The organism is Amycolatopsis sp. NBC_00348 (assembly GCF_036114655.1).
Classification (GTDB): domain Bacteria; phylum Actinomycetota; class Actinomycetes; order Mycobacteriales; family Pseudonocardiaceae; genus Amycolatopsis.
The window spans coordinates 1,912,918-2,143,603 of the sequence record NZ_CP107994.1 but is presented as its reverse complement, the minus strand read 5'-3'; the positions used below and the strand labels follow the sequence as shown (position 1 = coordinate 2,143,603).

Annotated in this window: 192 protein-coding genes and 3 pseudogenes (1 of these 195 cut by a window edge); 102 read left to right on the top strand and 93 right to left on the bottom strand. The window is 72.4% G+C overall.

Going from position 1 to position 230,686, the window contains the following annotated elements; all coding sequences use genetic code 11:
• Both OHS58_RS09615 and OHS58_RS09610 read right to left on the bottom strand, forming a co-directional pair.
• Positions 1–282 carry the 5' portion of a low temperature requirement protein A gene (locus tag OHS58_RS09615; RefSeq protein WP_328647953.1) on the bottom strand. It extends 948 nt beyond the left edge of the window, so the window shows 282 of its 1,230 coding nt (coding positions 1–282); the start codon lies at positions 280–282; its stop codon lies off the left edge, out of view.
• Positions 283–370: 88 nt separating this feature from the next.
• On the bottom strand, positions 371–850 hold the full coding sequence (locus tag OHS58_RS09610; protein ID WP_326952866.1) for a DUF4383 domain-containing protein: 480 nt from the start codon (positions 848–850) through the stop codon (positions 371–373).
• Here OHS58_RS09610 and OHS58_RS09605 point away from each other — a divergent pair.
• Positions 849–974, top strand: a complete 126-nt coding sequence (locus OHS58_RS09605) for a hypothetical protein (protein ID WP_328647952.1) — start codon at positions 849–851, stop codon at positions 972–974. The two genes, OHS58_RS09610 and OHS58_RS09605, sit on opposite strands and share 2 nt — an antisense overlap.
• A 4-nt stretch (positions 975–978) precedes the next feature.
• Here the strand turns inward: OHS58_RS09605 and OHS58_RS09600 are convergent, their stop codons facing one another.
• The 3 genes and pseudogenes from OHS58_RS09600 to OHS58_RS48715 form a co-directional block, all read right to left on the bottom strand.
• The gene (locus OHS58_RS09600) at positions 979–2,193 is read right to left on the bottom strand and encodes a metallophosphoesterase (protein WP_328647951.1); all 1,215 of its coding nucleotides are present in this window, start codon (positions 2,191–2,193) and stop codon (positions 979–981) included.
• A 392-nt stretch (positions 2,194–2,585) separates the two neighbouring features.
• Positions 2,586–2,912 (bottom strand): MmyB family transcriptional regulator, encoded by a 327-nt coding sequence (locus tag OHS58_RS09595; RefSeq protein ID WP_328647950.1) that lies wholly within the window; start codon positions 2,910–2,912, stop codon positions 2,586–2,588.
• 166 nt (positions 2,913–3,078) lie between these two features.
• A pseudogene (locus OHS58_RS48715) lies at positions 3,079–3,168 on the bottom strand (IS5/IS1182 family transposase); the annotation flags it as partial.
• Between the two features lie 945 nt (positions 3,169–4,113).
• Between OHS58_RS48715 and OHS58_RS09590 the strand changes: the two are divergent.
• The gene (locus OHS58_RS09590; protein ID WP_328647949.1) at positions 4,114–5,040 is read left to right on the top strand and encodes a DUF1996 domain-containing protein; all 927 of its coding nucleotides are present in this window, start codon (positions 4,114–4,116) and stop codon (positions 5,038–5,040) included.
• A gap of 204 nt (positions 5,041–5,244) precedes the next feature.
• On the opposite strand, the gene OHS58_RS09585 is transcribed toward OHS58_RS09590, so the two are convergent.
• The 3 genes from OHS58_RS09585 to OHS58_RS09575 form a co-directional block, all read right to left on the bottom strand.
• A complete protein-coding gene (locus tag OHS58_RS09585) occupies positions 5,245–5,781 on the bottom strand; it encodes a DUF305 domain-containing protein (RefSeq protein WP_328647948.1) in 537 nt (178 codons plus the stop codon).
• A gap of 126 nt (positions 5,782–5,907) precedes the next feature.
• Positions 5,908–6,570 (bottom strand): TetR/AcrR family transcriptional regulator, encoded by a 663-nt coding sequence (locus tag OHS58_RS09580; RefSeq protein WP_326952863.1) that lies wholly within the window; start codon positions 6,568–6,570, stop codon positions 5,908–5,910.
• Entirely contained in the window at positions 6,567–7,832 is a 1,266-nt protein-coding gene (locus OHS58_RS09575; RefSeq protein ID WP_328647947.1) for a cytochrome P450, read from the bottom strand. Before OHS58_RS09575 ends, OHS58_RS09580 begins: the two co-directional genes overlap by 4 nt.
• Before the next feature lie 83 nt (positions 7,833–7,915).
• Here OHS58_RS09575 and OHS58_RS09570 point away from each other — a divergent pair, with 83 nt between their 5' ends.
• Together OHS58_RS09570 and OHS58_RS09565 are read left to right on the top strand one after the other, a co-directional pair.
• Entirely contained in the window at positions 7,916–8,686 is a 771-nt protein-coding gene (locus OHS58_RS09570) for an SDR family NAD(P)-dependent oxidoreductase (RefSeq protein WP_328647946.1), read from the top strand.
• A 127-nt stretch (positions 8,687–8,813) separates the two neighbouring features.
• Complete coding sequence (locus OHS58_RS09565; RefSeq protein ID WP_328647945.1) at positions 8,814–9,989, top strand: hypothetical protein; 1,176 nt, start codon at positions 8,814–8,816, stop codon at positions 9,987–9,989.
• 287 nt (positions 9,990–10,276) lie between these two features.
• Here the strand turns inward: OHS58_RS09565 and OHS58_RS09560 are convergent, their stop codons facing one another.
• Positions 10,277–10,948 carry a TetR/AcrR family transcriptional regulator gene (locus tag OHS58_RS09560; protein ID WP_328647944.1) on the bottom strand — a complete coding sequence of 224 codons (672 nt, stop codon included), beginning with the start codon at positions 10,946–10,948 and terminating at the stop codon, positions 10,277–10,279.
• Positions 10,949–11,040: 92 nt separating this feature from the next.
• Here OHS58_RS09560 and OHS58_RS09555 point away from each other — a divergent pair, with 92 nt between their 5' ends.
• The 6 genes from OHS58_RS09555 (at position 11,041) to OHS58_RS09530 (ending at position 15,900) form a co-directional block, all read left to right on the top strand.
• Positions 11,041–12,504, top strand: a complete 1,464-nt coding sequence (locus tag OHS58_RS09555; protein ID WP_328647943.1) for a DHA2 family efflux MFS transporter permease subunit — start codon at positions 11,041–11,043, stop codon at positions 12,502–12,504.
• A 17-nt stretch (positions 12,505–12,521) separates the two neighbouring features.
• Positions 12,522–12,929, top strand: a complete 408-nt coding sequence (locus OHS58_RS09550; protein ID WP_328647942.1) for a PPOX class F420-dependent oxidoreductase — start codon at positions 12,522–12,524, stop codon at positions 12,927–12,929.
• A 15-nt stretch (positions 12,930–12,944) separates the two neighbouring features.
• Positions 12,945–13,862, top strand: a complete 918-nt coding sequence (locus OHS58_RS09545; protein ID WP_328647941.1) for an NADP-dependent oxidoreductase — start codon at positions 12,945–12,947, stop codon at positions 13,860–13,862.
• A 96-nt stretch (positions 13,863–13,958) separates the two neighbouring features.
• On the top strand, positions 13,959–14,330 hold the full coding sequence (locus OHS58_RS09540; protein WP_247052349.1) for a GntR family transcriptional regulator: 372 nt from the start codon (positions 13,959–13,961) through the stop codon (positions 14,328–14,330).
• Positions 14,327–15,205 (top strand): ABC transporter ATP-binding protein, encoded by an 879-nt coding sequence (locus OHS58_RS09535; protein WP_328647940.1) that lies wholly within the window; start codon positions 14,327–14,329, stop codon positions 15,203–15,205. The genes OHS58_RS09540 and OHS58_RS09535 overlap by 4 nt, the downstream gene beginning before the upstream one ends.
• Positions 15,205–15,900 (top strand): hypothetical protein, encoded by a 696-nt coding sequence (locus OHS58_RS09530; RefSeq protein WP_328647939.1) that lies wholly within the window; start codon positions 15,205–15,207, stop codon positions 15,898–15,900. The genes OHS58_RS09535 and OHS58_RS09530 overlap by 1 nt, the downstream gene beginning before the upstream one ends.
• A 3-nt stretch (positions 15,901–15,903) precedes the next feature.
• Here OHS58_RS09530 and OHS58_RS09525 read toward each other — a convergent pair whose 3' ends face one another.
• A complete protein-coding gene (locus tag OHS58_RS09525) occupies positions 15,904–16,305 on the bottom strand; it encodes a DUF302 domain-containing protein (protein ID WP_328647938.1) in 402 nt (133 codons plus the stop codon).
• A 125-nt stretch (positions 16,306–16,430) separates the two neighbouring features.
• Here OHS58_RS09525 and OHS58_RS09520 point away from each other — a divergent pair, with 125 nt between their 5' ends.
• Positions 16,431–17,033 (top strand): hypothetical protein, encoded by a 603-nt coding sequence (locus OHS58_RS09520; protein ID WP_328647937.1) that lies wholly within the window; start codon positions 16,431–16,433, stop codon positions 17,031–17,033.
• Positions 17,034–17,097: 64 nt separating this feature from the next.
• Here the strand turns inward: OHS58_RS09520 and OHS58_RS09515 are convergent, their stop codons facing one another.
• On the bottom strand, positions 17,098–19,050 hold the full coding sequence (locus OHS58_RS09515) for a helix-turn-helix transcriptional regulator (protein ID WP_328647936.1): 1,953 nt from the start codon (positions 19,048–19,050) through the stop codon (positions 17,098–17,100).
• Positions 19,051–19,118: 68 nt separating this feature from the next.
• Between OHS58_RS09515 and OHS58_RS09510 the strand changes: the two genes are divergently transcribed.
• Positions 19,119–19,904 (top strand): MBL fold metallo-hydrolase, encoded by a 786-nt coding sequence (locus tag OHS58_RS09510; protein ID WP_328647935.1) that lies wholly within the window; start codon positions 19,119–19,121, stop codon positions 19,902–19,904.
• Positions 19,891–21,144, top strand: a complete 1,254-nt coding sequence (locus OHS58_RS09505; protein ID WP_328647934.1) for a carboxylesterase/lipase family protein — start codon at positions 19,891–19,893, stop codon at positions 21,142–21,144. The genes OHS58_RS09510 and OHS58_RS09505 overlap by 14 nt, the downstream gene beginning before the upstream one ends.
• A 75-nt stretch (positions 21,145–21,219) precedes the next feature.
• Here OHS58_RS09505 and OHS58_RS09500 read toward each other — a convergent pair whose 3' ends face one another.
• Positions 21,220–22,158 (bottom strand): alpha/beta fold hydrolase, encoded by a 939-nt coding sequence (locus tag OHS58_RS09500; protein WP_328647933.1) that lies wholly within the window; start codon positions 22,156–22,158, stop codon positions 21,220–21,222.
• Positions 22,159–22,241: 83 nt separating this feature from the next.
• Between OHS58_RS09500 and OHS58_RS09495 the strand changes: the two genes are divergently transcribed.
• Positions 22,242–22,862 (top strand): TetR/AcrR family transcriptional regulator, encoded by a 621-nt coding sequence (locus OHS58_RS09495; RefSeq protein ID WP_328647932.1) that lies wholly within the window; start codon positions 22,242–22,244, stop codon positions 22,860–22,862.
• Here the strand turns inward: OHS58_RS09495 and OHS58_RS09490 are convergent.
• Positions 22,852–23,796, bottom strand: coding sequence for an NADP-dependent oxidoreductase (locus OHS58_RS09490; protein ID WP_328647931.1), 945 nt, complete (start codon positions 23,794–23,796; stop codon positions 22,852–22,854). The genes OHS58_RS09495 and OHS58_RS09490 overlap by 11 nt on opposite strands.
• A 73-nt stretch (positions 23,797–23,869) precedes the next feature.
• Positions 23,870–24,739: a helix-turn-helix domain-containing protein gene (locus OHS58_RS09485; RefSeq protein WP_328647930.1), complete on the bottom strand. Its 870-nt coding sequence runs from the start codon at positions 24,737–24,739 to the stop codon at positions 23,870–23,872.
• A 21-nt stretch (positions 24,740–24,760) separates the two neighbouring features.
• On the opposite strand from OHS58_RS09485, the gene OHS58_RS09480 reads away from it, so the two are divergent.
• Entirely contained in the window at positions 24,761–24,988 is a 228-nt protein-coding gene (locus tag OHS58_RS09480) for a hypothetical protein (RefSeq protein WP_328647929.1), read from the top strand.
• Here the strand turns inward: OHS58_RS09480 and OHS58_RS09475 are convergent.
• Positions 24,937–25,986, bottom strand: coding sequence for a DUF5914 domain-containing protein (locus tag OHS58_RS09475; protein WP_442875526.1), 1,050 nt, complete (start codon positions 25,984–25,986; stop codon positions 24,937–24,939). The genes OHS58_RS09480 and OHS58_RS09475 overlap by 52 nt on opposite strands.
• 155 nt (positions 25,987–26,141) lie before the next feature.
• Here OHS58_RS09475 and OHS58_RS09470 point away from each other — a divergent pair, with 155 nt between their 5' ends.
• The 9 genes from OHS58_RS09470 to OHS58_RS09430 all read left to right on the top strand — a co-directional run bounded on the left by OHS58_RS09470 (position 26,142) and on the right by OHS58_RS09430 (position 34,445).
• On the top strand, positions 26,142–27,227 hold the full coding sequence (locus tag OHS58_RS09470; protein ID WP_328647927.1) for a polyprenyl synthetase family protein: 1,086 nt from the start codon (positions 26,142–26,144) through the stop codon (positions 27,225–27,227).
• On the top strand, positions 27,224–28,738 hold the full coding sequence (gene crtI / locus OHS58_RS09465) for a phytoene desaturase family protein (protein WP_328647926.1): 1,515 nt from the start codon (positions 27,224–27,226) through the stop codon (positions 28,736–28,738). The genes OHS58_RS09470 and crtI overlap by 4 nt, the downstream gene beginning before the upstream one ends.
• Positions 28,735–29,682, top strand: coding sequence for a phytoene/squalene synthase family protein (locus tag OHS58_RS09460; protein ID WP_326950183.1), 948 nt, complete (start codon positions 28,735–28,737; stop codon positions 29,680–29,682). The genes crtI and OHS58_RS09460 overlap by 4 nt, the downstream gene beginning before the upstream one ends.
• A 1-nt stretch (position 29,683) precedes the next feature.
• Positions 29,684–30,031 carry a lycopene cyclase domain-containing protein gene (locus OHS58_RS09455; RefSeq protein ID WP_247052368.1) on the top strand — a complete coding sequence of 116 codons (348 nt, stop codon included), beginning with the start codon at positions 29,684–29,686 and terminating at the stop codon, positions 30,029–30,031.
• Complete coding sequence (locus tag OHS58_RS09450) at positions 30,031–30,348, top strand: lycopene cyclase domain-containing protein (protein ID WP_442792309.1); 318 nt, start codon at positions 30,031–30,033, stop codon at positions 30,346–30,348. The genes OHS58_RS09455 and OHS58_RS09450 overlap by 1 nt, the downstream gene beginning before the upstream one ends.
• Positions 30,345–31,064, top strand: a complete 720-nt coding sequence (locus tag OHS58_RS09445) for a class I SAM-dependent methyltransferase (protein ID WP_326952836.1) — start codon at positions 30,345–30,347, stop codon at positions 31,062–31,064. The genes OHS58_RS09450 and OHS58_RS09445 overlap by 4 nt, the downstream gene beginning before the upstream one ends.
• Entirely contained in the window at positions 31,061–32,614 is a 1,554-nt protein-coding gene (locus OHS58_RS09440; protein WP_328647925.1) for an FAD-dependent oxidoreductase, read from the top strand. Before OHS58_RS09445 ends, OHS58_RS09440 begins: the two co-directional genes overlap by 4 nt.
• Entirely contained in the window at positions 32,586–33,017 is a 432-nt protein-coding gene (locus tag OHS58_RS09435; RefSeq protein WP_371827536.1) for a hypothetical protein, read from the top strand. Before OHS58_RS09440 ends, OHS58_RS09435 begins: the two co-directional genes overlap by 29 nt.
• A gap of 237 nt (positions 33,018–33,254) precedes the next feature.
• A complete protein-coding gene (locus tag OHS58_RS09430; protein WP_442875558.1) occupies positions 33,255–34,445 on the top strand; it encodes a PP2C family protein-serine/threonine phosphatase in 1,191 nt (396 codons plus the stop codon).
• Between the two features lie 3 nt (positions 34,446–34,448).
• Here OHS58_RS09430 and OHS58_RS09425 read toward each other — a convergent pair whose 3' ends face one another.
• Both OHS58_RS09425 and OHS58_RS09420 read right to left on the bottom strand, forming a co-directional pair.
• The gene (locus OHS58_RS09425; RefSeq protein ID WP_328647923.1) at positions 34,449–34,847 is read right to left on the bottom strand and encodes an ankyrin repeat domain-containing protein; all 399 of its coding nucleotides are present in this window, start codon (positions 34,845–34,847) and stop codon (positions 34,449–34,451) included.
• A gap of 12 nt (positions 34,848–34,859) precedes the next feature.
• Positions 34,860–36,878, bottom strand: a complete 2,019-nt coding sequence (locus OHS58_RS09420; protein WP_442875557.1) for a catalase — start codon at positions 36,876–36,878, stop codon at positions 34,860–34,862.
• Between the two features lie 522 nt (positions 36,879–37,400).
• On the opposite strand from OHS58_RS09420, the gene OHS58_RS09415 reads away from it, so the two are divergent.
• Both OHS58_RS09415 and OHS58_RS09410 read left to right on the top strand, forming a co-directional pair.
• Positions 37,401–38,543, top strand: coding sequence for an AI-2E family transporter (locus OHS58_RS09415; RefSeq protein WP_326950190.1), 1,143 nt, complete (start codon positions 37,401–37,403; stop codon positions 38,541–38,543).
• Positions 38,544–38,560: 17 nt separating this feature from the next.
• Positions 38,561–39,589, top strand: a complete 1,029-nt coding sequence (locus tag OHS58_RS09410; protein ID WP_328647921.1) for a zinc-binding metallopeptidase family protein — start codon at positions 38,561–38,563, stop codon at positions 39,587–39,589.
• A 97-nt stretch (positions 39,590–39,686) separates the two neighbouring features.
• On the opposite strand, the gene OHS58_RS09405 is transcribed toward OHS58_RS09410, so the two are convergent.
• Positions 39,687–40,253 carry a TetR family transcriptional regulator gene (locus tag OHS58_RS09405; protein ID WP_328647920.1) on the bottom strand — a complete coding sequence of 189 codons (567 nt, stop codon included), beginning with the start codon at positions 40,251–40,253 and terminating at the stop codon, positions 39,687–39,689.
• Between the two features lie 106 nt (positions 40,254–40,359).
• On the opposite strand from OHS58_RS09405, the gene OHS58_RS09400 reads away from it, so the two are divergent.
• Entirely contained in the window at positions 40,360–40,677 is a 318-nt protein-coding gene (locus OHS58_RS09400) for a muconolactone Delta-isomerase family protein (protein ID WP_328647919.1), read from the top strand.
• A gap of 256 nt (positions 40,678–40,933) precedes the next feature.
• Here OHS58_RS09400 and OHS58_RS09395 read toward each other — a convergent pair whose 3' ends face one another.
• Both OHS58_RS09395 and metK read right to left on the bottom strand, forming a co-directional pair.
• Positions 40,934–41,932 (bottom strand): carbohydrate kinase family protein, encoded by a 999-nt coding sequence (locus OHS58_RS09395; RefSeq protein WP_328647918.1) that lies wholly within the window; start codon positions 41,930–41,932, stop codon positions 40,934–40,936.
• 2 nt (positions 41,933–41,934) lie between these two features.
• Positions 41,935–43,137, bottom strand: coding sequence for a methionine adenosyltransferase (gene metK / locus OHS58_RS09390; protein ID WP_326950195.1), 1,203 nt, complete (start codon positions 43,135–43,137; stop codon positions 41,935–41,937).
• Positions 43,138–43,735: 598 nt separating this feature from the next.
• Between metK and OHS58_RS09385 the strand changes: the two genes are divergently transcribed.
• The 8 genes from OHS58_RS09385 to OHS58_RS09350 are packed head-to-tail and all read left to right on the top strand — an operon-like array spanning position 43,736 to position 59,345.
• The gene (locus OHS58_RS09385; protein WP_326950196.1) at positions 43,736–43,954 is read left to right on the top strand and encodes an MbtH family protein; all 219 of its coding nucleotides are present in this window, start codon (positions 43,736–43,738) and stop codon (positions 43,952–43,954) included.
• Between the two features lie 15 nt (positions 43,955–43,969).
• Positions 43,970–49,054, top strand: coding sequence for a non-ribosomal peptide synthetase (locus OHS58_RS09380; protein ID WP_328647917.1), 5,085 nt, complete (start codon positions 43,970–43,972; stop codon positions 49,052–49,054).
• Positions 49,051–53,478 carry a MupA/Atu3671 family FMN-dependent luciferase-like monooxygenase gene (locus OHS58_RS09375; RefSeq protein ID WP_328647916.1) on the top strand — a complete coding sequence of 1,476 codons (4,428 nt, stop codon included), beginning with the start codon at positions 49,051–49,053 and terminating at the stop codon, positions 53,476–53,478. The genes OHS58_RS09380 and OHS58_RS09375 overlap by 4 nt, the downstream gene beginning before the upstream one ends.
• A 49-nt stretch (positions 53,479–53,527) precedes the next feature.
• The gene (locus OHS58_RS09370; protein WP_328647915.1) at positions 53,528–56,026 is read left to right on the top strand and encodes a type I polyketide synthase; all 2,499 of its coding nucleotides are present in this window, start codon (positions 53,528–53,530) and stop codon (positions 56,024–56,026) included.
• The gene (locus OHS58_RS09365; RefSeq protein WP_326950200.1) at positions 55,999–56,853 is read left to right on the top strand and encodes a 3-hydroxyacyl-CoA dehydrogenase family protein; all 855 of its coding nucleotides are present in this window, start codon (positions 55,999–56,001) and stop codon (positions 56,851–56,853) included. The genes OHS58_RS09370 and OHS58_RS09365 overlap by 28 nt, the downstream gene beginning before the upstream one ends.
• Entirely contained in the window at positions 56,850–57,146 is a 297-nt protein-coding gene (locus OHS58_RS09360) for an acyl carrier protein (RefSeq protein ID WP_247052388.1), read from the top strand. Before OHS58_RS09365 ends, OHS58_RS09360 begins: the two co-directional genes overlap by 4 nt.
• Complete coding sequence (locus OHS58_RS09355; RefSeq protein WP_328647914.1) at positions 57,139–58,272, top strand: acyl-CoA dehydrogenase family protein; 1,134 nt, start codon at positions 57,139–57,141, stop codon at positions 58,270–58,272. The genes OHS58_RS09360 and OHS58_RS09355 overlap by 8 nt, the downstream gene beginning before the upstream one ends.
• The gene (locus OHS58_RS09350) at positions 58,269–59,345 is read left to right on the top strand and encodes an HAD-IIIC family phosphatase (RefSeq protein ID WP_328647913.1); all 1,077 of its coding nucleotides are present in this window, start codon (positions 58,269–58,271) and stop codon (positions 59,343–59,345) included. The genes OHS58_RS09355 and OHS58_RS09350 overlap by 4 nt, the downstream gene beginning before the upstream one ends.
• 173 nt (positions 59,346–59,518) lie before the next feature.
• On the opposite strand, the gene OHS58_RS09345 is transcribed toward OHS58_RS09350, so the two are convergent.
• The 6 genes from OHS58_RS09345 to OHS58_RS09320 all read right to left on the bottom strand — a co-directional run bounded on the left by OHS58_RS09345 (position 59,519) and on the right by OHS58_RS09320 (position 67,953).
• A complete protein-coding gene (locus tag OHS58_RS09345; protein ID WP_328647912.1) occupies positions 59,519–60,181 on the bottom strand; it encodes an O-methyltransferase in 663 nt (220 codons plus the stop codon).
• An 8-nt stretch (positions 60,182–60,189) separates the two neighbouring features.
• Positions 60,190–61,005, bottom strand: a complete 816-nt coding sequence (locus OHS58_RS09340) for a class I SAM-dependent methyltransferase (protein WP_328647911.1) — start codon at positions 61,003–61,005, stop codon at positions 60,190–60,192.
• On the bottom strand, positions 61,002–62,606 hold the full coding sequence (locus tag OHS58_RS09335; protein ID WP_328647910.1) for a helix-turn-helix transcriptional regulator: 1,605 nt from the start codon (positions 62,604–62,606) through the stop codon (positions 61,002–61,004). The genes OHS58_RS09340 and OHS58_RS09335 overlap by 4 nt, the downstream gene beginning before the upstream one ends.
• A gap of 517 nt (positions 62,607–63,123) precedes the next feature.
• A complete protein-coding gene (locus OHS58_RS09330) occupies positions 63,124–64,590 on the bottom strand; it encodes an MFS transporter (protein WP_326950206.1) in 1,467 nt (488 codons plus the stop codon).
• Between the two features lie 265 nt (positions 64,591–64,855).
• Complete coding sequence (locus tag OHS58_RS09325; RefSeq protein ID WP_326950207.1) at positions 64,856–66,631, bottom strand: S9 family peptidase; 1,776 nt, start codon at positions 66,629–66,631, stop codon at positions 64,856–64,858.
• Positions 66,628–67,953, bottom strand: a complete 1,326-nt coding sequence (locus OHS58_RS09320) for a M20/M25/M40 family metallo-hydrolase (protein WP_328647909.1) — start codon at positions 67,951–67,953, stop codon at positions 66,628–66,630. The genes OHS58_RS09325 and OHS58_RS09320 overlap by 4 nt, the downstream gene beginning before the upstream one ends.
• 82 nt (positions 67,954–68,035) lie before the next feature.
• Between OHS58_RS09320 and OHS58_RS09315 the strand changes: the two genes are divergently transcribed.
• From OHS58_RS09315 to OHS58_RS09295, 5 genes are all read left to right on the top strand, one after another.
• A complete protein-coding gene (locus OHS58_RS09315) occupies positions 68,036–68,572 on the top strand; it encodes an ArsR/SmtB family transcription factor (RefSeq protein WP_326950209.1) in 537 nt (178 codons plus the stop codon).
• A 245-nt stretch (positions 68,573–68,817) separates the two neighbouring features.
• The gene (locus OHS58_RS09310; RefSeq protein WP_328647908.1) at positions 68,818–69,489 is read left to right on the top strand and encodes an NAD(P)H-binding protein; all 672 of its coding nucleotides are present in this window, start codon (positions 68,818–68,820) and stop codon (positions 69,487–69,489) included.
• A gap of 50 nt (positions 69,490–69,539) precedes the next feature.
• Complete coding sequence (locus OHS58_RS09305) at positions 69,540–70,058, top strand: flavin reductase family protein (protein WP_326952815.1); 519 nt, start codon at positions 69,540–69,542, stop codon at positions 70,056–70,058.
• Between the two features lie 182 nt (positions 70,059–70,240).
• On the top strand, positions 70,241–71,395 hold the full coding sequence (locus tag OHS58_RS09300) for a HEAT repeat domain-containing protein (protein WP_328647907.1): 1,155 nt from the start codon (positions 70,241–70,243) through the stop codon (positions 71,393–71,395).
• A gap of 625 nt (positions 71,396–72,020) precedes the next feature.
• Positions 72,021–74,381, top strand: a complete 2,361-nt coding sequence (locus tag OHS58_RS09295; RefSeq protein ID WP_328647906.1) for an AfsR/SARP family transcriptional regulator — start codon at positions 72,021–72,023, stop codon at positions 74,379–74,381.
• Here the strand turns inward: OHS58_RS09295 and OHS58_RS09290 are convergent.
• From OHS58_RS09290 to OHS58_RS09270, 5 genes are read right to left on the bottom strand one after another with little or no spacing between them, the layout of a single operon-like run.
• Entirely contained in the window at positions 74,332–75,270 is a 939-nt protein-coding gene (locus tag OHS58_RS09290; RefSeq protein WP_328647905.1) for a lysylphosphatidylglycerol synthase domain-containing protein, read from the bottom strand. The genes OHS58_RS09295 and OHS58_RS09290 overlap by 50 nt on opposite strands.
• Positions 75,267–76,388, bottom strand: a complete 1,122-nt coding sequence (locus OHS58_RS09285) for an endonuclease/exonuclease/phosphatase family protein (RefSeq protein WP_326952811.1) — start codon at positions 76,386–76,388, stop codon at positions 75,267–75,269. Before OHS58_RS09285 ends, OHS58_RS09290 begins: the two co-directional genes overlap by 4 nt.
• A 21-nt stretch (positions 76,389–76,409) precedes the next feature.
• Entirely contained in the window at positions 76,410–77,315 is a 906-nt protein-coding gene (locus OHS58_RS09280) for a UbiA prenyltransferase family protein (RefSeq protein WP_328647904.1), read from the bottom strand.
• Between the two features lie 15 nt (positions 77,316–77,330).
• On the bottom strand, positions 77,331–78,380 hold the full coding sequence (locus OHS58_RS09275; protein WP_326952809.1) for an NAD-dependent epimerase/dehydratase family protein: 1,050 nt from the start codon (positions 78,378–78,380) through the stop codon (positions 77,331–77,333).
• Positions 78,374–79,804, bottom strand: coding sequence for an aspartate aminotransferase family protein (locus OHS58_RS09270; RefSeq protein WP_328647903.1), 1,431 nt, complete (start codon positions 79,802–79,804; stop codon positions 78,374–78,376). Before OHS58_RS09270 ends, OHS58_RS09275 begins: the two co-directional genes overlap by 7 nt.
• 178 nt (positions 79,805–79,982) lie before the next feature.
• On the opposite strand from OHS58_RS09270, the gene OHS58_RS09265 reads away from it, so the two are divergent.
• Positions 79,983–80,984, top strand: a complete 1,002-nt coding sequence (locus OHS58_RS09265; RefSeq protein WP_328647902.1) for a glycosyltransferase family 2 protein — start codon at positions 79,983–79,985, stop codon at positions 80,982–80,984.
• Positions 80,985–81,026: 42 nt separating this feature from the next.
• Here the strand turns inward: OHS58_RS09265 and OHS58_RS09260 are convergent, their stop codons facing one another.
• Positions 81,027–81,854, bottom strand: coding sequence for an SDR family NAD(P)-dependent oxidoreductase (locus tag OHS58_RS09260; protein WP_328647901.1), 828 nt, complete (start codon positions 81,852–81,854; stop codon positions 81,027–81,029).
• Positions 81,855–81,950: 96 nt separating this feature from the next.
• On the opposite strand from OHS58_RS09260, the gene OHS58_RS09255 reads away from it, so the two are divergent.
• Both OHS58_RS09255 and OHS58_RS09250 read left to right on the top strand, forming a co-directional pair.
• Positions 81,951–82,544 (top strand): TetR family transcriptional regulator, encoded by a 594-nt coding sequence (locus OHS58_RS09255; RefSeq protein WP_328647900.1) that lies wholly within the window; start codon positions 81,951–81,953, stop codon positions 82,542–82,544.
• Positions 82,545–82,672: 128 nt separating this feature from the next.
• The gene (locus OHS58_RS09250; protein WP_326952804.1) at positions 82,673–83,209 is read left to right on the top strand and encodes an EF-hand domain-containing protein; all 537 of its coding nucleotides are present in this window, start codon (positions 82,673–82,675) and stop codon (positions 83,207–83,209) included.
• Between the two features lie 16 nt (positions 83,210–83,225).
• On the opposite strand, the gene OHS58_RS09245 is transcribed toward OHS58_RS09250, so the two are convergent.
• The gene (locus OHS58_RS09245) at positions 83,226–84,293 is read right to left on the bottom strand and encodes a hypothetical protein (RefSeq protein WP_328647899.1); all 1,068 of its coding nucleotides are present in this window, start codon (positions 84,291–84,293) and stop codon (positions 83,226–83,228) included.
• A 223-nt stretch (positions 84,294–84,516) separates the two neighbouring features.
• On the opposite strand from OHS58_RS09245, the gene OHS58_RS09240 reads away from it, so the two are divergent.
• A complete protein-coding gene (locus OHS58_RS09240) occupies positions 84,517–85,215 on the top strand; it encodes a hypothetical protein (RefSeq protein ID WP_328647898.1) in 699 nt (232 codons plus the stop codon).
• 50 nt (positions 85,216–85,265) lie between these two features.
• Here OHS58_RS09240 and OHS58_RS09235 read toward each other — a convergent pair whose 3' ends face one another.
• The gene (locus OHS58_RS09235) at positions 85,266–85,979 is read right to left on the bottom strand and encodes a class I SAM-dependent methyltransferase (protein WP_328647897.1); all 714 of its coding nucleotides are present in this window, start codon (positions 85,977–85,979) and stop codon (positions 85,266–85,268) included.
• 83 nt (positions 85,980–86,062) lie between these two features.
• Between OHS58_RS09235 and OHS58_RS09230 the strand changes: the two genes are divergently transcribed.
• Positions 86,063–86,998 (top strand): AraC family transcriptional regulator, encoded by a 936-nt coding sequence (locus OHS58_RS09230; protein ID WP_328647896.1) that lies wholly within the window; start codon positions 86,063–86,065, stop codon positions 86,996–86,998.
• Here the strand turns inward: OHS58_RS09230 and OHS58_RS09225 are convergent.
• The 3 genes from OHS58_RS09225 to OHS58_RS09215 form a co-directional block, all read right to left on the bottom strand.
• Positions 86,974–87,444, bottom strand: a complete 471-nt coding sequence (locus OHS58_RS09225; protein ID WP_328647895.1) for a hypothetical protein — start codon at positions 87,442–87,444, stop codon at positions 86,974–86,976. The two genes, OHS58_RS09230 and OHS58_RS09225, sit on opposite strands and share 25 nt — an antisense overlap.
• Positions 87,445–87,688: 244 nt before the next feature.
• Positions 87,689–88,807, bottom strand: a complete 1,119-nt coding sequence (locus tag OHS58_RS09220; RefSeq protein WP_328647894.1) for a DICT sensory domain-containing protein — start codon at positions 88,805–88,807, stop codon at positions 87,689–87,691.
• 84 nt (positions 88,808–88,891) lie between these two features.
• Entirely contained in the window at positions 88,892–89,341 is a 450-nt protein-coding gene (locus OHS58_RS09215) for a MarR family winged helix-turn-helix transcriptional regulator (RefSeq protein ID WP_326950273.1), read from the bottom strand.
• A gap of 77 nt (positions 89,342–89,418) precedes the next feature.
• Here OHS58_RS09215 and OHS58_RS09210 point away from each other — a divergent pair, with 77 nt between their 5' ends.
• Both OHS58_RS09210 and OHS58_RS09205 read left to right on the top strand, forming a co-directional pair.
• Positions 89,419–89,862 carry a nitroreductase/quinone reductase family protein gene (locus tag OHS58_RS09210; RefSeq protein WP_328647893.1) on the top strand — a complete coding sequence of 148 codons (444 nt, stop codon included), beginning with the start codon at positions 89,419–89,421 and terminating at the stop codon, positions 89,860–89,862.
• Positions 89,859–91,064 (top strand): FAD-dependent oxidoreductase, encoded by a 1,206-nt coding sequence (locus OHS58_RS09205; RefSeq protein WP_328647892.1) that lies wholly within the window; start codon positions 89,859–89,861, stop codon positions 91,062–91,064. The genes OHS58_RS09210 and OHS58_RS09205 overlap by 4 nt, the downstream gene beginning before the upstream one ends.
• Here the strand turns inward: OHS58_RS09205 and OHS58_RS09200 are convergent.
• Positions 91,046–91,495 carry an SRPBCC family protein gene (locus OHS58_RS09200; RefSeq protein ID WP_326950276.1) on the bottom strand — a complete coding sequence of 150 codons (450 nt, stop codon included), beginning with the start codon at positions 91,493–91,495 and terminating at the stop codon, positions 91,046–91,048. The genes OHS58_RS09205 and OHS58_RS09200 overlap by 19 nt on opposite strands.
• A gap of 105 nt (positions 91,496–91,600) precedes the next feature.
• On the opposite strand from OHS58_RS09200, the gene OHS58_RS09195 reads away from it, so the two are divergent.
• Positions 91,601–92,026 carry a DUF4383 domain-containing protein gene (locus OHS58_RS09195; RefSeq protein ID WP_326950277.1) on the top strand — a complete coding sequence of 142 codons (426 nt, stop codon included), beginning with the start codon at positions 91,601–91,603 and terminating at the stop codon, positions 92,024–92,026.
• On the opposite strand, the gene OHS58_RS09190 is transcribed toward OHS58_RS09195, so the two are convergent.
• Positions 91,977–93,215, bottom strand: a complete 1,239-nt coding sequence (locus OHS58_RS09190) for a glycosyltransferase 87 family protein (protein ID WP_328647891.1) — start codon at positions 93,213–93,215, stop codon at positions 91,977–91,979. The two genes, OHS58_RS09195 and OHS58_RS09190, sit on opposite strands and share 50 nt — an antisense overlap.
• Before the next feature lie 124 nt (positions 93,216–93,339).
• Between OHS58_RS09190 and OHS58_RS09185 the strand changes: the two genes are divergently transcribed.
• The 3 genes from OHS58_RS09185 to OHS58_RS09175 all read left to right on the top strand — a co-directional run bounded on the left by OHS58_RS09185 (position 93,340) and on the right by OHS58_RS09175 (position 95,978).
• Entirely contained in the window at positions 93,340–93,564 is a 225-nt protein-coding gene (locus tag OHS58_RS09185) for a hypothetical protein (RefSeq protein WP_328647890.1), read from the top strand.
• A gap of 67 nt (positions 93,565–93,631) precedes the next feature.
• Positions 93,632–94,753 carry an acyltransferase family protein gene (locus tag OHS58_RS09180; protein WP_328647889.1) on the top strand — a complete coding sequence of 374 codons (1,122 nt, stop codon included), beginning with the start codon at positions 93,632–93,634 and terminating at the stop codon, positions 94,751–94,753.
• 19 nt (positions 94,754–94,772) lie between these two features.
• Positions 94,773–95,978 carry a cysteine desulfurase-like protein gene (locus tag OHS58_RS09175; RefSeq protein ID WP_328647888.1) on the top strand — a complete coding sequence of 402 codons (1,206 nt, stop codon included), beginning with the start codon at positions 94,773–94,775 and terminating at the stop codon, positions 95,976–95,978.
• Between the two features lie 49 nt (positions 95,979–96,027).
• Here OHS58_RS09175 and fusA read toward each other — a convergent pair whose 3' ends face one another.
• The 4 genes from fusA to OHS58_RS09155 form a co-directional block, all read right to left on the bottom strand.
• Positions 96,028–97,983 carry an elongation factor G gene (gene fusA / locus OHS58_RS09170; RefSeq protein WP_328647887.1) on the bottom strand — a complete coding sequence of 652 codons (1,956 nt, stop codon included), beginning with the start codon at positions 97,981–97,983 and terminating at the stop codon, positions 96,028–96,030.
• A gap of 316 nt (positions 97,984–98,299) precedes the next feature.
• On the bottom strand, positions 98,300–99,739 hold the full coding sequence (locus OHS58_RS09165; protein ID WP_328647886.1) for a M4 family metallopeptidase: 1,440 nt from the start codon (positions 99,737–99,739) through the stop codon (positions 98,300–98,302).
• 350 nt (positions 99,740–100,089) lie between these two features.
• Positions 100,090–101,736: a PucR family transcriptional regulator gene (locus OHS58_RS09160; protein ID WP_326950283.1), complete on the bottom strand. Its 1,647-nt coding sequence runs from the start codon at positions 101,734–101,736 to the stop codon at positions 100,090–100,092.
• Positions 101,737–101,833: 97 nt separating this feature from the next.
• Complete coding sequence (locus OHS58_RS09155; protein WP_328647885.1) at positions 101,834–105,442, bottom strand: discoidin domain-containing protein; 3,609 nt, start codon at positions 105,440–105,442, stop codon at positions 101,834–101,836.
• Between the two features lie 284 nt (positions 105,443–105,726).
• Here OHS58_RS09155 and OHS58_RS09150 point away from each other — a divergent pair, with 284 nt between their 5' ends.
• Entirely contained in the window at positions 105,727–106,167 is a 441-nt protein-coding gene (locus OHS58_RS09150; protein ID WP_326950285.1) for an SRPBCC family protein, read from the top strand.
• Here the strand turns inward: OHS58_RS09150 and OHS58_RS09145 are convergent.
• A complete protein-coding gene (locus OHS58_RS09145) occupies positions 106,154–107,029 on the bottom strand; it encodes a MerR family transcriptional regulator (protein WP_326950286.1) in 876 nt (291 codons plus the stop codon). The genes OHS58_RS09150 and OHS58_RS09145 overlap by 14 nt on opposite strands.
• A 348-nt stretch (positions 107,030–107,377) precedes the next feature.
• On the opposite strand from OHS58_RS09145, the gene OHS58_RS09140 reads away from it, so the two are divergent.
• The 3 genes from OHS58_RS09140 (at position 107,378) to OHS58_RS09130 (ending at position 110,348) form a co-directional block, all read left to right on the top strand.
• Positions 107,378–107,758 (top strand): STAS domain-containing protein, encoded by a 381-nt coding sequence (locus tag OHS58_RS09140; RefSeq protein WP_328647884.1) that lies wholly within the window; start codon positions 107,378–107,380, stop codon positions 107,756–107,758.
• 74 nt (positions 107,759–107,832) lie between these two features.
• Complete coding sequence (locus tag OHS58_RS09135; protein ID WP_328647883.1) at positions 107,833–109,131, top strand: DUF1800 domain-containing protein; 1,299 nt, start codon at positions 107,833–107,835, stop codon at positions 109,129–109,131.
• Positions 109,128–110,348, top strand: coding sequence for a DUF1501 domain-containing protein (locus OHS58_RS09130; protein ID WP_328647882.1), 1,221 nt, complete (start codon positions 109,128–109,130; stop codon positions 110,346–110,348). Before OHS58_RS09135 ends, OHS58_RS09130 begins: the two co-directional genes overlap by 4 nt.
• A gap of 236 nt (positions 110,349–110,584) precedes the next feature.
• Here the strand turns inward: OHS58_RS09130 and OHS58_RS09125 are convergent, their stop codons facing one another.
• From OHS58_RS09125 to OHS58_RS09115, 3 genes are all read right to left on the bottom strand, one after another.
• Complete coding sequence (locus tag OHS58_RS09125; RefSeq protein ID WP_328647881.1) at positions 110,585–111,880, bottom strand: sensor histidine kinase; 1,296 nt, start codon at positions 111,878–111,880, stop codon at positions 110,585–110,587.
• Positions 111,877–112,548, bottom strand: a complete 672-nt coding sequence (locus OHS58_RS09120; RefSeq protein ID WP_326952782.1) for a response regulator transcription factor — start codon at positions 112,546–112,548, stop codon at positions 111,877–111,879. Before OHS58_RS09120 ends, OHS58_RS09125 begins: the two co-directional genes overlap by 4 nt.
• A gap of 101 nt (positions 112,549–112,649) precedes the next feature.
• Positions 112,650–113,081, bottom strand: coding sequence for an Hsp20/alpha crystallin family protein (locus tag OHS58_RS09115; RefSeq protein ID WP_328647880.1), 432 nt, complete (start codon positions 113,079–113,081; stop codon positions 112,650–112,652).
• Between the two features lie 256 nt (positions 113,082–113,337).
• On the opposite strand from OHS58_RS09115, the gene OHS58_RS09110 reads away from it, so the two are divergent.
• From OHS58_RS09110 to glgC, 6 genes are all read left to right on the top strand, one after another.
• Positions 113,338–114,939, top strand: coding sequence for a choice-of-anchor A family protein (locus OHS58_RS09110; RefSeq protein WP_328647879.1), 1,602 nt, complete (start codon positions 113,338–113,340; stop codon positions 114,937–114,939).
• 206 nt (positions 114,940–115,145) lie between these two features.
• The gene (locus tag OHS58_RS09105) at positions 115,146–116,666 is read left to right on the top strand and encodes a hypothetical protein (protein WP_328647878.1); all 1,521 of its coding nucleotides are present in this window, start codon (positions 115,146–115,148) and stop codon (positions 116,664–116,666) included.
• Positions 116,663–118,174 (top strand): hypothetical protein, encoded by a 1,512-nt coding sequence (locus tag OHS58_RS09100; RefSeq protein ID WP_328647877.1) that lies wholly within the window; start codon positions 116,663–116,665, stop codon positions 118,172–118,174. The genes OHS58_RS09105 and OHS58_RS09100 overlap by 4 nt, the downstream gene beginning before the upstream one ends.
• Before the next feature lie 5 nt (positions 118,175–118,179).
• Positions 118,180–120,018, top strand: a complete 1,839-nt coding sequence (locus tag OHS58_RS09095; protein ID WP_328647876.1) for a glycosyltransferase — start codon at positions 118,180–118,182, stop codon at positions 120,016–120,018.
• Between the two features lie 92 nt (positions 120,019–120,110).
• Positions 120,111–121,265, top strand: a complete 1,155-nt coding sequence (gene glgA / locus OHS58_RS09090; RefSeq protein ID WP_326952777.1) for a glycogen synthase — start codon at positions 120,111–120,113, stop codon at positions 121,263–121,265.
• On the top strand, positions 121,262–122,479 hold the full coding sequence (gene glgC / locus OHS58_RS09085) for a glucose-1-phosphate adenylyltransferase (RefSeq protein WP_326950298.1): 1,218 nt from the start codon (positions 121,262–121,264) through the stop codon (positions 122,477–122,479). The genes glgA and glgC overlap by 4 nt, the downstream gene beginning before the upstream one ends.
• Before the next feature lie 96 nt (positions 122,480–122,575).
• Here the strand turns inward: glgC and OHS58_RS09080 are convergent, their stop codons facing one another.
• The 3 genes from OHS58_RS09080 to OHS58_RS09070 form a co-directional block, all read right to left on the bottom strand.
• Positions 122,576–122,707 carry a hypothetical protein gene (locus OHS58_RS09080; RefSeq protein ID WP_256474923.1) on the bottom strand — a complete coding sequence of 44 codons (132 nt, stop codon included), beginning with the start codon at positions 122,705–122,707 and terminating at the stop codon, positions 122,576–122,578.
• Positions 122,708–122,782: 75 nt separating this feature from the next.
• On the bottom strand, positions 122,783–122,959 hold the full coding sequence (locus OHS58_RS09075) for a hypothetical protein (RefSeq protein ID WP_328647875.1): 177 nt from the start codon (positions 122,957–122,959) through the stop codon (positions 122,783–122,785).
• Between the two features lie 63 nt (positions 122,960–123,022).
• Positions 123,023–123,181: a hypothetical protein gene (locus tag OHS58_RS09070; protein ID WP_247052441.1), complete on the bottom strand. Its 159-nt coding sequence runs from the start codon at positions 123,179–123,181 to the stop codon at positions 123,023–123,025.
• Positions 123,182–123,372: 191 nt separating this feature from the next.
• Between OHS58_RS09070 and OHS58_RS09065 the strand changes: the two genes are divergently transcribed.
• Positions 123,373–124,410, top strand: coding sequence for an NADPH:quinone reductase (locus OHS58_RS09065; protein ID WP_328647874.1), 1,038 nt, complete (start codon positions 123,373–123,375; stop codon positions 124,408–124,410).
• On the opposite strand, the gene OHS58_RS09060 is transcribed toward OHS58_RS09065, so the two are convergent.
• A complete protein-coding gene (locus tag OHS58_RS09060; protein WP_328647873.1) occupies positions 124,394–125,236 on the bottom strand; it encodes an NAD(P)-dependent oxidoreductase in 843 nt (280 codons plus the stop codon). The two genes, OHS58_RS09065 and OHS58_RS09060, sit on opposite strands and share 17 nt — an antisense overlap.
• A gap of 53 nt (positions 125,237–125,289) precedes the next feature.
• On the opposite strand from OHS58_RS09060, the gene OHS58_RS09055 reads away from it, so the two are divergent.
• From OHS58_RS09055 to OHS58_RS09035, 5 genes are all read left to right on the top strand, one after another.
• On the top strand, positions 125,290–126,228 hold the full coding sequence (locus tag OHS58_RS09055; RefSeq protein WP_328647872.1) for a zinc-binding dehydrogenase: 939 nt from the start codon (positions 125,290–125,292) through the stop codon (positions 126,226–126,228).
• A gap of 550 nt (positions 126,229–126,778) precedes the next feature.
• Complete coding sequence (locus OHS58_RS09050; RefSeq protein WP_328647871.1) at positions 126,779–128,644, top strand: serine/threonine-protein kinase; 1,866 nt, start codon at positions 126,779–126,781, stop codon at positions 128,642–128,644.
• On the top strand, positions 128,641–130,440 hold the full coding sequence (locus OHS58_RS09045; protein ID WP_328647870.1) for a serine/threonine-protein kinase: 1,800 nt from the start codon (positions 128,641–128,643) through the stop codon (positions 130,438–130,440). Before OHS58_RS09050 ends, OHS58_RS09045 begins: the two co-directional genes overlap by 4 nt.
• Before the next feature lie 151 nt (positions 130,441–130,591).
• The gene (locus tag OHS58_RS09040) at positions 130,592–131,419 is read left to right on the top strand and encodes an NAD(P)H-binding protein (protein ID WP_328647869.1); all 828 of its coding nucleotides are present in this window, start codon (positions 130,592–130,594) and stop codon (positions 131,417–131,419) included.
• A gap of 71 nt (positions 131,420–131,490) precedes the next feature.
• On the top strand, positions 131,491–132,096 hold the full coding sequence (locus OHS58_RS09035; protein WP_326952770.1) for a hypothetical protein: 606 nt from the start codon (positions 131,491–131,493) through the stop codon (positions 132,094–132,096).
• A 271-nt stretch (positions 132,097–132,367) separates the two neighbouring features.
• On the opposite strand, the gene OHS58_RS09030 is transcribed toward OHS58_RS09035, so the two are convergent.
• The gene (locus OHS58_RS09030) at positions 132,368–133,351 is read right to left on the bottom strand and encodes a TIGR01777 family oxidoreductase (protein ID WP_328647868.1); all 984 of its coding nucleotides are present in this window, start codon (positions 133,349–133,351) and stop codon (positions 132,368–132,370) included.
• Between the two features lie 60 nt (positions 133,352–133,411).
• Positions 133,412–134,299, bottom strand: a complete 888-nt coding sequence (locus OHS58_RS09025; RefSeq protein WP_328647867.1) for a LysR family transcriptional regulator — start codon at positions 134,297–134,299, stop codon at positions 133,412–133,414.
• 112 nt (positions 134,300–134,411) lie between these two features.
• Here OHS58_RS09025 and OHS58_RS09020 point away from each other — a divergent pair, with 112 nt between their 5' ends.
• From OHS58_RS09020 to OHS58_RS09010, 3 genes are read left to right on the top strand one after another with little or no spacing between them, the layout of a single operon-like run.
• Positions 134,412–135,626, top strand: a complete 1,215-nt coding sequence (locus OHS58_RS09020; protein WP_326950309.1) for an MFS transporter — start codon at positions 134,412–134,414, stop codon at positions 135,624–135,626.
• Positions 135,627–135,671: 45 nt separating this feature from the next.
• Positions 135,672–136,538 carry a universal stress protein gene (locus tag OHS58_RS09015; RefSeq protein WP_328647866.1) on the top strand — a complete coding sequence of 289 codons (867 nt, stop codon included), beginning with the start codon at positions 135,672–135,674 and terminating at the stop codon, positions 136,536–136,538.
• 9 nt (positions 136,539–136,547) lie between these two features.
• Positions 136,548–137,498 (top strand): SDR family NAD(P)-dependent oxidoreductase, encoded by a 951-nt coding sequence (locus tag OHS58_RS09010; protein WP_328647865.1) that lies wholly within the window; start codon positions 136,548–136,550, stop codon positions 137,496–137,498.
• A gap of 22 nt (positions 137,499–137,520) precedes the next feature.
• On the opposite strand, the gene OHS58_RS09005 is transcribed toward OHS58_RS09010, so the two are convergent.
• Positions 137,521–137,964 carry a DUF6294 family protein gene (locus OHS58_RS09005; protein ID WP_326950312.1) on the bottom strand — a complete coding sequence of 148 codons (444 nt, stop codon included), beginning with the start codon at positions 137,962–137,964 and terminating at the stop codon, positions 137,521–137,523.
• Positions 137,965–138,155: 191 nt separating this feature from the next.
• Here OHS58_RS09005 and OHS58_RS09000 point away from each other — a divergent pair, with 191 nt between their 5' ends.
• Positions 138,156–140,285, top strand: coding sequence for an AfsR/SARP family transcriptional regulator (locus OHS58_RS09000; RefSeq protein ID WP_328647864.1), 2,130 nt, complete (start codon positions 138,156–138,158; stop codon positions 140,283–140,285).
• A 166-nt stretch (positions 140,286–140,451) separates the two neighbouring features.
• On the opposite strand, the gene OHS58_RS08995 is transcribed toward OHS58_RS09000, so the two are convergent.
• The 11 genes from OHS58_RS08995 to OHS58_RS08945 form a co-directional block, all read right to left on the bottom strand.
• Positions 140,452–140,802, bottom strand: a complete 351-nt coding sequence (locus OHS58_RS08995; RefSeq protein ID WP_328647863.1) for a DoxX family protein — start codon at positions 140,800–140,802, stop codon at positions 140,452–140,454.
• A gap of 64 nt (positions 140,803–140,866) precedes the next feature.
• Positions 140,867–141,256: an STAS domain-containing protein gene (locus tag OHS58_RS08990; RefSeq protein WP_326950315.1), complete on the bottom strand. Its 390-nt coding sequence runs from the start codon at positions 141,254–141,256 to the stop codon at positions 140,867–140,869.
• A 211-nt stretch (positions 141,257–141,467) separates the two neighbouring features.
• Positions 141,468–142,733: a Gfo/Idh/MocA family protein gene (locus OHS58_RS08985; protein ID WP_328647862.1), complete on the bottom strand. Its 1,266-nt coding sequence runs from the start codon at positions 142,731–142,733 to the stop codon at positions 141,468–141,470.
• Entirely contained in the window at positions 142,730–143,809 is a 1,080-nt protein-coding gene (locus tag OHS58_RS08980; RefSeq protein WP_328647861.1) for a Gfo/Idh/MocA family protein, read from the bottom strand. Before OHS58_RS08980 ends, OHS58_RS08985 begins: the two co-directional genes overlap by 4 nt.
• A complete protein-coding gene (locus tag OHS58_RS08975; protein WP_328647860.1) occupies positions 143,806–144,381 on the bottom strand; it encodes a hypothetical protein in 576 nt (191 codons plus the stop codon). The genes OHS58_RS08980 and OHS58_RS08975 overlap by 4 nt, the downstream gene beginning before the upstream one ends.
• A gap of 4 nt (positions 144,382–144,385) precedes the next feature.
• Positions 144,386–145,237, bottom strand: coding sequence for a carbohydrate ABC transporter permease (locus tag OHS58_RS08970; protein WP_326950319.1), 852 nt, complete (start codon positions 145,235–145,237; stop codon positions 144,386–144,388).
• The gene (locus OHS58_RS08965) at positions 145,234–146,178 is read right to left on the bottom strand and encodes a carbohydrate ABC transporter permease (protein ID WP_328647859.1); all 945 of its coding nucleotides are present in this window, start codon (positions 146,176–146,178) and stop codon (positions 145,234–145,236) included. The genes OHS58_RS08970 and OHS58_RS08965 overlap by 4 nt, the downstream gene beginning before the upstream one ends.
• A 3-nt stretch (positions 146,179–146,181) precedes the next feature.
• Complete coding sequence (locus tag OHS58_RS08960) at positions 146,182–147,462, bottom strand: ABC transporter substrate-binding protein (protein WP_328647858.1); 1,281 nt, start codon at positions 147,460–147,462, stop codon at positions 146,182–146,184.
• Positions 147,463–147,623: 161 nt separating this feature from the next.
• Entirely contained in the window at positions 147,624–148,889 is a 1,266-nt protein-coding gene (locus OHS58_RS08955; protein ID WP_328647857.1) for an FAD-binding protein, read from the bottom strand.
• Between the two features lie 25 nt (positions 148,890–148,914).
• Positions 148,915–150,057 (bottom strand): serine hydrolase domain-containing protein, encoded by a 1,143-nt coding sequence (locus OHS58_RS08950; RefSeq protein ID WP_328647856.1) that lies wholly within the window; start codon positions 150,055–150,057, stop codon positions 148,915–148,917.
• A 94-nt stretch (positions 150,058–150,151) separates the two neighbouring features.
• A complete protein-coding gene (locus OHS58_RS08945) occupies positions 150,152–152,968 on the bottom strand; it encodes an AfsR/SARP family transcriptional regulator (protein ID WP_328647855.1) in 2,817 nt (938 codons plus the stop codon).
• A gap of 243 nt (positions 152,969–153,211) precedes the next feature.
• Between OHS58_RS08945 and OHS58_RS08940 the strand changes: the two genes are divergently transcribed.
• The 6 genes from OHS58_RS08940 (at position 153,212) to OHS58_RS08915 (ending at position 168,993) form a co-directional block, all read left to right on the top strand.
• Complete coding sequence (locus OHS58_RS08940) at positions 153,212–153,913, top strand: S1 family peptidase (protein WP_326952754.1); 702 nt, start codon at positions 153,212–153,214, stop codon at positions 153,911–153,913.
• A 228-nt stretch (positions 153,914–154,141) separates the two neighbouring features.
• Entirely contained in the window at positions 154,142–157,954 is a 3,813-nt protein-coding gene (locus OHS58_RS08935; RefSeq protein ID WP_328647854.1) for a non-ribosomal peptide synthetase, read from the top strand.
• Positions 157,951–166,410 carry a non-ribosomal peptide synthetase gene (locus tag OHS58_RS08930; protein ID WP_328647853.1) on the top strand — a complete coding sequence of 2,820 codons (8,460 nt, stop codon included), beginning with the start codon at positions 157,951–157,953 and terminating at the stop codon, positions 166,408–166,410. Before OHS58_RS08935 ends, OHS58_RS08930 begins: the two co-directional genes overlap by 4 nt.
• On the top strand, positions 166,407–167,444 hold the full coding sequence (locus OHS58_RS08925; protein ID WP_328647852.1) for a GSCFA domain-containing protein: 1,038 nt from the start codon (positions 166,407–166,409) through the stop codon (positions 167,442–167,444). The genes OHS58_RS08930 and OHS58_RS08925 overlap by 4 nt, the downstream gene beginning before the upstream one ends.
• 61 nt (positions 167,445–167,505) lie before the next feature.
• Positions 167,506–168,099, top strand: a complete 594-nt coding sequence (locus OHS58_RS08920) for a hypothetical protein (RefSeq protein WP_328647851.1) — start codon at positions 167,506–167,508, stop codon at positions 168,097–168,099.
• 21 nt (positions 168,100–168,120) lie between these two features.
• A complete protein-coding gene (locus OHS58_RS08915) occupies positions 168,121–168,993 on the top strand; it encodes a TauD/TfdA dioxygenase family protein (RefSeq protein ID WP_328647850.1) in 873 nt (290 codons plus the stop codon).
• Here the strand turns inward: OHS58_RS08915 and OHS58_RS08910 are convergent.
• Positions 168,983–169,516 (bottom strand): hypothetical protein, encoded by a 534-nt coding sequence (locus OHS58_RS08910; protein WP_328647849.1) that lies wholly within the window; start codon positions 169,514–169,516, stop codon positions 168,983–168,985. The genes OHS58_RS08915 and OHS58_RS08910 overlap by 11 nt on opposite strands.
• A 166-nt stretch (positions 169,517–169,682) precedes the next feature.
• Between OHS58_RS08910 and OHS58_RS08905 the strand changes: the two genes are divergently transcribed.
• Together OHS58_RS08905 and OHS58_RS08900 are read left to right on the top strand one after the other, a co-directional pair.
• Positions 169,683–170,243 (top strand): TetR/AcrR family transcriptional regulator, encoded by a 561-nt coding sequence (locus OHS58_RS08905; RefSeq protein WP_247052475.1) that lies wholly within the window; start codon positions 169,683–169,685, stop codon positions 170,241–170,243.
• 79 nt (positions 170,244–170,322) lie between these two features.
• Positions 170,323–171,342 (top strand): medium chain dehydrogenase/reductase family protein, encoded by a 1,020-nt coding sequence (locus tag OHS58_RS08900; RefSeq protein WP_328647848.1) that lies wholly within the window; start codon positions 170,323–170,325, stop codon positions 171,340–171,342.
• 85 nt (positions 171,343–171,427) lie between these two features.
• On the opposite strand, the gene argG is transcribed toward OHS58_RS08900, so the two are convergent.
• Positions 171,428–172,885, bottom strand: a complete 1,458-nt coding sequence (gene argG, locus OHS58_RS08895; RefSeq protein ID WP_328647847.1) for an argininosuccinate synthase — start codon at positions 172,883–172,885, stop codon at positions 171,428–171,430.
• A gap of 91 nt (positions 172,886–172,976) precedes the next feature.
• Here argG and OHS58_RS08890 point away from each other — a divergent pair, with 91 nt between their 5' ends.
• Entirely contained in the window at positions 172,977–173,840 is an 864-nt protein-coding gene (locus OHS58_RS08890; RefSeq protein WP_328647846.1) for an aminoglycoside phosphotransferase family protein, read from the top strand.
• Positions 173,841–173,918: 78 nt separating this feature from the next.
• On the opposite strand, the gene glpD is transcribed toward OHS58_RS08890, so the two are convergent.
• The 3 genes from glpD to OHS58_RS08875 are packed head-to-tail and all read right to left on the bottom strand — an operon-like array spanning position 173,919 to position 177,979.
• A complete protein-coding gene (gene glpD / locus OHS58_RS08885) occupies positions 173,919–175,622 on the bottom strand; it encodes a glycerol-3-phosphate dehydrogenase (RefSeq protein WP_328647845.1) in 1,704 nt (567 codons plus the stop codon).
• 7 nt (positions 175,623–175,629) lie between these two features.
• Positions 175,630–177,147 carry a glycerol kinase GlpK gene (gene glpK, locus OHS58_RS08880; protein WP_328647844.1) on the bottom strand — a complete coding sequence of 506 codons (1,518 nt, stop codon included), beginning with the start codon at positions 177,145–177,147 and terminating at the stop codon, positions 175,630–175,632.
• Between the two features lie 13 nt (positions 177,148–177,160).
• Positions 177,161–177,979 (bottom strand): MIP/aquaporin family protein, encoded by an 819-nt coding sequence (locus OHS58_RS08875; protein WP_328647843.1) that lies wholly within the window; start codon positions 177,977–177,979, stop codon positions 177,161–177,163.
• 151 nt (positions 177,980–178,130) lie between these two features.
• On the opposite strand from OHS58_RS08875, the gene OHS58_RS08870 reads away from it, so the two are divergent.
• Complete coding sequence (locus OHS58_RS08870; RefSeq protein WP_247052482.1) at positions 178,131–178,883, top strand: IclR family transcriptional regulator; 753 nt, start codon at positions 178,131–178,133, stop codon at positions 178,881–178,883.
• 160 nt (positions 178,884–179,043) lie between these two features.
• Positions 179,044–180,993, top strand: a complete 1,950-nt coding sequence (glpK, locus tag OHS58_RS08865) for a glycerol kinase GlpK (RefSeq protein ID WP_326950337.1) — start codon at positions 179,044–179,046, stop codon at positions 180,991–180,993.
• Here the strand turns inward: glpK (OHS58_RS08865) and OHS58_RS08860 are convergent.
• Both OHS58_RS08860 and OHS58_RS08855 read right to left on the bottom strand, forming a co-directional pair.
• Positions 180,957–181,703: a class I SAM-dependent methyltransferase gene (locus OHS58_RS08860; RefSeq protein WP_328647842.1), complete on the bottom strand. Its 747-nt coding sequence runs from the start codon at positions 181,701–181,703 to the stop codon at positions 180,957–180,959. The genes glpK (OHS58_RS08865) and OHS58_RS08860 overlap by 37 nt on opposite strands.
• 50 nt (positions 181,704–181,753) lie before the next feature.
• Entirely contained in the window at positions 181,754–182,161 is a 408-nt protein-coding gene (locus OHS58_RS08855; protein ID WP_328647841.1) for a YunG family protein, read from the bottom strand.
• 247 nt (positions 182,162–182,408) lie between these two features.
• Here OHS58_RS08855 and OHS58_RS08850 point away from each other — a divergent pair, with 247 nt between their 5' ends.
• Positions 182,409–183,908, top strand: coding sequence for a DUF1996 domain-containing protein (locus tag OHS58_RS08850; RefSeq protein WP_326950340.1), 1,500 nt, complete (start codon positions 182,409–182,411; stop codon positions 183,906–183,908).
• Between the two features lie 72 nt (positions 183,909–183,980).
• On the opposite strand, the gene mmsB is transcribed toward OHS58_RS08850, so the two are convergent.
• The 11 genes and pseudogenes from mmsB to OHS58_RS08795 form a co-directional block, all read right to left on the bottom strand.
• The gene (gene mmsB / locus OHS58_RS08845) at positions 183,981–185,201 is read right to left on the bottom strand and encodes a multiple monosaccharide ABC transporter permease (protein WP_326950341.1); all 1,221 of its coding nucleotides are present in this window, start codon (positions 185,199–185,201) and stop codon (positions 183,981–183,983) included.
• The gene (gene mmsA / locus OHS58_RS08840) at positions 185,198–186,718 is read right to left on the bottom strand and encodes a multiple monosaccharide ABC transporter ATP-binding protein (RefSeq protein ID WP_326950342.1); all 1,521 of its coding nucleotides are present in this window, start codon (positions 186,716–186,718) and stop codon (positions 185,198–185,200) included. The genes mmsB and mmsA overlap by 4 nt, the downstream gene beginning before the upstream one ends.
• The gene (chvE, locus tag OHS58_RS08835; RefSeq protein ID WP_328647840.1) at positions 186,715–187,821 is read right to left on the bottom strand and encodes a multiple monosaccharide ABC transporter substrate-binding protein; all 1,107 of its coding nucleotides are present in this window, start codon (positions 187,819–187,821) and stop codon (positions 186,715–186,717) included. The genes mmsA and chvE overlap by 4 nt, the downstream gene beginning before the upstream one ends.
• A gap of 28 nt (positions 187,822–187,849) precedes the next feature.
• Positions 187,850–189,358 (bottom strand): L-arabinose isomerase, encoded by a 1,509-nt coding sequence (araA, locus tag OHS58_RS08830; protein ID WP_326952737.1) that lies wholly within the window; start codon positions 189,356–189,358, stop codon positions 187,850–187,852.
• Positions 189,359–189,375: 17 nt separating this feature from the next.
• Positions 189,376–190,053: an L-ribulose-5-phosphate 4-epimerase gene (locus OHS58_RS08825; RefSeq protein WP_326950345.1), complete on the bottom strand. Its 678-nt coding sequence runs from the start codon at positions 190,051–190,053 to the stop codon at positions 189,376–189,378.
• Entirely contained in the window at positions 190,053–191,684 is a 1,632-nt protein-coding gene (gene araB / locus OHS58_RS08820; RefSeq protein WP_328647839.1) for a ribulokinase, read from the bottom strand. The genes OHS58_RS08825 and araB overlap by 1 nt, the downstream gene beginning before the upstream one ends.
• A 67-nt stretch (positions 191,685–191,751) precedes the next feature.
• Positions 191,752–192,783, bottom strand: coding sequence for a LacI family DNA-binding transcriptional regulator (locus OHS58_RS08815; RefSeq protein WP_326950347.1), 1,032 nt, complete (start codon positions 192,781–192,783; stop codon positions 191,752–191,754).
• Between the two features lie 443 nt (positions 192,784–193,226).
• A complete protein-coding gene (locus tag OHS58_RS08810) occupies positions 193,227–194,198 on the bottom strand; it encodes an endonuclease/exonuclease/phosphatase family protein (protein WP_328647838.1) in 972 nt (323 codons plus the stop codon).
• Positions 194,195–195,118 (bottom strand): D-alanyl-D-alanine carboxypeptidase family protein, encoded by a 924-nt coding sequence (locus OHS58_RS08805; RefSeq protein ID WP_328647837.1) that lies wholly within the window; start codon positions 195,116–195,118, stop codon positions 194,195–194,197. The genes OHS58_RS08810 and OHS58_RS08805 overlap by 4 nt, the downstream gene beginning before the upstream one ends.
• A 188-nt stretch (positions 195,119–195,306) precedes the next feature.
• Positions 195,307–196,155, bottom strand: a pseudogene (locus OHS58_RS08800) (glycoside hydrolase family 16 protein); the annotation flags it as partial.
• Positions 196,156–196,344: 189 nt separating this feature from the next.
• A complete protein-coding gene (locus OHS58_RS08795) occupies positions 196,345–196,590 on the bottom strand; it encodes a hypothetical protein (RefSeq protein WP_328647836.1) in 246 nt (81 codons plus the stop codon).
• Positions 196,591–196,826: 236 nt separating this feature from the next.
• Here OHS58_RS08795 and OHS58_RS08790 point away from each other — a divergent pair, with 236 nt between their 5' ends.
• Together OHS58_RS08790 and OHS58_RS08785 are read left to right on the top strand one after the other, a co-directional pair.
• Positions 196,827–198,872 carry a phosphocholine-specific phospholipase C gene (locus tag OHS58_RS08790; RefSeq protein WP_328647835.1) on the top strand — a complete coding sequence of 682 codons (2,046 nt, stop codon included), beginning with the start codon at positions 196,827–196,829 and terminating at the stop codon, positions 198,870–198,872.
• Positions 198,873–198,993: 121 nt separating this feature from the next.
• A complete protein-coding gene (locus OHS58_RS08785; protein ID WP_328647834.1) occupies positions 198,994–200,472 on the top strand; it encodes a cellulose binding domain-containing protein in 1,479 nt (492 codons plus the stop codon).
• A gap of 238 nt (positions 200,473–200,710) precedes the next feature.
• Here the strand turns inward: OHS58_RS08785 and OHS58_RS08780 are convergent, their stop codons facing one another.
• The gene (locus OHS58_RS08780; RefSeq protein ID WP_328647833.1) at positions 200,711–201,505 is read right to left on the bottom strand and encodes an SDR family NAD(P)-dependent oxidoreductase; all 795 of its coding nucleotides are present in this window, start codon (positions 201,503–201,505) and stop codon (positions 200,711–200,713) included.
• A gap of 273 nt (positions 201,506–201,778) precedes the next feature.
• Here OHS58_RS08780 and OHS58_RS08775 point away from each other — a divergent pair, with 273 nt between their 5' ends.
• Together OHS58_RS08775 and OHS58_RS08770 are read left to right on the top strand one after the other, a co-directional pair.
• On the top strand, positions 201,779–202,393 hold the full coding sequence (locus OHS58_RS08775; RefSeq protein ID WP_328647832.1) for a LysE family transporter: 615 nt from the start codon (positions 201,779–201,781) through the stop codon (positions 202,391–202,393).
• Between the two features lie 115 nt (positions 202,394–202,508).
• Positions 202,509–203,213 (top strand): DUF6008 family protein, encoded by a 705-nt coding sequence (locus tag OHS58_RS08770; protein WP_326950355.1) that lies wholly within the window; start codon positions 202,509–202,511, stop codon positions 203,211–203,213.
• Here the strand turns inward: OHS58_RS08770 and OHS58_RS08765 are convergent.
• Positions 203,194–207,282, bottom strand: coding sequence for a beta-galactosidase (locus OHS58_RS08765; protein WP_328647831.1), 4,089 nt, complete (start codon positions 207,280–207,282; stop codon positions 203,194–203,196). The genes OHS58_RS08770 and OHS58_RS08765 overlap by 20 nt on opposite strands.
• 203 nt (positions 207,283–207,485) lie before the next feature.
• Positions 207,486–208,502, bottom strand: a complete 1,017-nt coding sequence (locus tag OHS58_RS08760) for a LacI family DNA-binding transcriptional regulator (RefSeq protein ID WP_328647830.1) — start codon at positions 208,500–208,502, stop codon at positions 207,486–207,488.
• Positions 208,503–208,635: 133 nt separating this feature from the next.
• Between OHS58_RS08760 and OHS58_RS08755 the strand changes: the two genes are divergently transcribed.
• From OHS58_RS08755 to OHS58_RS08715, 8 genes and pseudogenes are all read left to right on the top strand, one after another.
• Positions 208,636–209,577 carry an acyl-ACP desaturase gene (locus tag OHS58_RS08755; RefSeq protein WP_328647829.1) on the top strand — a complete coding sequence of 314 codons (942 nt, stop codon included), beginning with the start codon at positions 208,636–208,638 and terminating at the stop codon, positions 209,575–209,577.
• Positions 209,578–210,015: 438 nt separating this feature from the next.
• Complete coding sequence (locus OHS58_RS08750; RefSeq protein WP_326952726.1) at positions 210,016–210,579, top strand: 3'-5' exonuclease; 564 nt, start codon at positions 210,016–210,018, stop codon at positions 210,577–210,579.
• A gap of 134 nt (positions 210,580–210,713) precedes the next feature.
• The gene (locus OHS58_RS08745) at positions 210,714–212,000 is read left to right on the top strand and encodes an extracellular solute-binding protein (protein ID WP_328647828.1); all 1,287 of its coding nucleotides are present in this window, start codon (positions 210,714–210,716) and stop codon (positions 211,998–212,000) included.
• A 73-nt stretch (positions 212,001–212,073) separates the two neighbouring features.
• The gene (locus OHS58_RS08740; protein WP_326950362.1) at positions 212,074–213,021 is read left to right on the top strand and encodes a carbohydrate ABC transporter permease; all 948 of its coding nucleotides are present in this window, start codon (positions 212,074–212,076) and stop codon (positions 213,019–213,021) included.
• The gene (locus OHS58_RS08735) at positions 213,021–213,845 is read left to right on the top strand and encodes a carbohydrate ABC transporter permease (protein WP_328647827.1); all 825 of its coding nucleotides are present in this window, start codon (positions 213,021–213,023) and stop codon (positions 213,843–213,845) included. The genes OHS58_RS08740 and OHS58_RS08735 overlap by 1 nt, the downstream gene beginning before the upstream one ends.
• Complete coding sequence (locus tag OHS58_RS08730; RefSeq protein WP_328647826.1) at positions 213,845–215,356, top strand: beta-N-acetylhexosaminidase; 1,512 nt, start codon at positions 213,845–213,847, stop codon at positions 215,354–215,356. The genes OHS58_RS08735 and OHS58_RS08730 overlap by 1 nt, the downstream gene beginning before the upstream one ends.
• Complete coding sequence (locus tag OHS58_RS08725; protein ID WP_328647825.1) at positions 215,353–216,099, top strand: GntR family transcriptional regulator; 747 nt, start codon at positions 215,353–215,355, stop codon at positions 216,097–216,099. The genes OHS58_RS08730 and OHS58_RS08725 overlap by 4 nt, the downstream gene beginning before the upstream one ends.
• Before the next feature lie 51 nt (positions 216,100–216,150).
• Positions 216,151–216,891 (top strand): annotated as a pseudogene (locus OHS58_RS08715) (sulfite exporter TauE/SafE family protein); the annotation flags it as partial.
• 62 nt (positions 216,892–216,953) lie between these two features.
• Here OHS58_RS08715 and OHS58_RS08710 read toward each other — a convergent pair.
• On the bottom strand, positions 216,954–217,610 hold the full coding sequence (locus OHS58_RS08710) for a helix-turn-helix transcriptional regulator (RefSeq protein WP_328647824.1): 657 nt from the start codon (positions 217,608–217,610) through the stop codon (positions 216,954–216,956).
• Between the two features lie 105 nt (positions 217,611–217,715).
• On the opposite strand from OHS58_RS08710, the gene folE reads away from it, so the two are divergent.
• Positions 217,716–218,321, top strand: a complete 606-nt coding sequence (gene folE / locus OHS58_RS08705) for a GTP cyclohydrolase I FolE (RefSeq protein ID WP_247064365.1) — start codon at positions 217,716–217,718, stop codon at positions 218,319–218,321.
• Between the two features lie 6 nt (positions 218,322–218,327).
• On the opposite strand, the gene OHS58_RS08700 is transcribed toward folE, so the two are convergent.
• The gene (locus OHS58_RS08700; protein WP_328647823.1) at positions 218,328–221,099 is read right to left on the bottom strand and encodes an AfsR/SARP family transcriptional regulator; all 2,772 of its coding nucleotides are present in this window, start codon (positions 221,097–221,099) and stop codon (positions 218,328–218,330) included.
• Between the two features lie 149 nt (positions 221,100–221,248).
• Between OHS58_RS08700 and OHS58_RS08695 the strand changes: the two genes are divergently transcribed.
• The gene (locus tag OHS58_RS08695) at positions 221,249–221,692 is read left to right on the top strand and encodes a hypothetical protein (RefSeq protein ID WP_328647822.1); all 444 of its coding nucleotides are present in this window, start codon (positions 221,249–221,251) and stop codon (positions 221,690–221,692) included.
• A gap of 45 nt (positions 221,693–221,737) precedes the next feature.
• Here the strand turns inward: OHS58_RS08695 and OHS58_RS08690 are convergent, their stop codons facing one another.
• Positions 221,738–222,202 (bottom strand): hypothetical protein, encoded by a 465-nt coding sequence (locus tag OHS58_RS08690; protein ID WP_328647821.1) that lies wholly within the window; start codon positions 222,200–222,202, stop codon positions 221,738–221,740.
• 168 nt (positions 222,203–222,370) lie between these two features.
• Between OHS58_RS08690 and OHS58_RS08685 the strand changes: the two genes are divergently transcribed.
• Entirely contained in the window at positions 222,371–223,144 is a 774-nt protein-coding gene (locus tag OHS58_RS08685; RefSeq protein ID WP_328647820.1) for a maleylpyruvate isomerase family mycothiol-dependent enzyme, read from the top strand.
• A 5-nt stretch (positions 223,145–223,149) separates the two neighbouring features.
• Here the strand turns inward: OHS58_RS08685 and OHS58_RS08680 are convergent, their stop codons facing one another.
• The 4 genes from OHS58_RS08680 to OHS58_RS08665 form a co-directional block, all read right to left on the bottom strand.
• The gene (locus OHS58_RS08680; protein WP_247052513.1) at positions 223,150–223,581 is read right to left on the bottom strand and encodes a hypothetical protein; all 432 of its coding nucleotides are present in this window, start codon (positions 223,579–223,581) and stop codon (positions 223,150–223,152) included.
• Positions 223,582–223,701: 120 nt separating this feature from the next.
• Complete coding sequence (locus OHS58_RS08675) at positions 223,702–224,361, bottom strand: response regulator (RefSeq protein WP_247052514.1); 660 nt, start codon at positions 224,359–224,361, stop codon at positions 223,702–223,704.
• Entirely contained in the window at positions 224,361–225,866 is a 1,506-nt protein-coding gene (locus tag OHS58_RS08670; RefSeq protein WP_328649783.1) for a GAF domain-containing sensor histidine kinase, read from the bottom strand. The genes OHS58_RS08675 and OHS58_RS08670 overlap by 1 nt, the downstream gene beginning before the upstream one ends.
• A gap of 150 nt (positions 225,867–226,016) precedes the next feature.
• Positions 226,017–226,424 carry a pyridoxamine 5'-phosphate oxidase family protein gene (locus OHS58_RS08665; protein WP_326950370.1) on the bottom strand — a complete coding sequence of 136 codons (408 nt, stop codon included), beginning with the start codon at positions 226,422–226,424 and terminating at the stop codon, positions 226,017–226,019.
• Positions 226,425–226,670: 246 nt separating this feature from the next.
• Here OHS58_RS08665 and OHS58_RS08660 point away from each other — a divergent pair, with 246 nt between their 5' ends.
• The 4 genes from OHS58_RS08660 to OHS58_RS08645 all read left to right on the top strand — a co-directional run bounded on the left by OHS58_RS08660 (position 226,671) and on the right by OHS58_RS08645 (position 230,445).
• Entirely contained in the window at positions 226,671–227,303 is a 633-nt protein-coding gene (locus OHS58_RS08660) for a sigma-70 family RNA polymerase sigma factor (RefSeq protein WP_326952717.1), read from the top strand.
• On the top strand, positions 227,300–227,785 hold the full coding sequence (locus tag OHS58_RS08655; protein ID WP_328647819.1) for a hypothetical protein: 486 nt from the start codon (positions 227,300–227,302) through the stop codon (positions 227,783–227,785). The genes OHS58_RS08660 and OHS58_RS08655 overlap by 4 nt, the downstream gene beginning before the upstream one ends.
• Positions 227,786–227,812: 27 nt before the next feature.
• A complete protein-coding gene (locus OHS58_RS08650) occupies positions 227,813–228,322 on the top strand; it encodes an AAA family ATPase (RefSeq protein WP_326950372.1) in 510 nt (169 codons plus the stop codon).
• A gap of 686 nt (positions 228,323–229,008) precedes the next feature.
• Complete coding sequence (locus OHS58_RS08645; protein WP_326950373.1) at positions 229,009–230,445, top strand: DUF1996 domain-containing protein; 1,437 nt, start codon at positions 229,009–229,011, stop codon at positions 230,443–230,445.
• The last annotated feature ends 241 nt before the right edge of the window (positions 230,446–230,686 follow it).

The window sequence follows — 230,686 nt, the reverse complement described above, 5'->3', positions numbered from 1 at the left end:
CGTCGCGGCGAGCTTGCCGATCCGGAACAGGACGTCGTCGGTGTCGAACCGGTTGGCGTAGAGCGTGTACCCGACCCAGGACATCCAGATCGCGACGAACAGCGCGACGAACGTACCGAGTCCGGACCACGTCAGGTGCTTGAGGAACGCGACCGCGAGTTCGTTCACGACCAGCACGTAGGCGAGGTCGAAGAACAGCTCGAGGTTGCTCGTCGACGCCTCCTGGCCGGTGCGCAGAGCCGGCGGCCGGACCATCGGCTCGCGGTCGGTCTCCGTGCTCACGAGCACCTCCCATCGCGGGCCCCACGTCGGGTACCGGTGGTCCGGGGCTACCCATCCTCGCGGCGGCGAACCGGACCGCCGCGCGCGATCAGGACCCGGTGACCGCGTCTCGCTGAGCCCGCACCGTGCGGAACGACCGGGCGGACACGACGGCGGCGCCGGCCATGGTCACCAGGTGCAGGATGACGTCGGCCCAATTGAGGTTGAACCGGTCGCCGGTGCCGACGGAGACCACGAGGACGCTGTAGGCGCTGAACCCCGCGAAGCCGATCGCGACGGCGAGTGCGTAGATCGCGGTGCTGGAGACCTTGCGCGCGGCCACGACGCCCAGTACGCCGACGAGGGTGTGCAAGGCGTTCAGGAGCGGGCTGACGCTGAAGATCAGCACCGAATACTGGGTCGCGTGCGTCCCGAACGGACCGGCGGACGTCGACCCGGCGTTGCCGGGAACGAAGAACCCGATCACCCCGAGCAGGAGGTAGACCACGCCGGCGGCCAGCGCGGCGAGCCGCATCGGCGCGCCGTGACGTCGCCTTTCGGCGGAAGACTGGTCGGTGGAGGTGGGCATGGTGCCCTCCGTTCTGCCGGGCTACGCGGTTACCCGGGGCCGGACCCCGGAAACGGCAACGAGTCCGGGCTCACTCGAACTGCCGGTCAGCTGGGCCGCGACGCAGGTCACCGCCGAGAAGTGACCCTTCACGCTTGCCGGGAGGCCAGCTCGACCACGGTGATGTCGGACGGCGCGCCCACCCGGACCGGCGGCCCCCAGGCACCGGCGCCGCGGCTGACGTAGAGCTGGGTGTCGCCGTAGCGATCCAGGCCGGCGACGGTGGGGTTGGTCAGGCCGAACAGCAGGTTGCCGGGCCAGAGCTGCCCGCCGTGGGTGTGGCCGGACAGCTGCAGGTCCACGCCGTAGCGCACGGCCTCGTCGATGACCACCGGCTGGTGGGCCAGCAGCACGCTGGCCCGTGCGGGGTCGCGGTCGCCCAGCGCGCGGGCGAAGTCCGGGCCCTGGCCCTCGCTCTCGCCCCGGACGTCGTTGACGCCGGCCAGGTCGAAGCCGGGCAGCTCCGTCCGGGCGTTCTCCAGCGGGTGCAGACCGAGGTCGCGGACCACGCCGACCCAGCGCCGGGCGTCGTGGAAGTACTCGTGGTTGCCGGTCACGAAGTAGCTGCCGTGCCGGGCGCGCAGCTGGGCGAGCGGTGCCACGGCCGTGCTCAGGTCCTCGACGCTGCCGTCGACCAGGTCCCCGACCACGGCGATCAGGTCGGGCTGGGTGCTGTTGATCGTGTCGACGACGTGCTGGGCGAAGTCGCGGCCCAGCAGCGGGCTGAGGTGGATGTCGCTGACCACCGCGATGCGGAACCCGTGCGCGCCGCGGGGCAGCTTGGCCAGCGGCACGGTGAGCCGCTTGATCTGAGGCCCGCGCAGCAGGCTGGCGGTGCCGTAGCCGACGGTGCCCAGGGCCACGGCCGCGGCGCTCCCACCCACCACCCGCGACACGAAAACCCGCCGCGCCAGCAACGCCGGCGCGTCGTCCGCCACCGGCGGCTCGGATCCGGTCCCCGGCGGAGCCACGGCCGGTTCGGCCCGCTTGGCGTCGCGCTGGGCCAGGGCCCGGCGCAGCAGCGGGCGCACGGCCTCCCCCACGACCAGGGCGAGGACCAGGTACAGGAACACCGCCAGCCACAGGAACCCCGGCCAGTCCACGATCCCTTCCCAGCGGAAAGGAATTCCCGGCAGGTCGTCGCGGACGGCGAGCAACGTCAGTGCGGGGAGGACCACGATCAGCACGGTGCCGATCCGCCGCGGCGCCGAGCCGCGAACCGTCGTGTCGCGCACGAGTCGTCGCCACACGTACCAGTGCAGGGCCACGAAGACGGCCGCGATGACGAGGAAGAGGACGATCATGCGGTGCAGGTCTCCTGTGGTGGTTCAGCGGGCGAGCAACCGATGTGGCGCAGCCACTCCGCGACGGCGGGCTCCGCGACGGCAACTTCCTCACCGCGCACGGTGAGCCCCTCCCCCAGCGTCGCGCCGGGACAACAGGCAGCGTAGTCGCTCGGTGGTTCCCAGCCCGCTCATCGCGTCCGGTCGGCGCGTAGTCGCCGGGGTACGTAAGTTCTCACCCGCGCGGGAGAAGTGGGCCAGCAGCACCTTGGTGCCGGCCGGGGTGCCGCGCGACGGGCAGCCGGTCGGCAGCGCGGACGGAGACGCGGGCGCAGGTGCCGGCGAGCCGGTGCAGCCGCTGAGCGCTGCTCCGGCGGCGCCGAGCAAGATCGCGCGACGCGGGAGCACATCCATCAGGTCGCCGGGGATCGGGAATCGGGACGGGACGCCGCCCGGTCGGCCGGCAACCGCAGGCCGTCCTCGGAAGCACTGCCGGGCTCGGCGCCGTAGACGACCAGGGCCTGGTCCTCGTCCGCGGCCGGCATCAGCACCTCGAAGGTCAGTTCGAGCGGGCCGGCCACCGGGTGGTGCAGGCGCTCGCTTCCGGTCGTGCGGGCGCGTACGTCGTGCCGCGCCCAGCGTGGCGACGCCTCGCCAAGGACACGCCGGACGACCTCGATCCGTGGGCTCGCGAGCATCCGGACCAGCCGGCGAACTGGAAGGCCGTCGCCGTCGAGCACGGAGGTCCTCTTCCAGTCGCGTGGGGCGTCGGATGGGTGATCCAGATCGACCAGGCCGCCGATGTCAGAGGCTCTCCACCCGGAATGCGATGGCGTTGCGCCCCAACGAGATCGGCCGCCGGTAACCCTGGTGTCCTTTTTGGACGAACGGTACTTCGAGCGCAGCCGCCGTCAACACGAACACGATCGCCGTGAACGCCGCCCGGTCGTCTGCCCGCGCCGGTCCGCCACCTTGGCAACGTACTCCGTGTTCGGGAAACCGAATGATCATCGGCGCCCGAGCCACGGGCTGATCCACGAGCGGTGCCGTCCACACTCGCCGCCGCCTTCACCTCGGTGTCGAGCTAGGACCGCTCCGGCGAACCCGGACTTGGTGGGAAATTTGCAGTCAAGCGTCTTGACGTCCCCCAACCGACACGGTTTACTGTCAGTTGCCTCGATGGAACCGGTTCCGCGGCCGCCACCTGGACCACTCCAGCATCTCGGGTTGGTTGATGCTCCACTGCCCCAAACGTCATACCCGTCAGTTCACGGGCATGACCAAGCTTCAGTGGTAGGTCTGCTACATCACCCGAATGCCGATGCGAGCGGTGCGCTCGTATCGGCATCGTGACGCGCGTAGCGCGCGGCACGATGGATCACGACTGACCAGGTGGGCTCGATGAGATCAAAGACGTTCTCCCGACCACGACGCGCCACAGCACCCCCGGGCACAGCCGCGGGTCGCCTGCGTGTTGCCCCCGTGTCCGCAGGATCGAGTCGTTGCCGCAGGACTTCTGCGCGGCAACGGACTCTACCGCGAACAACGATGTGCCGGCGCCGGCTTTGTCGTGCGTGTTCATTTGCGCATCTCCCCATCGGCGACCGCGCGCACACCCCGGTTACGCTTCACGGTTGATCGCGTTCGCCGACGCGAGCGGCATCACCACGAAGCCTGGGCACTCGAGACGATCCGGTACCACGACGTATCCGCGATTGCATTGATCCAGATCTTCGTCATACGTGACTGTTCGGTGCGTCCGATCTTCTGTTCGAATGTTTCGAAGAATCGAGCTGACAGAATTTCGACAGCGAAAGCAGGGATATTCAAATGCGAAGTATGTTGAATCGGGCTGGTTGCCGACCTCGGCAGTCCCGGCTTCGGACCCGGGCCGCCCTCACCGCGGCCCTCGCTCTGGCGCTCGCCGGGAGTACGGCCTTCGTGGCCGGCGCGAGCGAAACCAACGGACCGGGGTCCGCTGCGGCCGGAGCTTCGGGCAACTCCATCGCGGCCGATGCCGGCTGGGTGGATGTGGACCAGGCGCGGTACCAACGCGAACTGGCCGACTACCAGGGCATCGTGCCGCCGCCGGTGCCGGCCGGGACGACGAGGGTCCCCGAGTTCCACACCGACTGCACGATCGCGAACGAAGCCAAGGACGACGCGATCATCTTCCCCGGCCTGTCCGGCGCCTCCCATATGCACACGTTCTTCGGGCCGAGGAACGACGCCTTCATGACCACGGAAACGCTTCTCGCCGCCGGGTCGACGACGTGCAACTCCCTGGGTGACAACGCCGCTTACTGGGTACCGCAGCTGCAGAGGAACGGCGTGGCCGTTCCGTTCAAGAGCATGCGCATCTACTACGGTTCCCGGGTCTCCGACCCGTCGGCCGTCCGGCCGTTCCCGCCCGGGCTGGTGATGGTGCAGGGTGACGCCAAGCTGCAGGTACCCACGCCGAGGGGGCAGGGAAACCAGTTCTGGTGCGCGGGCAGCGCCGAGGTCGGGCGGAGCGCCGACGGGAACTGGCCGGTGTGCGCCCCTGGCGGGAACCTGATCTTTCAACTCCCGTTCAAGGATTGCTGGGACGGCAAGCACATCGACTCGCCCGACCACAAGTCGCACATGGGAGACCCGGTCGCCGGCAAGTGCCAGGGAGCCTACCCGGTCGCGGTGCCGAACCTGTCGTACATGGTCAACTACGACATCCTGGGCGGCGACGGCCTCGCGCTGGCGTCCGGCATGGCGTCGTCGATGCACGGTGACTTCATGAACGGCTGGGACCACACCAAACTGGCCGCACTGGTCAAGACCTGCCTGAACCAGAACGCGAAGTGCGGGACCACGCCGAGCTTCACCGGCGGCTGAGAGCGACGGCAGGTGGCCGCCGTGCCGAGTCGTCCCGATCGGCCGGCACGGCGGCCTTCGTCCCGGGCTTTCGCTGTCATCGTCTCGGAGATGATGGCCCACGCGTACTTCACGGTGCACCGGCCGAAAGCGTTGCCGCCCCTCGGATGGTGACGGCTCGACGTCCGGCCTGATCGCGCCGGCGTGGCACCCCGCCGGGTGCCGCTAGCGAACCAGCGCGGAGAGATGCTCTTGTTCCTGCAGGACTCGCGAAGCCAGGCTCACGGTCTGCGGTTCTTTGCCGGACGACTTCTCGCCGAGCGCCAACCGTCCCGTTTGGTCCAGGTGATCGCGCAGGCATTTCTTGAAGTAGTTGTCGAAATCCGCCTCGCGCAAAGCGCCGGCGTGCGTGATCTGGTTCGAGGAAACCATCCCCGGCATCTCCATCCCCTTGTGGGGGTTTTCCGCCGGGAGGCCGGCCTGATCGTGAAGCCGCCGCAGATCCGACAGCTCCGATTTCGTCGAAGCGTCGGCTTTTTTGCCGAGGTCGCGGACAGCCGCGGATCCGGCGTGGCCGTCGACAAGGTTCAGCATCGGAACAAGCTGCTCGTCCATGGCTATGTTGATCTCAATCCACGCGCGGTCCGTAGCAGTGAACGATGACACCGCGGCGGAGGCGGATGCACTTGTGGATGGATTGCTGGTGGCGCAGCCACCGACGCACATCATGCCCATGATGCCCAATCCAAGAAAAATGCGCATGCACCGATTACAGGCTACGCCCGCCGGTGAAGTCAACCTGCGAATGGGCCATAGGGCTTAGCCGTTGAACGGTCGAAGCCGGATAGGGCGAAGATAGAGCGACGCCTCACGCGGCTAGGGACCTATTCACCGGTCCGGAGTTCGCCGCGGTGGTGTGGTCAGCAGAGCTGTGATGCCGTCGACCAGGATTTCGCCGGTTTCGGCCCAGCCGGGAATGCCGGAACGGTCCCCCGCCTCGGCCAGTTCCGCTTCTCGTTCGGCGCACGTGTGGACGATGGCGTGCCGGGCCATCGCCGAGCGGGTGAGGATCGCGGGGTCGGCGGGATCACCGGCGTGGGCGGCCACCGCCTGCAAGGCCCGGTGCATCACGGGCGTCGACGTGGTGACCGACAGCGCCGGCGCGCGCAGGACCGGGTCGCTGACGACGTGGGCGGCGAAGCGGGCGTAGTAACTGGGGACGCCGAGTTCCGCGAGGTGCAGCGTCGTCGGCAGCACCAACGCGGCCACGTGGTCGCGCAGCCGCGTCGAACCCTCCGCCGCGGCCACCATCGCGGCCCGGATGTGGTCCATCGCTTCGCCGTGCTCGCGGAGCACGGCGAGGATCACTTCCTCCATCGTGCCGACGTGGTAAGCGACCGCGGAGTTGTTGGCCTGTCCGGCTTCCTGGGCGAGCCGCCGGCTCGACACCTGCGCGACGCCGTCCTCGGCGATCAGCCGCTCCGCCGTCTCCAGCAGGCGAGCCCGGGTGGCCGCCGACCTCCCGCCGCCCTGCGGCCGCGGGCCCGTCACCACCGCACCAGGACCTGGTCGATCCCGCCGACGATCAGCCCCTGCCGGGCGCGCAGGTCCGCGGCGTCCCCGACGAGTTCCAGCGTGGGCAGGCGCCGCAGCAGCACTTCGAGGACGGTCTGCAGCTCGACGCGCGCGAGCTGCTGGCCGACGCACGAATGCGGGCCGACGCCGAAGGCCAGGTGCGGGTTGGGCCGGCGGGCGAGGTCCATCTCGCCGGCGCCGTCGAACGCGTCGGTGTCGCGGTTGCCCGAGGCCATGCTGCACACCACGGTCGTGCCGCGCGGCAGGGTGGCGCCGCCGACCACGGTCTCTTCCGAGACGTAACGCGGCATCCCGAACCCGGGGTTGGCGTCGAACCGCAGCGCCTCCTCGACGGCGGGCGGCACCAGCGACGGGTCGGCCAGCAGCCGCTCCCAGCGGTGCTCGCGGTCCGCCAGCAGCATCGCGACCATCTTGCCGATCATGTTGGCGGTGGTCTCGTGCCCGGCGATGAGCAGGCCCTGCCCGGTCATGACCAGCTCGGTCGCGGTCATGTCGGCGGCGAGAGCGCTCAGCAGGTCGTCACCGGGCGCGGATCGCTTGGTGGCGACCAACTCCGTCATGTACTGGTAGAACTCCCGGCCCGACCGGTCGATCTCGTCCTGGCTGAACCGGGTCATGTTGAGCATCGTGTCCGACCAGTGCGCGAACCGGCCGCGGTCGTCCCGCGGCACCCCGAGCAGGTCGCAGATCACGAGCACGGGCAGCGGAAACCCCAGCGCGGGCCCGATGTTGGCGGGCGCGCCGGCCTCGACCATGTCGGTGATCAGCTGCTCGGCGAGTTCCGTCATGCCCGGCCGCAGTGCCTGCACCCGCTTGACGGTGAACGCTTTCCCGACCAGCCGCCGCCAGCGCCGGTGCCCGGGACCGCCGAGCATCGACGCCTCCGGCTCGTCCGCGGCCGCCTCGCCGCCGGTCGACGCCGAAGGCCGGCTGAACACCCCGCCGTCGTCACTGTCGGAGACGCGGGACGCGTCGTCGGCGTCGAGCTGCCGGCTGAACCGGGGGTCCGACAGCATCGCCCGGACGTCGTCGTAGCGGGTCAGCAGCAGCGCTTCGTCGCCGCTGGCCAGTTCGATGCGCGCCACCGGGCACCGCGCCCGCAGCTGTGCCCACTCCGGCGGTGGCTCCAGCGCAGTGGGGTTGGGGAACGGGTAGGGCGGCAGTCCCTCCAGGACCGCAGCCGGGTCGTTGCCTGCGTGCGCTCGGTCGTCGGGCATGTCGGCAGCCTAGGTAAGGCGGTTGACTTAATCAAGACGGCTGTCTTAATCTCGACCGGCCAGCGCCTCGGATCGGAGGGCTCATGCGTGGACTGCCCGGCAAGAGCATCGTCATCGCCGGTGGTGCCAGCGGGATCGGCGCGGCCACGGCCGTCCGGCTCGCCGAAGAAGGCGCCCGCGTCGTCGTCGGAGACATCAACCTCGACGGCGCGCGAGCCACCGTCGAGTCGATCACGGCGTCCGGCGGCGACGCCGTCGCGGTCGAGTTCGACCTCGCCGACGAGACGTCGATCGAGCGGCTGATCCGGAGCGCCGTCGACCGGACCGGCCGCCTCGACGGCGTCTTCAACGTCGGCGCCGACCTCACCCCCGCCACGCTGGGCAACGACGTCGCGCTCGACGGCATGGACGCGGCGATCTGGCGCCGCACGTTCGAAGTGAACCTGATCGGTTTCGCCCGCAGTTGCCGGCTGGCCATCCCGCACCTGCTCGCCGCGGGCGGCGGCGCGATCGTCAACACCTCGTCCGCCGCGGCCTTCGTCGGCGAGGCCGTGCGTCCGGCCTACGCGGCGTCCAAAGCGGGTGTGAACGCGCTGACCCGCCACGTCGCGTCCCGGTGGGGCAAGGAAGGGATCCGCTGCAACGGCGTGTCACCCGGGATGGTGCTTTCCGAGACGGCGCTCGCCACGATGAGCGAGGAATTCCGGGCGGCCGGGCTCGCCGGCAACCGCAGCACCCGCCTCGGCCGCCCTGCCGACCTCGCCGCGGCCGCGGCGTTCCTGCTCAGCGACGACGCCGAATGGGTCAACGGGCAGACCTGGTCCATCGACGGCGGCGGCAGCCTGCACGACTGAACCCCTGCTTGACGCATGAGCCGGAACAGCAGGGCCTCGGCACCCGTGGTGGACAAGTTCGTCCCGCGGCACAGAAGTAGCCCGGGCCGAGCGGGCCCGCGCGGAAGCCGCCGGGAATCATCTACCCATGCCGACCTCCTCACCTCGGGCGCGGGTCCAGCGGACCGAACGCTGGTTCCTCCGGCGCGGGACCCCGACGATGATCGCCGGGTACGGCTTCACCGAGCACGTCCTGCCCCGGATGCTGCCCGCGCTGGTCTTCGTCACGCTCGCGAGCCTCGCCTGGCTCGTCCCGCTCAAGACCGCCGGCTCGGGCCGCTGGATTCTGCTCGGCGTCGTCGTCGCGGTGACCCTCGCGGCCTGGGTGACGATCTCACTGTTCGTCCGGCACCTCCCCCGCTTCTCCCGCGCCGCGACCATCGCCATCCTGATCACCTACGCGGCGATGCCGGTCGCCGTCCCGTTGCTGCAGCTCGCCTTCGACGGCGCCATCACCCTCCCGGGCGCCCGCGCGCTGGGCGTCCTCGCGTTCCTCGTGTTCTTCGCCGCCGTCTTCGCGGCCACCTACCTCGCCACCACCTACGGCTTCGGCACCCTCGTGCGCCAAGGCGTCAAGCAGGCGGTCACCGACCTCCGCAACAGCGTGCAGGTCCTCGGCCGGGCCCTGCCGGTCCTGCTCTTCGTCACCCTGTTCCTCTTCTTCACCGGCGAGCTGTGGCAGCTGATGAACCAGCTCGCCTGGTGGCGCCTCGCCCTGGTCGTCGTCCTCTTCGGCGCGGTCACCGTCCTCGCCGCGGCCGCCCGCCTCCGCGAGGAGATCGGCCGGGTCGAACAGGACTTCAGCCCGCCCATGCTGACCGCCGCCTGCGCCGGCACCCCACTCGCCGCCGTCACCCTCGACGGCCCCATCCGCGCGGTCAGCCTCAACGGACGCCAGAAACGCAACCTGCTGCTGATGCTCGCCACCCGCCAGCTCGTCCAGGCCGCGGTCATCGGCCTCGCCTCGTTCGCCTTCTTCGTGCTGCTCGGCGTGATCATCGTGACCCCCGCGACGGCCGAACAGTGGATCGGCGCGGCGCCGGCGATCTCGCCGCTCCTGCCCGGCGTCCCGGTCGCCCTGCTGCGCAACGCCACCCTGCTCGCCGGATTCGGCAGCATGTACTTCGCGGTCACGTCGATGAGCGACACCGAGCACCGCAAACAGTTCTTCGCCCCGATCATCGACGAGATCGAACGCACCCTGGCCGTGCGCGCCGTCTACCTCACCCTCCACCCGGATACCGCGACGTCCACCCAGTCCTGACGACACGATCCGCGAGACGGTCGGCGTGACCGGCGGGAAGCTGCTGTTCGGCGTGTCCTTCGGCTACGCCGATCCCACCGCCGCCATCAACGCGGTCGACGTCGGCCGCGAGTCCATCGCGGAGACGACGCGCTTCCACCGCTGACCGATCGACCCGAGCCGAACTCCCCGCCCGGGCGGCCGTGTCACCCTTCGCGGCGCGCCGTGATCGCCACCGCGTTGGCGCGAATCCGGTCCGGCAACGGGTTCAACGCCGCGCGGGACGGCGATCCCGCGGAGATCCGCGTTCAGGTCCTGGCGAGAAGCCGGTCGAGCACCCGGTCGAGGCCGAAGACGAACAGCTCGTCGTCCGGCCACCCGGCATCGACGAACCCCGACGTGCTGAGTGTCGGATAGCGCTCGGCGGAATCGAGGATGTACGCGCGGACCTTGGCGATCGCGGCCGGGTCGTCCAGCCGGCGCCAGGTGGCGTCCGCCAGCGACGCGCCGAGCACGAAGCCGGCAAGTGTGCGGGTCGCGGCCGCGAGTTCCAGCCCGGCCAGCCCGGCCTGGACGAGCTTCGCCTGGATGAACTCGGTACGCGCCAGCACGTTGGGCCCGAGGAGTGGGCGGCCGAGCAGAGCGGGCGACCACGGATGGGCGAGCATCGCGGCGCGCCAGCCGACGAGCAGCGTCCGGAGCCCGGCCCGGGGCTCCGAGCCGGACGGGGGTACCGGTACTTCGCCGACGACGTGGTCGAGCGCGAGGTCGAGCAGGTCTTCCTTGGTCGCGACGTGCCAGTAGAGCGCGGTGGAAGTCACCTCGAGCCGTTCGGCGAGCTTGCGCATCGTCAGCCGGTCCGCCCCCGCCGCGTCGAGTTCGGCGATCGCCGCGGTGATGATCCGCTCCAGGGTGAGCGGTGTGTTCCGCCTCGGCGGTCGCGGCGGCTCATCCCGCAGCCAGAGGACGTCGTCGGTCATGGCTGATCACCTTACCCGTCAACATTTGACTTATCGTCGGTAAGTTAATATAACATCGGTAAGTCAAGCTCGTGAGCGATCGAAGGTCAGCCATGAAATCCGAAGCCGTCCCGAACCGGTGGCTCGCGCTCGTCGTCTTGAGCCTGGCGCAGCTGACGGTCATCCTGGACTCCACCATCGTCAACATCGCCCTGCCCACCGCCCAGCACGACCTGGCGTTCTCCGATGACAACCGACAGTGGGTCGTCACCGGCTACGCCCTCGCCTTCGGCAGCCTCCTGCTCCTCGGCGGCCGCCTCGGCGACCTCTACGGCCGCAAACGGCTGTTCGTCATCGGGATGCTCGGCTTCGCGGCCGCCTCCGCCCTCGGTGGCGCCGCGGACGGGTTCTCCCTCCTGCTGATCGCCCGCATCGCCCAGGGCGCCTTCGCCGCGATCCTCGCCCCCGCCGCACTGGCCATGGTCTCGGTGACCTTCGCCGACGACGCCGGCGAACGCGGCCGCGCCTTCGGTGTCTTCGGCGCCATCTCCGGCGCCGGCGGCGCCCTGGGCCTGCTTTTGGGCGGTGTGCTCACCCAGAACCTGTCCTGGCGCTGGTGCCTCTACGTCAACGTCGTCATCGCCGCGATCGCGATCGCCGGTGCCCTGGTCTTCCTCGTCGACCGCGCCCGGCCGGAACGCACTCGGCTCGACGTCGCGGGCACCGTCCTGGCCCTGCTCGGACTGTTCGGCATCGTCTACGGCCTCGGCAACGCCGCCTCCCGCGGCTGGACCGACCCCTGGACCCTCGGCCCGACCGCGCTCGGCGCACTCCTCGTCATCGCGTTCGTCGTGGTCGAACGCCGGGTCCGGGACCCGCTGCTGCCGCTGTCGGTGGTCTTGGACCGCGACCGCGGCGCGTCCTACCTCACGATCGGCATCTCCGGCACCGGCGGCTTCGCCGTGTTCCTCTTCGTCACCTACTACCTGGCCGACACCCTGAAGTTCACGCCCGTACAGAGCGGCCTGGCGTTCCTGCCCATGGTCGTCCTGGTGATGGCCGGCGCGGTGTTCTCCGGCGCGGTGCTGCTCCCCCGCGTCGGCCCCCGCCCGATCGTGCCGCTCGGCAGCCTCCTCGCCGCGGTGGGCATGGTCCTGCTCACCGGCATCGACGCCGGCTCGACCTACACCGGGGGTGTGCTGCCGGGCCTGCTCGTCATCGGTCTCGGCCTCGGCATGGTCTTCGGCCCGGGCCAGAACGCCGCCACCAGCGGAGTCCGGGCCCACGAAACCGGTGTGGCGTCCGCGATGGCCAACATCACCCAGCAGGTCGGCGGCTCGATCGGGCTGGCCGTGTTCAGCTCCCTCGGCGCGACCGCCACCACGAGCTACCTCACCACCCACGCCGCGACGGCCACCGACCCCGCCACGATCGCGCAGGCGACGTTCGCCGGCTACCACTTCGTGTTCTGGATCGCCGCCGCGTTGTTCCTCGCCGGCGCGCTGCTCTCGGCCGGGCTCTTCCGCAGCGGCCCGCTGGCCGTCGATCCCGACGCCGAACCCGCCCTCGCCCACTGACCGATCCGAGGAGACACGTGTTCACGGACAAAGAAATCGAGTACCTGGCCGGTCAGCCGCTGTGCCGGGTGGCCACCGCCCAGCCCGACGGCACCCTCCAGGTCAGCCCGGTCGGCTTCACCTACAACCCCGACACGCAGACGATCGACCTGCTGGGGCTCAACCTCCGCAAGAGCCGCCGGTTCCGCAACGTCGCCGACAACGGCCGCATCGCGCTCGTGATCGACGACGTCCCCAGCACCAACCCGTGGCGAGTCCGGTCCCTGGAGATCCGCGGTCACGCCGAGGCGTTCACCGACGTCGAAACGCCCGGCCACCACGACGACGCGATGATCCGCGTCCACCCCAAGCGCGTCATCGCCATCGGCGTCGAGGACTGGGACGTCGACTACACCCAGCAGACCCCCCACAGCCGCAACGTCTGACAGGAGACGATCACCGTGAAAGCAGTACAGTTCCAGCACTACGGCGGCCCCGAGGTCCTGCAGATCGTGGACCTGCCCAACCCCCACCCGGGCCCCGGCCAAGTCCGGATCAGGGTCCGCGCGGCCGGGATCAGCGCCAGCGACACCAAGATCCGCCGCGGTGAACTCAGCTTCGGCGCCACCCTCCCCCAGACCACCGGCGCCGACGTCGCGGGTGTCGTCGACGAGATCGGCGACGGCGTCACCGACGTCGCCGTCGGCGACCGGGTCTTCGGCATCTCCGACGACCAAGCGGCCGCCGCCGAGTTCGCCTTGCTGAGCTTCCGTGCTCCCATCCCGCCGTCGCTCGGGTTCGTCGACGCGGCCGGCATCCCGGTCGCCCTCGAGACCGCCACCCGAGGACTCGACCAGCTCCACGTCACCGCCGGAACCACCCTGTTCGTCAACGGTGCCTCCGGTGGGATCGGCACCGCGACCGTCCAGCTCGCCGTCGCCCGCGGCGCCCGGGTGATCGGCGCCGCCGGCGCCCGCAACAGCGGCTTCCTGAGCATGCTGGGCGCCGAACCGGTGACCTACGGCGACGGCATGACCGACCGCGTCCGCACGCTGGCCCCCGGCGGCGTCGACGTCGCCCTCGACGTGGCCGGCAACGGCGTCCTGCCCGAGCTCATCGACCTCGCCGGCGGTGAGACGAAGAACGTGATCACCCTCGCCGACTTCGCCGGCGCCGAACAGCACGGCGTGCACTTCAGCAACGGATTCGCCGACGGCAACGCCTTCCACGCCCTCGCCACCATCGGCGAGCTGATCGAAGCCGGCCGGTTCTGGCTGCCGGTCGAGCGGACCTTCCCCCTGGCCGACATCGCCGAAGCCCACCGGGCAAGCGAAACGGGCCATGTCCGCGGCCGGCTGGTCCTTACCGCATTCAGCTGACACCAAACCCTGGCTACCTGGAACACCTTGACAAAGCCCGGCTCGAGCCTCCATGGTTAGCTACATGAGTAATGAACCGACGAACCGCCGTGTGCGGTGGTCGGCGTGAAGGACGACGGACGGCCGCTGTTCCTGCAGATCGCCGAGCGGATCGAGAACTCGATCGTCGACGGCAGCCTGCCCGCGGACACGCAGGTGCCCTCCACCAACGAGCTCGCGGCCTTCCACCGGATCAACCCGGCGACCGCGGGCAAGGGCGTCAACCAGCTCGTCGCCGACGGGATCCTCTACAAGAGACGAGGCATCGGCATGTTCGTCGCGCCGGACGCCCGCGCGCAGCTGCTGGAGCGGCGCCGCCGGGACTTCACGCGGCAGTTCCTCGCCCCGCTGATGGCGGAGGCGGGCAAGCTCGGCATGGACGCCGAGGAGATCAAGAAGCTGATCGACGTCTGGGAGCCGCAGCGATGAACGTGGTGCGCACAACCGGGGTGAGCAAGCGCTACGGCCCGCTCGCCGCGCTCGACGGGGTGAGCGTGGAGCTCGCCGGGAACACGATCCACGGCCTGCTGGGCCGCAACGGCGCCGGCAAGACCACGCTGATGCGGATCCTCACCGGGCAGGCCTTCGAAACCGGCGGCACGGTGGAGGTCTTCGGGCAGCACCCATCCGAGAACGCCGACGTGCTTGCGCGGGTCTGCTTCATCAAGGAAAGCCAGCACTACCCGGAGAAGTTCCGCGTCAAGCACGCGCTGTGGGCCGCGCGACTGCTCTACCCGCACTGGGACGACGCCTACGCCGCGGCGCTGCTGACGGACTTCGCTGTCCCAGCGGGAAGCAGGATCGGGAAGCTCTCGCGCGGGCAGCTGTCGGCGGTCGGGGTGATCATCGGGCTGGCTTCGCGGGCCCCGCTGACCCTGTTCGACGAGCCCTACCTCGGCCTCGACGCCGTCGCGCGCCAGCTGTTCTACGACCGCCTGCTCGCCGACTTCGCCGAGCACCCGCGCACGATCGTGCTCTCCACACACCTGATCGACGAAGTCAGCGACCTGATCGAACACGTCGTCCTGCTCGACCGGGGCCGGGTGCTCATCGACACCGACGCGGAGACGCTGCGCGGCGAGGCCGTCGCGGTGACCGGGCCCGCCGAGGCCGTCGAGCGCTTCGCCGCCGGCCACCGGGAACTGCACCGCGAACGGTTCGGCGGCACCCTGCGCGTCACCCTCACCGGGGCCCGGGACCGGTACGAGCCCGGGCTGGACTTCGAGCCGGTTTCGTTGCAGCAGCTGGTCGTCCGCACCACCCAAGGCCACGGCGGGCCGGTCGCCGCCGGGAAGGAATCCTGATGACACGCGTGCTCGACGTCGCGCGGATCCAGCTGGTCAACTGGCCGGCCCTGCTCGCCTACCCGCTGGGCCTGCTGGCCGTGCTGCCGCTGCTGGGCTGGGGCATCGACGTCTCCAACGGCGAAGGCGCGTTCGGCGCGCACGAGATCTACCTGCTGCCGGCCCTGTGGGGCGTGGTCGCCCCCGCGCACCTGCAGTCGATGACGCAGGTGTTCCCGTTCGCGCTGGGGCTCGGCGTGACCCGCCGGACGTTCGCCGCGGCCACCGCACTGGTCGTCCTCGGGCAGGCGCTGCTCGTCGGGCTCGTGATGGTGGTGCTCGACGCAGTCGAGCGCTCGACCGGCGGCTGGGGCCGGGAGGCGCGGATCTTCGGGCTGGACGTGCTGGGCCAGCACGGCCTGTTCGCGCTGTGGTTCGTCTACAGTGGACCGCTGGTCGCGGTGTCCGCGATCGGGGTGCTGGCGGGCGTGGTGTTCCAGCGCTGGCGGCAGACGGGGATCTACCTCGGCCTCGCCGGGGCCGCCGCGCTGCTCGCCGGGATCAAGCTCCTGGCGTCGCAGCGGAGCTGGTGGCCCGCGATCGGCGACTTCCTCGGCGGGCAGCCGTCGTTCGCGCTGTACACGGCCTACCCGCTGGTGTTCGCGCTGGCCCTCGGCGGCACGGCGTGGCTGGTGCTCCGGCGCGCGACCGCCTGAAGGTCAGTCCTGAGTCGCCTGGCGCGCGAGGTTTTCGACGGTGGAAGCGGTCGCCGTGACGACGCCGGCCGTCTCCGGGGACAGGCCGTGGCGCCGCGCGATCCAGGCGACGTCGTTGTAGGTCACCCAGGTCTGGCCGTGCTCATCCTCCCAGACGAGGAACTTCAGCGGCAGGTCGATGCCGGCGACCTGGTTCTCCTGCATGAGCTGGGTGCCGCCGCGCGGGTTGCCGAAGATGAGCAGGAAGGTCGGACGGAGGTCCAGGTCGACCTCGCGGGCGTTGCGCGCGTGGTCGACCCGGGCGAACACGACGAGCCCGGCGGTGGCGATGGCCTGCTCGAGCCGGTCGACGGTCGTGTCCACCGGCCACTTGCTCGCGACGGTCACCAAACCCTGCTGATCCACGCGGTCTCCTCGGCTGAGCGGGCCGGACGCTCACTCCGCACCAGGGTACTGGGCGCGGACACCGGAGCGGGACAGGTGAACCACCGTTGTGGACATTGCCCCCGATCCTCGCCATGATCTCCGCCATGGTGACGAAAACCCCCAGAAATGTGACTATTCAGGCGATTGCTGTCACAGTGATGGCCGCCGCTCTGACCGTTTCCTGCGCCGCGAAATCGTCGACTGTCGCCGGGCAGCCCATTCCCGCGACCACCACTTCGGCGTCGGTCAGCAGCGCGAACACAGCCGCTGCCGATGCGAAGTCCGGTGCGCCGACCGCGGAACAGGCACTGGCCCAGTGGATCGGCGCGGTCGTCTCCGGCGACTTCGACCAGGCGTGCTCCGTCATGGCCGATGCCGAACAAACCCCACCGAAGGTCTTCTCCCCCGAAACGTGCGCCGGCCAAGACGAAACGATGAAGTCGGTGCGCAAGGTACTCGACGGGTTGCGCACCGCCTTCACCCCGGACAACGCGGCGAACCCGCCCAAGGTCGAGGTCGCGGGCCCGGCCGCCACCGGCGACTCGGCGAAGATCGCCGCCGACAAGATATCGGTCGAGGGGAAGACCCTCGACGACATCGTCCTGTCCCATTCCACCGGCGTGCAACCGGGCCAGACGAACATCACCTTCAGCCTGCAGAAACTCGAGGAAGCTTGGTACGTCACGAACTTCGACCTGAAGATCTGATCCAGGCCTTGGCTGCCCGGTTACCGGGGTGACGACCGGAAGGTCTTCCGAATACCTCGGCGCGTCAGGTGTCCGCTGCCAGCCGCTCCCGCAACTGGGCCCGCGAAGTGACGCCGAGTTTCGGGAAGACACGGTACAAGTGCGACCCGACTGTGCGCGCGGAGAGGAACAGCCGCTCGCCGATCTCCTTGTTGCTCAAGCCTTTCGCCGCCAGCTCGACGATCACCTGCTGCTGCGGCGTCAGTTCGAGCAGCGCCGTCGGCCCGGCGGGCTCCGCCCGGACGCCGGCCGCGCGCAGCTCGGCGACCGTGCGTTCGGCCCACGGCCGGGACCCGAGCCGGCGGAACGTCTCCAGTGCCGATCGCAGCGGCAGCCGGGCGTCGGCACGTCGGCCGCGTCTGCGCAGCCACTCGCCGTAGTCCAGCTGGGTCGCGGCCTGCTCGAACGGCCACGGCCCGGAGTCCGCGAGCGCCGTCCGGAACAGGTCCTCGGCCTCGTCCGGCGCGGCCAGCGCGCGGGCGCGAGCCACCAGGTTGCGCTGCCGTCGCGTCGCCGGGGTGACCCGGTCGACGAGGTGCGCCACCGGGTGGCCGGTGCGCGCCGCGGCGGCCGCGAGATCGGCGATGGCCAGCGGCGTCACATGGTAGTGCACCGGCCGGCCGTCCGCGTCGAACAGCATGCGGAGCTGGTCGTACGCCGTCTCGAAGTCGCCCTCGGCGGTGGCGGCCAGGCCCAGCGCCCACCGGCCGCGCGCGATCACCGACGCGCTCGCGTCCGGGGTGACGGCGGCCAGCGCGGCGGTGGCGAGTTCCCGGGCCTGGACGACGTCGCCCTGCAGCGCGAGGACCGTGGCGTCGAGGGTCTGGGCCGCCGCGGCGGTGTGCGGCAGGTCGCCGTCGGCCGCGCTCCGGGCCGAAGCGGCCGCGACCAGCCGGGCCGGCGCCCACCGCCCGGACTCCAGGTACGCCCAGCCCGCCGCGCAGCGCAGGACGTCCGGCAGCTCGGCGAGGTCAGCGGCCCGCTCGAAGCCCGCCACGGCAAGCGAAGTCTCGTCCAGCAGCCAGGCCATCGTGGCGTGGGCGATCAGCTGGTCCGGCCGGGACGGCGGGTCGGGGAGCCCGGCGGCCGACGCCGGGTCCGTCAGCGTCCGTGCCCACAGCGAACGGGCGACGACGCCCTCGCGACGGCCCGTGTAGTAGGCGACGACGGCGGCGCTGTCCATCGCTTCCCCGGCCAGCGGCTCGGGAAGGTTCGCGGCCGCGTCGAGCAGGTGCCGCAGCGCGGCGTCACGGCGCGGGGTGAGAGCCAAGGCCTGGCCTCGCCGGAGGGCGGTCTCGCCGTTCAACGCGGGATCCTCGACACGGCCGAGCAGCTCCAGGCCCTGTCCCGGGTAGCCACCGAGGATCGCCAGCTCGGCCGCGCGCAGCAACCGCCGATCACCACCGGCGCGGTCCAGCAGCCGCGCCGCCGTGCCGTACGCCCCGCGCCGGACGGCCTGCCCGGCCTGCTCGTCCAGCTCCGCCGCCGTCAGCTCGGGCACCGCGACGGCCACGTCCGCCGGCGGCCCGACTTCGAGGCGCGGCAGGCCGAAGTGCGCCTGGTGGCTCGCGCCGAGCAGGGCGACGGGTTCGCCGTCCAGGCGGCGCGCCACGAACGTGAGCACCCGCAGCGAATCCGGGTCGAGCCACTGCAGGTCGTCGACCACCAGCAGCACCGGCCCGAGCTCGGAAAGCAGGGTCAGCACGGCGATGCCCAGCAACAGCCGGTCGGGGCCGCCGTCGCCGGTGAGCACGCCCAGCGCGGCCCGCTGCCGCGCGGGGAGGACGTCGGCGCGGTCCAGCACGGACCTCAGCAGCTGGTGCAGGCCGGCGAACGGGATGTCGGTCTCGAGGCGGTGCCCGGACGCCCGCAGGACCAGGCCGCCGGCCTCGGCCGCGGCGTCGTCCAGGCGGGCGGTCTTGCCGGTTCCCGGGCCGCCGATCAGGATCAGGGCCTGCCCTCCGGTGACGAGGCTCACCCGGCGAACGTACCCGATGCAGTCAGGTGACGGATTCGGCGAGCGCCGCGCCGGGCCACGATCGAGGCATGCCCGAAATCACCCGAGTGCCGGAGAAGGAGTGGCCGACCCGGCCGCCCACCGCGATGTTCGCCGACCTGCCACAGTCCTTCTGGGACACCCGCCCGCACCTGTGGGACCCGGCCGGCGGCCGGCTCGTCAGCCGCACCCACACCTGGGTCGTCCGCGTGAACGGCTTGGTCGTGCTGGTCGACACGGGCATCGGCGACGGCAAGGACCGGCCGGGGATACCCGCTTTCCACCGGCTCGACACCGGCTTCCCAGCCCGGCTGGCCGAAGCGGGCGTCGAAGCCGGTGACGTCGACGTCGTCGTCAACACCCACCTGCACGCCGACCACGTGGGCTGGAACACCACCTTGGCCGGCGGCGAGTGGGTTCCGACGTTCCCGCGCGCGACCTACCTGTTCCCCGCGGCCGACTACGAGCACTTCCGCGGCGATCCGGTGCTCGCCGACAGCATCCAGCCGGTGATCGACGCGGGGCAGGCCGTGCTCTGGCGCGACGGCCACCGCATCGCCGACGACCTGGTGCTCGAACCGGCTCCCGGGCACACCCCGGGCTCCAGCGTGCTCAAGCTGCGCGAGGACGCCGTGTTCGTCGGCGATTTGCTGCACAACCCGGCCCAGGCACTGGAACCGGACAGCAACAGCATGTTCTGCCTCGACGCGACCGAGGCTCGCTCGGCGCGCCGGCGCGTCCTCGGCTGGGCCGCCGACCACGGCGCACTGGTGCTGCCCGCGCACTTCGAGGGCGGTCCCGTCGTCCAGGAAGGAGCGGGCTTTGCGTTCGCCTGAGCTGCTGGGCCGCCACGAGAACGGCGTGTGGATCTACCAGGGCATCCCGTACGCGACGCTCGAGGACCGCTTCGGCCCGCCGCAGCTGCCGCCGCCGGGTTTCCGGGACGCCACCACGCCGGGGCCGACCGCGCCACAGGAGACGCGGTCGTTCCCCGGCACGGACCTCGCGGCGATCCTCGGCCCCGGCTGGGAGCCGGGGCCCGACTACCTGACCGTGAACGTGTGGACCCCGGACTCCCCCGCCCGGGACCTCCCGGTCATGGTGTTCGTGCACGGCGGCGGGTTCCTCAGCGGATCCGGCCACGCCCCGATGTACGACGGCACGACCTTCGCCCGCGACGGCGTCGTGCTCGTGACGCTCAACTACCGCCTGGGCGCCGTCGGCTGGCTCGACCTGCCCGGCGCGCCCCGCAACCGCGGGCTCCTCGACGTCCTGGCGGCGCTGCGCTGGGTCCGGGCGCACATCGCGGGGTTCGGCGGCGATCCGGGCAACGTCACGCTGTTCGGCCAGTCCGCGGGCGCGATGCTGATCGCCGCGCTGCTGGCCACGCCCGAAGCGGACGGCCTGGTGCACCGCGCGATCTCCCAAAGCGGCGGAGCGCACGTGTTCAGCCCGGCCCAGGCCGAGCGGGTGACCGCGGCGCTGGCGGCGAAACTGGACGTGGCCCCGACGGCACGCGCGTTCGCCGGGATCGGTGACGCCGACCTGGTCCGGGCCGGGGCCGAGCTGCGCGTCGACACGCGGTACGACCGCTCACTCGGGGTCAGCCCGTTCAAGCCGGTGGTGGACGGCGCCCTGGAACTCGCGCCGGTCGATTTTGTCCTCGGCACCAACGAGAACGAGGCCGACCTGTACGTCTTCGAGCCGGTCACCGACGCCGACGTCCTCGCGGCCGCGAGCCGGCGGCACCCGGAACCGGAGCGGCTGGCCGCGAGCTACCGGGCCCGCTTCGCGCGCCCGGCCGACCAGTGGTCGGCCCTGGTGACCGAGCAGTTCGAGACCGGCTCCACGCAGCTGGCCGGGGCGCACCGGGGGCGGGTGTGGACTTACCGGTTCGGCCGCGACGGCGGGGCACCGCACTGCGCCGAGCTGCCGTTCGTGTTCGGGCCCGGTCCCCTCCATGACGCGTGGGTCGCGTTCGCCACGACCGGCGATCCCGGATGGGCACCGCGCGCGGCAACCAAGCGGTTCTCGATCGCCGCGCACGAGCCGGGCCGGCCGGCGACCCGGTACTGACCCTGGGCCACGGCCACCTCACAACCCGCCCCGCCCGCTCAGAAGCGGCGAATCCGCCGGTTGCCCCTGGTCGCGTCAGCCGTGCGACGCGACCGCTTTCGGTTTGCCGGCGAGGAAGTTCTCCAGGATCTCGGTGAATCGTGCCGGCTGTTCCTCGGCGACGTAATGTCCGCAATCGTCGATGACCACCTCGGTGACGTCGTCGGCCGCCAGTCGCATCGTGTCGGCTACCAGTGCGCCGCAGTACTGGGCGCCGCCGATGGCCAGCACCGGCGTTGTCAGCCGGGTCTTCTTGCGCTGCTCGTTCTGCGCGATCGTCTCGTCCAACGCCCGGTAGTACCCGAAACTCGCCCACAGGCCGCGCGGATCCGCGACGATCGCGTCGACGTAGACGTCGACCGCGTAGGCGGGGATCGTGGCCGGGGTGGCGCCCTTCGTGGCGAACTGGTGGCCGAAGAAGAGCGGCTCCCGTCCCCGGACCAGTTCCTCGTTGAGGTCGGTGAGCCGGTTGAAGCCGAAGTGCCAGAGCCGCTGGTTGGCCGCGGCCGTGCCGAAGACCGGCGGGGCCGGCGAGAGGCCGGGGATGATCGCGTCGACGACGGTGAGCCGGCCCACCCGCTCGGGGTGATCGGCGGCGAGGGCGTATCCGGTCCACATGCCGACGTCGTGGCCGACCACGTCGAACCGGTCGTGCCCGAGCGCGGCCATCAGCGCGACCAGATCGGCGGCCAGCGTGCCGGTGTCGTAACCGTCGTCGGGCTTGCCGGAGAGCCCGGCCCCGCGCGAGTCGACGGCGACGACGGTGTGCTCGCGGGCGAGCGCGGGCATCACTTCCCGCCAGGCGTACCAGGTCTGGGGCCAGCCGCCGACCAGCAGCAGCGGCGGGCCGTCCCCGCCGGTGACCGCGTGCAGCCGCAACCCGTCCAGCTCCACGAGCCGGCTGGTGAAGACGTCGGTGAACCCCTCGGGCAGCCGCAGCGAGTTCAAGTGTGTCGTGCCGGCGGCCGGGCTCATCTTGGAACGATCGGTGCAACTTGTCATGCCGGTGACCATACGCATCTTGAACCGATCAGTGCAAGATGTGTAGGCTGACGAACATGGCGGGCCGCAAGCAGTTCGACGTGGACGAGGCGTTGCGACGCGCGATGCACGTCTTCTGGCGCTGGGGCTATTCGGAGGCGTCGATCGACCGCCTGACCGAAGGCACGGGCCTGGGCCGAAGTTCCCTCTACAGCACCTTCGGCGACAAGAGCACCCTCTTCCGGAAGGGCCTCGAGCGCTACGCGCAGACCTACCACCCGCTGTACGGCCGGGCCCTGGCCGGCCCCCACCCGAGCCCGAGCGCCGTCGTGGCCGCCTACCTGCAGGTCACCCTGAACCGCATCGCCGACCCGGCGGTCCCGGACGGCTGCCTGATCACGATGTCGGCAGCGCAGTTCCCGGCCCTCGACGCGGAGAGCCAGGCGATGGTCCGCGCCATGATCGACGGCTTGCGGGCGATGCTGGAGCAGGCGATGCTCGCGGCGGGGGCCGACGAGCAGGAGGCGGCGGAGCTGGCGTTGTGCGCGCTCGCGACGAACAAATCCCTGGCGGTGCTGAGCCGTGCCGGCTTCTCGAGCGAAGACCTGGCGACGGTTGCCGCGGGCGCCGCTCGTCTCCCCGGGAGAGCAGGGGCCGGTCCCGGCCGTTCCGGATCAGGGGAGGATGTCAGGCGGTAGCCGGGATGACGACGACCTTGCCGTGCACCGCGCCCTCGGCGGCCCGTGCGTGCAGCGCCGGCAGCTCGGACAGCGGCACCCGCTCGGCGACCTCGACACGCAGCTCGCCGCGGTCGACCAGCGCCACCAGCTTCGCCAGCTGCCCGGCGTCGCTGCGGACGAACAGGTCGATGCCACGCACGCCGCGTTCCTCGTCGGCGGGAGCGGGCATCCACACCGTCGTGTTCACCACGACCCCGCCCGGCTTGACCAGCGTGACGAGCGCGGCCAGCTCCGCCGGGTCGACCGGTGCGAGGTTGAGCACGACGTCGACCGGCTCGGTCACCGCCGCGGTCACCCCGGTGGTGGTGTGGTCGACGACCTCGTCGGCGCCGGCCGCCTTGACCGCGTCGCCGCTGCGCGGGCTCGCCGTGGCGATGACGTGCGCTCCGGCACCCTTGGCCAGCTGCACGGCGTAACCCCCGACCGCGCCACCGGCGCCGTTGATCAGCACGCGCTGCCCGGACTTCAGCTCGCCGTGGTCGAACAGCGCCTGCCACGCGGTCAGCCCCACCAGCGGCAGCGCGGCCGCGTCGGCGAGCGGGACGCCCTTCGGTGCGGGCGTGAGGACCCCGGCCGGCGCGAGGACGTACTCCGCGGCGGCGCCGTCGCCGTCCATCGGCAGGAACCCGACGACCTCGGCGCCGGCCTGGACTCCGGTCACGCCCTCGCCCAGCGCGTCGACCGTGCCGGCGACGTCGATGCCAGGCGTGTGGGGCAGCTCAACCGGGATGGGGCCCTGCATGAAGCCGCCGCGGATGTTGCCGTCGACGGAGTTGAACGACGTCGCGGCGACCCGGATCCGGACCTGCCCGGCTTCGGGAACCGGCTGCTCCGCGTCTTCGTAGCGCAGGACGTCGGGGGCGCCGTACTCGTGGAAACGCACTGCCTTCATCGGAGTTCTCACCTTTGCTGGGTCCGGTGTGCCTTGATCCACACGGACCTCAGGATCGTGGCAACGGGACCGGTCAGCCTGGGCCGGTTTGGCCCACCTTGACCACGGCCGGCCCGCCCGAGGTGCGGACGACCTCGTCGAGCCGGGCCGCGTCGGCCGAACCCGGTGCCGCGGTGAGGACCACCGCCATCAGGCCGTCGCCGGGCACCTCGAGCAGGGCGCCGTCGAGCGTGATGCCGCCGCCGTCCGGGTGCCGGAACACCGCCCGGTTCTCGTAGGCGGACACGGTCTTCGGCGTGCGCCACAGGGTGTCGAACGGACGGCTGGTGCTCCGCAGCTCGTCGACCAGCTCGGCGAGCGCCGCGTCGGCCGGGTAACGCAGGTACGTGTCACGCAGCCGGGCGGCGAGCACGGCCCGGAAACCGGCCTGGTGCTCCTCGGCGCGAGCGATCTCCCCGCGCGCGTCGCAGAACGTGCGCCACGCGACGTTCCAGTCCCGGGCGGACCCGGCCGCCGCCCCGCCGCCGAGCGCCATCCACGCACCGTTGACGGCGACGACGTTCCACGCCGCGTCGGTCAGGAACGCGGGGGTGCCGGCGAACCGCTCCAGGAGCCGCAACGCCGCCGCCCCGGCTTCGCGCGGCACCTGGCCGTCGACCGCGGCGTACCCGGCGAGTGCGCAGAGCCGCTCGTAGTCCGCCCGGCCGACCCGCAGCGCGCGGGCGATGGCGGTCACCACGCCGGCCGACGGGCGACGCCTGCCCTGCTCCAACCGCCGGATGTAGTCCGCGGACACCCCGGCCAGCTCGGCCAGCTCCTCCCGGCGCAGCCCGCGGACCCGCCGCCCGGTGGTCCGCAGTCCGCCGACCGGCAGCCCGGCGGCCGCGGGCTCGGTGTGTTCGCGCAACCAGCGGACCGCGGCGCCCAGATCGGACAGGGACATGGCCCAAGTCTGCACCAGCGGGTGACCAGCCTGCTCCGGCACGCGGTCGAGCAGCAGCTGCGCGAGGCCAGCGACCTCGGCTGCGTGCAGTTCCGGCTGCCGGCCCGCCTCGGCGACTCGCCGACGGGCAGCCACCGCATGACCGACGGCGTCGTCCAGGTTTCACAAGAACTGAGTGCGAGAGGGCTGCGCGTCGGTCAGCTCGGTCGTTCGCCCGCGGCGCGCAGTGCGTACCGGCGCTCGGCGTAGGCGAGGTCGTCACGCCACAGCCGTTTCGCCGTGTGGCGCATGAGCGGGCGGATCGCCGGGGCCAGTTTCGTGGCCACGGCGAAACCGGGGCGCTCGGACGCGGCGATCGTCGCCTCGATCACCGCCGTTCGCGGACGGCCGTCGAGCCCGGGGCCGAGGGGTGTCGCGTGGGTCTCGACGACGCTCCCGGTGCCTTCGCCCGCCACGATGCGCATCACGACCGTCCGCGGCTCGGGGCAGGTGAACTCCGCGAGCACCGGGACCCCCCAGTGCCCGGCGAGGCGGAAGGTGACTTCGACCAGGAACCGGTCCTCGTCATCGGGGACGTCGGTGCCCTGGGGCGCCTCCAGCACGCGCAGACGGGTGAACGAGTAGGGGTGGAACCACGCGCCGTGCCAGGGGTCGAGCCGGTTGGCCACGACGTCCTCGGGCTCGCAGATCCCGGTGACCGTGGCGACGGCGTCGATGCCGGCGGCACCACCCGGGCGGATGGGGACCACCGGCCGGTCGGACGGCTGTTCGCGCCCGGCCGAGTCGAGCCGGGCCCACACGAGCACTCCGTCGTCGTGCGCCGGGACGGACGCCCAGGCGCCGCGGCGATCGCCGTCGAGCCGGAGACCGTGCCACCGGCAGACCAGCCCACCCCGGTCGACGCGGGCCTCGGCCAGCGGCGCGCCCAGGTGCGGGCAGGCGCCGGGCCCGATGCGGACGCTGCCGTCCTCCTTGCGCCACGCGACGAGTTCCCGCCCGGCGATCGTCACGCCGAAGGGCCGGTCGGTCCGCACCGATCGGCTCGCCCCCACGACGAACCAGTTGCCGGACGGCCGCGCGGACGCGCGCTTGCCCGCCGCCTCGATCACCGCGGGCGGGCAGTCGCGGTAGGTCGGTTCCTGTCGCGCCCAAGGTGGTTCACGGAAGGGTTGGACTGGCCACCGGCTCGGCCACCGCCGGATGATTCGCTGGGTGACGCTCACCAGGCCATCGTGACCGACGCGCATCGATCCCGCAAACGCGCCGGCGATTCGCGCGCTTCGCCACGAGTCGCGGGTTTATCCGCTCCCTGTCAGGGTAAAGCCAGCGAGAACCCCTGTGGACGGTGGCAGTGCCGACATCGATCACGCAGCTGCTGCGCCCGGCGGAAGAAGGAACCCGGATGACCGTGATCCCCCACACCGCCACCGCGCCCGCGGTTTGGCTGGACACCCTGCGCCACCGCTGCGCGGCCGACGTCCGCCGCTTCGTCACCGAAAGGGCCGGGGAACACTTCACCGGCTGGGCCGCCGAGACGCCGGCCGTCACCGCGTTGCCGGAGTTCGTGGCGGGCGGCAAGTTCCTCCGGCCCCTGTTCGCCTACGCCGGCTGGCGCTGCGGAGAAGGCGAGAACGACGCCGCACTGCGCGCCGTGGCGAGCCTCGAACTGCTGCACTGCTTCGCGTTGGCTCAAGACGACGTCATGGACGGCTCGGCGCGGCGGCGCGGCCGGCCCGCGCTGCACGTGTCCTTCGCTCGGTGGCACGAATCCGCCGGTCTCGGCGGTTCCGCCGCGCGGTTCGGCGAATCGGCGGCGATCCTGGCCGGTGACCTGTTCCTCGTCTGGTCCGAACAGATGCTGCGGGAGAGCGGCTTGGGGGCCGACGTGCTGGCCCGCGGCTGGCCGGTGCACGACCACCTGCGGTCGGAGCTGGCCGTGGGCCAGCTCGGCGACCTGATCAACGACGCCCGCACCCTGCCGTCGTGGTCCGACGTGCTCGACGTGATCCGCCGCAAGTCCGGCAACTACACCGTCCGCCGCCCGCTCGAGTTCGGCGCCGCCCTGGCCGGCTGCGACACCGGCGTCATCGACGTTCTCGGCACCTACGGTGAGCTGATCGGCGAGGCCTTCCAGTTCCGCGACGACCTGCTGGGCGCCTTCGGCGACCCGGCCGTCACCGGCAAGCCCGCGGGCGACGACCTGCGCGAGCGCAAGGCGTCCAGCGTCGTCGTGCTCGCCGCGGAACTGGCCGGCGACCGGCAGCGCCGGGAACTGGACGACCTGCTCGCCGCCGACGCCGTCGACCCGGCCGCCGTCGCACGCTGGCAGCACCTGATCACCGCCACCGGCGCGCGTGACCAGCTGGAGAAGCTCATCGACGACCGGGTCCACCGCGCACTCGAAGCGATCGACCTCGCCGGCCTGCCGGACCGGCCGGCCGCCGCGCTGACCGCGCTGGCGGTCCGCTGCACCGAGCGGGTCCGATGAGGACGGTGACCGGCCGCACCGACCGGATCGTGGTCGTCGGCGCCGGGCTGGCCGGGTTGTCCGCGGCCCTGCACCTCGCCGGGCGGGGACGCTCGGTCGTCGTGGTCGAACGCGATCCCGGCCCGGGCGGGCGCGCCGGGCGCGTGGTCCGCGACGGCTACCACCTCGACACGGGGCCGACGGTGCTGACCATGCCGTCGATCCTCGCCGACACCTTCGCGGCGGTGGGCGCCGACCTGACCGCACACGTGCGGCTGACCCGGCTCGACCCGGCCTACACCGCGCGGTTCGCCGACGGCTCGGTCCTGCCCGTGCACTCCGACGCGGACCGGATGACCGAGGCCGTCCGGGCTTTCGCCGGGCCGGCGGAGGCGGCGGGGTACCTCAGGTTGCGGAGCTGGCTGACCCGGTTGTACCGCACGGAGTTCGACCGGTTCGTCGCCGGCAACACCGACTCGCCACTCGGCCTGCTCTCCCCCGACCTCGCGCGGCTGGTGGCCATGGGCGGGTTCCGGCGGCTGGACTCCCGGATCGGCTCCTTCCTGCGCGACGAACGCCTCAAGCGGGTCTTCACCTTCCAGGCGCTCTACGCGGGAGAGTCGCCGATGCGGGCGCTCGCGCTGTACGCGGTCATCTCCTACATGGACACCGTGGGTGGCGTGTACTTCCCCGAGGGCGGCATGGCCGCCGTGCCCCGGGCGATGGCGAACGCCGCCGCCGACGCCGGGGTGGAGTTCCGGTTCGGCGTGTCCGTGACGTCGCTGGAGCGCCGGGGGGCCCGGATCACCGGCGTCCGCACCGCCGACGGGGACCGGATCGGCTGCGACGCGCTCGTCCTGACCACCGAACCCCACCGGAGCTACGAGCTGCTCGGCCGCGTGCCGCGCCGGCCGGTTCCGCTGCGTGCCGCGCCGTCGGCCGTGGTGCTGCACGCCGGTGGCCCCGGCGACTGGCCGGTCGGGCACCACACGATCTCCTTCGGTGCGGGCTGGACGTCGACGTTCCGCGAGCTGATCACGGACGGGCGCACGATGAGCGACCCGTCTCTGCTGATCACCCGCCCGAGCGCCACCGACCCCGCACTCGCCCCGGCCGGGCGGCAGCTGTTCTCGATCCTGGCCCCGGTACCGAACCTCCGGCGGCTGCCGCGGGACTGGGACAGCGACGCCGGCCCGTACGCCGAGGAGATCCTCGACCACGTCCGCGCCCGCCTGCTGCCCGGTTTCGCACCCGAGATGTCGTACACCCTGAGCCCGGCCGACTGGCGGCGTCGCGACATGGTGGCCGGCACGCCGTTCAGCTACGCGCACTCGTTCGTCCAAACCGGACCGTTCCGCCCGCGGAACCTGCCCCCGGGAACGGAAAACGTCGTGCTCGCCGGCGGCGGGACCGTGCCGGGGGTCGGTGTTCCCACGGTGCTGATCTCCGGCAGGCTGGCCGCCGACCGGATCACCGGGACTCCGCGGGCCACCACCGGCACCGTCGATCTCGCCTCGGAGGCGGCCCGATGACCCGCCGCGAACTCGACGCCGCCGGCATCACCGAGCCGGACCTCCGCCGCGCCTACGGGCGCTGCCGCGAGATCAACGCCCGGCACGGCCGGACCTACTTCCTCGCCACCCGCATGCTCTCCCCCGCCCAGCGACCGGCCGTCCACGCGCTCTACGGGTTCGCCCGCCGCGTCGACGACCTGGTCGACGAACCGCAGCCCGGCGCCACCCCGGACGGTCTCACGGCCACGCTGCACGACGTCGAACGGAAGTTCCTCGCCGACCTCGCCGCCGGGCGCAGCGAGGACACGCTGCACACCGCCGTGATCGACACCGCGACCCGCTACGACATCGCGGACTCGTACTTCCGCGCCTTCTTCGCCTCCATGCGGATGGACCTCACCGTCACGGGCTACCCGACCCGGGCCGCCCTCGACGAGTACGTGCACGGTTCGGCCGAGGTCATCGGCCTGCAGATGCTGCCCGTCCTCGGCACCGTCGTGGCCGCGGCGGAAGCGGCGCCGCACGCCGCCGCGCTCGGCAAGGCGTTCCAGCTGACGAACTTCCTGCGCGACGTCGCCGAGGACCTCGACCGGGGCCGCGTGTACCTGCCGGCGGACGAACTCGCCGCGGCCGGCGTCGACCGCGACCGCCTCGCCTGGTGCGCCACCACCCGGCGGATCGATCCCCCGGTCCGGCGGGCGCTCGCCGACCAGGTCGCGCGAACCCGCCGGATCTACGCCGATGCGCGGCCCGGCATCGGCATGCTGCACCCGGCGTCCCGGCCCTGCGTGTGGACCGCGTTCACGCTCTACGGCGGCATCCTCGACCGCATCGAGGCCGCCGGGTACAACGTCTTCGCCGGACGCGCCCGGGTGCCGCGGCACCAGCGCCTGTTCGCCGCCTGCGACGCGCTCGTGCGAGCCCGGTGGGCGCGGCACCGGCACCCGGTGGCGGTGGGCTGAGGTGGGCAAGGTGGAGTACCTGCTCGTCCTCGGCGCCTGCGTCGTCGCGACGCTGCCGCTGGAACTGGCCGGGGCCCGGGTCTACCGCAGGCCGCGGCGGCTGGCGCGGGCGGTGCTGCCGGTCGCCGCGGTGTTCCTGGTCTGGGACGCGATCGCGATCGCCACGGGCGTGTGGGACTTCGACCCGGCCTTCGTCACCGGTCTCCGGGCCCCGCTGGGCATCCCGCTGGAAGAGGTGCTGTTCTTCGTCGTCGTCCCGGTCTGCGGGCTGCTGACCTACGAAGCGGTGCAGCTGACCGGAAGCCTGCTCGGCCGGCTCCTGCGCAACCGGCACCGGGTGTCCCGCTGATGCCGTGGGGCTACACGGTTCCCGCGGTCGCCGCCGTGCTCGCCGTGGTCGTGCTGGAGCTGCTGGTGCTGCGCACCGGGCTGCTCCGGCGGCCCGCCTACTGGGTCACGATGGCCATCGTGACCGCCTTCCAGGTCCCGGTCGACGGCTGGCTCACCAAGCTGTCCGCACCGATCGTCCGGTACGCCCCCGGTGAAATCACCGGCTGGCGGTTCCCCTGGGACATCCCCGTCGAAGACTTCCTCTTCGGCTACGCCATGGTCACCGCGGTCCTGCTGCTGTGGGAACGCGGGAAGTCCCGAAAGGACACTGCATGAACCCGCTGCCGGGCAACGGTCTTCCCCGCGCCGAGGTACCCGCCGCGTTCGACGCCGGGGCCGCCGCCTACGACCGGCTCGTCGGCGCCAACCCGGGCTACCACCGCCACCTGCGCATCTCCGCGCGGCGGCTCGGGCTGCCCGGCCGCGGCGCCGGGGCGCGCGTGCTCGACGCGGGCTGCGGCACCGGCGCGTCGACCGCGGCGCTGCTCGCCGCCGCGCCGCACGCGCGCGTCACCGCCATCGACGCCTCCGCCGCGATGCTCGCCCAGGCGCGTGCGAAGACGTGGCCGGAAACGGTCGAGTTCCACCACACCCCCGTCGAGGAGCTGGCGGGGGTCCACGGCCCGTTCGACGCGGTCTTCGCGGCGTACCTCCTGCGCAACCTCGCCGATCCCGACGCGCAGCTGAAGACCCTGCACGGCCTCCTGCGCCCGGGCGGCCGCATCGCGGTGCACGAGTACTCGGTGCGGGACTCCCGGCGCGCCCGCTGGGTCTGGAACGCGGTGTGCGGCGCGATCGTGATCCCCGCGGGCCGGCTCGCGACCGGCGACGCCACGCTGTACCGGCACCTGCGCCGCAGCGTGCTGGCCTTCGACGGCGTGGGTGAGCTCTGCGCCCGCCTCGCCGACGCCGGGTTCACCGACGTCCGCACCGGCACGATGACGGGCTGGCAGCGCGGGATCGTCCACACCGTGCTGGGGACCCGCGCGTGATCCCGGGCCGCGACCGCCGGCTGGAGACGTACCCGGCCCACGGCGGGCTCCCCGACGCCGGCCTCCTCGGCCGGCGCCCCCGGGCCGCGGTCGTCGGCGGTGGCATCGCCGGGCTCACCGCGGCGACCGGGCTCGCCGAGCGCGGCGTCGAGGTCACCGTGTTCGAACGCGAACAGCACCTCGGCGGCCGGGCCGGCGGCTGGGACGAGCGCCTGCCGGACGGCACCGCGGTGACCATGAGCCGCGGGTTCCACGCCTTCTTCCGCCAGTACTACAACCTGCGCGCGTTGCTCGCCCGCACCGACCCCGGCCTCGATCGGCTCACCGAGGTGCCGGACTACCCGCTCGTCGACCCGCACGGCCGCACCGACACCTTCGCCGGCCTGCCGCTGACACCGCCGTTCAACGCGCTCGCGTTCGCTCTGCGCAGCCCCACCTTCACCGCGCGAGACCTGGTGCGCCTCAACGGACCGCGCGCGCTCCCCCTCGCCACCGTCAGCGTGCCGCGGATCTACGAGCAGCTCGACCACGTCGACGCCGCGACGTTCCTCACGGCCATCAACTTCCCCGCCGCCGCCCGGCACCTGGCCTTCGAAGTGTTCTCCCGCAGCTTCTTCGCCGACCCCGGCGAGCTTTCGGCCGCCGAGCTCGCGACGATGTTCCACCTCTACTTCCTCGGCTCCGCCGAAGGTCTGCTGTTCGACGTCCCCGCCGAGCCGTTCCCCCAGGCCCTGTGGGATCCCCTGGCCGGCTACCTCAGCGGCCTGCGCGCCGACATCCGCACCGGCGTCGCGGTGAGCGGCATCCGGCGGGAGGCCGCCGGGTTCCGCGTCGGCGACGAGGGCTACGACGCCGTGGTGCTGGCCTGTGACGTGCCGGGGCTTCAGCACGTCCTCGCCGGCTCCCCGGACCTGGGCACCCCGGGGTGGCGCGCCACCGTCGAAGACCTGCGCACGGCACCACCGTTCCTCGTGCGGCGGCTCTGGCTCGATCGGCCGGTCCGGGCCGATCGCCCGGCTTTCCTCGGCACGGGCGGCCTTCCGCCGCTGGACAACATCAGCGTTCTCGAGCGGTACGAAGGCGAAGCGCGCCGGTGGGCCCGGCGCCACCGCGGTTCCGTCGTCGAACTGCACGCCTACGCGGCCGGTGCCGACACCGGCCGCGTCACGCGGGAGATGGACGAGCGCCTGCACCGGATCTACCCCGAGACCGCCGACGCCGGCCTGATCGGCGAAGTCACCCTCGTCCGGCAGGACTGCCCGCTGTTCCCCGTCGGCGGCTTCGCGCGCCGGCCCACCGTCGGAACACCCGAGCCCGGCCTGGTCCTCGCGGGCGACGCGATCCGCGTCGACCTGCCCGTGGCGCTCATGGAACGGGCGGCCACCACCGGCTGGAGCGCCGCGAACACCCTGCTGCGGGGCTGGGGCCTGCTGGGGCACCCGCTGCGGTCGGTCCCGAACCGCGGGCGGATCCCCTTGCTCGAACGGCTGGTTTCCGGCCACGGCTTCCGGGGAAATCCCGATGATGGCCGACAACTCCGTACCCGATGAAGCCACCCTCGACGCCGTGGGCAAGGTGACCGAGGCCCTCGAGACGATCGAACGCGCACGAGGGCACCTCTACGCGTTCCACCAGCAGACGGGCTGGGCCGACCTCCTCTTCGGCGACGCGGTGGAGCGGCTCGAGAAGGCCGGTCACCCGGCGTGGGCGGAGCGGATCCGCGAGGAGCTGATCGGGCTGAACGTGCTCCCCGATCGGTGGACGTTCCAGGTCGTCGAGGACTACGACGACGGCTACTACCGGACGTGCCGCGACCTGGAGCGTTCACTGCTGGCCGAGTTCACCGGAGGGCGCCGTCACCTGCAGGAACAGCAGATGAAGGACGCCCGACGCACCCGTGGCCGTCCCGGTCACGAAGCCGGCCCGCCGAGCACTCCCCCGCCGGAGGTGTGAGCGAGCCGACGGTGGCCCGGCCCTGACGGCAGCGGACGGGGAGCCCACGATGCCCTCAGCTCGAACACGGCCGAGCCACCATCCGCGTTCTGGTACCCGCGGAGCCGGCCTGCAAACGTGGTCCGGACCGTTCTGCCGGTTCGGCGGCGGGATGCCAAAGTGGAGGGTGTGACCGTGTCTCGCACGAAACCAGCTCCGGACGGGACACCTGCCGTACCCGGCCTGGCCCAGGCCGGAATCGTCGCGTCACTGCGCCATCGTGTCCGCGCCGCGTGTGCGGAAGCCGGGATCCCCGTCGAAGACCGGGCCCGGCTGGTCCTGGCGGTCACCCTCCTCGCCGAACCCGTCCTCGGCACCGGCGGAACGGTCGGCCTCGAAACCGTGGTGGCCGATGGCGTGCTCACCATCGGCGTCCGGCTGCCGGAGCCGCTGCCGCAGCGGCGTCTCGACGACTTGCCCCAACCGGCCGCCGTGACGGACGGCGAACGCGTCACCTGGCGCCTGATCGCCGGTGATCGCCCGGTCCCGGCGCCGGCGGACGACGAACTGGCGACCCGGCAGGAGATGCTCGCGCTGACCACCCGCGCGGACACGCTCGCCCGGGAAGAACGCGCGCTCAGGCACGAGCTGGCCGAAACCAACAGCGGCGTGCTCGCCATGTACGTCGAGCTGGAACAACGCGACGAACAGCTCCGCCACGCCCACGCCCGGATCTTCCAAGAACTGGAAGACGCCCTCCGGCCCCCACCACCCGCCGTCCCTGGGCTGGAGCTGGGCGTCTGCTACTCCCCGACCGAACCGGACTCCCCCACCGGCGGCGACCTCTACGACTGGTTCGTCCTCCCCGACGGCCACCTGCACGTCACCCTGGTCGACGCCGTCGGCCACGGCGTCACCTCGACCAGGGACGCCCTCACCGTCACCCACGCCATCCGCACTCTCGCCCTCGAAGGCCACCCCTTCCGGGACCTCATCGCCCACGCCTCCCACACCCTCGCCCCGATCGCCCCCACCCTCATGGCGACCGTGCTGCTGGCCCGGATCGACCCCGCCACCGGCGACACCCAGCTCGCCAACGGCGGCCACCCCGAACCCGTCCTCCTCGACACCACAGGCGACACGCGGTTCCTCAACCCCCCGGTCGTCGGCCGCGGCGTCGGCTTCCCCGACCCCGGCAGCCCGCGCCTCGTCGACCTGAACCTGGCGCCGGGGGCCACGCTGCTGCTCTACACCGACGGGCTCGTCGAATCCCGCAAAGACATCGACGAAGGCCAAGCCCGCCTGCTGGAGATCGCCCGCACGCACGCCGGCCGCCCGGCGACGGTCCTGCCGCGCGAGGTCGTCGCCCGGATGCACGACGTCGTCATCTACGCCGACGACACCGTGCTCCTGGCCATCCACCGACCCGCGGCCGACCTCCAGCGCTGACCGCTACCCGGGGTGCGGGACGAGCAGGGCCAGCATCTCCGGCAGGTCGAAGAAGCGGGCGATGTCGAGCGCGGACCGCGGGCCGAGGGCAGGATCGGCGCCCGCCGCCAGCAAGCGGGTGACGCTGCGCTCGGAGCGGCGGAACACCGCCGCTCCGAGCGCGGTCTGACCCCGGTCGTTGACCCGTGCCGTGTCGGCACCCGCGTCGAGCAGCGCACGCACCGTGTCCGGGTGGTCGTGGTACGCGGCCAGCACGAGCAGGGAGTCGCCGGCCTCGTTGGTGAGGTTCACCGGTATCCCGGCCTCGATCGCCGCCGCCAGCCGTCCGGTGTCGCCGGTGCGGGCGAGGTCGAACAGCGAGCGGAGGTAGTCGAGTTCCTCATCGGTGAGTGCTTCGGTCACGACCGGCCTTTCTCAGGAGATCGACGCGGGGAACCGCTCCCACACGCGGTGGGCTCCGAGCAGTTTCGTCGTCTTCGCCAGCACCGTCGCCGGGTCGTCGTCCAGGACGATCCCCGCTCCGGTGGCGCAGCCGGCGGCCTCGAGTGCGGCTTGGCCGCTGCCCCAGGCCCCGATCGCCTTCGCGTGGCGGAAGCACTCCTGGACGATCAGGACGACACGGGGATCGACGGCGTCGTCCCCGGCGGGCAGCGCGTCCGCACCGGGCGGCGGGCTCCCCGCGAGCAGCAGGGCGTCGAATTCGACCGAACGCGCGGTGAGGAGGGTGCGCTGGGCGACCAGGCCGCTGTCGGCGTCGAGCGGTCCGCCGGTGGGCGCGATCAGCAACGGCACCATGCCTTCGGCGAGGATGGTCTCGCGGACCGTGCGCACCCCGTCGAGGTCGGTGGGGTCGACCACGATCCCGATGATGCGCCCGTCGGTCGGCCACGTCCCGCCGAGCTGGGACAGCGCGGGGCTCGGCGTGACCTTCTTTGGCCGTCCGCCGGTGGTCGGGGCGGGCAGACCGAGACCCAGCGCCACCTTCTGGCACAGCTCACGGTCCACATTGGCCAGCACGAGCAGTTCGCGTTCCTTGATCGCCTGCTCGTAGCACTTGCCGAGCTCGAAGGTGAACGCCAGCACGACGTGCTGCTTCTCGATCGGCGTCAGGCTCAGCCAGAACAGCCTCGCCTGCGTGTAGTGGTCGGCGAACGACACCGGCGACTGCCGGACCTTCGCCGCCTTCGGCAGCGGCTGGGCGACCTCGATGAACGGCTTGGCCGCGGCGCCGGCCTCGAACGGGTTACCGCCGTCGAGGGAGTTCGGCTTGTACGGGGCGACCCCACCGTGGATCGCCTGCTGGTGGAAGCCGTCGCGCGTCATGTCGTTGACCGGCACGTGCGGGCGGTTGACGGGGATCTGGTTGAAGTTCGGCCCCGCCAGCCTGGTCAGCTGGGTGTCCAGGTAGGAGAACAGCCGCGCGTGCAGCAGCGGGTCGTCGGTGACGTCGATGCCGGGCACCAGGTTCCCGACGTGGAACGCGGCCTGCTCGGTCTCGGCGAAGAAGTTCGTCGTGTTGCGGTTGAGCGTCAGCATCCCCACCGGCTGCACCGGGGCGAGCTCCTCCGGCACCAGCTTCGTCGGGTCCAGCAGGTCGATGCCCTCGAACGTCTGCCTCGGGGTGTCCGGGAAGATCTGCACGCCCAGCTCCCACTGCGGGTACGCGCCGGACTCGATGGCGTCGGCGAGGTCGCGGCGGTGGAAGTCCGGGTCGACGCCGTTGAGCAGCTGCGCCTCCTCCCAGACCAGGGAGTGCACGCCCAGCTTCGGCTTCCAGTGGAACTTCGCGAGCGCGGACTCCCCGTCGGCGTTGACGAGCCGGAAGGTGTGGACCCCGAAGCCCTCCATCGTCCGGTAGGACCGGGGAATCGCGCGGTCGGACATCTGCCACAGCACGTGGTGGGTGGCCTCGGTGTGGGTCGAGACGAAGTCCCAGAACGAGTCGTGCGCGCTCTGCGCCTGCGGGATCTCCCGGTCCGGGTGCGGTTTGGCCGCGTGGATGATGTCGGGGAACTTGATCCCGTCCTGGATGAAGAAGACCGGGATGTTGTTGCCGACCAGGTCGAAGTTGCCTTCCTGGGTGTAGAACTTCGTCGCGAACCCGCGGGTGTCGCGCACGGCGTCGGCCGATCCGCGCGAGCCGACGACCGTGGAGAACCGCACGAACACCGGCGTCTCGACGCCGTCGCCCAGGAAGCCGGCCTGGCAGACGTGCGAGGCCGTGCCGTAGCCGACGAACACCCCGTGCGCGCCGTAACCGCGCGCGTGCACGACCCGCTCCGGGATGCGCTCGTGGTCGAAGTGCATGACCTTCTCGCGCAGGTGGTGATCCTGCAGCAGCGTCGGGCCGCGCTCGCCCGCCTTCAGGGAGTGGTCGGTGTCGGCCAGCCGGGCGCCGGCCGTCGTGGTGAGGTACTCGCCCTGCTGCGCCATCGACGTTTTCGGGGCGCCGGTCGGCGCGCCCGTCGGGGTCACGGTCTCAGGCGCGTCCTGGTCCGGCTTGGGCGGCAGCGGCTCACGCGGGTCGATCGGTTCTTCGAGGGACGGCGTTCCACTGCCGGGTGTACCGGGAATCGGGGGGTTCGTCAGCTCGGTGACCTTCTCGACCGCCTTCTCGAGTGCGGTCTTGACGAGCTTGCCGGGGGTCTTGCGGGCCACTTGCGTCCTCCTCGTGGTGGAAAGCTGAGGGACCAAGTACCCGCGAATCCGCCGGATAAGCGGCGATGACCCGATCAAGTGCCGAATGACCTGCCCCGAGCCGGCCGAGTCCAAAAGGGACCGTCCGATGTCCCCGTGCCGCGGTTATCTCGTCGCAGGTGGGGTAACCACCCGGCCTGGCGTGATCAAGTGCCGACTACCCGTCCCCGCCGCAGCGAACCCTCTCGCCGATGGCCGAGTAACGACCGCCGCAGTGGGTAACCAGGCGAACTCCAGTGAGCGCAGGGAGTCCGACGCATGCCCGAACCCGAAGACCGCCTTCCCGACGAGGCCCCGCACGACGGGGGTTCCTTCGCCGACGCGGAAGCCGCCGCGGCCGAGCTCAGCACCACGGCTCAGCCGCTGGGAGCGACCGGGGAACCGCTCAACCGCCGGTCCCCGTTCCTGATCGGCATGGCCGGCGCCGCCGGTGTCGCCGTGATCTACGCGCTCGTGCAGATCATCGCCGGGCTCCAGGACGTCCTCGTCCTCATCGGGCTCGCCCTGTTCCTCGCCATCGGCCTCGAACCCGCCGTCGCCTGGCTGACCCGGCACCGCTTCCCCCGCTGGCTCGCCGTCACCACCGTCTTCGTCGTCGGCCTGCTCGCCATCGGCGGGTTCCTCACCGCCGCGATCCCCGTCCTGGTCGAGCAAGCCACGCAGTTCGTCACCAAGGCGCCCGGTTACCTCCACGACGCCCAGAACCACAACACCGCCCTCGGCCAGCTCAACGAACGCTTCCACCTGCAACAGCAGCTGGAGAGCCTGGTCAGCGGCCCGGGCATCGGCAGCGGGCTGCTCGGCGCCGGCCAAGCCGTGTTCAGCGCGCTGACCAACGTGCTGCTGCTGGTCGTGCTCACCGTCTACTTCCTCGTCGACCTCCCCCGCATCCGCGCCGGCGGCTACCGGCTGATCCCGCACTCCCGGCGGCCGCGGGCCATCCTGATCGGCGACGAGATCTTCACCAAGGTCGGCGGCTACGTCCTCGGCAACCTGGCCATCTCGGTCATCGCCGGGGTGCTGACGCTGGTCTGGCTGCTGATCTTCGGCGTCCCCTACGCCGCCCTGCTGGCGATCGCCGTCGCGATCCTCGACCTCATCCCGGTCGTCGGGTCGGTCGTCGGCGGCGTGCTCGTCAGCCTGGTCGCGCTCACCGTGTCCCTGCCCGTCTGCCTGGGCACGATCGGCTTCTTCATCGGCTACCGGCTCGTCGAGGACTACGTCCTGGTGCCGCGGATCATCGGCGGCGCCGTCAAGGTGCCCGCGCTCATCACGGTCGTCGCCGTTATCCTCGGTGGGGCGCTGCTCGGCGTCGTCGGCGCCCTCGTCGCGATCCCGGTCGCGGCGGCGCTCCTGCTCCTCGTCCGGGAAGTCCTCTACCCGCGGCTCGACCGCACCTGACCGGAAGGACCTCCCGCGTGCGCACGTTCACCTGCCCACACTGCGCGAACCTGCTGTTCTTCGAGAACTCGGCCTGCGTGGTGTGCGGTACCGACGTCGGCTTCGACCGCGCGAGCGCGTCGATGCTCCGCACGACCGGACGCGATCGCTGCGCCAACACCGAACTCGCCGGCTGCAACTGGTTCGCCGAGGGCGGTCCCCTGTGCGGCTGCTGCGAGCTGACCCGGACCCGCCCCGCCGACGAAGACGTCGACGCCCTCGACGCCTTCCGCGCCGCCGAAGCCGCCAAGCGACGGCTGGTCTACCAGCTCGACGACCTCGGCCTGCCCGTGACACCGCGGAGTGTCGATCCCCGGCACGGCCTGGCGTTCGACCTGCTTTCCAGTACCGATCAACCGGTCACCACCGGGCACGCCGGCGGCGTGATCACCATCGACCTCGCCGAAGGCGACGACGGGTTCCGCGAAGGCCTGCGCGCGCGGCTGGCCGAGCCCTACCGCACCCTCCTCGGCCACTTCCGGCACGAGATCGGCCACTGGTACTGGGACCTGCTCATCGCCGACGCGCCCGCCGCGTTCCGGAACCTGTTCGGCGACGAGCGGGCCGACTACCAGCAGGCCCTGGCGAAGCACTACGGAACTGCTCCCGGGACCGGCTGGGCGGAGGACCACGTCAGCCACTACGCGGCCGCGCACCCGTGGGAGGACTGGGCCGAAACCTTCGCCCACCTCCTGCACATCCGCGACACCGTGCAGACCGCCGCGGCACTCGGCGTGCTCGTCGCCGGCACGCCGATCGCGCCCCATCCCGGCAGCCAGGTCGACGCCGTCCCCGAAGACCGGACCGACGACGTCGACGAGCTGATCGCGACCTGGATCCCGCTGTCGCGCGCGCTCAACCAGCTCAACCGCAGCATGGGCAAGGACGACCTCTACCCGTTCGCGCTCTCGCCGGCGGTGCAGGCGAAGCTCCGGTTCGCCGGCGCGATCGTCACCGCGAACCGGACACCCACGCGCGGTCAGGACCCGGCGGCCTCCGCGCGCTGAGCCCGCAGCGTGCGGAACGACCTGGTAACCACGGCGGCGCCGGCCATGGTCACCAGGTGTCGCCCGACCGGTTTACGGGCGCCGTGAGCACGGTGGCTTACCGGGGCGCCGTCAGGGATCGCAGCTGGGTGAACGTCTGGCGAAGGGCGTCGCGGAGGTCCAGGTCTTCCGCGGCGTCGACCCAGCGCTGGAAGGCGACCCGGTACACCGCCGCGCCGGTTTCGGCGGCCAGGCCGGCCTCGGTGTCGCCGACGCCCCGGCGGCGAAGCCCGTCGGCGAGCGCAGCTGACATGCCGGCGAGCTTGATCAGCTCCCGCTCCTGGAGTTCGGCGTTCGCCATGATCACCGCGTGCCGCTTCCGGACGAGCTCGCGGTCGTAACCGATGACGTCGGCCGTGGTTTCCAGCGCGGCCACGACGAGATCCAGCGGCGACGTCGTGGCAGGTGCCGCCTCCAGTGCGGCCAGCGCCTTCTCCTCCAGCTCGGCCGCGGCGTCGAAGAGGACTTCGCGCTTGTCGGCGAAGTAGCGGAAGAAGGTGCGGGCCGTCACGCCGGCCCGTTCGGCGATGTCGGCCACCATGGTCTGCTCGAAGCCACGTTCGAGGTACAGCGCCAGCGCGGCCTCACGCAACCGGCCACTGGCCCCCGGCTCCCATCGTCCCATGCCGCCCAGCGTAATACCGCCGCGTCCCGGTTCGCGCATCGATGTCACCTGATGACATCACCGTGCTAGAGTCATGTCATCAGCTGACATCACTTTGGAGGAGACCATGTCACCCACCTCGGCTCAGACGTTCATGGTGGTCGGCGTCCTGCGCGACGACACGGACCTCGCGGAATTCGCCGCAATCCGGAACGACGAAGAGAAACAGCTCGAACTGCTGCGCTCGGCCGGCCGGATCGGCGCCCACTACGTCTCCCCCGCCCGGCGGGCCACGTTCGTCGAGGTCATCGCCGACGACGAGAAGCAAGTCGCGGAAACGCTGGCAACCTTGCCGTTCGCCCGGTTCTTCGACGCCGACGTCTACCCGACCACACCCCCGGACGCCGCGGAGATCGCCCACCGGGCGCGAGCCACCACCGCGTAACCACCTCGTCCCCCACGGGTCGCGCTCGGCTACACATCCCGATAGGACAGGTGTCGACGAAACCCCTTCACCGCAAGGCAAATCGTCGTACGCAGCCGTCGGCCGCGACCTCTGTACGCGGTGCCGGTGCGCGGGGTGAGCGCGCGCACCGGCTCAGCCGATGATCGACGGCAAGCTCAAGGACGACCCTTCACCTGGCGGTGACAGCCGCCCCTGGCACCCTCGGATCAAGGCAGGTGTCACCGCCGGCGCCGAATCAGGGTCGGGAGCGCACCGCTCCGGCGAGAAGCCGCTGCTCGATGTCGGTGGCCGCGGCGGTGCCGTACGTCGTGCGCAGCCGGGCGAGGAATTCCTCGGGGACGAACACGTACTCCTGTCCTCCCGCCGCTTCCAGGGCGAAACTGGCCAGCGCCGCACCGATCCGGGCTGCCTGTGCGAGCCCGGTCTGCCGGCTCAGCCCGGCCAGGAACCCGGCCCGGAAGGCGTCGCCGACGCCCGTCGGGTCGACGACGGTGTCGGCCGGTACGGCGGGGATCGCCTGGAGCGGCTCCGTTCCCGACTCGATCCGGGCGCCGTTTTCGCCGAGCGTGGTGATCCAGCGGCCGACCCGGCGGAGAACGTCGTCGCGGGTCCAGCCGGTGGCCGACAACAGCAGGTCGTGTTCGTACTCGTTGGTGAACAGCAGTTCGGCGCCGTCGACGAGGTCGCGGATCTGCGGACCGGTCAGGCGGGCCAGCTGCTGGGACGGGTCGGCCGCGAAGCGGTAGCCGCGCGTGCGGCAGTCGCGGGTGTGCCGGAGCATCGCGTCGGGGTCGTTGGGGGCGATCAGGACCAGGTCGAGGCCACCGTGGTGGGCGGCGACGCCGGCGAGATCGATGTCGCGGGCCTCGCTCATCGCCCCGGCGTAGAACGAGGCGATCTGGTTCTGGGACTCGTCGGTGGTGCAGAGGAACCGCGCCGTGTGCCGGGTCGCCGACACGTGCACGGAGGTGGTGTCGACGCCGTGGCTCTCCAGCCAGGCGCGGTAGTCGGCGAAGTCGGGACCGACCGCGCCCACCAGGATCGGGGTCAGGTCCAGCTGGGCGAGGCCGAAGGCGATGTTCGCGGCGACGCCGCCACGGTGGATGCGCAGATCGTCGACCAGGAACGACAGGGACACCCGGTCGAGCCGGTCCGGGACGAGCTGGTCGGTGAACCGGCCGGGGAACACCATCAGGTGGTCGGTGGCGATCGAGCCGGTCACGGCGATGCGCATGGTCACAGTCCCGTCGCCCGGCGCAGGTCCTCGACGCGGTCCGTGCGTTCCCAGGGCAGGTCGAGGTCCGGACGGCCGAAGTGGCCGTAGGCGGCGGTCTGGGCGTACAGCGGCCGCAGCAGGTCCAGCTCGCGGATGATCGCCGCGGGACGCAGGTCGAACACCTCCGCGATGGTCTGCTGGATCTTCGCCGGGTCGACCGTCTCGGTGCCGAACGTCTCGACGAACAGCCCCACCGGCGCGGCTTTGCCGATGGCGTAGGCGACCTGCACCTCCATCCGGGTGGCGAGGCCGGCGGCGACGGCGTTCTTGGCCACCCACCGCATGGCGTACGCCGCGGAGCGGTCGACCTTGGACGGGTCCTTCCCGGAGAACGCGCCGCCACCGTGGCGGGCGAAGCCGCCGTAGGTGTCGACGATGATCTTGCGGCCGGTCAGGCCGGCGTCACCCATCGGGCCCCCGACGACGAACCGTCCCGTGGGGTTGACCAGCACCCGCAGGCCGGCGTCGTCGAGGCCGAGGTTCGCCGTCACCGGGCCGATGACGTGCTCGCGGACGTCCGCGGCCAGCATCCGGTCCGGATCGATGCCTTCGGCGTGCTGGGCGGAGACGACAACGGTGTCCAGGGTGAGCGGCCGGTCCCCCGCGTACCCGATGGTGACCTGGGTCTTGCCGTCGGGGCGCAGGTAGGGCATGAGCCCGGACTTGCGGACGTCGGTCAGCCGGCGGGCGAGCCGGTGGGCCAGCGCGATCGGCAGCGGCATCAGCTCGGGGGTGTCCGAGCAGGCGTAGCCGAACATCAGGCCCTGGTCGCCGGCGCCCTGGCGGCCGATCTCGTCCTCGGCCGAGGACCCGGTCCCGGCCCGCGACTCGTACGCGGTGTCGACGCCCTGGGCGATGTCGGGCGACTGCGCGCCGATCGCGACGTTGACGCCGCAGGAGTTCCCGTCGAACCCCTTGGCCGAGGAGTCGTAGCCGATCTCGAGGATCACGTCGCGGACGAGGGCCGGGATGTCGGCGTAGGCCTCGGTGGTGACCTCGCCCACCACGTGCACCTGGCCGGTGGTGACGAGGGTTTCGACGGCCACGCGGGAGCGCGGGTCCTCGGTCAGGAGACTGTCGAGGACGGCATCGCTGATCGCGTCGCACATCTTGTCCGGGTGGCCTTCGGTGACCGACTCGGACGTGAACAGCCGTTGCGGCATGGCAGGTCTCCAGCGTGCTCGGGTGGGCAGGTCGTCGTGGAGCGCGGCCCCGGACTCGCTGCCGGCGGCTCGGAAGTACACAATGGACACACGCGGCACGAGCGCGGAAACGAGCGCCGGCTCGCCGATTGATCCGGCACGCGAAAGGGGCCGGAGCCACACGGTAAACGCGAGAGGGATCGGCGGTCAATCGCGTCCGCGCCCACGCAGCTTTCGGCCGCATCGACGCCGCCATTTCGCCTAGACGCACCTCGGGAACGGTGATGCACATCACTGCCACCGAAGGAGAAATTGCGTCATTCGGACGACGACAGCCGGTCCGTGCCTGTTCGACGAGGGTCACCGGGCCGGCCGTGCCCGGGTGAAACGACGAGGAAGAATCGCGGGGTATCCGGATCTTCGCCGTCGAGAACTGACATCACATTGCGCGCGAGCGACGGCCTGAACCGACGTACTGGCGCACCCCTGAGCACTAGAGTAACTGCCATACTCTATTTTCGGTAACCGATTCGGCTCATGCTGGCGGAGTGGAACGCGCTGGGGATGGCAGTTCTCCCCGCAGCGGTCAAACCGTACCCCGCCGAATCGGAGGAACCCCTTGGACGGCGACATCCAGTCCTATGTGGTCGTGCTCAACGACGAGGAGCAGTACTCGATCTGGCCCGCCGGCCGCGACCTGCCGGCCGGCTGGCGCGGTGCCGGCGTCCACGGTTCCCAGGCGGACTGCCTGGCCCACATCGGCGAGGTCTGGACCGACATGCGGCCGCTGAGCCTGCGCCGGACCGTGGACCAAGCCGCTCCGGCCACCCACCAGTGAAGGACAGCGTGCGAGATGGTGCTTGATGAATTCCACGCCCAGGTGGTCGAAGCGCCGGACGCGGTCGCGGTGCAGGACGGCGACCGGCGGCTGACCTACCGGACCCTGGCCGCGCACGCGTCCGCTCTGGCGGCCCGGCTCACCGAACGAGGAGTGGGCCAGGACAGCGTCGTGGCCGTCTACGCCGACCGGTCGGCGGAACTGGTGGTCGCGGAGCTGGCCGTGCTGCTGGCGGGCGCGGCCTTCCTGCCGCTGGACCCGGCCCACCCGGCCGCGCGGATCCGCCAGGTGCTGGCGCTCTCCCACGCCGCCGCGGTCCTCAGCACCGAGCCGTTGGTGGCCGGTGGCGCACCGCTCGGCGACGACGTCCTGGTGGTCGACCTGACCGGGGAACCGTCCGAGGCGGCCATCCCGGCACCACCCCGGCTGCCCGGCGCCGCACTGGCGTACGTGATCTACACGTCGGGCTCCACCGGCGAGCCGAAGGGCGTCGCGGTGACCCACGCGGGCCTGGCCAACCTGATGCGCTGGCACCACCGCACGTACCGGACGCGGCGGAGCGACCGGTCCACCCTGCTGGCCAGTCCCGGGTTCGACGTCTCGGTCCAGGACATCTGGTTCACCCTGACCGCCGGTGCCGCGCTGGTGATACCACCCGCCGAGGTCCGCACGTCGCCGCCCGACCTCGCCGCCTGGCTGGCCGACGAACAGATCACGGTGACCTTCCTGCCCACCCCGCTGGCCGAGGCCATCCTCGACGAGACCTGGCCCGCGCACACCGCGCTCCGGTTCCTGCACACCGGCGGCTCGGCGATGCAGCGCGGGGTGCCGGCCGGACTGCCGTTCCCCGTCGTCAACCTCTACGGGCCCACCGAAGCCACGGTGAAGGTGACGGCCTGCGAGGTGCTTCCCGGCGGGCCCGTGCCGCCGCCGATCGGCGTGCCCGTCGACGGCGTGCGCTGCTACGTGCTCGACGGGCTCGACCCCGTGCCCGACGGCGAGGCCGGCGAGATGTGCCTGGCCGGCGACTGCGTGGCGCGCGGCTACCTGGGCGACCCGGCGAGCACGGCAGCCGCGTTCGTGCCGGACATCACCGTTCCCGGGCAGCGGATGTACCGCACCGGTGACAAGGTCCGCCGCCGGCCGGACGGGGTGTTCGAGTACATCGGCCGCTACGACGACCAGGCCAAGATCCGCGGGTTCCGGATCGAACCCGGCGAGATCGCCACGGTGCTCAAGCAGCACCCGGGCGTCCGGGACGCCTTCGTGGCCGTCGAACACTCCGGCCGCCCGGACGCGCGCCTGGTCGCCTACGTGGTCTCCCCCGTCGCGCCCGCCGAGCTGGTCGGGTTCGTCGCGGACCGGCTGCCCGCGTACATGGTGCCGGCCGCGATCGTCGCGCTGCCCTCGCTGCCCCTGACCCCCAACGGCAAGGTCGACCGGCAAGCGCTGCCGGCGCCCGACCGCGCCGCGGCCGGCCTGGCCGACGACGTCGTGGCGCCCCGCACCGCGACCGAGATCGCGGTGGCCGGGATCGTGGCCGGGTTGCTCGGCATCACCGAGATCGGTGTGGACGACGACTTCTTCGCGCTGGGCGGGAACTCGCTGCTCGTCGGCAAGCTGGCGGTCCCGCTCGCGACCGAGCTGAACGCCGCGGTGAGCGTGGCGGAGCTGTTCGAGGCCCGGACCGTGGCCGGCCTCGCCGCCATCGTCGACGAGCGGGCGGCCGCGGCCGACGGGCAGGACCCCGTCTCCCCGCTGATCGCGCCGATCCCGCCGCCGCTGCGCCGTTTCCCCCGCGACCGGCCCATCCCGCTTTCCCTGCCGCAGGAACGGGTCTGGTTCTTCGAGCAGCTCTCCCCCGGCAACCTGGCCTACAACTTCCAGTCCACGGTGTCGATGCAGGGCACGGTGAACGTCGACGCCCTGCGCGCCGCGCTGAACGAGATCGTGCGCAGGCACGAGATCCTGCGGACGGCGTTCGTCTCGATCGACGGCGTCGGCCACCAGCGTCCCGTGGCGGCGGCCGAGGCGCCGTTCAAGGTGCTCGACGTCCCGGCCGCGGAGGCCGACGACGTCGTCGCCGCGGAACTGCGCCGGCCGTTCGACCTCACCCGGCCGCCGCCGGCGCGCTGGGTGCTGCTGCGTCACGAGAACGAGCAGAACACCTTCCTGCACGTGGAACACCACTTCGTCCACGACGGCTGGTCACTCTCGATGTTCCTGTCCGAGCTGCGTGTCCTCTACCCGGCCTTCGCCGCCGGAGAGCCCTCGCCGCTGCCCGAACTGGCCGTCCAGTACGCGGACTACGCGCACTGGCAACGGAACTGGATGCGCGGCGACGTGCTCCGCGCGCACGTCGACCACTGGACCGCCCGGCTGGCCGGTGCGCCGGACACGCTGGAGCTGCCCACCGACCACCCGCGGCCGCCGGTGATGAGCTTCCGCGGCCGGGCGCCGCGGATCCTGCTCCCGGCCGAGCTGTCGCGGTCGTTGCGCGCCTTCAGCCGGCAGCACCGGGTTTCGCTGTTCGCCACCATGTACGCCGGCTTCGCGGCGTTGCTGTACCACTACACGGGCCAGCGGGACATGCTCGTCGGGACCGGCGCCGCGAACCGGAACGTGCCCGAACTGGAGCCGTTGCTCGGCATGCTCGTCAACACCCTGGTCCTGCGCACGAAGGTGGCGCCCGACCAGCCGTTCGGCGACCTGCTCGAGCAGGTGCGCCGGGGGGTGGCCGAGACGCTGGCGTGGTCGGACACCCCGGTGGACGCGGTGATCGACGCGATCGACCCGGCCCGCGACCCGTCGCGCACCCCGCTGTTCCAGGTCATGTTCAGCTTCCACGACTCCGCGGTGCCGGACATCGACTTCGGCGGGCTCACCGGCCGGGTCACCGAACGCTCGAACCGCACGGCCAAGTCCGACCTCAACGTGATCGTGATCCCCCGCGCCGAGCAGCGCCTCGGCCGGGCGCCCAGCCCCGAGGACGACGACATCTCGATCATCTGGGAGCACTCGTCGGACCTGTTCGACGAGTCCACCATGACGCGGATGATCTCGCACTACCTGACCCTGCTCGCCGACGCGGTGGCCAGGCCGGACACCCGGGTGGGCGCGCTGCGCCTGCTCGAGGAGGCGGAGGCCGGGCAGCTCGACGGCTGGGCCCACGGGCCGGTGCCGGCCGGCACCTTGCCGGTCACCGAACTGGTCGAGCGGCAGGTGCGGACGCGGCCGGGCGCGGCGGCGGTGAGCTGGCCGGAGGGGCAGCTCACCTACGGCGAACTGTGGCGGCGCGCCGGCACGCTGGCCGGCGAGCTCCGGGAGGCCGGCCTCGCCGCCGAGGAACCGGTGGCGGTGTGCGCCGACCGGTCGGTCGAGCTGGTGATCGGCGAGCTCGCGGTGCTCATGGCCGGCGGGTGCTACCTGCCCGTCGACCCGGGCTACCCGGCGGAGCGGATCACCTTCATGCTGCAGGACGCGGGCGTGCGGAAAGCCGTTGCCACGCCGGAAATGCACCGGCGGCTGCCGTCGTCCTCCGGCAGCTTCCGGGTCTTCGACCTGAGCGCTCGCACCGGCCAGGCCCCGGCCGGCAGCGCCCCGGCCGCCGACCCGGTGGCCCCGGACCGGCTGGCCTACCTCATCTACACGTCGGGATCGACCGGCCGGCCCAAGGGCGTGGCCCTCCCCCACCGGGGACTGGCGAACCTGGTCGGCTGGCACAAACGCGAGTACGACCTGGGGCCGGCGGACCGGACCGCGCTGTTCGCGAGCCCCGGGTTCGACGCGTCGACGTGGGAGATCTGGCCCACCCTGGCGGTGGGGGCCATGCTCTGCGTCGTCCCGCCGAAGCTGCGGGCGGCGCCTGCGGAACTGGTGCGCTGGCTCGCCGAAGAGCGGATCACCGTGGCGTTCCTGCCCACGCCGGTCGCCGCGGCCGTGCTCACCGAGCCGTGGCCCGCCGGCACCGCGTTGCGGGCCCTGCTGACCGGTGGCGACGCGTTGCCCGCCGCGCCTCCGGAAGGTCTGCCCTTCCGGCTGTACAACCACTACGGGCCGACCGAGAACACCGTGGTGGCCACGGCGGGCCTGGTCCCGCCGGGGCCGGCCGGACCGCGGCCGCCGATCGGGCGGCCCATCGCCGGCGTCGACGCCCACGTGCTGGACGCCGAGGGTCGGCCGGTGCCGACCGGGGTCCGGGGCGAGCTGCACCTCGGCGGCACGGCGGTGGCCCGCGGCTACGTGAACCGCCCGGAGCTGACCGCGGCGAGCTTCCCCGCCGATCCGTTCGCCTCCCGGCCGGGCGCCCGCCTGTACCGCACCGGCGACCTGGTTCGCTGGCTGCCCGACGGGCAGCTGGAGTTCCTCGGCCGGGTCGACGAGCAGGTGAAGATCCGGGGGTTCCGGATCGAGCCCGAAGAGGTGGCGGCCACGCTCCGGGAGCACCCGGACGTGCGGGACGCCGCGGTCGTCGTCCGAGCGCTCACGGAGGGGGCCGACGCCTCGCTCGTGGCCTACGCCTGCCGCGACGGCCGGACCGAAACCGCGTCCGACGAGGAACTGCTGGCCTTCCTGCGAGACCGGCTGCCCGCGTACATGGTGCCGGCCGACGTCGTGGTGCTCCCCGCCCTGCCGCTCACCGAACACGGCAAGGTGGACCACGGTGCGCTGGCCGAGCTCGCGCCGCGCACCCCGGCCGTCCCCGAGGCGGAGCAGGTCCCGCGGACGCCGACGGAAGAACGCGTGGCGCAGCTCGCGTCGGCGTTGCTCCGCGACCGGCCGGTGGGCCGCGAGGACGACTTCTTCCGTGTGGGCGGCCACTCCATGCTGGCGGCCCGGCTGGTGACCCAGGTCAACGACGCGTTCGGGGTCGAGGTGCCGATCGCGCGGTTCCTCCAGCGCCCCACCGTGGCGAGCCTGGCGGACGCCGTCGCGGTGGCGACGGCCGGACCGGCGCCGGGTTCCGGCCCGATCCGGCCGGTCACCCGCCGCTCGGCCACGCGGCTGCTGTCCGAGCTCGACCGGCTCACCGACGAGGAGGTCGCGTCGCTCCTGCTCGACGCGGAAGGAACGGCCGAGGGGACCGGGGTGCAGCAGTGAGCACGACCATCGAACCGGAGACCGGGGACCGGCGGGCCCGGCTCGCCGCCCTGCTCCAGCAACGGTCCGAAGAGGACAGCCGGACGCCGCTCTCCTACGCGCAACGGCGATTGTGGTTCCTCGACCAGCTGCAGCCGGGAAGTGCGGTGTACAACGTCCCGCTCGGTTACGACATCACCGGTCCGGTGCACGTCGCAGCGCTCGAACAGGCGCTGACCGAAGTCGTGCGGCGGCACGAGATCCTGCGCACCGCCTTCCGGTCGGCCGGCGGGACACCACACCAGGTGGTCCTGCCGCCCGGCCCGGTGTCCGTCCCCGTCGTCGACCTGACCGCGCCCGGCCGGTCGACCGGCGAGGTGACGCGGCTCGCGGACGAGGAGGCCGGCACCCCGTTCGACCTGGTGGCCGGCCGGGTCCTCCGGGCCCGCCTGCTGCGCCTGGCCGACGAGCGGCACCGGCTGCTGATCACCGTGCACCACCTCGCCTGCGACGCCCCGTCGGTCGGCGTGCTGGGCCGGGAGCTCGAAGCGCGGTACCGGGCCGCGCTGGCCGGCGAGGACCGGCCGGCGGCCGACCTGCCTGCGCAGTACGCCGATTTCGCCGAATGGCAGCAGAGCACGCTGGCCGGGCCCGAGCTCGACCGGCTGCTGGGGTACTGGACCGACCGGCTCGCCGGCATGCCCACGCGGCACCTGCCCACCGATCACCCCCGTCCGCCGGTGCAGACCTTCCGGGGCGCCGCGCTCTCGTTCGAACTGCCGGCCGACGCGGTCCGGCGGCTGGAGGAGCTGGGCCAGGCGGAAGGGGCCACGCTCTTCAGCGTCCTGCTCGCGGCCTTCGCGGTGCTGCTGCGGGCCCAGTCCGGCGAGGACGAGGTCGTGGTCGGCACCCCGGTCTCCGGGCGGGAACGGCCCGAACTGGCCGGGCTGATCGGGTTCTTCACCAACACCCTGGTGCTCCGCTGCGACGTCGCGTCGCGCCCGACGTTCCGGGAGCTGGTCCAGCGGCTGTGGACCGAGGTCAAGGGCGCGCTGGCCCATCAGGACCTGCCGTTCGAGCGGCTCGTCGAACAGCTGCACCCCGACCGCGACCTCGCCCAGAACCCGTTGTTCCAGGTGCTGTTCAGCTACCGGTACGAAGAGGAGGGTGCGGGACTGCGCCTGGACGGCTGTGAGGTGAGCCCGGTGCTGGGCGACACCGGCACGGCGCGGTTCGACCTCACGCTGAGCCTCGCGCGCACTCCCGCCGGCTTGACCGGCCGGCTGGAGTACAACACGGACCTGTTCGAGGCCGCGACGGCCGAGCGGATCGCCGAGCGGTACGTCAGCGTCGTGACCGCCGCCGCGCAGGCCCCGGACCGGCCCGTCGACGAGCTGGCCGTGCTGCCGCCGGCCGAGCTGGCCACCCTGGCCGGCTGGCAGGCCGGGACCCGGACCGGGATCGACGACGTCCTCGTGCACCAGGTGCTGGCGGAGCAGGCGGCCGCGACGCCCGACGACGTCGCCGTGGTCGCCGCCGACGCCACCCTGACCCATCGCGAGCTCGACCGGCTCGCCGAGCGGGTCGCCGCGGACCTGCGCCGGCTCGGCGTGGCGCCGGACGAGCCGGTCGGCGTCCACCTCGGCCGGACCTCCACGCTGGTGGTCACCCTGCTGGGGATCCTCAAGGCGGGCGCGGCGTACCTGCCGCTGGATCCCGGCTACCCGCGGGATCGGCTCGCGTTCATGATCGGCGACGCCGGCGTGCGGCTGGTCGTGGCGGACCCGGGAACGGCCGCCTCCGCCCGGCGGCTCGGCGCCGAGCAGGTGCTGGTGCCCGACCTGGCCGGGGCACCGGACATCGAGCCGGCCGCTTCGCCAGCGGTGACCACCCCCGACAACCTGGCGTACGTGATCTACACGTCCGGCTCCACCGGGCGACCCAAGGGCGTCATGGTCACCCACCGCAACGTGGTCAACCTCTTCGCCGGGATGAACGAGGTCTTCGGGGCCGACGAACCCGGCACCTGGCTCGCGGTGACGAGCGTTTCCTTCGACATCTCCGTCGTCGAGCTGCTGTGGGCGTTGACACGCGGCCACCGCGTCGTGCTGCGCGGCGAGCCACCCCTCCCCTCGGCCGCGGCCGAGGCGGAATCGGCCACGGCCGCCACGGCCCGCGCGCGCCACATCGACTTCAGCCTGTTCTACTTCGGCAGCGACTCGGAGGCCAACGCCGGTGATCGCTACCGCCTGCTCCTGGAGGGCGCGAAGTTCGCCGACCGCAACGGCTTCACGGCGGTCTGGACCCCCGAACGCCACTTCCACCAGTTCGGCGGGCTGTACCCGAACCCCGCGGTGATGGCCGCGGCCGTCGCCGCGATCACCGAGCGGGTGCAGGTCCGCGCGGGCAGCGTGGTGCTGCCGTTGCACGACCCGGTGCGGGTGGCCGAGGAATGGTCCGTCGTGGACAACCTTTCGGCAGGCCGGGTGGGAGTTTCGCTCGCTTCGGGCTGGCACGCCAACGACTTCGCGCTCGCCCCGGACCGGTTCGAGAAGCGCAAGCAGCTGATGATCGACGGGCTCGCGGAGGTCCGGCAGCTGTGGAGTGGCGGGAAGGTGCCGCGGCGCAACGGCGCCGGCGCCGAGATCGAGGTCGGCGTGTTCCCCCGGCCCGTCCAGCCGGAGCTGCCGGTGTGGCTGACCAGCGCCCGTCATCCGGAGACCTTCCGGATGGCCGGCGAGGCCGGCACCGGGGTGCTCACCCACCTCCTCGGGCACAGCCTGGAGGAGCTGAGCGAAAAGATCGCGCTGTACCGCGAAAGCTGGCGCGAGCACGGGCACGGCCCCGGGGACGGCCACGTGGCGGTCATGGTCCACACCTTCGTCGGCCAGGACCTCGACGAGGTGCGGGAGCTGGTCCGGGAGCCGATGAGCCGGTACCTGGAGACCTCCTTCGACCTGATCGCCTCGCTCGGCGCCACCACCGGCAGCGCCGAGGAGTTCAAGGCGTTGCCCCCCGAGGACCTGCGGGCGCTGGTCGACCGGGCGTTCGACCGGTTCTTCGCCACCGCCAGCCTGCTCGGCACCCCGCAGGTCTGCGCCGACACGGTGGACCGGATGAAGGCCGCCGGCGTCGACGAGGTCGCCTGCCTGATCGACTTCGGCGTCGACGAGCAGGCGACACTCGACGCCCTGGCGCACCTGACGACGGTCCGGGAGATCACCGGCGAACGCCGGGAAGCCGCGCTCGCCGAACCCGAAGCGCCGATCGCCGACCAGCTGCGCGAGCACGCGGTGACGCACCTGCAGTGCACACCGTCCTTGGCCCGCGCCTTGCTGGCGGACAAGGACGCCCGAGCCGAGCTGCCCCGGCTCAGCCGGCTGCTGGTCGGCGGCGAGGCGCTCCCCACCGACCTGGCCGGCGAACTCGCCGGCGCCGTCGGCGGCACGGTGCACAACATGTACGGACCGACCGAGGCCGCGGTCTGGGCGACGACGTCCCGGATCCGGCCCGGCGCCGGCCCGGTGCGCATCGGGCGGCCGCTGGCGAACGTCCAGGCCTACGTGGTCGACCGCGAGACGCGGCCGTGCCCGGCGGGCGTCCCCGGAGAGCTGCTGCTCGGCGGCAGCGGTGTGGTCCGGGGGTACCTCGGCCGCACGGAGGTGACCGCCGAACGCTTCCAGCCCGATCCGTTCGCCACCGAGCCGGGCGCCCGGGTCTACCGGACGGGCGACCTGGCCCGCTGGGCTCCGGGCGGCGAGCTCGAGTTCCTCGGCCGGGTCGACGACCAGGTGAAGCTGCACGGTCACCGGATCGAGCTCGGCGAGATCGAGACCGCGCTCGCCGGGCACGCCGGAGTCGCTTCGGCGGTCGCGGTCATCCGGGGCATCGGCGCGGAGCAACGGATCGTCGGCTACTACGTCCCGGCCACCGGCCGGCCGACCACCGCGGCCGAGTTGCGGGCCTTCCTCGCCACGCGGTTGCCCGGCTACATGGTGCCCAGCGCGTTCCACCCGATCGACACGGTGCCGCTGACCCCGAACGGCAAGGTCGATCGCCGGGCGCTGCCCGAGCTGTCGGCCGCGCGGCCCGACGGACCCACGGCGTACGCGCCGCCCGCGAACGCGACCGAGCGGCTGGTCGCCGACGTGTGGCGGGAAGTGCTCGGCGTCGACCGGGTGGGCGTGGACGACAGCTTCTTCGAGCTCGGCGGCAACTCGCTGCTCGTGGTGGTGGCCCGGGCCCGGTTGCTCGAACGCCGGGAAAGCGAGCTCTCACTCGTGGACATGTTCCGGTACCCGTCCGCGCGGGCGCTGGCCGAGGCCATCGACCGCAAGCCCGCCGGCGGGGCCGACGAGGCGGTCGGCGCCGGGGCCGCCCGGGCCGCCGCGCGCCGCGCCGCCGGCCAGACCGCCAAGCGGCGCAACGGAAAGGCGGGAACGTGAGCGTGCCTGTGAGCTGTTCGACCCGGCATCGAGCCACGGGGGGCCTGCGGTGACCACCGAACCGGAAGACGGGATGGAGCCGATCGCGGTCGTCGGGCTGGCCGGGCGGGTGCCCGGAGCGGCCACCATGGCGGAGTTCTGGCGCAACCAGCGAGACGGCGTCGAGTCGGTCACCAGGTTCAGCACCCGGCAGCTGGTCGACGCCGGGTGGCCGGCGGAGATGGTGACCCACCCCGACTACGTGCCCGCCGCCGCGGTCGTCGGCGACGCCGACCAGTTCGACGCGGAGTTCTTCGGGTACACCGCGCAACAGGCGGAGCTCAGCGATCCCCAGCAGCGGCTCTTCGTCGAGTGCGTCTGGCACGCGCTCGAGGACACCGGACACGACCCGTCGCGGTTCGACGGCGCCGTCGGTGTCTACGCCGGGTGCTTCGCCAACAAGTACCTGCCGCTGAACCTCCTCGCGAACGCGCGGTTCCGGCGGTCGCTGGCGGCGTTCTCCGCCCGGCCGTACAACGACAAGGACTTCCTCGCGACGCGGGCGGCCTACCTGTGCAACCTGCGTGGCCCCGCGATGACCGTCCAGACGGCGTGTTCCACGTCGCTCGTCGCCATCCACCTCGCCTGCCAGGCGCTGCTGGGGCACGAATGCGACATGGCGCTGGCGGGTGCGGTCGCACTGCCCATTCCGCTGATCGGCGGCTATCCGCTGGTCGCGGGCGGGATCTTCGCCCGCGACGGCCACTGCCGGCCCTTCGACGCCGCCGCCGGCGGGACCATTCCCGGGTACGGCGTCACGGTCGTGGCGCTGCGCCGGCTGAGCGACGCGCTCGCGGACGGCGACCACATCCGCGCGGTGATCCGGGGTACGGCGGTCAACAACGACGGCTCGACGAAGTTCGGCTTCAGCGCGCCGAACATGCAGGCGCAGGCCGAGGTGATCGCCACCGCGCACGCGGTCGCCGGCGTCCCGTCGGAGACCATCGGCTACGTCGAGGCGCACGGCACCGGCACCCCGCTCGGCGACCCGATCGAGGTGGCCGGGCTGACCAAGGCCTTCGACACCCGCGAACGCGGGTTCTGCGCACTCGGCTCGGTGAAAGCCAACGTCGGTCACCTGGACGCGGCCGCCGGAGCGGTGGGTTTCGCCCGGGCCGTGCTCGCCCTCGAACACGGCGAGATCCCGCCCAGCATCAACTTCGAGACGCCCAACCCGGCGCTGGTACTGGACCGCACTCCGTTCTACGTGCCGACCACCGTCCGGCCCTGGCCCCGGGGCGCGACACCGCGACGGGCCGGCGTCAGCGCGTTCGGCGTCGGCGGCACCAACGCGCACGTGGTGCTCGAGGAGGCGCCGGCGCGGCCGGACGCCGTGCCCGCACGCGGGTCGCAGGTGCTCGTGCTGTCCGCGCGCACCGGGAAGGCCCTGGCGGCCGCGGCCGGCAATCTCGCCGGCCACCTGGATCGCCACGACGACGTGGACATCGCGGACGTCGCCTACACCCTGCAGGCCGGCCGGTCCGGATTCCCGGTCCGCCGGCACCTGGTGTGCCGCGACCGGACCGAGGCGGTCGCCGCCCTCCACACGCTGGCCGGGTCCGCGTCCGCCACCGGCGTGGTGCCCGCCCGGCAGGTCGTCTTCGTGTTCCCGGGCAGCGGCTCCCACCGCCCGGACGCCGCCGCGGAGATTTACCGCGATGAGCCGGTGTTCGCCGAGCAGGTGGACCGCTGCGCCGAACTGGCACGGCCACGGCTCGGGTACGACCTGCGCCGGCTGCTCTTACCGTCCACAGTGGACGGTCCGGACGACCCGGGCGGCGGGGCGGCAGCGGCCTTCGCCCTGCAGTGGTCCCTCGCGCGGCTGTGGCAGTCGTGGGGCGTCGAGCCCGCCGCGATGATCGGCGTGGGTGACGGAGAGTACGTGGCGGCCTGCCTGGCCGGAGTGCTGGACCTGGCGGACGCCGTCGACCTCACCATCGCCGGCGCCGGGATCCGCTCCCGCGCCGGCGCGGACGGCGTGCCCGACCTGCCCGCGGCCGAGTTCGCCGGCGAGGTGGCGGGCTACGAGCTCAAACCGCCGCAGGTGCCCTACATCTCCGGCGTGACCGGAACCTGGATCGGCCCGGAGGAGGCCGTGGAGCCCGCCTACTGGGCCCGCCACCTCCGCGGACCGGACCGGTTCGCCGACGGCCTGCGGGAGCTGGCCGGCGAGCGCGGCCGGATCCTGCTCGAACTCGGCCCGGGCCGCGTGCTGACCGAAGCCGTTGCACGGCAGGGGATCACGGAGCTGGCGGCCCTGTCCGCACTGCCACCCGCGGACGCGGGCCGGTCCGGCCCGGCCCACCTGCTCGACACCGTCGGCAGGCTGTGGCAGTCCACTGTGGACATCAACTGGGACGCCGTGCACGGCACGGCGCGACCGCGGCGGGTGTCGCTGCCGGGCTACCCGTTCCAGCGGCGCCGCTACTGGATCGGGCCCGACACCGGCAGCTACGAGCCCCTGGGACTGGAGGAGGCGTCATGGACGAGCCGCTCGTTGCCATCGTAGGAGCGGGGGTCATGGGCACCGGGATCTCGACGCTCGTCGTCGGGCACGGCCTGCCCGTGGTGCTGGTGGACGTCGACGAGGGCGTGCTGGAGCGCGCCCGCGCGGCGTCCGCCACCGGGCTGCGGCACGCCCAGCTGACGGGGGCGCTGCCGGCCGGGCGCGCCCCGGGGCAGCTGCGCACGACACTTTCGCTGGGCGACGCCGCGGACGCGACGGTGATCATCGAGGCGGTCACCGAACTGCCCGAGAAGAAGGCGGAGGTGCTCGCCGGCCTCGCGGCCCTGGTCCGGCCCGGGACTCCCCTGATCTCCAACACCTCCGGCATCCCCATCGACGAGATGGCGGCGTGGGTGCCCCGCCCGGAAGACCTCATCGGGACGCACTTCATGAACCCCGCGTACCTCATCGCGATGGTCGAGGTGATCCGCGGCCCGCAGACCGCGGACCGGACCGTCGAGTCGGTGCTGGCGCTGCTGACCCGGCTCGGGCGGCGTGCGGTCGTGGTCAACGACGCACCCGGTTTCGTGACGAGCCGGCTCCTGCACCCGATGATCAACGACGCCGCGCAGGTGATCGGGGCCGGCACCGCCACCGTCGAAGAGGTGGACACCCTGATGCAGGGCTGCCTCGGTCATCCGACGGGTCCGCTGCGCACCGCGGACCTGATCGGCATCGACAACCTCGTCGACGCCCTGAACGCGCTGCACGCCCGGACCGGGGACGAGCGGTGCCGCCCCAGCAAGGTTCTCCTGGACAAAGTCCGGCTGGGTGAGCTCGGCCGGAAAAGCGGCCGTGGCTTCTACGTCTACAGTGAGGCAAAGTCATGAATTCGGAACAGCAAACCGAAAAGGCGACCTTCGACACGGACGCCGTGATCGACGAGATCAGCAGGTTCGTGGCCGAGCAGACCGGGACCCGGCCCGAGGCGGACCAGGACCTCTTCGCCACCGGGGTGGCCAACTCCATGTTCGCCATGCAGCTGGTGGTGTTCCTGGAACAGGCCTACTCCGTGACGGTGGCCGGACCGGACCTGCAGCTGTTCAACTTCCTCACGGTCAAGAGCATGGCCGCGCTGACCGCCCGGCTCCGGGCGGAGTCCGCCGCAGGCTGCGATGTCTGACGGGCTTCCCCCCGGCCACGCGGACACCTGGCGCTTCGTCGAGGAGAACGCCGGCGCCTGGGACATCGCGGGCGAGATCCCGCGCACCGTCCTGAGTGGACTCGGTGCGGCCGGCTTCCTCTGCGCGGAGGTGGCGAAGGAACACGGCGGCCTCGGCATGCTCGGCCAGGAGAGCGGGGAGCTGACCGCGTACGCCGGGAGCCTGTGCAGTTCCGTGCGCAGCGTGATGACCTCGCAGGGAATGGCGGCGTGGATGGTGCAGCGCCTGGGCACCCGCGAACAACGGGCCCGGTTCCTGCCGCAGCTGACCGGCGGCCGGCTCGCGGCCGTCGCCTTCAGCGAACCCGAGGCCGGCAGCGACCTCGGGGCGATGACCGCCGAACTGCGTTTCGCCGGCGACACCGTGGTCGTCGACGGCCACAAGACGTGGATCACCGCCGCGACGTACGCCGACCTGATCGTCGTCGTCGCGAAGGCCGGTGGCGACGCGGCGGCGGTCGTCGTGCCGGCGGACGCCGAGGGGGTCCGGATCGAGAAGATCCCGCACCCCCTCGGCTGTCGCGCGGCCGGGCACGCGCACGTCCGGCTGGACGGCGTCCGGGTGCCGGCCGCGAACGTCCTCGGCGGCACCGGGCTGTCGTTGCCGTTCCTGATCACGACGGCACTGTCCTACGGCCGGATGTCGGTGGCGTGGGGCTGCGCCGGCATCCTGCGCGGCTGCCTCCGCGCGGTGACCGGGCACGCGAAAGCCCGGCGGCAGTTCGGCAAGCCCATCGCGGAGCACCAGCTGGTGTCCCGGATGGTCGCCGATCTCTACACCGCGGAGCAGGTCGCCACCGCCGTGTGCCGGCACGCCGCCGAGTGCTGGGAGTCGGGCTCGCCCGACCAGGTGATCGCCACCGTCCTCGCGAAGCACGTGAGCGCGACCGAGGCCGTGCGCGGAACCGCGTCGGCCGTGCAGATCATGGCCTCGGCGGGCGCGTCGGACGGCCACGTGGTCGCCCGCGGCTACCGGGACGCCAAGCTGATGGAAATCATCGAGGGAAGCAGTGAGATCTGCCGGCTCGAGCTCGCCAGGCACGCCCTCGCGGCCGGGACCGGTCCGGTACGGCGGGAGGCGCAGTGAGCGAACCGATCACCACGGTCAAGTGTGTCGTCTGGGACCTGGACAACACGCTGTGGAAGGGCACCCTGCTCGAGGACGACGACGTGGTCATCGCCGACCACGTCCGCGACACCATCACCGGTCTCGACTCCCGTGGCATCCTTCAGGCCGTCGCCAGCAAGAACGACCACGGCCCGGCCTGGGAGCGCCTCGAAGCCCTCGGCGTCGCCGAGTACTTCGTGCTCGCCAAGATCGGCTGGGGCCCGAAGTCGTCGTCGGTGCGCGCGATCGCCGACGAGCTGAAGTTCGCCCACCACACGATCGCCTTCGTCGACGACCAGCCGGCGGAGCGCGCGGAGGTCGGGTTTCACCTGCCGGAGGTGCGCTGCTACCCGGCCGAGTCGATTTCCGGTCTGCTGGACCTGCCCGAGTACACGCCGGCCACGGTGACGACCGACTCGCGCCGGCGTCGCGAGATGTACCGGTCGAACGTGCGCCGCCAGGCCGAGCAGGAGTCGTTCGACGGGCCGTCGGAGGCGTTCCTGCGCTCGCTGGAGCTGGTGATGGAGATCGGCCGCGCCACGGCGGACGACCTGTCCCGGATGGAGGAGCTGACGCTGCGGACGAGCCAGATGAACGCGACCGGCGTCCACTACTCCGACGCCGATCTGCGTGCCCTTCTGGACGATCCGCGCCACGAGGTCCTGGCGGTGACGATGAGCGACCGCTTCGGCTCGCACGGCGCGGTCGGTGTCGCGCTGCTGGAGAAGGACCCGGCGGTGTGGCACCTGAAGCTCCTGGCCACCTCGTGCCGGGTGGTGTCCTTCGGAGCGGGGGCGACCGTGCTGAACTGGCTGGTGGACGAGGCGGCGACGGCCGGCGCGCACCTGGTCGCGGACTTCCGGCCGACGGCCCGGAACCGGATCATGGACGTCGCGTACCGGTTCGCCGGGTTCACCGACGAGCCCTGCGCCTGCCACGCCGGACTGCCGGCACCGGACAGTGCGGAAACGCGACGCCTGCACCTCACTCCGAGCCCGCGCCCGGCACCCACCACCCTGCACCTGACCGCGTTGCGGCTGGCCACGGCCTGATCCTCGGCCCCGGCAGCACACCGCGCCAGCGCCGAACCGGCCGCTGTCCCTCCGGGGGCAGCGGCCGGTTCGTTTCGGCCGGGCGGGCGAGCCGCCGCGACCCGCGAGTCCGAGGGGACAACGCACCGCGGCCGGCGCCCCGTCGAGGGCGCCGGCCGCGGCCGATCGAGCTGTCACCTCTTGCGAGCGAGGGTGATCCCGTCGGCCATCGTGAGCATCGCGATGTCCACCCGCGGATCGTCGCGCAGAGCCGAGTTGAGCGCCCGGACCGCGACGGTGTCCGGGTCCCGGACGGCCGGGTCGACCACCCGGCCGAAGAAGAGCGTGTTGTCGATGACGATCAGCCCTTCCCGCCGCACCAGGCCGAGCGCTGCCTCGTAGTACGTCCCGTAGCCGGCTTTGTCCGCGTCGATGAACACGAGGTCGAACCGCTCGTCACCGCCTTCTTCCGCGAGGGTGGCCAGCGTCTTCGCCGCGTCGCCGATGCGAACCTCGATGCGCTCGGCGACTCCGGCGCGCTGCCAGTAGTCGGCGCCGATCGCGGGCCACCGGCCGTCGAGGTCGAGGGTGACGACGACGCCGTCCGGCGGCAGCGCCCGCGCCATGCACAACGTGCTGTAGCCGGTGAAAGTCCCGATCTCCAGCACCGACCTGGCCCCGGACAAGCCGACCAGCAGCGCCAGCAGCTGGCCCTCCTCGGCCATCACCTGCATGGCCGAGCCGCCCGGCAGGCCGGCGGTCACCGCCCGGAGCTCGGCCAGCAGCGGGTCATCCCGCAGGGACACCGTGCGGACGTACTCGTGGATTTCCGGTGTCGCCACGATCTGTTCTGCCATGCCGCGGCTCACTTCCTCGCGACGCAGGCGAACGACAGCGGGATCGGGTCACCCGAAATCCGCCAGTTGTGGTCACCGTCGGACTCCATCAGCGGGAGCCGCTGCCGCGCGTCGTAGGGGACCTCGCGGAGGTGTTCGATGGTCAGGCCGGCGTCGATGAGGGCGTTCACCACTTCTTCCACGGTCCACCGCCAGCCGTAGATGGAGTGCTTCTCCACTTCCACCGCGTCGTCGATCTTGTCGGCGTAGCTCTTGGACATCTCGTGGTGCACCTGCCGGGACCGGAAAAGCGAGCGGGCCACCCGGAGTTCGCCGTCGACGTCGTCGAAGAGGTTGAGGATCGGGTGGATCTCCACGATCGTGAGGGTGCCGCCCGGCTTGACGAAGTTCGCCGCCACTTCGGCCCAACGGGGGATGTCGGGCAGGAACGAGAGGGTGCCGTACCCGGTGAACACCATGTCGAACTGCCCGTCGAGCACCTGGGGCAGGTCGTAGAGGTTCGCCTGGACGAACTTCGCGTCGAGGTCCAGCTCGCCGGCGAGGCCGTTCGCGATGTCGATCGCCTCGTCCGAGATGTCGGTGCCGGTCACCTGCGCACCCAGCCGGGCGAGCGAGAGCGAGTTGACGCCGATGTGGCACTGCAGTTCCAGCAGGGACCGGCCGCGGACGTCGCCCAGCTCCTCCCGTTCCAGCTTGCGCAGCATGTTGTGGCCCTGCTTGAACTTTTCCACGTCGTAGTACGACGACTGCAGGTGCGCCCGCGCGCGCAGGTTGAAGCCCTCCTGGTTGGCCGAGATCTTGTCGAGGTCGCTCATCGTGGTCATCGGTGGTTCCCTTCGGCGTGGACGGGTCGGTGTGGACGGTCGCCGGCCACCAGTGGGGCCAGCTCCCGGCGGCTGGTCACCCCCAGCTTCTGGTAGGCCCGGCCCAGGTAGTTGTCGACGGTGCGGGCGGACAGTCCCAGCCGGTGCCCGATGGCGGGGCTGGTGAAGCCGCCGGCGGCCAGCAGCGCGACGTCCCGCTCGCGCCGGGTGAGCCCGGCCAGCCGGGCCGTGAGCCGCAGCAGCGGGGTGGCCGCGTCCGGGCGCGCGACGCCTCCGGCGGGCGCGGCGGCCTGCCGCAGCGCGGCCGCGGCGGTGGCGGTCTCCGCGGCGAACAGGTCCATCCCGAGTTCGGTGAACTTCGCCGTGGCGACGTCCAGGGCCCCGGGATCGGACCGGGCCAGCGCGGCCGCGGCGCTCGCCATCACCGGCACGAGCGGCCCCTGCACCACGTCGGCGAGCTCGGCGAGGCGATGCCGTACGGCGTTCGGATCGCCGAGCCGGGACACGTCGTAGCGGGCCATGGCTTCGACGGCGTACTGCCCCGAAGCCATGGCGACGTCGGCTGCCGTGCGCGCCTGCCGGGCGGCGAGCGTGGTGTCGCCGCCCGCCGCGGTGATCCACGCCCGGCTCAGGGTCAGCCACGGGACGAACATGCGGCACCCGGGTGCCGCGTCGGCGAGCAGCCGGGTCTGCTCGGCGCCGGCCAGGTCGCCGGACACGGCGCGGGCCACGGCGAGCTCGGCCAGGCACGGCGCCAGCAGCGGACCCGAGCTGCCGCCGTCGAACAGGTGCGAAGCGGTCTCGAGATCGGCGATGGCGGCCGTCAGGTCGCCCCGGGTCTTGGCGGCCGCGCCGCGCAGAGCCAGCCAGCCACCGGCCACCGCGACGCTTCCGGCGGCCACCGCGTCCCGGTACCCGTCGTCGGCCATCCGGTGCGCCTGCCGCACCTGGCCGGCGAGCAGCAACACGAAGCAGTGCGCGTAACCGATCTCGGCGGACCGGGGCCGGCCCCGGCCGGGCCGGGTGGCGGCCGCGAGCGCTTGGCCGAACCGGCCGGCCAGGCCGGCCGCGACGACCACGGTGATCACCGCCGGCGGGATCGCCTCGTCGGGTACCGGCCGGTCGGCCAGTACGTTCTCCCCCGCGGCCAGTGCCGCGCGGGTGCGGCCGTCCAGCAGCAGCAAGCCGGCCCGGTGCGCCGCGGTCACCGGGCTGCCGACGTCGCGCAGCACGCGGTGCGCGGCCTCGACGTCGCCCGCTCCCCAGTACTTGATCGCCGCCGCGGTCACGGCCCAGCGGGTGCGGCGGGCCAGCGGGGCATCGCCGGCCGGCTGGCGGGGCAGCACCTCCTCGGCGTACTCGTACAGCCCTTGCCGCACCAGCACCTCGGCCATGAGCTGGCCAACCGGGGTGCTGCCGCCCAGGCGGTGGTTCGCCGAGGTCGCCGCCGCCTTGGCCAGGTCGAGGTGCACCTTGACCAGCACTCGCTGTCCCTCTGGGAGCAGCCGGCTCCGCCGCGGCACCGTGTCGAGCGAACCTGCCGGCAGGACCGCGGCCGAGGAGGGTTCCAGGACGTCGCCGTACTCCGGACCCGCCGTCACGAGGCCCGTCCGGCCGGTGCGGGCCTGTCGGCGGGGTCTCCGCCGGTGCGCTTTTCTCCAGTACCGCGGGCGAGTGCCGGAAAGCGCGCATCTGCCGCTACGGATGAATGCGTTTCGGAGATACGACATTCGGCCGATTCATTCGCCGGAAAAATATGTCTTGGAAATCGACGGCAGAGCAAAGAACCCCCCAGGGTCGTCAGCTGAAGAATATTCGCACCGAGCGTGCCACTCAAAGGGTTCGAAAGGGACAGCGTCCGGAATTGATCTTTCGATATTCGATCAACGAACCCCCCATGGCTCCGCCACCTTCGAACAGATTTCCAGCATAAACAGGGAATATATGCAATGTCAACCAATTGTGCCGCCCGTCAAACGGCCGGTACCGGACGGCGTCCGGATCGTTTCGATCAAACGATCGAATTCCGCTGCTCACGCTCATGCACAAGCAAAAAGGTGATTCCACCTCGTGGGAGCACGAGGCGGAATCACCCTTTTTGCGGTTCGAGCCGTGCGGTCAGACGGCCGGATTCAGGTCAACCTGTTTCTCGGGTTCGGCCACCGGAGCCGCCGGCGGCCGCCGGAAGTTCAGCGTGACCAGCACGATGAGCAGAATGCCCGCCACGGTGACCCACATGGTGGTGCGCAGCCCGTCGGCGGTGGCGACGCGCAACGCCTCACCGGTCAGCCCCTCGTGCCCGGCGTTCAGGACCGCCACCAGAACGGCGAGCCCGACCGCGGCGCCGACCTGCTGGCCGGTCGAGGCGATCCCCGAGGCGATGCCCTGGTTCTCTTCCGCGACACCGGTGGTCGCCGCCGCGTACATCGCGGTGAAGATGGTGCCCTGGCCGATGCTCAGGACGAACACACCCGGCACCAGCGCCAGGTACGAACCGGTCGCCGAAATGGTGACCGCGAAGGCCGCGGTGCCGATGGCCCCGGTGATCAGCGCGATGATCAGCGTGGTGCGCGCCCCGAGCCGGGTGACCAGCTTCCCGCCGGACAGGTTGCCGATCAGCACGCCCACACACGGCGTGAGGAAGGCGATCCCGCTCAGCGTCGCGTTGTAACCGAGCACCGACTGGAAGTAGACGGTGTAGAAGTAGGGCAGTGCACCGAACGTCCCCATGAACACGAAGACGACGACGGTACCCGTGCTCAGGTTCCGGTTGCGCAACAGGCGAAGCGGCAGCAGCGGGTCGTGGCCGCGACCCTCGATGACGAGGAACCCGGCGAGCACGATCACCGCGATGGCCCCGCCGATCAGGATCGGCGGCGAGGTCCAGCCCGACACCGGTCCCTGGACGAGGGTGAACACCAGCAGCGTCGCCCCCACGGTCGCGGTCAGCGCGCCGGGCAGGTCGAACTTGCGCCGGGCGCCCTGCCGGTCGGCGTCCTTCGGGATGATGAAGAAGGTGAGCAGCATGGCACCACCGGCGAGCGGGACGTTGGCGAAGAAGATCGACGCCCAGCCGAAGGCGCCGGTCAGCACGCCGCCGAGCAGCGAACCGAGGATCATGCCGCTGCCGCCGGCACCGCCCCAGATCGCCAGCGCCCGGTTGCGCTCCGGTCCTTCGGCAAAGGTGGTGGTGACCAGGGAAAGCGTTGCCGGGGCGAGGAAAGCGCCACCGATCCCCTGCACAGCACGCGCCACGATCAGGACCGTCGGATCGCTCGCGAGCCCGCCGGCGAGCGAGGAAACCGCGTAGAGGAACAGCCCGAAGGCGAACACCCGGCGGCGGCCGAACAGGTCGGCCGCACGGCCGCCGAGCAGCAGGAAGCCGCCGAAGGCGACGGCGTAGGCGCTGACGACCCACTGGAGGGTGTGCGCGGAGAAGCCGACACCGGAACCGATGTCGGGCAGCGCCACGAAAACGATGCTGTAGTCGATGGCGTAAATGCACTGGGCGAAAGCCAGCAGGGCCAGGATCCAGCCGAGGCGTCGGCGGGACGGCGTCTCGGCGCCGGCGACAGCAGGAGGCATTTTCTGTGCCTATCCTTTCTGAGGGTGGGTTCTTCGGGCCGAGCTGGTCGACGAAATTTTCGGAAAGCGTGAGGTCAAGATTTGTCCCAAGTGGACAGTGTCGCTACAATGGGAAAGAGAACCCGCGCCGTTGCGGATCATGGGCCCGCCGGCATCCGGCGGGCAGGGGCAACACAGTGCCGCGTTCTATTCTCGCACTCCGGCGGTCACGGGCGCCAGGTGTTTTCGGTGTTCGCTTGACCCCCTCGGTCGTATTCGGTGCCGGCTATCGGTGTCCGGCGGTCGTTTTCACCTCGGCCGGGTGCGGCTCGAGGTGGTCGCGGAACCATTGCACGACCGCGGCGTCGAGCTCGTCCCGTTCCGCCCGGTCGTCCGGGAGATGGCCGCGGGAAAGGCGGATGAATCGCACGGTCTTGCCCAGCCCGGTCAGCGTCTCGTACAGCCGCTCGGTGCCGTTGATGCCGACAGTGGTGTCGTTCACCGCGTGGGCCAGCAGCAGCGGCGCCCGGACTTCGGCTGCGTGGGTCAGCGGGCTCGCCGTCCTCAGCCTCGCCAGATCCGCCGGATCACCGACGTCCCCGATCCACTCCACGACCCGCCGGCTCCACGTCGGCGGCAGGGACCGGACGTCCTCTTCGAGGTCGGCCGGCCCGCAGATCGCGACACCGGCCCGCCAGTACTCCGGCAGCCTGGTCAGGCAGCTGAGCGCCGCGAACCCGCCGTAGGAGATCCCGTGGACACCGAGCCGGTCGCCGTCCACCCCGTCGAGGCTCCGGAGAAAACCCGCGGCGGCTTCGAAATCGGCCAGGTCACCGCCGCCCCAGTCGCGGTAGATCAGCCGCTGGTAGGCCAGCCCCCGCCCGGTCGACCCCCGTACGTTCGGCGTCAGCACGGCGATTCCGGCTCGCACCAGCCGCTGGATCAGCGGGTCGTGGACCGGCAGCGCGGCCCATTCCGGACCGCCGTGGATGCTGAGCACCGCGGGAACGGGACCGGCCACCGGACGCGGGCGGTACAGCAGCCCGGATATCTCGAGCCCGCCGGTTCCGGTGAACCGGACCGTTTCCGGCGCGACGAGGTCGTCCGGCAGCCCGTCGCCGAAGCCGGTGAGCGGGCGCGTCTCGCCGGAAGTCGGGTCCACCAGCAGGAATTCGGTCGCCCGGTCGCCGGCACCGACCTGGGCGAGCAGCCGGTCTCCGGCGAACCGCGGCACGTAGCCGTCGTAGCCGAACGGCTGGGAGGCGAATCCGGGCAGTTCGACCGCGGTCTCCGACGTGCACAGGATCGTGCACTGGTCCTGCGGCAGGGCCCAGACGACCTGCGGGCCCACGATCACGTTCTCCACGTCGGCGTCCGGCGTGGCGATCCACTCCAGCGCCCGGCCCGGGACGAGCAGGGCGGCCCCGAGGAAGTCGCGGCCCTCCGTGGTGCACAGGTAGATGCCGTCCTCGTTCCACCCACCCGGCTGGTACTTCGCCGGGCCCTCGTGCGGGGTGAGGTGCCGGATCCGGCCGGTCTCGAGATCGCAGGTGAACAGGTCGTGGTCGGTGTTCTGGTGGAACCTCAGGACGAGCAGGTACCGGGAGTCCGGCGAGAAGAACATCGGCACGTAGCGGTCGTCGCCCTCGAGGACCATCCTGGTCTCGCCGGTCGTCAGGTCCCGCACGTAGACGTCCAGGCAGGTGACGTCACGCGCGCTGGTCGCGTAGGCGAGCAGCCGGCCGTCCGGGCTGTACGGACGGCTCGAGCTCGAATACGGCACGCCGATCTCGCGCCGGACACCGGGTTCCGCGGCCAGCCACTCCACCTCGCCGGTGCCGGGATCGAGCTCGGCCAGCCGGTAGTCCTGGCCGCCGGTCACGTCCGTCACGACCAGCAGGCGCGACTCGTCCGGCCGCCACGCCAGCCGCGTGACCGCGCCGTCGATCGGGAACATCCGCCGCTCCCCCGCCCAGGTCTGGAACCACGGCTGCGGCCGGCCGGATTCGTCGCCGACGTAAGCGAAGCCGTCTTTCGCCGGCCACGCACCCCAGACGGTCATGACTGCGCCGCCAGCGCGAGCTGGATCGTCGCCGCGGTGACGATCCCCCGGTGGAACAAGTCGAGGTCGAGGTTCTCGTCGGGGGCGTGGTTGGCCTCGTCGGCGTTGGCCATGGGCACGCCGTAGCAGGGAACGTCGAGCCCGTCGCCGAGCACCGCGATCGGCAGGCTTCCCCCGATCGAGGGAAGCAGCAGCGGCCGCTGCCCGTGCGCGTCCTCGACCGCCTGGACGATCGTTCCGGTGTAAGGGGTTTCGGGCAGCGTGGTGGACGGGGCCACGGCCGCGTCGGGCACGAATTCGACGTCGGGAGCGTACTTCTCGACGTGCCGCCGGATGGCCTCGGCGACCTGGGCCGGTGTCTGACCGCCGACCAGCCGGGCCTCGCACCGGGCGACGGCGACGTCCGGGATCACCGCGCGGTGGTCCCCGGAGTCCTCGCAGCTCAACGAGTTCACGGTCAGCGTCGGCACCGCCAGGCGTTCGTGGAAGCCCAAGCCGGCCGGCGGCTCCATGCCCGTCACCCCGATCGCTTCGAGTGTTCCGGCCAGGTCCACCGGGAGATCGGTCAGCGCGGCACGCTGGCCGTCGCTCAACGGCGCGACGTCGTCGGCGAACCCGGCGACGGTCACGACCCCGTCCGCCGTGCGCATGGTGGCCAGCAGCTGCACCAGTGCCCACGCGGGGTTCGGCGCGACGCCGCCCCAGTGCCCCGAGTGCAACGGCCGGTTCGCGCCCCGCGCACGCAGCTCGAACATGAGGATTCCGCGCATCCCGAGGACCACGCACGCCCGGCCCGAGTCGTGCACCGGCCCGTCGCTCCAGATCACCAGATCGGGCCGGCCGACCTGGCGGACGGCCGCGGCGAGGTTGGGGCTGCCGATCTCCTCTTCGCCGTCGAGCAGCACCGTGACCCGGCAGGGGTATCCGCCGGTGAGGTCCCGCAGGGCACGCAACCCCAGCAGCTGTGCGAGGTTCTGTCCCTTGTTGTCGCCGGTGCCGCGCCCGTACATCCGGCCGTCACGGATCGACGGCACGAACGGCGGCGTCGTCCACAGTTCGAGCGGGCCGGGCGGCTGCACGTCGTAGTGGCCGTAGATCAGCACGTGCGGCCCGGGTCCGTCCGCCGTCCCGATCAGCGCGGGCCAGCCGCCGGTCTCGGCTTCGCGCGCCTCCAGACCGGACGCGCGGAGCAGCCGGAGACCGTGTGCCGCGGCCTCGGCCATGCCCTCGCCGGTCCGGCTCACGCTCGGCCGGGAGATCCAGTCCGCCAGCTCGGCGACCAGGTCCCGGTCGTTAACCCACGCCCTGAGCTGCTCGATCACCGGACCTCCAACTGATTGCAGAAACTGATATCGATGTTAGTCAAGCAAACTGGTGACGGCTTGGCAAGGTACAGTGCAGTCCGTGGAAGCGACTGTCGAAGAACTCAAGGCGCTCGGACACCCGGTCCGCTGGCGCATCCTGCGGCTGTGCCTGAACCGCTCACTGACCAACAAGCAGCTGTCGGTCGAGCTCGACCTCGCTCCCGCGACCACGCTGCGGCACATCCGCGCCCTGGTGAAGACGAACTTCTTGGCCGCCGAACCGGTGTGCACCGGGGAAAACGGCGCACTGCAGCGGCCCTACCGCGCGACCGCGCGCACCTGGGGGCTGACGATCATGCCCGACGACGCCGGCCTGGGCCAGCAGGTGGACCTGGCCGTGCTCGGCGCCCACCGCGCCGAACTGATCGCCGCCGGAAAGGACTCCGGCCGCGGCGCCAAGCGGGGCGTCCTCCGGTTGCGACCGGAGTCCGTCGACTCGCTCCGCCGCCGGATGCAGGAACTGATCGCCGAGTACACCGACGAACCCGACGGCGAACCGCTGAGCTACCTGTGGTCGCTCGCCGCCCAGGCGCAACTCGACCACGCCCCACGGAAGAGTGACGACAACGCCGATTGACCGATAGGCGTGCCCGATGGTTGACTGATTTCGTTCCGCCACCGGACGAAGACGACTGTCGGTCGCGTCCACTCTCACTTGGCACAGCACAGGTTCCGCGGCCGTCACCCGCGCCGCAGGATCCGATGGCGTGGGCCGCCGAGCATTTCGGCAGCCCCCGCCCGAAGACTACGACAATGGGAAGAATTGAAGGAAGATCTTCCGGGCTCGTTTCCCGGCGGACCTTCCGCAAGAAAGGGCATGGAATGAAGATTGTCATCGCCGGCGGCCACGGCAAGATCGCCCTGCGATTGACTCGGCAGCTCGCCGGCCGCGGCGACTCGGTCCTGGGCATCGTGCGCAATCCCCGGCACGTCGCCGACGTCGAACGAGCCGGCGGGGAAGCCGTCGTGCTCGACCTCGAGCACGCCGGTGTGGACGAGGTGGCCGCCACCCTGGCCGGCGCGGACGTCGCCGTCTTCTCGGCCGGCTCGGGCAACGCCGCCACCGCCGCGCGCCGCGACCGGATGGACCGGGCCGCCGTGGTGCTGGTCATGGACGCGGCGGAACAGGCTGGTGTGCGGCGGTTCCTGCACGTCAGCTCGATCAACGTGGGCTGTGCCGACGACCCCGGCATCGGCGAGGGGTATGCCGTCTACCTGCAGGCCAAGCGCGCCGCCGAACAGCACATCTTCGATCGCGACAAGCTCGACTGGACGGTGCTGCGGCCCGGCGTGCTCGCCGACGGCGACGGCGACGGCACCGTCGAACTCACCGCCGGGAACCCGATCGCGCCGAAGCGCGCCCGGTTCGACCAGGTCGCCCGGGAAGACGTCGCCGCCGTGCTCGTGGAGCTCATCGACCGGCCCGGCACCGCCGGCCGGATCTACGTGGTGGTCGGCGGCGATACCCCCATCGAGAAGGCGATCGACGTCTAGCGCGAAGCTGCCGGCGACCTGCCGCGCAGCCGAGTCCTGGGGAGGCTTCCGTGATCACCGTCCACTCGATCGACGACCGGGCAACGGTTCTGCGCAAGGCATTCGCGTGCTTTCCCAGCGGCGTGACGGCCCTGTGCGCGTTGTCCGGCGGCGAACCGGCCGGGATGGCCGTCAGCTCGTTCACCTCGGTGTCCTTGGACCCCGCGCTGTTGTCGGTGTGCGTGCGGAACGCCTCGGCCACCTGGCCGGCCCTGCGAGCCTCCCCGCGCCTCGGTCTCAGCGTCCTGGGCGAGCACCAGGCCGCGGCGGGCCGCAGGCTCGCCGCGAAGACCGGCGACCGGTTCGCCGGCGTGGACTGGCAGGCGAGCGACGACGGTGCCCTGTTCGTCCTCGGCGCCTCGGCCTGGTTCGACTGTTCGATCCAGGCCGAGGTGCCGGCCGGCGACCACACGGTCGTGTTCCTGGAGGTCCACGGGCTGCACGCGGACCCCGACGTCCCACCACTGGTCTTCCACGGCAGCCGGTTCCGCCGCCTCGAGACCGACGAGCTCGCAGTGGGGGCGTCATGAGTGCCGATCCTGTGGGCGAATTTCGTTGGCGCGGCCGGTCATACTGAAAGTCATGCAAGCCGGAAGAATGGCCGACGGCACGCATTGACCCGCACAAGGCGCTCTACCGGCACGCGCACACGGTTCTGTCCGACCCAGCCGGGCCGGCCTGGCTGACCACCCTGGCGGCCCACCCGAACAGCATGTCCGACCCCGCCGCCACCATCGTGGAGGCCGCCCTGGAAGGCCTCACCGCACAGTCGTCGGACGAGGTGTTCGACCGGCTGGTCACGCTGCTGAACATCGATCGGGCCTGGATCAGCCGCTACGCCGCCCAGCGCATCGCCGAGACCAGCGACCCGAGACGGCTGGACGTCCTGGCCGACGCACTGGGCCAGGTACATCCCAGCGCCGTACACGACATCACCCGCGCACTGAGCCGGGTCGGTGACCCGCGGATCGCGCCGGTGCTGATCGAGCACCTCCGCCACCGCCGCCCGGGCCGCTTCGCGGCCGCGGAAGTCCTCGGCAACCTGCGCGTCGCCGAGGCCACCGGCCCGCTCATCGACATCCTGCGCGAGTCCGGCGCCGACGCGTTGCCCGTGGTGGAAGCGCTGGGCAAGCTCGAAGCACTGGAGGCCGCGCCGGCGATCGTCTCGCTGCTCGACCACAGTTCGCCCGACGTTCGCACGAGCGCCCTGCTGGCACTGAACCGGATCGGCGGGCCGCTGGCGACGCCCGCCGCCCTCAAGGCCGCCGACGACGTCCACCCCGTCGTCCGGGCCCGGGCCTTCCGCGTACTGGCCAAGCACGGCGACCACCGCGCGCTCGGCCGGTTGGCCGCCGCCTGCGACGGCCGGCACGTCCACACCGCGCTCACCGGCCTGGTCCGCCTGGCCGACGACTCGCTCGCGCCCACCTTGGTACGGGTCCTGCTGATCACCGGCGAACGGCGTGTCCGCAAACTTGCCGGACGGATCCTCGCCCGCATCGACACGGGGTACCACCTGCCCGGCCACGATCCCGACCCGCTCGTCCGCCGCGTCATCGTCTGGGTCATCGGCCAACGAGCCGACCCGGCCTACCTGTGGACGCTGACCAATGCGCTCAAGGACGAGGACGAGCTGGTCCGATCCCGCGCCGCCGCGGCACTCGGGCGGATCACCCACGAGAAGGCGCTCCCGCTGCTGACCGAGGCACTACGCGACCCCAGGCCACGCGTCCGGGCCAACGCAGCGACCGCGCTGGGCCGAACCGCCCCGGACGGCCTGCGTTTCCTCCTCGCCGACGCCCTGGCCGACCCGCACCTGGCGGTCCGGTCCGCCGCCTCCGCGGCACTGCGAGCGACCGCTCACTGACTTGTCCTCCGTGGATGGTCAGCTCAGTCACGCTTCATCCAAGTCTCCTCGATGCGGTCGCCCAGGTAGCGATGTTGGATCTGGCCGCAGCGTCCCTTTTGGACGGTTGCCGACTGCGCCTCCTCCGTCGACACCCTCGGCATCGGCACGTGCGCGACCCGGGGGCTTCGATTCCGAACAGCCCTGCCGTGACGTCGGTACCGCCGAAAGCGCATTCCGCGGCACCCGTCGTCGAACGCGGAATGCGATTCACGCAGTCACGTGTCCGGTACTGGCCACCCCCGGCAGGCTCGCCGTCGATGATCAGCCCGGCTGGCGGATGCGCCGCATCGGCAGTCGTACCAACACATTCCCGCGCCGTGGCAGCACTGACCGGAATCGCCTCGGTTAAAACTGCTCCTTTTCGGTGAACAATTTTACGTCCTTCCGTGATGCCCGGGCGATTGCCGTCGAAATCCTCGACTTCCCGGCGAATGCGCACGTCCGCGCGGCCCCGGTGTCCTGCCGGACAGAAATTCACAAAGCAGCCACCGCGGGCTACGATCGCTTGACTGGGGTGGTTGTCCGAGCATGTCCGTTATCTCACTCGTCGTTTTGGCCGGCCACCGGAATGGGGGAATTTGTCATGCTCTTCCACGTCTTGGGCCCGCTCGAAGTCTCCGGTTCGCGCAAGCCGGTGAGCCTGAGCGCCGGCCGCCAGCAGGTCGTCCTCGCCGTCCTGCTGCTGGAGGCCAACCGTCTGGTCCCGGTGCACCGGCTGGTCGACGCCGTGTGGTCGGACGCGCCGCCGTCCACCGCGCGCGGGCAGATCCACACCTGCGTGTCCGGGTTGCGCCGCCGGTTCGAGACGGCGGGGCTGGGCGGGCGCATCGGCACGCGGCGGCCGGGTTACCTGCTGCGGGTCTCCGACGACGAACTCGACCTGCACCGGTTCGACCGTCTCGTCGCCGAAGGACGCACGGCCGCCTCCGCGGGCCGGCCGGCCGAGGCGGCGCAACGGTTCCGGAGCGCGCTCGGGCTCTGGCGCGGCGACGCCCCGTTGAGCGGCATCGAAAGCGACCTCCTGCGCGCGGCCGTCACGAGCCTGACCGAGCGCCGGCTGAGCGTCATCGAGGAGTGCCACGCCGTCGAACTCGCCCAAGGCCGCCACCACGAGCTGGTCGATCAGCTGCTGCCGCTGGCGGAACGCCATCCCCTGCGCGAACAGCTGCACCACCAGCTGATGCTGGCGCTGCACCGCTGCCGGCGGCCCGGCGACGCGCTCGCCGCCTACCGGGCCATCCGCCGGAGGTTCGTCGCCGAGCTCGGCATCGAGCCGAGCGGCGCGCTGCGCGACCTGCACGACTCGATCCTGCGCAACGACACCGCCCTGGATCCCCCGCCCGCGCCGCGGGCCACCGCCGTCCCCGCGGCCGCGGCGCCGATGGTTCCCCGCATGCTGCCGGCCGGCAACCCGTACCTGACCGGCCGCGACGACGTCGTCACCGCGGTCGCCGGTCTGCTCCGCGGCAGCGGCACGGGCGGGGTGGCCACGGCGGTGCTCGCCGGCCGCGCCGGGGTCGGGAAGACCGCGCTGGCCGTGCACATCGCGCACCGGGTCGCGCCCGGGTTCCCCGACGGCCAGCTCTACGCGCGGCTGGACGACGAGCACGGCGAGCCGGTCCGGCCCGAGGCCGTGCTCGAACGGCTGCTGCGGGTGCTCGGCGTGCCCGCGGCGGCCGGGAGCCGCGACGAGCTGGCCGCGCGGCTGCGCAGCGCGCTCGCGGGCCGGCGGATCCTCGTGGTGCTCGACGGCGCCGTCGACGAAGCGCAGGTGCTGTCCCTGCTGCCCGGCTCCGCCACCTGCGGCGTGCTCGTGACCAGCCGGCACCGGCTCACCGGGCTGTCCGGCGCGAAAGTGGTCGAGCTGGCGGAGCTCACCATCCAGCACGCCACCGAACTGCTCATCCACCTGCTGGGCATCGCCCGCGTCTCCGCCGAGCCCGCCGCCACGTTCGACCTGATCGAACTGTGCGGCGGCCTGCCCCTCGCGTTGCGCATCGCCGGTGAGCGGCTGGCCGCGCGGCCGCACTGGAGCATCGCGGAGCTGACCGAGCGCCTCGGCGACGGGCAGCGGCACCTCGACGAGCTGAGCCACGGGCCGCTCGACGTCCGCCCCGGCATCGCCACCGCCTGTGCCCGGGTGGGCCCGTCCGCGCAACGGCTGTTCCGCCTGCTCACCCTGGTCGACGGGGAGCACTTCCCGACGTGGGTCGCCGGGCCGCTGCTCGGCGACCCGGGCCGGGCGGCGGGCGACGACCTGGAGGCGCTGGTCGACGCGCAGCTCGTCGCCGTCGACCGCCGCTCCGGGCCCAGTACCCACTACCGGATCCCGAAGCTGCTGCGCAGCTACGCCCGCGAACTGCTCGTCCGCAAGGAAACCCCGGCGACCCGGGCGGCCGCCTCGAGCCGGCTGCTCGGGGCCTGGCTGCACCTGGCCGAACAGGCGCACAGCCGCGCGGTGGGCCACTCGGTCCCCGTGCTGCACGGCGACGCCGAGCGGTGGCCGCTGCCCGTGCCGCTCGCCGACCAGCTGCTCCGCCACCCGCTGGAGTGGTTCGAGACGGAGCGCGCCGGCGTGGTCCGCGCCGTCGGGCAGGCCGCCGACCTCGGTTCCGCCGAGCTGTGCTGGGACCTCGCGGTCACGCTGGCCGGGCTGATGCGGGCTCGCGATCACCTGGAGGACTGGCGCGAGACGCACACCACCGCGCTCGCCGCCTGCCGCCAGGCCGGCGACCGCCGCGGCGAGGCCGTGATCCTGTACTCCCTGGGGACGCTCGACATGGTCGAGCAGCGCTACGACGAGGCGTCCGGCCGGCTGGCCCTGGCCTTGCGCGCGTTCGAAGAAATCGGTGACGACAAGGGGCGGACGCTGTGCCTGCGCGGTGTCGCGTTCCTCAGCCGGGTCGGGTCGGAGCCGTTGCTCGGCGGGCGTGCCACGCGCTGAGCAGCAGGCCGCCCGCGCACAGCAGTTCCGCGACGACCAGGCAGACCCGGCTCCCGATCGCCGCGACGGTCGCCGCGGGCACCGGCAGCACCGACCCCAGCGCGGCGATGATCACCAGCTCCCGCACGCCCGCGCCGTCGGGGAGCACCAGGGTCAGCGCCCCGGCGGCCGACGCGAAGGCGTACCCCCCGACCGCGGCCGCCAGCGCCGGCCCGGGCGGCGCGCCCAGCGCGAACGCGAGCAACCACAGGTGCAGGCCGCCCACGAGCCACGCGGCGGTCTGCACCAGCACCGCCTGGCGCAGCAGGCGCGGCTCCGGCCGGTCCGCCAGTGGAGCGCGCCGGAGCAGCCGGGCCGCCCGATCGGTCAGCCGCAGCACGGTTTCCGGCCGCCACAGCACGTACGCGCCGAGCAGCAGCGGCACCACCAGCCAGGGCCAGGACGCGCCCAGCACCAGCGGTGCGACCAGCAGGCCGACCGCCGTCGCCGAGAGCAGGTTGATCACGGCGACCAGCAGGTAGGCGGCGACGACCCGGCCCGCGTCGACGCCGGTCCGGCGGCCGGTGTGGGCCGCGGCCAGTGCCTGCCACCACGGCCCCGGCAGGTACGTGCCGGCGATCGCCGCGAAGCAGATCCGGGCCCCGGTGGCGAACCCCAGCGGGCTGCCGAGGGACGCCAGCACCCGCCGCCAGGTCTGCACGCCCAGCAGCAGCCACGCGGCGAGCGCGAGCAGCGCCAGCACCAGGCACCACTTGGCGGCGGGCCGGGCGAGCAGCCCGGCGATCTCCGCGCTGTGCCCGGCGACGACGGTGGCCGCGCCCACCGCGACGGCCGAGAGGAACGCCGCCACCAGGACCTTCCGCAGCACCGCGCGGACCGGGCCGGTCATCGCGCGGACCCGCACGGCAGGGACACGGTCAGGTCCTGGGCCTGGTGGTCGGACAGCCGCGGGTTCGGCCGGAACGCGTACCGCGCGACGTCCACCTCGCCCCGGGTGAACACCCAGTCGAGCCGCCACAGCCGGGGCATCCCCCATCCCGTGTCCGCCAGCGGGAACGACGACGGCAGCGGGGCGCCCTCGGTGAGGTCCCGGGCTTCGACGCCGTCGCCGAGCGGGATGAGGCTGCCCATCCACGGCGAGTTGAAGTCGCCCGCCACGAGCAGGGGGTTGCGGTTGCCCGCCAGGTCCGCGCGCAGGGCGCCCAGCTCGGTCTGGACGCGGTCGTACTGCCCGTGCGCGAACGAGTAGAACCGGCCGGTGAACGGGCTGAGCCGGGTGTCCACCGGCTGCGGCAGGTGCACGTTGTACAGCGAGAACACGCACCCGCCGACCCGGACGTCGGTGCGCTGCGCCTTGTTGCCGTGCCAGTACCAGGAGTCGGGCTCCGGGCCGTCGCGCCGCGGGTGCGTCCCCACGACCGGCAGCCGCGACAGCGTGACCAGCTCGCCCTCGACGTTCACCTGGTAACCCGGGAACCGGGCGCGCAGCGTGGGTTCGTCGTCGAGCCGGACGGGCCCGTTGTTCCAGTGCAGGTGCTCGCCGAGCAGGTAGACGTCGGCGTTCTGCTGCTTCAGGTACGCGTAGAACGCGTCCGTGCCGTCGCCGCCGCGGAAGTCCTTGTACCCGGTCCCGGACTCCCAGTAGCCGGTGTTCCAGCTGAAGATCCGCAGCACCGGCGCACCCGGCCGCGGCGCGGTACCCGGGCCGGCCCCGCCGAACCCGGCCAGCGGGGTGCCCGCCACCAGCACGGCGACGAGCACCAACGCCGTCCACCGCGGCCGCGGCCGGACGGACGCGGCGAGGAGCAGCAACAGCAGCGGGACGACGAACAACAGCAGCGGCGGAACGGGTTCGACGAACATCCACAGCCACCAGCGCCCGGTGAGCAGCACGTGCGCGGCGAAGAACAGCACCCACAGCACGGTGGCGGCCCGGAGCGTGCGGCTCAGTCGCCGCCGTGGCGGTGCGGGGGTTTCGGTGTCCACAGGGGACACGACTTCGGTCATGTCGGCACCTCGCGTGAGTCGTTACGGGGACAGGAGACCGGCGGCGGCCAGCGCCACCACGCTCAGCACGCCGCTGCCGAGCAGCACCCGGTCGCGCAGCAGCCCGCGGGCCGGATCCGCGCCGCCGCCCTGCACGAGCACCACGTGCAGGTAGCGGCACAGCCCGAACAGCACCGGCAGCAGGACCGCGGCCAGCACCAGGTCGGCCCGCGCACCCCAGCGTTCGTGGGCGAAGAACAGGAACACCACGACGGTGAGCCCGGCGGCGAGCACGAGCAGCTGGTCGAGGAAGGCGGCCGAATAACCGCGCAGCACCGGGCGGCGCAGCGCTTCGGGCAGGTCCAGCTCGCGCCGCCGCTTGCCCAGCACGGGCAGGAAGCAGAGCAGGAACACGCACAGCAGCAACCAGCCCGACGGCCGTACGCCCGTGGCCAGGTACCCGGCCAGCACACGCAACGCGAACCCGGCGGCGACCGCGAACACCTCGGCCACCGGCACGTGCTTGAGCCACCGGCTGTAGGCGGCGTTCAGCGCGACGTACGCGCCGAGCGGCGCGAACAGCACCGGCAGCGTGACCGCGGTGGCCACCACGAGGACCACGAACAGCGCGGCCCCGAGGGCCACCGCCGTCCGGACCGGTACCCGCCCGGCGGCGATCGGCCGGTGCCGTTTCGCCGGGTGAGCCCGGTCGTACCCGGCGTCGGCGACGTCGTTGCCGACGTAGACGACCGCGGAGGCGAGGACGAACAGCCCCACCGCCCCGGCCAGCGCCGCCGGCCGGGGCCACGTCCACGCCGCCGGGTGCAGCAGGACCAGCGGGACGACGAGCAGGCTCTTGGGCCACTGCCCCGGCCGGACCAGCGTGAGGAGATCCCGCAGGGCGGTTCGCGAACGAACCGCCACCGCGCGCGATTGCAGGGAGTACATCCGGCGCCTCCCCCGTCAGAAGAAGACCTTGGCGAGTTTCAGTGCGCCCTGACGCCAGGGCTCACGGCTGGTCACGCCCTGCGCCACCGGCGTCTGGACGCGGTTGGACCGCCACCACGTGAAGGCTTCGAGCAGGGCCTCGGAGTTCGACAGCCGCGGCACGAACCCGAGGCGGCGCGCGGCCTTCTCGGTGCTGACGAACGAATCGTCGAGCAGCTTGTGCAGCAGCCGGCCGTAGACCGGCGACAGCTTCCAGCGTTCGAGCAGCCCGAGCACCGCGACGGCGGGCCGCGCCGGGATCGGCACGACGTGCTTGCCGTGCCCGGCCGCGTCGAGCACGGCCTGGAAGTCCTGCCGGATCGTGCCGAAGCGGTCTGCCGCGATGTTGTAGGTGTCGTCGGCGATCTCGCGCGGCGCCACCAGCGCGGTGACCACGGCCGTCACGAGGTCGTCCAGGCCCAGCATCTGGATGCGGACGTCGCCGCGGCCGAGCACCGGGAAGTGCCGCCCTTCCGCCGCCCACTCGAACAGCATCGCGAACAGGCCCATCCGGCCCGTGCCCACGAACGTCTTGGGCCGCAGGACGGTCAGGCACAGCCCGTCGGCGCGCAGCCGCCCGGCGAGCTCCTCGGCCTCGGCCTTCGCCGCACCGTAGGTGTCGACCGGCTCGCACGGGTGGCTTTCGGGCGTCGGCACCGTCTTGGGCAGGCCGTAGACCGACGTCGACGAGATGTGCACGGCCCGGGTGACGCCCGCGGAAACCGCCGTCCCCAGCACGTTCCGCGCGCCGCCGACGATGATCGAGCGGATCTCGTCGGCCGGGTAGCTCGGCAGTGCCGCGGCGCAGTGCACCACGGCGCCGGCGCCGGTCATCGCGTCGGCGATCACCCGGGGATCCCGGACGTCGCCGATGTGGTGGCGCAGCCCGGGCGCGGCCGGGATGTCACGCAGGTCGACGCTGTGCACGCGGCAGCCCTCGTCGAGCAGCCGCTGGACCAGGCGCGAGCCCAGCACTCCGGCGGCGCCGGTGACGACGACGGTCGCGGGCAGGTTGGAAGTCACCACAGCCGGCTCACCTTCTCCTGGACGAAACGGGTCAGCAAACGGGACATGCCTTGGTCCAGCACGGCGTCGAGGGCGTCGAGGAAGCGCTCGACGTCGGCGTCGGCGGTCACGAGCGGCGGGCTCACCACGAGCGGGCTCCGGCCGTTGAGCGTGTAGTAGGTGTAGATGTCGTGGTCGCGGTAGAGCGCGTCGATCACCGCGCACGTGATGAGCTTGGTCCGCAGCAACGGGTCCTTCGCCAGGGAAACGGGCGCCAGCTTGCCGATCAGGTCGAGCAGCTTCGGCCCGCCGGCGAGGAACACGCCGTGCAGCGCGCCGGCGCCGCGGACGTCGGCGACCTCGTCCGGGTGCGCCTTCCGGATCCGCTCGAGCCCGGGACCGAGCAGGTCCCCGAGGTGGCGCGCGCGGGCCGGGAAGTCGTCGGTCACCGCGATCTCGACGGCTTCCAGCGCGGTCACGGCCTCTTCGCCGAAGCCGTAGTAGGTCGTGCTCGTGCTCTGCAGCAGGGCGTCCCGCATGCTGTCGTAGGCCTTGCGGAACACCGGTTCGCGCGCCACGAACGCCGAGATCGAGGACTTGCCGCCGCCGAAAGACTTCGACGTCGTCACGACGTCCGGCACGAGCCCGGGGTGGCGCATGAAGTAGAACATCGAGCCGGTCTTGCCCCAGCCGGTGTAGATCTCGTCGAAGATCAGGATGATGTCCTCGGCCGTGCACAGCTCCCGGAGCCCGTGCAGGAACTCCGCGGAACAGTGGTTCATCGTCGACGCGCTGAACGGCTCGATGAGGAGCGCGTAGACGTCGCAGCCGCCACCGGGCCGTCGGGCCGCGGCGATCGCGTCGCGCACGGAGTCGAGGTCGCCGTAGCGGAACGTGCCGATGCCGGGGATGGTCGGGAAGGCGAACTGGTCCGGCGCGCCGCCGGTGAGCCCGCCCGAGCCGAGCAGCTTGCCGTGGAAGGCGATGTCCGCGCGCAGCACGCGGCCCCGCTTGCCGCGGTGGTACTTGTAGGCGAGCTTCACCGCGCCTTCCACCGCCTCGGCGCCGGAGTTGGGGAAGAACGACATGCTCAGGTCGGCCGGCAGGACCTGGGCGATGTTGTGGCCGAGCGCCGCCAGGTACGGCGAGAAGTAGGTCTTGTGCACCTCCATCCGGGACTGGTCCTGGAAGCGCTTCCGCGCGGCCACGATCCGGGGGTGGTTGTGCCCGTGGTTGAGCACGCCCACCCCGCCGGTGAAGTCGAGGACGGTGCGCCCGTCCCGGGTGTGCAGGTGGGCGCCCTCGGCGCGGTCGACCAGCTCGCGGCCGAAACCGAACGACGTCATCAGCTTGACCTGCGACTTGTTGACGTACTTGCGATAGAGCTCGTGGACCTCGCCGACGTCGAGCCGTTCGGCCTGCTCCAGGGTGATCAGGTGCGGCATCGATCCCTCCCAGTCGGATTGCGTCAGGAGTTCCGACTCTGGGCGGGGGCTCTCCTCGGCCGCTTCCGCGGACCTCTCACGGCCCGGGTGGTGGTGCGGGATCGCGGTGAGAGGGTTGTGGCAGGCGCCTCGGCTGCACTGGTGAAGCCACTCTTCGCCGAGCAGCTGGAGGTCTGCCATGGGGCAGCTGGTCTCGATCGTCGTGCCGAACCACAACGGCGCCCGCACGCTGCCTCAGTGCCTCTCGGCGCTGTCGGCCCAGACCCACCCGGACCTCGAGGTGATCGTCTCGGACGACGGCAGCACCGACGACTCGGTCGCGGTGGCCCGCGCGCACGGCGCGCACGTCGTCGCCACCGGCGTCAACGGCGGCTGCGGTGTCGCACGCAACGCCGGCCGGGCCCGCGCCCGCGGCGACGTCATCTTCTACGTCGACTCCGACGTCGCCCTCGCCCCGGACGCGGTCGCCACCGCCGTCCGCATCCTCGAAGCCGAGCCGGACACGGGTGCGGTGTGCGGTATCCAGGACCCCGAGCCGCTCGTCGAACCCACCCTGATCGCGCAGTACCGCGGGCTGCAGTACCACTACTGGTCACTCAGCTCCCAGGGCACCGTGTCGTTCCTGTTCCCGTCGCTGTGCGCGATCCCGGCGAAGGTCCACGACGAGATCGGCGGGTTCAACCCGCGGCTCAAGCAGACCGAGGAGGTCGACTTCGGGCACCGGTTGTCGCGGCACTACCGGCTGCGGCTCACCCCCGAGGTGCGCGGGAAGCACGCGCACGACCGGCGCCTGAAGGTGCTGCTGCGCAAGCTCTTCCACCGGGCCCGCCTGCGCATCCCGCTGTACGCCCGGTCCCGGCACTTCGCCACCGGCTTCGAAACGCGGGAGCGGGCGTGGGCGAGCCTGGCCGCCGCGGCGTCGATCCCGGCGTTCGCGGCGGCGTTCGCCGGCCCGTGGGGACTGCTCGCGCCCGGCCTGCTCATCGCCGCCTCGATCGCCGGCGACCGCGGGATGTACGGGTTCGTCCGGCAGCAGCGCGGCCCGGCGTTCACCGTCTTCTTCGCCGGAGTGCACTACCTGGTCAACCTGACGATCGTCGTCGGCGCCGTGGCCGGGGTGACGCAGTGGACGACGTCGCGGGCGTTCCGCCGCCTCTACGAGCAGCCGGCCACCCCCTGAATAGGCCGTTATACGACCCACCCGGCTGCTGGAGCCGGTCCGTCAAGCCGTTGCGTGCTTCTTCGTGCTCGCTCGGCGGGACGGATCCGTCAGGCGGTGCATCATGGTGACGCTGGCCCGGCGGGGCATCAGGCGGCTGAAGGTCGCGCCCATGCGGTTTGATCGGCCGTCGATGGTGCTTGGGCCGGGGTTGCGGCTCTCCAGGTGCAACAACGCGGTGGCGACGACGTTCTCGGGGGTGCGCGCCTTGGCTCCCGCGGTGGCGTCGTCGGTGCCGACGACGGCGTTGAACTCGGTGCTCGTCGCTCCTGGGGACAGAGCGAACGCGATGACTCCGCTGCCGCGCAGCTCGGCCCAGAGCGATTCGGTGAAGCTGAGGACGAACGCCTTCGTCGCTCCGTAGACGGCCATCCGCGGCGTCGGCGTGTAGGCGGCCATGCTGGCGACGTTGATCAGGAAGCCTTGCGCCGCAACGATGTACGGCAGGAACGCGGAGCTCAGCTGGACCGGGGCGGAGACGTCGACCGCGATCTCCTGGGTCAGGCGGGCCGGGTCTTCGCCGGCGAACTCGCCGAACGTGCCGAACCCGGCGTTGTTGATCAGGCTGGTCGCCGTGAGCCCGGCGTCGGCCACCGCCGCTTTCAGGTCCGGGCCGACCGTGGGCGAGGTGAGGTCGAGCGCGATCGCCGTCGCGGTGACCCGGTGCTTCCGCTCCAGTTCGGCGGCCAGCTCCTGAAGGCGGTCCAGCCGGCGCGCCACCAGGATCAGGTTCGCGCCCCGGGCGGCCAGGGCGCGTGCGAACGCGGCGCCGATGCCGGAACTGGCTCCCGTGACGATGACGGTCTGGCTGCGGTAGTCCGGTCGCGGCATCGGGTTCTCCCAGGGGTTGATCGGCCGACTGGCCAAGTCACCGTATGCCCGCCTGGCACTCAGTGTCAACCTGGCGCTCGGTGTATGATCGCGTCCATGGCCAAGCAGGACGACCTCTGGACCCGATCGCGCCAGGCGGCGTACGCGGAGATCACGCGCGTCGCCATGACGTTGTTCCTCGAGCAGGGGTTCGACGGGACGACGATCGATCAGATCGCGGCGACCGCGGGCATCTCGCGGCGCTCGTTCTTCCGCTACTTCGGGACGAAGGAAGACATCGTCCTCGGCGATCTGGCGAACCAGGGCGCGCTCGTGCGCGACATCCTGGAGAGCATCCCCGTGTCGGTGCCGCCCTGGGAGGCGCTGCGGGAAGCGCTCTGGCGCGTCGACGGCGAAGGGCTGCAGTCCGAAGTGGGGCTCAAGATCGCCAAGATGATGTACGACACCCCGTCGCTGAGGGCGCGCAGCATCGAGAAGCACCTTCAGTGGCAGGAGCAGCTCGTCCCGAACATCCGGCTACGGCTCGGCGTCGACGCCGGCGACGCGACCGACCCGGCGGCCGACGCGATCGTCGCCAGCGCCATCGCCTGCCTGGACGTCGCCGGCCAGATCTGGGCGAAGTCCGACGGTGCCGCCGACCTCGCCGAGCTGTACGACCGCGCGGTGGGCGCCGTGGGAAATCCCCGTTGAGCCGTCGGGCTTTCCGGGCCGGCTCACCGTCCGTGAAGTGCCGACCCGCCAGGGAAACACCGTCGGCGATCCGGTCCACCTTTCGTGCGACTGCCCGATACCGGCCGCCGGTCCTAGAGTTCTGAACCATGACCACCGCCCTGAGGACCGAGCACGAAGTCCAGCGATTCGAGAAGTGGGACGCCAACGGGGACGGCGTCATCGATCGCACCGACTACGACGCGGAAGCCCGCCGCATCGTCGAGGCCTTCGGTGAAACAACGACCAGCGACCGCGGCCGGGCCGTCCGCGACGCCCTGCTCGCGATGTACCAACGCCAGGCCGAAGCCGCGGGCGTCGGCCCGAACGGCGCCATGAACCAGGAGCAGTACCTCTCCGCCAACCGCGAACTGATGTACGAACGCGGCGACAGCGGGTTCGAAGACCTGCTCCGCCCGACCATCGCCGCCATCGCCGACCTGTGCGACACCGACCGCGACGGGTACGTGAGCAAGGTGGAACTGCGCCGCTGGCTCGGTCCGGCGGTCGGGTTGAGCGACGCCGACTCCGACGCCACGTTCGACCGCATCGACCTCGACGGCGACGGCCGCCTCACCGTGGACGAACTCGTCATCGCCGTCCGCGAGTTCCACTACGGACGGTCGGACATCCGGCTGCTCGGCTGACCCGCCCCGTCCGGGCTCAGGGCAACGGCTTCGCGGGGTAGATCCGCAGCCGCTGGGCCGGCATGTCGTACGTCCCCGGCCCCGGCAGGCCGGGGACCAGCAGCGCGTCGCCCCGCAGCGGGAGTTCGAAGGCGTCGCCGGGATCGGGCTCCAGGGTGGCGATCGACTTGTCCGTCCAGGCCTGGGCCGGCGCGCCGCTCGTGAGCCGGTAGCCGGTCACCTTGCGCAGCTCCGACAGCGGCGGGTCGGCGTAACCGTCGTTGCGCAGGAGATAACCGCCTGGGCGGGCGACGACCGAGCCCGGCACGATCGGCATGCCACCCGCGGTGAGCACGTGCAGCGACGGGCCGCCGCGCTTCCAGCTGTCGGTGGGGTCGCCCTGGCGCTCGGCCAGCGTCTTCTTGAGCACCTGGACCGAGCCCGCGTGGTCGAGGCAGATCTCGACGCCCACGGTGGTGTTCGCGTCGACCTCGAACAACCGCTCCCGGACCAGCTCCTTCTCGGCGTAGGCCGCCTGCAGCTCGGCGGTCTTCCCCACCGCGAAGGCCATCGGGATGCCGTCGAGCCCCGACGGCAACCGCTTCTCGATGCGCCTCGCCTCACCGGTGCCGACGCCGCCACGCATGTGCCACACGGAGTTGTAGAAGGTGCGCTGCCCGTGGACCATCGTGTCGGAGTGCCACAGCACCGAGCCCGGCACGATCAGCCAGTTCTTGAGACGCACCGCGTGGAACATCCGGTCCAGGGCGTCCCAGGTGGCCAGGTACTCCTCGGTGGAGTAGGTGTGGTGGGTGGCCGGGTCGGCCGGCCGGAAGTAGAACTCCGGCGCCACGAACACCTTCAGCGTCGACGGATCGTCGGTGTCGCGGACGTTCATCTGCGCGATGTGCACCACCGCGGCCAGCCGCCGGAGCCGGACGAACCAGTCGGCCGTCGTCCCGCGCGGGCCCGCCACCGGGATGTCGGGGATCGCGTCGCACAGGCCGCCGGGCGGCAGTCCGGCGAGCGTCGGCCCGGCGACGTCGGTGCGGTTGGTCGCCGTCGGCACTTCGTAGGCGATGTACCGGAAATGGGTGTACGGCACGGGACAAGCCCTCCCTCGACGGCGAACCGGTCACCGACGTTACCGGTTCGCCGCCGGCCTGACTCTCGACCGATCGGTGCTTTCCGGCCCGGGCGCGGTCAGTCATTTCCGGACCACGGCAACGGTCGCGGCCTGGCAATGCCGGGTACCGGCACTGTCGACGGATTGTCGACGGCGAGTGGCACCGTCAGGGGGTGAGCGGCACATCCGCAGGGGAAAGCCAATGTGCACGCCCCTCGCTCAGAGCCCTTGCCGCATCACGACATTCACCTGGCAGCAATCCACGATCCGGAGGATCACCGTGAAATTTCGCAGACTTCCCATCGCAGCCGCGGCCGTCGGCGCGGTGACCGTGCTCGGCGCCGGAGTCCTGGTCACCACCCAGGCCGACGCCGCGGACAGCAGCATCAGTTTCGCCATGGTCCGGTCGGGCGTGGCCGCCAACGCCAACTGCCTCGCGGCGGCCACCGCGAAAGTACGGGTGGTGACGCACGGACAGAACGAAACCATGACCCTGCGCGCGACCGGACTGCCGCCCGACACCGATTTCGACCTGTTCATCACCCAGGTACCGAACGCGCCGTTCGGCGTGTCGTGGTACCAGAGCGACCTGGAATCCGGCGACGACGGCACCGCGTCGGTCTCCGTGATCGGCCGGTTCAACGTCGAGACCTTCGCGGTGGCACCGAACACCGCACCGGCGCCGGTGGTCCACCCCCAGGACGCGGCGAGCAATCCGGCCTTCGCGCCGATTCACACCTTCCACGTCGGCTTCTGGTTCAACTCGCCCGCCGACGCCGTCAAGGCGGGCTGCCCCGGCACGGTCACCCCGTTCAACGGCGAACACAACGCCGGAGTCCAGGCCATGAGCACCCGCAACTTCGCCGATGACAACGGGCCCCTGCGCCAGCTCGTGTCCTGAGCAGTATCGCGAGCCGGCAGGCCGCCGGAGGGACGGGCCGCTTGCACCGTTCAGCTCGAGGGACGGGTTGCCTGCACGAAAGTGATCCGGCCGAGCCGGTGGTCGGCGTGCGCAATCTCCCTGGCGTCACCGAACCCGGCGGTTTTCAGCAGCGTGACGACGCCATTGCCACGGGCCACGGCCGGGTTCCGCGCTCCCCGATGACGTAGAACACGGGGCAGGTGCCGAAGGGCCCGGCCGTGGCCATGGCCGTGTGTGGGGGCGCCGGCGAAGTCGGCGATCGTGGCCCGCCCGCCCGGTCGGAGCGCGCGAAACGCGTTGCGTGCGAACGCCACCCGCCCGTCGTCGTCGAGGTGGTGCAGGGCCAACGACGAGATCACGTGGTCGAGCGACACGTCTTCGGCGGGGATCCGGTCGGCGTATCCCTGAACGAGCGTCAGGGATACGCCCCGGCGGCGGGCCTTGCGCATGCCCCGGCGCAGGGCGTCTCCGTCGGGATCAAGACCGGTCACCCGGGCACCCGGCTGGGACGCGAGCACCGCCAGCGACAGGTTGGCCGTGCCGCAGCCGACGTCGACCACCGCCTGCCCGGACTCGATGCCGGCAAGATCGGCCAGCCGCTCGTGCAACGCTCCGACGCCGGCGAACCGCGTGAAGACGTCGTAGAACGGGAGAAGCCAGGTCTTCCTCATGCCCGGCAGGAACGAGCGGTCCCGCTCCTGCGGGGTGCGCTGATCGAAGAACCGTACGTCCGTCGTGGCCATGGAGTGCTCCCTGCGCGGTCGGTGTCGTCTGCCTCCAGTCTTGGACATCCTGTGGTTCCGCGGCGGGAGGTACGTTGGCCGGCGTGGGACATTCTTCGGGTGGTGACGCGTCACGGCACTCCGCGGTGCTGCGCACGGTGCGACCCGACGGAACGCCGGTCTACCGCCACCGGCAGCGGCCCGGCGTGCCGCCGGTCTCGGTGGTCCGCTTCGACACCGAAGACGCCCACGCCCACCTTCCGCCGGACCACCGGCACGCCCACGACTTCCTCGTCCTGGTCTACGTCGAGGAAGGCACCGGCTCGTTCGCCGTCGACGGCACCGAACGGCCGCTGCGGGCCGGCGAGGTCCACGCCGTGCCTCCCGGGCAGGTCATCGGCGTCGCCGCCGTCACCGAACTCGCCCGCAGCCGCGCGTGGTCGGTCGCGTTCACGCCGGACGCCGTCCCCGCGCTGGCCTCGGTCTCCCCGCTGGCCTGGGCCCACCACCCGCTGCTCGCCCTGTTCGCCCCCGGCGCGGCGCCCGGCCGGGTCGCCGGGCCAGACCGGGCGAGCTGGTCGGCGTGGCTGGCGGACCTGGCCGGGGAGCTGGCCGACCCGGACCGGCTCGGCGCCCACGAGGCCGTCGCCGCGCTGCTGACCCGGCTCCTGGTCGCGGCCGCGCGACTGGCACCGTCCGCTCCGAGCGCGCCGGATCCGCTCACCGAACGGGTCTTCGCCGAGATCGAAGCGACGTTCCGGGAACCGGTCTCCGCCGCGGACGTCGCCCGCGCGCTCGGCTACACCCCAGGACACCTCACGACCGTGCTCCGCAAGCGCACCGGCCGCCCCCTGCTCGAGTGGATCACCGAACGGCGCATGACCGAGGTCCGGCGCATGCTGCGCGAAACCGACCTGCCGCTCGACGCCATCGCCACCCGGACCGGCCTGCGTGACGCCACCTACCTCGTCCGCCGCTTCCGCGACCGCTACGGCATCACCCCGCAGCGCTGGCGTCACGCCCAGCGGGCTTGGCCCTGACCATCGATCGTCGCGGGAAAGGGCTTTCTCGACGAGATCGTCACCACGCACTGGCAGGTACCGGCTACGTGGCAGACCCGCACCGGATCGGCCGGCGAGAACTCCCCGTGTCCCTCTCCCCCGAAATCTATCCTGATGAGGTCGGGTGAAAGCGGGTCGAGCACCGTTCCACGCCGGACTCGCCGGCTGCCGGTCGCCGGGTCGGGCTCGCTGAACACCAGCACCCGGTCGCCCGGGGCGAAATGGTTCCAGCAACCGCCGTTGAGGGTGCTCCAGACGGCCGTGAACGCCTGCTGGACCGTCGTGACGTCCGCACCCAGCGCCGCCGCCAACCGCAGCAGGACGGTCTTCGGCGGGGGTGCGATCGGCCGGCCGGTCGCCTCCGGCGTGACCCACGACTGCAAGTAGCGGGCGGGCATTCCGGCACTGTCGGAGATCGTCTGCACCGACCACTCCGGCCGGTAGCGCTCGAAGAGTTCCGCGATGCGCGACTCGGACTTCACGGCTCCTCCTGGGCGTCGGTACGCCACCCACCCTACACATACTTGTTGGTCGACACGCAAGTTACTTAACCACGGACCTAGGAGAACTGCGGGGCGGGATGGCCGCGGAGGCGGTCGTGAGTGGGAAACAGGGCTAGAACACTGTTTCCCGCTCACGACCCCGCGCCGCCGGTTGGTCTGGGTGGGCTCAGCGGAACCAGCCGCCGCCGCGGGTGGCTGGGCTTCGGGGTGCTATCGGCAGTGATCCCTGGCTCGGGGGCCACAGCGTCGTCGCCGGGATGTGGCGTAGCCGGCTTCGCAACGTGTTCAGCGGGAGCGGGCGGCGGCGGGTCAGCATCGTCGTCGTGCGGGGGTGCAGGTCGACGAACGGGTACGTCGCGTGCAGGGCCGCCAGCCGGCGTTCCAGGCGGAGGCTGCGGTCGGTCAGCTCGTCCGGGCCCACCACCGGCTGCACCACCAGGAACTCGCCCGGGCCCAGGCGCACCGCACGGTCCAGCGGGCGCAGGCCGTCACGGAGCAGGTCCGCGATGTTCTGCTCGGTGTGCATCCGGATCCGGTTGCCGTGGCGGCGTTCCACCGTGGTCAGGTCGTCGACCGTCACCAGCACCAAGCCGAGTGGCACCGTGTCCGTCGGGTCGCCGAGCCACGGCGTGATGCCCGCCAGCGTCGCCAGCCCCGTCTCCGCGTCGACCGGTCCCGCGGCCACCGGCGACAGCGCCTCCAGCCGCGACGCCACGTGCCGCAGCGCGGCCTCCGCCCGGCTTTCGACGTCGACGGCCGCCGGCGCGGCCACTGACGCGAGGACTTCGCCGACCTTGTGCCGCACCGCGGGCGGCAGGCGGTCGCCCAGCGCGTCGCGCAGCCGGACGATCTCCGCGTACGCCTCGTCGCGGCGCAGGCCCCAGCGGCCGCGGAACAGCCGCGCCGACTCGACCGACGTCGCCCGCGGGTCGACCTCGTCGAGGTCCTGCGCCACCACGGACGCGCCGAACGTCGGCGACAGGACCGCGACCGACCACTCGCGCGCCATGGGCTCGTCCGGGCGCAGCAGCACCGGGGTGACGCCGTGGGGCAGGTCCGGGCGGCCCGAGTCGACCATGCCGACGACCGTGACCGCCGCAGTGCGCGCGATCCGCGCGTACACCTCGCGCTCCCGCTCGAAGTACGGCAGCCGCTGGAAGAGCGCGAACACCACGGTGTCCGCGCCGGTGCCTTCGGCCAGCGCCGCGCGTTCGACCGCGTGGGACGCGGTCACCAGCGCGCGTTTGGACAGCACGCCGGCGCGGGCCGAGGACACGTCGGGCATCGGGGATCGCTCTCGCCGGGGGAAGGGAGACAACCACCGTAGAAGAACTCGCCGTGACCGGCTAGCCACACAATGGAGTGAACGTCAGCCGGGCCCGGCGGCGTAGGAACGCAGGATTTCCGTGGTGGCGCCCAGAAAACGCGCGACGCTCTCGGCGTGGTCCGGTTCGAGGCCTTCGGTGAGCGCGGTGATCGCGTCGACGAGCGGTGCCAGCGCCGCCCGGACTTCGGCGCGCGCCGGGTCGGTGACGGTGAGCGTGATCCGGCGCCGGTCGCTCGGGTGCGGGCCGCGGCGGACGTGCCCGGCGGCTTCGAGGCGGTCGACGAGCACGGTGGCCGACGCCGAGCGGATCCGGAGCGCGTGCGCGAGGTCGACGGTGCCCATCGGGCCGCCGCCCGCCAGGTGCTGCAGGGCCTGCACGTCGGTCGGGCCGAGCGCGAGCCGCCGGGCGAGGGCCTGCTGCACGTCGTGCGCGAGCGCCAGGAGTTCCCGCAGGGCGAGGTTCACCCGCAACGCGACGGAGCTGTCTTCCACCCGGCCATCCTAGGGGTCGCTAGACAATCTAGCGAATGTTGCTAGATTGTCTAGCGACCCCGACGAGAGGCACCTCCGTGGACATCCGTGCGATGAACGCCGAAATGGCGGCGAAGCTGAGCGACGCCCCCGCCGAGACGCCGCCCGAAGGCGGGTACGCGCTGCGCGTGGTCGAGACGCGCGGCCGCAGCACCGGCACGCCGCGCCAGGTCCCGCTCGCGGTGGTCGCCCGGTCCGGGCGGCACTACCTCGTCTCCCCGGTCCGCGACCGCGACTGGGTCGCCAACCTCGCCGGGACGCCGGAGTGCGCGCTGCTGTCGGCGGCCGGACGTCAGGAGTGCCACGCCGAGGAGGCGAGCGGCGCGGAGGCGGCCGAGGTCGTCGCGACGTACCTGGCGGCCATGTCGGTGCCGTGGGCGATCAAGGCGTTCCCCGTCGCGCAGGACGCGACCCCCGCCCAGATCCGCGAGCACCTGCCGGCCATGGCGGTCTTCCGCTTGTCGGACAAGGACAAGCGGTGAATGTCGCCGTCGTCGGCGGCGGTCCCGGCGGGCTGGTGCTCGGCTACCTGCTCGCCCGGGCCGGCGTCGAGGTCACCGTCCTCGAGTCGCACGCCGGCTTCGACCGCGACTTCCGCGGCGACTCCCTGCACCCGTACACCCTCGAACTGCTCGACCGGCTGGGCCTGGCCGACGACCTCCTCGAACTCGACCACTTCAAGGCGCGTTCGTTCCGCTTCCACACCCCGGGCGGGGTGTACAGCTGCGCCGACTACGACCGCCTCCCGACGCCGTTCGGCTACGTCGCGCTGATGCCGCAGGTGCGGTTCCTCGACTTCCTCGCCGAGCGCGCGAGCGCGCTGCCGACGTTCACCCTGCGGACGAGCGCCAAGGTCACCGGGCTCCTGGAGGACGACGCCGGGACCGTGACCGGCGTCCGCTACCGGGGCGGCGAGCTGACGGCGTCGCTCGTCGTCGGCGCCGACGGCCGGTTCTCCACGGTGCGCCGCCTGGCCGGGCTGCCGGCGAAGTCGCTGGGCGCCACGACGGACCTGCTCTGGTTCCGGCTGCCGCGCTCCCCGGCCGACCCGGGCGACGCCGACCTCGACCTGTACTTCGGGCGCGACGCCTACGTCGGCGTCCTCGGTGGCGTCCACGACTGGCAGGTCGGTTACAGCATCGAGAAGGGCTCCTACGCGGCGCTGCGCGAAGGCGGTGTCGAGCCGATCCGCGCGTTCCTGCGGGAGCGCGTGCCGTGGCTCGCCGACCGGGCGCACCTGCTCACCGACTTCACGCAGACCACGCTGCTGTCGGTGGACATCTCCCGCGTCGAGCGCTGGCACCGGCCGGGCCTGCTGCTGCTCGGCGACGCCGCGCACGTCATCTCCCCGGTCGGCGGCAACGGGATCCTGATGGCCATCCAGGACGCCGTCGCGGCGGCGAACCGGCTGGTCCCGGCGTTGCGCCGAGGGGAAACCCCGGACCTGGCCGCGGTGCAGGCCGACCGGATCCGGGCGATCGAACGCGTCCAGGCCGACCAGGTGCGCGTCGAACGGCGGTCCGCCGCGGCCCGCGCCCGCGGCAAGAGCGCGGCACCGCCGGGATTCCTGCGGGCGCTGTTCGCGATCCCGGCGCTGCGCACCCGCGGCGCGCGCGGCAACGCCTACGGCCCGTACCCGCCGGAACTCGACGAGTCCGTCCTGGCTCAGCGGCTTTCGTCGTAGGACGCCCAGCCGCCCTGGCTCTCGGCCGCGTCGACGTCGGCGTCCGCCGTCGCCGCGTGGGTCATCGCCGCGACGGTCTGCTCGAGGCCCTTCTGGACTTCACCGCCGTCGGCTTCGCGGACGCTGTGCAGCGTGACGGTGATCTCGGCCGACGCCGCTCCGGCGTCCGCGACGCGCAGCTCGCCGTGGTAGTCGTCCGGGCCCTCGGCACCCCAGGTCAGCGTGCGCGTGGCCGCGTCCGTGTGCAGCCACGCCTCGCTCTCGACGCGGTGACCGTGCACCTCGGCTTCGACGTGCACGCTCTCGCCACCGGTCGGCTCGGCGACCTTCATCGCCGGGAAGTAGCGCGGCAGGTTCTCCGGGTGGCTGAGGAAGGAGAACAGCTCGTCGGCGGGCAGGTCGGCGGTGGCGGTGTACCGGTACTCGGTCATCGGGGCTCCTCGGGGCGTTCGCGGTCCCGGGCGGGTTACCCGCGCGCGGTGCGTCCACACCCCGTGGGGCGATTGACACGGCCACCGGCGGGGAACCCGGATCACATGACGCCCATCGAACCCGCGGCCCCGGTGCCGAAACCCGGACCGGCCCCCGTGCAGGGCATCGGCATGCTGATCGGCCTGCTGTTCCTCGTGCTCGGCGCGTGCGAGCTGATCCCGGGGGTCACCACCGACAACCAGCTCTTCGGTGTGTTCGCCGTGTCCGGGGTGTGGACGCTCGTGCACCTGCTGACCGGCGCCGCCGCTGTGTTCTGCACCCGGTCCGCCGGGCTGGCGAGCCGGTTCCTGCTCGTGGGCGGGATCTGTTACGTCGTACTGGGGATCGCCGGCCTGCTCCCGCTGCCCGACGCCGTCACCGACGTCATGCCGATGAACGGCGCCGGCGTCTGCCTCGCACTGGGGTTCGGCACGGCGATGGTCATCCTCGGAGCGGGCTGGCTCCGGTACGCACCGCCGAGCGAGCGGTGAGGAATTCCGGGCCCGGGAACCGCACCACCACCGCGGTGAGCAGCAGCGAGAGTCCGAAGAGGACATAGCCGTTCCCGGTCAGCTGCTGGACGAAGGTCCAGTGGCGCTCGACCTGCTCCCCGCGTGGCCACCACCACTGCGGGCCCGCGACGAACAGAACTGCGCCCACCCCGGCGAACACCGCGAAGCCACGGCGCCGGGTGCGGCGCGCCAGCTCCGCCCAGCCGAGCAGCACGACCACGGCCCACACCCAGTGGTGCGTCCAGGAGATCGGCGAGACGAGCAGGCCGCCAACGGCGTTGACACCGAGCGCGATCGTGCGCTCCCCCGCGGCCAGCGCGCGTCGCACGCCCCACGCCGTCAGCACGAGCACGACCGCCACCAGGGGCAGCCACCACGCCGTCCGCGCATCCGCCGGCACGCCGGCCCGCGCCAGCAGGCCCAGCAGCGACTGGTTGCCGGCGTAGGTCGGCTCGCCGACGCGGCCGGTGTCCCAGAGCGCGCCCGTCCAGTACCGGACCGAGTCCGCGCCGGCGAGCAGGAAGCCCAGCGCCGTCGCGGCGAGGAACGTCACGACAGCGGTCACCGCGGCGCGGGTGTCGCGGCGCAGCAGGAAGTACAGCAGGAACACCGCCGGGGTCAGCTTCACCGCGGCGGCGATGCCGATCAGCAGGCCGCGTGGCCACTTCGGGGTGTCCACGAGGACGTCGAGCACCACGAGGGCGAGCAGCAGCAGGTCGATCTGGCCCGCGTAGACCGTGCGCAGAACCGGTTCGAGCACCTCGGCCAGCAGCAGCACGGCCGTGATCCGGCGCCAGCCGCGCAGCCCGGGCGGCAGCACGCCGAGCGCGCCCAGCACGGTCGAGAGGACCACGGCCAGCAGGCCGAGCGTGAGCAGCGTCAGCAGGAGACAGGCGAGCCAGTACGGCAGGACCGTGAGCGGCGTCAGCACGATCGCCGCGAACGGCGGGTAGGTGAACAGCAGGAACTGCCCGTCCTGGGTCTGCGGCAGCGTGCCGTAGAGGGCGTCGCCGTGCAGCAGCGCCGTCGAGCCCAGCCGGTAGACGTCCAGGTCGACGCGGTACGCGGGGAACCGCAACCGGCCGCCGGTGACCGACACCAGCAGTGGCACCAGCAGGAGCAGCTGCGCCCCCAGCAGCACGTACTTGTTCCCCAGCCATCGCCGCACCCCGCTCCCCCTTCGTCTCCCCGCATTCTGGCGGTTCCCCACGACTGCGCCATCCGGGTATCCCCCGGATCCACCTCGGGGAAATCCGGTTGCCGAGCGTGAGCGGACCGGCCAACCTGGGCCGATGGGCATTCCGGGCGGCTTCGCCTACGACGTCGACGAGCGCGGCACCGTGACGATCACCCACCACGGCCGTCCCGCCGGCACCCTCCGCGGCGGCGCCGCGGCGCGTTTCCTGACGGCCGTCGAGAAGGACGACCCGCAGCTGGTGATGGCGAAAGCGACGGGCAACTACAAGCACGGCAACGAGCGGCAGGCCCGCAACCACGCGCGCAACCGGGGCCGGTGACGGGTAACCGGGATTTCCACCCCGTTCGGCGTAACCCCACCAGACGGATGGGCTAACATCGGCCACCGTGCCGAAGACCTCGCCAAAGATTCACGCCGACCCGAACATCGGTTTCGCTTGGCTGAGGATGATCGGCGCGATCACCGTGATCGTCGATCACAGCATGCCGCTGCTGCACCCGGACCGGCTGACGATCTTCCCCGCGTCCTGGCACATGTCGCCGGGCTACATCGCGCTGATGGGGTTCTTCGCGATGAGCGGCTACCAGATCCAGGACAGCTGGGCGCGCGACCCGTCGTGGTGGCGCTTCTCCGCGCGGCGGCTGCTGCGGATCATGCCGCCGCTGGTCGTGGTGCTGGTGGTGACCGTGTTCGTCATCGGCCCGCTGGTGACGATCTGGCCGGCGCACGACTACTGGACGCACATCCAGACCTGGCGCTACCTGGTCGGCACGACGGTCCTGTTCTACATGCAGCACGAGCTGCCCGGGGTGTTCAGCGGCAACCCGTACCCGTTCTCCGTCAACGGCGCGCTCTGGACGCTGCCGATGGAGCTGCTCGGTTACGCGCTGGTCCTCGTCGTCGGCATCATCATCCTGATCGGGATGCCGCGCTGGTTCCTGTTCCTGGTCCTCGGCGGCATGGTCTACACGGACACGGTGCTGCACGCGACGTTCGAGCAGCACGGCCTGGGCGGCTCGCTGCTGGTCGTGCCGATCGGGTCGACGGTGTCGTTCCTGGTCCCGTTCGTGATCGGCGTGATCCTGCACAGCTACCGCGGCAAGATCCCGTTCCGGCCGCTGTACGCGTGGATCCTGTTCGCCGCCTACCTGGGCCTGAGCCAGACGCCGGCGAGCCGGTACGCGCTGGCGCTCAGCGCGGCCTACGGCGCGATCACCCTGGCGATGCACTGGCCGAAGCGGCTGGAGGCGGCCGGGCCGTGGGTCTACGGCAGCTACGGCACCTACATCTGGGGCTTCCCGATCCAGCAGCTGTTCATCTTCGCCGGGGTGCGGGAGGTGTGGCTGCTGATCCTGCTGGCGCTGCCCAGCGCCTACGTCGTCGGGCAGCTGTCCTGGAGCTACGTCGAGAAACCGACCCAGCGGCTGCGGCGGCACCTGCGCGCGCCCGCGCCGAAGCGGCCCGCGGTCCCGCCGCCGGTGCCCACGAGGGCTCGCCAGCTTCATTGATACCCGGCATGCTGGCCGGGTGGCCTACGACGTGCAGAAGATCCGCGAGCACTTCCCCGCGCTGACCGAGGGCGCCGCCCACTTCGACGGACCGGGCGGTTCCCAGGTCCCCGACGTCGTCGGCGAGGCGGTGGCCGGGACGCTGTGCTCGGCGATCGCCAACCGCGGCTTCGTCACCCCCGCCGAACGGCGCGCCTCCGACGTCGTCGCCCGGGCCCGGCAGGCCGTGGCCGACCTGCTCGCCGCGTCCCCGGACGGCGTCGTCTTCGGCCGGAGCATGACGCAGCTGACCTACGACTTCGCCCGCACGCTGGCCAAGAACTGGGGCCCCGGCGACGAAGTCGTCGTCACCCGGCTCGACCACGACGCGAACATCCGCCCCTGGGTGCAGGCCGCCGAGGCCGTCGGCGCGATCGTGCGCTGGGCGGACTTCGACCCCGCGACCGGGGTGCTCGCGACGGACGCCGTCGCCTCGCTGCTGTCGGAGCGGACCCGGCTCGTGGCCGTCACCGCCGCGTCCAACCTGCTCGGCACCCGGCCCGATGTGCCCGCGATCGCCGCGGCCGTGCACGACGCCGGCGCGTTGCTCTACCTCGACGGCGTCCACCTGACGCCGCACGCGGTCGTCGACGTCGCCGCGCTGGGCGCGGACTTCTACGCCTGCTCGCCGTACAAGTTCCTCGGCCCGCACCTCGGGGTGGTCGCCGCCGCGCCGGCGTTGCTGGAGACGCTGCACCCGGACAAGCTGCTGCCCTCGACGGACGTCGTGCCGGAGCGCTTCGAGCTGGGCACCCTCCCGTACGAGCTGCTCGCCGGGACGACGGCGGCCATCGACTTCCTCTCGAACCTCGTCGAGGGTCCCGGCCTGCGCCGCGATCGGCTCGCCCGGTCGCTGAAGGCGTTGGAGGAGCACGAAAACCTGCTGCTCACGCGCCTGGAAACGGGCCTGGCCGCCATCCCCGGCGTCACCCGGTACGGCGCACCCGACCGGAACCGCACGCCGACCGTGCTGTTCTCGATCAAGGACGTCGCGCCGACGGCGGCGTACGGCTTCCTGGCGGAGCAGGGAGTCAACGCCCCCGCGGGCACCTTCTACGCGATCGAGACCGCCCGTCACCTCGGGATCGCCGACGTCGGCGCGGTCCGGGCCGGAATCGCCCCGTACACCACGGAAACCGACGTCGACCGCCTCGTGGCCGGAGTGGCCGCGCTCGCCGTCGGCTGAGGTCGTGAGTGCGTAACAGTGTTCTAACACTGTTACGCACTCACGACCGTTACGGCGCCGGGGCGTAACCGGACGGGCGGGCCGTGAAGGTGCCACGGCCCTGCGTCCGGCTGCGCAGCCGGTTCGCGTAGCCGAACAGCTCCGCGAGCGGCACGGTGGCCGTGACCACCGCGGTGCCGGACCGCACGGCCGAGCCGGCCACCCGGCCCCGGCGCGCGGCGAGGTCGCCGAGCACGCCGCCGACGACGTCGTCCGGCACCGTGACGACGACTGACGCGACCGGCTCCAGCAGCCGCATCTCACTGGCGCGCAACGCTTCCCGCAGCCCGAACCGGCCCGCCGCGCGGAACGCCGGCTCCGACGAGTCCTTCACGTGCGTGGCGCCGTCGACGAGCGTGACGCGCACGCCGGTCACCGGGTGCCCGCCCAGCGGGCCCTCGGCCAGGGCGTCGCGGCAGCCGGCTTCGACCGCGCGCACGTACTCGCGCGGCACCCGCCCGCCGACGATCGCCGACGCGAACTCGAACCCGTCGTCGAGCGGTTCGACGTCCAGCACGACGTGGGCGAACTGCCCGGCACCGCCGTCCTGCTTGACGTGCCGGTGAACCAGCCCCGACACCCCGCGCACGACGGTCTCCCGGTAGGCGACCTCCGGCCGCCCGACGGCGACTTCGAGGCCGCGCGTCAGCCGCAGCTTCTCCACCGCGACCTCCAGGTGCAGCTCGCCAAGCCCCGACAGCAGCGTCTGGCCGGTCTCCGGATCGGTCCGCACGACCAGCGACGGGTCCTCCTCGGCCAGCCGCGCCAACGCCGACGCCAGCCGCTCGCCGTCGGCCGACCGGCGCGCCTCGACGGCCACCGAGACCACCGGGTCCGCCGCCACCGGCGGTTCCAGCAGCACGGGGTCGCCCGGCACGCACAGCGTGGCGCCGACGCGGGCCGCCTTCGGCCCGGCCAGCGCGACGATGTCACCGGCCACCGCGGTGCCCACTTCGGCGTGCCGGTCGGCCTGGACGCGCAGGATGCGCGCGATCCGTTCCGTGCGCCCGGTTCCGGCGTCCAGCACCTGCTCCCCCTTCCGCAGCGTTCCCGAGTACACCCGGACCGACGTCAGCCGGCCGGTGGCCGTCGCGACGACCTTGAACACCAGCGCGGCCAGCGGCGCCGCCGGGTCGGCGGGCCGGTCGTCGCGCACCGGCGTGACGTCGGCCGGCGACGGCAGGTAGGCCACGACGGCGTCGAGCAGCGGCTCGATGCCGCGGTCGCGGTAGGCCGAGCCGCACAGCACCACAAGACCGTCGCCGGTGCGGGTCAGGTCGCGCAGGGCCTTCTCGAGGGTCTCCGCCGAGACGGTCCCGGTGGCGCAGAACTCGTCCAGTGCCACCGGGTGCAGCTCGGCGACGGCCTCCTCCAGCCGGCGACGGCGTCGCTGAGTCTCCTCCCTCAGTTCGTCGGGTACCGCGTGCGGGCGCAGCAGGTCGACGACGCCGGTGAAGCCGTCCTCCCGCCCGATCGGCAGCTGCACGACCAGCGGCGCCGGGTGCAGGCGACGCCGGATCGACTCGACGGCGGCGTCGAGGTCGGCGCCCGCGCGGTCCAGCTTGTTGACGAACGCGATCCGCGGCACGCCGTGCCGATCCGCTTGGCGCCACACGGTTTCGCTCTGCGGCTCGACGCCCGCGACGGCGTCGAACACGGCGATGGCGCCGTCGAGCACCCGCAGCGAGCGCTCGACCTCGTCGGTGAAGTCGACGTGGCCGGGCGTGTCGATGAGGGTGAGGCGGTGCCCGGCCCACGCGCAGCTCACGGCCGCGGCGAAGATGGTGATGCCGCGGTCGCGTTCCTGCGGGTCGAAGTCGGTGACGGTGGTGCCGTCGTGGACCTCGCCCGTCCGGTGGATGACGCCGGTGCGGTGCAGGATCCGTTCGGTGACGGTGGTCTTGCCGGCGTCGACGTGGGCGAGGATGCCGAGGTTGCGGATGTTGTCGAGGTTCGAGGTGCGCACGGTGCAGTCCTTTGGCGGAAGATCCGGTTCAGGGCAGCGCGATTCCGCGTGACTGTCCACAAAGGTTTGTCACGGGTCCGGTGTCAGCCGCGCGGCCGGCACCGCGGGCCCGAAGACACCAGGATCACCTCGAAGCGCGAACGGGAGACGGCGATGCGCGGACGCATGGCGGGCTCCTCTCGTTCGGCGCGGGTGTGCGGTTCCGGGGCAGCGTAGCGACGGCCCCGCCGGGCACCAACCGGTTTTCGGGCCGTGAAAGCCGAAAGGCCACCCCGGACGGTTGCCGGGGTGGCCTTTTCGGCGGGTCAGCTCGGGATCAGCTGGGGTCCTGGTCGAGCTGCGTCGCCTTCACCGCGTTGGCGACCTGGGTGCAGTCGTCGTCGGTGATGCCCGCGGTGCCCGCCTTCGCCAGCGCGGCGCAGGAGGAGTTGAGCGCCTCGCCGACGTCCTTGAACGTCGCGCTCGGGGTCAGCGTGTTCTCGACGCCCCACCAGACCTGGACCGACTTGTCGAGGCCGAGCGCGCGCACGGTCTGGTTGTTGAACGTGTCGCCGTCGGTGATCAGGTAGTCGGCCTTGTTCACGACACCGTCGTTGATGTGCTCGTCCGGGTTGTTCGTCTCCCAGCCCGGGCCGTTGACCATGTCCGGCTGCGGGGACAGCGACGAACGCGGGTCCTGCATGTTGCGGATCGCGCCGAGCGACGAGCCCGCGCCGAGCAGCCAGCGGTTGCCGCCGGTGTCGTTGGGGTCGTTCGAGGTGATGCCGATGAACTTGCCGAAGACGTCCGAGAGGCCCTCGTTGATCGAGTCGGCCTGGCCGCCGCTGAGCCCGGAGGTGGCCTGGGTGACGCCGTGGGTCAGCTCGTGGCCGGTGATGTCGTCGGTGGTGACGCCCTCGCCGAAGGCCATCTGCTCGCCGTCCCAGAAGGCGTTGGCGAACGGGCATTCGCCGTCGACGCAGATCCGGACGGTGCCGCGCAGGGCCTTGCCGGTCCCGTCGCTGTAGTCGGCCCCGATCAAGCCGGTCAGGTCGACGTTGACGTACTTCGAGTAGAAGTCCGAGGCCTGGCCGAAGAAGTCGTAGACGTGGTTGACGTCCTCGACGCTCGACTCGGCGGCGCCTTCCTTGCGGGCGACGTCGAACGCGGTGCCGCAGCGGACCGAGTCGGTGGTGCCGCTGACGACCTTGCGGTTGGCGTCGCAGACGTCGCGGTTCGCCTCGCGGACCTCGGACCACGAGGTCAGGACCTGCGGCGTGCCGGCCTTGACGACCTCGGTCCACTTGTCCTGGAACTTCTGGCCGTGCACGGTGACCTGGTAGGTCGGCACGGCGACGCTGTCGCCCTTCGCCCCGCCGAGCGTGGGGTCGAACCAGTAGGCGCGCGGCGCGTCGGCCTTCAGCGCCGTCTTCGCGAGCCCGGTGCGCTTCGCGACGTCGGTGATGGCCGCGTCGGCGGCCCCCGCGTCGCTCGCCGGGAACATCCCCTCGGTCTTCTTGGTGGTCCGCCCGTGCGTGGCGAGCACCGCGCCCGCCTTGTCGCGGATCTGGACGGTCTGCCCGCCGAAGACCGGCACCCCGCCGATCTCCTGCTGCGACCGCAGCACGCTGCCGAACGGCATCGCCTGGGCGTTCATCGCGCGCATCGACGGCTGCGCGATGGTCGCGGACGCCGGCGAGCCGGTCACGACCAGCGATACCGCGACGAGGGCAGCGCTCGCTGTCGCTGTCCCAACGATGACCCGTTTGCGTGACACCCGGTACACCTCCGTGGAAGGTCTGATCACCTGACGTGAAGTCCGTGCAGGTTCACATGCCCCGAAGGGTGAGCACACCGGCTGAAAGTATGTAACTGACCATCTGGGGTCGGGTAACGGTTGCTAAATCACCGACATTTCGGACGACCCCGGCAGCACACCCCCGTGATCGGAGCGCCAACTCGCGTGATTAGGACGCCAACTCGCGTGATTGAAGGGTCGACACGGCGAAGCCCGGGCGGACGCGCCGTGTCGACTCCCCAATCACGCGAGTTGACCCTTCAATCACGCGTGTTGACCCTTCGATCACGCGTGTCGGCTCTCGGATCACGCGTGTCGGCCGGCGGGGCTCAGGATGTGGGGGGTGGGGCGACCACTCGGAGCTGGAGCATCGCCGCGAAGCGGGCTTCCGGGTCCGTCATGTCGAAGCCGCCGACCTCGGCCAGGCGGCGGAGGCGGTACCGGAAGGTGTTCGCGTGGACGTGGACCGCGGCCGACGCGGCGATGACGTCGCCGAAGGCGTCGAGCCAGGCCCGGAGCGTCTCGACGAGGTGGGCGTGGTGCAGCTCGTCGTACTCCAGGAGGCGGGCGACCGTGCCGGTCGGGCGGTCACCCCGCGCGGCGACCAGGTCCTGCAGCTCCAGCAGCAACGCCTCGACGTGCACGTCGGCCAGCAGCGCGGCGCGACGGCCCGCGCCGCTGCCCGTGCGCAGCACCCGCAACGCGCGGTCGGCGCTGTCACGCGCTTCCGGCAGCTCGGCCGCGCTGCGGGCCACCGGGCCGATGCCGACGACCGCGCGGACGCGGTCGCCCACCCGGTCCAGGAAGTCCCGGGCGATGCGCATCGCGCGTTGTTCGCCGTCGGCGTCGCGGCTCACCGGGACCAGGCCGTAGGCCGTGTCGCCGACGAGGGCGGCCGCGCAGCGCGGGTGGACGGCGCTCAGGTGCATGGCCAGGCCGTCGCTGAGGCGTTGCCGTTCGGTGGCGAGGCCGGCGTCGGCGGCCTCGCCGCTGTCGAGCACGGCCAGCGCCAGCACGACGACCGGCTGGTCGGCCAGGCCGAGCCGGCTCAGCGCCTCGCGGGCGGCGGCCCCGCCTTCGAGCGCCGTGCTGAGCAGGTCCGCGCGGAGGCGTCGTTCGACGTCGGCGCCCGCCCGGACGCGCAGCATGTGCAGCGCCACCAGGCGAGCGGCGTCGCAGAGCGCCTGGGTGCGGTCGGCGGTCAGCGGCTCGGACACCGCGGCCCAGATGGAGCCGAGGATCTCGTCGCCGGCCCGGACCGCGACGGCCACGCGGGGCATCGTCAGCCCGTCGAGGCGTTCGACGGGCAGGTCGACGTACACCGGCTTGTCGGTGCGGTAGAGCTCGCGGAACACGCCCCGGTCGGACAGCATGCGCGCGAACCGTTCGGGGACCTGGCGGCCGAGGATGGTCTCGACGCGCGAGGGGTCGGCTTCGTCCTGCCGCCCGGAGAAGGCCAGCACGCGGGAGCGGCGGTCCTCGATGGTGACGGGCGCGTCGATGAGCGCCCCGATCGCGTTGGCCACGGCGAACAGGTCGCCCGACGGCAGCCCGGCGAGGGTCTCCGGCTCGGCGTCGCCGACGTCGCCCTCGGCCAGCAGCGACCGCAGCATCGCCGCGAGCTGGGTCCAGGACGCGCCGCGCGTCAGGGACAGCAGCGCGACGCCGGTCTCTTCGACGGCGGCGGTGACCGCTTTTGTCACCGTGACCGGCGCGCGCAGGACGAGCCCCGCGGCGTCGTGGCGGGCCAGGATCCGCAGCTGCCGGACGACCTCGTCCGGGTCGCCGAGGCCGACGCCGAGCACCAGGGCGTGCTGCGGCAGCGCCGGTTCGTCGAGGGGGTCGTGGATGGCGACGCCGCCGATGCCGCCGGCCCGGTCGCCGTCCCCGAGCACCAGGTCCAGGAGGGTGCCGCCCAGGTCGTCGAGGACGCGGCCGAGGCTGGCGTGCGGGCGCAGGTTCACGGAAACGAGCACCTCCCGAAGCTAGGCGTGTCGCTGCCAGCCTAGTTCGTCGGCACGGACGAAATCAGCCCCCGAGTTCGTCGAAACCGACGAACCCGGAGGCCGGACGTCAGCTCAGCTTCGCCGCGACGTTGTACGCCTCCACCTGCAGCCGGGCCTGCGGCACCCGGCGCGTCGGGTCGACGCGGATCGTGCGGCTCTCCCCCGGCAGCAGCCAGAAGTAGTTGTCGTCGTAACGCGTCGGCAGCACCCGATCCTTCCCGTTGCGCTCCCGCAGCGACAACCGGATCATCGCCGCGACGGTCCGGCCGGTGTTGCGCACTGTCGCGACGTAGCCGGCGCCGTCCGGCCGCAGCGACGTCGTCAGCTGCGCGCCCGGGAGCTGGTTGAGCGCCCGCATCGCGGTGTCGGTCCGGTAGCGCCAGTACGTGTTCTCCGACAGCACCGCGCCGTGGGCGTCGGTCAGCGTGAGCCGCAGCAGGTGCAGGTCCGGCAGCGCCGCGTCGAAGGGCACCGTGAACGTGTCCGTGGCCTCGATCGGGGCGACGTCGACCTTCTGCTGCCGCGCCGCTCCCAGCGGGGCGCCGTCCAGCCCGTACAGCCGCGCGGACGCCGTGACGCCGCTGAGTGCGGCCGGCGTGTGGTTGACCACCCGGACCTGCCACGTCGAGAGGTCGGCCTGGACGTGGTGCGCCTCGCACCCCTTGCGGGCACCGTAGTAACTGCCGTTGACGTCGAGGTCGTAGTCGTAGGTCTGCCAGACCGTGCTGTGCCACGCCGGGTGCGACATCCACAGCAGCACACCCGTGGCGTCGGCCCACAGCTTCGTGTTCCACGCCTCGAAGATCGCGCGCATGCTCTCGTAGTTGACGAACTGGGCCTTGCGGCAGAACTCCGCGAGGCTCGTCGACGGCGCCAGGCGCGCGTCGATGGCCGCCAGGTAGGTCTGCGGCGACTGGTTCCCGTTGGTCGACCAGTCGTGCAGGAACCACGGCGCGCCGATCGGCCAGCCCGCGTCACCCTCGCCGACGAGGTTGCGCATGCTCTCGACGACCGACACGGTCGGCAGCCCGATCTCGCTCCAGAACCCGTGCTTGCCGCCGGTCGCCTCGCCGGTGAAGTACTGCTTCGGGTCGAGCCAGCGGTACGGGCCGTCGCCGGTGATCACGCCGCCCGCGGAGTTGCCCTGGTAGAGCAGGTCGGTGCTGGTGGTGACGATCTCGCGCAGCGCGGAGTCGATCACCGCCGGCGGGGTGCCTTCGTTGCAGCCGAACCAGACCGTCGCGCACGCGTGGTGGCGGTAGCGCAGCACGGTGTCCTTCGCCTGGGCGAGGAAGATGTCGTGGTTGGCCGGGTCGGTCGACCAGCCGTCCCAGAACTCGTTCCACAGCAGGATGCCGTACTTGTCGCACGCGTCGAACAGCTCTTGGCGGTAGGACGAGCCGACCCAGTTGCGGATCAGGGTGAAGTTCATGTCGCGGTGCATCGCCACGACGGCGTCGGTCCGCTCCTGCGGCATCCGGCGCAGCAATTCGTCCCAGCCCCAGCTGCCGCCGCGGGCGAACACCTTGACGCCGTTGACGAGGAAGGTCAGCGGCTTCGGGCTGTTGTCCACCGACACCGCGTCGGTCCAGGTCTGGCCGTCGGCCGAGACCTGGACGGTGAACGTCGCCGCGTAGGCCGTCTCCCAGGTCAAGACCACGCGATCGAACGCCGTCGCCGCGCCGAGGTCGACCTGCAGCCACTGGTTGTCGTCGTAGGCCGACGTCCAGCGCGTGTTCGGATCGCCGTCGACGGCGTTCTCCGGCGGGTTGCCGTCCGCGACCGACGACGACGTCGCGGTCCCACCCTTCGCCAGGTCCGTTTCCGGTGCGGCACTGTCCACAACGGACATCGTCCAGAGCGAGAAGCCCCAGCCGGTGGCGCGTTTGAGGCCCTGCATCCGGACGTACCGGGCGTTCTGCGGGGCCAGGTCGACGGTCTGGGTGGCCCGGCCGTCGGCGATGACGATCGGCAGGTCGTAGCGGTAACCGATCTGACGCAGGCCGATCTTCACCGTCCGGCGGTCGCTGGTCGACGCGCCGATCGCGGCGGTGAGCGTCAGGTCGTAGAGGTTCGGGTCGCCGTACCCGTTGGGCCACCACAGCTTCGGGTTCTTCACCTGCTGAGCCGGGAAGACGACGTCGGTGGCCTGCCCGGCCGGGACGGTGACCGTGCTCGACACCTTCACCGGGCCGAAGGCGGCGGAGACCTTGATCCGCTGCGCGGTGGCGGCGGCGTTGCGCACCGGCACGGTGAGCGTGACCTCGGCGGTGGTCGCGTCGGGCAGCTTGGTGTCGACGCGCACGTCACCCAGCACGGCGGCGCCGGTCGAGCGCAGCCGGACGTGGTCCCAGATGCCCGCCGCGCGGTCGCGCACCGCCGGCATCCAGTCCCAGCCGGACACCGCGAGGTAGGTCGGCGAGTTGTCGAACATCGTGCTGCCGGCGTCGACGAACGACTGCCCGGCCGGCCCCTTGTCGCCGGGGCTGCCGGGCCGCGGCATCGGCGAGATCTTGACGGCGAGGGCCTGGTCGCCGGAGCGGCGTAGCGCCGCGGTGACGTCGAAGGCGCCGCGGCCGAACGGGTGGCTCTGCGTGCCGATGTTCGCGCCGTTGAGCCAGATCGCGGCCTCGTGGTTGACGCCGTCGAGTTCCAGCCACACGTGCCGGCCCGGCGAGGTGTCGAGGCCACGCGGGAGCGAGAACCGGCGGCGGTACCACCAGGCGTGCCGGGAAAGCGCTTCCGGGACGTGCATGTTGTGCATGCCGGACACCGGGTCGGGCAGCTGGCCCTGCTCGACCAGCGACGCGAGGACCGTGCCGGGCACGGTCGCCGGGAGCCAGCCGCGGGTGTCGACCGACGCGCCGGACAGCGCGGCGCCGTCCCCGGTGGGCGTCCAGTCGTCCATCGTGAGCACCCAGCCCGACTCGAGCGGCACGGTGCCGTCGGGCGCGACGGCGAGCGCGGGCGGGTCGTCGTGCGGGCGCACCGGGAAGCTGGTCCAGCCGCGGACCGCGGGCCGGTGGTCGCGGCTGGTGCCGAACACCTGGAAACCGTTGAGGCCCAGCGGGTTCGTGGTCGAGCGGCTCGCCGCGGTGAACCGCACCCAGCGGGCCGTGGCGGACACCGGGATCGTCACGACGCCGCCGGTGCCGGCGTCGGTGTGGTGGACCGTGCGCCAGGCCTTGCCGTCACCGGAGACGTCGAGGTCGAAGGCCACCGCGTAGCTGGAGAAGACCTCGTCGCCGACGGTGTGGGTGCGGGACGCGCCGAGGTCGAGGGCCGGGTCGCCCGGCTTGGCCTCGAAGGTCAGCACGACCGCGTCGATCCGGCACTGGCCCTGCAGGTCGACGACGATCCACTGACCGTCACCGGGGGTGGCGCGCCAGCCGGAGCCGCGGACGCCGACCTGGGCGAGGCCGTCGACGGCGAACTCGGCCGGGGTGGCGGCGTAGTCGGTCGAGGACACCTGGACCGGCCGGAACAACGCCAGGTCGGTCCGGGCGGCCCGGCCGTCGACCGCCGCGGGCGCGGCCGAGGCGACCCCGCCCGGCAGGACGGCCGCCAGGCCGAACCCGGCCAGCAGCCCGCCACCGACGGCCAGGAGGTTCCGCCGGGACACCGAAGCCACCTCCACCGGTGCGACGCCGGCCCCGATGCCGTACTCCTCCGCCATGGAAACTCCCGTTCTCGAAGCGGCAGTCACGCACGGCGCGGGCCCTCGCGGGGTGTCGGCGCCGGTGACTGACAACGTTGCCAGTGAGCATCCGCCGTGCTCGCGGGGACGGTCAAGAAGACAAGGAAGACAAAAATTAGGAATAATGACATCGATGTCTGCGATGGCGTACGGCGTCCCGTTCAGCGGTGACGTCGTCCTGCCGGACGGGGTCGCGCTCGGTACGGTTGCATCGACTCCGCACCGAAGCTCCGGCGCGGGTTCACCCGAGGAGGCAGCACGCCATGGTCCAGGTCGAACGCACCGTCACCGTCCGCACGCCGGTCGACCAGGTCGCGGGCTACCTCGCGGACTTCGCGCACACCGAGGAGTGGGACCCGGGCACGGTCCGGTGCACCCGCACCGACGCCGGGCCGGTGGCGGTCGGCGCGCGGTGGCACAACGTCTCGGAGTTCCGCGGCAAGCAGACCGAGCTCGACTACGAGCTGACCCGGCTCGAGCCGGGCCGCGTCACCTTCGTCGGGCAGAACAAGACGGCCACCTCGACCGACGACTTCACCTTGACGCCGGGCCCGGACGGCACAACGGTCCACTACCGCGCGACGATCGTCTTCCACGGCTTGGCGAAGCTCGCGAGCCCGCTGCTCAAGCGGGTGTTCGAGGGGCTCGGCGACGCCGTGGTCCCGAAGCTGACCACTGCGCTGGAGCGGCTCAAGACGCGCTGATGCGCCCGGCGGCCACGTCGGCCGCCATCCCGAGGTCGTCCACCACCGTGAAGCCGCGCTCCCCCAGGTGCGCCCAGCCCGGTCCCGCCGTCATGACGTCGAGGCCGAGGTCGCGCAGCCGGAGCACGAGGCGGTCGTCGGCGGTCGGAGCGGCCATCGACCACAGCACGACCAGCACCGGGTCGAGGCGCTCGGCGAGCTCGGCGAGCGTCTCGGCCGGCACGAGCTGGCCGAGGTAGCGCACCGGCACGCCGGACTCGGCCAGCGTCGCCCGCAGCGCCTCCATCGGCAGCGAATGCCGTTCGGCCGGGCAGCACGCCAGCAGCACCGGGCGGCCCGGCACCGTCTCCGGGAACCGGCGGCCGAAACGCTCGAGGGCGAAGGAAGCTTCCGTCGTGAGGGCCCATTCCGACGCGAAGCAGACGTCGCCGCGCTGCCAGCGGTCGCCCAGCTCCCGCAGCACCGGGACCAGGACGTCGGTCCAGGCCGCGGCCGCGCCCAGCGTGGCCAGCGTTTCGTCGATCAGCGCGGCGACGGCCTCGAACTCCAGGTCCTCGGCCGCTTCCGCGAGCTCCCGCACCCGGCGGGTGGCCGGGACGCGCGGCCGCGGCGCGGTGGTGAAGGCCGCGGCGGCCGCCTCGCGCACCGGCATGCCGCGCCCGATCAGCCGCTGCATGTGCTGCAGGCGGCGGACATCGGCGTCGGAGTAGCGGCGGTGCCGGCCCTCGCTGCGGGCCGAGGGCCCGATCCCGTACCGCGCGCTCCAGCTGCGCAGCGTCACGGGCGACACGCCGAGCAGCTCGGCGACCTTGCCCGGCGCCCACGAACCCGCGGCCGGGACGGGTATCGCGCCGACGTCCATCCGGATCCACCGTCCTGTTGGCACCCACCGCCCGGTGAGCTGGCGGAAGCATAGCGACGGGCAGGTTCGCCGCCGGCCGGCGCGGGGACACCGCAGCCGGGACGACGACCGGTCGCGTCCCCACCGGCACCGGTGATCCGCCCGCGTCGGCCGGCTGCGAACCGGGGAGGCGCTGTCCCGTCCCGGCCAAGTTACACCCGGCCCGCAACGGTCGGGCATCGTTGCCGCACGGATGCGGTACCAGCGGACGATCCCCCGCGCGGATGACCGCTGTGTGGTTTCGCGGTCGCCGGGGTACCACCCGTCCGGGGAGAGCGGTTCCCATCGCCGAGCACGGAAGACACCCCCATGGACGACCATCGCACCGCGGCCGCCGTCGGCCGGACCACCGAAGCCGGGTTCGTGACCGTCCGCGGTTCCGGCGACCTCGATCTCGGCTGCGCGCCCCGGCTGCGCCAGCTGCTGCTAACGGCCGTCCGGGAGGCGGCCCGCGGCGTGGTCGCGGACCTGAGCGCCGTCACCTTCTGCGACTCCACCATCTTGAGCGTGCTCGTCGACGCGCACCGGGCGGCCCTGGCCTGCCGCGTCCCGTTCGCCATCACCGCCGACCGGGCGTCGGTCGTGCGGCCGCTCGAGATCCTCGGGCTGGACACGCTGCTGCCGCTCTACGCGGACCTCGACGCGGCCCGCGCGGCCGTCAGCCGGTGCCCGCAGACCCGCGTCTCCTGACGCCCCTGTGGATCGGCTGAAGAAACCGGCCGCACGGTCGCCGCACCCGGGGCGGGCACCCCAGGATCGAGGGCATGGTGGTCCTCTCCGAACGAGCGGCGGTGCGGCGGCTGCACGACCGGCTCGGCTTCGGCCCGCGGCCCGGCGACCTCGACCGCGGGTTCGCCGAGACGCGCGACCGGCTGCTGGGCACCGGTCCCGACGCCGGCGCGGCCGCGACGCCGATGCCTTCCCCCGGTGCGCCGCCCGAACGGCCCGGTAAGCAGGACAAGGCCGCGAAGCAGGCGGCCACCAAGCAGCTGCAGGCGCAGGCCGCCCAGGCCACCCTCTGGTGGCTGGACCGGATGACCGCCGCCGACGTCGCGTCGGTGGAGCGGCTGACCTGGTTCTGGCACGGGCACTTCGCCACGAGTGAGCAGAAGGTCCGCAGCCCGGAGCTGATGCTGGCGCAGAACCAGGCCCAGCGGGACCACGCGCTCGGCAGCTTCACCGACCTGGCGCGCGCGATGGTCGTCGACCCGGCCCTGCTGCTGTGGCTCGACGGCAACAGCAACAAGGCGGGCAAGCCCAACGAGAACCTCGCCCGCGAGTTCATGGAGCTGTTCACCCTCGGCGTCGGCCACTACACCGAGGACGACGTCCGCGAAGCCGCGCGAGCGCTCACCGGCTGGACGGCCCAGCGGGACACGACCACCGCGAAGCTGGTGCCGAAGCGGCACGACGACGGCGAGAAGCACATCCTCGGCGCCACCGGCGACTTCGCCGCCCAGTCCTTTGTGGACCTGGTGCTGGGCCGGCCGGAGTCGGCGCCGTTCGTCGCCGAGCGGATCTGGTTCCGCCTGGTGTCGTCGGCGCCGCCCGCCCCGGACGTGCTGAACCGGCTGGTCGCGGCCTACGGCAGCCGCCGCGACATCCGGGCGCTGCTGCGGGCGATCACGGCCGAACCGGCGTTCCGCGACAGCGCGACGTCGCTGGTCAAGCAGCCGGTCGAGTGGCTGGCCGGGCTGCTGCGCGCGTTCGGCGTGCGGCCCGGCTCGCTCGACGAGAAGACCCGCGCGCAGCTGCCGGCCGGGCTGCGCGGGCTCGGTCAGGTGCCGTTCCTGCCGCCCAGCGTCGGGGGCTGGGCGGCGGGCGGCGCCTGGCTGACGACGTCCGCGGGGGTGGCCCGGCTGCACCTGGCCCAGCTGGTCGCGGCGCACGCCGACCTCGGCGTCGTCGCCAAGGCGTCGGACAAGGCCGCGGCGATCGGCGAGCTGCTCGGCGTCGACGCGTGGTCGGACCGGACGCGGGCCGCGCTGGCCGGGGTCGCCGGGGACGTCCGGCAGCTGGCCACCGTGGCCGCCTGCGCTCCCGAATACGTAGTGAGTGGGTGACGATCGTGCAGGTCAACCGACGCCGGTTCCTCACCGCGACCGGGGTGACGGCCGCCGCGGCGCTCGCCGCCGGCGCGACCCAGGTCGACTGGCCGCGGCTGATGTCGGCCGCGCAGGACAACCCGCTGGACCCGGACGCGGGCGTGCTCGTGGTGGTGACCCTCTACGGCGGCAACGACGGCCTCAACACCGTCGTCCCGGCGGGCGACAGCGCGTACCAGAACGCCCGGTCCGAGCTGGCCTACAAACCGGAAGAGGTGCTCGACGTCGGCGAGGGGCTCGGCCTCAACCCGGGGCTGAAGGGGTTCAAGAGCCTCTGGGACAGCGGGCAGCTGGCGATCCTGCGCGGGGTGGGCTACCCGAAACCGGACCACAGCCACTTCCGGTCGATGGCGATCTGGCAGACGGCGTCGCCGGAGACGTCGGTGCCGACCGGCTGGCTCGGCCGCTGGCTCGACGCGACCGGCGACGACCCGCTGCGCGCGGTGTCGGTCGACCCGGTGCTGCCGCCGTTGCTGGCCGGCGCCCGCACGGCGGCCGCGTCGCTGCCGGTCGGCGGGCTCACCCTGCCGAAGGGCGCGCTCGGGACGGCGTTCCAGGGCCTCGGCGCGGCCCAGTCCGGCGAGGGCTACTGGCAGGCCCGCGCGGCCCGGTCGGTCGGTGACCTGCACCGCGCGGTGGCGACGCTCGGGCCGCACGCGTCCACAAAGGACAAGGGGAAAACCGAGCCGCGCAAGGGAGAACTGGCCGCACAGCTCGACGTCGTAGCCGGGCTGATCGAGGCGGGCGTGCCGTCGCGGGCGTATTCGGTGTCGCTGGGCGGCTTCGACACGCACGCCGACGAGCGCGGCACCCAGCAGCGGCTGCTCACCGAACTGGACGGCGCGCTGACGCCGTTCGTGCAGCGCCTCGCGAAGACCGACCGCGGCAAGCAGGCGGTGGTGATGGTCTACTCGGAGTTCGGCCGGCGGGTGATCGCCAACGCGAGCCAGGGCACCGACCACGGCACGGCGGGCCCGATGTTCGTGCTGGGCGCGAACGTCCACGGCGGCTTCCACGGCGCCGAGCCGAGCCTGACCGACCTCGACGACGGCGACCTCAAGCTCACCACGGACTTCCGCGACGTCTACGCGACGATGGTGGAGGACGTCCTGGGCACCGACGCGGGCCCGGTCCTGCCGGGCCACAGCGGCCGGCTGACGGGCTTGTTCGCCTAGGACTCAGGCGGGCGGCAGGGGCCGCGGCGTTCGACGACGGAAGTTTCGGCCACCCGGCGATGCCGTGGCGAATTCGTGGCGGGGCGCCGGTGAGCGGTCTGCCGCGGCTTGTCGTGAGTGTTTAGGAGGGTTAGAACCCTCCTAAACACTCACGACCGCTGCGGCACAGCACGGAGGCTGGATTCGCCGGCATCTCCGGCCCGGCCTTCACCGGCGTGCGGACCCGCCCGGACGCCTCACGCGGGCGGCAGTCCGGCGAGCCGGAACCGCGCTCCCCCGTCCGGCGCCGCCTCGCACCACAGGTCGCCGCCGTGGGCCCGGGCGAAGCCGCGCGCGATCGGCAGCCCGAGGCCCGAGCCACCCGGGCCGCGGGCCTCGTCCAACCGCACCAGGCGGTCGAAGATCCGCTCGCGGTCGGCGCCCGGGACGCCTGGGCCGGTGTCGGTCACCGTGACCCCGTCCGGGGCGACCTCGAGGGTCAGCGTGCCGGGCCCGGCCATCGCGCGGACCGCGTTGTCCGCGAGGTTGGCCAGGATCTGCGTGAGCCGGGCGCTGTCGCCGAGCACGCGCGCGTCCGGGCCGGTCACCGTCACCGTCACCTCGGGCGCCGTCAGCTCCAGGCGGTCGGCCTGGGCCCGGGCCAGCGCGAGCAGCGCCACCGGGGCGCGTTCGAGGTCCGCGCCCGCGTCGAGCCGGGCCAGGTCCAGGAGGTCCGCGACGAGCTTCCCGGCCCGCTGCGACTCGCGGACCACCAGCAGCTGCAGCCGGGCCGGGTCGGCGTCCGGTGGCAGCTGCAGCAGCGCCTCGGCCGCCGCCTGCACGCCGGCCAACGGCGTCCGCAGCTCGTGGGCGGCGTCCGCGACGAACCGCCGGGTGCGCGCCTCCGACGCCCGCGCCGCCCGTTCCGCGCCTTCGAGGGCGTCGAGTGCCGAGTCGAACGCGGCCGCCGCGCGGCCCAGCTCCGTCGTCGCCCGCTCCGGCGCGAGGCGGTCGCCGCGGCGGCCGGCGACGATCGAGCGGGCCAGCCGGGTCATCGCGTCCAGCGGGGCGAGCGCGAACCGGACCGCCAGCAGCAGGGCGACCGCGGCGACGAGCAGCGCGGCGAGCCCGGTGCCGAGCAGCACCCACCGCAGGCTCTGTTCCGCGGCCGCCACGAGGGTCTCGTCCGCGGTCAGCGTCAGCTTCGCGCCGTTGATCCGGGGCGGGCCGGACAGGGTCGCGCGGACCTGGCGGATCCGGTCGGCCGGCGGCAGGTCGGCCGCGCCGAGGAACGTGCCGTCCGGCAGCGCCAGCGACGCCTGCACGCCCCGGGTTTCCATGCGCCGCACCAGGTTCTGCGGCGCCGCGTTCTGCTTCGCCAGCTGCTGGGCCAGCTGCACGCGGGCGGTGAGCAGGCCGTTGACGTCCTTCTCGGCCTGGGCGCGGAACACCGTGTCGACGACGAACCCGACCGCGATCAGCACCACCGCGAGCACCACCAGCACCGTGACGGTGACCCGGCGGCGCAGCGACGCCGTCCGCAGCCCGGTCACGGCTCGCCGCGCAGGACGTACCCCTGGCCGCGCACGGTGTGCAGCACCCGCGGGCCGTGCGCCTCCAGCTTGCGGCGCAACGTGCTCACGTTGACCTCGACCAGGTTCGCCGCGTAGTCGCCGTAGCCCCACACCGCGGTCAGGATCTGCGTCTTGCCCACGACCCGCTCGCGGTGCCGCGCGAAGTAGACCAGCAGCTTCCACTCGGTCGAGGTCAGCTCGACCTCGGCCGCGCCGTACCGGACGCGGCCGCCCTCGACGTCGACCACCAGCTCGCCGATCTCCACCGCCGCCGGCGCGCGTCCGGTCCGGCGCAGCACGGCCGTCACCCGCGCGACCAGCTCGGCCAGCACGAACGGCTTCACCACGTAGTCGTCGGCACCCTCGCCGAGCCCGCGCAGCCGGTCCTCGACGCCGTCGCGCGCGGTCAGCATCACGACCCCCGCGGCCGACAGCCGGCGGATCACCCGCAGCAGTTCGAACCCGTCACGGCCCGGCAGCATCACGTCCAGCACCACGAGATCCGGCCGGGCGCGCGACAGTTCCGCTTCGAGCCCGGCGCCGTCGGGCAGCGCCCGGACGTCGAACCCGGCGGTGCTCAGCGCCGTCTCGACGGCGACGCGGATCGCCTCGGCGTCCTCGACGACCAGGATCCGCGGTGCGTTCACCGGACCAGGGTAACGCCGTCCACTGTGGTCATTCAGAGGTCATTCGCCGAACGCGCGAAAGCCGGCCCCGGGAGGTTCCGGGGCCGGCTTTCGCGGGGTGGTCAGGCGGTGACTTCCTCCTTGGCCGCGCCGGAACCGACGGTGATGCGGCGGGACTGGGCCCGCTGCGCCACCGGGATCCGGACGGTCAGCACGCCGGCGTCGTAGTCCGCTTCGACGCGGTCGGTGTCGAGGGTGTCGCCGAGCAGCAGGCGGCGGGTGAACACCCCGCGCGGGCGCTCGCTGACCTGGTACCGAGCGCCTTCGGCCGGGTTGGCGGGCCGCTCGGCGCGCACGGTCAGGACGTTGCGCTCGACGTCGAGGTCGATCGAGCCGGGCGTGACGCCGGGCAGGTCGAACTGGACGACGAAGTCGTCGCCGTCGCGGTACGCGTCCATCGGCACGCTCGCCGGACGGCTCGCCGTGCCGGTGGCGCCGAAGAACTGCCGGCTCAGCCGGTCGAAGTCGCGGAACGGATCGGTACGCAGCACCATTTCGGATCTCCTTCCCACCAGGGGTTCGTGGTCGGGGCGGTGGTGGCCGCGCCCTCGCAAAGTTGACAACTACCGACTCAACTTAGTTGTTCCGAGTCTGCTCAACCCGAGCCTGTGACGCCGGGCACAGCCTGTCACGCGTGGGTGACCCCCAATGGGTGGATAACCGCTCGATGGGCGGATCGGCGCGGGTCAGGCGGTTATCGTCCGGTCGAAGCGTCCACAATGGACCGAAGCTGGACTGGGAGGGGACCCCGTGCGCGTGACCCATGCCGCTCTGGCGGCGCTGGCGGCCTGCGGGCTCGTGCTGCTCGCCCTTCCGGCGCCGTGGTCCGCGCACGCCGACCCGCTGCCCGGCGGCCTCGGCCCGTGCGTGCCGGGCACCTGCCCCGGCACCTTTCCCCCGGTCGGCAACGGCTCGTTCGCCGGGCGCGACAACGGCGTCAACGTCTTCGTCGGCGGCACCATGCGCGTCACCGGCAGCGCGGCCGAGGCCGAGGGCCGGGTGGTCGTCGGCGGTGACTTCACGCTGCGCAAGACGTCGGGCTCCTCGATCTACAACGTCGGCGTGGCCGGGGTCGGCTCACGCGTGCCGCCACCGGACGGCGCCGACTTCCTCACCGTGGGCGGCGATCTCACCGTCGCCGACACCCAGCGGCTCGACGCGGTCGGCGACTCGGGCGGCGGCGTGGTGCGCCACGCCGGATCGGCGAGCGGCACCGTGATCGGCACCCTCGTCCACGATCCGGCCGCGATGAAGCCGTACGCGGGCCTGCGCGAAGACCTGACGGCCGCGAGCCGGTGCTACGCCCGCGTCGACGGCGCGCCGCGGACCGCCACCGGGACCGTGGTCAACCAGGGCTACCAGACGCTCTTCACCGGCGACGGCAAATCCGCGCTGCAGGTCTTCAACGTCACCGCCGACATCGCCGGGCCGGGCGGCACCACGCAGGGCATCACGTTCGAGGGCATCCCGGCCGGCGCCACGGTGCTGGTCAACCTCACCGGCGGCCCGCGCACGATCAACACCTACAGCGGCACCCTCGACGACAACGACCCGCTCAACAAGCTCCGGTCGCGGTTGCTGTGGAACATCCCCGACGCGACGACGGTCACCCTGACCGGCAGCGGCCAGTTCCAGGGCAGCGTGCTGGCCGGCAACCCCGACGGCACCACGACGATGACCCTCCCGGGCAGCAACGGCCGGTTCTTCACCACGGGCAACCTCGTCCACGGCTCGAGCGGCGGCCCCGGCAGCGGCCAGGAGTTCCACGCGTACCCGTTCACCGGCGACCTGCCGTCGTGCACGAAACCCGAGCCGACGACCACCGCGCCGACGACGCCCACCACACCGGGCACCAGCACCACCACGACCACATCGACGACTTCGACGACCCCGACCACCGGCCCGGCCACGACGACCACCGGCGAGCCCACCACGACCACGGCTCCCACCACGACACAACCGACGACCAGCACCACCGAACCCACCACCGGCGAGCCCACCACGACGGGGCCGACGACCACCACGACGGAACCGACCACGAGCACGTCCGAGCCGACCACCACCAGCACGGCCCCGACGACGGACACGAGCACCACCGGGCCGACGTCGACGACCACCACGGCCACGAGCACGTCCACCGTGCCGGCGAGCACCACCGGCGACACGTCGACGAGTCCCACCGACACCACGACGTCCGACACCACCCCGGTTCCGGTGCCGGTCACCGGCGGCGGTTCCGGCAGCCTGCCGGACACCGGCGCCGACGCCGGCCCGCTGCTCGGCCTCGGCGCCCTGCTGGTCACCGGGGGTACCGCGCTGGTGCTCGTGACCGTCCGCCGCCGCACCCGGTGACCCGGCAGGCGTAACTCCACAATGGACCGATCTTTCACACTGCGGGCTCACGGCGAGCGTGTCACCATCGGGTGAAGTACCTCGCGGGCCCGTGGACCTAACAAGGGCGTAGCACTCTCGTAATGAAGGGTCATTACGGTCCCCGGGGCATGTCGATCGGGCAAATGGCGGGCCCCGCGCCGGTGGTGGCTCCGCGAGGTGAACGGGTGCTTGCGGTAGAAAACGAGAAAACGAGAGTGTCGCGGGGCTGGGTGCTGCCCGTTTTCGGGGCGGTGCTGGGCGCGCTGGTCTTCCTCGTGGTGCGAGGCAGCTTGACCGACGACAGCTACATCACCCTCGCCTATGCGAAGAACCTCGCGGAACACGGCGAATGGGGCATCATCCCCGGCTCGCCGGCGAACTCCGCGACGTCCCCGCTGAACGTGCTGCTCCTCGGCGCCTTGACGCTGGTGACGCGCATCGCGGGCGGTTCGCACCCGGTGGTGGCGCTGGGCACCCTGACCGTGGTGTGCGGTGGCGCGCTCGGCTGGGCGTGGCAGCGGATCGGCCGGGTGCTGTCGCTGCCGACGGCGGCCGGTGTGCTCGGCATCACGCTGGTGCTGCTGAACCCGTTCGTGTTGTCCGCGATCGGCTTGGAAGTCCTGCTCATCCCCGCCGTGCTGCTGGTGCTGACGGCGCTCGCGCTGGAAGGCCGGGCGGTCTGGTTCGGCGTCGCCGGCGGACTCGCCGTCCTGACCCGGCTCGACCTCGTCGTGTTCGTCGTGGTGATCGCCCTGGGCACCCCCGCGATCCGGCGGCGGCTGCTGCCCGCGGCGGGGTTCGCGGTCCTGACGACGGCGCCGTGGTTCCTGGTCAGCTGGATCGTGTTCGGCTCGTTCGTGCCCGACACCCTGGTGATCAAGCAGTCGCAGGCGGGGCTGTTCGCGCCGTGGAGCTACAGCACCGGGCCGATGATGTACTACCTCGGCTGGCCGGTCACCGTGCTCGTGTCGTTCCTCCCGGCGCTGGTCGGCGTGGTCGCGCTCGCCGGCTGGGCCGCGGCGCGCTTCGCCGTCCGCTGGCCCGACTTCCCGCCGCTGGGCCCGCTCGCCGCGCTGGCCGCGGGCGGGATCCTTTACTACATCGCCTATTCCTACCTCGGAGTGGGCCCGTTCCACTGGTACTACGTGGCGCCGGTGACCGCGACGAGCGCGTTCGCGGTGGCCGCGTTCGGCGCGTGGTACGCCCAGACGCGCGAGCGCCCCGCCCTGCGGACCGGTCCCCCGCTGCTCGCGCTGGGTCTGACCGGCTTGCTGGTGCTCAGCGGGGCCGCGGTCGACGCCGCGCAGGGCCTGCCCTGGAAGTCGCCGGTGGTGTTCGGGAACTGGGCCAGCGCGGACGACTACGCGCGGGTCGGCACCGAGCTCGGCAAGCGGCTCGACGGGGCGAGCGTCGCCAGTCCCGGCGAGATCGGCACCCTGGCCTACTACTGCCAGTGCGCCATCCTCGACGTCTTCTCCGACCGCGGTGAGGCCGTTTCGCTGGTCCAGCAACGGATCGCGAACGCGAGCCCGGTGATGAGCCTGGCCCTGCGGGTCAACTACCACTGGCTGGACCGCTCGGCCGGGGCGCGCAAGCCGGACTACCGGCTGCAGTACGCCTCGGGCCCGGCGACCGGGCCGGACAGCTGGCAGGTGTACTCGGCCGCCAAGGGCGTCGGGCACTTCGTCCTCACCCGCGAGCCGTGAGCGTCGCCCATCGGGAGCCCGTTGTGGACACGGCTCCCGAACCGCGGCCCCGCACGCCACGACGCTGGGTGCTGCCCGTGGCGGTCGCCGCGGGGTCGGCGCTGGTGTTCGCCGCCGTGCGCCCGCACCTGATCGACGACACGTTCATCACCCTGTCCTACGCCCGCAACGTCGCCTTCCACGGGCACTGGGGCCTGATCACGGCCGAGACGTCGAACACCGCGACGTCACCGCTGAACGTCCTGCTGCTCGCGGTGCTGACGTTCGTGCTGCGGGACGCCGTGCTCGCCTGCGGCGTGCTGTTCGTGCTCTGCCAGGTAGCGCTGGTGCTCGCGCTGCGCCGGAGCGGGACGCGGGCGGGCCTGCCGGCCTGGTTCGCCCCGGCCGCCGTCGCGCTGCTCACGGTGAACCCGCTGCTGCTGTCGTCGATCGGGCTGGAGGTCGAGCTCGGCGCGGCCGGGATCGCCTGGCTGCTGGTCTGCGCAGGTGAACGGCGGCCGGTCGCGTTCGGCGTGCTCACCGGCCTGGTCGCGCTGGTCCGGCTCGACCTGGTCGTGGTCGCATTGGTGCTCTTCCTGCTGCGCCGCCGGTTCTGGGAAAAGGCCTGGCAGACGGTGCTCGCCGCGGCGGCCGTCGCGCTCCCCTGGTTCGCCTTCAGCTGGGTGGTGCTCGGGTCGGCCGTGCCGGACACGGTGATCATCAAGACGCTGCAGAAGTCCTGGGGCACCTGGGACTTCGGCAACGGCGTGGGCCTGTACGCCCGGGTCTTCCCGTGGGCGACGGCGTTGTCGTTCCTGCCCGCCGCCCTCGCGCTGGGCGCCTTCGTGCTCTGGCTGGCGGGTTCCGCCCGTCGCGGTCCACTGTGGACGAAGGTGCTGCCGTTCGCGCCGCTGGTGCCCGCCGGGCTCGCGCACTACCTCGCCTACACGCGGCTGCACGTGCCGCCCTACCACTGGTACTACGGGCCGAGCCTGGTCACGGTGACGCTTTTCCTGGCCGCCGCCGCGGCGGCCTGCGTGCGCGTGCCCGCCCGGGTGGCCGGCGCGGTCGCCGTCACCGGGGTGCTGGTCCTGAGCGTCGGCTTCTACGTCTCGGACGGCCTGCCGCGGCGGTTCGCGCCGCTGATGTCCAACCACGACTCGACGGCGGACTACGAGCGGATCGGCCCGGAGCTGGGCCGGCTGGTCGGCGGCGGCACGGTCCGCAGCGGCGGGGAGATCGGCGTGCTCGCCTACAGCTGCGGCTGCGCGGTCGTCGACCTCTTCGACGACCGCGGCGCCGTCGGGCCGGCCATCACCGCGCGGAAGGCCGACCTCGGCGCGCTCGGCCGCGCGCTGGTCGACGTCAACTTCCGGTACTTCGACCACGGCGACCGGCCGATCGTCACCGACTACGCCCTGGTGCGCGGTGATCCGCCGCCCGGTGCGCTGGCCCACTGGACACTGTCGTCGCCGTGGGCCGGCACCCAGCAGCTGTATCTCGTCCGGGGCAACGGAAGCGGAGCTTGAAACAGATGACCGACCTCACCGCGCAGCGCGGCCTGTACGCGGGCCCGGCGCCGATCGTCAGCAAAGACCTCTACGCCGAGGTTCACACCGGCTCGGCGATCCGGGACCGCGGCTCGATCCGGCTGGACCCGGGCACGAAGGTGTCCGGTAACACGTACTTCGGGCGGTTCCCGGCGTCCTACTGGCAGCGCTGGACGACCGTGACCGAGGTGTCGGTCGAGGCGGTCGTCACCGGCACCGGGCTGCTGTCGATGGGTGCTTCTGACGTCGAGGGTGAGCCGCGGGTCATCGAGGCCGAGCAGGTCACCGACGTCAAGCAGCACAAGGTCGCGCTGACCGGGAAGCTGGACAAGTTCTACGACGGTGGCGCGCTCTGGCTCGACCTGGAAACCGAAGGTGGCCAGACCCTGCGGGTGGAGCAGGTCCGCTGGACCGTCGAAGCGCCCGAGACGATCCGCCCGACCGCGGTCACCATCTGCACCATGAACCGCGCCGATGACTGCCTGAAGAACCTGCAAGCATTGGCCGCCGACGTCTCCTCCCTCGACACCCTCGACGCGATCTACGTGGCCGACCAGGGCACCGACCTGGTCGAGTCCCGTGACGGGTTCGACCAGGTCGTGAAGGACCTCGGGGACAAGCTGCACTACATCAAGCAACCCAACCTCGGTGGCGCCGGCGGGTTCACCCGCGGCCTGTACGAGGTCGCCGGGCACACCGCCACCGCCCACGCCAACGTCCTGTTCATGGACGACGACGTGCTGCTGGAGCCGGACCTGGTGATCCGGATGACGGCGTTCTCCAACCGCGCCGCCAACCCGATCATCGTCGGCGGGCAGATGCTGAACCTGTTCCACCCCAACCAGCTCCACGTCGGCGCCGAATACGCCCGGTTGAACACCCTCGAACCCGGTCAGCCGGTCGAGCATTCGCTGACTACCGCGGACCTGCTCGGGGTGGACGAGGAGACGTTGAAGCCGAACCGGCAGGAACGCCGTCTCGACGCCGGCTACAACGGCTGGTGGTCCTGCCTGATCCCGTATGAGGTGGTGCAGGCCACCGGGTATCCGATGCCGTTCTTCTTCCAGTGGGACGACGCGGAGTACTCCTACCGCGCCCGGGCGCACGGCTTCCCGACGGTGACGTTGCCGGGTGCGGGGGTGTGGCACGCGGACTTCCACATGAAAGACTGGGACGAGTGGCACCGCTACTTCAACCTGCGCAACTCCATCATCACCGCCGCCCTGCACTCCCCGTTCAACCTCAACCTCCTCTCCCGCGTCCTGCTCGCCCAGCTCGTGCGGTACCTGCTCGGGATGCAGTACGGGCTGTCCGCGACGCTGATCAAGGCCGTGGAGGACTTCCTCGAAGGCCCTGAGGTCCTGCGCGACGGTGGCGTGGAGGCGATGAAGGAGATCCGCCGGATCCGCGACCAGTACCCGGAGACCAAGCGCCACAAGGCCACCGACGTCCCCGGGATCGCGTCCAACGACATCGGCATCATCAACAGCGCGCCGCCGCCGAGCCGGACCGTCGTGATCTTGCTCAAGCGCCTGCTCGACCAGACCCGTGGCCGGCACCGCTTCGGACTGGGCGCCGTGCCGGCCGACGAGGCCCACTGGTGGCACACGTCGCTGTTCTCGACCGTGGTCGTCACCGACGCGAACCAGGACGGCGTCCGCGTCCGCTCCTACGACCGTGCCAAGACCTTCGACCTGGCCAAACGCGGCGTCAAGGTGATCCAGCGGCTGCGCAGGGAGGGGGCGGCCACGCAGGCGCGGTACCAAGGCGCGATGCCCGAGCTGACGTCGCGGGAGAACTGGACCCGGCTCTACGACCTCTGAGCGCCCCTACCGCATCGGTCACCGGAAACTCCTGGAGATTCGCCGGGACGCCAGACTGCGCCGCGGGGTGGTGAGGCCATAGGGTTCTCCTCATGAAGGTCGGCCTGCTCACCCGGGAGTACCCGCCGGAGGTCTACGGCGGAGCCGGGGTTCACGTGGAGTTCCTCGCCCGGGAGTTGCGGTCGCTCGTCGACCTCGACGTGCACTGCTGGGGCCCGGACCGCCCGGACGCCACCGGGCACACCGACCCGCACGGCTACCGCCAGCCGGCGTTCACGACCATGGACATCGCCGTCTCGATGGCGAACGCCCTCGACGGCCACGACCTCGCGCACAGCCACACCTGGTACGCGAACCTCGCCGGCCACCTGGCCAAGATGACCTACGGCATCCCCCACGTCGTCACGGCGCACTCGCTGGAGCCGCTGCGGCCGTGGAAGGCCGAGCAGCTCGGCGGCGGCTACCGCGTCTCGTCCTGGATCGAACGCGAGGCCTACGAGTCGGCCGACGCGATCGTCGCGGTCAGCGGCGGCATGCGCCAGGACGTGCTCAGCGCGTACCCGGCCGTGCCGCCCGAGCGCGTCCACGTGATCCACAACGGCATCGACACCACGCTCTACCGGCCCGACCCCGGCACCGACGTCCTCGCGAAGCACGGCGTCGACCCCGACCGGCCGTACGTGCTGTTCGTCGGCCGGATCACCCGGCAGAAGGGCGTCCCGCACCTGGTCCGGGCCGGGGCCGCGCTCGACCCGGACACGCAGCTGGTGCTGTGCGCGGGCGGCGCGGACACCCCCGAGCTGGACGCCGAGTTCCGCGGCCTGGTCGCCGACCTGGAGAAGACCCGCACCGGCGTCCGCTGGATCCCGGACATGCTGCCGCGGCCCGAGGTCGTGCAGCTGCTCACCCACGCCGCGGTGTTCGCCTGCCCGTCGGTCTACGAGCCGCTCGGCATCGTGAACCTGGAGGCGGCGGCGTGCGGCACGGCCGTGGTCGCCAGCGACGTCGGCGGGATCCCGGAGGTCGTCGACGACGGCCGGACCGGCCTGCTGGTCCACTACGACGAGGCGGACACCGCCGGGTACGAGGCGCGGCTGGGCGCGGCGCTCAACGAGCTGGTGGGCGACCCGGACCGGGCCGCCGCGATGGGTACCGCCGGCCGCGAGCGCGCGGTCGGCGAGTTCGGCTGGAAGGCGATCGCCGAGCAGACGGTCGCCCTCTACGAAGCGTGCGGGAGGTCCTCGTGAACAGTGGAGCCGACGTTCTGGGCATCGTGCTCGCGGGCGGCGAGGGCAAGCGCCTGATGCCGCTCACCGCCGACCGCGCCAAACCCGCCGTGCCCTTCGGGGGTGTGCACCGGCTGGTCGACTTCGTGCTGTCGAACCTGGTGCACGGCGGGATCCGGCGGCTGTGCGTGCTCACGCAGTACAAGTCGCACTCGCTCGACCGGCACATCTCGACGACGTGGCGGCTCTCGGCGCTCACCGGCGAGTACGTCACGCCGGTGCCGGCGCAGCAGCGGCTGGGCCCGCGCTGGTACCAGGGCAGCGCCGACGCCATCCACCAGAGCCTCAACCTGGTCTACGACGAGGACCCCGAGTACATCGCGGTGTTCGGCGCGGACAACATCTACCGGATGGACCCCCGGCAGATGCTGGAGACCCACATCTCCTCGGGCGCCGGCGTCACCGTCGCCGGGATCCGGGTGCCGCGCGCCGAGGCGAGCTCGTTCGGCGTCATCCGCACCACCGACGGCCTGATGATCGACGCGTTCCTGGAGAAGCCGGCCGACCCGCCGGGCCTGCCCGGCTCCCCCGACGAGTCGTACGTGTCGATGGGCAACTACATCTTCACGACGAAGGTGATGCTGGAAGCGCTGCACGCCGACGCCGAGAACGCCGCGTCGCACCACGACATGGGCCGCGACATCATCCCGGCCCTGGTGAAGTCCGGCGAGGCGGCGGTCTACGACTTCAGCGGCAACGTCGTGCCGGGTGAGACCGAGCGCGACCACGGCTACTGGCGCGACGTCGGGACGATCGACAGCTACTACGACGCGCACACCGACCTGATCTCCACGCACCCGATCTTCAACCTCTACAACCGCAAGTGGCCGATCCTGGCCCACCCCGGCCAGCGCGCGGCGGCGAAGTTCGTCGAAGGCGGCTCGGCGAACCAATCGATCGTGAGCCCCGGCTGCATCATCTCCGGCGCGCAGGTCGTCGACTCGGTGCTCTCCCCTGACGTCCTCGTGGAACAAGGCGCGGTGGTCCAGGGCTCGGTGCTGCTCGACGGCGCCCGGGTCGGGCGCGGCGCGGTGGTGCGGCGGGCGATCCTGGACAAGAACGTCGTGGTCCCGCCGGGCGCGCACATCGGCGTGGACCTGGCTCGCGACCGCGGGCACTACCACGTGAGCGAAGGCGGCATCGTGGTGCTGGGCAAGGGCGAACGCGCCATCTGAACGCGGGCTCGCCGGGCGGGGCGTCACCGAGGTGACGGCGTCCGGCGGGTCAGGGCCGGTCGGCGGTTGCCGCCCCGTCGTGCTGGGCGACCGCGGTCAGGACCGGTCGGCCGCGGAGATCCGCTCGACCACCTGGCGCGGGTCGATGCCCCAGCGCTCGGCCAGCTCCGAGATCGAGGCCCCGGCCGCGTACTCCGCGGCGATCATGCTGTTCACGACCCCGGCCAACGTCCTACTCCTCATCCGCAGATGCACGTGCAGCCAAGATGCTACAGCTTCCGCGCGGACGTTGAACAATCTGCCTCAGGTTCCGCGGGGCCCGCCGCGCGGCCGCCACGCCGCGAGGCCGCACGCCACCGCTACCAGCAGGAAGACGGCGGCGAGCGCCACCGCCCAGGCGACCCCGGTCGTCACGGCGAGGTAGGCCTGCGCCGCCGCGACCACCGCGTACGTCACCGCCAGGCCGCGCCAGGCACGCATCGGCCCCCTCCCCACCCCGCCAAGGCCGCCGGAACCGATTCACGAGCGGGCGGTTCCCGCCGGTCACCGCCCCGCTTTGCCCTCGCCCGCCGGATTCCCGGTATTCGCCTTGTCCGCCGAGCCCGCGCGGGCCGCGCTGGCCACGGCGTCGAAGATGGGCGTCGGCTCACCTTCGTCACGCTTCGACCGCTGTTCGCGCGATGTGCGCAATTCCTCTCCCACGCGCCCAGTTTCCGGGGCGCCGGCCGATTTCGCTCGGGCAAACCGGAAAATCGCCCGGCCGGGGGATCACCCATACCGCGCGCGTTTACCCGCCATTTCCGGTCCGGCCCGGAAACGCCGGGCATTTCCGCACGTCATCCAATTCCGGCGGCCCGGGAATAACCCGGGGGCCCGGCGGGATTGCACGGGTCATGAAAGCTGTCGTCTACCGCCGCCACGGCGGGCCCGAAGAGCTGACGCTGTCCGAGCGGGACGTCGTGGCGCCCGGGCCCGGCGAGGTCCGCGTCCGGCTCGTGGTGTCCGCCGTCAACCCGACCGACTGGAAGGCGCGGCAAGGCCGTGGCGCCGAAGCCGGGACCGAAGTACCCGACACCGTCCCCAACCAGGACGGCGCCGGCGTCGTCGACGCGGTCGGCCCGGACGTCACCGGCTTCGCCCCCGGCGATCGCGTGTGGACGCTCCTCGCGGGGACCCACGCGCCGGAGTCCGGCACCGCCCAGGAGTACACCGTCCTGCCCGCCGAAAAGCTCGCCGTGCTGCCCGACGGCGCCGGCTTCGACGAGGGCGCCGGCTTCGGCGTCCCGGCGCTGACCGCCCACCGCGCGCTCACGGTCGCCGAGGACGGGCCGGCCCGCCTGTCCCCCGGCTCCCTCGCCGGCCGGACGGTGCTGGTCAGCGGCGGCGCCGGCGCGGTCGGCAACGCCACGATCCAGCTCGGCCGCTGGGCCGGCGCGACGGTGATCGCGACGGTCAGCAGCGACGCGAAAGCCGCCCTGGCCAGCGCGGCCGGCGCCCAGCACGTGCTGCGCTACCCCGATCCGGAGCTCGCCGCCAAGATCCGCGAGATCGCGCCCGACGGCGTCGACCTGGTCGTCGAGGTCGCTCTGGGCGTCAACGCCCCGCTGCACGCGCAGGTCCTGCGCACCCGCGGCACGGTCGCGGCCTACGGCGACGACCGCGGCACCGGCACGATCAGCCTGGAGTTCGGCGCGAACCTGTGGCTGAACACGCGCTACCAGTTCCTGGTGCTCTACACGGTCGGGGCGGACAAGCTGCGGGCCGGCGCCGAGGACGTCAACGCGGCCTTCGCCGACGGCGCGCTCCGCCTCGGCGAGGACCGCGGCGTGCCGGTCCACCGGTTCGCGCTGGCCGACACGGCGAAGGCGCACATCGCGTCGGAAGAGGGCGCCACCGGGAAGGTGCTGATCGACGTCACCCCGGCTGGGTGACGTCGGGGGTGACGGTCAGCGCGGCGAGCAGCTCGCCGGCCGTCACCCCTTCGTCGTCGCGGTGCTCGCGCCAGCGGCCGAACAGCTCCTGCGCGGCGGTGAGCAGCGCCGGGGAGAGCCCGGCTTCGGTGCAGGCGGCGGCGATCTCGGCCATCTCGCCCTCCCACCGCCAGGCCCGCTGCCCCGCCGATTCGAGGGCACCCGCCGCGCCGAGCGGGGTGTCCCGCCGGACCACGCCGGCCAGCTCCCGGAAGACGTCGCCGACGCCGTGGTGGGCCGCGAGGGCGTGGGCCTGCGCCGCGAGCGCGTAGGTGAGCTTGTTGTACGAGGCGAACGCGAGCTTGAGCGCCGAAGCCCGCCCGACCGGGCCGTCGAGCACGATCGGCGTCAGGAATGTCCCGGCGAAGAGGCTTTCGACGAGTCCGGCGTCCTTGCCGGACAAGTAGAGGCGCGTCGAGCCGTCGTGCCGCGGCGGCGACCCGACGATCCCGCCGTCGACCACGGACGCCCGGCCGTCGAACAGCTGCTCGATCTCCTGCGCGTGGCCGGGGCTGATGGCGTTCGCGTCGAGGTAGACGCCCGTGAACCCGCTCGCGGCGACCTCGCGGGCGACGTCGACCGCGGAGGCGGGCGGGCAGATGCTCAGCACGACGTCGCAGCCGGCCAGGTCGGCGGCCTCGGTGAGGCCGGCTTCCGCGGCCCGCCGCCGGGTGGCCGGGCCGCGCCCGGCCGGGAGCCAGCGAGTGGGGACGCCTTGGTCCACGAGGAGCTTGCCGACCGCGGCGCCCATCGCCCCGGGGTGCAGCAGCCCGACGGAAGTCGTCACGCGTGTTCCTTTCACCTTGACTTCGAGCGTCCTTGAAGTTCGACACTCGGGACATGGAAGCGATCATGGCCACCCGGTTCGGCGGACCCGAGGTCCTGACCCCCGTCACGCTACCCACGCCCGAGCCCGCCGAGGGGCACCTGCGCGTCGACGTCGCGTACGCCGGCGTGGGCTGGCTAGACACGCTCATCCGGCGCGGCGACGCCCCGCCGGGGTTCGCGGTGACGCCGCCGTACGTGCCGGGTGGAGCCGTCGCGGGCACGGTCACCGCGATCGGACCGGGAGTGGCCGCGGACTGGCTGGGCGAGCGAGTCGTCACCCGGGCGGTGGACGGCGGCTACGCGGACACGGCGATCGCCGACACCGGGTTCGCCTTCCGCGTCCCGGACGGCCTGGGGCTGCCGGAGGCCTTGGCGGTCCTGGACGACGGCAGCACGGCGCTGGCCCTGCTGGAAAAGACGCCGGTCACGACGGGCGACGACGTCCTGGTGCTGCCGGGCCTGGGCGGGCTGGGCAGCCTCCTGGTGCAGCTGCCGCGCGACGCCGTGGTGATCGCGGCGGTCCGCGGCCCGGAGAAGGTGAAGCTGGCCCACGACCTGGGCGTCCGGGCGGTCGACTACGGCTCGCCGAACTGGACCTCGAAGGTGCCCGGCGTCGACGTGGTCTTCGACGGCGTCGGCGGCCCCCTGGGAGCGGCAGCCCTGTCCCTCCTGCGCGACGGCGGCCGGTTCTCCGGCTACGGCATGAGCAGCGGAACCCCGACGACGATCCCCCCGGCCGACCACCGCCGGCTGGCATCGGTGGCGGACATGTCCCAGCTCCCGGAGTTCTGGCCGGAGACACCCCGAAGGGTGCGCCAGGCCCTGACCGAGGCGGCGGCGGGCCGCCTGATCCCGCTGATCGGCCGGACGTACCCCCTGACGGAAGCAGCGGCGGCCCACACGGACTTCGAGAAACGCCGAGCGGTGGGCAAGATCCTCCTGCACCCCTGACCTCACCGCCCGGCCGAATGCCGTGAAGGTGCCCCTCACGGCATCAAGGTCCCTGAGGGGCACCCTCACGACGCTTGAGTCCATGAGGGGCACCCTCAGGGCGCTTAGGTCCCTGAGGGTGCCCCTCACGACCTCGGACCGACGGACCCGCTGGTGCGGCGCCCGGAAACCCTGGCCCGGCGCCAGCAGGTGGCCGGCCGAAGGTCGTGAGGGTGCCCCTCACGGCGCTTAGGTCCCTGAGGGTGCCCCTCACGGCACCGCGCCGGCGGACTCGCCGGCGCGGTGCCGGAAACGCCGACCGGTACCAGCAAGTGGCGCGGCGCCCGGAAACGCCGACCGACTCCGGCAGGTGGGTCTGCCGCGGCTGGTCGTGAGTGTTTAGGAGGGTTCTAACCCTCCTAAACACTCACGACCTTGACCGGCGGTCTCGAGCGGAGCCTGGGCCGGGCCCGGGGCGCGTGGCCTCGGGCGGGTGATCGGCGCCACCGAAGTGGACATACGTGGCCCTCGCGTCACTCGTTCGCTCTACCATCGCCCGCGGAGGTGGGGCGTGGAGCCGTTGGGTCCGGGTGAACCGGCGCAAGCCGGGCGGTACCGGCTGCTCGCTGCCCTCGGCGAGGGCGCCATGGGGCGCGTGCTGCTCGGCGTGGCGCCCGATGGGCGGCTGGCCGCCGTCAAGCGGGTGCACCGGCAGTTCGCGCACGACGCCGGGTTCCGGGAGCGGTTCCGGCGCGAGGTCGACGTCTCGCGGCTCGTCTCCGGCGCTTATACCGCCGCCGTGATGGACGCCGATCCCGACGCGGCCACGCCGTGGCTCGCCTCCGTGTTCGTCGCCGGGCCGTCGCTGCAGGACGCCGTCGACGCTACTGGGCCGCTGCCGGTGGACGCCGTGCGGCAGCTCGCCGCCGGGCTGGCGTCGGCGCTCGCCGGGATCCACCGGGCCGGGCTGGTGCACCGGGACCTCAAGCCCAGCAACGTCCTGCTCGCCGAAGACGGCCCGCGCGTCATCGACTTCGGCATCGCCCGCGCCGCGGAGGGCGGCACCGACCTCACCCACACCGGCGCGATCCTCGGCTCGCCCGCGTTCATGTCGCCGGAACAGGCCGAGGGACGGCCGCTGACGCCGGCGAGCGACGTCTTCTCCCTCGGCGCGCTCCTCGTCCTCGCCGCGACCGGGCGGAGTCCCTTCGCCGGGGCGTCGGCGCCGCAGTCGCTCTACAACGTCGTCCACACCCACCCCGACCTGCGCGTCCTCCCGCCGGACGTCCGCGCCCTCGCCGAGCCGTGCCTCGCCAAGGATCCCGCGCAACGGCCGTCGCCGGCGCAGATCCTCGAGTTCCTCGGCCCGCTGCCGCCCGTCCCCCGCTCGTGGCCACCCGCCGTCCACGCCCTCATCGCGCAACGCCAGGCCGAGGTCCGGGACGCCCTCGCGAAACCGCCGAAACCGCGGCGGCGCGGCCTGCGGATCGCCCTCGCCGCCGTGGCCGCGGTCGTCGTGATCGGCGGCACGATCACCACCGTCGCGCTGACGAGGAACGCTCCCGCGACGACCGCGAGCCCACCCACCACTGCAGTGACCACGACGACGTCCGCGCCGAACCCGGATCCCCTCGGCCCGGACCGCCTCCGCGGCGTCGATCTCTGCAAGGTCCTGCCGTCGGCCCCCGGCGTCGGCACGCTCACCCCCAAGATCGACGTCCACCTCTTCAGCTGCACCTACGAGACCGCGCGGCGCCAGTGGCTGGACCTGACGATCGGCGGCCCGGTCGCCGCGAAGGGCACGCCGGCCGGAGACCTGGACGGCCTGCCGCTGAGCGTCGAGGAGAAGGCCGGTGGCTGCACCGCCGCCGTGCCGGTGGCGGACCGCGCGGACACCACCATCGGCGTCGAGGCCGAGGGCTCGGCCGAGAAGTTCGACAAACCCTGCGACGTCGCGAAAGCCGCGCTCGGCGAAGCGCTGAAACGCCTTCGCGGCACCACGGCGGCCCCGCCGGCCGGCAGCCTCGCCGCGGTCGATCCCTGCCCGCTCGTCCCGGCCGCCACCGCCCGGCGGATCGTCGGGCCGGTCACCAAGGTCGAACCGCGCGGGCTGCACGAGTGCCAGTGGCACGTCGCGGGCGACGTCACGGTGACGCTCGAACGCGGCGTGCCGCCGTTCCGCACGACCGATTCGTACTACGACACGAGCACGACCGCCGACCTCGACGGCGTCACCGCGTTCGTCACCACGAAACGGGCCAACGCCGCGCGGGTCAGCTGCACCTACACCTGGCGGCACCGGCCCTACGACGACAGAACCTCGGAGAACGTCATCGTCGACTACACGACGTCCGCCAGCTCGCTCACCGTCGACGACACGTGCCGCCAGGCACAGGACTTCGCCAAGGCGGTCAAGTCCGGGCTGCCGAAGCCGTGAGGCCGCTGGAGCCGGGCGAGCCCCGGACCGCCGGCCGGTACCGCCTGGTCGCGGCGCTCGGCGAGGGCGGCATGGGCCGCGTCCTGCTCGGCGTGGCGCCGGACGGCCGGCTCGTCGCGCTCAAGCAGGTGCACCCGGAGTTCGCGCACAACGCCCGGTTCCGCGACCGGTTCCGGCACGAAGTGCAGGCGTCGCAACGGGTCTCGGGCGCCTTCACCGCGGCTGTCATGGACGCCGATCCCGACGCCGAGACGCCGTGGCTGGCGTCGGTGTACGTCACCGGGCCGTCGCTCAAGGAGGCGATCGACGCCACCGGCCCGCTGCCGGACGACGCCGTCCGGCGGCTCGCCGTGGGGCTCGCGTCCGCGCTGACCGAGATCCACCGGGTCGGCCTGATCCACCGGGACCTCAAGCCGGGCAACGTGTTGCTCACCGGCGACGGCCCGCGGGTGATCGACTTCGGCATCGCCCGCGCGGCCGAGGGCGGGTCCGACCTCACCGGCACCGGCGGCATCATCGGCTCGCCGGCGTTCATGTCGCCCGAGCAGGCGGAAAGCCGGCCGTTGACACCCGCGAGCGACGTCTTCTCCCTCGGCGGCCTGCTGGTGATGGCGGCGACGGGACGCGGCCCGTTCACCGGCACGACGACCGCGCAGATGCTCTACAACGTCGTGCACGCCGCGCCCGACCTGACCGGGCTGACGCCGGAGATCCGCGCGCTCGTCGAGCCCTGCCTGGCCAAGGATCCGGCCGGCCGGCCGACGCCCCAACGGATCCTGGACCACTTGGGCCCGGTGGCGCCGGGCACCCGGCCGTGGCCGCCGGCGGTGCACCGGCTGATCGAAGACCAGGAAGCCGCGGTCCGCACGGCGCTGTCCTGGCCGGTCCCCGAACCCGTGGCCCCGCCGGTCCCGCGGCCGCCGAAGCGGCGCTGGGTGCCGGTCACCGCCGTGCTGGCCTCCGCCTGCGCCCTCGCCGCGGGCAGCCTGATCGCGGTGAGCCTCTTCCGCGCGGACCCGCCGCCGCCGTCGGCGAACCTCGACCCGACGAGCCTGGACACCTTGCGCCGCACGGATCCCTGCAAGGTGCTCGACGGCGTCTCGATCACCGGCGTCGGCAAGCTGCAGGCCCAGGACACGCTGTACTTCGACCGCTGCGACTACCGGCCGCGCACCGGCGGGAAGGTCACGCTGAAGCTGGGCGACCAGTTCACCCTGGAAGGCGGGAGCCCGGCCGGGGACCTCGACGGCCGGCCGGTGCTGCTCAGCAAGGTCGGGGGCAGTACCTGCGACGCGACCGTCCAGCTCCCGGCGCAGGCCGAGCTGGGCGTGACGGCCATCGCCGACACCTGTGACCTGGCGAAGACCGCGCTCGGCGAGGCGGTGAAGCGGATCAGCGCGGGCAACGACCGCTACGACCTCGCACCCGGGACGTTCCTGGCGCTGGACCCGTGCGCGGTGCTGGACAAACCCGCGGTGGCGCAGGCGGTCGGCCCGGTCCGCCAGGTCGCGCTGACCGGGCTCCGCGAGTGCGAGTGGACCGCGACGACGTCGCTGAAGCTGTCTTTCGAGAAGCTGACCGCCGGCGTGCCCGACGCCGGGACGCCGGTCGACCTCGGCGGGCGGCCGGCCACCCAGCGGGCGCTCGGCGACAGCTGTTTCCTCACCTGGGACCACCGGCCCTACGACGCGGACCAGGTCGAGCACGTCCGGATCTTCACGTCGAAACCCGGCGGCTCCTGCGACGCGGCCGTCGCGTTCGGCAAGGCCCTGGTCGCGAAGCTGCCGAAAACCTGACCGTGGTAGCTTGGTGACAGGCGAAGTGAAGCGTCGGAACGCTTCGCCTGTCACGACTGTGACTCCCTTGGCGCGCCAGGTACCAGTTGCCTGCCGCGCGAGGTGAGCCGTCGTTCGCTTCCTCCCGCGGCAGCTGAGCAGGAGGACCATCATGACCACTTTGGTGATCGGCGCCCGCGGGAACGTCGGGCGGCGCGTCGTCGACCAGCTCCTCGCCGCCGGGGAGCCCGTGCGCGCGTCGGTGCGCAACCCCGCGACCGCGGACCTGCCCGCCGGCGTCCCGGTCGTCGCGGCCGACCTGACCCGGCCCGCCACCCTGACCGAGGCCCTGCGCGGTGTGCGGCAGGTCTTCGTCTACGCGCCGACGGACGGCGCGGACGATTTCGCCGCCGCGGCAAGGGAAGCGGGCGTCGAGCACGTCGTGCTGCTGTCGTCGGGCAGCGTGCTGCTGTCGTCGGCGAACGGCAACCTGATCGCGGAAGAGCACCGCGCCGTCGAACAGACGATGGCGGCTTCGGGCCTGCGCTGGACGCCGATCCGTCCGCTGGTGCTGGCGACCAACGCGCTGAACTGGGCCGACGCCATCCGGGACGAGGGCGTGGTGCAGCTGGTGCACCCGGAGGCGAAGACCGCGCCGATCCACGAACGCGACGTCGCGGCGGTCGCCGTCGCGGCGTTGCTGGGGCACGGCTCGGCGGACGGGATGCTCACGGGTCCGCGGCTGTTGTCGCAGCGGGAGCAGGTCGAGCTGATCGGCGCCGCCGCCGGGGTGCCGGTGCGGATCGAGGAGCTGTCGGAAACCGAAGCGCGCCAGCAGTTCGGGCAGTTCGAGAAGCCGGCGGTCGTCGACGCGATCCTCGCGTTCATCGCCAACGCGGCCCGCGGCGGCTCACCGGCGACCGACACCGTCGAGCGGGTGCTCGGCCGGCCGGGGCTCGGGTTCGAGCAGTGGGCCGCCGAACACTTCCCGCTCGCCTAGGCGCTGCCGGAGTGAGTCTGCGCGCGAAGACCGCGAGCAGACTCACTCCGGCAGTGCCTACACTCGGTGGCGTGACCGAACTCGCCACGACCAGACGATCGATCCACGGCGTCGCCGAACTGCTGCTGGCCGGACCGCAGCACCGGGCGGCGGGCCGGATCGAGCTCCGGGTGGTCGACGGCGGGTTCGCCACGGTCGTCGCGCCGGCGCTGCGGCTCGACGGCGACGAGCTGGTGACGAACTCGGTGCGCGTCCCGCTGGCCGGCCGCACGTACCTCGACGTCGCGGCGTCGGCCGGGTTCACGGCGGGCGAGCCCGAGGGCGTCTACTCGGGCGGCCCCGGCGTCCGGCTCGACGAGACGATCACCCTCGACGCCTCGGCGCTGACGACGTTGCTGCAGGGCTTCGCCGACGGCGACCGGGCGCTGCGGGAGTTCGCGCCGGACGCGACGCCGGTGCTGTGGCCCGAGCACTTCGACGTCGCGATCACCGTCGACGAGGTCAACTACGGCGTCTCCCCCGGCGACGGCTACCTGGGCGAGCCGTACGCGTACGTCGGGCCGTTCGAGCCGAGGGAAGGCGAGTTCTGGACCGCTCCCTTCGGCGCGGCCCGGCCCCTGAGCGAACTGGACGGCGCGATCACGGAGTTCTTCCGCACCGGCCGGGCGAACCTCTGACGCGGGGGCCACGGCACCCGTGTCGACCCCGCAATCACGCGAGTCGGCTCCCCAATCACACGTGTCGGCGTTCCACGCACGCTCGGCCCGTGATGGAACGGTCAGCCCGCGTGATCGGAGAGTCGACACGCGTGATGGAAGGGTCGACACGCGTGATCGGAGGGTCGACACGCGCTGGCCCAGCGTCGTCCGGAACCCGGCCAGCATGATGCCAAGCGCCTAGCGGAAGTCGTCCTCGACCGTTGAGCCCGCTCGCGCAAGCCCGCGGTCATCAGCGGGAACGGGAAGCTCTCGTCCGCGATCGCCGCGGCTTCCTAGTCCGCCGCACCAGGTCTTCGGCCGCCGCGGCCCACTGGGGGAATTCGAACTCGAAGCCCGCGTCCAGCAGCCGGCCCGGCACCACCCGGCGGCTCTTCAGGAGCAGTTCCGTGTCGCTGCGCAGGACGAACGCGCCGAGTTCGGCCATCCAGCGGGTGGCGGGCAGCCCGAACGGGACGCCCGCCGCCGCGCGCAGGGCACGCAGGAAGTCGCGGTACGGCAACGGTTCCGGCGCCGCGAGGTTCACCGGGCCGCTCAGGTCGTCCCGCGCGATCAGCAGGTCGATCGCGCGGAGCAGGTCGTCCTCGTGGATCCACGACAGGTATTGCGCGCCGCCCGCGACCGGGCCGCTCAGCCCCAGCCGGGTCAGGCGCAACAACGCTTCGAACGCGCCGCCGGGCTCCGGGCTCATCACCATCGACGTCCGGAGCGCGACCTTGCGGGTCCGCGGCGTCTCCGCCCGTTCCTGCTCCCGCTCCCACGCCCGCGCGATGTCGACGCTGTAGCCCCAGTAGGCGGGCGCGTCCGGCTCGGCGCCGCCGAGCACGCCGGTGGTTTCGTCGTTCGGCGCGTCGAAGCGGTGGGCGTAGATCGTCGCCGTGCTCATCTGCAGCCAGACCCGCGGCGGCGCCCCGGCGCGTTCGATCGCCCCGCCGACGACACGCGCCGAGTCGGTCCGGGACGTCATCATCTCCCGCAGGTTCGCCGCCGTGTAGCGGCAGTTCACCGACCGGCCGGCGAGGTTGACGACGACGTCGCTGCCGTCGATCTCTCCGGTCCAGGCGCCGGGGGTGCGCCCGTCCCACCGCACGCTCCGCGTCCACGGCCCGGGCCCGCCGGCCCGGCTCAGCACCACGACCTCGTGTCCCCGCTCGGTCAGCGCCCGGCTCAGCACCCGGCCCAGATGGCCGGAGCCACCGGGCAGCACCACCTTCATGACGTTCCCCCTTCACGGTCGTCCCTCTGTGACCGACCGTACCGGAAGAGTTGAACGCGTTCAAATATGGTCCTGAGCAGTGACGAGATCGAGGAGCGTGCGCAGCGCCCGGCTCGGCGGCTTGGCGCTCGCGGAGACGAGGTTCAGCGGCCAGTCCAGGCCCGCGCCGGCCAGTGGCAGCGCGACGACGTCCACCTCGCCGGATTCGGGCACCTCCGGGATGACCGCGATCCCCAGGCCGGCCCGGACGTACCCGGGCACGGTCCGCAGGTCGGCGACCTCGACGGTGACGCGCCGGGGCGAGCCCAGCGCTTCGTAGGCGCGGTCGACGAGGACCCGGTTGCCGAAGCCGCGCGGCATGTCGACGAACGACTCCCGCGCGAGGCTCTCGAGCCGGATCTCCCGCTCGCGCGCCAGCGGGTGGCCGTGCGGCAGCAGCGCGACGAACAGCCGGGATTCGAGGGCCCGGACGTCCAGCCCGGGCAGGTCGACGCCGGGCAGCCCGACGAGCGCGGCGTCGAGCCGGCCCTGGCGGACGTCCTCGGCCAGGCCGGTCGACCCGGTGATCGACACCGTGACCTGGATGTCCACCAGTGGGTAGCGGCGGTGGAACGCGCCGAGCAGCGCGGGCAGGTCGACGCTCCCGATCGCCGTCAGCGTGCCGATCCGGAGGCTGCCGCGCAGGCCCGCCGACGCCTCCTGGACCGTCGCGCGGGCCCGCTCCACCGCTTCGATCGCGGCCTTCGCCTCGGGCAGGAACACGACGCCGGCCGCCGACAGCGCGACCTTGCGGGTGGACCGGTCGAACAGCCGGGCGCCGAGCTCGGTCTCCAGGGCCCGGACCGCGGCCGACACGGTGGACTGCACCGCGTACAGGCGCTGGGCGGCCCGGGTGAAGCTGAGCTCCTCGGCGACGGCGACGAAGTACTCCAGCTGACGCGTCTCCATACGAGCCAACTTATCGCTCGAAGCGATAACTGGCACCATGACTCTTCGTTGGACTTGGTGAGTCAGCAGGGTCATGGTGGAAGGCGGAAGATCCGTAGACCAGGAGGTCAGCATGTCCGCCACCATCACCCCGGCCCGGCCCGCCGCGCGCCTGCGGGTGAGCCACGGCCTGGGGTTCCGCATCATCGCCGTCGCCTTCGCGACCGCGCTCGCGTTCTCGACCGTCCCGACCCCGCTGTACGCGCTCTACCAGCAGCGAGATGGCTTCCCCACCTTCGTCGTCACCGTCGTCTTCGCCGCCTACGCGGTCGGGGTGATGCTGAGCCTCTACCTGGCCGGGCACGTCAGCGACTGGCTGGGCCGCCGCCGCGTCATCCTCGCCGGGCTGCTGGCCGAGGCCATCGCCGCGGCCCTGTTCCTGCTCTGGCCGGACGTGCCGGGCCTGATCGTCGCCCGGCTGATCAGCGGCGCCGGGATCGGCGCGCTCACCGCGACCGCCACCGCGCACCTGTCCGAGCTGCGCGCCCAGGCGAACCCGGACGCCGACCCCGGCCGCTCCGGCCTGATCACGACCGTGGTCAACGCCGGCGGCCTCGCCATCGGCCCGCTCGTCGGCGGTTTCTTCGCCCGGTTCGCCGACCAGCCGCTGCGCACGCCGTTCACCGTCTTCCTGGTGGTGCTGCTCGTCGAGGCACTCGCGGTGAGCCTGGTGCCGGAAACCGTGGAACGCCGGGAAGAGCGGCCCGCCTACCGGCCGCAACGGCTCTCCCTGCCGCCGGCCGCCCGGTCCGAGTTCACCGGCGCCGCGATCGGCGTGTTCGGCGCGTTCGCCATCAGCGGCCTGTTCATGGCGCTCGCCCCCGCGCTGCTGGCGCAGGAACTGCACCAGACGTCCCGGCTGCTCGCCGGGATCGCGCCCTTCGTGATGCTCGGCAGCGCCGCGCTCGTCCAGATCGTGTTCGCCCGCGCCGGCACGCGACCCCAGCTGCGGTCCGGGTACGTGCTGATGGGCACCGGCCTGGTGCTGCTGGCGGTGTCGGCGTTCACCGCGTCGCTCCCGCTGTTCTTCGTCGCGGCCGTGCTCGGCGGGTCCGGGTTCGGCCTGGGCTTCCGGGCGGGCGTCGGCACCGTCGCCGCGCTCGCCGACCCGCTCACCCGCGGCGAAGTCCTGGCCGCGTTGTTCCTCGCCGCCTACGCGGGCCTGGTCCTGCCGGTGCTGACGACCGGGCTGGCGATGCTCTGGCTGCCCGGCTCGGTCGTGCTGGCCGGGTTCGCGGTGCTGGAGCTGGGGTTGATCGGCTGGTCCGCGCGGCGCACGCTCGCCTGAGGCGGGCCTAGAGTCGGGGGACGCCAGCCGCGTCAGGAGCCGCCGATGACCACCCCGCCGATCGTCACGGGCGCCGACGGCTCGGCGGAGTCGCTCGACGCCGTCCGGTGGGCGGCGCGGGCGGCCCGGCTGCACGACCGGCCCTTGGAAATCCGGCACGCGCTCGACTTCCCGGCCCTGCTCGCCGGCGGCGAGGTGCCGCCGCCCGAGGAGATGCTGGACACGTTGCGCGCCCGCGGCCGCCGCGCCCTGCGGACCGCGCGGGAGCTCGCGGCCGCGCAGGGCGTGCCGGACGCGGTCACCCGGCTCGACCCCGACCGCGCCGCGCAGGCCCTGATCGAGGTGTCGTGGACCGCCGCGCTGCTGGTGGTCGGCGCGTCCGGACGCGGCCGCTGCGCCGGCCCGCTCGCCGGGTCGGTCGCCGCGGCGGTCGGCACCCACGGGCACTGCGACACGGTGGTGGTCCGCGGCGACCGCTGGGACGAGCCGGGCACCGGCGGCCCGGTCGTCACGGGCATCGACGGCGGCGACGCCGGGACGGCCGTCCTCGCGACGGCGCTGGCCGAAGCCCGGGCCCGGCAGGTGCCGCTGGTGGTGCTGCACGCGTGGGCCGACGAACCACCCGCGGAGCCGGCCCCCGAGGCTGTCGTCGAAGCGGGGCGCCGGCTGCTGGCGGAGCAGGTCCGGCCCGGCGACGTCGAGGACGTCCAGGTGGAGCGGGTGGTGGTCCCGGCGCACCCGCGGCGCGAGCTGGTCGAGCGCAGCGCGGCGGCCCAGCTGGTCGTGCTGGGCGACCGCGGCCGCGGCGGCTTCCCGGGGCTGCTGCTGGGCTCGACGGCCCAGGCGCTGCTGCACCACGCGGGCTGCCCGGTCCGCGTGGTCCGCACGGCGCGACCGCCGGTCCGGCCGTAGCTTGGGCAGGTGATCGCTCCTCTCGCCGACCTGGCCGACGTCGTCCTCGACCGGACGGCGGCCGGCTACACCCGGTTCGGCTACCTGCTGCGCCGGCCGCACTGGCGCCCCGGCGACCCCGCACCCGGGGCGTTGCAAGGGAAAGTGGCCCTGGTGACCGGCGCGGGCTCCGGGCTGGGCCAGGCGTGCGCGACCGAGCTGGCGCGGCTCGGCGCGTCCGTGGTCATGCTCGTGCGCGACCTCGACCGCGGCGCGCCCGCGCGCGACGACGTCCTCGCCCAGGTGCCCGGCGCCGACGTCCGGCTCGCGCACTGCGACCTGTCGAGCCTGGCCTCCGTCCGCGCCTGCGCCGCCGAACACCCGCGCGCCGACGTCCTGATCCACAACGCGGGCACGCTCCCGCGCGAGCGCTCGGAAACCGAGGACGGGCACGAACTCACCCTCGCCACCCACGTCCTCGGCCCGCTGCTGCTCACCGAGCTGCTGCGACCGGCGCTGCGGGACGGCCGGGTGATCTTCATGTCGTCGGGCGGGATGTACACCCAGCCGCTCGCCGCGGACGACCCCGAGTACCGGACGGGCACCTACCGCGGCGCGGTCGCCTACGCCCGCACGAAACGGATGCAGGTCGAGCTGACGCCGGTGCTGGCGCGGCGCTGGGGCCTGGCCGTGCACAGCTGTCACCCGGGCTGGGCCGACACCCCCGGCCTGACCGGGTCGCTCCCGCTGTTCCGGCGCGTCACACGGCCGTTCCTGCGCACGGCCGCGCAGGGCGCCGACACCGCCGTCTGGCTCGCCGCGACCGAGCCGGCCCCGGACGCGGGCCGCTTCTGGCACGACCGCCGCCCGCGTCCGGAGCACCTGTTCCCCCACACCCGCCCCGACGACGCACGAGTGCGGAAGCTGCTGGCCTACTGCCTCGAAGCCACCGGTCTCGAAGCCACCGGCCTCGACGGGTAGCCGCCGAAGCCGGTGGCCGCGCTCAGCAGCTCGAGTGCTGGATCGTCTTGAAGACGTCGACCGCGCTGAACAGCGCGGCGTCGTACTTGAAGTGCGCGGTCCAGTTGTAGCGCGGCGGCGGGTTGCCGTCGTTCATCCTCGGGCTGTCGAACGTGCCCGCGGAGAACAGCTTCGTCCCGGCCGTCGTCTTGAAGTCGAAGCTGGAGTGCCAGATGTCCCCGCTGTGGGTCTGGAACGTCAGCGTGGTCGCGCTCCAGTCGCCGGTGCCGTCCGAGCGCAGGACGATGGTGCCGTTGTCCTGCTCGCAGTCCCCCGCGTGCAGCTGGCCCCAGGTCGCGCTCTTCACGTCGAGCACGGCGGCGGTGCCCGCGGGCGCCGCCTGCGCCGCCGGCGCGGCGGCCAGCAGGGCCGCCCCCGCGGCGGCCGTCGCCAGAACCGTGCTCAGACCCCGGATCGTGTGCCTCATCGAATTCCCTCCTGTGTGGTGATTCCCGCTGTTCGGCGGGACGTGGCCGAGCTTCACAGCGCCCATCGACAGTCCATCGACAATCCACCGACAGCCCGTCGACCACGACCTGGCGCCTGCGACGTATCCCGCGCGCCGCGTCCTGCTCCTGTAGACCAAGCGCGGACGCGTCCGTGCTTGGAGGGGCGGGAATGAGCACGCGTGGGGTGGATCTCGGGGTCCTGGGGCCGTTCGAGGCCGGGATCGGCGGCGAACCGGTGGACGTGGGCGGGCCGCGGCTGCGCACGCTGCTGGCCGTGCTGGCCGCGGACGCCGGCCGGGTCGTCAGCGTCGGTGCGCTCGGGCGGGCGCTGTGGGGTGACCGGCCGCCCGACCAGGTCGACCGGACCGTGCGGACCTACCTTTCGCGGCTGCGCCGGACTTTCGCGCCGCCACTGCTCCTGACGAGGCCACCGGGGTACGTGCTGCACGTGGCCCCGCAGGCCATCGACGCGGTGCGCTTCGAGCAGCTCGCCGGGGAGGGCAGGCGGGCGCTCGCCGCGGGCGACCACGGCACCGCCCGCACGCAGCTGACCACCGCGCTGGACCTGTGGCGCGGAGCCGCGTACGGCGAATTCGACGGCGTCGAAGTGCTGGCCGCCGAGGGGGTGCGGCTGGAGCGGGTGCGGCACAACACCGTGCAGGACCGGATCGACGCCGACCTGGCCGCGGGCGAGGACACCGGGCTGATCGGCGAGCTCGAGGTGCTGACCGCCGCGTTCCCGGGCCACGAACGGCTCTGGGGGCAGCTGATGACCGCCCTCTACCGGGCCGGGCGCCAGGGCGACGCCCTGGAGGTCTTCCGCCGCGCCCGCCACGACCTCGTCAGCGCGTCCGGCCTGGAGCCGTCACCCGTCCTCACCGAGGTGCACCGGCGTGTCCTCGCCCACGACCCGGGCCTGCTCGCGGTGCGGCCGCGGGAGGTGATCACCGTCCCGGACGCCGGCTCGCTCGGCGCCGGGGAGCACGCGCTGCTCGAGGAAGGCGACCTGCGGACGAGCCGGACGCACTTCGAGGACGCCTACCGCCGGGCCGAGCTCGACGGCGACGTCGACGCGCTCGGGCGGGCCGTGCTCGGGCTGGGCGGGGTGTGGGTGCACGAGCACCGGACGTCGGCCGCGTCGACGACGCTGCTGACCCGGCTGCGGCAGGTGCTGGACCGCGTCGACCCGGCGTCGCGGCTGGGCCTGCGGCTGCGGATCCGGCTGGCCGGCGAACAGGACTACGAGGACGGCGCGCACGAGCGGATCCTCGCCCTCGCCGCGGAAACCCGGGCGGGTGGCGATCCCGTCGCGCACGCCGAGGCGCTGAGCCTGGCCCACCACTGCCTGCTCGGCCCGGACCACGTCGCGCTGCGCCAGACGCTCGCCACCGAGCTGATCGGCGTCAGCGGGCCGTCCGGGCGGCGCACCGACCTGGTCATGGGCGTGGTGTGGGACACCGTCGACCGGTTCCTGGCCGCGGACCCGCACGCCGAACGGCGCCTCGGCGAGCTCGAAGACCTCCTGGCCGCGCGGAAGCACCTGGCGGCCGGGTTCGTGGCCGCGTCGCTGAAGGTCATGCTGGCGATCCGGGCCGGCCGGTTCGCCGAGGCCGAAGCCGGCGCGCAGGCCTGCGCCGAGCTCGGGCAGGTGGCCGGCGACCCCGACGCGCTCGGCTGGTACGGCGCGCAGCTGGTGGCGATCCGCTGGTTCCAGGGCCGGCTGGCGGAGCTGGTGCCGGTGCTGGACCGGCTGATGCACTCCCCCACGCTCAGCCCGATCGACAACTCGTACTACGCGGCGCTGGCCGTGGCCGCCGCGTACGCGGGCGACCGCCGGACGGCGGTGGGCGCACTGGCCCGCCTGTCCGGCGACGACCTGGGCGCGCTGCCCCGCTCCAGCACCTGGCTGCTTTCCCTGTGCGGCGTGGCGGAAACGGCGTACCTGGTCGACGACGCCGAGACGGCGGCGCGGGTCTACGACCTGCTCCGCCCGTTCGGCCACCTGCCGGTGATGGCGAGCCTCGCGGTCGCCTGCTTCGGCTCGGCCCACTCCCCGCTGGGCACCGCGGCACTGGCCATGGGGGACGCCGACCTGGCCGTGACGCACCTGCGAGCCGCGGTCCGCCACAACCTCGCGTTGGCCCACTGGCCCGCGGTGGTGTTCTCCCGCCGCAGGCACGCGGAAGCTTTGACCCGCCGCGGCCGCCCGGGCGACGCGGCGGCGGCCGACCGCGAGCTGGCCGCGGCCGAGGAGGAGGCCCGCGCTCTGGACGAGCAGCTCACGTCGCCATGCCGGTGACCAGCGACGCGACCGCCAACGCCAAGTAAGCGCCCGGCGCGCCGAGAGTGCTCAAGGCGTGGGCCCGCACGTGCGCCCCGATCGCGCCGACGAAGACCGCCGGGGCGACGCGGCGGCCGCCAGCTGGCCGCGGCCGACGAGGAAGCCCGCGCCCTCGATGAGCAGCTCACGTCGCCATGCCGGTGACCAGCGACGCGACCGCCAACGCCAGGTAAGCGCCCGGCGCGCCGAGGGTGCTCAAGGCGTGGGCCCGGACATGCGCCCCGATCGCGCCGACGAAGAACAGCACCAGGCCGATCGCCGCGGCTGTGCCCACGGCCGGGAACCCGGCCAGGCCCGCGGCGAGCCCGGCCGCGCCGGCGAGTTTCAGGATCCCCAGTGCCGGTACCCAGCCGGCCGGGACGTCGACCGCGGCGGAGCTGGCCAGCACGAAACGGGCGCGGAGCACGTCGGCGACGCCCATTCCGGCGTTCGCCGCGATGGTCACGAGGGTGATGACGAGATGAACGGTGGTCATCGGCGAAGTCCTTGCCTGGGAAGCAGTTACGCCTCCACGACGGCCGGGCCGCGCCGAAGGTGACTCAGCGCTCGGCGGCCTGCGCGATCTCCCGGTCGCCGTTCGCCCAGGGCCCCTCCAGCCGGAACAGCGAACTCAGCGCCGCGAGATCGAGCGCCCGCCGCACCACGCTCGAGGGCCGGACCACCAGTTCGATCCCGGCGTCGGCGCACCGGGTCCGCAGCCGGGAGAACGTCGCCATCCCCGTCACCCCGCAGAACCCGACGCCGGTCAGGTCGGCGACCAGCCGGTACGGCCCCTCGGCCACGGCCCGCTCCAGCTCGGCTTCGAGCATCGGCCGGGTGGACATGTCGACCTCACCCGTCACGGTGACGCGCAGGACGCCGGGCGCGCGCCCGGACCTCACCACGGTCAGCATCAGGCCCGTCGGGTCTGGGGCGGGCGTCTCGGTCAAGGTGGGGCTCCCTCCGGCTGCGGATGATCACCGCCTACCCGGTCGCCGGGCGTCCGAAACCTCGAACCGGGCCGGCACACCCGGCCAGGTCACCAGGTCCGAGCCGGTGACGATGTCGGGCAGGCCGTCGTGGACCTCGTACTCGCGCCCGAGTACTCGATGGAGGTGCCGCCGTGGCGAGCAGTCCGAAAAGGACAAGGCCGTGAACGCGTCATCGCTCCCTGGGTCGCTCGCCGATTTCGTCCAGCAGGCCGCGGATCCCGACGGACTCGCCGGTGATCAGCGACCGGTTCGCGGCCAGCCCGGTGAGCAGCGCGCGCAGGCCGTCGTCGTGGTCGGCCGCGCAGCCGAGCGGGTCCGGGTCGGCGTCGCCGAGCAGCTCGGCGAGCATCCGCTCGTCGCCGCCGCCGTGGCCCTCCCCCAGCCGGACGTCGAGCACGACCTCGGGTGCCGCCCAGTGCCGTTGCACGGTCAGCCGCGCCCGGGCGGGGCGGTCCGGCGCGCCCGCGTGGACGTTTTCCCGGACGTCGAGTTCGAGGCGGCCCTCGCTGCCGGCGAACGCGACGCGGTAGCCCTCGCGCGGCGAATAGGCGTGCAGGTGGTAGTTCAGCACCACGCCGTTGCGGTGGCGGACGAGCACCGACAGGTCGTCCTCGATCGTGACGCCCGGGGAGAACACGTTGCGGTCGCGCAGATAGCCGTCCTCGGCCTCGGCGTCCCGGTACAGCGCGCGCAGCCGGGGCGAACGCTCGAGGTCGAGGGCGAAGGGGTCGTCGCGCGCCGCCGGCTCGCCGGTGCCGCGGGCGTACCCGGTGGCGTGGCCGTGCCGGCGGCCGTTCTCCTCGCCGTAGAAGACGAGCCCGCCCAGCGCGAACACCGTCTCCGGGCCGCTGCCGAGCCACCAGTTGACGAGGTCGAAGTGGTGCCCGGACTTGTGCACGAGCAGGCCGCCGGAGCGGTCCTTGTCGCGGTGCCAGCGGCGGAAGTAGTCGGCGCCGTGCGCGGTGTCGAGCAGCCAGCTGAACTCGACCGAGCCGACTTCCCCGATCGCGCCCGCGGCGAGCAGCTCGCGCACCCGGCGGTGCACCGGGTTGTAGCGGTAGTTGAAGGCGACGCGCACCGACCGCCCGGTCACCCGCCGCGCCGCCAGGATCAGCCGGGCGCCGTCGACGTCGGTCGTCATGGGCTTCTCGGTGACGACGTCGCAGCCCCCGCCGAGCGCGCCCGCGACGTAGTGGGCGTGCGTGTGGTCCGGCGTGCACACCACGACGACGTCCACCCGTTCCTTGACGAGCATGACGGCGAAGTCGTCCGGCCGGTAGCACGGCACGGACGTGCCGAGCCAGCCGTTGTGGACGCGCATCCGCGTCTCGTTGCGGTCGCAGAACGCGACCAGCTCCGCTCGGGGCGACTTCGCCAGGGCCCGCGCGAACAGCTCGGCGCGCGAGCCGAGTCCGACGATCGCGTACCGCGTCATGCCGGGCACCCCCAGGGCAGGTCGAGTTCCGAGAACAGGGCGAGCCGGCCGGCCGCGTCGTCGACGGCGGCGTCGACACCCGCTACGACGAACCGGTCCCCGTCCCGCTCGGCGGGGAGCGGACGCGGTTCCGGGGCGCCGCGCACGGCTTCGACGAACGCGGTGAAGGCGCGGGTCTCCGACAGCGGCGCGAGCAGCGGGACCCGGTCGCGGACGTGCCGGACGAGGTTGGTGAGCAGGTCCTCCGGCGGGCCCACCTCGATCGGCCGATCGCCGAGGAGGACACGATCGGTCTTGTAGTGCCAGCGGATCCGGCCCGCGGTCCCGTGGACGAGCACGTACGGGTCGTGGTCGGCCTCGGCGGCGAGGGTGGCCGCGACGACGACGTCCGGCGCGTTCGTGAAGGTGAGCCGGGCGCAGGCCGTGTCGTCGCACTCGATGTCGCGCGCCCGGTACAGCTCGACGGTGATGCCGGCCGGATCGACGCCGGCGGTGCCGTCGAGCAGCAGCGCGGAGGCGACGGCGTGGGCGAACGGGTTGGTCAGCGACCCGTCGCCGAGGTCGCGGCGGCCCGCCCACGCGGCCCGCCGGTAGTACTCGTCCCGCCGGATCCACGCCCCGGCCCCGCTGACGCCGGTGACCGCGCCGATCTCGCCGCGGGCGATCGCCGCGCGGATCACCGGGATCGCGGCGGACCCGAAGCTCTGGAACCCGGTCTGGACGGCCCGGTCCCGCCGCGCGAGTTCGTCGAAGGCGGCCAGGTCGAGCACCGGCGGTTTCTCGACGAGCACGTCGCAGCCGGCGTCGAGGGCGAGGCGCGCGAGCAGCAGGTGCGTGCGGGGCGGGGTGGCCACCACCGCGATCCCGGCGCCGGTGCGGGAGAGCAGCTCGGCGGGGTTGTAGGTGACGAGCGCGTCGTCCGGCAGCAGGTCGAGGGCTTCCGCCGGCGGGTCCCGGACGTCGCAGGCGCCGGCGAGCACGATCTCGCCGCGGTCGTGCAGCTCCCGCGCCTGGCGCAGGTGGGTGAGGGCGTACCCGGCGGTGCCGAAGACGACCACGCTGGGCGGCTGGCTCATCGACGCGCGCCGGTCGCGACCGCGGCCAGGCCCAGCGGGCCCGCCACCACGAGGGCCAGCACCGGCAGCATCCACACCAGCACGGCCGACAGCGCCACGGCCACCGCCACGAGCAGCGCTTTCCCCGGCGCCCCCACGGACTCACGAGCCGCCGTCACGACCGCCCGGCGCCAGGTCTGCTCGGAGGAACCGACCACCGCGCACGTCCGCACCGCGACCACCACACCTGCCGCGGCGAGCACCCACAACACCGGCCGGAGCACCCCGGCGCCCGGCATCGACGCCGCCACTTCGAGGTCCACCGCGGCCAGCACGACCGCGGCACCACACGCCACCGCGAACGCCACCCCACCACGAGCGGTGCGGCGGAAGTCCGCCCAGAACGTCGTCCACAGTGGACGGCCGATGCCGTGCCGGGCCCGGTCCAGGGCCTGGCAGCCCGCGGCGAACGCGGGCGGTGCGGTCAAGACCGGCACCGAAGCCAGCGCGACGAGCAACCCCACCAGCAGGCAGTCGGCGAAGTCGCCCAGCCCGGTGCGCCAGTCCACCCGCCGCACGGCCGCTTTCGACACGAGGTCATCCCTTCAAACCGCTGGTGCTGACGCCTTCGACCAGCAGCCGCTGGAAGGCGAGGAAGAACAGCACGATCGGGACCAGCGCGAGCGCGGACATCGCGAACATGGCGCCGAAGTCGGACTGGCTGCTGGTGTCGACGAACAGCCGCAGGCCGAGCGGCACGGTGAACTTCTCCGTGTCGTTCAGGTACACCATCTGCGTGAAGAAGTCGTTCCACGTCCAGATGAACGTGAAGATCGACGTCGTGACCAGCGCCGGTTTGGACAGCGGGAGCACGACGTGCCAGAACGTCCGGTAGACGCTGCAGCCGTCGATCGTCGCGGCCTCGTCGAGCTCACGCGGGATCCCGCGCATGAACTGGACGATGAGGAACACGAAGAACGCCTCGGTGGCCAGCAGCTTCGGCAGGATCAGCGGGACGAACGTGTTGACCAGCCCGGCCTGCTGGAAGATCACGTACTGCGGGATCAGCGTGACGTGGTAGGGCAGCATCAGCGTCGTGATCATGAACGCGAACAGCGCGCCGCGGAAGCGGAACCGCAGCCGGGCGAAGGCGAACGCGGCCAGCGAGCACGAGACGACGTTGGCCACCACGGAAAGCCCGGCGACGAGGAACGAGTTGAGGAAGAACCGGCCGAAGCCGACGCCCGCGGCGCCTTCCCAGCCCTTCGAGTAGCCGTCGAAGACGAACCGGGTCGGCAGCAGGGCCAGCCGCGAGAGGATCTCGTCCGGCGGCTTGACCGACGCGAAAGCCAGCCACGCCAGCGGGTACAGCACCACGGCCACCCCGCACAGGCACAGCACGTGCCAGCCGATCGACCGCGCGGTGCGAGGCACCCGGAGCGCGGTCACGGGCGGTCCTCGTAGAACACCCAGAGCTTCGCGGTGCGGAACACGATCGCCGTCACGATCGCGATCACCACCAGCAGCACCCACGCCATCGCGGACGCGTACCCCATGCGGAAGTCCTGGAAGCCGACCTCGAACAGGTAGAGCGTGTAGAACAGGTCCGCGTCGGCGGGCCCGCCGCGGCCGCCACCGATGACGAACGCCGGGGTGAACGCCTGGAACGCGTGGATGGCCTCCATCACGAGGTTGAAGAAGATCACCGGGGACAGCATCGGCAGCGTGATGTGGCGGAACCGGCGCAACGCGCCCGCGCCGTCGATCGCCGCCGCTTCGTGCAGCTCGGCCGGCACCTGTTTGAGGCCGGCCAGGAAGATCACCATCGGCGCACCGAACTGCCACACCCCGAGCAGCACGATCGAGGCGAGGCTGAAGTTCGGGTCGTCGACCCAGCTCGGCGTGTGCCAGCCGAACCGCGCGAGGACGTCGTTCACCGGGCCGCCGCCGGTGAACAGCGCCCGCCAGACGAGCGCGGCCGCGACGCTCGCGCCGAGCAGCGACGGCGCGTAGAACGCGGCGCGGTAGAAGCCACCTCCGCCGCGGCGGGTGTTGAGCAGCAACGCCACCCCCAGCGAGACGGCGAGCTTGACCGGCACCGACACGAGGACGTAGATCAGCGTGACCTCGACCGAGCGCAGGTAGCGGTCGTCGTCGGTGAACATGTGCGTGAAGTTGCCGAAGCCCACCCAATGCGGCGTGGTGAACAGGTCGTAGTCGGTGAAGGACAGGTAGAGCGAGACGACCATCGGGCCGACGGTCAGCGCCACCGCCCCGAGCAGCCACGGCGTGAGGAACGCGAACGCCTGCGGCTGGTTCTCGCGGCGGTACCCGGCGCGCGGCCCCGGCGCCACCGGCCGGGGCGGCGCCGGGGTGCGCAGCGACGTCATCGGCTACGCCAGGGTCTTGTCGGCTTCGGACATGAACCGGGTGACGGCGTCGTCGACGCCCAGCCGTCCGAACGCGATCTCCTCGTAGGTGCGCTGGAGGAGCTTCTGGATCGCGCCGGCGCCCTTCGGCGGGACCGGCGGCGCGGCCCCGAGCTTCGGTTCGAGCGCGGCTTCGTAGGCGTAGAGCGTCTTGTCGTCGCCGGTCGCGCCGGCCGCGAGCTGCGCGCGGATCTTGAGGTTGGGCGCGAGGCCGCGGTCCGTGCCGAGGATCTTGGCCGCGTCGGCGTCGTTGACGAAGAAGTCGACGAGCTTCGCGGCGGCCTCCTGCTGCTGGCTGCGCGCCGAGACGGACAGGAACATCGACGGCCGCCGGTACTGCCCGAGATCGCCGTTCGCGCCGGTCGGGTACGGCGCCACGTTCAGGTTCTTGCCGTTCGCCTTGCGGTAGGCGGGCAGCAGGTTGTCGTAGGCGAACTCCGAGCTGGTCAGCTTCTTGCCGAGCGGCGACTGTTCAGGCGAGGTGTTGTAGGACGCCGTGACGTCGGCGGGCGACGCGGCCTTGGTGTCGCGGAAGCGGCTCGCGAGCTGCCAGTAGCCGCGGAGGTCGCCGGCGGTGAAGCCGAGCTTGCCGTCGGGGGTGTAGAACTGCTTGCCCTGCTGGCGCAGCCAGATCTCCAGCGGCGTGTCCAGGATGCCGAAGTCGGTCACGCCGCGCGCGGCGAACCCGCTGGCGGCGCCGACCTTCGCGGTCGCTTCGGCGTACTGGTCCCAGGTCAGGCCCTTCGCCGGGTCCGCGCCGGCCGCGGTGAAGGCGGCGGGGTCGTACAGCATCGCCGGGGTGTTCTGCGCCCACGGCACGGCGTACCGCTTGCCCTGGTAGACGCCGGTGGCGGCCAGCTCCGGGTTGACGTCGGCCAGCGAGACCGCCTTGCCCGCGCCCTGGTTCAGGTCGGCCAGCACGCTGCGCCCGCCGTACTCGGCGAGGTAGCGGGTGTCGACGTTGAGCACGTCCGGCGGCTTGCCCCCGGCCGTCTGCGTCGCGAGTTTCTCCCAGTAGGCCGCGTACGCCGCGAACGACGTCTGCACCTTGATCGTGGGGTTCTTCTTCTGGAACAGCTCGACGGCCTGTTTGGTCAGGTTCGCCCGGCCGTCGCTGCCCCACCAGGCGAAGGTGATGCTGACGTCACCGCCGCCACCCGAGTCCGACCCGCACGCGGCCGAACCGGTCAGCAGCAGGGCGATCGCGGCGACCGCCCCGAACCCGCGCACACGCGTCCGACGCATCGACATCTCCGTCCGGTCGGAATGGTCTGTGAGCGCTCCCACGACCCAGCGAGAAAGCGCTTACAGGAACTCGGCGGTCCACCGTAGGACGTGCGCGACAAAGGTGTCAATACGCGGATCGTGCCTTCGAAATCATCGAAGAACGGTTACTCCGAAAGCATTCACACGCCGGTTTCGCCGAAGACGTTCCGGCGGATGAACGGCGACCGGAACACGCCGCCAGGATCGAGAGTTCCCGCCAGGGAACGGAAATCGGCCAGCCGCGGGTACACCGTGTCCAGCTCGCCGCCACAGAAGAGCTTGCCCCAGTGCGGCCGGGCGCCGAACGGGGCGAGGCGTTCCTCGATCAGCGGCAGCAGCGTTTCGACCTCGGGCTGACGCGGCTGCCACGTGAAGTGCAGCGCGACGCGGTCGCCGCCGTACGCCGGGCTCAGCCACAGGTCGTCGCCCGCGACCGTGCGGATCTCGGACACCAGCAGCACCGGCGCCAGCCGGTCGCCGATCCCGCGCACGGCCTCGATCGCGGCCGCCGCATCCCGGTAGGGCACGAAGTACTCGGTCTGCAGCTCGTCCCCGACGCTCGGGGTGAACTCGAGGGCGAAGTGCGGGAGCCGCTGGTGCCACGGCCCGGGCACGCCCAGCTGCGGGGTGACGTTGCCGGCCGGGACGCCCGCCGCGTGCGCCGGGTGCCGCGGGGCGCCGGCCGGGAGGGCGCCGAACAGGCCGGCGCGCTCGGTGAAGGCGCCCACCCGGCTCTTGACCCAGGCCAGGTCGACGACGTCGTTCACCCAGTTCGTGAACAGGCTGACGCTGTACCCGGCGTCCTCGATCTCGTCGAGGTGCTCGTAGGCGGCCTCCCACGGCAGGCCTTCGAAGACGTCCTGCCGGACGTCGAACGCGGGCACGACGTCGAGGGTGAGCCGGGTGACGACGCCGAGTGCGCCGAGGCTCACGACGAGCCCGGGGAACACGTCCGGGTCGGCGGCCCGCGAGAAGGTGCGGACCTCGCCGCCCGCGGTGACCAGCTCCAGCGCCGAGACGGCCGCGGCGAGCCCTTGGCGGCGCCGGCCGGAGCCGTGGGTGCCGGTCGCGACGCTGCCGGCGACCGTGATGTGCGGCAGCGAGGCGAGGTTGGCCAGCGCGAACCCGGCGTCGTGCAGCTGCTGGGCGAAGTCGCCGTACCGGGCCGAGCCGCCGACGGTCACCGTGGCGGCGCCGGCGTCGATCTCCACCGGGCTCTCGAGCTCGCTCAGGTCGAGGAGCACCCCGCCGGGCGCGTCGGCGATGTCGTTGAAGCAGTGCCGGCTGCCGAGCGCCTTGACGCTCGACGCGGCCGCGACCGCCGCGCGCACTTCGTCGCGCGTGTGCGGCGTCACCACGGTTTCGGCGGCGTACTGATGGTTGCCGGCCCAGTTCGACTCGCCCATGCGTCCGACCCTACTCAAGCCCTGCTCACCCGGCCGACGCGTACCGCCAGAAGTCCCGCATCCACTGCGGCGGGACCGGGTTGTCCTCGCCGACCTGGGTGAGCAGCACGCTGACGGTGCCGGTGGCCGGGACGACGTAGGCGGTGGTGCCGGTGCCGCCGACCCAGCCGTAGCGGCCCGGGACGTTCCACGGGTCGAGGACGGCGACGTCGACCGCGCCGCCCATCCCCCAGCCCTGGCCCTCCAGGAAGAGCGCGCCGATCTCGCGGTGCGCCGCGGTGGTGTGGTCGGTGGTCATCAGCCGGACCGACTCGGGGCTCAGGACCTGCTTGCCGTCCGCCGCGGCGCCTTCGGCCAGCAGCATCCGGCCGAAGGCCAGCCAGTCCCCCGCCGTCCCGGCCAGGCCGCCGGAGCCGAGCGGCAGCGCGGGCATCGTGCTCCACTGGCCGTCCGGCGTGTCGGCGAGCGCGAGGCCGTCCGGACCGGCCTTGTAGAAGCTGGTGAACCGGTCGCGGCGGTCCGCGCCGACGACGAACCCGGTGTCGTCCATGCCCAGCGGGGCGAGGATCCGCTCGTCGAGGAACGCCGGCAGCGACGAGCCGGCCACGCGCGCGACGAGCACGCCCTGGATGGCCGAGCACGTGTCGTAGAGCCAGGACTCGCCGGGCTGGTACAGCAGCGGGACGTCGGCCAGCCGCGCGAGCCAGACGTCGGCCTCGGGGAAGTGCTGGACCTCGCGGCCGTCGAGCTGGACGGGGAACAGCGCCTGCACCGCCGGGAGCGAGAAGTCGGACGCGAACCCCCAGCCGGCCTGGCTGGTGAGCACGTCGAAGACGGTGATCGGCCGGTTCGCCGGCACGAGGTCGTCGACGGGACCCGCCGGCGTGCGCACGACCTTCGGGTCGGCCAGCTCGGGCAGCCACCGGCCGATCGGGTCGTCGAGGGCGAGCCGGCCGTCGTCGACCAGGGCCAGGACGGCGGCGGCGGTGACGGGCTTGGTGAGCGAGGCGAACCGGAACAGGCTGTCCTCGGCCATCGGCGTGCTGCCCTCGACGTCGACCGCGCCGACGGCCGCGACCTCGACGTGGCCGGGCCGGGCCACGACGCCGACCGCGCCGGGCAGCGCGCCGGCGTCGACGTGCCGCTGCAGGATCTCGCGCAGGCTCATGGTGCTCCCCGGGTCGGCGGTCGCCCGAGGCTAGCCCAGCGGCCCGGGGAGCCCACCCGAGCGCCGTCGCGGGTCGTGAGTGGCAATGAGTGTTCTAACCCGCATTGCCACTCACGACCGGGGCCGGGCTGCGCCGGTGCCGGGCCTGGTCCAGCAGGGCCAGGCCCGTCGTCTCGCCCTGGCGGTTGCCGGACTCGCGGAAGACGCGCAGCGCGCGGTCGCACACCCCGCGTGCCTGGACCGGCTCGCCCACCGCGAGGAGCGTCTGGGCGATGCCGAGGAGCGCGTAGGCGACGCAGCGTTCGTCGTCGAGGTCCTCGAAGATGCCTAGCGCGAGCCGCAGGCTGGCCAGCGACTCCGGCAGCCGCCCGGTGTCGCGGTGCAGGGTGCCGAACTCGGTGAGGACCCTGGCCTCGCGGTGCGCGTCGCCCATCTCGCGGGCCAGGTCGCGGGCGCGGCCCAGCCAGTCGGCCGCTTCGGTGAACTCGGCCAGCCGCACGTGGGCCGCGCCGATGGAGTTGCGCATCTGGGCCACGCCGCTGCGGTCGCCCGCCCGCTCCAGACCGGCCAGCGCCCGGCCGTAGCAGTCCAGCGCGTCCCGCGGCCGGTCGCGGATGCGGGCCACGGTGCCGAGCCCGGCCACCGCCAGCGCTTCGCCGCGGACGTCGCCGAGCTCGGCGAACAGGGCCGCGGACCGCTCCAGGTCCCTGACGGCGGCGGGGTATTCGTCGTTGTAGACGCCGATCTGGCCGAGCCCGCGGGCCAGCACCGCCTCGCCCGCCCGGTTGCCGGCGGCCCGCGCCGCGGCTTGGGCGGTCAGGTGGCTGCGCCGCCAGTCGTCGTAGGCCCCGCGCAGGTCGTAGAACGGGACAGCGGTCGCGGTCAGCTGCCACGCGAGCTCGTCCAGGCCGGCGTCGGCGGCGAGCTGGACCGCGGCGGCCAGCAGCTTGCGTTCGGCGGTGAACCAGGCCAGCGGATCGGCCACCAGCCGGGCCGCGTCCGGGGGCAGCGGGCCGAGCGAGGGCCCGGTCATCGCGCCGAACGCGGGTGGCAGCGCCGCCGCCGCGGTCTTCGCCAGCGCCAGCAGTCCACACAGGACGCGGGCGAGCGCGTCCCGGCGCACCGCGGCGGGCTCGGCGTCCAGGAGTTCCGCCGCGTAGCAGCGAAGCAGGTCGTGCAGCCGGTAGCGCGGCTGCCCGCTGGCGTCCAGCCCGACCAGCGAGACGAGGTTGGCGTCGACGAGCACGTCGAGCACCTCGTGCGTGCCGCGGCGGTCCAGGAGCGCGTCGAACACCCAGCTCGGGAAGTCCTGCGCGCCCAGCACGGCCGTGCGGCAGAACGCCGTCCGCGCGGCCGGGTCGAGCTGGCGCAGGCTCAGCTCGAAGCTGGACCGGACGCCGAGGTCGCCGACGCGCAGCTCGCTGAGCCGGCCCGCTTCGCCGGCCAGCCGGTCGTGCAGCGTCCGCAGGCTCCACGCCTGCCGCCCGGCCAGCCGCGCGCCGGCGATCCGGATGGCCAGCGGCAGGTACCCGCAGCAGGCCACGATGGCCGCGGCTTCGGCCGGTTCGCCGTCGATCCGGTCGACGCCGGCGACCCCGGCCAGCAGCCGCTGCGCCTCCCGCTCGCCGAACACGCTCAGCTCGACGTGCTTCGCGCCGGCCAGTTCCGGCAGCCGGCCGCGGGTCGTGACGAGCACCGCGCAGCCGGCGTCGCCGGGCAGCAGCGGGCGGATCTGGGCGGCGGTGGCGGTGTCGTCGAGCACGAGCAGCACCCGGCGTCCGGCCAGCCGGGAGCGGAACAACGCGGCCCGCTGGCCGAGGCCAGCCGGGACGGCGGTGCCGGTGACGCCCAGTGCGTGCAGGAAGTCGGCGAGGACCTCGGCCGGGTCGCGCGGCGCGCCGGTGCCGGCGAGGTCGACGTAGAGCTGGCCGTCGGGGAACCGGTCCGCGAGGCGGTGGGCGACGTGCATGGCCAGCGCCGTCTTGCCGGTGCCGGGCGCGCCGGTCAGCACCACCGGCGCCGGCCCCGCGCCCAGCGCGGCTTCCAGGTCGCGGACGTAGTCGTCGCGGCCGGTGAAGTCGGGCAGGTCCGCCGGGAGCTGGCGCAAGGGGGCCGAGCCGTCGGCGCCGGCCGCCACCACGGGTCGCCCGGCCAGGATCGCGGCCTGCAGGGCCCGCAGTTCCGGCCCCGGCTCGACACCGAGCTCGGTGACCAGCCGCTCCCGCGCCGTCGTGTACGCCCGCAGCGCGTCGGCGCGGCGGCCCACACCCGTCAGCGCGAGCAGGTACTGCTGCCACAGGCGTTCCCGGTACGGGTGCTCGGCGAGCAGCACGGTCAGCTCGGCGATCGCCGGGTCGTAGCGGCCCAGCAGCACCTGCAGCGAAAGCCGTTCCTCGACGGCGGCGAAGCGGTTCTCGGTGAGCCGGCCGAGCTCGGCGTCCCAGGCGGGCGCCGTCGGCAGGTCGGACAGCGGATCGCCCCGCCACAGCGCTTCCGCCTCGGCCAGCAGCGTCAGCGCCGTCTCGGGGGCGCCGTCCTTGGCCGCGCGGGCGGCGTCGGCGACGAGCCGGGCGAAGTCGTGCGCGTCGACGTCGCCGGGCTCGACGGCCAGCGAGTAGCCCGGGCCGTGGGTGCGCAGGGTGGTCTCCGGCAGCAGCCGGCGCAGCCGCCACACGTAGGTCTGCAGGTTGGCCGTGGCCGACGTCGGCGGGTCGCTCGGCCAGATCGTGTCGATGAGCTGGCCGGGCGGGACCAGCCGGTTCGCGTTGAGCAGCAGGTGGGCCAGCAGGGCCCGTTGCTTCGCGCCGCCGAGCGGCAGCGCGCGGCCGCCGACCGTCACGGTGAGCGGCCCGAGCAGGTGGAACCGCACTTCAGCGCCCATGTCGTACCCCATCACGACGACCGCCCCCACGACGGCGGACTTTAGCCAGGCGATGCGGGGCCGGTGGGCGAATCGCCGACATCGCGGGCACACCGCGCGGATGTCACTCGATTGCCGATCCCGGGCTGCGCCGTCCGGCCCACGACGAAAGTCGCGTATTTCCCTTACCGACCATCGTCGGGTTCCGAGATTCACTCACAGCGGTGACGGTGGGTGGGTCCTTGACCACCCGTCACCGCGAGGCCCCGCCCGCGGATGGAGGTTGATCCTAAAGTGCGTATTGCGCGAACCGGCGTGCTCGTCTCCGGCATCCTGCTGTCGGCCCTGGCGACCGCCGCCCCGTCCCTGGCCGCCCAGCCGGCCATCATCGACGGCGGCAACGCCGACTCGCTCCACGCGGCGGCCCGGATGTTCGCGGGTGGCCAGGAGATCTGCTCCGCGACGATCATCGCGCCGGACTGGATCCTGACCGCGCGTCACTGCACCCAGGGCGCGGACGGCCAGCAGATCAGCTTCCACGTCGGGGACCTGGACCAGACGAAGGGCACCACCGTCAACGCGACGTCGGTGCACGAGGCGCCGGACTCCGACATCGCGCTGGTGCAGATCGACCAGCAGGTGCAGACGGACTACGCGCCGCTCGGCTCCGAAGGCGACGTCAACGTCGGCGACCAGGCCGAGGTCTACGGCTGGGGCGCGACCTGCACCGACAAGCCCGAGATCGAGTGCCAGTCGCAGCTGCTGAAGGTGGCGAAGGTCAGCGTCACCTCGATCGACTGCCCGGACGGCGCGGCCGGCGTCTCGGTCTGCGCGAACCGCGGCGACGGCATCACCGCGGGCGGCGACTCCGGCGGTCCGATGTACGCCGGCGGCAAGCAGGTCGGCGTCGCCTCCACGAGTGACCGCCAGTCGTACACCGCGTACATCAACATCACGAAGTACCGCGACTGGATCTCCGCGACCGCGGGCGTCTGAGGCACCACAAAAGCGGCACCTCCCCGGGGAGGTGCCGCTTTTGCGTGGTTCGGCCGGCGAACACACCGGTACACGGGGAAGTTCGGGCAAACCTGCTACACAACTCGTGTTCACCCGATGGTGTGGTGTTAACTATCCGGACAGGCAGACAGCGTTTTCCGGCCACGGATGCAGCGGCGCACGCGCGGGCCCGGTGCGCACCGTCCCGTCCGGAAAGGCCGCACCTCCATGCAGGTTCCCGCCCCGCTGTCGTCCGCGCAGCAGCGGATCTGGACGTTGTCCCAGCTGGACGGCGCCGGCCCGGCCTACAACGAGGCCATGGCGTTCGCCCTGCGGGGGCCGCTCGACCGCGACGTGCTGGCCCGGGCCCTCGACGCGCTCGCCGCCCGGCACGAGTCGCTGCGGACCCGGATCGTCGTTGACGCAGGGCTCCCCGGACAGGTGATCGAGCCCGTCGAGGCCGGGCTACCGCTCACCGTGACCGACGTCACCGGCCGGCCCGACGACCTCGACGAGCTGCGGCGCGCCGACCCGCTCACGCCGTTCGACCTGGGCCGCGCCCCGCTGGCCCGGGCCCGGCTGCTCATCGCAGGACCCGAGGACCACGTCCTGCTGATGACCGTCCACCACGTCGTCTTCGACGGCGCGTCGCGCACGATCCTGTTGCGGGAGCTGGGTGTGCTCTACGCCGCGCTCCTGCGCGGCGCACCCGCCGAGCTGCCCGAGCCGCGCCAGTACCGCGACTACGCCCGGGAGCAGCAGGACTGGCTGGCCGGACCGGGACCGGCGCCGCACGAGGCGTACTGGCGCGACCGGCTCGACGGCGTGCCGCCCCTGCTGGAGCTGCCCACCGACCGGCCGCGCCCGGCCGTGCAGGACCACCGCGGGGCCCGGGTGCCGATCAGCCTGGGCGAGGACCTGACGACGGCGCTGAAAGCGGTGGCCCGTGCCCACGGCACCACCCTCTTCTCGACCATCCTGACCGGCTGGTCGCTGCTGCTCTCGCGGCTTTCCGCCCAGGCTGACATCGTTGTCGGCGTGCCGGCCCTGAACCGCGGCAAGGGCGGCGTCAACGCCGGGGTGCTCGGCTTCTTCGTCAACACCCTCCCGGTGCGGACCGACTTCGCCGGCTCCCCCACCGGCGCCGGCCTGCTCAAGCAGGTCCGCGCGACGCTGCGGGGCGCGCTCGACCACGCCGAGCTGCCGCTGGAACGGGTCGTCGAGCTGGTGAACCCGCCGCGCAGCCCGGCGCACACGCCGTTGTTCCAGAACGGGTTCGCCTGGGTGCCGACGCAGCACGGCGTCCTGGCGCTGCCCGGCGTCGACGTCGACCCCATCGACGACCGGTACGCCCCGGCGAAGTTCGACCTGACCCTGGCCCTGGCCGACGAGGCGGGCGGCGTCGCCGGGCAGCTCGACTACGCCGTCGCCCTGTTCGACCACGAGACGGCCGAGCGGTACGCCCGCTACCTCGTCCGGCTGCTGACGCAGCTGGCCGAGCGGCCCGGCGACGAGGTCGCGAGCTACGAGCTGCTCGACGACGCCGAGCGCCACGAGATCCTCGCGAACTGGAGCACCGGCCCGGCCCCCGAACACCGGCCCGGCGGGCTCGTCGAGCGGTTCACGACCGAGGCCGACGCCCACCCGGACACGCCCGCCCTGGTCTGCGACGGGAAGACGGTCACCTACGCCGAGCTGGACCGGCGGGCCACCCGGCTGGCGAACGCGCTGCACGCCCGCGGCGTGCGGCCCGGCCAGGTCGTCGGCGTCCACAGTGGACGTTCGGCCGAGCTGGTGGTGGCCGTGCTGGGGATCCTCGAAGCCGGCGCGGCTTACCTGCCCCTCGACCCCGCCCAGCCGGCCGCGCGGCTGGCGGCGATGGTCGAGGACGCGCGCCCGGCGTTCGTGCTCAGCGACGCGCTCGACCGGCCCGACGGCTGGCTGTCCGTCACCGCCGTCGAGGCCGAGGGCCACGCCACCACCCGGCCCGTCGTCCGGACCGGGCGCGCGGACCTGGCCTACGTCATCTACACGTCCGGCTCGACCGGCCGGCCGAAGGGCGTCGCCGTCACCCACGGCAGCGTGCTGGCCCTGTTCGACCAGTGGCTCGGCCGGTTCGGCGCGACGCCGGGCGAGCCGACGTCGGCGTGGTCCAGCATCGGCTTCGACGCGTCCGTGCACGAGCTGCTGCTCCCGCTGACGACCGGCGCGGTGCTGCACGTGGTGCCCGAAGAGGTCCGGCCGGACCCGGCGGCATTGCTGGGGTGGTTGCGTGAACACCGCGTCGTCCAGGCGTTCCTGCCGCCCGCGTACGTCCGCTGGATCGACGAGGACCCCTCACGGCTCGCCGGGCTCGCGCTGCGGCAGCTGCTGACCGGCGTCGAGTCGCTGTCGGAGGCCGCGTTGGCCCGGTTCGAGGAAACCCTGCCCGGCCTGCGGATCTGCTTCGGGTACGGGCCGACCGAGGCGACGCTGTACGCCACCGCCCACTTCGACCCGCGGCCCCTGGACCGGCCCGCCCCGATCGGCCGGCCGCTGCCCGGTTCGCGGCTGTACCTGCTGGACGAGCGGCTGCGGCCGGTCCCGCCGGGTGTCGCGGGTGAGGTCTTCCTCGCCGGCGACTGCCTCGCGCGCGGCTACCTGAACCGGCCCGGCCTGACGGCGGCGCAGTTCGTGCCCGACCCGTTCGTGCCCGGGGAGCGGATGTACCGGACCGGCGACCTGGCCCGCTGGCTGCCCGGCGGCGAAGCCGAGTACGCGGGCCGCCGCGACGACCAGATCAAGCTGCGCGGGTTCCGCATCGAACCGGGTGAGGTGACGGCCGCGCTGCTGGCCGTCCCCGGCGTCCGGGAGGCCGCGGTCCTGGTCGATCGCACGGGCGAACCCCGCCTGGTCGCGGGGATCGCGGGCGGCGGCGGCCGGACCCCGCACGAGTGGCGGGCCGCGCTGGCCGACCGGCTGCCGGACTACATGATCCCGTCCGTCTTCGCCGAGTTCGACCGGCTTCCCCTGGGCCGCAGCGGAAAGCTGGACCGCGACGCCTTACTCGCGCACGCCCGCTCGATGGCTCCCGCGGTCGTGAACACGGCCGCCCCGCGCGACCACGTCGAACTGGCGCTGCTCCGGATCTGGCGCTCGCTGCTGCTGCACCCGGCGATCGGGATCTCCGACGACTTCTTCGACGTCGGCGGCACGTCGATCTCGGCCATCAAACTGGCCCACGCGGTCGGCGAGGAGTTCGGCCGCGAGCTGCCGATCCGCGACGTCATCGTGCACCCGACCATCGAGGCCCAAGCTGCCCTGCTGCGGGCGGACAGCCCGCCCGGCGGCGGCAGCCTGATCGAGTTCCGCCGCGGTGCCGGGCACCAGCGCGTCGTCTGCGTGCACCCCGCGGGCGGGACGGCGTTCTGCTACCTGCCGCTGAGCGCCCTGCTCCCGGACGACACCGGCGTCCTCGGCATCCAGTCCCCCGGGCTCAACCCCGGCGAAGAGGCGCTGCCGAGCGTCGAGGCGATGGCCGCGGAGTACCTGCGGCTCGTCGATCCGCGGCCGGACGAGTCGCTGGTCCTTTGTGGACTGTCGTACGGCGGCCTGATCGCCCACGAGATGGGCCGGCAGCTGGCGGACCACCCGCGGGTGAGCGTCGTGCTGCTCGACACCAACGCCACCGACGACCCGGCCGCGCGCGCCGCGATCGAGCCCGTGCCCGCGTCCGAGTTCCGGGAGAAACTGGTGCGCTTCAACGGGATGTACCCCGGCATCGACGACGCCCAGATCGACCGCTACCACCGCACGTACAACCACAACCGGCTGACCGCGCGCGACCACGAGCCCGGCGAGTCGGCCGCGCGGCTGGTGTTCGTCCAAGCCGTGGGCGAGGACACGATCCCCGGCTCGGACGAGTTCTGGCGCCGCCGCGCGACCGGCGAGTACCGGATCGAACCGGCCGACTGCGGGCACTGGGACATGCTGGAGAGCGACGCGCTCCCGCAGGTCGCCGACGTGATCACCGCCGAGCTGACCGAGCTGGCGGCCCGATGATCGCCCGCCGCGTCCACGACCAGGCCCGGCGGACGCCGGACGCCGTCGCGGTGTCCGACGGCGCCCGCGAGCTGACCTACGCCGAGCTGGACGCCGGCGCCGCGGCCGTCGCGGAGTCGTTGTCCCGCCGCGGTGTCCGCCCCGGCGACGCCGTCGCGGTGGGCCTGCCGCGCTCGGCGGACCTGATCGTCGTGATGCTCGGCGTGCTGCGCCTCGGCGGGCAGGTCGTGCCGCTCGACCGGCAGAGCCCGCCGGAGCGCCGGGACCACATGATCGCCGACTCGGGCGCGGTCGCCGTCGTCCACGACGGCCTGCCCGGGCTCCCGCCGCTCACCCCGGCCGAGCTGCTGGCCGCTCCCGCCGTCGCGGGCGAACCGGCCGAAGCCGCCGCGACGTCGTTCCTCTTCTACACCTCCGGCACGACCGGGCGCCCCAAGGGCGTCGAGGTCCGCGACGCCGGGATCCTGCGGCTGGCCGACCCGGCCTGGCTCGAACCCGGCGCCCGGTACGCGAGCCTGGCCAACCCGGCCTTCGACGCGATCAGCTTCGAGGTCTGGCCGCCGCTGCTGACCGGCGGCACCTGCGTGGTGCTCGACGACGAGACCGTCCGCGACCCGCGTGCGTTCGCCGCCGCGCTGGTCCGCGAGCGCGTCGACACGATGTTCGTCACGGCGTCGCTGTTCAACGCCGTCGCCGAGACGGTGCCGGCCTGCTTCTCGACCGTGGCCCGGGTGCTGGTCGGCGGTGAGCAGCTCAACGCGCCGCTGATCCGCCGCTGGTACGCCGCCAACCCGGACTCGGCCACGCGGCTGCACAACGGCTACGGGCCGACCGAGACGACGACGTTCGCGCTGAGCCACCCGATCCCGCGCGGCTTCGACGGCGACATCGTGCCGATCGGCCGGCCACTGCCGGACACCGGCGCGCTCGTGGTCGACGGCGAGCTGTACCTCTCGGGCGCCGGGGTCGCCGCGGGCTACCGCAACCTGCCGGACGAAACCGCGCAGCGGTTCGTCGAGCGCGACGGCGAGCGGTTCTACCGCACCGGTGACCTGGTCGACGAACTGCCGGACGGCACCTTCGCCTACGTCGGGCGCACGGACCGGCAGGTGAAGGTGCGCGGCTTCCGGATCGAGCCGGGCGAGCTGGAACGCCGGATCCTCGCCCACCCGGCGGTCCGGCAGGCCCACGTCGCCGCGCGCCGCGGGGCCGGGCCGGTCGAGCTGTTCGCGTTCGTCGTGGCCGGGGACCTGGCCTACCCGGACTTCGACGCGCACCTGACCGCGTCGGTGCCGGCCTACATGCGCCCGCACCACGTCTTCCGCGTCGACGCCCTGCCGCGCACCGCGAACGACAAGGTCGACGAGGCCGCGCTGCTGGCGCTCGGCCTCGCGCCGTGGCGGCGGCCGGGTACCGGCGAACCCGCGACGCCGTGGCAGCAAGAGGTCCTCGACGTCGTGACGGACGTCCTCGGGACCCGCGACCCGCGGCCCGGCGACACGTGGCTCACCTCCGGCGGCGACTCGCTCAAGGCGTTGCGGCTGCGGTTCGCCGTCCAGGAGCGGTGGGGCACCGAACTCCCGCACTCCGCGATGCGGCAAGGGACGTTCGCCGACCTCGCGGCGGCGATCGCCGGGGCCGGGACGGCGCAGTACCCGGTAGCCGCGCCTCCTGCGGGCTTGACGTCCGCCCCCGCGACGAGCGAGCAGCAACGGCTCTGGCTGCTGCAGCAGCGGAATCCGGCGTCCACGGCGTACCACGTGCCGCTGGCCTTCCGGATCACCGGACCGGTCGACGTCGAGGCGCTTCGCCGGGGGTTGCGCGGCCTGGTCGAGCGGCACGTCGCGCTGCGGACCGCGTTCGAGGCGACGCCCGACGGCCTGCGCCAAGTGGCCGGCCCGGTCTACGACCCGTGGACCGAAGCCGGGGACGGCTTCTTCACCGAGCCCTTCGACCTGGCCGTGCCCCGGCTGTTCCGGGCCGCCTGGGACGGCGAGCGGCTCCTGCTTTCCCTGCACCACATCGCGGTCGACGGCTGGTCGCTGAACGTCCTGTTCCGCGAGCTGTCCGGCGCGGCTCCGACGGCTTCCCGCACGCCGCTCGATTTCGCTCTTTGGCAGACGGAGTGGTTCTCCTCCCCCGCCTACCTCGCCCAGCGCGACGAGCTGCTGTCGCTCCACAGTGGACTCGACGACCAGCCGTCGCTCACCGCGTCGATGGCCGGCCGGTTGCGCCGGACCACCCTCGACACCGAGCGCGTCGACCGGTGGTGCGCCGAACTGGGCCTGACGCGGTTCCAGCTGCTGCTCGGCGTCTTCGCCTGGAGCCTCTACGGCGTCACCGGGCAGACCGGCCCGCGGATCGCCGCGCCGGTGGCGAACCGGCCGGTCCGGGAGTTCGAGGACAGCGTCGGCATGTTCGCCAACACCGTGCTGCTCCCCCTGTCCGTCGACCCGGACGAGGACCTGCGCCCCCAGCTGCGGCGGCTCGGCACGGCGTCGGGCGCGGTGCTCGACCGGCAGGACGTCGCGTTCGCCGACGTCGCCACCGCGTTCGACTACCTGTTCGTGCTGGAGAACACCGACTTCGGCGCGTTGAGCCTGCCGGGCTGCACGGTGAGTCCACAGTGGATCGAAGCGGCCGAGGCGAAGTGCGCGCTGACGATGTCGGTGGTCGAGCGTCCCGGCGGCTTCGACTGCCTCTGGGAGTACGCCGAAGGCCACTTCACCGAGGCGGAGGCCGAAGCGCTCGGCGAGCTGTTCTCCCGCGCGTTCGCCCTGCTCGACGCGGGCCCGGCGACCCCCGCGGAGCTGGCCGCCCCGTACCGGCGGAGCCTGCCGGACCACGGCCGCGGCGAACCGGCCGAGCTGGACTGGGAAACGATGGCCGAGGGCTTCGCGCGGCAGGTGGCGCGGACCCCGGACGCCCCGGCGCTGGGCACCATGACCTATGCCGAGCTGGACGCGCACGCGGCCCGGCTCGCCGCCGTGCTGCCCGGGGACGCCACCGACGTCGCGCTGTACTTCGAGCCGTCCGCCGAGCACGTCGTCGCGCTGCTCGCGCTGGCCCGGCTCAACATCACCGCCGTGCCGCTGGACCCGGCCTACCCACCGGCGTTGCTGCGCCAGGTCCTCGACCAGGTCCGGCCGCGTTGTGTGCTGCTCGCCCCGGGTGCCGCGTTCGACGAGATCGACACCGGGATCGAGCGGCAGTTCGTCACGCTCTCCGACGGCCCGGCGCCGGACGTCCCGGCCCGGCACGCCGGCCGGCCGCTCTACACGCTGTTCACGTCCGGCTCGACCGGCGTGCCCAAGGGCGTGCGTGTCCCGGACCGCACCCTGGCGAACCTCGTGCAGTGGCAGGCGGCACCGCCCGCGGTGACCCAGCAGTTCTCGATGCTGTCGTTCGACGTGTCGTTCCAGGAGATCTTCACGACCCTGTGCGGCGGTGGGTGCCTGCACCTGGTCCGCCCGGGGTGGCGGCACGACGTCCCGGCGCTGCTGGCGCAGCTGGAGTCCGCGGGCATCGAGCGGATCTTCCTGCCGTACGTCGCGTTGCAGCTGCTGGCCGAGCACGGCGTGCGGCTCGGGAGCTACCCGTCGCGGCTGCGGGACGTGATCACGGCGGGCGAGCAGCTCGTGTGCACCGGCGCGATCCGCCGCTGGTTCGCCGGCCTGCCCGGCGCGCGGCTGCACAACCACTACGGCCCGACCGAGACGCACGTCGTCAGCGCGCTGACGCTCGACGGCGACCCGATGACCTGGCCCGAGCGCCCGGCGATCGGCCGGCCGGTGGCGGGCGCGGTGCTGCGGGTCGCCGGCACCGCGGGCGCGCCCGGCCGGATCGGCGAGCTGCTCATCGGCGGGCTGATGACGACCCGCTGCTACCTCGGGGACGTCCCCGGGAAGTTCGTCGAGACGCCGGAGCTGTTCTACCGCAGCGGCGACCTCGCGCACTTCGGCCGCGACGGGCTCCTGCACTTCGACGGCCGGGCCGACCACCAGCTCAAGGTCAGCGGGTACCGCCTCGAACTGGGGCAGGTCGAAGCCGCGCTGCTGCGGCACCCCGACGTCGTCAACGCGGTCGTGGCCCACGACGGCGAGAACCTGCTGGCCTGCCTCGAATGCCACCGGACGCCGTCGGCCGCGGAGCTGTCCGCGCACCTCGAGCCGTTGCTGCCGCCGCACGCGCGTGTCGACCGTTTCCGCGTCGTCCCGGCCCTGCCGCGGACGCCGAGCGGGAAGCTCGACCGGGAAGCCGCGCTGCGGACGCCCGGCGAGGAGCTGCACCGCGGCCGCCGGTCCGGGCTGTCGGGCGTCTCGCGGCAGCTGGCCGAGCTGTTCGAAGAGGTGACGGGCGCGTCGATCGGCGCGGACGAGACGTTCTTCGCGGCAGGCGCGTCCAGCCTCGGGCTGATGCGGTTCCACCTGCGCTGCGCCGAGGCGGGCCTGCGGTTCACCGCGGCGGACCTGTTCGAGCACGTCACGGTCCGCGACCTGGCGCGGCTGCTGTCCGACGCGGCGGTTCCGACGGCCGTGGCTTCCGGTGCCGAGACCGCCGACGAGCCCATCGCGGTGATCGGCATGGCGCTCCGGGTGCCGGGTGCGCCGGACCTGGCCGCGTTCTGGGACCTCGTGCGGTCCGGCGGCCGCGGCATCGAGCACTTCGCCGCCGGCGACGGCCTGGTCGGCGCGCGCAGCATCCTCGACGGGCCCTTGGCGTTCGACCCGGAGCACTTCGGGATCAGCCGCCGCGACGCCGCGCTGATGGACCCGCAGCAACGACACCTGCTGATGAGCTGCGTCGAGGCGCTGGCCCACGCGGGGATCACGTCCGGCGAGGGCGTCGGGCTGGTCGCCGGGTGCGGCGAGGACACGTACTTCCAGTCGCTGCTGCGCGAGGGCGACCCGGGCGCGCTGCCGGACGGCTTCCAGCTGGCGCTGCACCACGAGAAGGACTTCCTCGCGACGAAGGCCGCCTACCACCTGAACCTGACCGGGCCGGCGCTGACCACGCAGACGGCGTGTTCGAGTTCGCTGGTCGCGGTCCACCAGGCGGCCGGGCTGCTGCGCACCGGCGAGGCGGACGTCATGCTGGCGGGCGGCGTCCTGGTCGACGTCACCCTTTCCGGGGGTTACCGCTACCGCCCGCAGCACATCTTCTCGGCGGACGGCCACTGCCGCCCATTCAGCGACGACGCGGGCGGCACGGTCGGCGCGAGCGGCGTCGGCGTCGTGGTGCTGAAGCCGCTGAGCCACGCGCGTCGCGACGGCGACACGGTGTACGCGGTGATCACGGGCTCGGCGATCAACAACGACGGCGCCGTGAAGCAGGGTTACACCGCCCCGTCGCCGGCCGGCCAGCGCGAGGTGATCCGGGCCGCCCTGCGACGCGCCGGGCGTTCTTCCCTCGGCTACGTGGAAACCCACGGAACGGGCACCCGGCTGGGCGACCCGATCGAGGTCGCGGCGCTGCGGCAGGCGCTGGATCCGTCGGCGGAGTGCGCGTTGTCGTCGGTGAAGAGCCAGATCGGCCACCTGGGCGCGGCGGCGGGGGTCGTCGGGCTGATCCGGGCGACGCTGTCCGTCCACCATGGACTGATCCCGCCGACAGTGGACTTCCACGCGCCGAACCCGGCGCTGGAGCTGGGCCCGTTCCGGGTGCCGACGGCCGCGGAGCCGTGGCCCGACGGTCCGCGGGTGGCGGGGGTGAGCAGCTTCGGCATCGGCGGCACGAACGCCCACGTGGTCCTGGAGGCGGACCCGGCCGTCGTGTCGCGTCCCGCTCCCGCGCTGGTGGTCGTGCTGTCGGCGAGCAGCGCGTCGGCCTTGCGCGAAGACGTCCTGCGGGTGGCCGAGTACCTGGAAGCGCACCCGGAGTCCTTTGTGGACGTGGTGCGCCACCTGCAGACGGGCCGCAAGGAGTACCGCTGGCGAGTCGCCGCGGCGTGCGACGACGCGTCGGCGGCGGTGGATTGGCTGCGCACGGCCGAGCCACGCGAAGCAGAGCCCACGGGCCCGAGCACACCGCGCGATCACCCGGCGGAACTCGCGGCGGCCTGGCTGCGCGGCGAGCCGGTCGACTGGGCTATCCCCGCTTCCCCCGCTCCCTGGGACTTCCCGCCACCTTCCTTCGCCCGTGAGGACTTCGACTTCCCGCGGAAGCCCGCCGTCCAGCGGCTTCCCGAAGCAGAGTGGCTCCACCAGCCCACCTGGGTGCGGCTCCGGCGGGCCACCCCCGCGCAAACCCCCGTCGACCGCGTGCTCGTCATCTCCAGCGACGGCCCCCTGCCGGCCCCGGCCCTTGACGCCGCCTACACCCGGGTCGTTCGCGTGCACGCCGCCACGTCGTTCGCCCACCCGGGGCCGGACCTCTTCGAAGCCGACCCGGCCGACGCGACCCAGCTCGGCCAGGTGCTCGCCGCCCTCGACGGGGACGTCGACTGGCTGCACACCCTCCCCCTCGGCATCAGCGGGCCGGTCGGTGAAACCGCCCTCGCCCACGCGCGCTGGGCCTGCGTCGACACCCCCGCCGCCCTGCTGCGCGCCGCCGGGACCCGCGAGCTGCGCACCTGGTGGCTCTCCGCCGGCGCCGCGCCCGCGAACAGCGACGTCACCCGCCCCGAAGCCGGGCTGCTCGCCGGGGTCACCGCCGTCGGACCGCAGGAAACCGGCGTCCCCGGGCACTGGGTCGACGTCGCGGGCGACTGGGACACCGCGGTCGCGGGTCTCCTCACCGGCCCCACCCCGCCCGCGCGGGTCGCCCTCCGGCACGGCTTCTGGTGGGAACAAAGCACCTCCCCGGTCACGCCCGGCGGCAGCCGGACCGTAGACGGCACGTACCTCGTCCTCGGCGGCACCGGCGGCATCGGCACCGCCGTCGCCGAGGTCCTGCTGACCAGGACCACCGGCCGGGTCGTGCTCGCCGCCCGCAACCCGCGGCTGCCCGCACCGCTCGAGCCGTGGGCCGGCCGCGTCGACCTCCTCGAAGCCGACCTCACCACCGACGACATCCGGATCGACACGCCGCTGGCCGGGATCGTCCACGCCGCCGGGGTCGCGGCGGGCGGCCTCATCGCGACCCGGGGCGACACCACCGGCCAGGACGCCAAGCTCGCCGGCGCGCTGCTGGTGGAGCGGCTCATCGAACGCCACCGGCCCGCCCTCGCCGTCTACTGCTCGTCGCTGTCCGCGCAGTTCGGCGGCACCGGCCAGCTCGACTACGCGGCCGCCAACGGCTTCCTCGACGCCCTCGCCCACCACGCCCCGGACGCGCCGACCGTCCGGCTGAGCCTCGGCTGGGACGTCTGGCGCGACACCGGCATGGCCGTCACCGCCCTGCGGACCGACGCCCGCCACCAGGCCCACCTCGCCGTCGGCATGACCGCCGAAGAGGGCAAACGCGTCTTCGCCAGTGCTCTTGACGCCGGGCTCCCGCAGCTCCTGGTGTCGACGACCGATCTCGCCGACGCCCGCGGCTTCCACGAGCGCGAACCGGTCGCCGTCACCGCGCCGCAGGAAGACCCCGCCGCGGAACTGGCGGAGGAGGTGCGCGTGCTGCTCGGCGTCGACGCGCTGGACCCGGACGTCCCGCTCTACGACCTCGGCGCCGATTCGCTGATGCTGCTGGACGTCGTCGACTCGGTGAAACGGCTCTTCGGCGTCGACCTCGAGCTGGCCTGGCTCGGCCCCGAAGTGACGCTCACCGGCCTGCTGACCCGGCTGTCGGAGGCCGCCGGGCCCGAGGACGTCGCCGTCCAGGTGTGGCAGGAGGGCACCGGCCGTGACGTCGTGTGCCTGGTGCACCCGGTCGGCGGGGACGTCCACGCGTACCGCCCGCTGGTGAAAGAACTCGGACCGGAGCTGACCGTCTGCGTCATCGCCGACCCGGCGCTGAGCCGACCCGAGCCGCCGGGCTGGCCGGTCGCCGAGCGCGCCCGCCGCTACCACGCCGCGTTGCAGGCGCGCTTCCCCGACGACGAGTGGCGCTGGCAGCTGGCGGGCTGGTCGTTCGGCGCGTGGGTCGCGACCGGTATGGCCGCCGAGGCCGAGCTGGGCGGACGTCCGGTGCGGGCGCTGCACCTGATCGACCCGCCCGCCCCGGGCGCGAGCTTCGCGGACTACGACGAATCCCGCCTGGAAGCCGTGTTCGAGCGCGAGCTCGGCGCGTCCGGTGGCACGGCGGGCGAGCACGCGCGACGCCTCGCCCGCGCCTGCCGTGCGAACCTGCGGAGCATGACCGGCCACGAACTGCCGAAGCTCGCGACGACCCCCAGCCACGTCTGGATCGCCGCCGACGTCGAACCCGGCCTGCCGCCCGCCGCCGACCCGGACGGCTGGCACACGATCCTGCCCGAACCGAGCGACTGGCGGCAGCTGCCCGCCACCCACTACGGCATCGTGCGGGCCCCGCACGTCAGCGCCGTGGCCGACGCGATCACGATCGGAGCCGAGTGAACCCGTACGAGTCCCAGCCGGCCCGCGCGTTCTGGCGGACCGCCGTCGCCGAACCGGAGCCCGCCGCGATCGGCGGTGTCTGGACGCCCAAGTTCGCGATCGGCCAGGACGACCCGGTGCTCACCGCGGGCTCCTGCTTCGCCGCCCGGCTCGGGCGCGGGCTGATCGACCACGGGATGAACTTCTTCGACGCCGAACCGCCGCCGCCGGGCCTGACCCGCGACGAGCGCCGCGCCCGGCACTTCGGCGAGTTCTCCTTCCGCACCGGCAATATCTACACCGCCGCCGTGTTGCGGCAGTGGCTTGCCTGGGCCTTCGGCCACGAGAAGGCGCCGGACACGGTGTGGACCGGGGACGGCCGGTGCTTCGACCCGTACCGCCCGTCCGTCGAGCCCGCCGGGTTCGCCTCCGCCGACGATGTGTTCGCCGCCCGCGAGGAGACCCTCGCCGCGATCCGCCGCGGGGTCGCCCGGGCCCGCTGCCTGATCTTCACCCTCGGCCTGACCGAGGCCTGGGGCGACGCCGACGGCACCGTCTACCCGTCCTGCCCGGGCACGGTCCGCGGCACGTTCGACGACACCCGCCACACCCTGCGCACCTTCACCTTCGCCGACGTGCACCGGGACCTGCTCGACGTCTTCGCCCTGGCCCGCGCGGTGAACCCGGACCTCCGGTTCGTGCTCACGGTCTCCCCCGTGCCGCTCACCGCCACCGCGGGCACGCAGCACGCGCTCGTCGCGAACACTCACGCGAAGTCCGTGCTGCGGAGCGTCGCCGGGCAGCTGGCCCACGAGCACGACCACGTCGACTACTTCCCGGCGTACGAGCTGATCGCCGGGCAGCCGTTCCGCAGCGGCTTCTACGAGCCCAACCTGCGCGAGGTCACCGCCGAGGGCGTCGAGTTCGTGATGGGGCACTTCACGTCCGCGCTGCGGGGCCCGGCGACCGCGCCGGTCCAGGAGCGCCGCGCGCCGCGGGTGAAGGGAGGAGATGTCTGTGACGACGCCGTCCTCGACTATTACGGCCCCCGCTAGGTTCCTGCTGCTCGGCGACTCCCACGCGGGCCCGATCGGCCGCGCGGCGCGGGCGGCCGGGTTGCCGTTCCTGGGCGGCCCGATCGGCGCCGGCCGCGAGTTCACCGACCGCTTCTTCACCGCGCGCGACGCCGACGTCGAGTTCCATCGGCCCGAAGCCGAGAAGCACTACCGCGGCTTCCTCGGCGAACTCGGCGTCGCCGGGCTCGGCGAGCTGGGCGTCCCGCTGGTGACGACGTTCGGGTTCGCCGCGCACTTCTTGGCCACCAAGGAGAACTGGCACCTCTACCGGACCGGCGACGGCTTCCCGCCGGGGTTCCTGGGCAGCGCGCTGTTCGACGCGATCGTCCTCGCGACGGTCCGGGACGCGCTCGCCTTCTACCGCCACGCGCGCGACCTCGGCGTGCGGGTGATCGCCGTGCTGCCGCCGCAGCGGGTGCCCGGCCAGTCGGACGCCGCGGTGTTCCTGGCCGCGCAGGAGACCGTCCGCCGCGCGGTCGCGGGCCTCGGCGTCGAGGTGGCCGACCTGCGCGGGAGGATCACCGGCACGAGCGGGTTCCAGCGGCCCGAGCTGTGCGAAGCGGACGACGAAATCCACGGAAACCTGGCCTGGGGACGGATCGTCCTGGCCGAACTGCTCGATCTGGGACTCTGAGACCCGGGAGGAAAGGAAACCATGGAGCAGTACGAACTCGACGCCGTCAAGGCGATCACGACGCGCCCGGCGCGGGAGTACCGGACGCTGGCGGTGCGGGGGCTGACCCCCGTGATCGGGGCCGAGGTCACCGGCCTCGACCTCGGGACGGAGCTGACCGACGAGCAGCTCGCCGAGCTGAAGACCGCGTTCCTGGACCACCACGTGCTGGTGTTCCGCGACCAGGTCATCACCGCCGAGGACCACAAGCGGCTGGCCGCGAGCTTCGGCGAGCTGCGCCCGGTGAACCCGCCGCCGGAGCACGGCGACCCGTACATCCTCGAGGTCGCGACCAGCCCCGAGGCGGCGAACGTGTTCGGCAACGGCTGGCACGCCGACGGCACCGCGGACGCCGAGCCGTCACTCGGTTCGATGCTGCACATCACGGAGATCCCGGAGCCCGGCAGCGGCGGCGACACGCTCTTCGCCAACATGTACCTGGCCTACGACATGCTGTCGCCGACGATGAAGTCGCTGCTGGACGGGCTCACCGCGGTCCACGACGGCGCGCTCGCCTTCCGCGGCCACCCGATCCCGCCGGGCTACGAGCCGCCGTGCAGCGAGCACCCGCTGGTCGTGCGGCACCCGGAGACCGACCGCAAGCTGCTCTACGTCAACCCGGCCTACACCTCGCACATCCCGCAGCTGTCGGCCGACGAGAGCCGCGCGGTGCTCGACATGCTGTTCGCGCTCGTGCCGAACCGGCCGATGCTGGCCTGCCGGGTGCGCTGGGAGCCGAACACGCTGGTGTTCTGGGACAACCGCTGCGCCCAGCACCACGCGGTGTACGACTACTTCCCGCACACCCGCTACGGGCAGCGCATCGCGATCAACGGCGGCCCGCTCAAGGGGTGAGGCTCGCCCGGAGCCCGTCGGCCAGCCGCTGCCGGGCTCCGGGACCGCCCGCGAGCACGCACGCCCGCACGAACGCGGCCGGGTAGGTCGCGGCGTAGGCCGTGACGTCTTCGACGGCGAACGCGGCGGCCAGCGCGGCCGCGTTCGCCGCCGCGTTGGCGTCGGCGTGCGCTGTCACGTTGGCGTCGGTGTTCGTCGCGGCGTAGGTCTCGCCGTACTCGGTGGCCTCGGCTTCGCTGTAGCCGTGGGCCAGGGCGAACCCGCCGGCCGCCGCGGCCGCCGTCGTATACGCGTCGTCGTAGGGGTACGCGCGGCGATAGACGTCACGCAGCGCGGGTTTCAGGGTCGCGCGCCAGATCTCCGCCGGCACCGGCGTCCCGCGCAGGTGGAGCGCGGCGACGTCGGCGTGCCCCAGCAGCGGCCAGACCGTGTGCCCGTACCAGTGGTGGACGACGGCGAGGCCGCCGTCGAGGAGTTCGCCCACCACCCGCTCCGGCCAGGCCGCCGGCCCCGCTGTGTCCACAGTAGACACTCGGTCAGGCCCGCCGCGGTTCCGGGACGGTCGCGCTCCCGTCAGTGGTCCTCATGACCTCGATCCTGCCGTGCCCGCGGACGCGTCGCACTCCGCGTCGCTGTGTTCCCGGGCACCCGGCTTGCCTGCCGAGAAGAGTGAGTGTACAGTCACTCACATGACGAAGCGCGGTGCCACCCTCTCCACCTCGGACGCCCGGCGGGACGCCGTGGTCGACGCGGCCATCGCCGAGTTCGCGCGGAGCGGGTTCCACAGCACGCCGATCAGCACGGTGGCGACCCGAGCGGCCATCTCCCCCGCCTACGTGTTCAAGTTGTTCCCCGGCAAGGTTTCCCTGTTCGTGGCGGCGCTCGACCGGTGTTACGAGCAGGTCGTGCACGCGCTCTCGAACGGCGCCGCCCGCGCCGGGGACGCCGAGCCGGAAGCCGTCCTGTACGAGATGGGCGGCGCCTACGCCGAACTGATCGCCGACCGGAACCTGCTGATGCTGCAGGTGCACGCCCAGTCGGCCACGGACACCCCGGAGATCGCCGACGCCGTGCGCCGCGGCCTCGCCAAGGTGACCGAGTTCGCGCGCTCCCGCTCGGGCGCGCCGGACGAGCAGGTCCAGCGGTTCATCGCCTACGGCCAGCTCTGCCACCTCATCACGACCCTCGATCTGGACGAGCACCCCGGCGACTGGGCGGCCGTCCTGTCCGCCGGCATCCGCCACCACTGAATCCCTCCCCACCTGGGGAGTTTCCGCACAACCCAAGAGTGATTGACCAGTCACGCACCACCCTCGAAAGGACAGTCCCATGACCACGACCACCGAAATCGTCCTCCCCGGCCTCGTCGAGCCGGACGGCCTGCGCGTCACCACCCGCGAACTGCCGGCGCCGGGCCCGGGCCAGGCGCTCCTGCGCGTCGAGGCCAGCGGGATCTCGTTCGCCGAGCAGCAGATGCGGCGCGGCAAGTACTACGACCAGCCGTCGTTCCCGTTCGTGCCCGGCTACGACGTCGTCGGCACGGTGCTCGAAGCGCCCGACCCGGCGCTCGTCGGCCGCCGGGTGGCCGCCATGACCAAGATCGGCGGCTGGAGCAGCCACCTCGTCGTGGACGCGGCCGACCTCGTGCCGGTGCCGGCCGGGCTGGACGCGGCCGACGCCGAGACGTTCGTGGTCAACGGGATCACGGCCTGGCAGATGCTGCACCGCAAGGCCCGCGTCCGGCCGGGCGGCACGATCCTGGTCCACGGCGCCAGCGGCGGCGTCGGCACCACGCTGGTCCAGCTCGCCCGCGCCGCCGGGATCCACGTGATCGGGACGGCGTCCGCCCGCAACGCCGACGTCGTGACCGCACTGGGCGCCACGGCCCTCGACTACCGCGGCGACGTCCCGGCCCAGGTCCGCGCGCTGGCGCCCGGCGGCGTCGACGCCGTCTTCGACCACGTCGGCGGCCCCGGCATCGTGGACTCGTTCCGCCTGCTGGCCCCGGGCGGCACGCTGGTGGCGTACGGCAGCGCGTCGACGAAGGACACGGGCGGCAACCCGCGCCCGGCGGTGCTCAAGCTGGTCGGCCGCCTGCTGTGGTGGAACGCCCTGCCGAACCGCCGCCGCACCCACTTCTACAACGTCTGGGGCGGCAAGCGAAACCTCCCGAAGTTCCGCGCGCGCCTGGCGGAGGACCTCACGGCGGTGTTCGACCTGGCGGCGACGGGTGCCGTGAAGGCCCAGGTGGCGGCGAGGTTCCCGCTGACGGACGTCGCGAAGGCACTGACCCTCGCGGAGTCGGGCACGGTCACGGGCAAGGTCGTCCTCGTGCCGTCGAGTGAGTGACCAGTCACGCATCTCGCGGACGAAAAGAGACCCGACCGATGCGGCCGGGTCTCTTCTCTCGCCAGCAGGTCAGTAGGTCAGCAGGTCAGTCGGTGCCGGACTCCATGGCGGCCTGGTCCAGCAGCTCGTCGCCGCCCGAGGCCTTGCCGCGGGAGGCGATCACCTCGGCGCCACCCTCGGCCATCGCGCCGATCAGGCCCGTCGAGGCCGCCTGGGCGGCGCCGATCAGCTTCGGGTGGGTGTGCGCCGTGCCGCCGACCATGCCGAGGCTGGCGTACTGCTCCAGCTTGGCGCGCGAGTCGGCGATGTCGAGGTTGCGCATGGTCAGCTGGCCGATGCGGTCCACCGGGCCGAACGCCGAGTCCGTGGTCCGCTCCATCGAGAGCTTGTCGGGGTGGTAGCTGAACGCCGGGCCCGTCGTGTCGACGATCGAGTAGTCCTCGCCGCGGCGCAGGCGCAGCGTCACCTCGCCGGTGATCGCGGTGCCGACCCAGCGCTGCAGCGACTCGCGCAGCATCATCGCCTGCGGGTCGAGCCAGCGGCCTTCGTACATCAGCCGGCCGAGGCGGCGGCCCTCGTTGTGGTAGCTGGCGACGGTGTCCTCGTTGTGGACGGCGTTGACCAGCCGCTCGTAGGCGGCGTGCAGCAGCGCCATGCCCGGCGCCTCGTAGATGCCGCGGCTCTTGGCCTCGATGATCCGGTTCTCGATCTGGTCGGACATGCCCAGGCCGTGCCGGCCGCCGATGGCGTTGGCCTCCAGCACCAGGTCGACGGCGGAGGCGAACTCCTTGCCGTTGATCGTCACCGGCCGGCCCTGCTCGAAGCCGATCGTGACGTCTTCGGCCGCGATCTCGACCTCGGGGTCCCAGAACTTCACGCCCATGATGGGCTGGACGATCTCGAGACCGGTGTCGAGGTGCTCCAGCGACTTCGCTTCGTGGGTCGCGCCCCAGATGTTGGCGTCGGTCGAGTACGCCTTCTCCGTGCTGTCGCGGTAGGGCAGGTCGTGCGCCAGCAGCCACTCCGACATCTCCTTGCGGCCACCGAGCTCGGTGACGAAGGCGGCGTCCAGCCACGGCTTGTAGATCCGCAGGGAGGGGTTGGCGAGCAGGCCGTAGCGGTAGAACCGCTCGATGTCGTTGCCCTTGAAGGTGGAGCCGTCGCCCCAGATCTGGACGTCGTCCTCGAGCATGGCCCGCACCAGCAGGGTGCCGGTGACGGCACGCCCCAGCGGGGTGGTGTTGAAGTAGCTGCGGCCGCCGGAGCGGATGTGGAACGCGCCGCACGTCAGCGCCGCGAGCCCCTCTTCGACGAGGGCTTCCCGGCAGTCGACCAGCCGCGCGACCTCCGCGCCGTAGGCGTGGGCCCGCCCGGGCACCGACCCGATGTCGGGCTCGTCGGCCTGGCCGATGTCGGCGGTGTAGGTGCAGGGGACAGCGCCTTTGTCGCGCATCCACGCGACGGCCACGGAAGTGTCGAGGCCACCGGAGAAGGCGATACCGACACGTTCGCCGACGGGCAGGGAAGTGAGCACCTTGGACATGCGAATGATTATGCACGGCGATGCATCATCGTGCAATTCGGGGTCACGGAAACCCGTTGACCCCGGCCTGACCTGCTGATTCGGTAGCGGCATGCACCCCGACGAGCCCACGATCAGCACCGCCCTCGTCCGGCGTCTCGTGCGCACGCAGTTCCCCCAGTGGGCCGCACTCCCGGTCACGCCGCTCGCGTCGGGCGGCACGGTCAACGCCGTCCACCGCCTCGGTGACGACTTCACCGTCCGCCTCCCCCGGACCGCCGGGGGCGCCGCGGACGTCGCGAAGGAGAAGCGGCTGCCGGCGACGCTCGACGGCCTGCCGGTGGCGGTCCCGGTCGTCGCCGGGATCGGCGAACCCGGCGAGGGCTACCCGTGGCCGTGGGCGGTGCATCGGTGGCTCGACGGCGAGCCCGCGATCGAAGGGCACCCTTTCGCCCCGGAGGCGCTGGCGGAGTTCGTCCTAGCCCTGCGGACGACGAAGGCCGACGGTCCCCCGGCCTACCGCGGGGGTCCCTTGGCGCTCCTCGACCACGCGACCCGCAACGCCGTCGGGGCCTTGCGCCACACCGACGAGCCGTTCGACGCCTCAGCCGCCCTCACGGTGTGGTCCGAGGCCCTGGAAGCACCCTCCGACACGAACTGCTGGGTCCATGGTGATCTCATGCCGAGCAACCTGCTGGTCCACAATGGACACCTCACGGCCGTCCTCGACTGGGCCACCGCGGGCCTCGGCGACCCGGCCTGCGACCTGATCCCGGCGTGGAACCTGCTCACCGAGGCCACACGCCCGGCCTTCCGCGACGCCGTCGGCGCCGACGACGCGGCCTGGGCGCGCGGCCGCGGCCGCGCGCTGTCGATGGCCGTGATCCAGCTCCCCTACTACCGCCACACGAACGCCGTCATCTCCGCCAACGCCCGCTACGTCCTCGCCGAACTCGGCTGCGGTCCAAAGCCGTGAAGGCCTCCTTACCGGCCATAAGAGCCGGTAAGGAGGCCTTCACGGCTTCCGGGGCTTGCGGGGGTGCAGGGGTGCAGGTCAGCTCGGGAGGAGGGCCGGGGCCGTGAGGCGGCTGGCGTTCGCCGCCTCGTCGTCCGGTGCTTCCTGCGCCGTGCGCTCCGCCTCGACGCGGGCGAGGTAGTTCGTCACCTCGCGGGACTGGCGATGCGTGTCCCAACCCAGCAGCGGGGCCATCAGCTCCGCGACCCACGGGGCCGCCGTGACGCCGCGGTCCCGTTCCTCGATGGAGATCCGCGTGCGGCGGGTGAGGACGTCCTCCAGGTGCAGCGCGCCCTCGTGCGAGACCGCGTACACCACCTCCGCCTTCAGGTACTCGGACGCGCCCGGCAGCGGCGCGCCCAGCTCCGGGCGCTCCGCGATCGACGTCAGGACGTCCTCGATCGCCGAGCCGTACCGCCCCAGCAGGTGCTCGATCCGCGCCACCGGCAGGCCCGCCCGCGACGCCAGCGCGAACCGGCCGTCCCACAGCTCGTGGTAGCCCGCCGCGCCGACGATCGGCAGCCGGTCGGTCCACGACGGCGGCGTCGGGCGGCCGACCTCCTCGACCGCGACGTCGACCGCGTCCGCGGCCATCACCCGGTACGTCGTGTACTTGCCGCCGGCCACGATCACCAGGCCCGGCACCGGGTGCGCCACCGCGTGCTCCCGCGACAGCTTCGTCGTCGCGGCCGCCTTCGCCGCCAGCAGCGGGCGAAGACCGGCGTAGACGCCTTCGATGTCCTCGTGCGTGACCGGCGTGCGCAGCACGGCGTTGAGGTGCTCCAGCACGTAGTCGACGTCCGCGCGGCTCGCCGCCGGGTGCTCGCGGTCGAGGTCCCACTCGGTGTCGGTGGTGCCGACGAGCCAGTGCTTGCCCCACGGGATCACGAACAGCACGCTCTTCTCGGTCCGCAGGATCAACCCGGTGTCGAGGTCGATCTTCTCCCGCGGCACCACGAGGTGGACGCCCTTCGACGCGCGCACGGTGAACGGCGCGGGGATCCCGGCCGCCTCGGACATGTCGTCGCTCCACACGCCGGTGGCGGCGATGACGGTACGAGCGCGCACCTCGATCTCGGCGCCGCTCTCGCGGTCCACGACCTTCGCGCCGACGACCCGCTCGCCGTCACGCAGCAACGACGTCACCCGCGCCCGTGTCAGCACCGAAGCGCCCTGCTCGGCGGCGGTCCGCGCGATGGTCATCGTGTGGCGCGCGTCGTCGACTTGGGCGTCGTAGTACTGGATCGCGCCGACCAGCGCGTCGTCGGCCAGGGCCGGCGCCACCTTGAACGCACCGCGCTTGGACAGGTGCCGGTGCCGCGGCAGCGCGCGGGCCCCGCCGAGCGTGTCGTACAGCGTGACGCCGGCGCCGATGTAGCCGCGCTCCCACACCCGGTGCGTCAGCGGCACCAGGAACTTCACCGGCCGGACCAGGTGCGGCGCCAGGGTCTGCAGCAGCAGGCCGCGTTCCTTGAGCGCCTCGCGCACCAGCTTGAAGTCCAGCTGCTCCAGGTAACGCAGCCCGCCGTGGATCAGCTTGGACGACCGGCTGGACGTCCCGGCGGCGAAGTCCCGCGCCTCGACGAGCGCGACGGACAGCCCGCGCGACGCCGCGTCGAGCGCGACACCCGCGCCGGTCACGCCCCCGCCGACGACGAGCACGTCGACCTCTTCGCGGGCCAGCTTGCGCAGCGTTTCCGCGCGGTACACCGGGGAAAGCGGTGTCGTGGTGTTCCTCTTCATCTTGTCCTCACTCCACATCTACCCAGTCGAGCGTCCGGCCGACGGCCTTCTGCCAGCCCGCGTAGCCCTCCGCGCGCTGGTCGTCCGTCCACGACGGCTCCCAGCGCTTGTCCTCGTTCCAGTTCTGCTCCAGCTCGTCGGCCGACCGCCAGAAGCCGACGGCCAGCCCGGCCGCGTAGGCGGCGCCGAGCGCGGTGGTCTCGGCGACGACCGGCTTCGACACCGGCACGCCGAGGATGTCCGCCTGCAGCTGCATGCACAGCTCGTTCGCGGTGACGCCACCGTCCACTCGCAACACGTCGAGCGTGACGCCGGAGTCGTTCTGCATCGCGTCGACGACATCGCGGGTCTGGTAGCAGATCGCTTCCAGCGTCGCCCGGGCGATGTGCGCGTTGGTCGTCGCGCGGGTCAGGCCGACGATCGCGCCGCGCGCGTCCGAACGCCAGTACGGCGCGAAGAGCCCGGAGAACGCCGGGACGAAGTAGACGCCGCCGTTGTCCTCGACCTGGCGGGCCAGGCTTTCGCTCTGCGCCGCGCCGCTGATGATGCCCAGCTGGTCGCGCAGCCACTGCACGGCCGAGCCGGTGACGGCGATCGAGCCCTCCAGCGCGTACACCGGCTTCTCGTCGCCGAACTGGTAGCACAGCGTCGTGAGCAGGCCGTGCTTCGAGCGGACCAGCTCGTGCCCGGTGTTGAGCAGCAGGAAGTTGCCGGTGCCGTAGGTGTTCTTGGCCTCGCCGGGCCGGAAGCAGACCTGCCCGACGGTGGCCGCCTGCTGGTCGCCGAGCACGCCGGCGATCGGGACCTCGCCGCCGAACGGGCCGTCCGCGCGGGTCGTGCCGAAGAAACCCGGGTTCGACGACGGCCGGATCTTCGGCAGCATCCGGCGCGGGACGTCGAAGAACGACAGCAGTTCGTCGTCCCAGTCGAGGGTTTCGAGGTCCATCAGCATGGTGCGCGACGCGTTGGTCGGGTCGGTGACGTGGACGCCGCCGTCCGGGCCGCCGGTGAGGTTCCAGATGAGCCACGAGTCGGTGGTGCCGAAGAGCGCGTCACCCGCTTCGGCGGCTTCGCGGACGCCGTCGACGTTTTCGAGGATCCACTGCAGCTTGCCGCCGGAGAAGTACGTCGCGGGCGGGAGGCCGGCCTTGCGGCGGATGACGTCGCCCTTGCCGGAGCGTTCCAGCGCCGAGGCGATCCGGTCGGTGCGGGTGTCCTGCCAGACGATGGCGTGGCCGTAGGGGCGGCCGGTGCTGCGGTTCCACACGACGGTGGTCTCGCGCTGGTTGGTGATGCCGAGCGAGGCCAGGTCGCCCGCGGTGAGGTTGGCCTTGTTGAGCGCGGTGGCGATGACCGAGCGGGTGCGTTCCCAGATCTCGGTGGCGTCGTGCTCGACCCAGCCGGGCTTGGGCAGGATCTGCTCGTGCTCCAGCTGGTGGCGGGCGATCTCGTTGCCGCCGTGGTCGAAGATCATGAAGCGGGTGCTGGTGGTGCCCTGGTCTACGGCGCCGACGAAGTCAGGCATGGTGTTCCCCTTCTCAGGCAGCGGGCTCGAGGTCCTTGGCAGACACGGTGTCGAACTGGTCCGTCGGGAGGAACCGCTCGATCAGGTACTTGTAGATCGCGCCGCCGATGACCGCGCCGATCACCGGTGCCACGATCGGGATCCACCAATAGGGGAAGCCGTACTGATCGGTGAACGCCGTGTCGTAGCCGGTGAGCCAGGACGCGAGCCGCGGGCCGAAGTCGCGGGCGGGGTTGATCGCGTAGCCGGCGTCGGTGCCCCAGGCCATCCCGATGGCCACGACCAGCAAGCCGATGACGACCGGGGCCAGGTTCGCGCCGGGCGAGGTGTTGCGCAGGTCGGTGATGGCGAAGATGACCAGGGCTAGGATCGCGGTGCCGATGATCTGGTCGCGGAAGGCGCCCCAGTCACCCACCGGGAGCGTGCCGTTGCCCGGCAGGGTGGAGAACACGCCCTGGGTCTTGATCGTCAGGCCGGGGTCCTTGGCGTTCAGGACCTCGGTGTAGTTCCAGCGCACCAGCATGGCGGCGACGAACGCGCCGGCGGTCTGCGCGAGGGCGTAGGGGGCGACCTTGCGCCAGGAGAACCCCTTGAACACGGCGAGGGCGACGGTGATGGCCGGGTTGAGGTGCGCGCCACTCACCCTTGAAGCGACGTAGACACCGAGCGTGACGCCGATGCCCCACGCCCAGGCGATGCTGTCGTGGTCCCCGATGCCCGCGGCGGCGACCTGCGCCACCACCCCGCACCCGAACAGGATGAGGATCATCGTCCCCACGAACTCCGCGGCCATTTCGCCGCCGAGTCCACGGGCCTTGAGGTTTCGCACCATTGCTTCCTCCACAAAGGACCAGTTCCCCCTGGTTCGTCCAGCCAAGCCCGCCCGTCACAGCGGGTCAACGGAGGCCGGTCGGCATTGTCGAACGGGCGAAGACGATGTTCGACATTGTCGAATCGGGGCCGGTCGGGCTAGGGTCGCTGGCGTGCCGGGTCCGATCCAGTCCATCGAGCGCGCGGCCGCGATCCTGCGGCTGCTGGCGCGGGGCTCGGGCCGTCTCGGCGTCGGCGAGATCGCCGAATCCCTCGAGCTGGCGAAGGGCACGGCGCACGGCATCCTGCGGACGCTGCAGGGTGTCGGGTTCGTCGAGCAGGACCGCGACACGGGCAAGTACCAGCTCGGCGCCACGCTGCTGCACCTGGGCACGAGCTACCTGGACGTCAACGAGCTGCGCTCCCGCGCGATCAACTGGGCCGACGCGCTGGCGTCCCGCAGCGGCGAGGCGGTCCGGATCGGCGCGCCGCTGGAGGGCCGGGTCCTGGTCGTGCACCACGTGTTCCGCCCGGACGACAGCCTGCAGACCCTGGACGTCGGCACGCTGCTGCCGCTGCACGCGACGTCGCTCGGCAAGGTGCTGCTGGCCTACGACACGACGCTGAAGGCCACCACGGAGGCGTACACGCGCCGCACGCTGGTCACCCAGACGGCGATCAAGCGCGAGTGCGCGAAGGTCCGCGAGGCGGGCTGGGCGGCGGAGAACGGCGAGATGATCTCGGACGAGGCGGGCATCGCCGCCCCGATCCGCGGCCACGGCGGCATCGTGGTCGGCGCGATCGGCGTGTCGGGAGCGGCGGACCGCATCTGCGAGCCCGACGGCAGCCCCGCCCCCCGCTTGCTGGGCCACGTCCGCGACGCGGCCCGCGCGGTGTCCCGCGACCTGGGCGCGTCCCGATGGTGACCCGGCCACCGCGCCGTGACGGCGCCCGGGACCGCCACGCCCCACACGCCCCGCCGAAAGCCGTGAAGGCCCCCTTACCGGCTCTTACCGCCGGTAAGGGGGCCTTCACGGCTTTACCGGCGGGCCCGCGCGGCCACTCGATCGTGAAGGAGGTGCGTCCGTGGTCCAGCGGTACGTGATGTCCATCGACCAGGGCACCACCTCCACCCGGTGCATCCTGTTCGACGCCCGCGGCCGGCTCGTGTCGGTCGTGCAGCGGGAGCACCAGCAGCACTTCCCCCGGCCCGGCTGGGTCGAGCACGACGCCACCGAGATCTGGCGCAACGTGTCCCGGATCGTCCCGCAGGCCCTCGCCGACGCCGGAGCGACCGCGGACCAGGTCGTCGGCCTGGGCATCGCCAACCAGCGCGAGACCACCGTCGTGTGGGACCGGCGCACCGGCAACCCCGTCGGGCGGGCGATCGTCTGGCAGGACACCCGCACCGACGCGATGCTCGACCAGCTCGCCCGCGAGCCCGGCGCGGACCGCGTCCGGCAGCTGTGCGGCCTCCCCCTGGCCACCTACTTCTCGGCGCCCCGCATCCGCTGGCTCCTGGACCGCACCCCCGGCCTGCGCGAGCGCGCCGAGCGCGGCGACGTCCTCTTCGGCACCATCGAGAGCTGGCTGATCTGGAACCTCACCGGCGGCGCCGAGGGCGGCGTGCACGTCACCGACGTCACCAACGCCTCGCGCACCATGCTGATGAACCTGCGCACGCTGAACTGGGACGTCGAGCTGCTCGACTTCTTCGACGTCCCGCGCGCGATGCTGCCGGAGATCCGCTCCTCGACCGAGGTGTACGGCACCACCAGCCGCGTCGTGCCCGGCATCCGGATCGCCGCCGCGCTCGGCGACCAGCAGGCCGCGCTGTTCGGCCAGACCTGCTTCGCGCCCGGCGAGGCGAAGTGCACCTACGGCACGGGAAGCTTCCTGCTGCTCAACACCGGCCCGACGCCGGTGCTGTCCACCCACGGCATGCTCACGACCGTCGGCTTCAAGATCGGCGACGAGCCCGCCGTGTACGCGCTGGAAGGCTCGATCGCCGTCACCGGGTCGCTGGTGCAGTGGTTCCGCGACGGCCTCGAGCTGATCGGCAGCGCGCCGGAGATCGAGACCCTGGCCCGGACGGTCGAGGACAACGGCGGCTGCTACATCGTCCCCGCCTTCTCCGGGCTCTTCGCGCCGCACTGGCACAGCGAGGCGCGTGGCGTGATCGCCGGGCTGACGTCGTACATCACCAAGGGCCACCTCGCGCGGGCGGTGCTGGAGGCCACCGGCTGGCAGACCCGCGAGGTCGTCGACGCGATGAACGCCGACTCCGGCCTGGCGCTGAAGACGCTCAAGGTCGACGGCGGGATGACCGCGGACAACCTGCTCATGCAGTTCGTCGCCGACGTCCTCGACGTCCCGGTCGTCCGGCCGATGGTGGCCGAGACGGTGTCGCTCGGCGCGGCCTACGCGGCGGGCCTGTCGGTCGGGTACTGGCCGGACCTGGAGGGCCTGCGGCGCAACTGGCACCGGGCCGGGCAGTGGCTGCCGGCGATGGACCCGGCGCGGCGCACCACCGAGTACGGGCACTGGCGCCAGGCCGTCGAGCTGACGTTCGGCTGGATGCGCCCCGGCCCGGCCGCCGTCGCGCCCGGCTCGGACCTGGTCGAGGTCCTGCTGGCCGACCACCGCCGGTTCGAGCAGCTGTTCCGCGACCTGCGCAACACCGAGGCCGACCGCCCGGCCCTGGTCGCCGAGCTGGCGGCACTGCTGGTCGCCCACGCGACGGCGACCGAGCGCATCGTCCGCCCGGAAGCACCCGGCGAGCTGTTCGCCGACGACCTCCTGGCCGCCCTCGACCCCGACGACGTCGAGAAGGCGTTGCAGCGCCTGGAGAACCTCGTCGACACCCACGTCCGCGGCGAAGAACGCGGGCTGCTGAACGACCTGCGCGCCACGATGTCCACATCGGACCGGACGGCACTGGGCCGGGCGTTCGCCGCGGAACGCCACCGCCAGCTGGACCTGGGCAGCGGCGACCCGGCCTACATCCGCGACCTGGGCGACCGCCTGCGGCTCTGACCTGCCTCCAAGACGAAGAACAGGAAGGTCGGGAAGGTGTCCAGGATCGGGAAGTCGTCGGGATACACCTCCCGCGCCTCCGGCGTGGGGTGCGGCTCGTGGATGACGGAGATCCTGAAACCGGCCTCGGTGAAGGCGTCAGTCATCGCGTGCAGTGGCTTGTTCCAGAACGTCATCCTGCAGGGCCGGCCCTGCAGCACGAACTCGTCGGTCCAGGTGTAGCGCTCGAAGTAGTCGGGCCGGGGACCTTCCGCGCGGTGCGTGAGGTTGACCATCATCGGGTGGTTGACCGACGCGATGAGCCGCCCGCCGGTGCGCAGCACGCGGTGCAGCTCGGCCAGCGTCGGCTTCCAGTCCTCCAGGTAGTGCAGCACCAGGGACGCCATGACGTCGTCGAACGCGGCGTCGGGGAAGGGCAGCGGGTCGGCCAGGTCGGCGACGCGCAGGTCCGCGTCGCCACCGAGCCGTTGCCGCGCCTGCTCGACCATCCCGGCGCTCTGGTCGAAGCCGGACACGACGGCACCCCGGTCGCGCAACGCCACGAACAGCGGGCCCGAGCCGCAGCCGGCGTCGAGGATCCGCCGTCCGGCCACGTCGCCGGCGAGAGCCAGGGCCGCGGGTCGTTCGTAGTAGGCGTTCATGAGGCTGGTCTCGTTCTCGGCCGTGTAGGCCTCGGCGAAACCGTCGTATTCACTCGTTTCCCGAGCCATGCGGCCCATCGTGGCACGACTCGTTCAGAAGTGGCCGCGGATCGCCGCCGTCAGGCCGGGATTCCCTCCGGTACCGAGCTGCCCAGCCGAGCGCGCACGCGGGCCGCGAAGAGGTCGTAGCGCGTGGCCATCCGGGCGGTGGGACGGCGGATCGGCTCGTGCTCGGACACCGGGCCGAACTCCTCGCCGTCGCGGAACTGTTCGCGGGTGAGGTCGAGTTCCAGGCCGCTGGGCAGGCGGTTCCAGTAGTGCAGGCCGGCGCGCTCGCCGTCGCGCCGGAACACCTCCGAGCAGAGCAGGACGCCGCCGAGGAGTTCCGCCACGGCCATCGCGGTGACGCCGCAGTGCCCGCCCGCGGGGTTCGCCGCGTCCCACGTGTCCGACGGATCGCACGTCCGCTCGTCCCAGCACAGCCGGAACACGACCTCCAGCTCGGTCAACGACCACACAGCAGTCATCCGTCCTCCGGCTCGCGTCACCTCAACAGTAGCGACCGAACCCAAGGTAACGAAACGATAACGGCGGAATCGCGGTTTGAACCACCCCCGACTTCTGGCCGTTTCAGCCAATGCCGGAACCAGTGACACCGGACGCGGTCCCCGACAACCGCGTGCGGTGCCACTCCCCCGGGTTCCGCGCGTTCTCCCAGCCGGGCACGCAGCTTTCTTCGCCGTGCCCGGAAAACCTAACGAGGTGAACAACTCCATGTCCCGATCCCCCGCCACGGGCCGGCACCGCGTCTCCCGCAGAACGAAGATCGCCACCGGCGGTCTCGCTCTCGCGATCGCCGTCGGCGGCATCGTCGTCGCGACCACCGCCGGCAAGACCGGTGAAGCCAGCGCCGACCCCGCCGACCCGTCGTTCTTCCTGGACATCGCGAAGGTCCCCGCCGGCAACTTCGTGAACAAGGCGCTGCAGCAGAAAGGCGCGCGCGGCACGTTCACGGTGAACTGCGGCCGCAACGAAAACGGCCACTTCAACCCCGACAACTTCATCGCCCAGCCGGGCGTGCGCAACGGTGCCCAGCACCTGCACGACTACGTCGGCAACCTGTCCACCAACGCCGACTCGAACAACAAGAGCCTGTCGAAGGCCGGTACCACCTGCAAGAACGGCGACAAGTCCGCCTACTACTGGCCGGTCGTGCGCATCGACACCGGTGAGGACGAGGAAGCCGAGGCGAACCCGCCGGCCAGCGTGCCGGCGAGCGATCGCGCCGGTGCGGCCAAGGACAACGCGTCCACGCAGGTCGACTGCCCGGACGTCGCGAGCCAGCTGCCCGAAGACGTCCCCGACCAGGCGATGGACGAGGTCAACAACAACCTCACCCAGATCGACCAGCAGATCGACGAGGCGAACAAGCGGATCGCCAAGGGCGACCTCAAGACGCCGCAGGACGTCCAGAACGCCGTCGTCGGCCCGCTCAAGGACAAGCGGACCGCGGTGCTGAACCGGATCGCCACGGCGATCGGGCGCAACGCGGCCAAGCCGACGAACCTCGGCGGGCTCGCCGCGTGCGCGCTCAAGCAGGGCGGTCAGGGCGGTCTCGACAACGGCGGCCAGGCCAGCAACGGCGACAAGAACGCGTCGGCCGGCCAGAAGCAGCAGAAGCAGACCGACGGCGCGGCCGCGGAACTGCCCGGTGTGAACGACCAGAACGAGGTCGCCGGCAACGACGGCGAGATCCAGCGCGTCCAGTCCGCGACCATCACGTTCACCAGCGGTGGCGCGCGGAAGGTCGTCGCGATGCCGCAGTTCCTGCGGATCCTCTACGGGGACGCGAAGCAGAGCACCAACGGCCCGGCCAACGCCAAGCCGAGCTGGACCTGCACCGGGTTCGAGGACCGGCTGACCGACCACTACCCGATCTGCCCGGCCAACAGCAAGGTCGAGCGGATCCACGCCTTCCCGAACTGCTGGGACGGCAAGAACATCGACAGCACGAACCACCGCACGCACATCGTGTTCGCCGACCAGCAGGGCAAGTGCCCGCAGGGCTTCAAGAACGTGCCGCAGCTGGTGATCAAGCTCGTCTACAACATCCCGCACGACATCCAGGTCAAGGGTCAGTACAAAGTGGACGCTTTCCCGCAGGAGAGCCACAACCCCCGCTCGGACCACGACGACTTCGCCAACGTCATGGGCCAGTGCCTGATGAACCAGGTCGTCAAGTGCATCAACAGCGGCCACCGCTGCTCGCAGTAGCAGGCTGAAAAGCCGTGAAGGCCTCCTTACCGGCCATAAGAGCCGGTAAGGAGGCCTTCACGGCTTTCGGGGCTACGAGGCCGCGCGGCGCTTCGTCCAGATGTCGTAGGCCACCGCGGCCAGCAGGACGACGCCCTTCACCAGCATCACCCGCTCGCTCGGCGCGCCGATCAGGGACATGCCGTTGTTGATGACCGCCATGATCAGGCCGCCGGTGATCGCGCCGACCACCTTGCCGACGCCGCCCTGCACCGCCGCGCCGCCGATGAACGCCGCCGCGATCGCGTCCAGCTCGAAGTTGACGCCCGCCGTCGGGCCCGCCTGGTTGAGGCGGCCGGCGAAGATGATCCCGGCCAGCGCCGCCAGCACGCCCATGTTGACGAAGATCCAGAACGTCACCGACTTGACCTTGACGCCCGAGAGCGTCGCGGCCTGCAGGTTGCCACCGATGGCGTAGATGTGCCGGCCGAACACCGACTTGCCTGCCACCAGCGAGTAGCCGAGCACCAGCGCCGCCAGCAGGATCAGCACCCACGGCAGGTTCTTGAACCGGGCCAGCTGCACCACCAGCGCGAGCACGATCACCGCGACACCGGCGATCTTCAGCACGAAGATCGCGAACGGGTCGACGTCCTGGCCGTACCCCAGCCGGGCCGAGCGCTTGCGCCACTGGGTGAACGCGATCCCGGCGACGGCCGCGACCCCGGCGAGCAGCGACACCAGGTCGGCGCCGCCGAGCGGGCCGAGGGCGATGTTGCCCAGGTAGCCGTCGGTGAAGCCGTTCGACAACGTGCGGATCGCGTCCGGGAACGGGCCGATGCCCTGGTTGCCCAGCACCGTCAGGGTCAGCGCGCGGAACACGAGCATCCCCGCCAGCGTCACGATGAACGCCGGGATCCCGAAGTAGGCGACCCAGTAGCCCTGCCAGGCGCCGATCACGGCGCCGACGACGAGCGTGATCAGCACCGCGAGGAACCACGGCAGGTGCCAGTTCACCATCAGCACCGCCGACACCGCGCCGGTCATCGCGACCGCCGACCCGGCCGACAGGTCGATGTGCCCGGAGATGATCACCAGGATCATCCCGATCGCGAGGATCAGCACGTAGGAGTTCTGCACGATGATGTTGGAGATGTTCTGCGGCTCCAGCAGCGCACCACCGGTGAGCACCTCGAACAGCACCACGATCAGCGCGAACGCGACGTAGATGCCGCTCTGGCGCGGGTTGATCGAGATCCGCCGGGCGGAGTGCTCGACCGGGGGCGCGTCGGGCCGCGCTTCGGTCGTGGTCATTCCCGTTCCTTCGTCATGTAGTGCATGAGCAGTTCCTGGGTGGCTTGTTCACGGGTCGCCTGGCCGGTGATCCGCCCGGCCGACAGCGCGTAGATCCGGTCGCAGAGCCCGAGCAGCTCCGGCAGCTCGGAGGAGATGACCAGCACGGCCTTCCCCTGCGCGGCCAGTTCGTTGATGATCGAGTAGATCTCGAACTTCGCGCCGACGTCGATGCCGCGGGTCGGCTCGTCGAGGATCAGCACGTCCGGGTCGGTGAAGATCCACTTGGCCAGCACGACCTTCTGCTGGTTGCCGCCGGAGAGCTTCCCGGTCACGCTCTGCACGGTCGGCGCCTTGATCCGCAGGTCCCGGCGGAACCCGTTGGCCGTGTCGTGCTCGGCGTGCTCGTTGACCCAGCCCCGCTTGGCCAGCTTGCCCAGCCCCGCCGCGGACACGTTGCGCTGGACGTCCTCGATGAGGTTGAGCCCGTAGCGCTTGCGGTCCTCGGTGGCGTAGGCGATGCCGTGGCGGACGGCGTCGCGCACCGTCCGGACGTCGATCTCCTCGCCGTGCTTGAACACCCGCCCCGAGATGTCCTTGCCGTACGAGCGGCCGAACACGCTCATCGCGAGCTCGGTGCGTCCGGCGCCCATCAGCCCGGCCAGCCCGACGACCTCGCCGCGGCGCAGGCTGAGGTTCGCGTGGTCGACGACCACCCGGCCCGCCTGCGTCGGGCTGTGCACCGTCCAGTCCTCGATCCGCAGCACCTCGTCGCCGATGTCCGGCTCCCGGGGCGGGAACCGGTGCTCGAGATCGCGCCCGACCATGCCGGTGATGATGCGTTCCTCGGTCAGGCCGGCCGCGTCGAGGGTGTCGATGGTGCGCCCGTCCCGCAGGATCGTGACGGTGTCGGCGATCGCGGTCACCTCGCCGAGCTTGTGCGAGATGATCACGCACGTGACGCCGTCGGCCCGCAGTTCGCGCAGCAGCTCCAGCAAGTGCGCCGAATCCTCGTCGTTGAGCGCCGCGGTCGGCTCGTCGAGGATCAGCAACCGGACCTCTTTGGACAGTGCCTTGGCGATCTCGACGAGCTGCTGCTTGCCGACGCCGAGGTCCCGCACCGGCGTCACGGGGGCCTCCACGAGGCCGACGCGCTTCAGGAGCGCGTCGGCCTCGTGGTTGGTGCGGTTCCAGTCGATCCAGCCCCGCTTGTTCCGTTCGTTGCCGAGAAAGATGTTCTCCGCGATCGAAAGCTGCCCGCACAGCGCGAGCTCCTGGTGGATGATCACGATTCCGCGCCGCTCACTGTCACGCACCGAACCGAACTCACACCGCTGCCCGTCGAAGTGGATCTCGCCGTCGTACGTCCCGTGCGGGTAGACGCCGGAAAGCACCTTCATCAAGGTGGACTTCCCGGCACCGTTCTCCCCGCAGATCGCGTGGATCTCGCCGCTGTTCACCGACAGCGTGACGTCCGACAGCGCCTTCACCCCGGGGAAGGTCTTGGTGATCCCGCGCATGCCGAGCAGTTCGGTCATTTCAGCTGACCTGCCGTGTAGTAGCCGGAGTCGACGAGCTCCTTCTGGTAGTTCGCCTTGTCCACGGTCACCGGCTGCAGCAGGAACGACGGCACGACCTTCTTGCCGTTGTCGTAGTCGGTGGTGTTGTTGACCTCGGGCTTGCCGCCCTTGAGCGCGGCGTCGGCCATCTTCACCGTGGTGTCGGCGAGGATGCGGGTGTCCTTGAAGATCGTCGAGTACTGCTCGCCGGCGATGATGGACTTGACCGACGCGACCTCGGCGTCCTGCCCGGTGACCACCGGGTACGGCTGGCCGGCGGAGCCGTAGCCGTTGCTCTTCAGCGCCGAGAGGATGCCGATCGACAGGCCGTCGTACGGCGAGAGGACACCGGAAACCTTGGCGCCGCCGGTGTAGGTCGAGGTGAGCAGGTTCTCCATGCGCTGCTGCGCGGTGGCCGGGTCCCAGCGCAGGATCGCCGCGCGGGCGAAGTCGGTCTGGCCGCTCTTGACGACGAGCTTGCCGCTGTCGATCAGCGGCTTGAGCACGGACATCGCGCCGTTGAAGAAGAACGTCGCGTTGTTGTCGTCGGGCGAGCCGGCGAACAGTTCGACGTTGAACGGACCGGCGCCGGTACCGAGGCCCTTGACCAGCGAGTTCGCCTGGTCGACGCCGACCTTGAAGTTGTCGAAGGTGGCGTAGTAGTCGACGTTCGGCGAGTTGCGGATCAGCCGGTCGTAGGCGATCACCGGGATCTTCTTGTCGGCGGCCTCCTGCAGCTGCGTGGTGATCGCGGTGCCGTCGATCGAGGCGATGACCAGGAGCTTCGCGCCCTTGGTGATCTGGTTCTCGATCTGGTTGACCTGCGTCGGGATGTCGTTCTCGGCGTACTGCAGGTCGACCTTGTAGCCGAGCTTCTCCAGCGCGGCCTTGATGTTGTCACCGTCGTGGATCCAGCGTTCCGACGACTTGGTCGGCATGGTGACGCCGACCAGGCTGCCCGCCGCGCCACCGGCACTGGCGGCCGGTGCCTGGTCGGCGGTCTTCTGGCTCGAACCGCACGCCGAGAGCGTGAGCACGAGCCCCGCGGCGGCGATCCCCGCCATTGTTCTGGTGAACTTCATTGTTCCTCTTCCTTTCTCAGAAGCCTTTTCAGAAGCCTTGAGCCAGCCGGTAGTACGCCTGGTTCCAGCGAATGCGGTCCGCGAAGCCGTGCGGAGTGGTGTCCTTGTCGATCACGAGCAGCTCGACGCCGAGCAGGTTCGCGAAGTCGCGCAGCGTCTCGGTGCCCACGGCCTGGGTGAGCACGGTGTGGTGCGGGCCGCCCGCGGTGATCCACGACTCCGCGGACGTCGCCAGGGTCGGCGCGGGCTGCCACACGGCCCGCGCGACCGGCAGGTTCGGCAGCGGCTCGTCGGGCGGGACGACGTCGATCTCGTTGGCCACCAGGCGGAACCGGTCGCCGACGTCGACCAGGCCGAGGGTGACGCCGGGCCCGGGGGCGGCGTCGAACACCAGCCGGACCGGGTCTTCGCGGCCGCCGATGCCGAGCGGGTGGATCTCGCACGACGGCGTCGCCGCGGCGATGCTGGGACAGACTTCCAGCATGTGCGCGCCGAGGATCTTCGGCGTGCCCGGCCCGAAGTGGTAGGTGTAGTCCTCCATGAACGACGTCCCGCGCCCGGTGCCGGTGCCCATCGCCTTGACCGCGGCGAGCAGCGCGGACGTCTTCCAGTCGCCTTCGCCGCCGAAGCCGTAACCGTCGGCCATCAGCCGCTGGACCGCCAGGCCCGGCAGCTGCCGGAGGCCGCCGAGGTCCTCGAAGTTCGTCGTGAACGCGCCGAACCCGCCGTCGTCGAGGAACTTCCGCAGCCCGGCCTCGATCTTCGCCGCGTAGCGCAGCGACTCGTGCCGCGCTCCCCCGGCGGCCAGCTCCGGTACGATGGCGTAGTCCTCGGCGTACCGCTCCAGCAGATCGTCCACCGTGTCCTTTTCGGACACGTCGTCGACCAGCTCGACCAGGTCGTTGACGCCGTAGGTGTTGACCGAGACGCCGAACCGCAGCTCGGCCTCGACCTTGTCCCCCTCGGTGACCGCGACGTCGCGCATGTTGTCGCCGAAGCGGGCCAGGCGCAGGTTCCGCAGGTGAGCGGCGCCGATCGCGGCGCGCGCCCACGCGTCGATCCGGGCCACGACGACCGGGTCGGTGACGTGCCCGGCCACGGTCTTGCGCGGGATGCCGAGCCGCGTCTGGACGTACCCGAACTCGCGGTCGCCGTGCGCGGCCTGGTTGAGGTTCATGAAGTCCATGTCGATCGTGGACCACGGGAGCGCCTCGTTGAGCTGGGTGTGCAGGTGCAGCAACGGCTTGCGCAGCGCGTCCAGCCCGGTGATCCACATCTTCGCCGGCGAGAACGTGTGCATCCAGGCGATCACGCCGACGCACGCGGCGTCGGCGTTGGCCTCCTGCAGCACCCGGCGGATCGAGGAAGCCTCGGTCAGCACCGGCTTGCCGACGATCTCGGCCGGTAGCCCGCCGGCGCCCGCCAGGAGCTGCTGGATGCGCAGGGACTGGCCGGCGACCTGCTCGAGGGTCTCCTCGCCGTAGAGGGCCTGGCTCCCGGTCAGGAACCAGAGCTGCGGTTTGGCCGCGGAAGTCATCGTTCTCCTCATCGAGGTCATTGCTGGCCGTAGACGTTCTGGTACCGGGCGTAGAGCCGGTCGACGTCCTCGGGCGGCAGGGGTTCGGGCGTGCCCAGCTCGAAGGCCTTGTGCACGGTGCGGGCGACGTCCTCGACCATCACGGCCGCCTTGACGGCGTCGCGGGCGGTGCGGCCGACGGTGAACGGGCCGTGGCTGCGCATCAGCACGGCCTTCGACCGGCTCGTGCGCAGCGTCTCGACGATGCCCCGGCCGATCGAGTCGTCGCCGATCAGCGCGAACGGCCCGACCGGGACGTCGCCGCCGAACTCGTCGGCGATCATCGTGAGCACGCACGGGATCGGCTCGCCGCGCGCGGCCCACGCCGTCGCGTAGGTCGAGTGCGTGTGCACGACGCCGCCGATCTCCGGCATCTCGCGGTAGACGTAGGCGTGTGCGGCGGTGTCGGACGACGGCGCCAGGTCACCGTGCACCAGCTCGCCGTGCAGGTCGGTGACGACCATGGTGTCGGCGGACAGGTCGTCGTAGGACACCCCGGAGGGCTTGATGACCATCAGGTCCCGGCCGGGTACGCGTGCCGAGACGTTGCCCGCGGTCCAGATGACCAGCGCGTTGCGGGTCAGCTCGCCGTGCAGGCTCGCCACGGTCGCCCGCAGTTCCGCGACGGTGTCGAGGACTTCGCCGGTCAGGGACATCAGGACCGTCCTTTCGCGACCGCTCGCCGACGGGCCGCCAGGCGGTGCATGACGTCGTTGGCACCGCGACCGAAGTAGTCGTGCAGGGTCGTGTACTCGGCGTACAGCTCGTCGTAGGCGCTGACGTGCGCGGGCACCGGCCGGTAGACGGCGGAGCGGGCCGAGCCCATCGCCTCCGCCGCCGCGCGGATGTCCGGGTACGCCCCGGCCGCGACGGCGGCGTGGATCGCGGAGCCGAGCGCGGGTGCCTGCGCCGAGCCGACGACCGACAGCGGCAGGTTGGTGACGTCGGCGTAGATCTGCATCAGCAGGGCGTTCTTCGTCAGCCCGCCCGCCACGATCAGCTCGGTGATCGGGATGCCGGCCTCGGTGAACGTCTCGACGATCTTGCGGGTGCCGAACGCGGTGGCCTCCAGCAGCGCGCGGTAGACGTCCTCGGCGCGGGTGGCCAGGGTCTGCCCGACGATGACGCCGGAGAGGTCGTGGTCGACCAGCACCGAGCGGTTGCCGCTGTGCCAGTCCAGCGCGAGCAGGCCGTGTTCGCCGACCTCCTGCTCAGCCGCGAGCCGGGTGAGCTCGTCGTGGCTATCGCGGGCGAAGTGCTCGGCGAACCAGCCGAAGATGTCGCCGACGCCGCTCTGGCCGGCTTCGTACCCCCACAGCCCGGGCACGATCCCGCCGTCGACGACGCCGCACATGCCGGGGACCTCGCGCAGGTCGGCGCCGTTGACGACGTGGCACGTCGAGGTGCCCATGATCGCGACGAGCTGCCCGGGCTCGACGGCCCGCGCGGCGGGCGCGGTGACGTGCGCGTCGACGTTGCCGACGGCGACCGCGATCCCCTCGGGCAGGCCGGTCCAGGCGGCGGCTCCGGCGGTGAGGGACCCGGCGCGCGAACCCAGCTGCCCGAGCGGGTGGTCGAGCTTGTCGGCCACGAACGACTCGAAGCCCGGCGCGAGTTCGCGGAGGAAGTCGCGGCTGGGGTACTGGCCGTCCTGCAGGATGCCCTTGTACCCGGCCGTACAGGCGTTGCGGACGTAGGTGCCGGTCAGCTGCCAGACGATCCAGTCGGCCGCCTCGACCCAGTGGCGCATCGCCGCGTAGACGTCCGGGGCCTCTTCGAACACCTCGAGACCCTTGGCGAACTCCCACTCCGACGAGATCAGCCCGCCGTAGCGCGGCAGCCACTTCTCGCCGCGCGCCCGGGCCAGCTCGTTGATCCGGTCGGCCTGCGGCTGGGCGGCGTGGTGGCGCCACAGCTTCACGTACGCGTGCGGCTCGGCCGCGAACTCCGGCAGCTCGCACAGCGGCGTTCCGTCCACTGTGGCCGGAACCATCGTGCAGGCGGTGAAGTCGGTGGCGACGCCGACGACGTCGGCGGGGTCCGCGCCGGCGTCGGCCAGGGCGGTGGGGACGGCGGTGCGCAGGACGTCGACGTAGTCCGCGGGCACCTGCAGCGCCCACTCCGGCGGCAGCGCCCGCCCGGTCGCCGGGAGCTCGCGGTCGACGACGCCGTGGCGGTACTCCGTCACGGCGCTGCCCAGCTCGGCACCGTCCCGCACGCGCACGACGACCGCGCGCCCGGAGAGCGTGCCGTAGTCGATGCCGACGACGAGGGGTTCTGCTGACACTGCCGGTTCACTTCCTTCTGTTAGCGCTAACAGTCGCAGGGGACACACAGGGATCGGCCGGGGCCCGCTATCGCGGTCCGGTGCTCTCGCGCACGATCAGCTCGGGCGCGACCAGCGCGCGGTCGTGCCGTTCGCCGCCGCTCATCCGCGCGACGAGCAGGCCGAACGTGCGCCGGCCGAGTTCGATGAAGTCCTGCCGGACCGTGGTCAGCGGCGGGGTGAAGTACGCCGCTTCGGGCACGTCGTCGAAGCCCGCGACGCGGACGTCGCGCGGCACCGAGATCCCGGCTTCGGCGAACGCGCGCAGCAGGCCGAGGGCCATCTGGTCGTTGCCGGCGAAGACGGCGTCCAGGTCCTTTTCCCCGGCCAGCACCCGTCCCGCGTCGTAGCCGGAGCGCGAGCTCCAGTCGCCGCGGACGACCTTGGGCACCGGGGCGCCGTGGCGTTCGAGGGTCTCGCGCCAGCCGGCCTCGCGGTCGCGGGCCTCCAGCCAGTCCTCTGGCCCGGCGATGTGCCAGACCGTGCGGTGGCCCAGGGCGAGGAGGTGTTCGGTGGCGCGGCGGGCGCCGTCGCGCTGGTCGACGGCGATCACCGGGACCGGCGCGTCGTCCCCGCCGCCGACGGCGACGACCGGGATGTCCTCGGGCGCGGCCTCCAGCGCCCGCCCGGCGGTGACGTGCGGCGCGATGACGATGATGCCTTCGACCGCCTGGCCGCGCAGGTTCTCGACGGCGTCCGCGATCGACGACCGGCCGGGGCGGCTGACGCTGGAGATCGTGATGGCGAACCCGGCTTCGCGGGCGGCGTTCTCGATGCCGTAGAGCGTGCTGGCCGGACCGTACAGATTGGACTCGAGCGCGAGGACGCCGAGGGTGCCGGTGCGCCCGGTGACCAGCGCGCGGGCCGCGGAGTTCGGGCGGTAGCCCAGTTCCTCGATCGCGGCGAGCACCCGGGCGCGGGTCGCGGGCCGCACCGGGCCGGTCCCGTTGATGACACGCGACACGGTCATGTGCGAGACCCCGGCCCGGCCGGCGACGTCGGTCAGGCTCGGCTGCCGGGTCCCGTTGAGGGGGCCGCCAGGGCGGGATCGTTCGGCCACCGACTGCCCCTTTCGTCCACATCGGCGTGGTCCCCGTCACTCGTTCAGGTGACGGCGAGGAGTCAGTGTTAGCGATAACACTCGTCCGGTCAAGCCCGGCCCGCGTAACGGTCTCGTCACGTGCCCCGCCGGTCCACCGGCGATTTCGACGCGTTCGACCAGCAGTTTCGGTGAAGAACCCACCGCCACCGGCCCACGACCGCGGTGTTCAAACCCGTCACCACCGTGTTCAAGGCCGGAACTCACGTGATCAAGGCCGGAACTCGCGTGACTGAAGCCGGAACTCGCGAGTCACGGCTCCAATCACGCGGGTTACGGGCCCAATCACGCGAGTTGCGGGTCTGGTCACGCGGTTTCGTGAGCAACCCACCGAAGGTCGCCTCGCGCGGCCGGCGGTCGTGAGTGGGAAACAGTGTTCTAACACTGTTTCCCACTCACGACGGTTACAGGGTCAGGGTGGCGGCGACCGGGAGGTGGTCGGAGCCGGTCGCGGGGAGGGTCCAGGCCGCCACCGGACGGACGCCGGTCACGAAGATCTGGTCGATCCGGGCCAGCGGCAGCGACGCCGGCCAGCTGAAGCCGAAGCCGTCGCCGGCTTCGTCCTGGGCCGCCTGCATCCGGCTCGTGATCGGGGTGAGGGCGCGGTCGTCGGTCGTGCCGTTGAAGTCGCCGACCAGGACCTTGCGCGGGGCGGGGTCGGAAGCGACAGCGTCGGAAAGCAGGCCGAGCGCGGTGTCACGGCCGTTCGCCGTGAAGCCCGAGTCGAGCCGCACCCGCACCGACGGCAGGTGCGCGACGTAAACCGCGATCGGCCCTTGTGGACTGTCCACAGTGGTACGCAGGGCCCGGGTCCACGGCATGATCGCCACCGGTTCCGTGTCGTGGATCGGGTAGGTGCTCCAGATCCCGACCGTCCCCTGCACCGAGTGGTGCGGGTACGCCGCCGCGAGCGCGTCCTCGTACTTCGGCATCTCGGACCGCTTCAGCTCCTCCAGCGCGATCACCTGTGCGCCGGACGCCGCCAGGGCGCGCGCGGTGCCCGTGGGGTCCGGGTTCTCGTCGTTGACGTTGTGCGAGACGATCGTGAAGTTCCCGCCGCTCTCCCGCTTGTCGAAGACGCGGCCGCCGAACGACCCGCCCCAGACGAGCGCGGGCAGCAGCAGCGCCACCAACGCCAGCGCCGACCGCCGGATCAGCGCCGCCACGAGCAGCGGGACCACGAGCAAACCGACCCACGGCAGGACGGTCTCCAGCAGCGAACCGGCGTTGCCCGCCCAGTTCGGCACCAGCGGGTGCGCGAGCAGCAGCACCGCCGTCAGCACGGCGAACACCGCGATGACGCGGCCGCGTCGCCAGGGTCCGGGACGCCGCTCCGGCGCGGGCGGCACGGTGATCGGTTCGGTCACCGCGGTCATCGGGTCGCCGCCGGGAGCTCCCGCTGGATCGCGGCGATGAGCGTCTCGCTGGTGGCCAGCGCGGCCTGCAGCCCGGCCGACGGCGTCCCGCCGGGGCTCTGGTGCAGCACCACCCCGAGGATCAGCGCGCCGCTCGACGCCCGGGCCGCCCACATCAGCGCCCCGCCGGCCGCGGTCGACGAGCCTGTCTTCAGCCCGATCACGCCGGAGCGGCCGAGCAGCGTGTTCGTGTTGACGACCGCGCCCGGCACGCCGTCGACCTTGAGACTCGGCGTCGCGACGATCGAGCGGACGACGTCGTCCTTCATCACCTCGCGAGCGAGCCGCAACTGGTCCTCGGCGGTGCTCGTCGTCGAGTCTTCGACGCCGCTGGCGCCGGTGTAGGTGGTACTGGTCATGCCGAGCGCCGCGGCTTCGCGGTTCATCTTCGCGACGAACCCGTCCTGGCTCCCGGCGTCCCACCGGGCCAGCAGGCGCGCGACGTTGTTGCCGGACGGGATGAGCATCAGGGCCAGCAGGTCGCGCTCGCTGATCGTGCGGCCCGCGCGGACCGGCGCGGAGGACTCCTCGGCCGACGTCGACTCGGTCTCGGCCTGCTGGTCGACGGTGATCCGCGGGCCCGCGTCACCCGGGGCGAGCGGGTGGTCCTTGAGCACGACGTAAGCGGTCATCACCTTCGTGACGCTGGCGATCGGCACCGGCGTCCGCTCGCCGCGGCTGCCGAGCGTGCCCAGGCCCTGGACTTCGGCACTCGCCTGGCCTTCCGCGGGCCACGGCAGCGCCAGGGTGACGTTCGGGCGGGCCGGATTCGCCTGACCCGCCACCGACGGCGGGAAGACCACCCAGCAGGTCGCGGCGAGCGCCACCGCCGCCGCGGCGGCGAGGCCGCCGGCGACGGGCGGGATGCGAAAGCGGGCCATGGATCTCCTCCGGGTGCCGGGGTGCGCCACTCGAGCGCACACCGATCACCCTGTCCGGAGAAGATCGCCGTCCCGTCGGGGTTGTTCGACAGGTCTGAACCAGAAGTGTCCCGGTTCTGTACCAAAAGTGGCGCGGGAGGCCCTCTGCCGCGCGCACGGCAGAGGGCCCGCCCCGCACCGCGCGATCAGCTCACGTGGACGTAGTCCACGACGAGCTGCTGCGGGAACTGGGTGCTGCCGTCGGGGTCGCCGGGCCAGTAGCCGCCGACCGCCAGGTTGAGGATGAGGAAGAACTCGTGGTTGAACGCCCACTGGTTGCCGCCGACGTCGGCGGGCGTGCGGGTCTGGTAGGCGTTCCCGTCGACGGACCAGACGATCTTGTCCGTGGACCAGTCGATCGCGTAGGTGTGGAAGTCGTCGGAGAAGTTCGGCCCGCTGTAGGGCGCGCCGATCCCGGCCGAACCGGAGTAGCCGGGACCGTGGATCGTGCCGTGCACGGTGTTCGGCTCGAACCCGACGTTCTCCATGATGTCGATCTCACCGCAGTTGGGCCAGCCGGCGCTGCCGATGTCGGTGCCGAGCATCCAGAACGCGGGCCACATGCCCTGCCCGCGCGGCAGCTTCATCCGGGCTTCGATGTGCCCGGAGGACGCGGCGAACTTGCCGGAGCTGTTGAGCCGCGCCGAGGTGTACTCGCAGGGCCCGTACCAGCAGTTGTTCCCGCTGCTTTCCTTCTTCGCGGTGATCACGAGGTGGCCTTCGCCGTCGAGCGCCGCGTTGGCGGTGCCGTCGGTGTACCACTGCCGTTCGTGGTTGTTGACGTTGTCCCCGGTCTCGTGACCCCACTTCGACCCGTCGACGCCGGCACCGGCCGGGCCGTCGAAGTCGTCGCTGAAGCTCGCGAGCAGGTTGGCGGGGACGGCCGAAGCGGCCTGGCTCTGCGGTGCGGCCACCAGTGCGCCGGCCACGAGCAGCGCCGCGGGCGCCACCAGCAGGCGGGCGGTCCGCCGCCATCGGGCGGAGTTCTCGGTCGACATCGTTGTCGCCCCTCTCGGTCCGCGGGCGACGGCTGGCGGCTCACCGGCACCCTATTTGTTGTGGATGGCAACAAAGTATCCACGGGTACCTGGCGAAGAACAAGGCTAACCGGTCGGACATTTTCCGACGAGTACCCGATGGTCCGGACCATCGGGTACTTTCGGGCAATCGGCGCCGCTCGGAGCGGCTCAGCGCTGGATGCAGTCCAGTCCGAGGCCGACGCCGGTGGCCACGTACTGGCAGATGTGCGACGCGTGCTCGGCGTCGGTCGACGCGCAGTTGAGCGGCACGCCGAGCAGGTCGACCGCGCAGTAGGCGTAGAACTGGTTCGGGTTGCCCGGCACGGGGTCCGCCGATGCCGGTGCGGCCAGGCCGACAGCCGCGGAAACGGTGAGCGCGGCCGCGGCCGCGATGGCGGCGATACGATTCCTCATGGTGCTCTCCTCCCGGAATTCCCCTGTACGCCAGGGGGTTTGTGCTGGAAGAGATTCCCCGCGGCGAACCGCTTCACCTCCGGATCACCGGAAAGTGTCACGGGACGGGACCGCGAACCGAACAGAACATGAACAGTTGATGCTCGATTACGTCCGAACGTAGGTAGTTGCGAACAGCTTCGATCACCTAGGCTGGCTGTCGCTGCCCCGCCGAGGTCCCCCTGGAGGCTCCCGTGATGGCCGACCCGCACCGCTCCGGACTCACCCGCCGCAGCTTCCTCGGCGGTGTCGCCGCCGCCGGCGCCCTCGGCGCCCTGCCGCCGGGCATGGCCGAGGCGCTCGCCGAACCGCGCGCGAGCGGCAGCCTGTCCGACGTCGAGCACGTCGTGGTCCTGATGCAGGAGAACCGCTCGTTCGACCACTACTACGGCACCATGAAGGGCGTCCGCGGCTTCGGCGACCGCTCGGCGATCGTGCAGCCGAACGGCCAGGACGTCTTCCACCAGCCCGACTCCGGCCGCACCGACGGCAAGTACCTGCTGCCCTTCCGCGTCGACACGTCCAAGGTGGACGGTCAGGACCTCGGCGACCTCGGCCACGGCTGGGCCGATCAGCACCAGGCCGTCGCGGGCGGCGCGAACAACGCGTGGGTGCCCGCCAAAGGCGAGATGACCATGGGGTACTTCGGCCAGGGGGACATCCCGTTCCACCGGGCGCTGGCCGACGCGTTCACCGTCTGCGACCACTACCACTGCTCGGTGCAGGGCCCGACCACGCCCAACCGGCTCTACCTGTTCACCGGCACGATCGACGCCGACGCCCACGGCGGCGGCCCCGCGAACTACAACCCGGCCGACTACAAGCCGGTGTTCAGCTGGACGACCTACCCGGAACGCCTGCAGCAGCACGGGGTTTCGTGGAAGGTGTACGCCAGCAAGGAGGTCGGCGACGCGGGCGGCTCGTTCGTCGGCGACTACGGCGACAACCCGCTCTGGCTGTTCAAGGCCTACCACCAGGACTACGCGAGCGAACTGTCCAAACGGGGCAGTGTGTTCAAGACCTGGGGCCCGGATTCCGGGAAGGGCAGGGACGTCAACCACGTCCTGTCGGAGTTCACCGCCGACTGCGCGAGCGGCTCACTCCCCCGCGTCTCGTGGATCGTCGCGCCCTACGGCTACTGCGAACACCCGGAGGCGCGGCCGGTCGACGGCGCCGCGTACACCCAGACGGTGCTGAACGCCTTGTGGGCCAACCCGAAACTGTGGGAGTCCACAGTGGTCCTGATCAACTACGACGAGAACGACGGCTTCTTCGACCACGTCGCCCCGCCGATCGCGCCGCCCGGCACCGCGGGCGAGTACATCGGCAGCCAGCCGATCGGCCTCGGCGCGCGGGTGCCGATGACGGTGATCTCGCCGTGGAGCCGCGGCGGCTGGGTCAGCTCGGAGGTCGCCGACCACACGTCCGTGATCCGCTTCCTCGAACGCTGGACCGGCGTCGCCGAGCCGAACATCAGCGCGTGGCGCCGGGCGCTGTGCGGCGACCTGACGGGCTGCTTCGACTTCGGCACCACCGACGTCCGGATCCCGCTGCTGCCCGACACCGCGGCGCTGCGCAAGCAGGCCGACGACACCCAGCGCAAGCTGCCGAAACCCGCGCCGCCGGCGACCGGGAAGCAGCAGGCGCCGGTGCAGGAAGCGGGCACCCGCCCGGCCCGCGCGCTCCCCTACCAGCCGCTCGTGACGACGTCGCTGAGCGCCGACCACCAGATCCTGACCACGACGTTCGCCAACCAGGGCACCGCGGCCGTCCAGCTCACCGCGTACCGCAACGACGGCCAGACCGACGGCCCGTGGGGCTACGACGTCGCCGCCGGCAAGCAGGTCAGCGACACGTGGCGGATCCAGGCCTACGGCGGCGGCAAGTACGGCGTCGCGGTGCACGGGCCGAACCGGTTCCGCTGGGTCTTCGCCGGGGACGCGAACAGCGCGGGCGCCGGGGTCGACGTCACCGCGGGCTACACCGCCGACCACAAGCTGCGGCTGACCCTGCGCAACGGCGGCACGACGGCCGTCAAGGTCACGGTGACCGCGAACCACTACCGCACCGACGGGCCGTGGACGTACGCGCTGGCCGCGGGCCAGACGGTGACCGACGACTGGAACGCCGTCAGCTACGGGTCCGGCTGGTACGACCTCTCGGCCACGCTCGACGCCGACCCGAAGTTCCTGCGCCGGTTCAGCGGGCACATCGAGACGGGCGCGCCGAGCATCACGGGATAGTCGTTCACATCCGTGATGGGCGTTCAGTTTGTTGACGCATGTCACATCCGTGACCTATAAAGGGACAGTCCGGGTGTACGCCGCAACACCTCCGCTGTAACCCCTCTCCCGGAGGTCACGGGTGTCCCGACGAAGTCCGCTCCGCCGTGCCGCTTTCCTCGGCGCCGCAACCGTTGCCGCCACTGTCGCCGCCGTCGCGCTCACCGGCGGCGGCCCCGCGCAGGCCGCGGCGGCGAACCTGTCCGCCACGTTCGCGCAGACCTCGGTCTGGACCGGCGGTTACGGCGGCGAGTACACGATCGCCAACCGCGGTGACGCGGCCTCGACCGGCTGGACCGTCGAGTTCGACCTGCCCGCCGGGTCGTCGGTGAGCAGTTCCTGGAGCTCGGTGAAGACCCAGAGCGGGCAGCACTACAAGTTCACCAACGCCGGGTTCAACGGCACGGTCAAGCCCGGCGCCACCGCGAGCTTCGGCTTCAACGTCGCCGGCGCCGGCGTGCCCGCCGCGTGCACGATCAACGGCGCGTCGTGCGCCGGCGGCGGCCCGGTCACGACCACGCCGACGACCCCGACGACAAGCACCACCACGCCACCGCCGACCACGACGACGACGCCCCCGCCGAGCGGAGACACCGTGAACGTCTCGACGGCCGCCCAGCTGCAGGCCGCGCTGGCCACCGCGGCGCCGGGGCAGGCGATCAAGCTCGCGGCCGGTACGTACCGCGGCTCGTTCGTCACGACGAAGGCGGGCACGGCGGCGAAGCCGATCACGCTGTCCGGCCCGGCCGGCGCGATCCTGATCAACGACGGCCCGAGCGGGGACGCGCCGGACTGCCCGGTGCCGACCGCGGGCTGGGACTCCGGTTACGGCCTGTGGCTGTCGGGCGCGCCGTACTGGAACCTGACCGGCTTCACCGTGCAGGAGGCGAAGAAGGGCATCGTCGTCGACAACTCGCCGCACACCACGATCGACGGCGTGAACGTCAACCACGTCGACGAGGAGGCGGTGCACTTCCGCCGTTCATCGGCCGACAGCGTGCTGAAGAACTCGACCATCACCTACACGGGCCTGGTGCAGCCGGGCTACGGCGAAGGCGTCTACCTCGGCTCGGCCAACTCGAACTGGGCCTGCCACGGCAACTCCGGCGGCGTCGACCGCGGCGACCGGATCCAGGTGCTGGACAACCACATCGGCCCGTTCATCGCGGCCGAGCCGATCGACGTCAAGGAAGGCACCACGGGTGGGCTGATCCGCGGCAACACCTTCGACGGCCGCGGCATCTCCGGCGAGAACTCGGCGGACTCCTGGATCGACGTCAAGGGCATCGGCTACACGATCGAGAACAACACGGGCACGTTCGCCCCGCCGGGCGTGTTCGCCAACGGCTACGAGAACCACAACACCAGCACGTCACCGTCGTTCGACAACGGCTGCGGCAACGTCTGGCGCAACAACAAGTCCGACCTCGGCGGGGTCGGCGCCTACGCGATCAAGATCAGCTCGGTCTCGAAGTGCGCGGCCAACCCGAACGTGGTGTACGCGTCGAACACGGTCACGAACGCGACGTCCGGCCTGACGAACATCACCGTCACCCCGTAGCGGCCTCGGGCCGCCGCCGGGTGCCGCCCGGCGGCGGTCAGAGGTGCATCGCCAGCCAGAGCGCCACCCAGGCGGCGGCCACCAGGGCCGCGACCATCACCGCTCCGAAGAGCACCCGCCGTACGCCCGCTGGTGTCCTGGTCTGCTCCATACTGATGATCATGAACCACGCGGCCGGATCCCGACAGGCGGCGCGCTCGACCGGGCGACCCCCGCGCGGGGTACCCCGGCACCGCGCTCACGGCACGATCGAGTCCACGTACCCGCCGTCGACGCGGACGGCCGCGCCGGTGGTCGCCGACGCGAACGTCGAACTCAGGTACACCAACAGGTTCGCGATCTCTTCGGGCTCGATCAGCCGCTGCAGCAACGACTGCGGCCGGTGCTTCTTCATGAACTCGCGCTGGGCCTCGTCCCACGGCAGGTCCTTGCCGACCAGCTCGTAGACGAAGTCCTCGACGCCGCCGGTGTGCGTCGGGCCCGCGATGACCGCGTTGACGGTGACGCCGGTGCCGGCCGCGTGCTTGGCGAACCCGCGGGAGACGCCGAGCAGCGCCGTCTTCGACACTCCATAGTGGATCATCTCGGCCGGGATCACGATCGCGGAGTCGCTGGCGATGTACTGGATCCGGCCCCAGCCGCGCTCGGTCATCCCGGGCAGGTAGGCGCGCGTGAGCCGGACCGCGGCGAGGACGTTGACCTCGAAGTAGCGCCGCCAGTCGGCGTCGGTGATCTCCAGGGGCTCCTGGGCGCCGAAGATGCCGAGGTTGTTGACGAGGATGTCGGCGTCGGGCACGGCCTCGACGACCTGGGCCGCGCCGGCCTCCTCCGAGACGTCCCCGTGGGCGGCGACCAGGTCGGCGTCGGGCAGCTCCTGCTTCAGCCGCGTGATGGCGGCCTGGACGCCGTCGGAGCCGCGGCCGTTGATCGCGACCCGCGCCCCCGCGGCGGCCAGCCCCTTCGCGATCGCCGACCCGATGCCCTGGGTGGACCCGGTGACCAGTGCCGTCTTCCCACTGAGGTCGACCCGCATGCGTGAAAGCCCTTTCTCGCGCCACCGTGCTTCCGGCCGATTGAAGCACAGCCCCAGCGCGCCCACCGGCTGAAGCCGAACCGGCTCCCGGAGCGGCAACACGCCCCCGGAACGGACGACGGCCGCGAAAAGCGGTTGCCGTCGTCGGCGGATCGGCGCCACCATCTGCGCCATGACCACGCACCGCATGCCGCTCCTGCCGACCGTCGCCGCGATCGCCGCGCCGGTCCAGCAGCAGCCGTGCCGGCCGCGGAGGTCCGACGCCTTCGCGTCGTGACCGGCGCGCTGGTCGCCGGGCTGCTGGCCGGCTACGGCATCGCCATTCCGGTCGGTGCCGTGGCGACCTACCTCGTCGCGCTCACCGCCCGGACGTCGCTCACCACCGGCCTCGCCGCCGCGCTGGGCGTCGCGACCGCCGACGGCCTGTACGCGCTGGTCGCGGTCCTCGGCGGCGCCGCCATCGCCGGGGTGATCACGCCCGTCGCGCAACCGCTGAAGCTGGTCTCGGCGGCGATCCTGATCGTGCTGGCCGTCCGCGGCGCGGTCCACGCCCTGCGTCGCGGGCCGGCGGCGGACCGGGCGGTGACCCGGCTCGGCGCCGGGCGCGCGTACGTCAGCCTGCTCGGGATCACCCTGGTCAACCCGACCACCGTCGTCTACTTCACCGCGCTGGTGGTCGGAGACCGGGCCGGCACCGCCGTCACCACCCTCGACCAGGCGGTGTTCGTGCTGGCCGCGTTCGCCGCGTCGGCGAGCTGGCAAGCGCTCCTCGCCGGGGGCGGGGCGTTGCTCGGGCGGGTTCTGACCGGGCCGCGCGGCCGGCTCGTGACAGCGCTCGCCTCGAGTGCGGTGATCACCGCGCTCGCCGTCCGGCTTGTCCGGTCGTGACCCGGAAAGCGTTGTCCTGTAACGGTTTGCCCGATTCTCGGCGGCACGGTGGAAGAAGTTCGGCTGCCGCCGTCCGGCTAGTCTCTGATCCAGACCGGGGGAACTGGAGGCCGTCATGACCATGCCCATGTCGTCGATGTCGGGGTGGGACACCGCCGGCGCGATACTGATCGTGCTGTGGGCGCTCGCCATGTGGGCGGCCGTCGGTGTCCTGGCCTACGCCAACCGCGGGCCGGTGCGCCCGTGGGTCTACCGCGGCTCGGTCGCGCTGATCGGCGTCGGGGTGATCGGGCAGCTCGGGCACCTCCAGGAGCACGTCGCCCAGGTCGGCTACTGGCTCGGCCACCCGAACTCGCCGTCCTGGATGACGCCGTGGGGCACCGGGCTGGCCAACGGCCTGCAGATGGTGCTGCCGAACCGGCCGACGTTCGGCATGGAACTGCTGCACCTGACCGGGAACTTCATCTTCCTCGCCGGGCTGGCCGGCGTCATGGTGATCACCCGCCGCGCCACGAAGACCCAGGCGCACCGCTGGGGCAAGATGGGCGTCTGGATGCAGGGCATCCACGGGCTCGAGCACCTCGCGCTGACGGTGTCGGTCGCGTTCGGTTCGCGCGCGATCGGCCTGTCGACGTTCTTCGGCCTCATCGACCCGGGCCCGGGCCTGACCACCTACCGCGTCTGGTGGCACTTCATCGCGAACGTCATCGGCACGGTCATCTTCGGGCTGGCGCTGTACCACCTGTGGAAGGAGCGCCGGGCGGTCCGCGCGACGTACTCGCTGCGCCCGGCGCCCGTCCTCACCGAACAGGCGGCGTGACGCAGGTCAGCACCGGCTGGCCCCAGTCCGCGTGGTCGTTGCCGTTGCCGTCGCCGCCGTCGGTCACCTGCAGGTCCAGGACCTGCGCGCCGGTGACGTCGACGTCGATCGGGACCGCCGCCTGCCCGCCCCGCACGACCGGCGTGGTCACCCGGGTCGTGCCGTCCACCGAGACGCTGAAGCTGACGCTGCCCGCCGAGCCGACCTCGCCGTCGACGCCGACCGAGGCGGTCAAGCGGGTGCAGGCGCCGGCCAGGTAGAGCTGGACGTCGCCCGGCGCGTGGACGCCCAGGCCCTTCGCGTACGACACCCCGGCGATCGTCATCGGCTTGCCGTCGCCCGCGTTCGCCTCGCCGTTGCTCGTGTCGCGCTCCACCGGGCCCCAGCCGTTGGCCGCGGTCAGGAACGGCAGGTCGCTCACGGCGTCCTGCCCGGCGGGCGGCGCGGCCGGGACCGCACCGACGATCCGCTCGTCCGTCACGCTCCCGGGCCGTCCGGCCTGCCGGTAGCCGACCCGCACCGAGAGCGCCGACGTGTCCACTGTGGAAGGTGCGGTGAGCGGCCAGGTGAACGTCGCCGAGGCGCCGCCGTCGATCCGCGCGACCGAGGGCGGTGCCGCCGTGCCGACCGTCCATCCGGCGGGCGCGGTCAGCACCGGCCGGACGTCCGACGCCGGCGGCGCGCCCGCCGGGACCCGGACGGTGGCCGAAGCCGTGAACGACTGCCCCGCCGTCGCGGTGTCCGGCACCGACAACGAGACCGCGGCCGTCGGCGCCGGCGGCATCGGGTACCGGCCGTCGTAGCCGGGCGACGCGTTCTGCCGCACCGACAACGGCGAGCGGTGCGAACCGTAGTTCGTCCAGGTGATGTTCCCGAGGCCGCCCGTGCTGCCGTCCAGGTTCCACACCGCGACGGCGATCGTGTTGTGGCCGTTGGGGTTCAGGATTCCGTTCGGGATCGGGAAGCTGTGCTGCGGCCCCAGGTAGTTGACGTACTGGCCGAGCTGCCAGCCGTTGACGAACAGCAGCGCCCGGTACTGCCGCCCCGGGTCGTCGGTGATCGTCAGGCCGAGCGAGGTGTCCTGGCCGCGCGGCAGGTCGAGGTTCGCGGTGGTCCGGTACCACGAGACACCCGGCGTGCTGTCCTTCGCCGGCAGCGTCGCCGGCTTCCACGCCGCGTCCAGGAACCCGGGCAGCGACCAGCCCGCGCGCTCGCCGTACAGGCCGCCGGTGTTGAGCGGGCCGCGGACGGTGTCGAGGCCCTGCTCCCCGCCCCGGACGCCCTGCAGCCGCCAGGTCACCGACGTCAGCGCGGACCCGGTCAGCCGCGCCGACGTCAGGCCGCGCGCGGCCTTGCTGCCGTTGGCCGCGCCGTAGTCCTCCTCGTGCCCCATGTTCACGGTGAGGACGGAGATCTCGTTGTCCCCCGGTTTCAGGGCACCGGCGGGGAACGTGAAGGTGTGCTGCTGGGTCGTCGAACTGCCGAGGAAGACGCCGTTCAGCCACGCCGAGAACGCGCCCGCCGGTCCCCCGCTCTGGCTGTTCAGCGCGATGCCGGTCTGCTTGCCGTCGCCGGTGAAGCGGCCGCGGTACCAGGTGTTGCCGGTGTGGAAGCCGTAGTCGTCGGCGAAGAGCACCGGTTTCGTGCCGACGGCGGTGCTGCTGTTGCTGGTCGTCTTGTCGGCGACCGGCCACGCCGAGTCGTCGAAGCCCGGCGCGCTCTCCGGTGACTCCTGCTGGTGCTTCCAGCCGGTCAGGGCGGGCAGGGTCACCGGTTTCGCCGTCGGCAGGGTGCCCGTGCGGCTGCCGCTGGACGTCGGCCGGGTGTTCACCGGCTGCCCGTTCCAAGTGACGTTCCCCGCACCGAAGACCTCGAACGCGCCGTCGGTGCCGGTGTCGCCGGTCAGGTCGAGCGAGCCCGGCCGGGCGGTCGCCGTGCGCAGCAGGTCGGTGCCGCGCACGAGCACCGGACCGGCGGCGGTGTCCTGGCGCCAGAACGTCCCGGCCGTCGCCTTGTCCGCGAGCAGCAGGAGCAGCGGCTTCTTGCCCGGGGCGCTGACGAGCACCCGGGTCAGGCCGTCGTGGGTGTAGTTCAGCCGCAGGTCGCCGCGGGCGGCGTCCCAGGTGGAGGTGGCGGCGCCGTCGAGGACCTGGACCTTGGGCTGCTGCGCGAATCGCAGGACGGTTTCGCCCGGCCCGCCGTGGTCGCCGTAGAGCACCGCGAGGTCGCGGCCGCCGATCGTCGCGGACGTCATGATCTCGGACGTCGAGTACTGCATCCGCGTCTGCCCGAGGTCGTAGCCGGCGACGACGATCTTGGACTGGCGTCCGTCGAGCGTGAGGCCGGTGCCGGGCTGCTGCGGGACGACCGGGTAGTAGTCGGTGCTCGCCGACAGCAGGTCGACGGCGTCCACGACGACGAACGGCCCGGTCGCCTGCGCGTTCTTCTGCCCGGTCACGGCGATCTTGAGCGTGTGCGCCCCGGCGGGCAGGCCGCGCACCTCGTAGCCGGTGACCTGGTTCTGCTTGCTCGCCGCGTAGAGGTCGACGGTGCTGACCTTGACGTCGTCGAGGTAGACGTCGGCGATGCCGTGGCTCGGGTCCTTCGAGGTGACCCAGCGGATCCCGCTGCCGGTGAAGGGAATGCTCACGCTGTCGCCGGTGACCTCGGAGAACGACTCCGTGTGCTGGTAGTCGCCGCCGGTGTAGTCGACCTCGGGCCCGGCGTGGGTCCAGGTGCCGGTGTAGCCGACCTCGGTCGCGCGGTCGTCGTAGCTGTAGCCGGCGCGTGCGGCGAGGTCGAGCGCGAGGCTCGTGGTGTTCTTCGCGTTCGACGTCGAGTCGGTGTGCCGCAGGGTGTGGAACTGGGTGCGGGTGTCCGGGTTGATCCGGGCGGTGTCGGTGAGCGCCGGGTCGGTCAACGGCGCCGCGGCGAGGCCCTCGGTCTTCGTCAGCGGCGCGACCGACTGGGTGAAGTAGCCGATCAGCTTGTCTTCGGTGTACTTCGGGTCGTACTGCCGGGCTTCGGTGATCGCCGCGCCGTAGTCGTAGGACGTGTAGTTCTGCGGGATCGCGCTCCAGCCCCAGGACGTGCCGCCGTGCAGCATGTAGAAGCTCTGGCCGGTGGCGCCGACGGCGATGTTCTGCTTGTAGAAGACGTTCGCGAACTTGTCGTTGATCAGCTGAGCGCACTTCGCGTAGCCGGGCCCGCCCCACGGGTCGAACGCGCCGCCCTGGAACTCGGCGGTGATCAGCGGTTTGCCAGGGACGTGGTCGTAGCTGATGTCCGGGACGCCGTTCCACTTCTCCGGGTTGGAGCAGTCGAAGCCCTGCGGGTAGGAGTCGGCGGCGTCGACGTCGAGGGCGGCGTCACCGGCGTTGAAGGTGCCGTTGTTGTTGCCCACCAAGGGAACCGTGATGCCGTCGGCGTGGGCTTTGTCCTCCAGGTGCTTCATGTAGGCGCGGCCGTCGGCGTCGCCGTTGTAGTACTCGTTCTCGACCTGGTAGGCGAGCACGCTGCCGGTGCCGTCGGTCAGCTGGTGGCGCGCGATGATCCGGTCGATCTGCGTCTGCCACTCGTCGGAGTACTTCAGGTAGACCGGGTCGGCGCTGCGGGTGTGGCCGGGGGTGGTGGACAGCCAGGTCGGGAAGCCGCCGCCGTCGACCTCGGCGTTGATGTACGGGCCGGGCCGCGCGATGACGTAGAGCCCCGCCTGCTGGGCCATGTCGAGGAGCTTGTCGAGGTCGCGGACGCCGCTGAAGTCGTAGACGCCCTGGCGCGGCGAGTGGTAGCCCCAGTCGAAGTAGAGCGACGTCGCGTTGAAGCCGGCGGCCTTCATCTTCTGGAAGATGTCGAGCCACAGGTCGGGGCTGGGCAGCCGGTAGGAGTGGAACTCGCCGGACCACAGGTAGGTGCGGGTCCCGTCGACCAGGAAGGAGTAGCCGTCGTAGGTGACGGTGTGGGCGGCCTTCGGCGGCGGCGCGGCCGACGCCTGCGGCGGGACGAGCACCCCGGCCAGCGCGAAGACGACCGAAAGCAGGGCGGCGAACAGCGTTCGGACGGTGCGCATGGCGAGGTCCTCCTGGATCGACGGTGAACCAGAATGTCGGATTCACGCAGAATCGAACACGAACGCTAGGGAACCTCAACAGAAGCGGTCAAGATACGACACCAGGATGGATCAAGCCGGAGGTCGGTCGGTAGTGCAGACGGACGCAGGTCGTGAGTGTTCAGGGCGGTTAGAACCGCCCTGAACACTCACGAGGGCCGGGGTCAGCGTGGGCCGGTGCTCTCGCGCACGATCAGCTCCGCGGGCACGAGGTGGCGCGCACCGATCTCGCCGCCGGCCATGCGGGTCTCCAGGAGCCCGAACGTGCGGCGGCCGACCTCGATGAAGTCCTGGCGGACCGTGGTCAGCGGCGGGGAGAAGTACGCCGCCTCGGGGACGTCGTCGAAGCCCGCCACCTGGACGTCCGCCGGGACCCGCAGGCCCGCCTCGGTGAACGCCCGCAGCAGGCCCAGCGCCATCTGGTCGTTGGCCGAGAAGACGGCGCCGAGCCCGGGCACCCCGGCGAGCGCGCGGCCGGCGTCGTAGCCCGAGCGCGGGCTCCAGTCGCCGCGGACGACGTCGGGAACCCGCAGGTCGTGGCGTTCGAGGGTCTCGCGCCAGCCGCGTTCGCGGTCGCGCGCCTCCAGCCAGTCCTCGGGTCCGGCCAGGTGCCAGACCGTCTGGTGCCCCAGGGCCAGCAGGTGCTCGGTGGCGCGGCGGGCGCCGTCGTACTGGTCGACGGAGATCACCGGGACCGGCGCGCCCTCGCCGCCGCCGACCGCGACGACTGGGATGTCCGCTGGCGCCGCCGCCAGGGCGCGGCCCGCCGTCACGTGCGGCGCGATGACGACGATCCCCTCGACGGCCTGGCGCCGCAGGTTCTCCACCGCGTCGCCGATCGACGACCTTCCTGGACGGCCGACGCTGCAGATCGCGACGCCGTAACCGGCCTCGCGGGCGGCGTTCTCGATGCCGTAGAGGGTGCTCGCCGGGCCGTAGAGGTTGGACTCCAGCGCGACGACGCCGAGCGTGCCGGACCGGCCCGTGACCAGCGTCCGGGCGGCCGAGTTGGGCCGGTAGCCGAGCTTCTGCACGGCGGCCAGCACCCGCGCGCGGGTGTCCGGGTGCACCGGTCCGCTCTCGTTGACCACCCGGGAAACGGTCATGTGCGACACACCGGCCAGGCCCGCGACATCGGCCAGGCTCGGCTGGCGCTCCCCCGGCCGCGTCCGTTCCGCCACCTGGCCCCCTCCCGTTCGTACCCCCGCCGCGTTCACGATATCCAGTCCCGGGAACCGTCCGGGGCCCGCGTACGTTGCCATTACCTACGGCACCGTAAGTTACGGTCGCGTAGGTGACGGAAGGACGTTCGTAATGCCGGTCCCCGAAAGCACGCGCCTGATGTTCGAGCTGGAGGGCACGGTCGAGGAAAACCTCAACCGCCACCTCACGGCCGCCCAGGAGTGGATGCCGCACGAGTACGTCCCCTGGAGCCAGGGGCGTGACTTCGCCGACCTCGGCGGGGAGGCGTGGGACCCGGAGCAGTCGCGGGTCACGCCGATCGCCCGGACCGCGCTCGAGGTCAACCTCCTCACCGAGGACAACCTCCCCAGCTACCACCGCGAGATCGAGCGCGCCTTCGGCCGCGACGGCGCCTGGGGCACCTGGGTCCACCGCTGGACCGCCGAAGAGGGCCGCCACGGCATCGCCATCCGCGACTACCTGCTCGTGACGCGGGCGGTCGACCCGGTCGAGCTCGAGCGGATGCGCATGGAGACCATGCAGGCCGGGTACGAAACCGGCGACAAGCCGCTGCTGCACGTCTGCGCGTACGTGTCGTTCCAGGAGCTCGCGACGCGCCTGTCGCACCGCAACACCGGCCGCTACACGCAGGACCCGCTGGCCGAGAAGCTGCTCGCCCGGGTGTCCACGGACGAGAACCTGCACATGGTCTTCTACCGCAACCTGGTCAAGGCCGCGCTGGAGATCTCCCCCGACGCCATGGTCCGCGCCATCACCGACGAGGTCCTCGACTTCGCGATGCCCGGCGCGGTCATCCCCAGCTTCGTCCGCAAGGCGGCCCTGATCGCCAAGGCGGGCATCTACGACCTGCGCATCCACCACGACGACGTCGTGATGCCGCTGCTGCGCTACTGGAAGATCTTCGACCTGACCGGCCTCGGCGAGGTCGGCGAGACCGCGCGCCAGGAACTGGCGGACTTCCTCAAGACGCTCAACGCCCAGGCATCCCGCTTCGAGGAACGCCGCGACGCCGCTGCCGCCCGGGCGGCTGCTCGTGGAGTGCCGGCGATCTGACGCAGCCGCGGTGGTGGGACCGCGCGCCCACCGCGCGGCCTGCCTCCGGAACGCGGGGGTCTTCCCGCGCGGATCTCCCGGGTGGCTCCGCGACGCCGCGGCCGCCACCTGCGGAGTATCCGGCGATCCGACGAAGCCGCAGCGGCGGGAGCGCACCGGCTCGCCCTCGGACCACGACGGCGCAACCGGCAGCCCGGCGATCCGCCAGGCTATTCCGACCTCATGGCCCCGGCCGGCGACTCCACCGGCAAGCGGCGAGCCCGCACCCGCCGCGCGACCCGGCCCCTCAGCCGTACCCGCATTGCGGCCCGGCCCCGCACCCGCCGCGCGGCCTGCACCCCGCCGCGCGGCCCGTACCCGTCGCGGCCTACCCCCGGAACGTGCGGCCCGGTCCCGGAACCCCACCCGTCCCTGCCGGCCGCCCGATACGCTGCGGGAGTGGCTTCCCTGCTCAACGTCGTCGATGTCGAGGCGACGTGCTGGGCGGGCGAGCCGCCGGCCGGGCAAGCCTCCGAGATCATCGAGATCGGCCTCACCGTCGTCGACCCCGCGCGGCGGGCTCGGCTTGATCGGCACCGGATCCTGGTGCGTCCGGAGCGCTCGGCCGTCGGCGCTTTCTGCACCGAGCTGACCGGGCTCACCCAGGCCGACGTCGACGCCGGCGTCAGCTTCGCCGAGGCGTGCCGGATCCTCGCGGCCGAGCACGCCACGACCCGGCGCGGCTGGGCCAGCTGGGGCGACTACGACCGCCGTCAGTTCGAGCGCCAGTGCGCGGCCGACCCGGCGACCTACCCCTTCGGCCTGCGCCACCTCAACGCGAAGGCCCGCTTCGCGCGCGCCTACCGGCTGGCCCGGCCCGTCGGCATGGACCGCGCGCTGGCCATGGCCGGGCTGCCCCTGGAGGGCCGGCACCACCGCGGGGACGACGACGCGTGGAACGTCTCGGCGCTCGTCCTGCACCTCATCGGCCGCGGCGCCTGGCCGCAGCATCCCCAGAAGTGACCAATGGTCACCAGCCGACGCAACGCTAGGACCTGCACGTCGAGAAACAACAAGGTCTAGACCAAACGACCTAACTTCGTTGACTTTACCAATGGTCACCTGCAAGCTCCTCACCACCCGAGGAGGTTGCCCCCGTGAACAGACGCTCCCTGGCCGCCGTGGCCGGTTCGCTCACCTTCGCTCTCGCCCTGACCGCCTGCGGCACCTCGGCCGGACCGGCCGCCGCGCCGGGTGGCGGGCAGCTCACCGTGTGGCTGATGAACGGCGACCTGAGCGACCAGGCCACCGCCGCGATCAACACCGCGTTCGAGAAGGCCACCGGCGCGAAGGTGACCGTGCAGATCCAAGAGTGGGACAACATCAACACCAAGATCAGCACGGCGCTGGCGCAGGACACCACGCCGGACGTGATCGAGATCGGCAACACCGACGTCTCGCTGTTCGCCGCCAACGGCGCGCTGGCCGACCTCACCGGGCACCGCGACGACCTCGCCGCCGGCCAGACCTGGCTGCCCGGCCTGGCGGCACCGGCCACTGTGGACGGGAAGATCTACGCCGCGCCGCTGTTCGCCGGCAACCGCGCGGTGATCTACGACAAGCAGCTCTGGGCCGGCGCCGGGGTCGCCGCGCCGCCCACGACGTTCGCCGAGCTCACCGCCGACCTCGACAAGATCAAGGCCAAGCACCCGGAACCGGGCTTCTCCGCGTTCCACTTCCCCGGGCAGTACTGGTACGGCGCGCTGCAGTTCGTCTGGGACGCGGGCGGCGAGCTGGCCACCGAGTCCGGCGGCAAGTGGGCCGGCGCGCTCGAATCGCCGGCCGCGCAGCGCGGGCTCCAGGCGTGGAAGGACTTCCAGGCCGCCTACTCGACGCCCGCGTCGCGCAACGTCGACACCAAGGCACCCGACCAGGCCGCGATGTTCGCCGCCGGTGGCGCCGGGGCCATCCTCGACACCAGCGTGAACACCGTGCTGAAGAACAAGCCCGAGCTGAAGGACCGGCTCGGCACGTTCCCCTTCCCCAGCGCGACGCCGGGCAAGAGCCAGCCGGTGTTCCTCGGCGGGTCCGACCTCGGGATCGCCGCGAAGAGCAAGAACCAGGACCTCGCCCTCGCCTACCTGAAGGCCGCGGCGAGCCCGGCCGTCCAGCGGGACGCCATCGTCGGCATCGACGGCTGGACGCCGGTGTCGCCGCAGATCATCGACCAGGTGACGCCGACGCTGCCGCCGATCCGGGCCGCGTTCTACGCCGCCGCGAAGTCGAGCGGCGCCACGCCGGCCACGCCGGGCTGGGCGACCATCGAGAGCGACAAGTCCGTCAACACCTTCTTCGCCGACATCGCGACCGGCCGCAAGTCCGTGGCCGACGCGGCGCGGGACTTCGACGCCCACTTGGGCCAAGCGCTCAACGCCGCCCCGTGACCGGGTGGGACGTCCGCGGTGGACTGCCGTCCCCTGACCGCGGGCGTCCCACCCACCTTGATGGAGGAACGCCGTGAAGGTCCTGAAGCGACCCGCGCCGGTCGTGGCGCCGCGGCCCGCGCCCCGGCGGAAGCGACGACGTCCGCTGCTGCCCTACGGCTTGCTCCTGCCCGCGGTCGTCGTCCTCGGGCTGGTGCTGGGGTATCCGCTGGTCCGGCTGCTGCTGATCTCGTTCCAGGGGTACGGCCTGCGCGCCCTGTTCACCGGCACGGCCGGGTGGGCGGGCTGGGACAACTACGCCGCGGTGCTCGGCGACGACCAGCTGGTCCCGGTGCTGCTGCGCACGGTCGGGTTCTGCGTGGCGCTCGTCGCCGGGACGCTCGTGATCGGCACGGGCGTCGCGCTGATGCTGCGGCGGCTCGGTCCCCGGATGCGGGTCGCCGTCACGATGAGCCTGATCGCCGCGTGGGCGTTGCCGAACGTGGCGTCCACCCTGGTCTGGCAGTGGCTCTTCCAGCCGGGCTACGGCGTGGTGAACTGGCTGCTCTCACAGCTGGGCCTCGGCGACTTCACCCAGCACGACTGGACGACGACCCCGGCGTCGGCGTTCACGCTCGTCTGGCTGCTGGTGGTGTGGCAGTCGGTGCCGTTCGTGGCGCTCACCCTGCACGCCGGGCTGACGCAGATCCCCCGCTCGTACTACGAAGCGGCCACTTTGGACGGTGCCGGGCCGTGGCGGGTGCACCTGACGATCACCTGGCCGTTCCTGCAGCCGATCTTCGGCCTGGTCACGATCCTCTCGGTGATCTGGGACTTCACCGTGTTCAACCAGATCTGGATCCTCACCCAGGGCGGCCCCAGCCAGGGCACGACGACGCTCGGGATCTGGACGTTCACCCGGGCCTTCAGCACCAACTCCTTCGGCCAGGGCGCGGCGATCGCCGTCGTCTCGGTCCTGCTGCTGCTGGCCATGACCATCGTGTACGTGCGCCGGCTGGTGCGAACGGGAGAGGACCTGTGATGGCACGGGGACGGCGAATCGGGACCAACGCCATGGCGGCGCTGTTCTGCCTGGTGTGGGTGTTCCCGGTCTACTGGATGGTGAACACGGCCTTCAAGCCGCGCGGCGACATCCTGAGCCCGACGCCGCAGTTCCTCCCGGTGCACTTCACCCTCGGCAACTTCGCCGACGCCCTCGCGAAACCGGGCTTCACCCGTGACCTCCTCAACAGCGTCGTCGTGACGGTGTCGGTGGTCCTGCTCGCGATCGTCGTGGCGTTCCTGGCGGCGACGGCGTTGACGCGGTTCCGGTTCTTCGGCCGCCGCAGCTTCCTCATCGGCGTGCTGATCCTGCAGATGGTGCCGGTGCCCGCCCTGGTCATCCCGCTGTTCCTCGGCCTCAAGAGCGCGCACCTGCTGAACAACCTGTTCGGGCTCACCCTCACCTACGTGGCGCTGGTGCTGCCGTTCACGATCTGGACGTTGCGGGGCTTCCTGCACGGCATCCCGGTCGAGCTCGAGGAGGCGGCCATGGTCGACGGCGCGACGCGCGGGCGCATCATGGGCTCGGTGCTGCTGCCGCTCGTGCTGCCGGGGCTCATCGCGACCAGCGTGTTCGCGTTCATCACGGCCTGGAACGACTTCCTGTTCGCCTACGTGATCATGAAGGACCAGTCCGGGTACACGCTGCCGGTGTGGCTGGTCTCGTTCAGCACCAGCACCGGGACGGACTACGGCGGCCTGATCGCCGCGTCGACGCTGTTCGCGTTGCCGGTGGTCGTGTTCTTCGCGCTCGTCCAGCGCCACCTCGTCGAGGGCATGACCGCGGGCGCGGTGAAGGGCTAGTGCTCTCCTTGGTCCCCCGGCCCGCGGAACTGGTGCGGCACAACGGGTTCTTCACGCTCGACGGCGGGGTGCGCGTCGTCGCCGGTCCCGGTGCCGGGCGCGCGGCCGACCTCCTGACCGGCTTCTTCGGCGCGGGCCACGGCGCGGAGATCCGGCTGAACCTGCGGCCCGGGCTCGGGCCGGAAGAGTACGAGCTGGACGTCACCGAAGACCTCGTGACGCTCGTGGCGAGCGCGGAAGCCGGGCTGTTCCACGGCGTCCAGACGCTGCGGCAGCTCGGCCGGGACCGCTGGCCGTGCCTGCGGATCCGCGACCGGCCGCGGCTGGCCTGGCGCGGGGTGCTGCTCGACGTCGCCCGGCACTTCATGCCCCTGGACTTCCTGCACGAGTTCGTCGACCTCATCGCCCTGCACAAGTACAACGTGCTGCACCTGCACCTCACCGACGACCAGGGCTGGCGGCTCGAGATCGACGGCCGCCCCAAGCTGACCGACGTCGGCGCGTGGCGCAGCGAGTCGATGGTCGGCGCGGCCGGCAGCACGGTCTTCGACGGCGTCCCGCACGGCGGTTTCTACACCCGCGCCGAGCTGCGCGGGCTGGTCGGCCACGCGGCCGCCCGCGGCGTGCGGGTCGTGCCGGAGATCGACCTGCCCGGGCACGTCCGGGCGGCGCTGGCCGCCTACCCGGAGCTCGGCAACCACCCGCAGCGGCGGCTGCCGGTGTGGACCGAATGGGGCATCAGCCCCGACATCCTCGGCATGCACGACGCGGCCCTGGACTTCTGCCGCGACGTCCTGACGCAGACCGCGGAGATCTTCCCCTCGCGGCACCTGCACATCGGCGGCGACGAATGCCCGACGACGCAGTGGGAGACCGCGCCCGCCGCCCTCGCCCGCGCGAAGGCGCTCGGGTTGCGGGACACCGCCGAGCTGCACGCCTGGTTCCTCGGCGAGCTGCACGGGTTCCTCGGCGAGCTGGGCCGGCAGTCGGTCTGCTGGGACGAAACGGGCCGCTCGCCGGGCACCCTGCCGCCGGCGATGACCGTGGCCAGCTGGCGCGACGCCGCCCACGGCGCGCAGGCCGTCGCCCGCGGCCACCAGGTGATCATGGCGCCGCACACGTCGACCTACTTCGACTACCCGCAGACCGACGGGCCGGGCGAGCCGCCGCGCGAGCTCGTCACCACCCTGGCCGACGTCCACGCCTACGACCCCCTCGACGGGAACCTGCCCGCCGCCGACCCGGACAACGGCGGCCGGCCCGGCGTCATCGGCACGCAGGCGCAGCTGTGGACCGAGCACGCGCCGACCCCCGACCACGTGCGGCAGCTGGCCTTCCCGCGGCTGTGCGCGCTCGCCGAGTCGGCCTGGTCCCCCGGCCCGCGCGACTATGCTGACTTCGAAGCCCGCTTGGCCGGTCACCTGGATCTGCTGCGCGCGCTGAACGCCCTGCCGAAGGAGCGCGTCCGGTTCCCGGGCGGGCTCCCCGCACTCCGAAAGCCGAGAACTTGACCGCAGACGCGCTCGGACCCGACCGGCCGCCCACCGCGAAACGGGACCGGGTCCGCCGCCACCTGCTGAACGTCATCGAGAAGGCCGGGCCGGGCACCGGGCTGGCCTCGGAACGCGACCTGGCGCAGGAGCTGGGCGTGTCCCGCCCGACCGTCCGCGCGGCCATCGACGAGCTCACCCGCACCGGCCTGCTGGTCCGCCAGCGCGGCCGCGGCACGTTCACCAGCCCGCACAAGGTCACCCAGGAGCTCGCCGGCAGCGCCGCGGGCCTGGGCGTGCCGCCGGCGGAGGGGAACTGGACCAGCGAGGTCGTCGCGTTCACGACGGCGCCCGCGAGCGCCCCGCGCGCGGCGCGGCTGGAGGTCACTAGCGGCGCGCCGGTCCTGCGGGTGACGCGCGTGCGCTACGTCGACGACGAGCCGATCGCCATCGAGCGCCTCGACCTGCCCGCCGAGCTCGTGCCCGGGCTGGCGCCGGCCGACATGGAGGCCGGGAACTTCTACCGGCTGCTGCGGGAGCGGTTCGGGATCACCGTGGCCGAGGCCGAGCAGACGATGGAGCCCGCCGTGACCAACCCCGAGCAGGCCGAGCTGCTGGACGTCCCGGTGTACGCGCCGATCCTGCAGGTCGAGCGGGTCACCCGCGACACCGCCGGCCGGATCGTCGAGCTGACCCGCTCGGTGTACCGCGGCGACCGCTACCGGATCACCTCGAAGCTGCGGTTCGACGCCGACTCCGGCTGAGAGGTCGCGGACCGGCTCGGCGAAGCAGGTCCCAGGGGCCGTACTACCGTCGGGGGCGTGTGGGTCGTCCTGCTGGTCGCGGTGCCCGTCGGGGTGCTGATCGGGACCGTCGGCGTCGGCGGGGTGCTGCTGCCGCCCGCGCTCACCTGGCTCGGCGGGCTCGACGTCCACGCCGCGGCCGGGACCAGCAGCTGGGCCTTCCTGTTCACCGGGCTCGTCGGCACCCTCGGGTACGCCCGCCAGCAGGCCATGCCGTGGCGGTTCGGCGGCCTGCTCACCCTCGGCGCGGCGCCCGCCGCGGCCGCCGGGGCGCTGGTGAACGGGCTGCTCCCGGCCGCCGTGCTGTGGCTGGTGCTCGCCGTCGTGACGGCCGGTTCCGGCGCGTACAACCTGTGGTTCCGCGCCAAGACGTCGCGGGTGCGCGACGACCTGCCCGTCGCCGCGACCGTCACGATCGGCGTGGTCGTCGGGTTCGGTTCGGCGCTGACCGGGACCGGCGGGCCGGTGCTGCTCGTCCCGGCGCTGCTGGCGCTCGGCGTCCCGGCGTTGACGACCGTCGCGGCCGGGCAGCTGATCCAGCTGCCGCTCGTCGGCTTCGCGACGCTCGGCTACGCCGCGCACGGCTCCGTCCACTTCGGACTCGGCACGCTGCTCGGCGGCATCGCCGGAGCCGGCGCGCTCGTCGGCACGCGGCTGGCGAAGCGGCTGCGGCAGCAGCACCTTCACCGCATCGTGTCGGCGGCGCTGGTCGTTTTCGGCGCGTTCCTGTTCGTCCTGGCCGCACGCAGCTAAGCCGGCGTCAGCCGCACCGCCCCGGCCGCGGGTCGTGTCGGCGGCCTTGGGGCCGCGCAGAGCTAGAGCGCCGTCAGCCGCACGCAGCACCGGCCCGGCCGCGGGTCGGGGCGCGCGGTCAGCTCCGGCGCACCCGCGCCGGTCAGCAGGCCCGCCACCAGCGCGAGGTTCATCTCGCAGACCAGTTCCGGGTGTGCCCGGGCCAGCCGGTGGAACGGGCAGTTCCCCAGGAGCACCTCGCCTTCCTCGGTCCGGGGCTCGAACCCGTGCGCCTCGAGCGCCGCCGTGAGATCGGCCGCGGCGGCCCCCCGCCGCTCCCCCAGCTCCCGCGCCCGCAACGCCAGGATCTCCCGGGCCGAGCCGCCGGTCTCGCCGGCTTCCTCGACCGCCGTCGCCAGGAGGTGGCCGGCCAGCTCGTAGTCGCGTTCCGGCAGCGAGACCGTCACCTGGCGGTCCGAGCGGCGGTAGAGCTTCGCCGGGCGTCCGGCCCCCGGCCCGGTGCGCCCGGTGCGGCGTTCGTGCCCGACGGCGAGGAGCTGGGCGTCCACCAGGCGGTCGAGGTGGAACGCGACGGTCGGCCGGGGCACACTCAGGGCGGCGGCGACGTCGTCGCGGCTCACCGGCCCGGGCTGGCGGACGACGTAGTCGTACAGCCGGCGCCGGGTGGGCTCGTCGAGCGCGGCGACCGCGGCCAGCGCACCGGCCTGGGGTTCGTGCATCACCGCATTCTAAAACAAATAACCGTTGACGAAAACCCGGGCGGCCTTCTAACGTCGGTACGACTTGGTTTTAGAACGAAGGGGCTCCCCGTGACAGCCGAACCCATGAGCGAACCGGTTCCCCTCCGGCACCTCGGTGTCGTCCCCGACCGCGACGCCTTCGACCTCCACGCGGCCGAACGCGCGGTGGCCGACCTGCTGCGGGCGCTGGGCAAGGACCCGACCTCGGAGCACCTCGGCGACACCCCGCGGCGGGTGGCGAACGCCTACGCGGAGATGCTGCGGCCCCGCGACTTCAAGCTGACGACGTTCCCCAACGACGAGGGCTACGACGAGCTCGTGCTCGCCAAGAGCATCCCGGTGCAGTCCCTGTGCGAGCACCACATGCTGCCCTTCCGCGGCGTCGCGCACGTGGGCTACCTGCCGGGCGAGCGCATCCTCGGCCTCTCGAAGCTCGCCCGGGTCGTCGAGCTGTTCGCCCGCGACCTGCAGGTGCAGGAGCGGCTGACCAAGCAGGTCGCCGACTGGCTCCAGGAGCACCTGGCACCGAAGGGCGTCGGCGTGGTGATCGAAGCCGAGCACCTCTGCATGTCCCTGCGCGGGGTCCGGGCGAGCGGCGCGCTCACCGTCACCTCGTCGCTGCACGGCCTGGTGCGCGAAGAACCCAAGACGCGGCAGGAGTTCTTCGCGCTGACCGGCGTCGTCGCCTAGCGGCGGTCAGCGCACCGGGGTCCGCTCGAGCGCGTCGAGCTGCCGCTGCACGCGGCGGGCGTCGTCGTCACGGCCTTGGCGTCGGCAGAGTGTGAGCGCATCCCGCCACGTTTCGGCGGCTTCGCTGTGCCGTCCGAGTGCCGCGTACGCGGTGCCGAGCCGGTCGAGGGTGCCGGCTTCCTCGGTGGTGGAACCGATTTCGCGGAGCCGGCAGATGGCCTCGCGGTAGTGGCCGACGGCCTCGGCGTGGTTCCCGACGCGGTGCGCGATGTAGCCGAGACTGTCCGAAGTGGTCGCCTCCCCCTCGGCGTTTCCTTGACGGCGGAACAGGTCCAGGGCGGCTTCGCAGTGTTCGCGGGCTTCGTCGTAGGCGCCGAGCTGGGCCGCGTACCAGCCGATCGCGTTGAGCGCACCGGCTTCCCAGTCGGGGTTGCCGACGTCCCGGCTGATGCGCAACGCCTGCCTGGCGTGCTCGCGGGCCTTCTGGTGATCGCCTTGCGCGCCCCACGCGGCGGCGAGGGTCCGGTGGGTGTGGGCCTGGTTGGTCGTGTCGTCGTGCCGCTCGGCGCGGGTCAGTGCTTCCTGCAGGTGGACGTTCGCCTGCGTGTGAGCGCCCAGGTCGGCGTGGGCGCGGCCGAGCAGGCGGTGGGTGAGGATCCGGGTCGCCGGGTCGGCGAGGTGCCCGGCCGCCGTCATCGCGACCTGCCAGGTGCCGAGCCGGTCGTGCAGGTGTCCCTGCCGCCGGTGGAACGTCTCGAGCGCCCAGGCCAGGTCCCACGCCGTCCGGTGGCGCCGGTTCCCGGACGCGGTGTCCAGGGCCGCCAGCAGGCAAGCGTGCTCGGTGTCGAACCAGCTCAGCGCGGCCGCGTCGTCGGGCAGCTCGGGCACGGCGTGCCGGGGAGCGGCCGGCGCCGGGTGGCCCGGTTCGCGGTGCGGGTTCAGGAGCCGGTCGGCGCGGTACGCGGTGTGCAGGTAGAAGTCGACGACCCGGTGCTGCGCGGCGGCGCGGACGTGCGTGGGAAGCCCGGCCGCCGTGAGGGTGGCGTGCCGGCGGATCAGGTCGTGGAGCCGGTAGCGGCCGCGGCCGGTCCGGGTGAGCAGTGACGCCTGTTCCAGTCCGCGCAGGATCCGCTGGGTGTCCGCCGGGGGCCGGTCGAGCAGGGCAGCGGCGGCTTCGGGTCCGAGGTCGGGCCCGGGTGCGACCCCGAGCAGGGCGAACGCGCTCGCCTGCTCCGGCGCCAGTGCGTCGAGCGACCACGACAGCACGGTGGGCAGGCTGGCGGTGGGGTCGTCGTCGGCGAGGGCCTGGAGCCCGGCGTCCCGCAGTTCGCCGGCCAGCACGCTCAACGGGAGGTCCGGCCGCAGCTGGGCGCGCGCGGCGACGATGCCCAGCGCCAGCGGGAACCCGCCGCAGAAGGCGATCAGCCGGTCCGCCGCCGCCGCTTCGGCCGTCGTGCGGGCGGCGCCGAGCCGGCTGGTGAGCAGGAGGCGGGCTTCGTGCTCGGACAGGACGTCGAGGCGGAGGTGGTGGGCCGCGTGCCCGGTGACCAGTCCGGTGAGCTGGGTGCGGCCGGTCACCAGGACGGTGCAGGTGTCCCCGCCCGGCAGCAGCGGGGTGACCTGGGTGGTGTCCGCGGCGTTGTCCAGCACGAGCAGCATCCGCCGGCCGGTGACGAGGTCGCGGAACAGCGCCGCGCCGGCGTGCGGGTCGATCGGCACCTGCCGGGGTTCGACCCCGAGCGCGTCGAGGAACCCGCGGATCGCGGCGGCCGGCGCCATCGGCGCGTGGTCGGGGCTGAAGCCGCGCAGGTCCACGTACAGCTGGCCGTCGGGGAACCGGTCGGTGTGGCGGTGGGCCCAGTGCAGGGCCAGCCACGTCTTGCCGATGCCGCCCGCCCCGGCGATCGCCGAGATGACCACCGTGCCGCCGGGCTCGCGCGGGTCCAGCACGGCGTCCAGGCGGGCCAGGTCGTCGTCGCGGCCGACGAACGGCCGGGGTGCTCGCGGGAGCTGGTGGCACACCGCGGGAGTGCCCCCGGCTGTGCGCGTGGTGTTCAGCAGGGTCTGCTGGAGGTCCTGGAGCGCGGTTCCCGGGTCGGTGCCCAGCTCTTCCACCAGCCGCGTCCGGATCCGGTGGTAGTGCTCCAGCGCGTCGGCGCCGCGCCCGGCCTGGTGCAGGGCGCGCATGTACTGCCCGGCGACGTGCTCGTCGAGCGGGTGGTCGACGACCCGCGTGGCGAGCTCGGCGACCAGCGCGTCACCCTCGCCCGCCCGCAGCCGGGCGTCGACGAGCGCGCGTTGCGCGGCGAGCCGTTCCTCGCCCAGCTGCCGGCGTTCCGCGTCGGCCCACGCGCAGTCGAGGCCGGTGAGCGCCTCCCCGTGCCACAGGTCCAGCGCCCTGCTCAGCAGCCCGGGTGCCGCCGCCGGATCGGGTTCGGTCCGGGCCCGGGCGCACAACGCCCGGAACAGCGGAAGGTCCAGCACGGGTCCGGCGTCGCCGGTCGTCAGGACGTACCCGCCGGATCGCCGCACGATGTCCAGGCCGTCCACTTCGGCCAGCGCCTGCCTCAGCCGGGAGACGTAGCTGTAGAGCGTCGCCCGGCCCCGGCGCGGCAGGTCGGGACCCCAGATCCGCTCGACCAGCCGGTCGACCGGAACGACCCGGCCGGCGTCGACGGCCAGCGCCGCGAGCAGGCAGCGTTGCCGGGTGGTCCCGAGGTCGACCGGCCTGCCGTCGACCTCGACGGCGATCTCGCCGAGCACGCGAAGAACTGTCACCGAACCCTCCCCGGATCGGACCCACCGAACCAGGCATAGCCGCTCGACCGGCGAAATGCAGGAACTCCGCAAGCAAATCACACGATCGGCCCTCCACGATCACCTCGACGTTGCGCCGGGACCGCCGGCGCGGGGAGGGGGATCAGAGGATGCGTACGAAGGTGCGGGCAGCGGCCCGGGTACTCGGCGTAGCGGCCGTCGCCGCGGGAGCGCTGGCCGTGGGGCCGGTCGGGAACCAGGTGGCGTCGGCCGCGCCACTGGCGTGCACGGCCGTCGGCAACGCCGACGGCACGGTCTCCGCGTTCACGCTCTACGACAACACCGGCTACTCCGGAAGCTGCATCACGTTCTATCGCTACGGCAACTGCACGGCGTCCACCACCGACACCGAGGGCCTGTACAACCTCAACGGCTGGGGCTGGGACAACCGAGCGAGTTCGGTGCACACCGCGCACTCCTGCGACATCCGGCTCTACGACGCGCGGGACTGCCCCAGCAGCGGCACCCGCAGCACGTGGATCGACCAGAGCGCCGATCTCCGGCTCGGCAGCATCAACTGGCAGAACCGCGCGAGTTGCGTGGTGATCAGCTGACGCCTCGCCGAGGGCGCCGGGATCAGCGACCCCGGCGCCCTCGGGTCACGCCACCGGTGGTTTGCAGATCGTGTTCCACCCGCTGGGGTGGGGCACCCCGTTCACGGTCACTTCCCCGTAGACCTTCGCGCACAGGGTGTTCGCGTCGGAGACGTAGATTCCGCCCGCGTAGGTTTCGTAGTCGTCGTCGGAGTCGTACCACTGGGTCGTCCAGCCGGCGTGCTGGAGGACCACCTCGATGTGGTGCTTGCCGTCGAGGTTGTCGAAGGTCATCGCGCAGAACGTGCCGCTGCCCTCGGACGAGTACCAGACCCTGACGTACCCGGTGGTCTGCGGAATGTCGATCTGCTCCAGGAAGGCCCCCTTGCAGGTGGGGAACGGGCCCGCGTACCCGGGCGGCGCCTTGTCCGGGAAAGTCTGGGCCGACGCCGCAGCCGCGCCACCGAACGCGGTGGTCGCCACCAGCCCGATGACCGCGACCGCGGTCGCGATCCGTCTCCTGATCTCCACCTGGAACCTCCACCCTCGGCGGGCCGCGCCCGGTTCAGGCGGGGCCTCGGCGTCAGGCTGGCGGACCGAGGTGCAGGCTTCCTTGCGAGAATCCTGCAACTCGCAGGTCAGGGCGCCGGCCGTGGAAATCGCTGGCCGGGCGCCGGAGCGTGGTGCTAGACAGCCTCCGTGCACTCCACCCTGGACTTCCCCGACCTGTTGCAGCTGATCGACGAACGCTCGGCGGCCTTCCGTGCCGCGGTGGGCGTCGCGCCCAGTCTCGACGTGCCGGTGCCGACCTGTCCCGAGTGGACGTTGTTCGACCTGGTGCGGCACCTGGGCGAGGGTCGCCTCGCCTGGGCGGCCACCATCGTCGCCGGGCCTGATGCCACAGCCAAGGCCGCGCCGCGGGACGTCTCGGCGCCGCCCCGGGAGCGTGAGGCTTTGCTTGCCTGGTCGGCCGCGGCGACGCGGGAGCTGCTCGACACCTTGCGCGAAGCCGGGCCGGATCGGGGTTGCTGGGCGTGGTGGGGCAAGACGCAGTCGCCGCGGACCTGTGGTGCCGTCGCCCGGCGTCAGCTCCACGAGGTCGCGGTGCACACCTACGACGCCCAGGTCACCGTGGGCGCGCCGCGGCCGCTGCCGGACGAGGTGGCCCTCGACGGGGCCGAAGAGTTCCTGTCCACCTTCTGCACCACGACGGTCGCCTGGCCGCACGAGCCCGCGGTCGTCGACTACCACGTCGCCGAGGGCCGGTCCTGGCGCCACCGGCTCGCCGCCGACGGCGCACGGGCCGACCGCCTACCGGCACCCGCGGCCGGCGACGTCCCGGACGCGTCCGCCCGGGGCACGGCCCATGACCTCGTCCTGGCCTTCTACGGCCGGATTCCGCTGGACACCCTCACGCTCGACGGCGACCGGCGGATCTTCGACCAGCTCGTGGACTGGGACCCGGAGCGCTAGATCGCCTAGTCCCGGCGGTGCCGGCCTCCCGGGCCCGTGGCCAGTGCCTGCACCCGCGTCACGAGGTCGCGCCTCCGGTTGCGGCGGGCGTACTCCAGCAGCGCCTCCACCTGGGCCTCCGGCAGCCAGCCCTGGTCGGCGCCGATCTCCAGCGTCAGCAGGTGCGTCACCAGTTCGCGGGAGTCGTCGTCGCACTCGCCCGCCAGTTCCGCGAACCGCAGCGCCGCGTCGGCCGCGCCGTCGCACCACGCCGTCATGGCCAGCAGCGTCGCCGTCGCGGTCAGGATGTCGCCGCGGTGGACGCCGCCCTCCGCGGCCAGGTGCTCGGCCAGCTGGAAGCTGTGGGTGCCGACGCCGCCGGCCCCTTCCTCGCGCACCGCTTTCGCGAGCGCGTGGATCTGCTGTGTGACGTAGTCCCCGCTCGAAAACCCCGACATGCCGTCCCCTCCACCCCGCGACGAGTCCCGTGCGGCCCGTGCGGTCACCCCGACAGGTGTACTCCATTCGCGCCCAGATACGTCGGACGCCCCACCGGTTTCGTCCGATCGGTCGTGAGATCAGCCCGATCGTCCCGGTTCGTTGCGCCGTTGGGACACGTAGACCGCGGCCGACGTCCGCCGCTCGACGCCGAGTTTGTGCAGCACGGAAGAAACGTAGTTCTTGACGGTCTTTTCCGCCAGGAAAAGCCGTTCCGCGATCTGCCGGTTGGTCAGGCCTTCGGCCACCAGGTCGAGCACCCGCCGCTCCTGCGGGCTGAGCTGCTCGTACCGCGGATCCGGGGCCGAGGCCGTCTCCCCCCGCAACCTGTTCATGACGGACGCGGTGAGCGTGGCGTCCAGCAGCGAGCCGCCGACGGCCACCGTGCGGACGGCGTCGATCAGGGACCGGCCGGAGACCTGCTTGAGCATGTACCCGGCCGCGCCGGCCATGATGGCGCCGAACAGGGCGTCGTCGTCCGAATAGGACGTGAGCATCAGGCAGGCGGGCGGCGGCTCGAGCGTCGAGCGGATCTCGCGGCAGACCTCGACGCCCTGGCCGTCGGGCAGCCGGACGTCCAGGATGGCCACGTCCGGCCGGACCTGCGGGATCCGGACCAGGGCCTCGGCGGCCGTGCCGGCCTCGCCGACCACTTCGATGTCCGGCTCGGACTCGAAGACGGTCTTCAGCCCGGTGCGGACCAGCTCGTGGTCGTCGAGCAGGAACACCGAAATCGTCATCACGCAGTCCCTTGTTCGCCGGCCGACCGGGCCGGCAGCCCGGCCGTCCACTCCAGCCGGGAGCCGCCGTCGCCGGCGGCCACCAGCGCACACGTCCCGCCCCACCGCGCGGCCCGGGCCGCCAGGTTGGCGAGCCCGCTGACCCGCCCGGGGCCCGGGGGCGGCCCGGTCCCGTCGTCGCGCACCACCAGGCTCAGCCGCGTGCCGAGCCCGTCCACGGTGACCTCGACCGAGCACGACGTCGCGCCGGCGTGGCGGGCGACGTTCGTCAGGGCTTCCCGCAGCGACGCGATCAGGTCGGAGCGGACCGCGTCCGGCACGGCGGCGTCGAGCGGCCCGTCGAAGCCGACGCGCGGTTCGAAGCCCAGCGTGTCCCGGGCGTCGACCGCCACCCGCAGCAGCTCCGCGCGGAGGCTGCCCTGCGCCTGCGCGGGCGCCTGCAAGGAGAAGATGCTGTTGCGGATCTCGCGGATCGTGCCGTCGAGGTCGTGGGCGAACCCGGCGACGCGCGCGCCGACCCCCGGGTCCGAGATCAGCCTGCTGACGCCCTCGAGCCCGAGCCCGGTCGCGAACAGCCGCTGGATCACCAGGTCGTGCAGGTCGCGCGCGATCCGGTCGCGGTCCTCGAAGACGGCGAGCTGCTGGCGGGCCTCCTGCGCCCGGGAGAACTCGACGGCGAGCGCGGCGTGCCCGGCGAACGTCTCGGCCAGCTGGACGTCGGAGTCGGTGAAGGGCGAGCGGTCGCGGAACTTCGCCACGAGCAGCACCCCGAGGGTCTCCTCGCCGACGATCAGCGGCACCGAGATCGCCGAGTCCAGGTCCTTGATCATGGCGGGCATCGGCCCGGCGCGGTCGCGCTGCTCGTTCTGGACGTGCTCGCCGTAGTCCCGCACGACGATCGGCCGGCGCGTGGTGAACGCGATCCCGGTCGCGGTGCCCTCGGTCGGGATGGTCAGCCCGGTGAGGCGGTCGGAGTCCTCCCCCGGCGGCTCGACGACGTCGAACACCAGCAACCCGGGCCCCGCGGGCAGGGCGATCGCGCCGCCGGTGCCGCCGGCCACGACGCGGGCGCGTTCGGCGATCAGCCGCAGGGTGGCGCGCAGGCTCTGCGCGCCGAGCAGGGCCTTGGTGACGTCGTAGGAGGCCTCGAGCCAGCGTTCGCGGCGGCGCATCCCGTCGACGAGCAGCGCTTTCTCGACGGCCATCCCGGTCGCCGCGGTGAGCGCGCCCAGCACTTCACGCCGGCGGCCGGCGAAGCCGCCTTCGCCGGGCTCGATCCGGAAGGTGCCGAAGGTCTTGGGCCCGGCGCGCACGGGGATCTCGACCGCGCCGTCGCTCGTGCCGGGCCGGCCGTACTCGGCCACACCGCCCTCGGGTCCGGTCACCTCGACGCGGCCGTGGCGCGCCCCGACCAGCTCGCACACCGTCGTCACCGCTCGTTCGAGCAACGCCGGCATCTCCAGCTCCCGCGCGATCCCGGCCACCGCGGCGAGGATCGCCGGCATGCCGATTTCGTCCGCCACTTTCTTGTCGACTCCGCTGGCGTCGCCCACTCCCGGGGGTCTCCCCGGGCCGTCAAGGGTGCCACAGGTCACTGCCCGTGCCGGCCCAAGCCGGTTCGTCCATCCGGTGGGTCGTTCGGTGCCACGGCGTTGTTACTCGGCCGGGCAGGCCATTCGGTGACCGGTGATCGCCTCGACCGGGATCTGCAGGAACCGCCGCCCGGCCTGGGACGGACACGGGCACAGGCAGGCGATCTCGGCGGCCGAGGAGTCCCGGAACTCGCCGGCCCGGCCGAGCAGGCTGACGAACCAGCCCGCGCCGAGGTCGGCGGCGAAGTCGTCGGCCTCGAACGCGACGACGGCGTCGCGCGCGCCGGCGTAGAGGGGACTGCCTTCGGGCACGGCGAACACGACGCTCTCCCCGACGACGGTGAACCGCACCGGGCGGACGGCCGGCATCGCCCGGTGGGTGAAGATCACCCGGCCGAGGCTCGCCGTCCGGAGCAGCGCGAGGCACTGCGCCCGGTCGAGCAAGAGCCCGAAGCCCACATCGTCAGCCATCTCGTCCCTGTGCTTCTCCTGTGAATATTCCCGGCCACCAGCGTGATCCGTTGCCGAGGGTCGCCGGTAGGGCCGTTCGACCCGGCCACGCCCGGCCCGGCTCCGAAACCCCTACGACGGCGCCGTCCGCCAGTGCCGAAAGACCCGGGTCCGCACGGGCGCCCGGCCGGTGTGGCGGACACGCGGCGCGACCTACCGTCGTGACCGTCCGTTGCCGGCGTGCGTCCGAAGGAAGAGGTGAGGCCGATGCCGCCGCATTCCGCCGGGGGTGACTCCCCGCCCGCGGCGACGTTCTCGCTCGACACCGCGCTCGTCCGGCAGGCCGTCGCCGGCAACCGGGCCGCGGTGGCGGGGCTGCTGCGCGAGCTGCGGCCGATCGTGTTCCGCTACTGCCTCGGCCGGCTCGGGTCGTGGCAGGACGGCTCGTCCGACGCCGAGGACTGCGCCCAGGACGTGCTGCTCGCGGTGGTGCGCGCGCTGCCCGGCTACCGGTACGAGCTCGACGGGTTCCTGCCGTTCGTCTTCGGCATCGCCGCGCACAAGATCGCCGACTTCCACCGCCGCCGCTCCCGCGACCGCACCAGCCCGGTCGCGGAGCCGCCCGCCGGCCGCTCGGAGGGCGCGGAAGGCACCGACCCGACGGGCGAGGAGGTCCAGCGCTCCGCCGCGCTCGACTGGTCGTCCGGCCTGCTCGACACGCTCCCGCCGCGCCAGCGCGAGATCCTGGTGCTGCGCATCATCCTGGGCATGACCGCGGAGGAGACGGCGGTGGCGGTGGGGTTGAGCAGCGCGGGCGCGGTCCGCGTGGCCCAGCACCGGGCGCTCACGACCCTGCGGCGGAACCTGCAGGCGAAGAAGAGCGCCGAATCCACCTCGTGACGGGACCCCGGATGCTCTACCGCTTGAGCCCGCCGGGCACCATGTCCTGGTGCGCCGCGCCCGGCGACGCGGTCTCGCGCGCCCCGGCCGAGCTGGACGCGCTGCCCTGGGCGCCCGCGGAACGCGCCTTCGGTGCCGACCTGCTGCGGATCGCGGTCCGCCACGGGGTGGCGTCGCCCGCCGGGCTGGTCCTCGACGCCCGGCACACCGTCGACCTGGGCCGGGCCGACGGGCTGCGCAGCGACCAGCTCGCCATCGACGACGCCCAGGCGGGCCTGCGGGAGAGCGTCGCGATGCGGCTGATCGAGCAGGCCTACCCGGGATCGGGCGAGCTGGCCGCCCAGCTCGACGAGAAGCTGCGGAAGGCGGCCGAAAACACCGCCCGGGAAGCCGAAGCGCAGCTCGCCGAGGTGCTGGCGGCCCCCGTGCGGCCGGCGCTGGCCGAGCACTGGCGACGGCTCGGCGGGCGGTACCCGGACTGACCGGCCGCCCCGTGCGATCATGCGCGGGTGCCTCCAGTGCTGATCGTCGTCGGCGGGCTGCCGGCGTCCGGGAAGACCACCGTGGCGACCGAACTGGCCCGCCGCACCGGGTTCTCCTACCTGCGCGTCGACACCATCGAACAGGCGATCGTCCGCAGCACACCGCTGGGCAACCCGCTCGGGCCGGTCGGGTACGTCGTCGCCTACGACGTCGCCGCGGACCTGCTGCGGACCGGCGTCAGCGTGATCGCCGAGTGCGTGAACTCCGTCGAGATCACCCGGAACGCCTGGCGGGACACCGGAACGGCGCACGGGGCGCGGGTGCTGGAGACCGAGATCGTCTGCTCGGACCCGGTGGAACACCGGCGCCGCGCGGAAACCCGCGACACCGGCATCCCCGGCCACGTGCCGCCGACGTGGCCGCAGATCGTGGCCCGCGAGTACGAGCCGTGGACGCGTGACCGCCTCGTCGTCGACACCGCCGAGCGGTCGGCCGCCGAGGCGGCCGCGCTCATCGAAGCGGCCGCGCGGCCTTGACGTCGATTGCCGCGGTTCCGGCGGCGCCGGACTGAATTCCCGAGCGGCGACGAACAAAGAGCGTCGCCGAATGCGGGGACACCCGTTGAACGCACTTCCCGGGCGTGCACCAGGGATATCGCCGGGCCGGCGACCGGCGGGCATTCGAGGTGCTTCACTGAGGGATACGGCTGCCGGTTCGGATCGGTTCAAAGAATTTTCCGCGGGTTTCGCCACACCCCCGGAAGCTGGACAACCACCCGGTCCAGGCCCCAGGATGACCGCCGTCACCAACTACTTGAGAGCGCAACCAGCGTACACGAACGGCTACCCAGCGTGACGCACCCGCGGGCCGCCGCGAGCGCGTCCTGTGCACGGCGCTATTCGCGCACGCCATTCTTCGCGCATTTCCGGGGACCATTCACGACCACGTCCGACTACGGAAACGGAAACCGGACCTGACGGTTCGTGATGGTCGGAAACACCTTCTTGCCCGGTGTCAAACCCCGGTGTAGCGTCCATAACGGAACGATAACCACCCGGTCGACGGCGTGGTCACGGGCAGGTGACCACACGTCCCACTGATGTCGGGTCAGTGGGCGGCCGGGCGTCGTTCCTCCCCTGCAGACGCCTTTCCTGACTGGTACGCCCCTGGGCTCGTACCGGTCAGTGTCGCGTTTCCCGCCAGCCCGACACCCGGAGGATCCATGTCCCGCACCCAAGGACGGCATCGGCTTTCGCGCAGAACGAAGATCGCCACCGGCGGTCTCGCCCTCGCGATGGCCGTCGGCGGCATCGTCGTCGCCACCACGACCGGCAACACCGGACAGGCCAGCGCCGACGAGGTCGATCCCGCACTCTTCGTCGACATCCTGAAGGTGGCGCCGAACCAGTTCGACCCGCGGCCGGTCAGCGGCGCGGCGACGGGCACGTTCACCGTCGACTGCGGCCGCAACGAGAACGGCCACTTCAACCCCGACAACTTCATCGCCCAGCCCGGCGTCCGCAACGGCGCCCAGCACCTGCACGACTACGTCGGCAACCTCTCGACGAACGCCGACTCGAACAACAAGAGCCTCGTCAAGGCCGGCACCACCTGCCGCAACGGCGACAAGTCCGCCTACTACTGGCCGGTCGTGCGCATCGACACCGGCGAGGAAGAGGCGAAGAACGAGCCCGCGAAGGCGCCGGACGGCGACCGGGCCCAGGCCGACCAGGAGGCGAAGACCGTCCAGGTCGCCTGCCCCGACGTCGCCAGCAAGCTGCCGGACGTGCCCGACCAGGCGATGGCCGAGGTGGAGAGCAACCTGGACCAGCTCGACGGCCAGACCGACGAGGCCAACCAGCGCGTCGCCTCGACGCAGGGCCAGGGTGGCGCGGACTTCGTGCGCAACGCGATCCTGACGCCGCTCAAGGACCGGCGCGCCGCGATCCTGGAGCGCATCGCCATCGCGATCGGCCGCTTCACGCAGAAGCCGCGCGACCTGGGCGGGCTCGCGCCGTGCGCGCCGAAGCCGGGCAAGGACCCGGGCACCGGCGCGACTCCCCCGCCGAGCACCACCGCGGGCGGCGCGCTGCCGGGCCAGGACGAGAACAACGAGCTGCCCGAGAACGACGGCGTGATCCAGCGGCCGCAGAAGGTCCAGCTCACGTTCCGTGGCAGCCCGACGGGCAAGGTCGTGGCCATGCCGAAGTTCCTGCGCGTGCTCTACGGCGACGCGAAGGTGTCGACCAACGGGCCGGCCAACGCCCGCGCGAGCTGGACGTGCAGCGGCTTCGAGAACCGCGTCACCGACAAGTACCCGATCTGCCCGCAGAACAGCAAGGTCAAGCGCATCCACACGTTCCCGAGCTGCTGGGACGGGCAGAACATCGACAGTGCGAACCACCGCACGCACATCGTGTTCCCGGACCAGGCCGGCTGGTGCCCGAAGGGCTTCAAGGCCGTGCCGCAGCTGCAGATCACGCTGACCTACGACATCCCGCACGACATCCAGGTCAAGAAGCAGTACAAAGTGGACTCCTTCCCGCAGGAGCACCACAACCCGCTCTCCGACCACGACGACTTCGCGAACGTGATGTCGCAGCGGATCATGAGCGGCCTGGTCAACTGCGTCAACCGCGGCCGGACCTGCCGGGCCTGACCACAGCGGACAGTCCGAAGCGCCCCGCCGTCCGCTCCGGGCGGCGGGGCGCTTTCGCGTGCGCCCCGCACGCGGCGGCCGTGGATTCCGCACGGGCCGGGACGTGCGGATCGCACTCCAGGAGACGTCACCGCGCACGCCCGCGGCCGAAACTGGCACCAACAGCACAACCGCACAGAAGGGAACGCAGTCGCAGCCCAGCTCCCCCGGTGCCGCGGCCCCCGCCCCCGGGGCCGCGGCA

Excerpts from the sequence above, each read along its gene's own strand:
- OHS58_RS09605 (WP_328647952.1), top strand. The coding sequence starts at position 849 with ATGGTGCCCTCCGTTCTGCCGGGCTACGCGGTTACCCGGGGCCGGACC.
- OHS58_RS09610 (WP_326952866.1), bottom strand. The coding sequence starts at position 850 with ATGCCCACCTCCACCGACCAGTCTTCCGCCGAAAGGCGACGTCACGGC.
- OHS58_RS09600 (WP_328647951.1), bottom strand. The coding sequence starts at position 2,193 with ATGATCGTCCTCTTCCTCGTCATCGCGGCCGTCTTCGTGGCCCTGCAC.
- OHS58_RS09585 (WP_328647948.1), bottom strand. The coding sequence starts at position 5,781 with ATGCGCATTTTTCTTGGATTGGGCATCATGGGCATGATGTGCGTCGGT.
- OHS58_RS09575 (WP_328647947.1), bottom strand. The coding sequence starts at position 7,832 with ATGCCCGACGACCGAGCGCACGCAGGCAACGACCCGGCTGCGGTCCTG.
- OHS58_RS09570 (WP_328647946.1), top strand. The coding sequence starts at position 7,916 with ATGCGTGGACTGCCCGGCAAGAGCATCGTCATCGCCGGTGGTGCCAGC.
- OHS58_RS09565 (WP_328647945.1), top strand. The coding sequence starts at position 8,814 with ATGCCGACCTCCTCACCTCGGGCGCGGGTCCAGCGGACCGAACGCTGG.
- OHS58_RS09560 (WP_328647944.1), bottom strand. The coding sequence starts at position 10,948 with ATGACCGACGACGTCCTCTGGCTGCGGGATGAGCCGCCGCGACCGCCG.
- OHS58_RS09555 (WP_328647943.1), top strand. The coding sequence starts at position 11,041 with ATGAAATCCGAAGCCGTCCCGAACCGGTGGCTCGCGCTCGTCGTCTTG.
- OHS58_RS09535 (WP_328647940.1), top strand. The coding sequence starts at position 14,327 with ATGAACGTGGTGCGCACAACCGGGGTGAGCAAGCGCTACGGCCCGCTC.
- OHS58_RS09530 (WP_328647939.1), top strand. The coding sequence starts at position 15,205 with ATGACACGCGTGCTCGACGTCGCGCGGATCCAGCTGGTCAACTGGCCG.
- OHS58_RS09520 (WP_328647937.1), top strand. The coding sequence starts at position 16,431 with ATGGTGACGAAAACCCCCAGAAATGTGACTATTCAGGCGATTGCTGTC.
- OHS58_RS09510 (WP_328647935.1), top strand. The coding sequence starts at position 19,119 with ATGCCCGAAATCACCCGAGTGCCGGAGAAGGAGTGGCCGACCCGGCCG.
- OHS58_RS09500 (WP_328647933.1), bottom strand. The coding sequence starts at position 22,158 with ATGAGCCCGGCCGCCGGCACGACACACTTGAACTCGCTGCGGCTGCCC.
- OHS58_RS09495 (WP_328647932.1), top strand. The coding sequence starts at position 22,242 with ATGGCGGGCCGCAAGCAGTTCGACGTGGACGAGGCGTTGCGACGCGCG.
- OHS58_RS09490 (WP_328647931.1), bottom strand. The coding sequence starts at position 23,796 with ATGAAGGCAGTGCGTTTCCACGAGTACGGCGCCCCCGACGTCCTGCGC.
- OHS58_RS09485 (WP_328647930.1), bottom strand. The coding sequence starts at position 24,739 with ATGTCCCTGTCCGATCTGGGCGCCGCGGTCCGCTGGTTGCGCGAACAC.
- OHS58_RS09475 (WP_442875526.1), bottom strand. The coding sequence starts at position 25,986 with ATGCGCGTCGGTCACGATGGCCTGGTGAGCGTCACCCAGCGAATCATC.
- OHS58_RS09470 (WP_328647927.1), top strand. The coding sequence starts at position 26,142 with ATGACCGTGATCCCCCACACCGCCACCGCGCCCGCGGTTTGGCTGGAC.
- crtI (WP_328647926.1), top strand. The coding sequence starts at position 27,224 with ATGAGGACGGTGACCGGCCGCACCGACCGGATCGTGGTCGTCGGCGCC.
- OHS58_RS09460 (WP_326950183.1), top strand. The coding sequence starts at position 28,735 with ATGACCCGCCGCGAACTCGACGCCGCCGGCATCACCGAGCCGGACCTC.
- OHS58_RS09450 (WP_442792309.1), top strand. The coding sequence starts at position 30,031 with ATGCCGTGGGGCTACACGGTTCCCGCGGTCGCCGCCGTGCTCGCCGTG.
- OHS58_RS09445 (WP_326952836.1), top strand. The coding sequence starts at position 30,345 with ATGAACCCGCTGCCGGGCAACGGTCTTCCCCGCGCCGAGGTACCCGCC.
- OHS58_RS09435 (WP_371827536.1), top strand. The coding sequence starts at position 32,586 with ATGATGGCCGACAACTCCGTACCCGATGAAGCCACCCTCGACGCCGTG.
- OHS58_RS09420 (WP_442875557.1), bottom strand. The coding sequence starts at position 36,878 with ATGGCGCAGCAGGGCGAGTACCTCACCACGACGGCCGGCGCCCGGCTG.
- OHS58_RS09415 (WP_326950190.1), top strand. The coding sequence starts at position 37,401 with ATGCCCGAACCCGAAGACCGCCTTCCCGACGAGGCCCCGCACGACGGG.
- OHS58_RS09405 (WP_328647920.1), bottom strand. The coding sequence starts at position 40,253 with ATGGGACGATGGGAGCCGGGGGCCAGTGGCCGGTTGCGTGAGGCCGCG.
- OHS58_RS09400 (WP_328647919.1), top strand. The coding sequence starts at position 40,360 with ATGTCACCCACCTCGGCTCAGACGTTCATGGTGGTCGGCGTCCTGCGC.
- OHS58_RS09395 (WP_328647918.1), bottom strand. The coding sequence starts at position 41,932 with ATGCGCATCGCCGTGACCGGCTCGATCGCCACCGACCACCTGATGGTG.
- metK (WP_326950195.1), bottom strand. The coding sequence starts at position 43,137 with ATGCCGCAACGGCTGTTCACGTCCGAGTCGGTCACCGAAGGCCACCCG.
- OHS58_RS09380 (WP_328647917.1), top strand. The coding sequence starts at position 43,970 with ATGGTGCTTGATGAATTCCACGCCCAGGTGGTCGAAGCGCCGGACGCG.
- OHS58_RS09365 (WP_326950200.1), top strand. The coding sequence starts at position 55,999 with ATGGACGAGCCGCTCGTTGCCATCGTAGGAGCGGGGGTCATGGGCACC.
- OHS58_RS09360 (WP_247052388.1), top strand. The coding sequence starts at position 56,850 with ATGAATTCGGAACAGCAAACCGAAAAGGCGACCTTCGACACGGACGCC.
- OHS58_RS09355 (WP_328647914.1), top strand. The coding sequence starts at position 57,139 with ATGTCTGACGGGCTTCCCCCCGGCCACGCGGACACCTGGCGCTTCGTC.
- OHS58_RS09345 (WP_328647912.1), bottom strand. The coding sequence starts at position 60,181 with ATGGCAGAACAGATCGTGGCGACACCGGAAATCCACGAGTACGTCCGC.
- OHS58_RS09340 (WP_328647911.1), bottom strand. The coding sequence starts at position 61,005 with ATGACCACGATGAGCGACCTCGACAAGATCTCGGCCAACCAGGAGGGC.
- OHS58_RS09330 (WP_326950206.1), bottom strand. The coding sequence starts at position 64,590 with ATGCCTCCTGCTGTCGCCGGCGCCGAGACGCCGTCCCGCCGACGCCTC.
- OHS58_RS09325 (WP_326950207.1), bottom strand. The coding sequence starts at position 66,631 with ATGACCGTCTGGGGTGCGTGGCCGGCGAAAGACGGCTTCGCTTACGTC.
- OHS58_RS09310 (WP_328647908.1), top strand. The coding sequence starts at position 68,818 with ATGAAGATTGTCATCGCCGGCGGCCACGGCAAGATCGCCCTGCGATTG.
- OHS58_RS09300 (WP_328647907.1), top strand. The coding sequence starts at position 70,241 with ATGTCCGACCCCGCCGCCACCATCGTGGAGGCCGCCCTGGAAGGCCTC.
- OHS58_RS09295 (WP_328647906.1), top strand. The coding sequence starts at position 72,021 with ATGCTCTTCCACGTCTTGGGCCCGCTCGAAGTCTCCGGTTCGCGCAAG.
- OHS58_RS09290 (WP_328647905.1), bottom strand. The coding sequence starts at position 75,270 with ATGACCGGCCCGGTCCGCGCGGTGCTGCGGAAGGTCCTGGTGGCGGCG.
- OHS58_RS09285 (WP_326952811.1), bottom strand. The coding sequence starts at position 76,388 with ATGACCGAAGTCGTGTCCCCTGTGGACACCGAAACCCCCGCACCGCCA.
- OHS58_RS09280 (WP_328647904.1), bottom strand. The coding sequence starts at position 77,315 with ATGTACTCCCTGCAATCGCGCGCGGTGGCGGTTCGTTCGCGAACCGCC.
- OHS58_RS09270 (WP_328647903.1), bottom strand. The coding sequence starts at position 79,804 with ATGCCGCACCTGATCACCCTGGAGCAGGCCGAACGGCTCGACGTCGGC.
- OHS58_RS09265 (WP_328647902.1), top strand. The coding sequence starts at position 79,983 with ATGGGGCAGCTGGTCTCGATCGTCGTGCCGAACCACAACGGCGCCCGC.
- OHS58_RS09260 (WP_328647901.1), bottom strand. The coding sequence starts at position 81,854 with ATGCCGCGACCGGACTACCGCAGCCAGACCGTCATCGTCACGGGAGCC.
- OHS58_RS09255 (WP_328647900.1), top strand. The coding sequence starts at position 81,951 with ATGGCCAAGCAGGACGACCTCTGGACCCGATCGCGCCAGGCGGCGTAC.
- OHS58_RS09250 (WP_326952804.1), top strand. The coding sequence starts at position 82,673 with ATGACCACCGCCCTGAGGACCGAGCACGAAGTCCAGCGATTCGAGAAG.
- OHS58_RS09240 (WP_328647898.1), top strand. The coding sequence starts at position 84,517 with ATGTGCACGCCCCTCGCTCAGAGCCCTTGCCGCATCACGACATTCACC.
- OHS58_RS09235 (WP_328647897.1), bottom strand. The coding sequence starts at position 85,979 with ATGGCCACGACGGACGTACGGTTCTTCGATCAGCGCACCCCGCAGGAG.
- OHS58_RS09220 (WP_328647894.1), bottom strand. The coding sequence starts at position 88,807 with ATGCCCGACGTGTCCTCGGCCCGCGCCGGCGTGCTGTCCAAACGCGCG.
- OHS58_RS09200 (WP_326950276.1), bottom strand. The coding sequence starts at position 91,495 with ATGACCGAGTACCGGTACACCGCCACCGCCGACCTGCCCGCCGACGAG.
- OHS58_RS09195 (WP_326950277.1), top strand. The coding sequence starts at position 91,601 with ATGACGCCCATCGAACCCGCGGCCCCGGTGCCGAAACCCGGACCGGCC.
- OHS58_RS09185 (WP_328647890.1), top strand. The coding sequence starts at position 93,340 with ATGGGCATTCCGGGCGGCTTCGCCTACGACGTCGACGAGCGCGGCACC.
- OHS58_RS09155 (WP_328647885.1), bottom strand. The coding sequence starts at position 105,442 with ATGGCGGAGGAGTACGGCATCGGGGCCGGCGTCGCACCGGTGGAGGTG.
- OHS58_RS09150 (WP_326950285.1), top strand. The coding sequence starts at position 105,727 with ATGGTCCAGGTCGAACGCACCGTCACCGTCCGCACGCCGGTCGACCAG.
- OHS58_RS09145 (WP_326950286.1), bottom strand. The coding sequence starts at position 107,029 with ATGGACGTCGGCGCGATACCCGTCCCGGCCGCGGGTTCGTGGGCGCCG.
- OHS58_RS09140 (WP_328647884.1), top strand. The coding sequence starts at position 107,378 with ATGGACGACCATCGCACCGCGGCCGCCGTCGGCCGGACCACCGAAGCC.
- OHS58_RS09135 (WP_328647883.1), top strand. The coding sequence starts at position 107,833 with ATGGTGGTCCTCTCCGAACGAGCGGCGGTGCGGCGGCTGCACGACCGG.
- OHS58_RS09115 (WP_328647880.1), bottom strand. The coding sequence starts at position 113,081 with ATGGTGCTGCGTACCGATCCGTTCCGCGACTTCGACCGGCTGAGCCGG.
- OHS58_RS09095 (WP_328647876.1), top strand. The coding sequence starts at position 118,180 with ATGACCGACCTCACCGCGCAGCGCGGCCTGTACGCGGGCCCGGCGCCG.
- glgA (WP_326952777.1), top strand. The coding sequence starts at position 120,111 with ATGAAGGTCGGCCTGCTCACCCGGGAGTACCCGCCGGAGGTCTACGGC.
- OHS58_RS09075 (WP_328647875.1), bottom strand. The coding sequence starts at position 122,959 with ATGCGTGCCTGGCGCGGCCTGGCGGTGACGTACGCGGTGGTCGCGGCG.
- OHS58_RS09065 (WP_328647874.1), top strand. The coding sequence starts at position 123,373 with ATGAAAGCTGTCGTCTACCGCCGCCACGGCGGGCCCGAAGAGCTGACG.
- OHS58_RS09055 (WP_328647872.1), top strand. The coding sequence starts at position 125,290 with ATGGAAGCGATCATGGCCACCCGGTTCGGCGGACCCGAGGTCCTGACC.
- OHS58_RS09040 (WP_328647869.1), top strand. The coding sequence starts at position 130,592 with ATGACCACTTTGGTGATCGGCGCCCGCGGGAACGTCGGGCGGCGCGTC.
- OHS58_RS09030 (WP_328647868.1), bottom strand. The coding sequence starts at position 133,351 with ATGAAGGTGGTGCTGCCCGGTGGCTCCGGCCATCTGGGCCGGGTGCTG.
- OHS58_RS09025 (WP_328647867.1), bottom strand. The coding sequence starts at position 134,299 with ATGGAGACGCGTCAGCTGGAGTACTTCGTCGCCGTCGCCGAGGAGCTC.
- OHS58_RS09020 (WP_326950309.1), top strand. The coding sequence starts at position 134,412 with ATGTCCGCCACCATCACCCCGGCCCGGCCCGCCGCGCGCCTGCGGGTG.
- OHS58_RS09015 (WP_328647866.1), top strand. The coding sequence starts at position 135,672 with ATGACCACCCCGCCGATCGTCACGGGCGCCGACGGCTCGGCGGAGTCG.
- OHS58_RS09005 (WP_326950312.1), bottom strand. The coding sequence starts at position 137,964 with ATGAGGCACACGATCCGGGGTCTGAGCACGGTTCTGGCGACGGCCGCC.
- OHS58_RS09000 (WP_328647864.1), top strand. The coding sequence starts at position 138,156 with ATGAGCACGCGTGGGGTGGATCTCGGGGTCCTGGGGCCGTTCGAGGCC.
- OHS58_RS08995 (WP_328647863.1), bottom strand. The coding sequence starts at position 140,802 with ATGACCACCGTTCATCTCGTCATCACCCTCGTGACCATCGCGGCGAAC.
- OHS58_RS08985 (WP_328647862.1), bottom strand. The coding sequence starts at position 142,733 with ATGACGCGGTACGCGATCGTCGGACTCGGCTCGCGCGCCGAGCTGTTC.
- OHS58_RS08980 (WP_328647861.1), bottom strand. The coding sequence starts at position 143,809 with ATGAGCCAGCCGCCCAGCGTGGTCGTCTTCGGCACCGCCGGGTACGCC.
- OHS58_RS08965 (WP_328647859.1), bottom strand. The coding sequence starts at position 146,178 with ATGACGTCGCTGCGCACCCCGGCGCCGCCCCGGCCGGTGGCGCCGGGG.
- OHS58_RS08960 (WP_328647858.1), bottom strand. The coding sequence starts at position 147,462 with ATGCGTCGGACGCGTGTGCGCGGGTTCGGGGCGGTCGCCGCGATCGCC.
- OHS58_RS08955 (WP_328647857.1), bottom strand. The coding sequence starts at position 148,889 with ATGGGCGAGTCGAACTGGGCCGGCAACCATCAGTACGCCGCCGAAACC.
- OHS58_RS08950 (WP_328647856.1), bottom strand. The coding sequence starts at position 150,057 with ATGAGCCTGCGCGAGATCCTGCAGCGGCACGTCGACGCCGGCGCGCTG.
- OHS58_RS08935 (WP_328647854.1), top strand. The coding sequence starts at position 154,142 with ATGCAGGTTCCCGCCCCGCTGTCGTCCGCGCAGCAGCGGATCTGGACG.
- OHS58_RS08930 (WP_328647853.1), top strand. The coding sequence starts at position 157,951 with ATGATCGCCCGCCGCGTCCACGACCAGGCCCGGCGGACGCCGGACGCC.
- OHS58_RS08915 (WP_328647850.1), top strand. The coding sequence starts at position 168,121 with ATGGAGCAGTACGAACTCGACGCCGTCAAGGCGATCACGACGCGCCCG.
- OHS58_RS08905 (WP_247052475.1), top strand. The coding sequence starts at position 169,683 with ATGACGAAGCGCGGTGCCACCCTCTCCACCTCGGACGCCCGGCGGGAC.
- OHS58_RS08900 (WP_328647848.1), top strand. The coding sequence starts at position 170,323 with ATGACCACGACCACCGAAATCGTCCTCCCCGGCCTCGTCGAGCCGGAC.
- argG (WP_328647847.1), bottom strand. The coding sequence starts at position 172,885 with ATGTCCAAGGTGCTCACTTCCCTGCCCGTCGGCGAACGTGTCGGTATC.
- OHS58_RS08890 (WP_328647846.1), top strand. The coding sequence starts at position 172,977 with ATGCACCCCGACGAGCCCACGATCAGCACCGCCCTCGTCCGGCGTCTC.
- glpD (WP_328647845.1), bottom strand. The coding sequence starts at position 175,622 with ATGAAGAGGAACACCACGACACCGCTTTCCCCGGTGTACCGCGCGGAA.
- glpK (WP_328647844.1), bottom strand. The coding sequence starts at position 177,147 with ATGCCTGACTTCGTCGGCGCCGTAGACCAGGGCACCACCAGCACCCGC.
- OHS58_RS08875 (WP_328647843.1), bottom strand. The coding sequence starts at position 177,979 with ATGGTGCGAAACCTCAAGGCCCGTGGACTCGGCGGCGAAATGGCCGCG.
- OHS58_RS08860 (WP_328647842.1), bottom strand. The coding sequence starts at position 181,703 with ATGGCTCGGGAAACGAGTGAATACGACGGTTTCGCCGAGGCCTACACG.
- OHS58_RS08855 (WP_328647841.1), bottom strand. The coding sequence starts at position 182,161 with ATGACTGCTGTGTGGTCGTTGACCGAGCTGGAGGTCGTGTTCCGGCTG.
- OHS58_RS08850 (WP_326950340.1), top strand. The coding sequence starts at position 182,409 with ATGTCCCGATCCCCCGCCACGGGCCGGCACCGCGTCTCCCGCAGAACG.
- mmsB (WP_326950341.1), bottom strand. The coding sequence starts at position 185,201 with ATGACCACGACCGAAGCGCGGCCCGACGCGCCCCCGGTCGAGCACTCC.
- mmsA (WP_326950342.1), bottom strand. The coding sequence starts at position 186,718 with ATGACCGAACTGCTCGGCATGCGCGGGATCACCAAGACCTTCCCCGGG.
- chvE (WP_328647840.1), bottom strand. The coding sequence starts at position 187,821 with ATGAAGTTCACCAGAACAATGGCGGGGATCGCCGCCGCGGGGCTCGTG.
- araA (WP_326952737.1), bottom strand. The coding sequence starts at position 189,358 with ATGACTTCCGCGGCCAAACCGCAGCTCTGGTTCCTGACCGGGAGCCAG.
- OHS58_RS08825 (WP_326950345.1), bottom strand. The coding sequence starts at position 190,053 with ATGTCCCTGACCGGCGAAGTCCTCGACACCGTCGCGGAACTGCGGGCG.
- OHS58_RS08810 (WP_328647838.1), bottom strand. The coding sequence starts at position 194,198 with ATGACCGCGGTGACCGAACCGATCACCGTGCCGCCCGCGCCGGAGCGG.
- OHS58_RS08805 (WP_328647837.1), bottom strand. The coding sequence starts at position 195,118 with ATGGCCCGCTTTCGCATCCCGCCCGTCGCCGGCGGCCTCGCCGCCGCG.
- OHS58_RS08795 (WP_328647836.1), bottom strand. The coding sequence starts at position 196,590 with ATGAGGAATCGTATCGCCGCCATCGCGGCCGCGGCCGCGCTCACCGTT.
- OHS58_RS08790 (WP_328647835.1), top strand. The coding sequence starts at position 196,827 with ATGGCCGACCCGCACCGCTCCGGACTCACCCGCCGCAGCTTCCTCGGC.
- OHS58_RS08780 (WP_328647833.1), bottom strand. The coding sequence starts at position 201,505 with ATGCGGGTCGACCTCAGTGGGAAGACGGCACTGGTCACCGGGTCCACC.
- OHS58_RS08770 (WP_326950355.1), top strand. The coding sequence starts at position 202,509 with ATGACCATGCCCATGTCGTCGATGTCGGGGTGGGACACCGCCGGCGCG.
- OHS58_RS08765 (WP_328647831.1), bottom strand. The coding sequence starts at position 207,282 with ATGCGCACCGTCCGAACGCTGTTCGCCGCCCTGCTTTCGGTCGTCTTC.
- OHS58_RS08755 (WP_328647829.1), top strand. The coding sequence starts at position 208,636 with ATGCCGGTCCCCGAAAGCACGCGCCTGATGTTCGAGCTGGAGGGCACG.
- OHS58_RS08735 (WP_328647827.1), top strand. The coding sequence starts at position 213,021 with ATGGCACGGGGACGGCGAATCGGGACCAACGCCATGGCGGCGCTGTTC.
- OHS58_RS08710 (WP_328647824.1), bottom strand. The coding sequence starts at position 217,610 with ATGCACGAACCCCAGGCCGGTGCGCTGGCCGCGGTCGCCGCGCTCGAC.
- folE (WP_247064365.1), top strand. The coding sequence starts at position 217,716 with ATGAGCGAACCGGTTCCCCTCCGGCACCTCGGTGTCGTCCCCGACCGC.
- OHS58_RS08695 (WP_328647822.1), top strand. The coding sequence starts at position 221,249 with ATGCGTACGAAGGTGCGGGCAGCGGCCCGGGTACTCGGCGTAGCGGCC.
- OHS58_RS08680 (WP_247052513.1), bottom strand. The coding sequence starts at position 223,581 with ATGTCGGGGTTTTCGAGCGGGGACTACGTCACACAGCAGATCCACGCG.
- OHS58_RS08675 (WP_247052514.1), bottom strand. The coding sequence starts at position 224,361 with ATGACGATTTCGGTGTTCCTGCTCGACGACCACGAGCTGGTCCGCACC.
- OHS58_RS08670 (WP_328649783.1), bottom strand. The coding sequence starts at position 225,866 with ATGCCGGCGATCCTCGCCGCGGTGGCCGGGATCGCGCGGGAGCTGGAG.
- OHS58_RS08665 (WP_326950370.1), bottom strand. The coding sequence starts at position 226,424 with ATGGCTGACGATGTGGGCTTCGGGCTCTTGCTCGACCGGGCGCAGTGC.
- OHS58_RS08660 (WP_326952717.1), top strand. The coding sequence starts at position 226,671 with ATGCCGCCGCATTCCGCCGGGGGTGACTCCCCGCCCGCGGCGACGTTC.
- OHS58_RS08645 (WP_326950373.1), top strand. The coding sequence starts at position 229,009 with ATGTCCCGCACCCAAGGACGGCATCGGCTTTCGCGCAGAACGAAGATC.